The organism is Streptomyces sp. NPDC008313 (assembly GCF_042956125.1).
In the GTDB taxonomy this organism is placed as follows: domain Bacteria; phylum Actinomycetota; class Actinomycetes; order Streptomycetales; family Streptomycetaceae; genus Streptomyces.
The window spans coordinates 55,907-263,135 of sequence record NZ_JBIBFR010000012.1 but is presented as its reverse complement, the minus strand read 5'-3'; the positions used below and the strand labels follow the sequence as shown (position 1 = coordinate 263,135).

At 71.9% G+C, this 207,229-nt stretch carries 172 protein-coding genes and 4 pseudogenes (1 of these 176 only partly in view); 76 read left to right on the top strand and 100 right to left on the bottom strand.

The genetic code is table 11. The features are described 5' to 3' along the window. From ACFY93_RS18645 to ACFY93_RS18595, 11 genes are all read right to left on the bottom strand, one after another. Positions 1-933, bottom strand: a 933-nt coding sequence (locus ACFY93_RS18645) for an IS1380 family transposase (protein WP_391359906.1), incomplete at its 3' end; no start/stop codon positions are given. 567 nt (positions 934-1,500) lie between these two features. Continuing rightward, positions 1,501-2,193, bottom strand: coding sequence for a hypothetical protein (locus tag ACFY93_RS18640; protein ID WP_391359903.1), 693 nt, complete (start codon positions 2,191-2,193; stop codon positions 1,501-1,503). 79 nt (positions 2,194-2,272) lie between these two features. Next, positions 2,273-2,713, bottom strand: coding sequence for a hypothetical protein (locus ACFY93_RS18635; RefSeq protein ID WP_391359901.1), 441 nt, complete (start codon positions 2,711-2,713; stop codon positions 2,273-2,275). Between the two features lie 438 nt (positions 2,714-3,151). Next, positions 3,152-4,894 (bottom strand): relaxase/mobilization nuclease domain-containing protein, encoded by a 1,743-nt coding sequence (locus ACFY93_RS18630; protein ID WP_391359898.1) that lies wholly within the window; start codon positions 4,892-4,894, stop codon positions 3,152-3,154. Then, positions 4,891-5,199, bottom strand: a complete 309-nt coding sequence (locus ACFY93_RS18625) for a mobilization protein (RefSeq protein WP_102912502.1) — start codon at positions 5,197-5,199, stop codon at positions 4,891-4,893. The genes ACFY93_RS18630 and ACFY93_RS18625 overlap by 4 nt, the downstream gene beginning before the upstream one ends. A 638-nt stretch (positions 5,200-5,837) precedes the next feature. Beyond that, the gene (locus tag ACFY93_RS18620) at positions 5,838-6,029 is read right to left on the bottom strand and encodes a hypothetical protein (RefSeq protein ID WP_057608355.1); all 192 of its coding nucleotides are present in this window, start codon (positions 6,027-6,029) and stop codon (positions 5,838-5,840) included. Beyond that, positions 6,026-7,666, bottom strand: coding sequence for a hypothetical protein (locus tag ACFY93_RS18615; protein WP_391359896.1), 1,641 nt, complete (start codon positions 7,664-7,666; stop codon positions 6,026-6,028). Before ACFY93_RS18615 ends, ACFY93_RS18620 begins: the two co-directional genes overlap by 4 nt. Further along, positions 7,663-8,304, bottom strand: a complete 642-nt coding sequence (locus ACFY93_RS18610; protein ID WP_391359894.1) for a WhiB family transcriptional regulator — start codon at positions 8,302-8,304, stop codon at positions 7,663-7,665. The genes ACFY93_RS18615 and ACFY93_RS18610 overlap by 4 nt, the downstream gene beginning before the upstream one ends. Positions 8,305-8,462: 158 nt before the next feature. Next, positions 8,463-9,179, bottom strand: a complete 717-nt coding sequence (locus ACFY93_RS18605; RefSeq protein ID WP_391359891.1) for a hypothetical protein — start codon at positions 9,177-9,179, stop codon at positions 8,463-8,465. A gap of 2 nt (positions 9,180-9,181) precedes the next feature. Continuing rightward, entirely contained in the window at positions 9,182-10,078 is an 897-nt protein-coding gene (locus ACFY93_RS18600) for a helix-turn-helix domain-containing protein (protein WP_391359890.1), read from the bottom strand. Next, entirely contained in the window at positions 10,075-10,221 is a 147-nt protein-coding gene (locus ACFY93_RS18595) for a hypothetical protein (RefSeq protein ID WP_355979942.1), read from the bottom strand. The genes ACFY93_RS18600 and ACFY93_RS18595 overlap by 4 nt, the downstream gene beginning before the upstream one ends. Before the next feature lie 745 nt (positions 10,222-10,966). On the opposite strand from ACFY93_RS18595, the gene ACFY93_RS18590 reads away from it, so the two are divergent. The 4 genes from ACFY93_RS18590 (at position 10,967) to ACFY93_RS18575 (ending at position 14,595) form a co-directional block, all read left to right on the top strand. After that, positions 10,967-11,398: an XRE family transcriptional regulator gene (locus ACFY93_RS18590; RefSeq protein ID WP_245237322.1), complete on the top strand. Its 432-nt coding sequence runs from the start codon at positions 10,967-10,969 to the stop codon at positions 11,396-11,398. Between the two features lie 70 nt (positions 11,399-11,468). Next, positions 11,469-11,945 carry a hypothetical protein gene (locus ACFY93_RS18585; protein WP_391359888.1) on the top strand — a complete coding sequence of 159 codons (477 nt, stop codon included), beginning with the start codon at positions 11,469-11,471 and terminating at the stop codon, positions 11,943-11,945. Beyond that, complete coding sequence (locus ACFY93_RS18580) at positions 11,942-13,150, top strand: MAB_1171c family putative transporter (protein ID WP_391359886.1); 1,209 nt, start codon at positions 11,942-11,944, stop codon at positions 13,148-13,150. Before ACFY93_RS18585 ends, ACFY93_RS18580 begins: the two co-directional genes overlap by 4 nt. Next, positions 13,147-14,595, top strand: a complete 1,449-nt coding sequence (locus tag ACFY93_RS18575; RefSeq protein WP_391359885.1) for an amidase family protein — start codon at positions 13,147-13,149, stop codon at positions 14,593-14,595. The genes ACFY93_RS18580 and ACFY93_RS18575 overlap by 4 nt, the downstream gene beginning before the upstream one ends. Here ACFY93_RS18575 and ACFY93_RS18570 read toward each other — a convergent pair. Genes ACFY93_RS18570 through ACFY93_RS18560 form a run of 3 tightly spaced genes read right to left on the bottom strand, consistent with a single transcriptional unit; the run spans position 14,573 to position 16,431 of the window. Beyond that, positions 14,573-15,088 carry an AAA family ATPase gene (locus tag ACFY93_RS18570; RefSeq protein ID WP_391359882.1) on the bottom strand — a complete coding sequence of 172 codons (516 nt, stop codon included), beginning with the start codon at positions 15,086-15,088 and terminating at the stop codon, positions 14,573-14,575. The genes ACFY93_RS18575 and ACFY93_RS18570 overlap by 23 nt on opposite strands. A 60-nt stretch (positions 15,089-15,148) precedes the next feature. Next, positions 15,149-16,000, bottom strand: coding sequence for a phytanoyl-CoA dioxygenase family protein (locus ACFY93_RS18565; protein ID WP_391359879.1), 852 nt, complete (start codon positions 15,998-16,000; stop codon positions 15,149-15,151). Further along, positions 15,997-16,431 carry a hypothetical protein gene (locus ACFY93_RS18560; RefSeq protein ID WP_391359877.1) on the bottom strand — a complete coding sequence of 145 codons (435 nt, stop codon included), beginning with the start codon at positions 16,429-16,431 and terminating at the stop codon, positions 15,997-15,999. The genes ACFY93_RS18565 and ACFY93_RS18560 overlap by 4 nt, the downstream gene beginning before the upstream one ends. 16 nt (positions 16,432-16,447) lie before the next feature. On the opposite strand from ACFY93_RS18560, the gene ACFY93_RS18555 reads away from it, so the two are divergent. After that, positions 16,448-16,690 carry a transposase gene (locus ACFY93_RS18555; RefSeq protein ID WP_391215372.1) on the top strand — a complete coding sequence of 81 codons (243 nt, stop codon included), beginning with the start codon at positions 16,448-16,450 and terminating at the stop codon, positions 16,688-16,690. A 619-nt stretch (positions 16,691-17,309) separates the two neighbouring features. Next, positions 17,310-17,807, top strand: coding sequence for a toll/interleukin-1 receptor domain-containing protein (locus ACFY93_RS18550; protein ID WP_061334398.1), 498 nt, complete (start codon positions 17,310-17,312; stop codon positions 17,805-17,807). A gap of 103 nt (positions 17,808-17,910) precedes the next feature. Here the strand turns inward: ACFY93_RS18550 and ACFY93_RS18545 are convergent, their stop codons facing one another. The 25 genes from ACFY93_RS18545 to ACFY93_RS18425 all read right to left on the bottom strand — a co-directional run bounded on the left by ACFY93_RS18545 (position 17,911) and on the right by ACFY93_RS18425 (position 44,586). Beyond that, complete coding sequence (locus tag ACFY93_RS18545) at positions 17,911-18,240, bottom strand: hypothetical protein (RefSeq protein ID WP_391359873.1); 330 nt, start codon at positions 18,238-18,240, stop codon at positions 17,911-17,913. Positions 18,241-18,474: 234 nt separating this feature from the next. Beyond that, entirely contained in the window at positions 18,475-18,663 is a 189-nt protein-coding gene (locus ACFY93_RS18540; RefSeq protein ID WP_391215375.1) for a hypothetical protein, read from the bottom strand. Positions 18,664-19,074: 411 nt separating this feature from the next. After that, positions 19,075-19,839: an NUDIX domain-containing protein gene (locus ACFY93_RS18535; protein WP_391359870.1), complete on the bottom strand. Its 765-nt coding sequence runs from the start codon at positions 19,837-19,839 to the stop codon at positions 19,075-19,077. Between the two features lie 267 nt (positions 19,840-20,106). Next, positions 20,107-21,375, bottom strand: coding sequence for a M15 family metallopeptidase (locus ACFY93_RS18530; protein ID WP_391359867.1), 1,269 nt, complete (start codon positions 21,373-21,375; stop codon positions 20,107-20,109). Continuing rightward, on the bottom strand, positions 21,372-22,856 hold the full coding sequence (locus ACFY93_RS18525) for an NUDIX domain-containing protein (RefSeq protein WP_391359865.1): 1,485 nt from the start codon (positions 22,854-22,856) through the stop codon (positions 21,372-21,374). The genes ACFY93_RS18530 and ACFY93_RS18525 overlap by 4 nt, the downstream gene beginning before the upstream one ends. 57 nt (positions 22,857-22,913) lie before the next feature. Beyond that, positions 22,914-24,053 (bottom strand): NUDIX domain-containing protein, encoded by a 1,140-nt coding sequence (locus ACFY93_RS18520; protein WP_391359862.1) that lies wholly within the window; start codon positions 24,051-24,053, stop codon positions 22,914-22,916. 76 nt (positions 24,054-24,129) lie between these two features. Beyond that, positions 24,130-25,392: a methyltransferase, FxLD system gene (gene fxlM, locus ACFY93_RS18515; RefSeq protein WP_391359859.1), complete on the bottom strand. Its 1,263-nt coding sequence runs from the start codon at positions 25,390-25,392 to the stop codon at positions 24,130-24,132. 144 nt (positions 25,393-25,536) lie between these two features. Continuing rightward, positions 25,537-27,477, bottom strand: coding sequence for an ATP-binding cassette domain-containing protein (locus ACFY93_RS18510; RefSeq protein WP_391359856.1), 1,941 nt, complete (start codon positions 27,475-27,477; stop codon positions 25,537-25,539). 233 nt (positions 27,478-27,710) lie between these two features. After that, positions 27,711-28,823: a hypothetical protein gene (locus ACFY93_RS18505; protein WP_391359854.1), complete on the bottom strand. Its 1,113-nt coding sequence runs from the start codon at positions 28,821-28,823 to the stop codon at positions 27,711-27,713. Positions 28,824-28,827: 4 nt separating this feature from the next. Beyond that, entirely contained in the window at positions 28,828-30,873 is a 2,046-nt protein-coding gene (gene fxlM / locus ACFY93_RS18500; RefSeq protein ID WP_391359852.1) for a methyltransferase, FxLD system, read from the bottom strand. A gap of 35 nt (positions 30,874-30,908) precedes the next feature. Further along, complete coding sequence (locus tag ACFY93_RS18495) at positions 30,909-31,979, bottom strand: lanthionine synthetase LanC family protein (RefSeq protein ID WP_391359849.1); 1,071 nt, start codon at positions 31,977-31,979, stop codon at positions 30,909-30,911. Continuing rightward, entirely contained in the window at positions 31,976-34,015 is a 2,040-nt protein-coding gene (locus ACFY93_RS18490) for a lantibiotic dehydratase (protein ID WP_391359847.1), read from the bottom strand. Before ACFY93_RS18490 ends, ACFY93_RS18495 begins: the two co-directional genes overlap by 4 nt. An 87-nt stretch (positions 34,016-34,102) precedes the next feature. Next, positions 34,103-34,291, bottom strand: coding sequence for an FxLD family lanthipeptide (locus ACFY93_RS18485; protein WP_057608338.1), 189 nt, complete (start codon positions 34,289-34,291; stop codon positions 34,103-34,105). Positions 34,292-34,423: 132 nt separating this feature from the next. Then, entirely contained in the window at positions 34,424-34,891 is a 468-nt protein-coding gene (locus tag ACFY93_RS18480; RefSeq protein WP_391359843.1) for a DUF6082 family protein, read from the bottom strand. A gap of 74 nt (positions 34,892-34,965) precedes the next feature. After that, the gene (locus ACFY93_RS18475) at positions 34,966-35,541 is read right to left on the bottom strand and encodes a DUF6624 domain-containing protein (RefSeq protein WP_391359840.1); all 576 of its coding nucleotides are present in this window, start codon (positions 35,539-35,541) and stop codon (positions 34,966-34,968) included. After that, positions 35,538-36,095 carry a hypothetical protein gene (locus tag ACFY93_RS18470; RefSeq protein WP_391359838.1) on the bottom strand — a complete coding sequence of 186 codons (558 nt, stop codon included), beginning with the start codon at positions 36,093-36,095 and terminating at the stop codon, positions 35,538-35,540. The genes ACFY93_RS18475 and ACFY93_RS18470 overlap by 4 nt, the downstream gene beginning before the upstream one ends. Before the next feature lie 89 nt (positions 36,096-36,184). Further along, positions 36,185-36,667, bottom strand: a complete 483-nt coding sequence (locus ACFY93_RS18465; RefSeq protein WP_391359835.1) for a LuxR C-terminal-related transcriptional regulator — start codon at positions 36,665-36,667, stop codon at positions 36,185-36,187. Positions 36,668-36,807: 140 nt separating this feature from the next. Next, complete coding sequence (locus ACFY93_RS18460) at positions 36,808-38,061, bottom strand: acyl-CoA dehydrogenase family protein (protein WP_391359834.1); 1,254 nt, start codon at positions 38,059-38,061, stop codon at positions 36,808-36,810. An 83-nt stretch (positions 38,062-38,144) separates the two neighbouring features. Further along, positions 38,145-38,783 carry a GAF domain-containing protein gene (locus tag ACFY93_RS18455; protein ID WP_371565062.1) on the bottom strand — a complete coding sequence of 213 codons (639 nt, stop codon included), beginning with the start codon at positions 38,781-38,783 and terminating at the stop codon, positions 38,145-38,147. Beyond that, positions 38,783-39,370 carry an ATP/GTP-binding protein gene (locus ACFY93_RS18450; protein ID WP_162625126.1) on the bottom strand — a complete coding sequence of 196 codons (588 nt, stop codon included), beginning with the start codon at positions 39,368-39,370 and terminating at the stop codon, positions 38,783-38,785. The genes ACFY93_RS18455 and ACFY93_RS18450 overlap by 1 nt, the downstream gene beginning before the upstream one ends. A 55-nt stretch (positions 39,371-39,425) precedes the next feature. Continuing rightward, positions 39,426-39,833 carry a DUF742 domain-containing protein gene (locus tag ACFY93_RS18445; RefSeq protein ID WP_057608332.1) on the bottom strand — a complete coding sequence of 136 codons (408 nt, stop codon included), beginning with the start codon at positions 39,831-39,833 and terminating at the stop codon, positions 39,426-39,428. Continuing rightward, positions 39,830-40,345, bottom strand: a complete 516-nt coding sequence (locus tag ACFY93_RS18440) for a roadblock/LC7 domain-containing protein (protein ID WP_057608331.1) — start codon at positions 40,343-40,345, stop codon at positions 39,830-39,832. The genes ACFY93_RS18445 and ACFY93_RS18440 overlap by 4 nt, the downstream gene beginning before the upstream one ends. Positions 40,346-40,417: 72 nt before the next feature. Next, entirely contained in the window at positions 40,418-41,932 is a 1,515-nt protein-coding gene (locus tag ACFY93_RS18435; RefSeq protein WP_391359829.1) for an ATP-binding protein, read from the bottom strand. Between the two features lie 25 nt (positions 41,933-41,957). Further along, positions 41,958-43,859, bottom strand: coding sequence for a glycoside hydrolase family 15 protein (locus ACFY93_RS18430; protein ID WP_391359827.1), 1,902 nt, complete (start codon positions 43,857-43,859; stop codon positions 41,958-41,960). 229 nt (positions 43,860-44,088) lie between these two features. Further along, entirely contained in the window at positions 44,089-44,586 is a 498-nt protein-coding gene (locus tag ACFY93_RS18425; protein WP_391359825.1) for a DUF6415 family natural product biosynthesis protein, read from the bottom strand. A 189-nt stretch (positions 44,587-44,775) separates the two neighbouring features. Between ACFY93_RS18425 and ACFY93_RS18420 the strand changes: the two genes are divergently transcribed. Further along, positions 44,776-46,164: a Tat pathway signal protein gene (locus ACFY93_RS18420; RefSeq protein WP_391359822.1), complete on the top strand. Its 1,389-nt coding sequence runs from the start codon at positions 44,776-44,778 to the stop codon at positions 46,162-46,164. A gap of 72 nt (positions 46,165-46,236) precedes the next feature. Beyond that, a complete protein-coding gene (locus ACFY93_RS18415; RefSeq protein WP_391359821.1) occupies positions 46,237-46,737 on the top strand; it encodes a TrmO family methyltransferase in 501 nt (166 codons plus the stop codon). A 62-nt stretch (positions 46,738-46,799) separates the two neighbouring features. Here the strand turns inward: ACFY93_RS18415 and ACFY93_RS18410 are convergent, their stop codons facing one another. Next, the gene (locus ACFY93_RS18410; protein ID WP_391359818.1) at positions 46,800-47,309 is read right to left on the bottom strand and encodes an ATP-binding protein; all 510 of its coding nucleotides are present in this window, start codon (positions 47,307-47,309) and stop codon (positions 46,800-46,802) included. Positions 47,310-47,440: 131 nt separating this feature from the next. On the opposite strand from ACFY93_RS18410, the gene ACFY93_RS18405 reads away from it, so the two are divergent. Continuing rightward, complete coding sequence (locus ACFY93_RS18405; protein WP_391359816.1) at positions 47,441-48,682, top strand: helix-turn-helix domain-containing protein; 1,242 nt, start codon at positions 47,441-47,443, stop codon at positions 48,680-48,682. Positions 48,683-48,754: 72 nt separating this feature from the next. On the opposite strand, the gene cutA is transcribed toward ACFY93_RS18405, so the two are convergent. Together cutA and ACFY93_RS18395 are read right to left on the bottom strand one after the other, a co-directional pair. Then, a complete protein-coding gene (cutA, locus tag ACFY93_RS18400) occupies positions 48,755-49,075 on the bottom strand; it encodes a divalent cation tolerance protein CutA (RefSeq protein WP_391359813.1) in 321 nt (106 codons plus the stop codon). Positions 49,076-49,164: 89 nt separating this feature from the next. Next, positions 49,165-49,836 carry a nucleotidyltransferase domain-containing protein gene (locus ACFY93_RS18395; protein WP_391359810.1) on the bottom strand — a complete coding sequence of 224 codons (672 nt, stop codon included), beginning with the start codon at positions 49,834-49,836 and terminating at the stop codon, positions 49,165-49,167. Positions 49,837-50,242: 406 nt separating this feature from the next. Here ACFY93_RS18395 and ACFY93_RS18390 point away from each other — a divergent pair, with 406 nt between their 5' ends. Then, positions 50,243-51,301, top strand: coding sequence for a hypothetical protein (locus ACFY93_RS18390; protein WP_391359807.1), 1,059 nt, complete (start codon positions 50,243-50,245; stop codon positions 51,299-51,301). A 53-nt stretch (positions 51,302-51,354) separates the two neighbouring features. On the opposite strand, the gene ACFY93_RS18385 is transcribed toward ACFY93_RS18390, so the two are convergent. From ACFY93_RS18385 to ACFY93_RS18360, 6 genes are all read right to left on the bottom strand, one after another. Further along, positions 51,355-53,673, bottom strand: coding sequence for a UvrD-helicase domain-containing protein (locus ACFY93_RS18385; RefSeq protein ID WP_391359805.1), 2,319 nt, complete (start codon positions 53,671-53,673; stop codon positions 51,355-51,357). Further along, positions 53,670-60,407 (bottom strand): DEAD/DEAH box helicase, encoded by a 6,738-nt coding sequence (locus ACFY93_RS18380; RefSeq protein ID WP_391359802.1) that lies wholly within the window; start codon positions 60,405-60,407, stop codon positions 53,670-53,672. Before ACFY93_RS18380 ends, ACFY93_RS18385 begins: the two co-directional genes overlap by 4 nt. Further along, complete coding sequence (locus tag ACFY93_RS18375; RefSeq protein WP_391359799.1) at positions 60,404-65,854, bottom strand: hypothetical protein; 5,451 nt, start codon at positions 65,852-65,854, stop codon at positions 60,404-60,406. The genes ACFY93_RS18380 and ACFY93_RS18375 overlap by 4 nt, the downstream gene beginning before the upstream one ends. Continuing rightward, a complete protein-coding gene (locus ACFY93_RS18370) occupies positions 65,851-68,913 on the bottom strand; it encodes an SNF2-related protein (RefSeq protein WP_391359796.1) in 3,063 nt (1,020 codons plus the stop codon). The genes ACFY93_RS18375 and ACFY93_RS18370 overlap by 4 nt, the downstream gene beginning before the upstream one ends. Before the next feature lie 127 nt (positions 68,914-69,040). Continuing rightward, complete coding sequence (locus ACFY93_RS18365) at positions 69,041-70,216, bottom strand: protein kinase (protein WP_391359793.1); 1,176 nt, start codon at positions 70,214-70,216, stop codon at positions 69,041-69,043. A 233-nt stretch (positions 70,217-70,449) separates the two neighbouring features. Next, positions 70,450-70,620 (bottom strand): helix-turn-helix domain-containing protein, encoded by a 171-nt coding sequence (locus tag ACFY93_RS18360; protein ID WP_391359933.1) that lies wholly within the window; start codon positions 70,618-70,620, stop codon positions 70,450-70,452. A 667-nt stretch (positions 70,621-71,287) separates the two neighbouring features. Between ACFY93_RS18360 and panD the strand changes: the two genes are divergently transcribed. The 3 genes from panD to ACFY93_RS18345 are packed head-to-tail and all read left to right on the top strand — an operon-like array spanning position 71,288 to position 72,766. Then, entirely contained in the window at positions 71,288-71,707 is a 420-nt protein-coding gene (gene panD, locus ACFY93_RS18355; protein WP_391359791.1) for an aspartate 1-decarboxylase, read from the top strand. A 37-nt stretch (positions 71,708-71,744) separates the two neighbouring features. After that, positions 71,745-72,089, top strand: coding sequence for an N-acetyltransferase (locus tag ACFY93_RS18350; protein WP_391359789.1), 345 nt, complete (start codon positions 71,745-71,747; stop codon positions 72,087-72,089). A gap of 23 nt (positions 72,090-72,112) precedes the next feature. Further along, positions 72,113-72,766 carry an aspartate/glutamate racemase family protein gene (locus tag ACFY93_RS18345; RefSeq protein ID WP_391359931.1) on the top strand — a complete coding sequence of 218 codons (654 nt, stop codon included), beginning with the start codon at positions 72,113-72,115 and terminating at the stop codon, positions 72,764-72,766. A gap of 692 nt (positions 72,767-73,458) precedes the next feature. Here the strand turns inward: ACFY93_RS18345 and gndA are convergent. Beyond that, positions 73,459-74,898, bottom strand: coding sequence for an NADP-dependent phosphogluconate dehydrogenase (gene gndA, locus ACFY93_RS18340; protein WP_391359787.1), 1,440 nt, complete (start codon positions 74,896-74,898; stop codon positions 73,459-73,461). A gap of 300 nt (positions 74,899-75,198) precedes the next feature. Between gndA and ACFY93_RS18335 the strand changes: the two genes are divergently transcribed. Continuing rightward, complete coding sequence (locus ACFY93_RS18335) at positions 75,199-76,404, top strand: transglycosylase family protein (RefSeq protein ID WP_391359785.1); 1,206 nt, start codon at positions 75,199-75,201, stop codon at positions 76,402-76,404. On the opposite strand, the gene ACFY93_RS18330 is transcribed toward ACFY93_RS18335, so the two are convergent. Continuing rightward, entirely contained in the window at positions 76,394-77,674 is a 1,281-nt protein-coding gene (locus ACFY93_RS18330; RefSeq protein ID WP_391359783.1) for a DMT family transporter, read from the bottom strand. The genes ACFY93_RS18335 and ACFY93_RS18330 overlap by 11 nt on opposite strands. A 220-nt stretch (positions 77,675-77,894) precedes the next feature. Between ACFY93_RS18330 and ACFY93_RS18325 the strand changes: the two genes are divergently transcribed. The 3 genes from ACFY93_RS18325 (at position 77,895) to glgC (ending at position 81,253) form a co-directional block, all read left to right on the top strand. After that, positions 77,895-78,692 carry a (2Fe-2S)-binding protein gene (locus ACFY93_RS18325; RefSeq protein ID WP_391359928.1) on the top strand — a complete coding sequence of 266 codons (798 nt, stop codon included), beginning with the start codon at positions 77,895-77,897 and terminating at the stop codon, positions 78,690-78,692. A 78-nt stretch (positions 78,693-78,770) separates the two neighbouring features. Then, positions 78,771-79,949: a glycogen synthase gene (glgA, locus tag ACFY93_RS18320; protein WP_391359781.1), complete on the top strand. Its 1,179-nt coding sequence runs from the start codon at positions 78,771-78,773 to the stop codon at positions 79,947-79,949. 86 nt (positions 79,950-80,035) lie between these two features. Further along, on the top strand, positions 80,036-81,253 hold the full coding sequence (gene glgC, locus ACFY93_RS18315) for a glucose-1-phosphate adenylyltransferase (protein WP_391359779.1): 1,218 nt from the start codon (positions 80,036-80,038) through the stop codon (positions 81,251-81,253). A gap of 82 nt (positions 81,254-81,335) precedes the next feature. Here glgC and ACFY93_RS18310 read toward each other — a convergent pair whose 3' ends face one another. The 5 genes from ACFY93_RS18310 to ACFY93_RS18290 form a co-directional block, all read right to left on the bottom strand. After that, positions 81,336-82,319 carry an ABC transporter permease gene (locus tag ACFY93_RS18310; RefSeq protein WP_391359927.1) on the bottom strand — a complete coding sequence of 328 codons (984 nt, stop codon included), beginning with the start codon at positions 82,317-82,319 and terminating at the stop codon, positions 81,336-81,338. 44 nt (positions 82,320-82,363) lie between these two features. Further along, on the bottom strand, positions 82,364-83,326 hold the full coding sequence (locus ACFY93_RS18305; RefSeq protein WP_391359777.1) for an ABC transporter permease: 963 nt from the start codon (positions 83,324-83,326) through the stop codon (positions 82,364-82,366). Continuing rightward, complete coding sequence (locus ACFY93_RS18300; protein ID WP_391359775.1) at positions 83,323-84,858, bottom strand: ATP-binding cassette domain-containing protein; 1,536 nt, start codon at positions 84,856-84,858, stop codon at positions 83,323-83,325. Before ACFY93_RS18300 ends, ACFY93_RS18305 begins: the two co-directional genes overlap by 4 nt. 1 nt (position 84,859) lies before the next feature. Beyond that, a complete protein-coding gene (locus ACFY93_RS18295) occupies positions 84,860-85,960 on the bottom strand; it encodes a substrate-binding domain-containing protein (protein WP_391359771.1) in 1,101 nt (366 codons plus the stop codon). Between the two features lie 246 nt (positions 85,961-86,206). Continuing rightward, positions 86,207-87,220 carry a substrate-binding domain-containing protein gene (locus ACFY93_RS18290; RefSeq protein ID WP_391359770.1) on the bottom strand — a complete coding sequence of 338 codons (1,014 nt, stop codon included), beginning with the start codon at positions 87,218-87,220 and terminating at the stop codon, positions 86,207-86,209. Positions 87,221-87,387: 167 nt separating this feature from the next. On the opposite strand from ACFY93_RS18290, the gene ACFY93_RS18285 reads away from it, so the two are divergent. From ACFY93_RS18285 to ACFY93_RS18265, 5 genes are all read left to right on the top strand, one after another. Next, positions 87,388-90,003 carry a PA14 domain-containing protein gene (locus ACFY93_RS18285; RefSeq protein ID WP_391359768.1) on the top strand — a complete coding sequence of 872 codons (2,616 nt, stop codon included), beginning with the start codon at positions 87,388-87,390 and terminating at the stop codon, positions 90,001-90,003. 340 nt (positions 90,004-90,343) lie between these two features. Further along, the gene (locus ACFY93_RS18280) at positions 90,344-92,743 is read left to right on the top strand and encodes a beta-L-arabinofuranosidase domain-containing protein (protein ID WP_391359765.1); all 2,400 of its coding nucleotides are present in this window, start codon (positions 90,344-90,346) and stop codon (positions 92,741-92,743) included. Positions 92,744-92,900: 157 nt separating this feature from the next. Then, a complete protein-coding gene (locus tag ACFY93_RS18275) occupies positions 92,901-95,249 on the top strand; it encodes a GH92 family glycosyl hydrolase (RefSeq protein ID WP_391359762.1) in 2,349 nt (782 codons plus the stop codon). Between the two features lie 206 nt (positions 95,250-95,455). Continuing rightward, the gene (locus ACFY93_RS18270; protein WP_391359759.1) at positions 95,456-96,793 is read left to right on the top strand and encodes a wax ester/triacylglycerol synthase family O-acyltransferase; all 1,338 of its coding nucleotides are present in this window, start codon (positions 95,456-95,458) and stop codon (positions 96,791-96,793) included. 146 nt (positions 96,794-96,939) lie between these two features. Continuing rightward, positions 96,940-98,439, top strand: a complete 1,500-nt coding sequence (locus tag ACFY93_RS18265) for an SDR family NAD(P)-dependent oxidoreductase (protein ID WP_391359756.1) — start codon at positions 96,940-96,942, stop codon at positions 98,437-98,439. A 55-nt stretch (positions 98,440-98,494) separates the two neighbouring features. Here the strand turns inward: ACFY93_RS18265 and ACFY93_RS18260 are convergent, their stop codons facing one another. Continuing rightward, the gene (locus tag ACFY93_RS18260; RefSeq protein WP_391359753.1) at positions 98,495-99,085 is read right to left on the bottom strand and encodes a hypothetical protein; all 591 of its coding nucleotides are present in this window, start codon (positions 99,083-99,085) and stop codon (positions 98,495-98,497) included. A gap of 494 nt (positions 99,086-99,579) precedes the next feature. Here ACFY93_RS18260 and ACFY93_RS18255 point away from each other — a divergent pair, with 494 nt between their 5' ends. Continuing rightward, positions 99,580-99,807 (top strand): hypothetical protein, encoded by a 228-nt coding sequence (locus tag ACFY93_RS18255; protein ID WP_391359750.1) that lies wholly within the window; start codon positions 99,580-99,582, stop codon positions 99,805-99,807. A gap of 53 nt (positions 99,808-99,860) precedes the next feature. Beyond that, a complete protein-coding gene (locus tag ACFY93_RS18250; protein WP_391359747.1) occupies positions 99,861-100,343 on the top strand; it encodes a GNAT family N-acetyltransferase in 483 nt (160 codons plus the stop codon). A 300-nt stretch (positions 100,344-100,643) separates the two neighbouring features. Here the strand turns inward: ACFY93_RS18250 and ACFY93_RS18245 are convergent, their stop codons facing one another. Further along, on the bottom strand, positions 100,644-101,690 hold the full coding sequence (locus ACFY93_RS18245) for a substrate-binding domain-containing protein (protein ID WP_391359745.1): 1,047 nt from the start codon (positions 101,688-101,690) through the stop codon (positions 100,644-100,646). A 246-nt stretch (positions 101,691-101,936) separates the two neighbouring features. Between ACFY93_RS18245 and ACFY93_RS18240 the strand changes: the two genes are divergently transcribed. From ACFY93_RS18240 to ACFY93_RS18215, 6 genes and pseudogenes are all read left to right on the top strand, one after another. Beyond that, complete coding sequence (locus tag ACFY93_RS18240) at positions 101,937-103,226, top strand: extracellular solute-binding protein (RefSeq protein WP_391359743.1); 1,290 nt, start codon at positions 101,937-101,939, stop codon at positions 103,224-103,226. A 6-nt stretch (positions 103,227-103,232) separates the two neighbouring features. Next, positions 103,233-104,179: pseudogene (locus ACFY93_RS18235) on the top strand (carbohydrate ABC transporter permease). A 32-nt stretch (positions 104,180-104,211) separates the two neighbouring features. Beyond that, positions 104,212-105,105, top strand: a complete 894-nt coding sequence (locus ACFY93_RS18230) for an ABC transporter permease subunit (protein ID WP_391359925.1) — start codon at positions 104,212-104,214, stop codon at positions 105,103-105,105. Between the two features lie 94 nt (positions 105,106-105,199). Next, the gene (locus tag ACFY93_RS18225; protein ID WP_391359741.1) at positions 105,200-106,453 is read left to right on the top strand and encodes a glycosyl hydrolase; all 1,254 of its coding nucleotides are present in this window, start codon (positions 105,200-105,202) and stop codon (positions 106,451-106,453) included. A gap of 29 nt (positions 106,454-106,482) precedes the next feature. Further along, positions 106,483-108,537 (top strand): endo-beta-N-acetylglucosaminidase, encoded by a 2,055-nt coding sequence (locus tag ACFY93_RS18220; RefSeq protein WP_391359738.1) that lies wholly within the window; start codon positions 106,483-106,485, stop codon positions 108,535-108,537. 39 nt (positions 108,538-108,576) lie between these two features. After that, a complete protein-coding gene (locus tag ACFY93_RS18215; RefSeq protein WP_391359736.1) occupies positions 108,577-111,594 on the top strand; it encodes a glycoside hydrolase family 38 C-terminal domain-containing protein in 3,018 nt (1,005 codons plus the stop codon). A 45-nt stretch (positions 111,595-111,639) separates the two neighbouring features. On the opposite strand, the gene ACFY93_RS18210 is transcribed toward ACFY93_RS18215, so the two are convergent. Further along, entirely contained in the window at positions 111,640-113,064 is a 1,425-nt protein-coding gene (locus ACFY93_RS18210; protein WP_391359733.1) for a lipase maturation factor family protein, read from the bottom strand. A 243-nt stretch (positions 113,065-113,307) separates the two neighbouring features. Between ACFY93_RS18210 and ACFY93_RS18205 the strand changes: the two genes are divergently transcribed. Then, positions 113,308-115,401 (top strand): SpoIIE family protein phosphatase, encoded by a 2,094-nt coding sequence (locus ACFY93_RS18205; protein ID WP_391359730.1) that lies wholly within the window; start codon positions 113,308-113,310, stop codon positions 115,399-115,401. A 62-nt stretch (positions 115,402-115,463) separates the two neighbouring features. Next, positions 115,464-116,324: a DNA-formamidopyrimidine glycosylase family protein gene (locus ACFY93_RS18200; RefSeq protein ID WP_391359727.1), complete on the top strand. Its 861-nt coding sequence runs from the start codon at positions 115,464-115,466 to the stop codon at positions 116,322-116,324. Between the two features lie 52 nt (positions 116,325-116,376). Here the strand turns inward: ACFY93_RS18200 and ACFY93_RS18195 are convergent, their stop codons facing one another. From ACFY93_RS18195 to ACFY93_RS18175, 5 genes are all read right to left on the bottom strand, one after another. After that, a complete protein-coding gene (locus tag ACFY93_RS18195; protein WP_391359724.1) occupies positions 116,377-117,027 on the bottom strand; it encodes a zf-HC2 domain-containing protein in 651 nt (216 codons plus the stop codon). Positions 117,028-117,226: 199 nt separating this feature from the next. Then, positions 117,227-117,742 (bottom strand): hypothetical protein, encoded by a 516-nt coding sequence (locus tag ACFY93_RS18190; RefSeq protein WP_391359720.1) that lies wholly within the window; start codon positions 117,740-117,742, stop codon positions 117,227-117,229. Between the two features lie 133 nt (positions 117,743-117,875). Continuing rightward, entirely contained in the window at positions 117,876-118,427 is a 552-nt protein-coding gene (locus ACFY93_RS18185; protein WP_391359717.1) for a sigma-70 family RNA polymerase sigma factor, read from the bottom strand. A gap of 119 nt (positions 118,428-118,546) precedes the next feature. Next, positions 118,547-119,977, bottom strand: a complete 1,431-nt coding sequence (locus ACFY93_RS18180; protein WP_391359714.1) for an amino acid permease — start codon at positions 119,975-119,977, stop codon at positions 118,547-118,549. A 228-nt stretch (positions 119,978-120,205) separates the two neighbouring features. Next, positions 120,206-120,670, bottom strand: a complete 465-nt coding sequence (locus ACFY93_RS18175; protein WP_391359711.1) for a universal stress protein — start codon at positions 120,668-120,670, stop codon at positions 120,206-120,208. 147 nt (positions 120,671-120,817) lie between these two features. On the opposite strand from ACFY93_RS18175, the gene ACFY93_RS18170 reads away from it, so the two are divergent. After that, on the top strand, positions 120,818-121,675 hold the full coding sequence (locus tag ACFY93_RS18170; RefSeq protein WP_391359709.1) for a polysaccharide deacetylase family protein: 858 nt from the start codon (positions 120,818-120,820) through the stop codon (positions 121,673-121,675). A gap of 38 nt (positions 121,676-121,713) precedes the next feature. Here ACFY93_RS18170 and ACFY93_RS18165 read toward each other — a convergent pair whose 3' ends face one another. Next, positions 121,714-122,379: a class F sortase gene (locus tag ACFY93_RS18165; protein ID WP_391359706.1), complete on the bottom strand. Its 666-nt coding sequence runs from the start codon at positions 122,377-122,379 to the stop codon at positions 121,714-121,716. A 331-nt stretch (positions 122,380-122,710) separates the two neighbouring features. Here ACFY93_RS18165 and ACFY93_RS18160 point away from each other — a divergent pair, with 331 nt between their 5' ends. Beyond that, on the top strand, positions 122,711-123,229 hold the full coding sequence (locus ACFY93_RS18160) for a hypothetical protein (protein WP_391359703.1): 519 nt from the start codon (positions 122,711-122,713) through the stop codon (positions 123,227-123,229). A gap of 168 nt (positions 123,230-123,397) precedes the next feature. On the opposite strand, the gene ACFY93_RS18155 is transcribed toward ACFY93_RS18160, so the two are convergent. Together ACFY93_RS18155 and ACFY93_RS18150 are read right to left on the bottom strand one after the other, a co-directional pair. Continuing rightward, on the bottom strand, positions 123,398-124,162 hold the full coding sequence (locus ACFY93_RS18155; RefSeq protein WP_391359700.1) for a hypothetical protein: 765 nt from the start codon (positions 124,160-124,162) through the stop codon (positions 123,398-123,400). 15 nt (positions 124,163-124,177) lie between these two features. Next, entirely contained in the window at positions 124,178-124,750 is a 573-nt protein-coding gene (locus tag ACFY93_RS18150; protein WP_391359697.1) for a hypothetical protein, read from the bottom strand. A 272-nt stretch (positions 124,751-125,022) separates the two neighbouring features. Here ACFY93_RS18150 and ACFY93_RS18145 point away from each other — a divergent pair, with 272 nt between their 5' ends. The 3 genes from ACFY93_RS18145 (at position 125,023) to ACFY93_RS18135 (ending at position 129,293) form a co-directional block, all read left to right on the top strand. Next, the gene (locus tag ACFY93_RS18145; protein ID WP_391359695.1) at positions 125,023-125,967 is read left to right on the top strand and encodes an SCO0930 family lipoprotein; all 945 of its coding nucleotides are present in this window, start codon (positions 125,023-125,025) and stop codon (positions 125,965-125,967) included. Between the two features lie 381 nt (positions 125,968-126,348). Then, on the top strand, positions 126,349-127,161 hold the full coding sequence (locus ACFY93_RS18140) for an SAM-dependent methyltransferase (protein WP_391359692.1): 813 nt from the start codon (positions 126,349-126,351) through the stop codon (positions 127,159-127,161). Then, positions 127,158-129,293 (top strand): EAL domain-containing protein, encoded by a 2,136-nt coding sequence (locus ACFY93_RS18135; protein ID WP_391359690.1) that lies wholly within the window; start codon positions 127,158-127,160, stop codon positions 129,291-129,293. The genes ACFY93_RS18140 and ACFY93_RS18135 overlap by 4 nt, the downstream gene beginning before the upstream one ends. Before the next feature lie 187 nt (positions 129,294-129,480). On the opposite strand, the gene ACFY93_RS18130 is transcribed toward ACFY93_RS18135, so the two are convergent. After that, positions 129,481-130,317, bottom strand: a complete 837-nt coding sequence (locus ACFY93_RS18130; protein WP_391359687.1) for a LysR family transcriptional regulator — start codon at positions 130,315-130,317, stop codon at positions 129,481-129,483. A 188-nt stretch (positions 130,318-130,505) separates the two neighbouring features. Here ACFY93_RS18130 and ACFY93_RS18125 point away from each other — a divergent pair, with 188 nt between their 5' ends. After that, entirely contained in the window at positions 130,506-131,396 is an 891-nt protein-coding gene (locus ACFY93_RS18125) for an NAD(P)H-binding protein (RefSeq protein ID WP_391359684.1), read from the top strand. A gap of 13 nt (positions 131,397-131,409) precedes the next feature. Here the strand turns inward: ACFY93_RS18125 and ACFY93_RS18120 are convergent, their stop codons facing one another. Beyond that, positions 131,410-132,294, bottom strand: a complete 885-nt coding sequence (locus tag ACFY93_RS18120; protein WP_391359681.1) for a LysR substrate-binding domain-containing protein — start codon at positions 132,292-132,294, stop codon at positions 131,410-131,412. Between the two features lie 119 nt (positions 132,295-132,413). On the opposite strand from ACFY93_RS18120, the gene ACFY93_RS18115 reads away from it, so the two are divergent. From ACFY93_RS18115 to ACFY93_RS18105, 3 genes are read left to right on the top strand one after another with little or no spacing between them, the layout of a single operon-like run. Next, positions 132,414-133,085, top strand: a complete 672-nt coding sequence (locus ACFY93_RS18115) for a succinate dehydrogenase (protein ID WP_391359923.1) — start codon at positions 132,414-132,416, stop codon at positions 133,083-133,085. 1 nt (position 133,086) lies between these two features. Further along, positions 133,087-135,036, top strand: coding sequence for a fumarate reductase/succinate dehydrogenase flavoprotein subunit (locus tag ACFY93_RS18110; RefSeq protein ID WP_391359678.1), 1,950 nt, complete (start codon positions 133,087-133,089; stop codon positions 135,034-135,036). Beyond that, a complete protein-coding gene (locus tag ACFY93_RS18105; protein WP_391359675.1) occupies positions 135,033-135,782 on the top strand; it encodes a succinate dehydrogenase/fumarate reductase iron-sulfur subunit in 750 nt (249 codons plus the stop codon). Before ACFY93_RS18110 ends, ACFY93_RS18105 begins: the two co-directional genes overlap by 4 nt. 103 nt (positions 135,783-135,885) lie before the next feature. Here ACFY93_RS18105 and ACFY93_RS18100 read toward each other — a convergent pair whose 3' ends face one another. Both ACFY93_RS18100 and ACFY93_RS18095 read right to left on the bottom strand, forming a co-directional pair. Beyond that, complete coding sequence (locus ACFY93_RS18100) at positions 135,886-138,225, bottom strand: ATP-binding cassette domain-containing protein (RefSeq protein WP_391359672.1); 2,340 nt, start codon at positions 138,223-138,225, stop codon at positions 135,886-135,888. 202 nt (positions 138,226-138,427) lie between these two features. Continuing rightward, positions 138,428-139,435 (bottom strand): MsnO8 family LLM class oxidoreductase, encoded by a 1,008-nt coding sequence (locus tag ACFY93_RS18095; protein WP_391359669.1) that lies wholly within the window; start codon positions 139,433-139,435, stop codon positions 138,428-138,430. Positions 139,436-139,623: 188 nt separating this feature from the next. Between ACFY93_RS18095 and ACFY93_RS18090 the strand changes: the two genes are divergently transcribed. Continuing rightward, on the top strand, positions 139,624-140,595 hold the full coding sequence (locus tag ACFY93_RS18090) for an aldo/keto reductase (RefSeq protein WP_391359667.1): 972 nt from the start codon (positions 139,624-139,626) through the stop codon (positions 140,593-140,595). A gap of 71 nt (positions 140,596-140,666) precedes the next feature. Here ACFY93_RS18090 and ACFY93_RS18085 read toward each other — a convergent pair whose 3' ends face one another. Next, positions 140,667-141,398, bottom strand: a complete 732-nt coding sequence (locus tag ACFY93_RS18085; protein WP_391359664.1) for a DUF4232 domain-containing protein — start codon at positions 141,396-141,398, stop codon at positions 140,667-140,669. 114 nt (positions 141,399-141,512) lie between these two features. Here ACFY93_RS18085 and ACFY93_RS18080 point away from each other — a divergent pair, with 114 nt between their 5' ends. After that, positions 141,513-142,016, top strand: coding sequence for a hypothetical protein (locus ACFY93_RS18080; protein ID WP_391359661.1), 504 nt, complete (start codon positions 141,513-141,515; stop codon positions 142,014-142,016). A gap of 33 nt (positions 142,017-142,049) precedes the next feature. Here ACFY93_RS18080 and ACFY93_RS18075 read toward each other — a convergent pair whose 3' ends face one another. The 5 genes from ACFY93_RS18075 to egtA form a co-directional block, all read right to left on the bottom strand. After that, positions 142,050-142,265 (bottom strand): dodecin, encoded by a 216-nt coding sequence (locus tag ACFY93_RS18075; RefSeq protein WP_391359658.1) that lies wholly within the window; start codon positions 142,263-142,265, stop codon positions 142,050-142,052. Positions 142,266-142,472: 207 nt separating this feature from the next. Beyond that, positions 142,473-143,435 (bottom strand): L-histidine N(alpha)-methyltransferase, encoded by a 963-nt coding sequence (gene egtD / locus ACFY93_RS18070; RefSeq protein ID WP_391359655.1) that lies wholly within the window; start codon positions 143,433-143,435, stop codon positions 142,473-142,475. Continuing rightward, entirely contained in the window at positions 143,432-144,232 is an 801-nt protein-coding gene (egtC, locus tag ACFY93_RS18065) for an ergothioneine biosynthesis protein EgtC (RefSeq protein WP_391359652.1), read from the bottom strand. The genes egtD and egtC overlap by 4 nt, the downstream gene beginning before the upstream one ends. Further along, the gene (gene egtB / locus ACFY93_RS18060; RefSeq protein ID WP_391359649.1) at positions 144,232-145,608 is read right to left on the bottom strand and encodes an ergothioneine biosynthesis protein EgtB; all 1,377 of its coding nucleotides are present in this window, start codon (positions 145,606-145,608) and stop codon (positions 144,232-144,234) included. Before egtB ends, egtC begins: the two co-directional genes overlap by 1 nt. Continuing rightward, complete coding sequence (gene egtA, locus ACFY93_RS18055; RefSeq protein ID WP_391359648.1) at positions 145,605-146,888, bottom strand: ergothioneine biosynthesis glutamate--cysteine ligase EgtA; 1,284 nt, start codon at positions 146,886-146,888, stop codon at positions 145,605-145,607. The genes egtB and egtA overlap by 4 nt, the downstream gene beginning before the upstream one ends. Positions 146,889-147,156: 268 nt before the next feature. Here egtA and ACFY93_RS18050 point away from each other — a divergent pair, with 268 nt between their 5' ends. Continuing rightward, a complete protein-coding gene (locus tag ACFY93_RS18050; RefSeq protein ID WP_391359646.1) occupies positions 147,157-148,008 on the top strand; it encodes a TIGR02452 family protein in 852 nt (283 codons plus the stop codon). Here the strand turns inward: ACFY93_RS18050 and ACFY93_RS18045 are convergent. Beyond that, on the bottom strand, positions 147,993-148,457 hold the full coding sequence (locus tag ACFY93_RS18045; protein ID WP_391359644.1) for a type II toxin-antitoxin system PemK/MazF family toxin: 465 nt from the start codon (positions 148,455-148,457) through the stop codon (positions 147,993-147,995). The genes ACFY93_RS18050 and ACFY93_RS18045 overlap by 16 nt on opposite strands. 184 nt (positions 148,458-148,641) lie before the next feature. Here ACFY93_RS18045 and ACFY93_RS18040 point away from each other — a divergent pair, with 184 nt between their 5' ends. After that, positions 148,642-149,706, top strand: coding sequence for a substrate-binding domain-containing protein (locus tag ACFY93_RS18040; protein ID WP_391359641.1), 1,065 nt, complete (start codon positions 148,642-148,644; stop codon positions 149,704-149,706). A gap of 95 nt (positions 149,707-149,801) precedes the next feature. On the opposite strand, the gene trxA is transcribed toward ACFY93_RS18040, so the two are convergent. Further along, positions 149,802-150,185, bottom strand: coding sequence for a thioredoxin (trxA, locus tag ACFY93_RS18035; protein ID WP_391359637.1), 384 nt, complete (start codon positions 150,183-150,185; stop codon positions 149,802-149,804). A 121-nt stretch (positions 150,186-150,306) separates the two neighbouring features. On the opposite strand from trxA, the gene ACFY93_RS18030 reads away from it, so the two are divergent. Further along, positions 150,307-151,737 carry an FAD-dependent oxidoreductase gene (locus ACFY93_RS18030; protein ID WP_391359634.1) on the top strand — a complete coding sequence of 477 codons (1,431 nt, stop codon included), beginning with the start codon at positions 150,307-150,309 and terminating at the stop codon, positions 151,735-151,737. A 57-nt stretch (positions 151,738-151,794) separates the two neighbouring features. On the opposite strand, the gene ACFY93_RS18025 is transcribed toward ACFY93_RS18030, so the two are convergent. Beyond that, positions 151,795-152,451 (bottom strand): peptide deformylase, encoded by a 657-nt coding sequence (locus ACFY93_RS18025; protein ID WP_391359631.1) that lies wholly within the window; start codon positions 152,449-152,451, stop codon positions 151,795-151,797. A gap of 221 nt (positions 152,452-152,672) precedes the next feature. Between ACFY93_RS18025 and ACFY93_RS18020 the strand changes: the two genes are divergently transcribed. The 3 genes from ACFY93_RS18020 to ACFY93_RS18010 all read left to right on the top strand — a co-directional run bounded on the left by ACFY93_RS18020 (position 152,673) and on the right by ACFY93_RS18010 (position 155,935). Further along, positions 152,673-153,638 (top strand): pirin family protein, encoded by a 966-nt coding sequence (locus ACFY93_RS18020; protein ID WP_391359628.1) that lies wholly within the window; start codon positions 152,673-152,675, stop codon positions 153,636-153,638. Between the two features lie 159 nt (positions 153,639-153,797). Continuing rightward, on the top strand, positions 153,798-155,186 hold the full coding sequence (locus ACFY93_RS18015) for a rhodanese-like domain-containing protein (protein ID WP_391359625.1): 1,389 nt from the start codon (positions 153,798-153,800) through the stop codon (positions 155,184-155,186). Next, a complete protein-coding gene (locus ACFY93_RS18010; protein WP_391359623.1) occupies positions 155,183-155,935 on the top strand; it encodes a TSUP family transporter in 753 nt (250 codons plus the stop codon). Before ACFY93_RS18015 ends, ACFY93_RS18010 begins: the two co-directional genes overlap by 4 nt. Before the next feature lie 29 nt (positions 155,936-155,964). Here the strand turns inward: ACFY93_RS18010 and ACFY93_RS18005 are convergent, their stop codons facing one another. Then, positions 155,965-156,243, bottom strand: coding sequence for a metal-sensing transcriptional repressor (locus ACFY93_RS18005; RefSeq protein ID WP_391359922.1), 279 nt, complete (start codon positions 156,241-156,243; stop codon positions 155,965-155,967). Between the two features lie 86 nt (positions 156,244-156,329). Here ACFY93_RS18005 and ACFY93_RS18000 point away from each other — a divergent pair, with 86 nt between their 5' ends. Next, entirely contained in the window at positions 156,330-156,902 is a 573-nt protein-coding gene (locus tag ACFY93_RS18000; RefSeq protein WP_391359621.1) for a rhodanese-like domain-containing protein, read from the top strand. 66 nt (positions 156,903-156,968) lie between these two features. Further along, on the top strand, positions 156,969-157,931 hold the full coding sequence (locus tag ACFY93_RS17995; protein ID WP_391359618.1) for a DUF389 domain-containing protein: 963 nt from the start codon (positions 156,969-156,971) through the stop codon (positions 157,929-157,931). Positions 157,932-158,329: 398 nt separating this feature from the next. Here the strand turns inward: ACFY93_RS17995 and lpdA are convergent, their stop codons facing one another. The 5 genes from lpdA to ACFY93_RS17970 all read right to left on the bottom strand — a co-directional run bounded on the left by lpdA (position 158,330) and on the right by ACFY93_RS17970 (position 161,874). Beyond that, positions 158,330-159,730 (bottom strand): dihydrolipoyl dehydrogenase, encoded by a 1,401-nt coding sequence (lpdA, locus tag ACFY93_RS17990; RefSeq protein WP_391359615.1) that lies wholly within the window; start codon positions 159,728-159,730, stop codon positions 158,330-158,332. A 116-nt stretch (positions 159,731-159,846) separates the two neighbouring features. Then, positions 159,847-160,188, bottom strand: a complete 342-nt coding sequence (locus tag ACFY93_RS17985) for a DUF3140 domain-containing protein (RefSeq protein WP_391359612.1) — start codon at positions 160,186-160,188, stop codon at positions 159,847-159,849. Continuing rightward, positions 160,185-160,412: an HVA1 family protein gene (locus ACFY93_RS17980; RefSeq protein ID WP_391359609.1), complete on the bottom strand. Its 228-nt coding sequence runs from the start codon at positions 160,410-160,412 to the stop codon at positions 160,185-160,187. Before ACFY93_RS17980 ends, ACFY93_RS17985 begins: the two co-directional genes overlap by 4 nt. A gap of 86 nt (positions 160,413-160,498) precedes the next feature. Beyond that, positions 160,499-161,077 (bottom strand): ferritin-like domain-containing protein, encoded by a 579-nt coding sequence (locus ACFY93_RS17975; protein ID WP_391359606.1) that lies wholly within the window; start codon positions 161,075-161,077, stop codon positions 160,499-160,501. Between the two features lie 137 nt (positions 161,078-161,214). Then, positions 161,215-161,874, bottom strand: a complete 660-nt coding sequence (locus tag ACFY93_RS17970) for a phosphoribosyltransferase family protein (protein WP_391359603.1) — start codon at positions 161,872-161,874, stop codon at positions 161,215-161,217. 335 nt (positions 161,875-162,209) lie between these two features. Between ACFY93_RS17970 and ACFY93_RS17965 the strand changes: the two genes are divergently transcribed. From ACFY93_RS17965 to ACFY93_RS17935, 7 genes are all read left to right on the top strand, one after another. Next, entirely contained in the window at positions 162,210-162,437 is a 228-nt protein-coding gene (locus ACFY93_RS17965; protein ID WP_391359600.1) for a hypothetical protein, read from the top strand. 168 nt (positions 162,438-162,605) lie between these two features. Then, positions 162,606-165,695 carry an FAD-linked oxidase C-terminal domain-containing protein gene (locus tag ACFY93_RS17960; protein WP_391359597.1) on the top strand — a complete coding sequence of 1,030 codons (3,090 nt, stop codon included), beginning with the start codon at positions 162,606-162,608 and terminating at the stop codon, positions 165,693-165,695. Positions 165,696-165,775: 80 nt separating this feature from the next. Beyond that, on the top strand, positions 165,776-167,596 hold the full coding sequence (locus ACFY93_RS17955; RefSeq protein WP_391359596.1) for a thiamine pyrophosphate-requiring protein: 1,821 nt from the start codon (positions 165,776-165,778) through the stop codon (positions 167,594-167,596). A 40-nt stretch (positions 167,597-167,636) separates the two neighbouring features. Beyond that, positions 167,637-169,433, top strand: a complete 1,797-nt coding sequence (locus tag ACFY93_RS17950; RefSeq protein WP_391359593.1) for a glycoside hydrolase family 15 protein — start codon at positions 167,637-167,639, stop codon at positions 169,431-169,433. A gap of 2 nt (positions 169,434-169,435) precedes the next feature. Continuing rightward, positions 169,436-170,449 (top strand): SDR family oxidoreductase, encoded by a 1,014-nt coding sequence (locus tag ACFY93_RS17945; RefSeq protein WP_391359590.1) that lies wholly within the window; start codon positions 169,436-169,438, stop codon positions 170,447-170,449. A 60-nt stretch (positions 170,450-170,509) separates the two neighbouring features. Further along, positions 170,510-170,896 carry a DUF6479 family protein gene (locus ACFY93_RS17940; protein WP_391359587.1) on the top strand — a complete coding sequence of 129 codons (387 nt, stop codon included), beginning with the start codon at positions 170,510-170,512 and terminating at the stop codon, positions 170,894-170,896. A gap of 297 nt (positions 170,897-171,193) precedes the next feature. Continuing rightward, complete coding sequence (locus ACFY93_RS17935) at positions 171,194-172,015, top strand: SigB/SigF/SigG family RNA polymerase sigma factor (protein WP_391359585.1); 822 nt, start codon at positions 171,194-171,196, stop codon at positions 172,013-172,015. Positions 172,016-172,214: 199 nt separating this feature from the next. Here ACFY93_RS17935 and ACFY93_RS17930 read toward each other — a convergent pair whose 3' ends face one another. Next, the gene (locus ACFY93_RS17930; RefSeq protein ID WP_391359920.1) at positions 172,215-172,511 is read right to left on the bottom strand and encodes an ANTAR domain-containing protein; all 297 of its coding nucleotides are present in this window, start codon (positions 172,509-172,511) and stop codon (positions 172,215-172,217) included. A 259-nt stretch (positions 172,512-172,770) separates the two neighbouring features. Here ACFY93_RS17930 and ACFY93_RS17925 point away from each other — a divergent pair, with 259 nt between their 5' ends. Continuing rightward, the gene (locus ACFY93_RS17925) at positions 172,771-172,983 is read left to right on the top strand and encodes a hypothetical protein (protein ID WP_391359582.1); all 213 of its coding nucleotides are present in this window, start codon (positions 172,771-172,773) and stop codon (positions 172,981-172,983) included. A 34-nt stretch (positions 172,984-173,017) separates the two neighbouring features. Here ACFY93_RS17925 and ACFY93_RS17920 read toward each other — a convergent pair whose 3' ends face one another. From ACFY93_RS17920 to rhaI, 6 genes are all read right to left on the bottom strand, one after another. Next, on the bottom strand, positions 173,018-173,665 hold the full coding sequence (locus ACFY93_RS17920) for an LUD domain-containing protein (RefSeq protein ID WP_391359581.1): 648 nt from the start codon (positions 173,663-173,665) through the stop codon (positions 173,018-173,020). Next, positions 173,662-175,146, bottom strand: a complete 1,485-nt coding sequence (locus tag ACFY93_RS17915; RefSeq protein ID WP_391359576.1) for a LutB/LldF family L-lactate oxidation iron-sulfur protein — start codon at positions 175,144-175,146, stop codon at positions 173,662-173,664. The genes ACFY93_RS17920 and ACFY93_RS17915 overlap by 4 nt, the downstream gene beginning before the upstream one ends. Before the next feature lie 62 nt (positions 175,147-175,208). After that, positions 175,209-175,964 carry a heterodisulfide reductase-related iron-sulfur binding cluster gene (locus ACFY93_RS17910; protein ID WP_391359574.1) on the bottom strand — a complete coding sequence of 252 codons (756 nt, stop codon included), beginning with the start codon at positions 175,962-175,964 and terminating at the stop codon, positions 175,209-175,211. Positions 175,965-176,023: 59 nt separating this feature from the next. Next, on the bottom strand, positions 176,024-177,460 hold the full coding sequence (locus tag ACFY93_RS17905) for an FGGY-family carbohydrate kinase (protein WP_391359918.1): 1,437 nt from the start codon (positions 177,458-177,460) through the stop codon (positions 176,024-176,026). Between the two features lie 5 nt (positions 177,461-177,465). After that, on the bottom strand, positions 177,466-179,505 hold the full coding sequence (locus ACFY93_RS17900; RefSeq protein WP_391359572.1) for a bifunctional aldolase/short-chain dehydrogenase: 2,040 nt from the start codon (positions 179,503-179,505) through the stop codon (positions 177,466-177,468). A 263-nt stretch (positions 179,506-179,768) separates the two neighbouring features. Beyond that, entirely contained in the window at positions 179,769-180,938 is a 1,170-nt protein-coding gene (gene rhaI / locus ACFY93_RS17895; RefSeq protein ID WP_391359570.1) for an L-rhamnose isomerase, read from the bottom strand. Between the two features lie 284 nt (positions 180,939-181,222). Between rhaI and ACFY93_RS17890 the strand changes: the two are divergent. From ACFY93_RS17890 to ACFY93_RS17855, 8 genes and pseudogenes are all read left to right on the top strand, one after another. Next, positions 181,223-181,444, top strand: a pseudogene (locus ACFY93_RS17890) (ATP-binding cassette domain-containing protein); the annotation flags it as partial. Continuing rightward, positions 181,413-182,014 (top strand): annotated as a pseudogene (locus tag ACFY93_RS17885) (substrate-binding domain-containing protein); the annotation flags it as partial. The pseudogenes ACFY93_RS17890 and ACFY93_RS17885, both read left to right, overlap by 32 nt. An 11-nt stretch (positions 182,015-182,025) precedes the next feature. Continuing rightward, positions 182,026-182,346, top strand: a complete 321-nt coding sequence (locus ACFY93_RS17880) for an L-rhamnose mutarotase (protein ID WP_391359567.1) — start codon at positions 182,026-182,028, stop codon at positions 182,344-182,346. A gap of 125 nt (positions 182,347-182,471) precedes the next feature. Beyond that, positions 182,472-183,634: pseudogene (locus tag ACFY93_RS17875) on the top strand (BNR repeat-containing protein). Positions 183,635-183,737: 103 nt separating this feature from the next. After that, entirely contained in the window at positions 183,738-184,763 is a 1,026-nt protein-coding gene (locus ACFY93_RS17870; RefSeq protein WP_391359564.1) for a substrate-binding domain-containing protein, read from the top strand. A gap of 168 nt (positions 184,764-184,931) precedes the next feature. Beyond that, entirely contained in the window at positions 184,932-186,233 is a 1,302-nt protein-coding gene (locus ACFY93_RS17865; protein WP_391359562.1) for an alpha/beta fold hydrolase, read from the top strand. Between the two features lie 62 nt (positions 186,234-186,295). After that, positions 186,296-187,039, top strand: coding sequence for a PIG-L family deacetylase (locus ACFY93_RS17860; protein ID WP_391359560.1), 744 nt, complete (start codon positions 186,296-186,298; stop codon positions 187,037-187,039). A 53-nt stretch (positions 187,040-187,092) separates the two neighbouring features. After that, on the top strand, positions 187,093-187,974 hold the full coding sequence (locus ACFY93_RS17855; RefSeq protein ID WP_391359557.1) for a pentapeptide repeat-containing protein: 882 nt from the start codon (positions 187,093-187,095) through the stop codon (positions 187,972-187,974). Positions 187,975-187,982: 8 nt separating this feature from the next. On the opposite strand, the gene ACFY93_RS17850 is transcribed toward ACFY93_RS17855, so the two are convergent. After that, the gene (locus tag ACFY93_RS17850; protein WP_391359555.1) at positions 187,983-188,474 is read right to left on the bottom strand and encodes a lamin tail domain-containing protein; all 492 of its coding nucleotides are present in this window, start codon (positions 188,472-188,474) and stop codon (positions 187,983-187,985) included. Between the two features lie 233 nt (positions 188,475-188,707). Here ACFY93_RS17850 and ACFY93_RS17845 point away from each other — a divergent pair, with 233 nt between their 5' ends. Continuing rightward, positions 188,708-189,433, top strand: coding sequence for a DUF2470 domain-containing protein (locus ACFY93_RS17845; protein ID WP_391359552.1), 726 nt, complete (start codon positions 188,708-188,710; stop codon positions 189,431-189,433). Here the strand turns inward: ACFY93_RS17845 and ACFY93_RS17840 are convergent. The 4 genes from ACFY93_RS17840 to ACFY93_RS17825 form a co-directional block, all read right to left on the bottom strand. Beyond that, complete coding sequence (locus ACFY93_RS17840) at positions 189,401-190,639, bottom strand: beta-propeller fold lactonase family protein (protein ID WP_391359549.1); 1,239 nt, start codon at positions 190,637-190,639, stop codon at positions 189,401-189,403. The genes ACFY93_RS17845 and ACFY93_RS17840 overlap by 33 nt on opposite strands. Positions 190,640-190,794: 155 nt before the next feature. After that, on the bottom strand, positions 190,795-191,847 hold the full coding sequence (locus ACFY93_RS17835) for a hypothetical protein (protein WP_391359547.1): 1,053 nt from the start codon (positions 191,845-191,847) through the stop codon (positions 190,795-190,797). Between the two features lie 102 nt (positions 191,848-191,949). Continuing rightward, positions 191,950-193,236: an FUSC family protein gene (locus ACFY93_RS17830; protein ID WP_391359545.1), complete on the bottom strand. Its 1,287-nt coding sequence runs from the start codon at positions 193,234-193,236 to the stop codon at positions 191,950-191,952. Between the two features lie 83 nt (positions 193,237-193,319). Beyond that, positions 193,320-193,814, bottom strand: a complete 495-nt coding sequence (locus ACFY93_RS17825) for an FBP domain-containing protein (protein WP_391359542.1) — start codon at positions 193,812-193,814, stop codon at positions 193,320-193,322. Between the two features lie 200 nt (positions 193,815-194,014). Here ACFY93_RS17825 and ACFY93_RS17820 point away from each other — a divergent pair, with 200 nt between their 5' ends. The 5 genes from ACFY93_RS17820 (at position 194,015) to nrfD (ending at position 201,003) form a co-directional block, all read left to right on the top strand. Continuing rightward, positions 194,015-195,304: an ROK family protein gene (locus ACFY93_RS17820; RefSeq protein WP_391359540.1), complete on the top strand. Its 1,290-nt coding sequence runs from the start codon at positions 194,015-194,017 to the stop codon at positions 195,302-195,304. 241 nt (positions 195,305-195,545) lie between these two features. Continuing rightward, on the top strand, positions 195,546-195,803 hold the full coding sequence (locus ACFY93_RS17815; protein WP_391359537.1) for a hypothetical protein: 258 nt from the start codon (positions 195,546-195,548) through the stop codon (positions 195,801-195,803). Positions 195,804-195,818: 15 nt separating this feature from the next. Then, positions 195,819-199,064 carry a formate dehydrogenase gene (gene fdh / locus ACFY93_RS17810; RefSeq protein ID WP_391359535.1) on the top strand — a complete coding sequence of 1,082 codons (3,246 nt, stop codon included), beginning with the start codon at positions 195,819-195,821 and terminating at the stop codon, positions 199,062-199,064. A gap of 65 nt (positions 199,065-199,129) precedes the next feature. Then, a complete protein-coding gene (locus ACFY93_RS17805; RefSeq protein WP_391359916.1) occupies positions 199,130-200,014 on the top strand; it encodes a 4Fe-4S dicluster domain-containing protein in 885 nt (294 codons plus the stop codon). Next, on the top strand, positions 200,011-201,003 hold the full coding sequence (nrfD, locus tag ACFY93_RS17800; RefSeq protein WP_391359532.1) for an NrfD/PsrC family molybdoenzyme membrane anchor subunit: 993 nt from the start codon (positions 200,011-200,013) through the stop codon (positions 201,001-201,003). The genes ACFY93_RS17805 and nrfD overlap by 4 nt, the downstream gene beginning before the upstream one ends. A 102-nt stretch (positions 201,004-201,105) precedes the next feature. Here nrfD and ACFY93_RS17795 read toward each other — a convergent pair whose 3' ends face one another. After that, the gene (locus ACFY93_RS17795) at positions 201,106-202,137 is read right to left on the bottom strand and encodes an NAD-dependent epimerase/dehydratase family protein (protein ID WP_391359530.1); all 1,032 of its coding nucleotides are present in this window, start codon (positions 202,135-202,137) and stop codon (positions 201,106-201,108) included. 274 nt (positions 202,138-202,411) lie between these two features. Between ACFY93_RS17795 and ACFY93_RS17790 the strand changes: the two genes are divergently transcribed. Further along, positions 202,412-203,254 (top strand): alpha/beta fold hydrolase, encoded by an 843-nt coding sequence (locus tag ACFY93_RS17790; protein ID WP_391359527.1) that lies wholly within the window; start codon positions 202,412-202,414, stop codon positions 203,252-203,254. A gap of 63 nt (positions 203,255-203,317) precedes the next feature. On the opposite strand, the gene ACFY93_RS17785 is transcribed toward ACFY93_RS17790, so the two are convergent. Further along, positions 203,318-204,283, bottom strand: a complete 966-nt coding sequence (locus tag ACFY93_RS17785) for an oxidoreductase (RefSeq protein ID WP_391359524.1) — start codon at positions 204,281-204,283, stop codon at positions 203,318-203,320. Positions 204,284-204,471: 188 nt separating this feature from the next. Here ACFY93_RS17785 and ACFY93_RS17780 point away from each other — a divergent pair, with 188 nt between their 5' ends. Together ACFY93_RS17780 and ACFY93_RS17775 are read left to right on the top strand one after the other, a co-directional pair. Continuing rightward, positions 204,472-205,656, top strand: coding sequence for a hypothetical protein (locus tag ACFY93_RS17780; RefSeq protein WP_391359520.1), 1,185 nt, complete (start codon positions 204,472-204,474; stop codon positions 205,654-205,656). Next, positions 205,653-206,876 carry a hypothetical protein gene (locus tag ACFY93_RS17775; protein WP_391359517.1) on the top strand — a complete coding sequence of 408 codons (1,224 nt, stop codon included), beginning with the start codon at positions 205,653-205,655 and terminating at the stop codon, positions 206,874-206,876. The genes ACFY93_RS17780 and ACFY93_RS17775 overlap by 4 nt, the downstream gene beginning before the upstream one ends. Positions 206,877-207,189: 313 nt before the next feature. On the opposite strand, the gene ACFY93_RS17770 is transcribed toward ACFY93_RS17775, so the two are convergent. Further along, positions 207,190-207,229 carry the end of an HAD-IA family hydrolase gene (locus tag ACFY93_RS17770; RefSeq protein ID WP_391359516.1) on the bottom strand. It continues 623 nt past the right edge of the window, so only the last 40 of its 663 coding nucleotides appear in the window; the start codon falls outside the window, past its right edge; it ends in the stop codon at positions 207,190-207,192.

Sequence of the window (207,229 nt, the reverse complement as noted above, 5' to 3'; positions counted from 1 at the left end):
CTTCCTGACGATCAGCCGCATGCCCTGGGGCCAGCCGTCCAGGACGTCGCCGGTGAGCTCGGCGACCCAGGCGCCGTCCCGGATCTCGCCGTCCGCCTCGACGGCCGGCGTCCAGGCGGATGCGGGCACCTTCAGGACATGCTGGTGGATCGCGTCGGTGATCACCATGCCGACGGAGTAGGACAGCCATCGCCCCCGCTGGGCCAGCCAGGCGACGAAGTCGTGGGTGCCGCCCGCGGAATCCGTGCGGACCAGGGTCCGTCGGCCGCGCCGGAATCTGGCCGGCAGCTGGGCCAGGGCGAGTCGGGCGGTGGTGATGTGGTCGGCGGCGGTGTTCGAGCCCGCGTTGCCCGGCCTGAGCAGGGCCGCGACCGGTTCCCCGGTTCCGCAGGGGCCGTGGTCGACGAAGGCCATGAGCGGGTGATGGCCGTAGGTCCGCTTCCAGGTGGGTGCGGCGTCCTCCTTGTCGGAGTGCGCGATCACCAGGACCCCGTCGAGGTCGACGGTCACCGTCCCGCCCGCGTCGGGCGCCACCCGGCCGGCCAACTGCCAGACCCGCTCGCGGGCCTGGGCCCGCGCGGAACGGATCGCCTGCAGGGCCTTCTGGCCGGAGGCGGCGAGGGTGTCGATCAGGCGGGAGACCGTCGGGTCGGAGGCGACCGACCCGAACACGGCCGGCTCGGCCCGCAGCATGCCCACATCCGCGAGGCAGTCCCCGCCCGACGCGACCGCCAGGGCGACATCCAGGAGAACCTTGCCCGGGTCGTGCGCCGCCCGGGCCTTCCGCCACGGCGTCAGCGCCGTGGATATCGCGGTGTCCAGGCCGGCCTTGCGGACGGTCTCGACCAGCATCACGCCCCCGGCCTGCGAGACCACAGCCCGGCCACCGCCCTCGATGCGGACACGCGGGTAGGACCCGATACGCTTCTTCACCTGGAGAGTGCTTCTTTCCGTGCAGCCAACAGGACCCTCGACAAGTCCCATCGTTGCAGGTCAGGAGCACTCTCCGCTTATTTGATCAAGCCTCGGACACCCCATCTCGTGAAAGCGCGAGGTTAATGGTCATCGCTCTCATCGTCGCCGTGACGATCGCGTTGACGGTCCGTTCACGCCGCAAGCGCACGGCTGCCCTCGCGGCGCAGTGGCAGGCATTTCAAGCAGCACTGAAGCTCCGGGCAGGGGCAACTCCTCCAGGTGACGCGGGTCTACCAGCACGGCCGCCGTGGCTCCAAAGCTGTCGTGACCTGGTGCGACACCGGGCGGCAGCAGGACGCCTGGTTCTGGAACTGGCACGTTCCCGCAGGCGCGTACCTGCTCGTGAACGCCTCCAGTGGCTATGGGCCGCACAGTCATAACCCGAACGTGCTCTACATCCAGCCCGGCCAGGTCCGAGCCTGGGTACCAGGGCAAGCCGCTCGCGCCGCTCAACGCGTCAGCCAGTAACGCACTGCTGCCCCCGACCTGCGGTGGTCGGAGGCAGCAGCGTGACGTGCACACAGGTCAGCTCGTTGCCGTGGCCTTGGCGAGAGCCTTGTCGAGGTGGCGGTCGACCAGGGCTGGGGAGCCGGAGACGACCAGCAGCAGGTTGCCGTCGCGGATCGCGGTCTGCTTGACCACGGTGCTCCGTCCCCCGGCGATGAACGTCAGGAGCTGGCTCCACTGCTCGTCACCGCCGGCGTGGGGTGCGGGCAGCTTCTGGGAGGTCACGTCGACCGGGGTGCCGCCCGCGACGACCTGATAGGTCGGGCAGCCGGTCATGGCGTCGAAGATCCGGTCGATGCCGTCGGAGAGCTTCTTCGCGCTGTCGCTGTACAGCTCCTCGGAGATCTCCGAGGAGCTGCCGTCGTAGGTGAAGTCCGCCTTCGCCTTGTGCGGGAAGGCGAGTGTGCCGCCAGTCGCCGCATCGCCGCCCAGCTCGCTCAGGGCGGGGCAGCCGATGACGGTGACGTCGTCGTGCTGGGCCGGACGCTCCGGCTTGGGAAGGTAGCCGCTGCCGAGGTCGCGCGGGTCGAGCAGGCGGGACTCGAGTGCGGCCGAGGAGAGCGCGGCCGGCTTCTGGACGGCGTCGGCCGGCTTTCCCGTACGGGAGGAGGGGGTCTGATGCTTGGCCCCGGTGGTGTCGGCGGCGCAGGCGGGCAGAGCGAGGAGGGCGGCGGTGATGCCGAGTGCGGTGGTGGCGACGCGAACGCGCATGACGGAACTGACCCCTTGGTGCTAGGCGACGGGTGGTCAGTGCGGGCCCGCGGGCCCGGTGGGGTCGTAGGAGTGGTGGTCAGTGCCCGAGGTGGCGCAGGCAGTCCTCGAACGTGGCGTGCGTCGCGTCCGCCGGCCCGGAGTGCCGGTTGTACCAGGCGGTGTCGATGCGGGTCTCCTGCTGCTGGTGTCCGGCCCTGCAGCGCAGCCAGATCTCACCGCGGGTGGAGAGGATGAGCCAATCCCGGTATGCGCCGCACTCGGTGCAGGCGGCCATCTCGCCGTCGAGGACGAGGGGCTGCTTCCACGGCATCATTTTGCCTTCGACCTGGTCGTGGCTCGGCACCCGCAGTTCCGGCGGGAGGAAGTCGTCCACGATGGCTGGCTCGGCGGACTCCGGCTCAGGCGCTGGCACTCCGAGGCCGGACGGCACTTGGCCCTGCAGCTGCACGTACAGCTCGGCGAACTGTCTCTGAGCTTCGCTCGGCTCCTTGGCCCTGCGGCGTATCCGGTGAAACACCTCGGCGTCCTCCTCTACCTCAGCACCTCGTCCTGCGCGTTTCATGATCGTGCCCCACGCCCCCGGCGGTTTCAATTCACAAAGTCCACAGTCACCTCCGGCCAGGTCAGCAGAGGTATTCGGCTTCTGGGCTGCCCAGAGGATGAGTTGGCCACGATGCGTGTCTCCATGCGCCGGGGTGGCCATGCCAGGGTGTGCCCGATCACACGCCATCGTCTCCCTCGACCGCTCAACTTCGCGACGCCTACTGGCTCGACTCACCCCACCTGCGCCATGCCCGTCCGTCCTGCGGGTGCACGGATGCCAGCCCCCACATCGGACCTGGTCGCCACCGAGGTTCGATGTGGCGCACGACCATGCTCTGGATTGCGGGCGAAGCGGTGGCGCTGTCCCTTCTCTCGGTGATGCACTGAGTCCGCGTGCAGGCACCCGGCGGGCTCACAGGGTCTTACGTGATGTGTCCTCTCCGCTGCGCTGCCTGCCGGGCGCGGAGGGCCTGGTGTTCGTCCCGTGCATTGCGGACCGGCGCCCTGCGGTGCTGGTCTCGGGCAGGTGGGAGGCATCGGCGGGCAGATCGGCGGTCCGCCGCATCCGCCACACGAGCACGTCGCTGACGGAGTCCGCGGTGCCGAGTTCGCGGCGGCCGGCAACGTCGGACAGAAGGAGGGCCGCGTCGTGTCCGGCGGCTTCGGCTTCCGCGATGGTCGCCGCCAGGGCGTACCAGCCGGGTTCGGCGAGGATCTGCTCGGCCAGCTCCGGCAGCGCCTCGCGCAGCAGCACGGTCGGCCGCTGGAGCATCGGTCGGCTCAGGCGTCGGCCGCGCTGGTAGAGCACGCCCAGGGGCTGGGCGGCGGCGGCCTGGTAGGCGGTGCGCAGGTGCGCGGCGGCCCGGGTAGCGGCCTCGGCCTGCTGGGCGTGCCCCTTCCTGGCGTGCCAGTGCGCGGCGGCGGTGATGAGGAAGAACAGCATGTCGATAGCCATGGCCGTGGTGGCTCCGTCCTCGCCGCGGCCGAGGACCGGGCCGCTTTGGACGAGGTCGCGGGCGGCCTGCCGCAGGGCTCGATCGTGCCCGCGCACGGCGCGGACGTGAGAGCGCGAGGCCCGTTCGAAAGCCGTTGCAGCGTCGCGCAGTTCGCGGCGGGTGTGGGCGGCGGAGGTCTTCGCGAGGGCATCCAGGACCTCGCCGGCCGCTGCGATGTGGGCGGCGGCGACCGCGTCCTCGCCGTGCTCGACGACGAGCACGGCCTGCCACACGGCCGAGGCTGTCCCGCGGCGTGCAGCGGCCGGACTGCCCGGCTCCGTACGGATCGCATCCTCCCGCTGGGCAGCCGGAACGTCCTGCGCGTCACCGGCCCAGCGCTCGCGGATGCGGGGCAGCGACAGGTCGGGGGCCAGGCGCGCGCCGGGGTAGAACACCGGCTCGCCGTCCTTGTTCAGGTCATCGGGCAGGGCGACCTTGTACCCGAGGAGGTCGCCAGAGGGAGCGGCGCGCTTGCGGATCAGGAGGCCGGCGGTGGCGAGCCGGTCGAAGAACTCCTCGTCGCTCCTCGCGCCGGCCACCGCCCGTCGTACGGTTTCGCGCAGTTCCTCGCGGGCGGTGCGCTCGCGACCCTGCCGCTCGGCTTTGTGGCGTTCGGCGCTGGTGGGCCGTTGGGCTGCGGTGCCGTCGCCGGGGGCGACCTGGTGGAGGCCGAGTTCCTTCTCGATGAGCCGGGCTTCTGCCTGGGCGCGGGCGCCGGAGCGGAAGTCGTCGGGGCGGTGGCCGTCCTCGGTGACGAGGGTGGCGACGATGTGGATGTGGTCGTCGGCGTGGCGTACGGCGGCCCAACGGCAGCCGGGCTGTCCGTCGCCGGGGTCGATGCCGGTGGCGGCGACGATGCGGCGGGCGATGTCGGCCCACTCCTCGTCGGACAGGATCCGGTCGCCGGGGTCGGCGCGTACGGAGGTGTGCCACACGTGCTTGGCCGGGCGGGCGTGCTTGGCGAGGGCCATCACGGGCTGGTCCAGGAGTTGCTGGAGGTCTGTGAGGGTGGCGCTCGGGTCGCGGCCGGGGTCGGGGGACATGCCGTCGAAGGAGGCGACGAGATGGGGGTCGGTGTGATCCTCGTACTTGCCGGTCTCGTAGAGGTAGTAGAGGAGACCTCTGGTGTCCGACCCGGACGGGTTGACGCTGGGGATCACGAGCCGTGGTGCTCGATCAGCCGTGTGGCGGCTTCGTGGGCGGTGTCGGCGGCACGCCGTACGGCGGCGACGGCCGCTTCGAGCTGAGGAACGTCTGCACCGGAGTTGAGCGCCTTGACTGCCTGGTTGAGATTGCTGCCGGCCCAGCCGAGCCGACGTCGGCTGTCGAACAGGGCTGTGATGACTTCGCGTTCGTCGGCGATCTCGGCGCTGGTGCGGTTGAGGTCGCGGGCGGCGGCGAGCGCGGAGCGGGCGAGGAACCCGGCGACGGACAGATTGCACTGGGCGGCGGCGGACTTGATCATGGCGAACTCATCATCATTGAAACGTGTGTTGGGCTGGTGGAGGCGCTTCTTCTCGGGCGACTGGCGCGGACGCTGGCGGGCGCGAGGAGCGTGCTGTCGGCGTACACGCGGCTCAGTCTGCTTCTCCTCCTGCCCTGGCTTCGATCCGCCCCCGGTCGAAGCTTCAAGGACCTGCGCCCCCCGGTGCAGGTCCTCTCCCGCCCCCGAGGGGGCGGGTTCGGCGGAAGCTACGCTTCCGCCCCAACTTGCTCGCCCCGAGACCGAGTTGGAGTCGGGATCAGGTTCCGGGATGGTGCCGTTCTTTCGTGCGTTCGTCATCGGGATTCGGGCCTCGTGGAGCGGGTGCGCTGCTCGATGGTTGCGGCCAGCGCAAGGACATCGGCTGGGCTGGCAAGGACGCGGACCGGCCCGTCGGGGCGGTCCTGGACGAGCCACTGCCCGGTCGACGTGAGGACGATGGCGTGTAGGAGTTGTCGGCGGACCAGGACGTCCGCCCAGGCATCGGCCTCGGCGACGGTGGGCTCGGAAGAACGAGGGGGACGCGGAATCACGGCGTACCTCCTAAGCGGGGCGGTGGTGCCCGGCACGGAGCCGGGCCACCTTTGCGGGCACGGGCTTTGAACTGGTGCTTTGCCGGTTCAGCCGCACTCGGGGCAGCGCCCGACGTGGCTGTTGAGCGCGCGGGCCATTCGCTGTTTCGCCGAGGCAGCTTGCTTCGCACTGGACTTCGCCGCCGGCCTGCCCGCGTGCCGCTCGGAGTGAGCGAGCATGAACCCGATCTCTCGCTCGTACTCCGCGCGGACGGTGTCGAACTGGTGGCAGGTCTTCATCGGGCGGTGCTCCTCGTCATCGTGATGTCCTCGTTCCGCAGCTCCTGGAGGACGAGGCCGAGTCGGTCGTTCCCGACACCCGTCAGGCCCTGGCGGCGGATGATTTCGCGCAGCTGCACCCGGGTGATCGCTCCGTTGCCGTCCCGTTCGAGCAGGGCGGGAACATGGGGGCGTACCTCGTGGACAAGCTGGCGCTCGGACTCGCCCAGCTCGCGTGCCGCGCGCTCCGTCTGCGGAGAGCGGGACTGGGCACGCTTGTCCTTGTTCTTCGTCCGGGACTTCCTGGCCGGCTTCCGGCGGAGTGGGACCTTGTGTCCGCGGTCCTGGGTGGTCTCGGTCCCGGACTCGGTGGCGGTCGGTCCGCGGTCCTGGGTGGTCTCGGTCCCGGACTCGGTGGCGGTCGGTCCGCGGTCCTCGGTGCTCTCGGTCCCCGACTTCGCGAGCCTCGGTCCCCGATGAGAATCTGGCTCCTGAGCTGCTACTTCTCGCGCGTTGTGGTCGGTCCTCGTGGCCGCTGTGTCCCGCGCTGCGGCTTCTGGATCGGCGGGACCGGTCCCCGGGACCGCACCGTCTTCAGGGGGCTTGGTCCCCGCGGTCGTTCTCGTTTCGTCGCCCTTGGTCCCCGCGCCGACCGTGGCTTCAGGGTCAGCCTCCTCGGGGACCGGTCCCCGAGGAGTCCTCGGTCCTCGGTCCGGGACCGGCTCGTCGGAACCGTCGGGACCGGGGACGGGGACCGGCACATTCGATGTCGGCTGTGCGGGGACCGTGGCCGCCGATGCGCTGCTGTGTGCCGGGGACCAGGGAGAAGGGAGCGGGACCGTGGCGAGCGCGAGCGCGTGTCGCCGGGCGGCTAGCTGGTCGAGCAGTTGTGCTCGCTGGAGGGGGTCGGTGCCGACCGAAGCCCTGCCGAGCGCCTTCGACAGGCGTCGGGTCAGCCGCCGACCTCGACGGTTCCGCTGCTGCTCGGGTGTGCGCTCGGCGAGGCGGGCGGCGAGGGTGACCGCACGGGCGGTGGCCCGGTCCCGGGTGATCTGTGCGGCGTCGCGGTCCCGCACGGCGATGCCGAGGCGGGACAGGAGACGCTCGCGTGCCTCCCGGCCCAGGACGGCGATCAGCCCTTTTGAGGCGGCGCCGGGTGTCCGCAGGCGCAGTTCGATGCCCATGGCCAGGTGCCACAGCATCGCCGCCATGACTGGTCCGACGAAGGCGCGGACGGTGCCGCCGATGGGGCCGCTCTCTGCGTAGGCGGGGATCACCTGCACCGTGGTGATCACCCAGACCAGCATGCCCGGCAGGCCGGGGGCGCCTTGGACGGCGAGGTTCTGCCGTGCCATCAGCGCGGTGGCGAACAGGGCGAGTTCGGCGGCGGCGAACATGCCGGCGCGCTCGGCGGCGCCGGCCATGTCGAGGTAGTCGGCGGCGAACCGCCACGAGGTGTCGGCGCTGTAGGCGGTGCAGCCGAGGGCGGCGACGGCGGCGACCTTGACCGCTGGGCCGCCGAGACGTTTCTGCGAGCGAGATCCCCGGCGCCGGATGGTCCAGGCGGTCAGCACGAGCGCGAGGGTGGCGGGCACGACGGCGACGAGGAGGAGAGGGAGGTCCGAAGTAGCACCGAAGGCGAGGACGGGGTGGGTCATGCTGCCTTTCCGAGAGGGGCGTGCGTCGGGGGCGACGCTGCCGGGCGGCCTGCTGGCTGCTGCGTGCCGGGAGCTGCGGGCGCGGGGGTGCCCTTGGCCTTGGAGGTCTTCTTCCGCCTCTTCTTGGGGCGGGGCACGCCGTAGTTACGGTCGCGGTCGAGGACCTTGTTGGCGGCTTGCCGGAGCAGGTCTCGGGCGTGCTTGTGGCTGATCTGCAGGGCGGCGGCGAGCCGGTCGGACTGCCAGCCCCGGACGTAGGCGTGGTCGATGACGACCTGCCGCTCGGCCCCGGTCAGGTGCACGTCGCGTCCCTGGAAGAAGGCGGTCACGCGCCGGTAGTCCAGGCGCCGGTGCAGTCCGTCGTGCAGCGGGCGCCGCTCGGCTTCGGTGAGGCCGCCCCAGACGCCCTCCTTGAGGACGTTCTCCAGTGCGAAGTCCAGGCATTCGCGGCGTACGGGGCACCAGCCGCACAGCTCCTTCGCCTCTGCGATCTCCTCGTGGTCCCGGGGCCCGGGGAAGAACACGGCGTCGGCGTCTTCGACGTCCATGCCGTGGCACGCTGCGCGGGTGTGCCAGCTGGTGTCTGCGATGCCGCGCAGGCCGGTGGCCGGCGCGTCGTGGGTGGTGATGTGGCGCAAGGCGGGTCTCCGATGTGCTGCCGCGGCGGCCGGCTAGGGCGGTGCTCGGCGGGTGCGGCGTCGGGTGCCGGCTGCGGCGCGGGGCGTGCGTCGCAGCCGGTGCGGGACGTGTCGGGTGGCGGTGCAGCGGACGGTGGTGCACGCGCCGAGTGCGCCGGTCAGGCCAGGGCGGGCTGCTGGGCCTGCTCGGTGTGCTGGGCCTGCTGGGCGGTGGCGAGGTCGAGGCGGCCGGGGTGCGGGGTGGCGCGCGGGGCGGTTCCGCGGGCTCCGCCGTCGGGGCCGATCCTTCGGCGGCGGCATGGTTCGCCGGGCTGGGACAGGCACCACTCGCACCGCACGCTCAGGGCATCGGGCAGTCCCTGCGCGACAGCGGCCTCACGGGCTGCGCGGGCGGGTCGGTAGGGCGCGAGGGCTGCTCGGGTGGCGGGCGGTATGCAGGAGCCGATCTCCCGCAGCCGCGCCTCCAGCTTCGGGTCGACTCCGTCGCGACCGCTGGTGATTGCTCGGGCCTGCGCGGGCTGGGCGGTGCCGGCGGCGACGGCGCGGCGGGTGCTGGCCAGCTCTGCGGTCCAGGCGGCCTGGTCGTCCGGGTCGACGGACGGCGTGGGATCGGAGTGCCTCGCCAGGCGGTCGCGCCGGTAGCTCTCCCAGGGGCGGGCCACGTCCGCGGGCAGGATCTGGTACGGCGAGGTGCGGATGTGCTGGCGGGCGGCGACGCGGACGTCCCAGCCGTGCGGGGTGGCCATCGGCACGTCGCCCAACAGCTCGTGCCACTGGGCGAGCTGGTCGCGCGCCTCGCCTTGGTCCGTGCGGATGGTGCGGGGGTCGAGTCGGCCGATGTAGGCCAGCAGGGCTGCGATTTCGCGGCGATCCACGGTCAGCCCTCCGTTCCGGTCGGCTCGTCGAGGGCGGCAAGCAGGGCGGCGGTGTGGGCCTCCGTCCGCGTCATGCCCCCCGGTACGGCCGTGTTCTTGCCGGGCACGGCATAGAGGTTCGGTCGGCTGGGAGCGTGCTCCCGGGCAACCCAGGCGCGCCAGTCGGCAGCCCAGGCTTCTGCCGCCCTCGGAGCATGGCCCGCCCGATGTGCACGCCACTTCGCGTCGGCGGCCCGCAGGCCCTGCTCGCCGAGGCGATCGAGGTGTCCCTGCTGGCGGGCCCAAGTGTGGGTAGCGGAGTCGACCTGCCACTCGGCAGCCGGGAGGACGGCAGCACCACTACTCCTGTACCTCCGGTTCAAATCAGGTTCACTACGGTTCTGTGTGCCGGTAGCCCGTACATCGCTGTGCCGGTGGCCGGTACGTCGCTGTGCCGGTTTCCGCCTCGACCTGCCGGTTTCCGGTACTGCCGGATTCCGGACCCTCGCGGGGGATTCCGGCACCTCACGCGGGCGGATTCCGTACCGCCGCAGAGCCGAGAGCCGAAGCTTCGCGGGGCCCGCGGGCTCGTCTGCTGCTGTGTCGCTGTCTTCCTGCTCCTGCTGCTCTCGCTGGGCCTGGGCGACCACTTCGGCGGCGAGAGGCATGCGGTAGACCGTGCTGCGCTGCGGACCTACGAGGTCATCGAGTTGTTCCAGCTCGCCGGCCAGGAGCAGGCGCTCGACGGCTTCACGCACCGTGGAGACCGAGGCGCGGGTGCGCTTGGCCAGGCTGGACAGCGAGGCCCAGGAGATGCACTGCTCGTCGGCCACCCGGTCGGCGATCGACAGCAGGACCAGGCGCGCGGCCCCTCGGCTGGAGCTGTGCTCCCACACCCACTCGCGGGCTTCGCTGCTCATCGGCCGCTCCAGACGAGCGGGCGGGTCCGGCTGGTCGCCGGGGCCAGGGTGGTGCGGTCCGGCTCGGGGCGCTGAGGCGCCGAGGCGGTGGTGGCTGCCGCGCAGGCCAGGCGGAAGGGCCTTTTACGCAGGGCAGGAGGCATGCGATACTCCCCTTTGCAGTGTTGCCACGCTGACGCGCCCCTCGGAAGGACTCAGCGTGGTGATGGTGGGCACTCTCCGCCCTTGCCGGGGCGGGTATGCCGCTTAGCGTTCGGCGTCCGTGAGTTACCGCTCTCGGGCGCCGTCGCTGTTTGCGGACCTTCGCGGTCCGGTCCGTGCTCGCGGTCTCCTCACGTTCGTCGCCGCAGGCGGGCTGCCCGGGGACGACGAACATACGCACGGACCGGTGTCAAGATCCAGACTTGGTTCTTAAACTCTGTACTGGTTGCAGAGAGTCACCGAATGGTCGTGTGCCGTAGCCGTCCGCACAGGGCCTGGCGGGGCCCGTCCTCGCGTCGAAGCGCACCGTTGCCGCGGTTGCCCCGTGCGCCAAGAGCGTGCCATTGTGCCCGAGTTGGAGCGGGAGTCTGGTATTCCCGGCCGCGGAAAAGCGATGTGGATGAGGAGTTTCCACGGTCGCCTCCGCGCTTTCCGATCGAAGATCAAATACGGCCTGCCAGACGTGACGTATGTGGCTGGGTGAATGTGGCTTGCGCCACGCCGCCCGGCGTACTCCAGTCGGCAGAAACGGACAGGTCGCCCTGAAGCAGGCGGTACGCGTCACACGGAAACGTGCTGGTGAGGAAGAACTTTCCACATGTGTGATCGGTGCGTCAAACTGGTGTTTATGGCGGGGTAGGGTGGCTGACGTTACGACGAACCCGCCCTGGAAAGGATCATGAAAGAGTGGCCGAAGGTCAGGTGAGCCCCAAGGGGCTCATGGATCGCCTAAACCGCCTGTTCGACACTGTGCACCCGCCCGATCGCGGCCCTTACAGCAACGCTGAAGTGGCCGAACTGATGGAGAAGCGAGGGCTGGGCAAGCTGTCGGGGCAGTACCTGTGGCTCTTGCGGACCGGGCAGCGCGATAACCCGACGAAGCGTCATCTCGAAGCGCTCGCAGGGTTCTTCGGCGTGGATCCCGCCTATTGGTTCGACGATGCTGTCGCCGAAAAGACCGTGCAGGAACTTGAGTTGCTCGCGCTGCTTCGCGACGCGAAGATCAAGAACGTTCTTCTTCGTCTATCTGACGTCTCCGCAGACGGAAAGGATGCCGTCCTGGGGATCGTTGAGAGCGTGCGTAAATCCGAGGGGTTGCCGCCCTCAACTGGCGCGTAAACGGCCGCAGTTCAGTAAATGATCAAGGAAAGCAATGTGGTCTGCACGTAGGCTACGCCGGCCTGACCTCTTGGCCGAGCTGAAGCTCCCGCACGTCACCAATATCCGCGACCTCAGCGACGAGGTGTCTCGCCGCACGGGACGGACGGTGGTCCTAGAGCCCCGGGAGCAGGCGCCCTCGGTGTGCGGGGCATGTGCCGTTACAGAGAGTGCCGTCCACGTTTTCTACGACCCGTGGACCAGTGTCCTGCACCAGGACCACATCATCGCCCACGAGTTCAGCCACCTACTGCTCGGCCACCACGAGAACCGACCGGTCTCCGCGCTGGCTCCGGCCTTCATCACCAGCGTGGACCCGGCCACCGTGCAGATGATGTTGGGGCGCACCAAGTACGACGAGGATGAGGAGCGAGACACCGAACTCCTAGCATCGCTGCTCCAGCGCCAGATCATCGACCGGTGGCTGCGCAGCGACGAGTCCTCCGGGGACGAGGTACAGGACCGGGTCACGCACACGCTGCTGCGCCGACGGGAGGCCCGGCCGTGAAGGACCTGCTCCACCCGATCAGCCTCGTCGTCGCGACGCTCGGCTTCCTCTGCCTCCTGCGGGACGTGCCCACCCGGCGCCGCGACCCCGCCTCGGCCGCGCTGGCCGCCGTCTTCCTGCTGTCAGGGCTCTCGTTCCTGTTCTCCATCACGCCGATGTGGAACTACCTCGACCGAGTGCTCGGCACCGTCAACATCTCCGCGCCCCTCGCGCAGGGCTGCGTGGTCGCGCTCCTGGGCTGCCAACAGGTGGTCCTCACCTACTGGGGATCCCCGCCCGAGGTAGCCCGCCGGCGCAGTCGCCGCTGGCTCTGGGCCGGCTTCGCGGTGATCGCCGGGCTGCTGGTGCTGTTCGCCCTGCTGACGCCCAACGCGCCGCACCCGATCGACTTCACGCTCTACTACGCGCACGACGACTGGTACGCCGCGTACCTCACCCTGTACGTCACGGCCTACACCATCGGCGAACTCTTCCTCGCCCGCGCCTGCTGGCGCCTGGCCCGCCGCAGCACTCGCGGGTCCGTCCGCGTCGGCCTGCGCATCGTCGCCCTCGGCGCGACCGTCACCCTCGGATACAGCGCCGTCCGCATCGGCAACGTGATCGCCGGCGCCTTCGACACCTCCCTCGCGGAATGGGAAAGCTTTGCCTGGACCTGCGGCGATGTCGGCGCCATGCTCACGCTGATCGGCTGGCTCGTGCCCACGATCAGCGACCAGGCCCAGAGCGTCCGGTACCGGATCAAGCAGTACCGCAGCTACTACGGCCTGCGCCCCCTATGGCTGGCCTTCTACAGCGAGGCACCTGAGATCGAGCTGCCGATCGACAGGGTCGACCCGGCCCAGCGGCGCCGTTTCCGCCGCATCTCGATCCGGCTCTACCGCCGAGCCGTCGAGATCCGGGACGGTCGGTTCGTGATCCGCCAGTACCTCGATGCCGCCGTCCGCGAGGCCAGCGAAGCCCGTCACCGGGCCCGAGGGCTTCACGGAATGGATCTGTCCGCGGCCGTCACGGCGGACCAGATCCTCGCCGGAATCGCGGCCAGGGCCGCGGGCACCCGCCCGGAGCCCGACCAGCTCACCGAGTTCGCCGACTCCGAACGCCAGACCGCCAGGCCCATGGACGACATCGACGCTCTCCTCGACGTCGCGCGCCACCTGCCCCGCCAGCCCGCACGAGCCCCCCACCTTGAGCGAGTCCCAGCATGACGAACGACCTCACCCACCAGCCCGCTCATGTCCAGCTCCAGGCCCTGGACCGCGGCGAGATCTCCAGCCGCGAACTGCTTGACCTGCACCTCGCCCAGATAGACTCCAGCCAGATCAACGCCGTCGTCACGCGCGACGACAGCGCGGCCCGAGCAGCCGCGCATGCAGCCGACGAACGCCGCGCCCGCAGCGAGAGCACCGGCGTCCTCAACGGCCTTCCCCTCACGATCAAGGACAGCTTCGAGACGGCTGGCCTGCGCACCACCAGCGGCGCCGAAGACCTCGCCGACCACGTTCCCGCACGAGACGCCGACGCGGTCGCACGGCTCCGCCACCAAGGTGCCGTCATCATGGGCAAGACCAACACCCCGGCGTACTGCCAGGACCTGCACACCGACAACGCCCTGTTCGGCCCCACGCTCAACCCGCATGACCTCAAGCACACCACCGGCGGCTCCTCCGGAGGCCCCGCCGCAGCAGTCGCCGCACACCTGACCCCCGCCGACCTCGGCAGCGACCTCGCCGGCTCCCTGCGACTCCCCGCACACTACTGCGGCGTCTACGGCCTGCGCCCCACCCACGGACTCATCCCAGCCCGCGGCCACATCCCCCGACCGCCGGGATGGATCACCAGCAGCGACATGGTCACCCCCGGCCCCCTGGCCCGCCACCCCCGCGACCTCGACCTGCTCCTCGCCGCACTGACGACACCGTCACCCGACGAGAACAACCCCTGGAACGTCACGCTGCCCACGGCGCAGCGCCCGACCGGCCAACTCCGCGTGGCAGTGTGGGCCGACGACGCGAGCTGCCCCGTCGACCGCAACACCGTCGACGCTGTCGCCGCCCTCGAAGGGACACTCGCCTCCGTCGGCGCCAGTGTCCACCGCACTGCGGGGCCGGTCGGCTTCGCGGAATCCCTCCGCCTCTTCGAACAACTCCTCCACGCCACCACGACGGCCGCCACCGACGACGCCGCCGGCGCGGCCGAACTCGCCGCCGCCCGTGACCTGCACACAGACGACGCGAGCCCACGGGCCGCCATCCTCCGCCACCGCACGCAGACACACCGCGCCTGGCTCCGCGCCAACGAGGAGCGCCTCCGGCTCCAGCAGACGTGGCACCGGTTCTTCGCCGACGGCCAGTACGACGTCCTCATTACGCCCGCCGCTCCCACCGCGGCGATCCCGGCCGGGAGCCGTTCTCTCACGGTCGACGGCGTCGAACGGAGCTTCTTCGACCAGACCGGCTGGGCCAACCTCACCAGCCACGTCGGCCTGCCCAGCCTGGTCATGCCTATTGCGCACGGCGCCGACGGCCTCCCGATCGCTGTGCAGCTCGTAGGACCGGCCTATTCGGACCGGACCCTGCTCGTGATGGCCGAGCACCTGGCACCCCTGCTCGGAGGGATGGCCGAGGGCGTCATCGCACCATGGAGCGGATGACCTCTACGTCACCGTTGTAGGTGACTGCGTCTTCATCGGCGGTAGGCGGTTCGAACCGAGCGAAGAAGTCGTCCAAGGCTTCGGGAGTGACGGTCAAGGCATTGGCGTCTCGACGCTGGTTGCGTGCGGCGAGGCGTCGCAGGAGGGCCTCCTTGGACGCTGGCAGGTAGACGAGCAGTGGGCGTCCTCCCACGGCCCGGACGGTCTTCTTCCACTCGTCGCGATCGGAACGACGCCAGAGGCCGTGGTCGAGGACGATGGACCGGCCGGCGCGCAGCAGCTCCGTAAGCTGCGCCCGTACGGTCTCGACCGCGGGTGCCTCGCGCTCGAAATATTCGTGCTTGGGGTAGTCGACGCCGTACCGGCCGTGGAGGCGGTGAACTTCCTCGTCTACGCTGAGACGGACAATGCCCCTCGCGGAGAGGGCCTGTGCAAGGTGCGTCTTGCCGGAGCCGGTGATCCCGATGAGCAGGACGGCGGTCGACTCGCTCACGATGTCGTGCTCCCTCGTGGTGCTCGTACCGGTGGGGTCGTTGGGGGCTTACCCCTGGCTCTAGCGGCAGTGTGCAACAGACGGGCCGGACTGCCACCACGAGCGCATAGGGGCGGATCCGCTGCCCTTGGCGAGGGATCCGTCCGGGTGGCGGTCGGGCAGGCCCAAGAGCTGCTGTTCTATGGAGGTGAGAGCGGTGTCCGCTCGAAGTTCCGTGGCCGGGTCGTCGACGGGGTGGAGCCAGCGATACCCGTACTGGAGCATCAGAGCGATGCGGGGCCGGCCGGAGAGGTTGATGCCTCCGGTGTGCCAGGTCCGGTTCTCGAAGAGAACTGCGTCGGTTCCGGTGATGTCGGGGGTGACGGCGCCGAGTGGGTCGATGGCGCCGGCGGGGACGACGGGCTCGTCGGTAAGGCGGTGGCTGCCGGGGAGGAACATGGTCAGCCCGCAGTCTGGGGTGACGGGGGTGAGGTAGTGGGCGGCTTTGATCGCCATGCGGGGGGTGTGGGGGAAGCCGAGGTCGGCGGTGACGCCGTACATGTCGCGGTGCCAGCCGTGGCGTCCGGGGATGCGGATGGTGCGGGGCGGGCCGCTGGGCAGGGCGATGAGGTGGGCCGACAGCAGGTGGATGTTTGGGCTGAGGAGCTGGACGACGGTGGGCAGGACGGCCGGGTTGGCGAGGAGCGGAAGGAACGCATGGTCGAGGTTGAAGCATCCGCGGAAGCCGTCCTTGCCGTCGCCTCCTCGGTCGCGCCCCTGGGTGATGTCGCTGGCCAGCAGCTTCTCGGCGGCGGTCAGGAGCCGGTCGCGCAGGTCCGGGGTGATCGCGTCGCGGACGACCGCGTAACCGTCGCGTTCGAAGGTGTCGATGGTGCCGGCGTCGGGGGCGACGGGTGGGAGCGGGGTGCTCATGCCGGTATTTCCTTCGGGGTGTTGGTGAGGGTGGTGGCGAGCTGCCACAGGCCGGGGTCGTCGAGGCCGCAGAGCTGGCGGAGGTGGGCCTGGGAGACGGGGCGGCCGGGGTCGCGGTAGCCGAGGACGGTGAGCCGGGGCCCGGGGTGGCGGCGTCCGAGGAGGGTGTGGATGTCGGCCGGGTGCCCGCCGGTGGCCAGGACGATCGGCGCCCGGGTGCCGAAGTGGCGGGCGAACGCGTCCGGGGCGAGGGCGAGGGGGCGGGTGCCGTCCTCGGCGAGGGCCGTGAGGTTGTGGACGTGGACGTACCGCAGGCGCAGGTCCGGGCGTTCGGCGCGCAGCCGCCGGGCGAGGGTGGTCAGGGCCTCGGCGGGCAGGTCGCCGGCGGAGGCGAGGATCAGGTCGGGCTCGCCGGGGCCGGGGTGGGTCAAGTGGGGTCAGATCGCGATGCCGTGCAGCAGTTCCTCGTCGAGGGTGACCACCCGGCTCCCGCTCACGCTCTGGGAAGGACGGGACGCCGAGCAGTTGAGTCATTGGCTCCGAGAGCATCCCGGCACTGAGGTTGTCTGCCGCGACGGCTCGCTCATTTACCGGCAGGGCATCACTGATGGCGCCCCCGAGGCCATACAGGTCAGCGACCGCTTTCACCTCTGGCAGGGCCTGTCCCGGCGCGTCCAGGAGATCGCCTGATCCAGCCCGGTCTTGCGGACCGTCTCCACCAGCAGGATGCCTCCCGCCTGCGAGACCACTGTCCGGCCACCGCCCCCAACGCGGACACGAGGGTAGGAACCGATACGTTTCTTCACCTGGGAATTGCCTCCGACGGTAACAGGAACAAGGACCTCGACAATCCTCATTCTTGCTGGTCAGAGGCGCTTTTCGTTTACCCGACCACCCGTCGGACACCGGGCTTCATGAAAGCGCGAGGTTAGGAGACGCCTGCTCTGTTCTCAATCGCGGCAGCCAGGGCACGCTTACTTGACGCAGTTGGAGGACTCGATACCTGTCCGACGACGTGGTGGAGTTCCGTCACGGATAGGCGTCAGGCGGGAAGGCTGTGCAGTAACTACGACACTGTGTCGGTGGTTCCCTCTACCATGGGGCCATGGCGCAATGCACAGCACCCTCCCGAGGCCACCGCACCTCGAGTGGAGCCGCGAACTGCCCAGCGTGCAGCAACTGGGGAAGGTCGTACTCCCGGTCGTCATACCCGTCGGGCTCCTCGTACAGCAGCGGCGGCGGAGGCCCGTCTTCGTCGTACGGCTCGTCCGGAGGTGGGACCTCGCGTCGCACCAGGTCCGGCAGGACGGTGTCGTACACCCCGACCGAGTGGCAGGCGGTCGAGCCCTACGCCGAGAAGGCTGCGGTACAGGCCCAGACGTACCCGGACAAGCGAGACCTCTTCCTGTGTCACGCCTGGAACGACCGTGAGGGCAGCGCGAAGGAGCTCTACGGCCACCTGAAGACCAGTGGCGCGACGGTGTGGTTCAGCGAGGAAGACATCCCGCTCGGTTCGCTGCAGATGCGCGAGATCGACAAGGGGCTTCGTAACTCCCGCATCGGCATCGTGCTGGTCACGCCATCCCTACTCGAGAGCATCAAGAACGAGGGCATCGCCGAGAAGGAACTCGCCGTCCTGCTCAACACCAATCGCGTCGTGCCCGTGACGCACGGGGTGACCTTCGACGAGCTCTACGACGTCAGCCCCATGCTCGCGTCCCATTCCGGGCTGAGCACAAAGGAATCGTCGCTCGACGCCGTCGCCGCCAAGATCGCTGCTGCTGCCGCCGCGCTTCCCGCTGCCTGACGCTCAGCTCAACCCGCACGAGCAGTCGATGCCGTTGCCGCGAGAGAAGAAAAAGTCGCAGCCGGGGTGGTGCTCACGGTAGGTGCGCTGCACCGGCACCCGGTCAACTACGAACGCGCGTCGTGGTTGTGGTCCGCTGACGATCTCGCGGAGCTGCTGCACCTCGCTCGGCCACAGCCGGTAGCCCGAGCGAGAACGGGCCGGCGGTCTGCTGCTGGACGGCATCGGCACCGTGCTGCGTCCATCGGATGATCGCCCCCAGCAGCGTCGGGCGAGCTTCGGACCTCTGGGCGTCGGTCGTGTCCGCACCAAACAGGCCGGGGGCGATGCGGCGAGCCTGCCCGTTGGCCCCGGCGACCATCAGCGCGACGGACGGGTGCGACCGCACGTCGGCGAGCAGGTCGGTGTCGCGGAGGACATCGTCGTCGGCCATGGTAGCCACCATTCGTTGTTCGTGCCGGAGCAGGGAGCTGAGGAGCACCGCGATGGGTGCGAGGGAGGGGCAACGGCTGGTGCCGTGAATTTCTCCTGTGTGTCTCGTTGCTATGCCGAGAATCAGAGATCTCGTCCCCGTGGGGTCACCCCCCTGGGTCGTCGTCTGCACAACAACCGGACGTCCGGGCCGGGCAGGAGCGGCAGCCCCCACCCGACCCGGTAGCCGGGTGGCTCAGTCGTCCGCGATGGTCAGCTTGACGACTCGGTCGGCGTCCACGATGCGAGCGCCGAACCGGAACGTCCCGCGGACGGCGATGCTGTCGCTGCCGAAGTAGGCGTGCTCGCTCACGGCGAGGACGACCTGCCCCCACGCACCGAGCACGGCGTCCTTGTCCACGATCAGGAACTGACCAGCGGGCATGGCGGGGGTGACTAGCGTCGGGACGCTCAGCACTGTGCGTGCCGAGAATCTCGTCCGCGCAGGTCATCACGCTGGCGGACCACTCGTGCTCCTGCGTCTCGCCTATCTGACCGTGTCGAATGCCTTCGCCGCGCTCGGACAGCTCGATGCCGGTGACGCGGGCTCCGTGAGCCTGGACGAGGTGGACGGCGTGGTGGCCGGCTCCGGACCCGATGTCCAGGACCCGGCGGCCGGCGACGTCACCGAGGACTTCTGCACCCGGTCCGATCCCTTCCCAAGGCGTCCAGCCGAGCCGGTCGGGGATGGGCGGGGTGTAGGAGCGGGCCAGTTGGCGCTGGCCGTAGATCTGCCAGGCCCGGGGGTTGGTGTCCTCGGCGGGCACGGTTGCCTCCTGGGTGGGGGTGTCGGGCATCAGGTGTGCGTGATCAGGTAGGCGGGGCCCTCGCCGCGCCGCGCTCGTTCGATGGCGTCGAGCCGGGCGAAGGCGCGCGGCGCCATCAGCTCCTGCCAGGTGGCGAGGTCGTGGACGGCCCACATGTCGTGCTCTGCGGGATCGAGGCGGATTTGGCCGAGCTGGTCGGCGGTCAGCTGGCCTCCGTCGAAGATGAGCCCCACCTTGTTCAGCGGCAGGCGCGGCCCGGCATGAAGGAAGTGCGTCAGGAGCAGCTTCGGCGTTTTCAGACTGAGTTCGAGGCCCGTCTCCTCGACCGCCTCGCGCCGGGCGGTCTGCAGCGGGTCCTCGCCTGCGGCGTCCAGGTTGCCGCCCGGGAACTGCCAGAGTCTCGAGCCATAGACCGAGCGGAGCTGGACCGGCCGGTCGTGTTCGTCGCGGATGTACAGGCAGCCGTACACCGTGTGGTGGGGGACGGTCTGCGCGTACTGCGTGGGCGTCATCGGCATGGGGCGGCCGGGCCGGGCAGGGCGGTGGTCGAATGCGAGGGCGAGAACGCCGAGCACTTCCTTGGCCGGCGGGTAGATGCTGCGGAGGTTGGCGAGCAGCTCTCCGGGCGGCCCGTCCGGGTCGATGCGCATGGTGTCCTCCGAGCTGAGCAGATCCTCGAAGGAGGGGTATGGGGTGATCCGCTGCACGATGATGTCGAGTTCCCGCCCGGTGTCCCGGTCGTGGAAGACGACTGTGTCGCCGACTGCGACGGCGCGCTTCTGCGATGTGGCCACTCTCACTTCGATCGTCTTCCGGCCTGCTTCCACTTGACGGTAGTACCGCCCGAGCAGGTGCATGTGGTGCTCTTGTGGTTCACCTCCGGTCGCCGGACTCGGGACGGTTGGGATCGCCTGCTGCGTGTCGTCAGGCATACGTGCCTCCGTTCGATGCGTTCTGTCCGTTGCGGTCTTGGGATCGCAACCGGGCCAGGAGGCGGCGGCCACGCTCCCGTGATTTCGGATCGGCGTGGGGGCGAGGAAGTGGACGAGGCTGTCGGCGCGCTAGGGCAGTTCGATCGGTCCGTAACGCGCGTGCGGCTCCTGCCTCATCAGCGCGTCGTACCGGTCGGCAACCGAGAAGTGCCAGAACTCCGTTCCATAGTTGGTAAAACCTGCGTTCTCCATGGCGTTGAGCAGCAGCGTGCGGTGGTAGCGCGCGCGATCGCTGAGGTTCGGGGCGTGAGTGAAGCAGGCCCCGTCGCTCTCCTCGGGGGAGGCATTGACGCGGGTGCCGAGGTCGAGTTCGTGGCCGTCCTGGTCGGCGAGGGTTACGTCCACGGCCGCGCCCGCGGAGTGGGGGGCGATCTCCGGCGGCGACACGTACCGGCTGGCGGCCTGGTGCAGCCGCTCAGCTGTCCAGCCGGGGTGAGCGGCGGCCAGCTCGTTTCGGTACTCGGTGAAGTACCGCTGCTGTAGGGCCAGCGGCCGGTAGCCCTCGATGAACAGCAGGTCGGTGCCAGCGGGCAGGAGCGAGCGGGCGTGCTCCAGCCGGGCTAGGACGCCCTCGCGGACGTGGGCGAACGCGCCCAGCGGATCTTGCCTGCGGGGGTCGACGCGGAAGCTGTGGTCACGCACGTCGACGAGCGGCTCCCCGCACTCGCGCACCGGGATCGCGGCGACCTGCGGATCGGACATCAACACCAGACTGTTCATCGGGTCTCCCTGTGACGGCTTGCACTGTGGCGGCGGAATTGGGGAGGCAGAGGCTAGATCGGTTTCGCGCAGGATTCGCGCGATGGTGTCCTGCAACGTGCTGTCGGCCGGGATCACGGTCTCCAGACCGCCGGGGAGCAGATCCAACTCGCGGTACCAGGAGGCGACATGGTTGTCGGTGACTTGCGCCAGGTACGCGGCATCCGCTTTCGACGCGTGGCGGACGAACGTCGTTTCCAGCGGCACGTCCAGGTAGTAGCAGCAGGAGACGCCGCGGTGCTCCCGTACCAGAGACGTGATCAGGTGGCTGTAGCGATCGGCGTACAGGATCCCTTCGAGTACCACATGAAAGCCGGCGTTCAGTGCGTCGCGTGCGATCCTGCCCAGCAGGGCGATGTTGGCGCCGCGCGCGGTGTCGTGTTCCCTGAGCACGTTCCGGCGGATCACGTCCTGGCCCACGATCGCGATTCCGCGGCCGTAGTGATCTCGCAGCCCCTGGGCCACACTCGACTTGCCTGACGCCGAGTTGCCGCGGATCACCACGAGGCGGGTGTCCTCACGGCCGGCCGCAGTTGCAGTGGACAGGCGACGGTGTGCGCCGCTCGGTGTGCCGGTCATGTGGGCCAGCCCGTCTCGCTGTAGAGCTCCCCGTTCTGGATCTTTCCGATGGCCACCCGGGTGTAGGGGACGAGGTCGTCGGGGAGCGCGGCGGGGTCCCAGAACGTCCACTGGGTGCACTTGTCCGGCTCGCGCAGTTCCGGTTCGCCGCTCCAGGTCCGGGCGCGGAAGAACAGGCCCATGCGGGGCTGGTCCCCGGCCTTGTCGATGTGGTGGACGACGTGGACGAGTTCGACGTCCCGTCGCTCGATGTGCAGGCCGGCTTCCTCTCGGGCCTCCCTGATCAGGCAGGTGATGGCGCTCTCCTGCTCGCAGTGGCCGGCCAGGGCGTGCCAGGTGGACGGCGCGAACGCGGAGTCGGGGTGGCGCAGCCCGAGTAGCACCGTCCCGTCGGGCCGCTCCAGGTAGAGGTGGACGCCGATGACGTTGAGGACCGTGCCGTGCGGCGATGCTGGGCGGCGCTCCTCGTGCGATGAGGGCCCGCTCTGCGGCGCGGTGCCGGCCGGGAGGCTGGCGGCGTGGCGCCGTACGAGGTCGCTGGTGGTGTCTGCGATGCGCAGGCGGTGGAGGTCGTCGGGGGCGAACCAGGCCAGCATCACCCCTTCCGTCAGGCGGAGTTCGCGGGGATCGCCGTTCCAGCGGCCGGCGTAGATGGCGATGGGCACGCTCGCGCCGGCGTCGTCGGAGGCGTACTCGGTGCCGAACGGGGTCAGGTCGGCGATGTCGAGGCCGGCTTCCTCGGCCAGTTCACGCCGCACGGTGTGTTCCAGGGTGGCGTCCTGGGGCTCTCGGCCGCCGCCCAGCAGGGACCACATGCCTGGCTCCCAGATCCGGCCGGGGAAGTAGTCGCGCAGGTGGAGCAGGTACTCGCCGCGGTCGTTGTAGATCAGGGCGGATGCGTTGGCGGTCTGCGGTTCGGTCTCCGGTGTGAGCTTGAGCAGCTTCGCGCGCAGGGAGGGGGAGGTCACCCTGTCCACGGGCCGCCACTCGATGCCGCCGACCTCTTCTTCCTGCAGCACCACCGGCGCCTCGGTCGCGGTGTGCAGGCGGAAGAGAAACCGGAGGTCGAAGTGCTGGTGGCCGGGTTCGCCTTTGCCCGGGTGGGCGTCGATGTCGTGGATGTCGATGTCGAACGGCACGGCCTCGTAGCCGGGCCACGGTGTCACGGCCTGGGGTGGGATCCCGGTCTCCTCGTGCAGCTCCCGCAGCGCCGCTGCTGCCAGGGACTCGTCGACGGGCTCGGTGTGTCCGCCGGGGGCGAGGACCTTCCCGCTCGCCAGGTGCAGCACGTGCAGGACGCGGCCGGGCGGGTCGACGACGATCGCGCCGCAGGTGACGTGTCCGGTGAAGGTGGTCCGGCTGGCGATGTCGGTGGGACGGTCGAGGGCGTCCAGGAGGCCGCCGAGCTGTTCTCGCTCGTGAGGGTGGCGAGCGAGGTAGGTCTCGACGGTGGTGCGGATGTGGTGGTGCGACAGCGGCATGGGGCTACCTCAGAGGTGCGTGGAGCGGGACGAGTCGAGGCGGGGTGGTCGTTCGTGTCAGCTCAGCCGCATCCCCTCCGGCGGGACTTCCTCGATGGCGGCGGCGCGAGCCGTGGGCAGGCGCCACCGCTTCCGGGCTGTCTCCGCGGCGAGCAGGGCTTGCCGCGCTCCGGGCGGGCCCCATCCCAGGAGAGCGGCTGTCTGGGCGGGGGTGGCGAGCAGGCGGGCGAAAGGGCGCCCGGTGGCGGGGTCGGCGGTCGCAGGCCCGATGGCGGTGACCCGGGCGGCCAGGCGGAGCCGGGCGTTGGGCCCCACTCCGCCGTAGACCTCGCCGGTCTCGTCCGGCACCCAGCCCAGTCGTACCGGATCGGCCAGGGTGAGTTGGGCTTCCTCGGCGGCTTCGCGGTGCAGGGTGTCCTCGGGCGTCGTGTCGGTCGTCTCCACGGTGCCGCCGGGCAGCATCGGCAGGGCGCCACGGGAGCCGGGGTCGGCCACGAGGACGACCCGGCCGTCGGGGACGAAGCACCACGCCCAGGCTTGCTGCACGGGGAGCCACTCGGGGACGGGGCCGCGGTTGAGAGGGCTGTCCCACAAAGGCCGGTAGCGGACGTGCACGTCATGGCGGTCCAGCGCCGGGACGTCGAGGATGTGTCGGCCGTCGGCGAGGTGAGCGGTGGCGGTGTTCCCGAGCCGGGCACGGTAGGCGGCGAGCATGATCTGCCCGTCCACAGGGCGCAGCCGCTGTACCGCATCCCGGGTCTCCAGGAAGGCGAACTCGGACAGCTCCTCGCGCGGCAGGCGGATGGCCTCGACTTGGTCGGGGCAGAGGGTTCCCCCATCGAAGACGAACCGGATCTCCCCGGGGAAGGGAGTGCCGGGCTGAATGTCGGGGTGGTGCGGGGAGAGGGAGTGGACGGCAAGTACGCCCACCAGGGGCAGGTTCGCCAGGCCCAGTTCCTCGGTGATCTCGCGGCGGCAAGTGACGTCCGGATGTTCGCCGGGTTCGACGACGCCTCCGGGCAGCAGCCACGAGCCGTCCTCGCGGTAGGTGGGGTGCACCAGCAGGACCCGGCCGACCTCGTCGGTGATGATCGCGGCGGCGCCGAGCCATACTGCGTGCCGGGATGCGGCGTGCTGTCCCGTGAACAGGGCGGCACGCGGTGTGACGTGATCCGAAGGGGAGACGGGAGAGGTCACGTAGCTCTGCCTTCCGAGACGGTGGACGGGCGAGTGCAGCGCGGGCGGGCGAGCGGTGATCAGGAGGCACAGCCGTTCATCGGGCGCTGCAGCTCCCCGGGTTGGTGAGCAGGGCAGCGCTGCTGGGAACGATCGGCCAGTCCACGGTGATGCGGGTGTGCTTCTTGGCGAACACGTGCGGTTCGTGGTCCGTGCCCGCCGGGGTACAGCCGGCTGCCGGGCGGGCGGTGATGAGGGGGCAGCGGGCACCGCGGTGGTTGCGCTGCCAGTGCTCGACCTGCTCGGCCATCTCCTGTGCGGCGACGTGTCCTTGGGCGCCATAGCCGTGGACGACGAACTCGTACAGGCCCTTGCCGTCGTCTCCGTCGCCGATGCGTTCGGTGGCCAGCTGGGCGAGGGAGGCTCCGCGGACGATGGCGGCGCCGGGCCAGTGCTGGGGCGGCGGGTTCAGGACCTGGTTGTCGCCGTTGGGGTCGACCTCCAGGCGGCAGAAGCCGGGCAGGGCGCCGGCGAGGTAGAGGGTGAGGGCGTCGAAGGGTTCCTGACCGCGGACGGTGATGTTGGTGCGTGTCACGGTCGGCTCGCGGGTGACGGCTGAGGCGAGTTGATCAACGGACAGCGGAGTGCCGTCTTCCCAAGACAGGTGGACTCCGGTGCCGGGGACGGTGCGACGGTTCGTCTGCCAGGCGCCGTCGCCCTGCATGGCGACGAAGCCGCAGACGATGAGCGGCTCGTCGCTGTGCAGTGCCCCCTTGTCCCTGGTGAAGCCGATGGCCCAGTGGTAGCCGTGCAGACGCAGCGGTGCGACGAGACGGCCGCCCTCGGCCAGGGCGCCGATCCAGGGCAGGTCCCAGGTGTCGACGGTGACCACGATGGCGTCGAATCCGCCGTCCGGAACCACACCGGCGGGCAGGTGCTCGGCGTCCGCAGTGACCACGCGGACGCGGTCGTACCCGGCCTCGGTGAGGAAGCGGGCGGCCCTCTCGGAGACGGCAGGGTCGATGTCGAGGGTGGTGACGTGCCCGGCCGGGCCGACGAGTTCGGCCATGAGGGCGGCGTTGTAGCCCCCGGAGCCAATCTCCAGGACACGGTGGCCAGGCCGAATGCGAGCGGCTTCGAGCATGTCGGCCTGTAGCCACGGTGCGGAAACGGAGCTGATCACCCGGCCGTCGGGCGCGTGGCGGATGGGGATGATGTCGTTGGCGTACGCCGCTTCCACAGCGACGTCGGGAGCGAAGACGTGCCGGGGCACGTTTCGGAAGGCGCGCTCGACAGCGGCGGTGCGGATGTGGTTGTCGGCGCGGAGTTGCTCGACGAGCTGGTGGCGAAGCTCGCTCACGTCGCTAACTTTCGTAGCCGGTGGAGTCGTCACGGCATTCCTTCCGGGGCTAGTTGGGCGGGTTCGGACGTGGAGCGGAGGGAGCATCGGGAGCGGCCCTGTGTCTCTGCCTGGCAGAACGGTGGCCTCGCACGGGCCGGGTGATCAGGGGGTGTCGCCGCTCATCCGGCGCTGCAGCTCCCACAGGGTCCGGAAGAGACCTGGCTCCTGGGTGAGCTGGGCGTAGGTGCCCTCCTGGACGATCCGCCCTTCGTCCAGGACCACGATCCGGTCGGCGACGGCCACGTTGGTGAGGCGGTGCGTGATCAGCAGGATGGCGCGGTCCTTGGCCAGTTCGCGCAGGCCGGCGAAGATCCGGTGCTCTGCGCGGGCGTCGAGGGCGGCCGTGGGTTCATCCATCACCAGCAGCGCCGCCTGCCGGTGGAACGCGCGAGTGAGGACCAGGCGCTGCCACTGCCCGCCGGAGAGCTGCTGTCCGCCGAACCACTCGCTGGTCAGGAGGGTGTTCAGGCCGGAGCGCAGGCCCGGCAGCATCTCCGCGGCGCCGGACGCCTCGCAGGCGGCTAGCAGGGCCGCGTCGCTGGTGTCGCCCTGCCCGAACGTGATGTTGTCGCGCATCGTCAGCGGCAGGTACGTGAACTTCTGCGGGACCAGCGCGACGTGCTCCCACGACCCCCACGGGTGCAGGTCCGCGGTGGAGGCGTGGTCCCAGGCCACGTCGCCCTCGGTGGGCAGCAGCAGTCCGCACAGCAGGCGCGAGAGGGTTGTCTTGCCGGAGCCGTTCTCCCCGACGAGCGCCACGATCTCCCCGCGTCGCACGTGCAGGGAGACGTTGCTCAGGCTGTCCTTGGGGGCGCCGTCGTAGCGGTAGGTGACGTCGCGGACCTCGAAGCGCTCCGGGGCCGTGGGCACGGGCGCGGTGCCGCGGGAGTCGGTCATGGCCTGGCCGTGAGCGTTGTCGAGGAAGTTCTGCCAGTCCTGTACGTACCAGCCGGTGCGCACCAGGCGGGCCCCGCCGTTGATGATTCCGCGCACTGAGCCGGTGGCGGTCTGGAGAGCGAATACGGCGCCGCCGCCGGCCGCCAGGCTCATCCGCCCGGAGGCCAGGAGCCACAGCAGCGCCGCCCACACTGCGGTCGAGGCGATCCCGCCGGCCACTGCTCCGGCCAGTCCCATCCAGGCACCGGTGTTCGCGGCTTGGCGTTCGGCGGCGTTGACCGAGGCGGCCAGCCGCCGGTACCGGCCGATCAGGAAAGGGCCGGCCAGGCAGGCGCGCATCTCCTCACTGGACTCCTGATAGGCCATGTGCCAGCGCAGCTTGCCCAGCATCCGGCGCCGCCCGGAGGTCTCCAGCCCGGCGAGGTAGATCACGCGGGCGGAGCGGACGTAGGCGGCGGCCTGCGGCAGGCAGGCGAGGAAGAGAAGGGGAAGAAGCAGGGGGTGCAGGACGGTCAGGACGGTGGCGCCTGCCGCGAGCGTGGCGGTGGCCGCGAGGACGTCCTGCGCTTCTTCGACGAGGTCGGGGGTGACCTGGGCGCCGCGGTCGGCGATGTCGTAGGCGTCGTTGTAGCCGGGCTTGTTGTTGGCGGCCAATTCCGCGCCGAGCGCGGCCTCGATCATCGTCAGCTCCGCTGCCCGGCCGAGCACCGGGCGCAGACGGCCGGTCAGCCAGACGACGGTGATGCCCAGCAGGGTGCGCAGGCCGGTGGCGGCGGCGATCACGGCCAGCTGCGGGGCGGCGTCCCACAGCCGCTCAGTGATGTCGCCCGAGGAGATCAGCGCGGTGATCGTGCCCGTGACGGCCAGGAGGCTGAGGGCAGCGAGGAGGCCGGTCCCGATCTGGCACACCAGCAGGCCGATGGTCGCGCCGCGGTCCACGCGCCAGGCCATCTGCACCGAGCGCCGCACGAGCGAGGGAAGGCGCCGCGCCATGGTGCGGGAGGTCAGCAGGGAGCCGGCCTGGAGCCTCGACTCGTCGCGGTAGAGGTATTCCTCCTCTCGAACACCGGCCTCCTGCGGTTCGTCGTCCGCCACGGTCTTCTTGGGCGGTTGCGGCGGCTGGTCCTGCGTAATGGCCGAGGTCATCGTTCCCCCTAGGACGGTCGCTGCGGCAGAGTCGTGAGGTCTAACGACACGGCTGCGATATCGAACACACGTCATTCGGTCGTGCTGGGGAGCCCGCCATGTCCTGCGTCAGGGATCCCCGCGGGCGCGGGATCCCTGGCCTGGCTTGGAGCGGCTGCGGGCAGGAAATGGCCGAAAGTCGACACCGCCAAACAGCGTGGGCAGCACGGCGGGGCATCCCGGGCCGTCCCCTCTTAGCCGGGATCTGGCTCGGCCTGCAGCAGCCTTTCCAGTTCTGTCTCGGCGTGGCCGACCGCGCCCGTCAGAGCCTCATGGTGGTGGGCGGACAGGACGCCGGATCCCAGTCCGGCCGCGGCGATCACCGCGTTGAGCGCGTCTATCGCCCCGTCGTCCAGGGCGGACGCGGCGACGGGGTGGTGCAGTGCGTCTCGTGCGGCGTAGGCGTCGAGGCGGGCGACGCTGACGAGGGAGTCGAGTAGGCGGGCGGCATGTCGTCCGGTGCGGTCCAGTTCCAGGGCTGACAGGCCCGTCCGGGTCTGGAAGGCGGCGGTCGGCGGATCGGGGTGGGCAAGGAGCTGGACGGCCTCATCAAGGGTGCGGTCGAGGTCGGGTTCAGGGACGGGGGTGTCTACGGGCCGGCAGTGGGCGTGCAGGAGGAGGGCGATGGCTCTCTCCCAGGGCTCCGTGGGCTGGGTGCTGTCGATCAGGTCGCGGGCCTGTTGGTTCAGGCCCTGCTCCATCAGGGCCATGATCTTGATCTGGCGGCCGTCGAGGAGCCGGTTGCCGATGCCGCGGTGCTGGGTCATGGCGTCGGCGGCCTCGGTCCACCGGCCGATGCGGGCGAGGGCGCGGGCGCCGTCCACGAGGAGGGTGACGTACAGCTCCTGGCACACCGTGCGGTGATCCTCGTCCGTGCCGGTCAGGGGCGAGAGGTCGACGGTGCGGCCGTCGATCTCGGTCTTCTCCCGCTGCCGCGCGGCGTGGTTGAGGCGGACCAGCAGGTCGTAGGCGGCCTCGCCCTGGCCGTCGCGAGTCAGCAGCCGGGAGAGGTTGACCAGCGGCATCAGCGACATGACGGCGATCGGTCCACTCAGGCGTCCGGCGTCGGCGCAGACCTGGTGCTGGCGCCAGCACAGGTCGGCGGCCAGGTCGGGCAGGCCGACGTCGGAGGCGATGAGCGCGGCGTAGTTGAGGACCCCGCAGGCGCGGGCCACCAGGTCGTGGTGGCTCGCACCTGCGGGCGCGACGGTCAGCCCGGTGAGGTGGTTGATGCGCTCCTCCAAGGGGAGCGCGGGCGCCTTGGTGCGGCGGACCAGGGGGATGCGGCTGGCTATCGCGGGGATCATCGGCTCAGCCCTTGCGCGCCCAGTCGATGACGAGTCGGCTGTAGGGCTTGTCGACGAGGAAGCGGGCGTCGTCCGCCGTCAGCCGGTCACGCGAGTCCGCGACGGCCATCCGGAAGCCCGGCTCGGGGGCGTCGTTGCCGCCGGTCGCGTCCCAGGCGCGGATCTCGCTCACGACGCGCTCGGCGAGGTCGGCGCTGCCCTCGCCGTGGCCGATCACGCCGACTTCCCAGTACCGGCCCTGCTCGTCCTCGCCCTCCCGGATGGTCAGGTATGCCAGCGACCCGCCGTCGAGGGCGGCCATGGAGCCCCACCCGAAGTGCGGGGTGAACCCGGGGCGCTGGCCCGGCAGCCGGGACAGGCCGTTGGGCAGCACGCAGGCCAGGTACAGGTACAGCCACTCCCAGGCTGAGCCCTGCCGGAACTTCACCCCGGTGTAGAGCTTGGTCTGCTGCTGGTCGAGGACGGAGCGCAGCGCGTCGCGGTCGACGTCCTGCTCGCTGAACGTCTCCAGGCGCACGTTGCCCTCGCCTGCCATCGGTACGAGGGTGTACACGTCGTCGCAGACGCCCTTGCGCAGCGGGATGAAGGTGGCCATCTCGCAGGAGACGGTCTTCCACGTGTCGCCGTCGCGTTCGAAGGCGAAGGATCGGGAGATGCTGCCGCGGATGCGCATCGGCAGGACCAGGCGTCCGCCGGGGGCGAGCTGGTCGAGGATCTTCACGGGTACGTCGCCGGCGCCGACGGTGAAGATGATCCGGTCATAGGGGGCGTGCTCGGGCAGCCCGGCCGCACCGTCGGCCATCACCGCGGTGGCGTTGTCGACGCCGGCCTCGGCGAGGTGCTTGCTCGCGCCGGAGACGAGGTCCTGGTCGACGTCGAGGGTCCACACCTGCCCGCCGGGGGAGACGATCTTGCCGAGAAGGGCGGCGTTGTAGCCGGTGGCGGCTCCAGCCTCCAGGACCTTGTGACCGGGCTGGGCGCCGAGCTGTTCGAGCTGGGTGGCGACGATGGACGGCGCGGAGATGCAGGAGATCATCTCCCCGTGCTCGTCGTGCTTGATCGGGACGGCGTCCTCCTTGTACGCGCTCTCCAGGTCGACGCCGGGCAGGAAGGCGTGCCGGTCGGTGGTGCGGAAGGCGTCGATGGCCGCCTTGCTGCGCAGGTGGCCGCTGTCGACGAGCCGCTGGGCGAGGGCTTCGCGCAGCTGGTTGGGGTCGGTTACGGGTGTCACGATGGTCTCCATTCGAGGGAGGCTAGGGTCCGCTGAGGCGGACTTGGGGGTAGACACGTCAGCTCCTTCTCCGGTGGAGAAAGCGACGTGACGGCCGAGCCACGCGGTGGCGGCCTGCGCGTCGGCAGGCACGCCCGCACGGTTGAACGCGAAGATCGCGTGATGGGCGATGACGGCCCGGATTCCGCGTATCAGTCGGCCGTCGGCGGCGAGTCGGCGCAGGCGGCGGCCGGCGTCCTCGAACTCGGCGACGCGCTCGACCCAGCCCGCTTCCGCGTCTGGGCGCAGGGCCGCGTCCGCGTTCATCAGCCGCCGCATCGCGGAGACGGCTCTGTCCAGGGCGGGCCCCTGGGGCGGGGTGACGGGGGGCCGCAGGGCGGCCCACCGGGCCCATACGTCTCCGGCTTCGAAGGGGTCCAGTCCCGCCGCGCGGATCATGGCGGACAGCAGCATCACGCTGCGCTCGCGGGCGCCGGGGGTGCCGGTCTCGGCGAGCGCGGCCGGGCTGTCGGCGCAGAACACGTCGTGCGCGACCTCCATGCCCTCGGGGCCGCCGAAGGCGTGCGTCTCCGGCTCGTAGATCCCGCCCACCCAGCCGGTGATCACGCGGTCGGCGACGAGCTGGTCCAGCAAGTCGGCGACGGGCTGTTCGGTACGCAGGCGCACGCCGGCGTCCTTGCGCAGGAAGTGGAAGCGGCGGTCGCCCAGCGCGGTCGCCAGGGCCTGGGCGGCGTCCGCGTGCGGGTCAGGAAAGGCCACGGAGGCGTGCCACCAGGACGTGTCCGGGGGGACGGGCAGGTTCTCTTCGTCGAGGGTCATGAGGAGGGAACTCCTTGCGAGGCGGCGGGGTGGGGTCAGGTGAGCAGGAGGACGCGGGTCCAACCGGTGGCGTCGGTGGCCTTCAGGGCAAGTTGGGCCCCGGCGCGGCCTTCCATGAATCCGGGTTTGGGCAGGTGCTCCCAGTCGGCGGCCAGCCGTCGGTGCAGGTCTTGGACGATCGGGGTGAAGCGTTCGGGGCTGGTGCTGTCGGCGGCGACCGCGCGGGTGAGAGTCAGCAGCCCGGCCCAGCCGTGGCAGAGCGTCGAGTCGGTGATCCGGGCGACCCGCAGCGGGTCGGTCAGGATCGCCTCGACCCTGTCCTCGGCCGCTTGGCGCCGTACAGGGTCGCCGAGGGCAAGCGCGGCGAGCTGCTGGGCGCGTGCGATGCCGGGCTGGCCGTAGCACCAGGACTGGCGGGCCGGCTCCGCTGCGGGCGGCTGGTCGGCGTCCAGGTGGGCTGTGGTGGACCAGTAGTGGTCGCCGTGCCGGTCGAGCCAGGTCGCGAACGTGCCGACGGCCTCCTCCTGGCCGGGGACGCTGACTCCGGCGCGCAGGGCGAGGGAGAGCACGGCCAGGGGCCCGGCGATGCCGTGGGCCATGCCGTTGTTGCCGTGTCCGCCTGCCATGTCCTTCCCGTCGGGGCCGACCGGCGACCACCACCCGGGCAGGATCCTGCCGTCATTGCGGGCGGGGTGTGCGAGCGCGACGAGGCAAGCGAGCACGTCGGGCAGCCGGGGCGCGATCGGGCGGCGGGACAGCAGCAGTGCGGCGAGCCCGGTCATGCCGCGGATGAGGTCCCATTCGGCGAGGTGGGGCAGCGTGCCGGCCTCCTGCCGGCGGTGGGCGGCGGCGAGCCGGGCGTCCACGACGCGGTCGACGGCCGCGCGGACGTCGTTTGCGGCCCCGTGGGCGCGGTCCAGGACGAACTCCAGGGCGGGTGCGCCGTGGAAGAGGCTGGCGTTGCTGCCGGTGCTGACGCCCCGGACGGTGGCCTGGGCGAGGTGGCGGCGGGCGGTGGACAGGTCACGGCGCTCGATGTCGAGCAGGGCCATCCCTAGGGCGCCCTCGGACAGGTCCTGCGTACGGGGCACGGTCGTCGTGGTCATGAGCGCCTGGCCAGGGGGACGACGATGCTGTGGGCCCGGCCGCCGATCCACCCGTCGGCGTCCGGCGGGGGCGCGTCGTGCAGGGTGGCGATGCCGAGGGGGCTGGCGTCCAGGTGCGCGCGCAGGAGGTCCAGGTCGACGTCGCGGGTGAGGTCGAGGGGCAGCTGCTGGTCGTCTTCGGCGAGCAGGACCCGATCCGGCACGCGGAACCGGGCACGCCAGACATGGAGTTGGTCCGCCCACTGCTGGAGTGGGGCGGTGCGGGCAGGCAGCGTACGGCTGCGGATCTTCCACCGGGCGGTGGTGAGGATGGTGCGACGGTAGGTGAGGGCCGGGGTGAAGGGCAGGGTCCAGGCGGCGCCCCAGTCGAACCAGGTCACTTGCGGGTACGCGGCCCGGCTGATCTCGCCGAGGAAGCGGGCCATCGGCGGGGTGTAGTTGTTCCACAGGAAGTTGATGGCGGTGGGGGCCAGCAGCTCCAGCGGCTTGCCCGTCGCGGACTCCACCAGCTGGGGGCGGCCGTCCGCGACGGTGACCGCCAGGTCGCGTGGGAAGAGCACGTGCGGTTCGGGACGGCGGAATTCGCCGACGCTGACGATCCGGGGCAGGGCCTGTGGTGCGCGGGTGAGCAGGTCGGCCGGCACCCGCCCGGCGTGGAAGGAGAGCTGCGCGAGTTCCGCCTCCGGATCGACGGTGGGCAAGTTCGCGTACGCCGTCTCGGTGCCGGGCAGGAGGTGCCAGAACCGACCGGTCATCGATCCGGCTGAGCGGGAGACGGTCAGAACGTGCAGCCGGAAGTCGCCTCGGTCCAAGGCCGGAAGACAGGAGGCGTGGACCTGTGCGGCCAGTTCGAGGTGGGGTGCCAGGGCCTGGGGCTTGTCGCCGGCCGCTGCTTCCAGCTCCTCGATCATCGCCCCGGTCAGCGCGACGGTGCGGCTGCCTTCGGCGGCTGCGGTGCCGGCCAGCTCCAGCAGCAGGCGGTCGCGCCGGGACATCGGCCGGGGCGGTTCGCTCGCCGTGACGAACCCTGCCGGGAAGCCCACGCCCCGGTCGGGGTCAGTCACCGCTTCCACTGGCACCGCCGTGTTCTCGCCGTAGCGCTCGGAGAACTGCTCGATCCACCGGCGCCAGGTCGGTGTCCCGTTCGGATGGGTGACCAGGCGGGCCAGGACGGTGGCCGCGGTCTCCGATTCGGTCAGCACCTGCTTGGGCAGCCGCACGTCGGCGTCCAGCCGCAGGTCGCACGCTGTCCGCAGACCGGCTGCCTGGGTGTGCGTTGCAGGCGGTAAGACGTCGGTGGGGTCGGCGATGGTGGCGGGAGCGCGCAGGGAGGAGCGCAGCAGCCGCACCCGCAGCAGTTCACCCAGCAGCCGGTCGCGCGCCGTGTCGCTCACGGCGGGGAACTCCGCGGCCAGTTTGTCGGACAACTGGCGGTACGTGATCGGCGATCGCGCGAGGTCGAGTACGAGACGCAGCGCGGGGCTGAGGGCGAGGCGGAACTCGGCATCGCCCTCGGACGGTACGTGGATGTGCTGGTCGCGCTGTCGGATCAGGGTGTTGACGCAGACCTCGGCGTCGGCCATGCGCGCAGCGTCGCTCTCCCAGGCACTGAGTATCTCTTCGAGCCCCACCGGGTCGGGGCGGGTGACCGCCTGGTGCTTCTCACCGAAGCGCACGGACGTGGCCTGGGCGAAGCCGAGCGGGGCGACGCCGGCGAACAGGCCGTAGGGGGTGGAGCGGCGGGCGTAGCGGATCGCGTAGCGGGCGGTGGCCAGCGCCGCCCGGCGCATCCGGCGCACCTTCGGTGTGCGACCGTCGATGATGGCCTGCACCTGGTCCGCCAGGTGAGGGCTCGCCTGCGACACGGTCCGGCGGAAGTCGGTGTCGGACCACACCGTGCTCAGCCACACGCGCCACTCCTCCACGGGCGCTTTGGTCACCGGCCAGGGCGGCATGGCGGGCTCGGTCGTGTGCACCGCGGCGCGCAGCATGGCCTGCCCCGCGCCCTCGTACAGGCTGGACCGGTGCCGTGTCATCAGCGCTCTCCTCATCTTCTGCGTGGCGGGCGGGGCGGGCCGGACGGGGAGAGCCCCGTCCGGCCCGCGTTGCCGGGGTGTCCCGGCTTACGAGGTGGTGCAGGCGCTGGGGCAGGAGCTGCCGCAGGTGTCGCCCGTGCTGCACATCAGGACCGTCTCGGTCGCCGGCGTGCCCTCGATGAAGGTGATGTCGAGTCCGAACGGGTCGGTCTCATCGGTGGTTGCCAGGTCCGACTGCACGGGGGCGGTCGGCCTCTCCGTCTGCACGGCGGTCATGCTTGCCTCCTAGTGGCGATGGGTGGTGCGGGATCCCGGGACCCGGTCGGGGCCCGGAGCTTGGTGCCAGACGGTGGCGGGCGAAGGCGTCGCCTGGTCCAGGACGTCTGGGAGTCGATGGGCCCCGTGCCGTCAGGCTGCTACGGGCTGCGCTTCCTGGTGGGCCTTCGCGGCCTGGTTCAGGACCTTGGTGAAGTGCTCGGCGCGTTCGTCGCCCTCGGCCTCCTGGGCGCGGAGGTCTCCGAAACGGGCCCAGTAGCGCCGGCAGACGTCGCTGTTCATGAGCATCGAGGCGTAGAAGGGCAGTTGTCCGTCGCGGACGAAGCCCAGGCGGTCGCGCAGGCTGAGGGTACGGATCTGCTGGTTGGCATGGAGCAGCTGCATGTACTCCTCGACGTCCACGTCCTCGGGCGCCCAGAGCTTGGCGAGGTCGGCGTTGGTGGACATCTGCGCCAGCCAGTCGAGCTGGTTGCGGGCGACAACCGCCTCGTTGCGCTCGGCCTGGTGCCGCGCGTCCTGCCTGAGCCGGGCGGCTCCGACCACGGCCGTGGTGACGGAGACGGCAGCACCTGCAGCGAGGACGGCGGTGGTGAGCTTCATCTGTCAACGATCCTTTCGCAGAGCGGAGTTGCGGCCGGGAGGCCCACTGGTGGAGAACCTGGGGTTCCGCTGCTTCACGCGGCCCCCGCGAGGACGACGGTCGGGCCTTCATCGGCAGAGCCATGCGCGGTGTACCGGCGGCGCACCGCCTTCAGAGCGACAGCGATCGGCGGCAGACCCACGGTGGCCCTGCGTGCGTCGACTGACTCCGGCTCGCGCAGCGGGCACAGCTCGATGCCGTCGGCGCACAGCAGGAGCTGGGTGCCGTACTCCTGGTCGCGCCCGCTGGTGATGAGGGCGCGATCGTGCAGGTGCGCCCAGTGCTGGACCAGCGCGTCGCCGACCTGGACCGCACGTCCCAGCAGGGTGGTGGCGGCGCGCTGAAAGTCGGGTTCGTCGTCGCTGTGCAGGGCGATGCTCCACGCGGCACGGGCCGCGTCGGGGCCGACGAGGCGGTGGCCGGGCCAGTCGTGGTCGGCCAGGATGCGGCGCAGCACCTTGGTGTTGACGTGGTCGGTGTGCCGGCCCTGTCCGAGTTGGACGGCGTCGAGCTGGTCGCGCACGCGCTTGGCCCGGTGCGTGGCCGATTCCGTGGCGCGGGCGATCAGCTCGCGGGCGAGGTCGGGCCGCTGCGGTTCGTCAGTTGTCACGCGTTGCTCCGATCATCCGGAGCCGGCTGAGGCGCGTGGACCTGGCAGCTGATCAGCGCGCGGAGCCCGGCGCGGTGCTCGGCGGGGAGTTCGAGGCGGGCGACTCGATCGCCGTCGCGTCCGGGGCCAGATCCGCACACGTCCCAGCCGTTGTCGGTGAGCCGACGCAGGAGGGCAGCGAGGGGTTCGGCTTCGAGAGTGTGGCGGGCCAGCGTCTCGGCCCGTACGACTTGGAGGTCGAGTCGGGCGGCGAAGTCGGACGCCCACAAGGTGATCAGGCGGGTGATGTCATCGGACTGGCCGGGCAGGGTGTGGACGCTTTGGAGGAAGAGGCACGGACCCTGACCCCATCCGAGGTCGGGGTCACGCTCGGGGATCATGCAGGCCAGCAGCTTTCCGTCCTCGTACAGTCCGGCGGACATGGTCTGCGCCTCGCGGAAGAGCGCCGGGATGTCGGCGCGGGCGGGTACGGGCAGGCCGTGCATTGTGAGCCAGCGCTGGCGGTCCTGGACGAGGGCCGCAGCTTCCTCGCGCTCGGCCGCCGTGCGCAGCATGCGCATCTCGTAGATAGCGGTCGGCGGCGTCTGCGTGAAGGGGACGGAGGCGGAGCGGTACTCGCTGGCCGCTGAGGTCGTAGGCCGGGTCACCGGCTTGCCCCGCTTCGCGTCGCGTGGGCTGCCTGCTCGGCCGGCAACAGCTGCCAGCCGTGCGCCAGGACCACCAGTTCGGTGGTGTCCTGTGCGCCCGTGTCGGCGAGGAGCTGGTCGAGCGCGGCGCGCTGGTCGGCCGGGGCGAGCTTGGCGGCGACGGCGATGTCGCGCGTATCGCTGTGCTCAGCGACGGCTCGCAACAGCAGCAGCTGCTCAGGGCTGAGCTTCGGAGCTGGCCTGTCCGCCGTGGGAGAGGCCACCTGCTGGGTGGTGAACAGGCGGTGCACGATGACGGGGGGCTTGCAGCGGGGCGGGCAGTGGAGGCTCGCGCGGATGTCGCGGATGTACTGGCGGACGGTGACCGCCGAGAGCCCTGTCTTCGCGGCGATCTCTTGGGATGCACAGCCGTTCGCGAGGTGTTGGGCGACGCGCTGCAGCGTCGGCGTCAGAGGGGTGATCGGTGCGCTGGTCGTCACGGGCGGGGTCACGGTGTCTCTTTCTCGGCTGGAACGGACGGTCACCGGGGTGGGTGCCGCCGGTCCCCGCGGGGGACGGGGACCGGTGGCACCGGCCCGTGCGCGGCGGTCGGGATTCACGGGGTGCCGCGTACGGGGGCTCATGCGGCGGTCGGGTCGGGGCGTGCCCAGGCGGCTTCGGCGGCGAGGCGTTCGGACCACTGGATGTGGTCCTCGTCGAAGGCGGCGTCGGCCAGGCGTATGCGCTGGACCTCGCCGGTGCCGGCGGGCGGGTAGGTGTGCTGGACGTCGCGCCACAAGCGCTGGAGGACGTAGTCGCGGTCGAAGGCGTGGGCGCCGTGCAGTTCCATGGCGTCCTGGGCCGACTGCACGGCCCACTGGTGGCCGAGGTACTTGGCGTTGATCAGGTCGGCGTCGCAGGGCAGGCCCTGGTCGAGAAGGTGCACGGACTGGTAGGCGAGTATCCGGCCGGCGCGCAGACGGGCCTCCATGCCACCGATGCGGTCCCGCAGTACGGGCAGGTCGGACAGGCTGGCCCGATAGCGAGGACGGGCCTTGAGACGAGCAGTAGTGGCGGCCACGACCGCTTCGTGAATGCCGAGGCTCACGGCGGCCAGGTTGGGACGGCCGTACAGAATGCTGCTGCTCTGGGCCACGCTCAGCCCCTGGCCGATCTCTCCGACCACGTTGTCCTCGGGAACACGGACGTGATCGAGGTCGAGTCGGCCGGCGGAGAAGCCGTGCAGACCAAGGCCGGGGCGGTGCTCGGGGACCGAGAGCCCGCGGCGGCTTGATTCGACCATGAACGCGGTCAGCGCCTGGGAGGTGCTCACGCCCGCTTCGGCGGTGCGGGCGACGACGAGGTGGGCACCGGCGAGGTGACTATTGCCGATATGGACCTTGCGGCCGGTGATCACCCACTCGCTGCCGGCGCGTTCGGCTGTGGTTTCGATGCCACCGATGTGTCCGCCGGCCTGTGGTTCGGTCACGGCGATCGATAGCAGCAGGGAACCGTCCGCGACACGGGGCAGCCAGCGGCCCTTCTGCTCGTAGGTGGCGAAGTGCAGCAGGGCGCCGACGGGGATCAGGGTGGCCTGCAGGATGGCTGCGGCAGCCGCCGAGATCCGCGCGATGCGGTGGACCAGGATGGTCTTGGCCACATGTCCGGCACCCAGCCCGCCGAAGGAGGCCGGGATGGTGACGGCGAACCAGCCCCGTGCGGCCATCAGGTCGGCGACCTTGCGCTCCACCCTGCCCGGAGCGGCCTCCATACGCGCGACGCGCGACGCGATGTGCTCGGCCGCGAAGGCGTCCGCCTCGTCCCACAGCACTTCGTGGCGGGCGGTGAGGTAGGGGCGCAGCGCCGGTGGCGGTGTAGTGGGTGTGGCGGACATGGTCTCCCTCTCCCTGGGCGAAGGTCGCAACGTGGAGCGGCCGGGGATCGACTACGGCTCCCGGGTGGGGGTGGTGGAACGGCCTAGCGGACGGGGGCGCGGACCATGTGGTCCATCACCTGGGCACCGGCGTTGATGACGATGTCCCTGAGCCGTCGGGCCTCGCTCAGGGGGCGCTTCTCGGGGTCGATGACGCACACCGTGCCCAGCACGGTGCCGCTGTCATGGACGAGCGGGGCGCCGAAGTAGGAGCGGATCCCGACGGCGTCGACCACGTGGTTGCCGCTGAAGCGCGGACTGGCGTGCACGTCGTGCAGCGGGAGAGCCTTCTTGCGGGCCATGACGTCCGGGCACCAGCCGTGGTCGCGGCTCATGGTGCGGCCGACGATGAAGTACCCGCTGTCCGCCGGCGGCTGGTGCAGCCCGACGAAGGTCTGCTCCTCCAGGAAGAGATTGACGAACCCGTACAGGAACCCGGCCTTGGCGGCCATGTCGCGGGCCAGGTCGTCGAAGTCCTCGCTCGCCACGGTAGGCACGCCCAGGCGGTTGAGCAGCTCGTACCGCTGCGCCAGCTCCGGTGCCTGCTGGGTCTGTGGCCCGGTGACGGCGGTGGCGGGCGGGGTGATCAGCCCGCGGTCGGCGTCCCGCGTGCCGCGTCGCGGCAGGGACAGTGCGGGTGGGGCGGTCGGCGATGCGAGGTAGGGGTTGGGGTGATGTGACATCAGGCGTCCTGGAGGGTGGTAGTGGGCGTGTGGTGAACGCGGCTCGCGGAGGCGTTCTTCACGGCGTGGCCGACGAGGGTCAGCAGGACGCCGGCGACGTGGTTCGGGTCGCGGGCGTCACAGGTGATCACCGGTACGGAGGCAGGGAGTTCGAGGGCAGTGCGGACCTGCTCGGGCTGGTAACGGTGCGCTCCGTCGAACTGGTTGATGGCGACGACGAAGGGCAGGCCGATGTCTTCGAAGAAGCTGATGGGAGTGAAGCTGCTCTCCAGACGGCGGGTGTCGACCAGAACGACCGCCCCGACGGCGCCGCGGGAGAGGTCGTACCAGAGGTCGACGAACCGGTCCTGGCCGGGCGTGCCGAACAGGAACAGTTCCAGGGGTACGGGCGCGTCGGGCAGGCTGAGGCGGCCGAAGTCGAAGGCGACCGTGGTGGTCTGCTTCGCCTCGATGCCCGCCAGGCTGTCCACGTCTGCGCTCGCCTCGGTCAGGTACTCCTCCGTGCTCAGCGGCGCGATCTCGCTGACGGCGCCTACGGCGGTGGTCTTGCCCGCCCCGAAGCCCCCGGCGATCACGACCTTCAGCACGGTCGGCGCGGCGCCGGCGCGCGGGTGCGGCGAAGTACGCAGCACCGCGCCCGGGTCATCCGGCCTGGGGGTAGGCGATGGCATCAGGCCACTTCCTCTTCAAGCCCGCTGAAAGGGCTGCCAGCAGTTGGGTAGACGGACCGGATTCCGCGCCTGTATCGGCATAGGGGTGGGTGAGGGGGACGACCAAGGCGTCGGCGTCCAGGAGGTCCGAGACGAGGATCTTGACGGCGGTGACGGGCCGGCCAAGTCGTCCCGCCAGTTCGACCACCGATCGTCGGCGCTCCCGGCACAGGGCGAGGATCTCCTCGCATTCCTCGGCCTGTGCCGGGCCGGGCCTTCCCCGTCCTGCTTCCAGCACGGTTTCCAGACCGAGCAGGTGCCGCGGCCTGGTCCGCCCGCGCGTCAGGGTGTAGGTCCGCACGAACATCGACTCCTCGGTCGCGCGGCCGTGTGTGCTCACCGGACCTCTCCGCCCGTGCCGACGCGGACCGGGATCAGCATGTAGGGGGCGAACTTCTGGACGAGGCGCCCCATCTCGAATCCGACGGTGCCCGCATCGGCGTCCGTGGTTGCGATGACGGCGAGAATCGTGTCCACCTCACCGCGTTCGTTGCCGGGGTGGTTGTCGAAGGCCGCGCTGCGTCCGGCGCTCTGAACGAAGAAGAGGCAGTCGTCGCGCTCGATGATGACCTGCCGGGCCGGCCTCTTCTTGTGGCTGGGGCCGGTGATGTTCGCCGCGAGGGAGGCAACTCCGCTGAGGGCGGCCGACAGTTCGTCCGCCCAGTCCTTGTCGACGTCGCTGTCCAGCAGCCGCAGTCCGTCGCGCGACAGCAGGACGGCGTGCGTGACGCCCGGGACGTCGGAGGCGAACTGACGCAGCAGCCAGGCCATGTTGTCCCGCTGTCCGCTTGCAGTTGTCTCGGTTACGGGCGCGTCGCCGGTCACGTTGTCCATCGCGGGGTGGGTGCTCATAGGGATCGCTCCAGAAGGGGGAAGGGCGCCCGTAGATGTAACGGGCCACCGGGAACGTCGAGGGACGGGGGCTCAGGGCGCGGGCTGCTCTGTCGAAGCGGCGGAAGAACCGGCTCTCCCGCCGGCCTGGATGCCGTTGCGGAAGGCGGCTGCGAGCCCTGGCGTCGCCCCGGTCACGGGGGCTTGCTCCCGCTCGCGCGATGGACGGAACGAGCCGGCCTGACGTCTACGCGTGGGAAGAGCGGGCGCATCAGCAGAGTGACCTGCCTCTACGGCTCCTGGTGCCCCCACATTGCCGGGGTGTGTGACCTGGCCTGCCGTCGGGACGGCTGGAGCCGCGGCGACCTGCTGCGGCGGAGCGGATGGGCGGGCTTCCTGGTGCCGCGCGGTCGCATCGTCGACAGAGGGAATCGCTACCAGGAGCCGTGCCGGGATGACGACGAGGGCGGTGGTCCCTCCTGTTACGTTCTCCTGCAGGAGAACGGACAGCCCGTGCGACTGGGCGATCTTCGCGGCGACCAGCAATCCGAGTTGGCCGGCCCGGACTTGGCCGCTGACGTCGACTTCGTCGGGGGCTTTGAGCAGGTGATTCATCTGCGCCCGCGTCTGCGGATGCATGGGAATAGCCCGGTCCTCGACTTCGACCGCCAGCCCGTTCGCCACGCGCTGCGCGCGCACCATCACCTTCGTCGCGGGATCGGAGCACTCGCAGGCGTTCTCGATCAGCTCGGCCAGCAGGTGCGTCAGGTCCGGGCCCACATGGCCGGGAAGACCTAGCTCGGCGCCCACGGACCCGGCGGCGACGGACACACGTGGATACTGCACGACCTCGGAGACGGCGCCGCGCAGTGCCGTCGCGACGGGAACGGGCCGGCGCACGCTGCGCAGGGACTGGCCGCCCAGCACCGCAGTGCTCTCGACCTGGCGACGCATCCGTGTCACGAGGTGATCGATCTCGAAGATCTTGGCCAGTAGCTCCGGGTCGTCGGTCAGCATCTCCAGCTCGCTCAGTGCCTGAAGCGCCTTGCCGACCAGTGCGTGCTCGCGCATGGCCAGACGGCGCAGCACTTCCAGGAGGACGACGGACTGGGACTCGTCGTGCACCCGTATCAGCGACGCGATGGCCTGCACCTGGAGGGCACTCAACGCCGTGTTGATCTCGGCGTTCGGACTGGCCGACGTTGGAGCCTGCAGGTCCGGCAGCGGCGGGCGTCCCCCGCGGCACAGCTCATCCGCCGACCACTGCACCGACTTCTCGACGGCCGCCGCTGCCCCCACAGCCGCTGCCAGTGCCGCTGCCCAGTCCTCCTCCGCGGTCGCCTGCACGGCACCTGCCGCCATGCGCGCTCCGCGAGCCGCCGCCGTGGCGACCCCGGCCAGTCCGCAGCCCAGGCCGGCCAGGAGCCACCCGGGGCCTACGGCGGACACCGACCAGAGGGGGAAGGCGGCACCCAGCAGCGCGGCTAGCAGCACCAGGGGCAATGCCACGGCGCGGCGGACACGATGCAGCGTGAACGCGTCGATCGGAGGCCGCCGTCTGCGGTGGCCGGTAGCGGCCGGCCGTGCCGGGAAGGCGCTGTCAGGCATGGGAATCCTCGTCAGGTGGGGGTGACTAAGCGTGTTGCGGCGTCAGGTCTGCGCGGATCTGGCGTGTGCTGCGTGGGGCCGAACGGGGCGTCGGAACCGCGACCGCGCCGCGGTGGTGTGAGGACTGCGTCGACAGGAGCTGAAGGAGCCGGGCGCTCTGGATCAGGCCCATGTGGCTGAACGCCTGCGGAAAGTTGCCGAGCTGGCGCTGTTGGACGGGGTCGTACTCCTCGGCAAGGAGCCCGAGGTCGTTGCGCAGAGCGAGGAGGCGTTCGAACAGGGCGTGGGCCTCGTTGAGGCGGCCGATCAGGGCCAGGGCATCGACGAGCCAGAAGGAGCAGAGGACGAAGGTGCCCTCATCGCCCTTCAGGCCGTCCACCCCGGTACGGTCACCGATGGTCGGGTAACGGCGCACGAACCCGTCCGGCGAGGAGAGTTCACGGCGCACTGCTTCCACGGTGCCGATGACGCGGGGGTCGTCGGGCGGCAGGAAGCCGACGCGGGGGATCAGCAGCGTGGCGGCGTCCAGCTCTTGGGAACCGTAGGACTGGGTGAAGGTGTTACGCACCGGATCGAAGCCCTTGGTGCAGACCTCGTGGTGGATGGTTGCCCGCAGCTCGATCAGCGGGGCTACGTCGATGTGGAGGGCACCGGCCTCGGTCAGGCGGATGGTGCGGTCGACCGCCACCCAGGCCATCACCTTGGAATGGACGAAGTGTCGGCGTGCTCCGCGGATCTCCCAGATGCCCTCGTCGGGCTCCTGCCAGCGCTGTGCCAGGTGCTCGATGAGTCGCTGGTGCAGCACAGCGGTGTCGGCGCACCGGGCGACACCGCTCTCGTGTGCGAGGTACAGGGTCTCGATGACCTCGCCGTACACGTCGAGCTGCAGTTGGTCCGCCGCCCCATTGCCGACCCGTACCGGGGCCGAGCCCTCGTAGCCGGGCAGCCAGGACAGCTCCCGTTCCCGCAGGTCACGCTCTCCGGTGATCCCGTACATGATCTGCAGGTTTTCCGGATCACCGGCCACGGCGCGCAAGAGCCATCGCCGCCATGCCTGCGCCTCCTGCCGGTACCCGGTCCCCAGGAGCGCGGCCAGCGTCGTGGAGGCGTCCCGCAACCAAGTGAAGCGATAGTCCCAGTTCCGGTTTCCGCCGATCTCCTCTGGCAGCGACGTGGTCGGCGCCGCGACGATCCCACCGCTCGGCTCGTACGTCATCGCCTTCAGCGCGATCAAGGATCGAACCACGGCCTCGCGATATGGCCCCTCGTAGGTGCAGTCCCGTGTCCAGTCCTCCCAGAACGTGAGCGTCTCGGTCAGCGCGGCCTCGGGGACGGGAACGTCGGGCGCCGCTGCGTGGGACGGGCACCAGCTGAGGACGAACGCCACGCTCTGCCCGGCGGCGACGGAGAAGGCACTGACCATGACGCCGTCCTTCTCCACCTGCGGGACGCAGGTGTCGAGCCACAGAGCGTCCGCGCCGGCCTCCGCGACCATGCGCCCACCGACTTCGTGAATCCACGGGCTGACGCTGCCGTACCCTGGCCGTGGACGCATGGCCGAGATCATGGAGACCTCACCGGTCAGGCCCTCGACGATCCTGATCACCTGCGGTGCCCCGTCGCGCGGTGGCATGAAGTCCCGGACACGGACCGAACCGGCCTCGGTGCGCCATACCGATTCGAGGACGAGCGAGTCACCGCGGTACCGGCGCTCGGCGACTGCTTCGGAGCTGGAACGGTCGGCAGGAGCGGCCGGAGCGATCCGCCAGGTGCCGTGTTTCTGCGTGCCGAGCAAGCCGGTGAAGACGGCCGGCGAGTCGAACCGGGGCAGGCACAGCCAGTCGATCGAACCGTCATCGCAGACGTGGGCACTGGTCTGCATGTCACCGATCAATCCGTACTGCTCGATGCGCGGAATCCGTTTCATCGTGTGGATCTCCGTGAGCCCCGCAGGTCCGGGGCGGTATCGGGGCCGCCGCAGCGGCCGGGAATGGTGGGAAGAGGAGAGGCCGGTGGTTACCGGAGCGAGGCAGGGGCGTTCCGGGGCGGCGGCAAGTCCTCGTCGGCCCCTGCAGGGCTGGCCGCGCGCTCACCGCGAAGAACCAGCCAGGCCATCGGCCCGAGGACCAGCCCGATAACGACGGCCCCGGTCACCGTCATGTCCGCGGTACCGAAGCGGCGAAGACGAGACAGGCCAGGGCGACGGCGAAGACCGCCCCGCGCAGCACGTTGATCTGCGGTTTCCGCCAACGCCGCCCGCGCTTCGATCGGATCGGCTCGGGACCGCCCCGTTCCACGTGTGCCATCAGCTCCTGGGTGGCTTCGGCAAGCTTGACCAGGTACACCCGGCTCGGCACGTAGCCCTCGGGAATGCTTTCGGAGCAGAGCCGTTGCGCCCGCACCAGGACAGGGCTGCCCAGGTCGGTCCGTGCTCCCAACTGAGCGACGTGACCGCGCAGAAGTCGAACGAGGTCCTCTACATCGGCAGCGTTCTCGGGCAGCGGCGAATCCTCGCCCAGCACGAGCGTTGCCGTCTCCGACGCGGCAACCACGTGATCGCGCTCTGGCGCCAGCACCACGGTGGCGGACTCTCGCCGCCCGCGCCCGCCTCCGATCTGGCTGTCGCCTCGGCGATGGTCCAGCGAAAGGCGCATGACACAACTCCTGTTCGGATTAAGCCAAAGTGACCCCAAGTCACCAAGTGGCACCGACGACTGACGTGCGAAGTGAGTGATCTGGTCGCTACGTTGAGCGAACCGTGAATCACGGCCGAGCGGTATGCCCACACCGCCCGCAGGGCCGTCAAAGGCGTCAAAGATCATTTCGGAACCGAGGGACAGTCCATGGCCCGTGAACGCAACGTCGCCCTCGCCGCACTTCTGCGCGAAGCAGGCTGGTCCCAGCCACAAGCAGCCGCCGCGGTGACCCGCGTGGCCGCGGAGAGCGGAGTGCGCGAACTTGACGCGATTTCCCGCTCGCACATCGCCATGTGGGTCCAGGGCACAAAGCCCAGCGGCAGAGCGCCGCATATCCTGCGCGAGACGCTGTCCCGCAGACTCGGCCGCCGCCTCTCCCTGGCCGACCTCGGGCTGGAAGAAGCGCCGACAGGCACGACCGACACCGGATCCGACTGGAGCGTCGACCCTCTGACCGCACTGGCCGAGCTGGGAAGCGACGATCTCGATATGCACCGACGTAAGCTGCTGGCCACCGCCGCCTACTCCGCGGCTGGCCTTGCCCTGCCCACTACCTCGTGGTGGGCAGCCGCCCCCGCTGCAGCGGCGAACCGCCGACCGGCATCCTCGCGCTCGGTGACCCAGGCGGACATCGACGACGTCCGCGATCTCACGGTTTACTACTCCGCGCGCGACCAGCAGCGAGGCGGCGCTTCTGGCCGCAAGGCCCTCGCCAGCCACCTGCTCGACGGTGCGGTACCGCTGCTTGGCGGCCGATTCCGTACAGATCAGCTCCGCCGCGACACGTACTCCGCCGTGGCGGAGATGACTTACCTCGCCGGTTGGATGGCCTTCGACGCCAGTGAACACCGCACTGCCCAGCGCTACCTCACCATTGCCGCCCGCATCGCGGCGGAAGCTGGAGACGGACCGCTCGGTGGTCATGTCCTGCGTGCCCTGGCCCACCAGGCCGTGGACCTCGGACATCCACGCCGGGCGCTGGACCTGGCGGACGCCTCGATGTCCCGCGACCGCTACGGCCAGGCCAGCCCTCGTGAAAAGGCGCTGCTGGCGATCGTCCACGCACGCGCCCTTGCGTCCGACGGCGACCGGGCTGGCACCCTCGCGGCCATTAGCCGCGCGGAACGGGACCTCGCCCGCGCCGACGCCACCGAGGCACCGGCCCGCGTCGGCTTTTTCCAGGAAGCCTCCCTCGCACACGAGACGGCCTGCGCTCTGCGTGACATGGGCCAGCCTCGGGATGCGGAGATCCACTTCAAGCGCAGCGTGGCCACGCGCCGACGCCAGCAGTTCGCCCGTACCCACAGCGTGACGCTCGGCTACCTCGGCGCTGTCCAAGTCCAGCAGGGACGCCTCGACGAGGCATGCGCAACCTGGAACGAAGCACTCGACGCCATGGCCGGTATCCAGTCCGGGCGAGCCCGTGACGTCATCGTCCGCATGCAGAGCGACATCTCGCCCGTCCGGCAGCGCGGTGGTCGCCACGTCGCCGAACTGGACCGTCGCGCGCGAGGCATGTTGCGCGCCATAGGCTGACCACAGAACGGTTTCGCGGCGCTGACCGGAGGCCGCCGCGCACGCTACGCCCAGGGAGAGGAACGAGCGCTGATGCCGACCTACGAGGTCAAGTCGATCGCAACGGTCGTCGGCGGCCACACCCGCGTACAGGACGACTACCAAAGCGGGGTCGAATCGATCATCCGGCTCGACGACGCGTATCCCCTCGAAACGCTGCAAGGAATCGAGGAGTTCTCCCACCTGACCGTGACCTGGCGCTTCCATCTGGCCCGACCCGAAGACGTCCAGCTCCACGCACGCAGTCCAAGGGGAAACCAGAACTGGCCGGCGACCGGTACGTTCGTCCACCGCAACCACCGGCGCCCCAACCAACTGGCGGTCAGCTACCCGCGGTTGCTCAAGGTCGAAGGCAGGGACCTCCTGGTCACCGATCTCGACGCCGTCGACGGGACGCCCGTGATCGACCTGGCACCGTACTTCGAACAGATGGGGCCTCAGGGCCCGATCCGTCAGCCCGCATGGCCTGGCGAGATGCTTGACCCGAACTACTGGGCGAAGGCAAGTGAACGGCCCTCCGAGAATCCCCTGTAGGGGAAGTGGCTGAGCTGCCCGACTCGTCAACCGCACGGCCGGGAGCCATTTGGAAGTCTGGCTCAACCCGCAGCCCTCGCGTACCGGAACTCACACCACGTCTCCTTGCCGCTGCTCTCCCACGCGTCTGAGATCGCATCGACAAGCCGGATCCCGCGACCGGATTCACCGTCGGGCGCGGCTTCCTTGAGTACGGCTGGGGCCGGATTGTGATCGGTGACCGAGACGCGCACCACGTCGACGGCCACCGTGATCCGGAGCACGACTTCTCCCTCACCGTGAATCACGGCGTTGGTGACCAGCTCCGAGACGGCCAGTACGACGACCCCCGCCACCGGCTCCGAAACACGGCACCGCCGCAGGAACGCCCCGGCTGTCTGCCGCATCTCCCCAACTTTCGCGAGATCAGGGAGAAAGGCCGCCTGACAGCCATGGGATGCCGCCGGTATGCCTGCCCTCGCCGATGTGCTGTGCCGGTCTTCGTGAACCGACCTCGCGCATGACATGCCTGCCACGTCGGCAAAGCTACGGATGCCCCCGCCGGGCGGGGTCTCCTCTTGGAGCCTGGTCATGGGGGCTATCGCACCGCGTGGCGACGCCGTCGACCAGGGGAATCCCGAGGGGGAAATATCTGTCAAGGGGGAAAGTTGGAGGGGGAATTGAGGCCATGATTGGATTCCGCCCACCAACAGAGGTCACACTCATGCCAGATCCGTTCGCCGACCTGCTCCTCCGGCTCCGGCAGGAGGCGGGCAGGACGCAGGAGGAGCAGGCAGACGCGATCAACGCTGTCTCCGGCCGGGACACCATGACCCGCCGAGAGATCAGCCGCTATGAGAACTTCGAGAACGTCCCTACCAATCACACAATCGCCCACATCGCGGCGGCCTGCGGTGTGCCCTTCGAGGAACTACAGCGGGAGGCCAAGGCTGCCCGCGCTCGGAAGAGAAAGGGGCATGCCAATGCAGAGGAGGACCAGGACGCCGTGAAGCGTCGCACGCTGCTGGGTGGCGCCGCTGTCGGCGTGAGCGCGGCTGCCGAGCCCTGGGGGCGCCTCGCCTTCGCCCTCAGCAAGGGGTCCAAGATCGATTCGCCCTCCGCCGTCGCGCTCATCGACCGGGCCGCTGAACTACACGTCCAGGAACTCAATCTCAGCGCCCGGCGGCTACAAAGCACGGTCGAGTCGCATCTTGACGCGATCACCGCGGCTCTGCCTCGTGCCGGCGAGCACGAGCGGGCTCTCACTATCGCCGCCGGAGAAACCGCCGCCCTGGCCGGTTGGGTTGCCTGGGATTTGGGTGAGCACGACAAAGCCGACGCCTACTACAAGGTCACGTCGCAGTGTGCGACGACCGCCGGGCACCCTCCGCTCCGAGCCCTGGCCCTGACCTACAGCAGCTACGGCGCCTCGACGCCGAAGGCGAAATTGGAGTTCCTTTCCCAGGCGGCCAGCGATGTGCGAGGCCACGGCAACGCTACTGCTGCCGCTTGGGTCCTCGGCAGGCACGCCGAGGAGGCTGCGGCGGCCGGCGACGAGATGGGGGCGCTCCGGGCGTTGGAGCGAGCGCGCTTCGCCTACGACTTCGCGGATCACACCAACGAGCAGGCGTGGGTCCGGTTCGTGACCCCGTACCGCATGGACTCGCTGGCCCTCTCTGTATACGGGCAGTTGGGGCGTCCCGAACTCACCGCTACAGCAGACACCGCAGTCGACCGCCTCGGAGACGAACTCCCGGACGGAGGCGTCGTGGTCCTCGGCGATCTCGCTTCGGCCCTGCTGCGTGGAGGTGACGTCGACCAAGGGGTCTACGTGTCACGCCAGTTCGCCGCCGCAGCACAGGCCAAGCCCAACACGATGGGCAAGGAGCGCGCATCGACTATCGCAGCGTCGCTCCCGGACAGCGAGCAGGAACTCAGCCTCCATCTGCGGCAGTTCGCATCCTGAGTCCCTGCGCGGCACGCGTACAAGCTCAGGACGCGAACGCAGTCGTACGGCTGGTCGGTTGCTCCGCAGACCCTATGCCGTCTCCTCGACAACCCAGGACAGGTACGCTTCCGACCCGCCGCTCACGGGCACCGTGATCCACTGGGGGACGTCATACGGGTGCTTCTCGTGCAGCCACGCCTCCAGAGCCGGGAGACGGTCCGTCGTGGTCATGTACGAGATCCGCCACTCCTGCGCCGTCTCAATTTTCCCCTTCCACCAGTAGAAGGCGGTGATCGGTGCATCGATGTGAACGCCCGCTGCCAGCTTGCTCTCGACTGCGCCACGGGCCAGCGCCTTCGCCTGATCCTCGTTGTCGCTGGTCGTCTGCGCGATCACAATCTCGTTGGCCATGCAATTACCTCTCCAGCTCGGGTACCGCGACCCTATCTAGCCGCTGGGGGGCCGACCCCAAGGCCATCCGGGCGGCAGTCCGGACGTTGTCAGCGCTGCTCCCAGTCATAGGGCAGGTCGTCTAGAAGGTCCGCCTGGGGTAGTCGGCGGTGCCGGGCCGGCACTTCGAGGCGGTGGACCCACGGGTGATCCCCGTACGTTGCGAGGATGGCTTCGGCGAGCCAGATGCTCTGTGTCGGCCCGAGCGTCGGAAGTACTGCGGTGAGGTCTGTCTCATCCTTGGGCCGGGGGTTCTTGGCTTTGTAGTAAAGCTGGACTTCAGGGCGCAGGTAGGGGATTCCGGCCGTGCTGATCGCGCCCAGCTCCGCGACGGGGCGGTGCACGGCAGTGTCGCGGCGGGACACCCACAATCCGTCTTGCGCTTCGTCCAGCATGATTTGGAGGCGCCACGGCTTGCCAGGCCCAGGGCGGCACCAGATGTCGTGGACGCCCATGGGCAGGTACTCGTCGGGTAGCCAGGGACGAAGCTTGCCGGGCGGATCAGCCGCCCACCACTCCCATCCGGCGAGCACATGCTGGGCGGCGTGCTGGTCTTCGCGCAACAGCAGGACATCGATGTCGCCGTGCTCTCGGATCGCGTGTCCAACGGCGAGTTCGATGGCGTGGCCGCCCGCGATCCACCAGGTGCAGCCCGCTCGTGAAAAGAGGTCAGCGACTTCAGCTAGCGGGGCAGGCTCCCACGCGGACGGGTCGGTCGTCATCTTGGGAGCGTAACCGCTCAGCGGCAGGTCAGGTCCTCGTTGGACAGGAGCTCCTTGCCGCCGCTGCTGCGGTGCACTCGCGCGATGCGCGCGTCGCCGACAAGAGGAACGTTGGTCCGGCGGGTTGGCCAGAGCCAGTGAGACGGATCAGACCGTCGGCCGCCTGTTGGAGGGGGAGAGTGCCCATACAGGGATCCCGAGACCGGGGAGGTAGCGGGGCGCGACCCGGGCCGGCTCAGCGTGGGCCTTGCGGTCATCGCCTCATCTCCTACGAGTCAGGCACGCGGCACGAGCATGGTGATGTGGGGAGAGACGGCCACGGTCAAGGACCTCCATTTGACCAAGTGAGCCAGTGAGCCAGTGAGATGATCAAGCGGGAGATTGCTCGGTGAGTAGGGGGTTGACCATGATCAAGGGCGCCGCGCTGCGGGGGTATTTATTGGAGGAGGCGCTTGCCTGGCTTCTGCGCTCCTCCGGCTACCGCCTGTTGGTGCACGAGAGCCAGGACCCCGAGGAGCTGGCGACCGAAGGGAACACGCTTCGGGTGCGGGGTCGGGGAGCACTGCATCAGGTGGACGTACTGGGGGAGTTCGCGTTCACACCGGCGTTCTCGATGCCGGTGCGGCTGTTCCTGGAGGCGAAGTTCTACCAGGAGCGTTGCGGACTGGAGATCGTGCGCAACGCCCACGGCGTGCTGCACGACGTGAACGAGAACTTCGTGATGCACGCCGGTAGAAGGCCGCGGCAGCGGTACCAGTACGCGTATGCCCTGTTCTCGACGAGCGGGTTCACGCCGGACGCCCAGAAGTACGCCTTGGCCCACCAGATCTCGCTGGTGGATCTGTCGGGCGCTTCTTTCGCATGGCTGCTTGGGACGATCGGTACCACTGCGTGGACGCTGGAGCAGGCGCAGTTCCACCTCGGGACGTCCGGGACATTCCCGGTGACGTGGATGCGTACGGAGCTGCGCAAGGAGCTGGGGACCTGGACTGCGTCTGCGGGGCTGCTGCCGACGCCGGCGCCAGCGGATGGCAGATTCCGGGACGAGGCTCAGGCGGCGATCGCAGGCTTCGCAGCCGCGCTCCAGCAGAACAGCGGTGCCGAGTTGCTGCTGGGCTTCCCGTCGGCACCATTCATCCTGCCGCTGGCTGTCAGCGATCACCTGGCGTTCACCACGTACGCGGATGCCAAACCGGACCATCCAGTGCGCATTCGGCGACGCGGCAATGGCGGTTCGGCGGAGTGGACGCTGTCGCCGCTGGGTGAGGAAGGTGCGTACGAGCTTGCCTTCAAGCTGCCGAAGCAGGTGGAGGACTGGATCAGTGACGTCGAGGGGAAGGAGCGGCGGCGCACCCTAGAGGTTAAGGAGCAGTTCCTTTCCGCGATCACGATCTACCGGATGAACGGCGGTGGCGTGCGGGCGTATCAGCTGCGCTACGAGGCGAGTTCCCTCTCGCACTTCTGATTCCCAGCGAGGAGGAATGTCGGCCTCCCCGAGGGCGGGGAGGCCGAGGTCTGTCAGACCGGCAGGTAGGGGCTGGGCTTGCCGTGCCAGCTGATGTTCAGCGCGTCTCGGGCCCGCGTAGTCGCCACGAAGAGCAGGGAACGGGCCTTGCGCTGCTCGCGCTCGTAGCGGGGCGGATCCTCGGTGCGGTAGCGGTCGATGACGTGCGTGCGGGGGAGGATGCCGTCACTGGCGCCCACGATGGCGAGGCGCTGGTACTCGAGGCCCTTGAAGCGATGCATCGTGCCGACGTGGACCTCGCCGTCACCCTTGGGACCGTCCTTGGTGAGTTCGGCGCAGGTGATGCCGGCCTTGGTGACCAGGTAGTACATGGTCTGGCTGACCATGTCGCGGTCGGCGACGCAGACGGCGATATGGCCGCTCGGGTCTATGGGTGAGCCGTTCTCGTCCGTGGAAAGCTCCTCGCGCCACGTGGCCAGGGTGGTGGCAAGGCCGGCGAGCTCGTCCTCCCAAGTGTCGTACGGCGTGAAGGCCGGGGCGGGGCCGTGGAGGACGGAACGGTATCCGGCGAGGTTGTCGGTGCCGTCGTCCAGGTCGTCGTAGTTCACCTGCTGCCCGGGCTTCACAGGGTCGACCACGCGGAGGGCCTCGGTGAGGATCTCCTTGGTGGTGCGGTAGCTGAGGGTGAGGCGAGAAGAACGGCCGCGGATGTTGATGCCGAGGCTGCCGAGGGCTACCTGGTGGTCGTAGATGCGCTGGTGGGTGTCGCCGGCGATGAACATGTCGTTGGGCAGGTCCGGGTCGGCCATGGCCCGGAGCATCTTCCAGTGCGCGGGGCTGAGGTCCTGGGCCTCGTCGACGACGATGTGCCGGTAGCGGTAGTTCAGGTAGCGCATGCCGGAGCTGTTGTCGCGGTGGATGAGGTCCTTGCCGCCGACCTCCTCTTTGTACTCGCGCCGGGCCCTGATCTTCGCGGCGCGCTCGATCTCGAAGCGGGCAGCGCGCTCGGACGCCTGGCCCCAGGTCTCCACGCTGAGCTTGTCCAGGCGGGCGGTGAACTGCTCGACGAGCTTCCAGATGTGGTTGCGCTCGGGCCGGGTCAGGGAACGGCCCCGTCCTGCACGGCGGGCCTGGAAGTAGGCGGAGCGGGTGGCGACGGACTGGCCGAGAATGACCTGCTCCCACTCTTCCAGGAGAAACTCGGCCTCCCAGCGGCGGTCGTCGAGTTCGGCGAGGAGTTGGCGCATCTCATTCAGCGCCACGTGGTCGTAGACACGCTGCCGGCCCCGGCCAGGTGCGGTGTTCTCACCCAGGACGCGGGCGGCGAGCTGGTCGATGTGAGCGATCTCGACACGGTCGAGGAGTTCGGGCTCGACGAGGGATGCCAGACGCAGGCGGAGGTCCGTGGTGAGGTTCTTGGTGAACGTGGTCAGCAAGATCGCCCTGTTGCTGCCGGGGGGCAGTTGCTCGGCCAGGTGCTTGACCCGGTGCAGGGCGACGATGGTCTTTCCGGTGCCGGGCCCGCCGGAGACGCGGGCAGGTCCGTTGTAGTGGCGGTGGACGATGCGTTCCTGCGTGGGGTGGAGAAAGACCTTCCAGGCTCGGAAGTCCCCTTCGTCGATGGCCGCCTGAACGGCATCGTCGACGGCGGTGACCTTGGTACGGCTCAGGGCCGCGGCGAAGTCACCGAGATCGGGCTCGTGGCCGAGCTCGACGGGCTGGGTGATCTCCTTGCGGACCTCGTCGATGGGCATACCGGCGGCGAGACCGTAGAGGACGTCTTTAGACAACAGCGGGGCGCCCTCGACGAGCTGGTCCAGCTCGGCGCTGTCGGTGACGGCGAGGGCCAGCTCGATCAACTGGTCAGCGACGCCCAGCTCACGCAGCTGGTCGGCGCTGTACGCGGCGAGCAGGGGAGGGGTCTCCACCGTCGGCTGGGGCTGTGGCTGTGGCTCGGGCTCGGCCCGCGGCGCGGCCCGGTCAGGTTCGGCCGGGGTCAGGGTGATCCCGGCGCGGCGCAGTGCGCTGTCGCCGACGACCGAGAGGTCGACGAACTCGATCTCGCCGGTGACACGGTTGACTGCGACCTGGAGCTCTTCGTAGACGTCCTTGCGGTGGCGGACGGCGATGACCAGCCAGCTCTCGGTGCCGTCCGCGTCTACTCCGGTCGGGGTCAGCAGCGCGCGGTAGGAGTCGTTGACCCGCGCGGACCAGATGCGCGAGTCGCCCTTGAGCTTCTTCAGCTTCAGGCCCGGTTGGTTGGGGTTGTTCCGGAAGACGTGGGAGAAGTCGTAGAACTGGGCCTTGACCGAGCGGTCGAGCTTGTACAGCTCCTGTTCGGCCTTGCGGTACAGGCTGAGCCGGGCGGTCATCGGGTGGTGCCTTCCGTATTGGGGAGCTGTACGAGCAGGGTGTCGAGGTGGTCGAGCCATGCGGCGGCGGTCCGGACCGTCCAGCCGTCCTCGGCGTAGGCGGCGTCGCGTCGCTGGGCCTCGATGTCCTCGGCGCCCTGGTGGGCGGCCACAACGGCGATCTTGAGGTCGGGAGTCTGCCAGGCGAAGTCCGCCTGCCAGCGGCTGCTTCCGAGTTCGAACCCGAAGACGGGGGCCTGCTTTCCGTGCTCGGCGAGCGTCTCGGCGAGGCGGAGAAGGGCAGGTGCCTCGTCGGGGTCGTCGCGCAGGATCTCCAGGATGTCGTCGTCCCAGACGGCGTCCCGGATGATCTTCCGGAGGGCGGCTTCCGCCGGCGAGTCCGTGCTCGGCTCCGAGGCGGCGGGCCGGACTGTGGGCTCGGGCACGAGGGTGGGCGCGGGGGCGAGTGCTGCGGCGAGCGAGTCGAGTTCACCCAGGCCACCGCACACGGCGAGAACCTCTACCTCGAAGTCCGCAGCGCTGCTGACGGCGAGCTGGACACCGTCCCCGCCGACGAGGGACAGGAACTGGGTGATGTTGGTCCAGTACAGCCAGGACCGCCACCGCAGCTTGTGCTCGTCGGTGTCGAGGACAGCGTCGCTGTCGTCGAGGACCGTCAGGGCGGTCCACCGCAGGTTGTCAGGGTCGGCCGCGTCCAGCGCGAACACGATCGGCAGACCGTGCTCGTCCTGGGTCCGGAACACATGAACGGGACCGAGGCTGTCGGCGTCGGGTACCACCGGCTTGCCGTGCCGTCGGCCAGCTCCGAAGGAGGCGAGCTGTTCGCGCAGCGCCGCGACGAGCTCGCTGCGCTTGCCGGTCGCGGCGACGGCGGTCGTGGCGGAAACAGCGGTGAGGCCGGTGACCAGGGCGCGGGCCCGGCGGGCCCAACGGGTGGCGTCAGGGTCCCGCAGATGGGCGATGAGCGTGTCGATCGGGTTGGCGAAGACGGCTTCGCCGAAGTGGGCACGGTTCCCGCCGTATTGCTCGTAGGCGGCCTTGGCCTGCTCCTGGGCGGTGCCCCGGTACGGTGGCCAGACGGGCTTGGTGCGCCCCGGCCGCCGTTCGAACAGATCGATGTCGGCCCAGGTGATCTGGAAGACGATCTTTCCGTCGGCACGGAGCCGGGTGCGCTGGGCCGCGTTCTTGGCGATGAGGTTGTGCTCCCGGCTGGCGTGGAACCGGAAGCCTTCCAGGTAGACGTGCACGCTCTGCACCGGACCGCCGACGCGGGTGAAGGTGAAGTCCGTTCGGGTGCCTTCGAGCTGCCGCTGAGCCGTCAGCCTCCAGTGCATCACGTCCGAGCCGTCGGTAAACCGCAGATGTCCGCTGGCGTGTCCCTCTTCATCCAAGGCCGCGTCGTCGGTGACCTTCACCCAGTCCCGCAGCGCGGTCAGGAAGCGGGCCTCCAGGTCGGATTCGACCTGAGCGTCGAGCCCCACCAGCCCGGTGTGCTCCACATCGCTGATGTCCCAGCCGTCCTCGCCGTCCTCCTTGAACAGCAGCGACTCCAGCATGCTGAGCGCCGCCTGGCGCGAGACGACGTCCTGGAACTGCTCGGGGGTGTAGCGGTGCAGACAGCGGTGGCAGGCGCGCCGTTGCTCCTCGGCGCACGGACATGCCTTGAGCTGTTCGTACGCCCGAGCGAGGGTGTCTCGGAAGGCACGGCGGTCGGTGAGCCGGTCCAGGTAGCCGGTGCCGCCCGGGAGAGAGTCGAAGAGCACCAGGAACCAGCGGCGCTCGCCGCTGTCCATGTCCGGCATGGAGGCCACCGTAGTGTCCAGGTGCTGCGGGTCGCCGCCGAAGTGCAGGTCGACACCGAGTCGCAGGGCGGCCCGGAAGGAGTGCACCCGTGCGTCGACGTCGGCTGTCGCGGCCGGGATGAGGATCCGCAGGGCTTCGGTCTGCAACTGGTGGGCCAGCAGCACCTGCTCCTGTGTGACGCCGTCCTTCTTGCCGCGGCGCAGCGGGCACCACGGGCGGTGGTGCTTGAGCTGCGGGGCGCGGGCTGCTGCCGATTCAAGGGCGTCGGTGTCGTGGTCGAAGACCGGACGGCCGTCCGCGCTCGCGGCCCCGCAGGCGGTGCACACGTGGAAGGGGTTCAGCCGGACCAGGTGACCGGCGAAGTCATCTCGGGCAGGAGCGTCGTAGCGGACCGGGCCGACGTTGATCCGTCGGATCATCGCCGTGCGGCAGAAGTCCACGCCGAACGTCTCGCGGTCGTGCCGCCAGGACTTCCCCCGCTCGATCTTCTCGACGGGGATGTCCACCGCGTCCACAACGGTGTAAGAGCGGCGATCACGGTCGTCCTTGTCGTCCCGGATCCGTGCGTCCTCACGCTTGTCCCGCGACGTCACGGTGGCCGGCTCCACGACCTGGAACAAGCAGGAGCCGTCGTCGGCGATCTGGCTCGTCCTGCACCGGGGGCACGGAGAGCGATCGTCGGTGGCGTCCTCGGTGCGTACGTACCCGCACCCTGGGCACACCCTCCAGGTCCGCCACTCCTGGCGCCCACCCGTCGACAGCTCCAGGCCGGTGATCTCGTGCCGGTAGCCGTTGACGTAGAAGGTGTTGCCCGGAGCCAGCTCCTGGATCGCGAAGCGGCGGGGCCGCTCATAGGAGACGGTCTCGGACGTGTACACCACCTTGCCCGTCTTCGGGTCGATGCCGTCCTCCCCGTACAGGGTCGCCGACAGTGTCGTGGACGAGTCGATGAGGGCGTAGTTCGGCAGCAGACCCAGGTCACACAGCGCGGTTTGTGCCGTGGTGTCGCCCAGGTGGAGCAGCTGCCTGCCCACCCCGCGCCGTTCGGCGTCCAGTTCGGCCTTCTGACGGGCCTGGTCGGGGTCGCTGTCGTGCAGCTCGCCGTGGGCCTCGTCGATCTCCCGCAGCCGCGCCCGAAGCGCGTCCTCGGCGCGCCGCCACTCGCCTTCCGCCCTCTCTACGGCGCTGCGCAGACCGTGCGTCGCATACGCCTCCAGGTCGGCCCCGGCCTGCTCGCTGACGCCGGCCGGGAACAGCCGCAGGAACCCCTTGACCAGCTCCTCGCCCTGGTCGAGGGCCAGCTCCACCAGATCGGTCAGATAGCCGGACGGGCCGAACAGGCGCGGCGCCTTGTGCGGCAGCGCGCGCAGCACGATGCCGTCCGCCCGGACGAGACGGCCGGCCGCGGCGAGGTCCAGCAGATGCGCCAGGTACTGGCGACGAAGGATCTCGACGGCTGACAGGTAGGACCCGGGCGGCACGATCGTGCCCGCGATCAGGTCCTTCGGGCGCTCAAGGAAGTACAGGTCACGGCGCCGCCGGTCGGGGATGGTCAGCAGGAAGGCATTGCCGGTGCGGCGACCGGCCCGGCCGACCTGCTGAGCGTAGGAGGCGGGGCGGCGCGGCAGCGCGGCCAGCACGACGGCGGACAGGTCCCCGATGTCGATGCCCATCTCCAGCGTCGGCGTGCAGGACAGCACATTGGGGTCCTTGAACCCGCCGCCGCGCTTGAACGCTTCCTCGACCTTCTCGCGCTGGTGCCGTGTCAGCATGCCCGTGTGTTCGGCGGTGACCACCTGATAGGTGCCCGCGCCGAGATAGAGCCGCCGGTAGTAGTCGTCCCTGTAGTCGCGGTCGCGGTGGTGTACCCCCAGCCCCTCGGGCCGGTCTCCGGCCACAAGGCGGCCTCGTCGGCACCGGTAGGAAGGACAGGGCTGGTCGTGCCACTGGTCTAGCAGGGACGGGTGGACCGTCTGCTCCCAGAAGCACACCGGGCACCGCACGTACGAGACCCGCACCTGCTCGTCGTCCAGCAGCCGGGCCTCGATGTTGCCGGGCTTGAGCCCGTACACCCGCACCGAGGTGTCGTTCGGGGTGCGCACCGACAGCAGTCCCATCGAGGCGAGTTCGGGCAGCAGCCGGCTCCACAGCTCGGGTGCCAGCTCACGTGGCAGCTCCAGGCACCGCCCGGCCCACCGCTCGTACCAGGAGAGCCGTCCGGTCGCGAAGTCGAACTCGCTGCCGTTCTTGGGCTGCCCGAGCAGGAACACGGGGGCTGCGATCCCCTTCGGGAAGGCCCGCATGCCCGGAGCCCGCTTGCCCCAGATGTAGTACCGGCTGGTCCCCGCCTCGTCGATGTACTTGTTGAGCCACTGATGGGCGACCGCACCCCGGGTGCGGAGCCGTTCCAGGAAAATGCGTACGAACGCCAGATAGCGAGCGTCGTCCTGCGCCACCAGCGGCAGGCCGTCCCGCACGCACTCCTCGTGCAGCTGCTTGACCAGCGAGATCACTGCCGCCGGGTCGTCGATGCGGACCTGCGCGGCAGCGGTGCGGGTCAGCTCCAATGTACGGCCGTTCCGGGACCGGAAGCCGAACTCCATGAGCGCCTCGAAAGCCAGCCGCTGACCGATCAGCCGCCACGTCTTCAGGTCCCCACCGCGACCCTGGCCGGATAGCAACCGATTCACGCCCTTGAAGCCGTGCAGGTCCGGTGGCACCACCGCCGAGAGGGTGTCCTTGTCCGTCGTGGCGTCGACGACGTTCGCGATCAGATCATTCAGCGCGGTCGGCTCGTCGTGCCGCAGGTGGTCGGCGAGGAGAGCACGGAGCGAGAAGGTGTACGAGCGGTTGGCGACGAACCCGGCCCGGTGCGCGGCGTCCTGCACCGAGTCGTTGAACATCAGCGTCTTTTTCTCGTGAAGCTTCTTGTCGAGCTCCCCACCGGTGAAAAGCTGGGTGATGGACGCGGCCGCCATCGCGGCGGCACCCGTACCGAGGTAGCGGATCGCGTTGCGCTCACCGCACGCCGGACACCAGTCCTCCTTGGCCGCGGTGTTCGCAGTCTCCCCGAAGTTCACCAGCACGAACGCCGAGTCACGGGCCGTCAGCCGGGGCTCCTTGGTCTCCCGGTCGTAGTCGTTCAGCGGATCAGGCAGTCGCAGCCGCTTACGGGTGCCGTCCAGCACCATCAGCACCCCGCCGGCACCCTGCGACGCAGCCGAGCCCCCCTTGCCGCTGGCCGCAGTGAGCAGCGCGGCCCCGGAACCCTCCCGGGCCTCCCGGTCCGTCGCGGCGATCAGGTTCCGCACCCGGGCCTTGTCCTGGCCCAGCGAGGCCCGCCGAATCTTGTACGTGTCGAACTGGACATCGTGGTCATCGCTCTCCGGCGAGAACACCGCCCACCCCGACCGCCCGCAGTCACGGCAGTAGATCGCCGGCAGGAACAGGTTCGCGCTCTGCCCCGACGTCGCCGTCGTCACCGGCGCCATACGGCCGCTGTCGGCCGCGCCGGCATCGGCCGTGCCGGCCACATCCCAGCGAAACTCCGCCTTCGGCCACGGCAGCACCCCGCGCAGCAGCCGCGACACCGAACGCGCCCACTGATGCACCTCGACGTGCACGAAGGGCCGGGGCTCGGCGGGCGAGGACTCCGGATCGCGGGCGTACGACAGCAACGCGACGAACCGCGCCAGCGCCTCGGCCGCCTTCTCCGGCTGCCGCGCCACCGCCTCGGACCAGCCGGCGGCGCCTGCACGCCACATCACGTCCAGCACTTCGGCACTGGTCTTCACCCCGCCGCCGAGCGCCTGCATCACCGCGCGAGTGAACAGATGCCGCTTGAGGTTCCCACCGAGGAGGAACGGATCGAGGTCACGGACGTCCGTCACCTTCTCGATCAGATCCAGCAACGCCTCATCGCCGGTCGCCGGATCGGGCAGCGCCAGCAACTCGTCGGGTGTCGGCATCGGCTGCATGGTCACGTCGCCAAGCGGGATGAACTCCTCGACCGTGAGCCGGTTCTCCCCGACGATGGAGTCCGCCGTGAACTCCGTACCGAAGACGTGGGTAGCCACCTCCAGCAGCTGCGCCGTGCCGTCCTCGTCCGTGCCGGAAGCAAGCGTCGCCGACGTCGCGACCGGACAGATCTTCCCCAGCGGACGGCCTTCCTCAGCTGCCCCGACGGAGGCGGCGAGTCGACGCAGCAGCATCCCGACGTCCGTGCCCTGCGCGCCGTCGTACGTGTGGAATTCGTCCACGACGACGTAGCGGATGTCCGAGTCCCGCCACAGGGGAGCGTCATCCGCACGCTGGAGGAGGAGGTCCAGCATCTTGTAGTTCGTTATCAGGATGTCGGGCGGGGACAACTGCATGTCCGAGCGGCGGGTCCGCACCTTCTCGTACTGCGTCGCCGCGCGCTCTCCGATGTAGAGGCCGGCCGACAGCTTCCCGAGCTCGGCGTTCTCCGTGAGCAGATCGTTGATGCGCTGCGCCTGGTCGGTGGCCAGGGCGTTCATGGGGTAAAGGAAGACCGCCTTCACCCCGGTCTTGCCGACGGCCCGCTCCCGACGGCAGTGGTCCAGCACGGGGTACAGGAACGACTCCGTCTTACCGGACCCGGTACCGGTGGTGACCAGCGTCGGTTGCGGGGTGTGGCCGCGCGCTGAGGTTAGCCGCGCGAACGCGACCGCCTGGTGCGCGTACGGCTTGAAGCCCTCCCGCTGCCACTCAAGGTGGGTGCGCCACTCCTGGCCTGCCACGGTGAATGGTGTCCGGATCCGCAGATATGGGCCTCGGAACATCCCCGACGTCTCGTCCCCGAGGAACCGGTGCAGTGCCTCACGCGCACCCTCGTCGGTGAGCGCGTACGTCGTCGACAGATACTGCAGCAGGCTCTCCTTGAGCCCGCGTGCCTGAAGCGTTGGCCTCACGGCTTCGGCACCTCCTGCTTCACTGGATCCCACTCACCACGGGCGACGGCGTCATCGAGCCGCCTCTGGAAGTAGGCGTGTGCGGCCCGCATCTCCGCCTCGCGGTCAGCCTTGTAGAACGGCGCGGTGTATCCCTCCGGCACGGGTGCGTTAGTCGGATCGGACCGGTACGCCTCGAACTGCGCCCAGCTCTCCTTCGTCTGCCGCTGTCCGATCGTGCGAGCGTTCCCTGCGATCTTCCAGCCGTCGACGTCGAACCAGGTCACGGCCTCGTACTTCTGCAGCACTGGGAAGCGGCCCCGGTAGGCAGCGATGAGCGCATCCGCGTCCATGCCGAGCCACACGGCGACCAGCGCGTCGATCTCGACCAACGCGGAACGGCGGGCACGCTCGGCGCGGAGGGGCGTCTCGGGACGCCAATCTGGGGTCACCTCGTGGAGCGGCTGGAGGTCGGGCCAGTCACAGGCCCACGGCTCGTAGGCGGGCCAGGTGGGGTCGTAGAGCTCCGCCCAGAGGTCGGCGTAGGCGCGGGTGAGGCAGTTTAGGCGGAGAGTGCGGAGGAGGAGGGCGGAGGCCAGCGGGTGGTTTGGAGTGGGGGCTGGCAGACGCTGAGCTTGGGTAACGTCCAAGTTCGCGGTACCTGAGATGCGCAGTGAGTAGTCGAGGGGCAAACTCGACCAGAAGCCAGCGATGAGAGCCGTATTGTGGTTGTTGCGCACCCATCCGCTGCGGACGCCGTCAATGTGCGCAACACCGGGAGGAACGATTGCGACGTAAAGTGCCCTCTCGGTATTTGATGCAATCATTTTTCGCCAGGCGAGCCTGTGGAACGTTGTATAGCGGCGCTTCGCGCGCTGCCTGAGTAGGTTGTCGATCTTCGCAGGATCAGCCTGTTCCATCGGGACGCGGCTGGCACTTGCAACGGAGGCACGTGTTTGCGACAGTGTTTTGCCGTTTCCGCGCAGTCGATCCAGAGCCCGGTGGTCGACCCAGCGTTCCTGCTCGGTTAGATAAGCGTTAGTTCTGCCGTGCGCCCTCACATAAGCGGTGTCTGGAACAAAGTCGGACGCGAGGCCGACAAGATTCACGCCATAGGGATCATTGCTGTTCGCGTTATGGCGCTTGAATACCGGCGTGGCGATGCCGAGTTGGGTGCCCTTGAGAATGACATGCCGCCAGCTATCAGGCTTGTACTCCTCGCCCGTGGTGGAGTCGCGGCGGTTGTAGTCGATGAGGTTGTCCTTCTTGGCACCGCTCTCGTCGTATCCGCGTGCGATTTGCGGAGAAAGAGAGCCGAGTCGAACCGGATAAGCTGCGAGGGCTTTAATCGCCGATGCCTCTCCCACAGTGACGGGGGAAAGCAGGCGGACCTGTTCGACGGGTTGATCGACCTCGTCAAGCATTCGCTGCCAGACAGAGAGTTGGTGTCTGTCCACCCTGACGACGCGAGCCCGATGCGGGCGTTCGTCGAACTCGCCGTTGCGGTATCGAATTCCGGGAACCTCGCCCAGACCGTCGTGTTCGGCGGAGTGGCGCAGTGCATCTACGGAGACAAGCCAAGACAGGTGATCGAAGCCGATCTCAGAGGGCCGACCGTAGACGTGCACACCGAAGTGGGCGGTATCACCTACCGGACGCGGGAAGAACCTCTGCCCAGCGTTCACGAAGTCACCGTGAATACAGAGCCGCCGGTACGCCGCCTGTCGCAGCGGACCTTCCTTATCCCCCGTGAAGTGCGTATCCGGATGCACCATCCCCGCAGTTCCATCAGAGGAGGTGTGCGCCCATACCTGGGACATGAAGGCTCGGTACAGGTCCGGCTGCGTACTCGTCAGCAGTGGATACATCTGCGGTGAGCCGAACACGGCGACCTGGGCGGTCGTGCTCGTCAGCTCCCCGAGCACGTATTGGTGAGCTTCCTCGGACGCCAGCACCTTTCGGCGCCGACGGTCCTTCTCGTTCGCCGACGCCTTATCCTCCAGCTCGAACCACGGCTCGTGCTCCGCCAGCACGGCCGACTCGTTCCAACGGGGCCGTACCCACGGCGGGTTCCCCACCTGGAGATCGAAACCGCCGCCTCGAGCGAAGATAAGAGCGAACTCCAGCTCCCAGTGGAGGAAGCCCTGGTCCTTCGCGATATCGAGTACCTCCCGGAGCCACGGGAAGCGGTCCTCCGGGTTGCCGACGTCCATTCCCATGAAGCTGGGCAGCGTTTCTTCGAAGTTCTTGAGCGCGTCGAGGTCCTTGAAGCTGTCGATGAGGGTGCCCTCGGGCACGTCGGCCGTGCCGAGCATGGCCTCCAGGAACTCCAGCCAGTCGTCCAGGTCCTTGAGCGGGACGATTGCCCGACGCTCCAGCGCCTTTGGCTTCGGAGGTGAGGTCTGGGACCCTCCCCGCGGCCTGATCTCCTTGACCTCCACGACCGAGTCATCGGCGCTAAGCTCGAGGTCCTCAAAGCTGGTCTGCTCTGGGCCGAAAGCAAACAGGGCCGTCGCCTCGACGAACCGCGGAGCGGGTGTGGGTGTCGGCACGGCGGCCGGTTCCGGATCGGCAGGGGGCCCGGGCGACTGCGTCACCAGCGGCGCGCCGTCGAGCAGGCGGCTGAGGCTGTCCGCTCCCGTCACTTCCAGCTGTGCCGCGTACTCCCCGGCCGTTCCGTCGAGCAGCCCGGCCTTGTCGACGGGCCAGAACCACAACGCGCACCAGGCATCCATGATCTTCTTCAAGCGCCAGTACGGGGTGTCGGCAGCGTTGAAGAGGTCCTCGAGTACCTGCTCCTTGGGAACGGCCTGGTCGGGACGATGGAGGAAGGCGAACTCGGGGTCCGTGGGGTCGGCGCCCCAGACGTCGATCCGGCGGGCAATCGCCTGCTCGGACAGCTCCATGCGCTTGACGACGAGCGACCAGAGGAACTCGACCCGCCGAGCGGCGTCACTGAGACGGGTGAACTGGGACACCGGCTCCTTCTTCGACTTGCCGACCTTGCCGCGCTTCGGGCGCTGGAGGATGCCTTTCTTCCAGGCGGCGAGCTGATCAACGCCTTCCTTCGCGAGTTCCTTAGCCTCCTTCGAGCCCGCGACCGCAGCCCACCCGGGACTCGGCAGAAGGAACTGGTGGACCGCGTCCTGGGGGAGTGGCTGGGGCTCGCCGTCCTTGAGGAAGGGGAGCGGGGTGGGCGCCAGGGCACCCTTGGCCTTGAGCCATTCCTTGCCGGTGACGTCGTCGGCCGCGTAGACGGCACGGCGGGCGCCGATGAGGCTGTTGCCTCGGCGCAGGTGCAGGCCGAACCAGGGGGCGCGCATGCCCGGGTGCATGGTGTTGAGCCAGAGGGACACCTCGGCCAACTCGACGCCCGTGGCGTTGAGGTCGACGCCGTACGCGTTGTGCAGAGCGATGTACGCCTTGGCCTTCTGCTTCTCGGTGAGGGCGTCCGCGGTCGGGATGGTGACGCCCAGCTCGTCCTGCCTGCGGCGCAGGTACTCCTCAGCGACCTGGTTGATCGCCTCGTTGAGGAATGCGCCGGAGCCGAGGGCGGGCTCGCAGATCTTGTACTTGAGCAGTTCGGACGCGCGGGTCTTGATGGCGTTGCCGTCGGCGTTGCGCTCCTGGTCCAGGCGGTGCTTGAGAGTGAGCTCGACCGTGACCTCGGTCAGCGACTCGGGCGTGTAGTACGAGGCGGAGGTCTCGCGGTCACGGCCGGCGAGGCGGTAAACGAAGGAGCCCTTCTCGTACTTCTTGACGCCGCGCAGGCCCTTGCGGGCGTCGTCCTCGTCGTAGTGGACGAGGCTCTTGTCGGGGTACTGGTCCTGCTTCTTCAAGGGGATGAGCCAGGAGCCCTTCTCCGGGTCGCCGCCCTTGGCGACCTCGCACAGCTCCTCCTCGGCGATGATGCCGGTGTACGACATCAGGCCCTCGTAGACGGCGCCGAGCTGGTTGATGCCGAGGTTGCGGTAGGAGATGAAACCGCCCCGCTCGCCACGCTTGCCCTTCTTCATGGTGAGCAGACGCAGCACCTCATGCAGGGCAGTGTTGCGGAGCCGCAGGTCGAGCCACCGCGGGTCGCTGTCCTCGTCGCTGCGGGGGTCGAGGACGCCCCTGCCGATGAGGCGTACCGAGCGGGGCTCGAAGAGCTCGCTGCGCAGGGGTTCGAAGCGCAGGCCACGGTCCTCGCTGCGGCGGGCGGCCTTGGCCTTGCGAGTCTCCTCGTCGTCGCCGGGCTGGTCGTCGTCGGCCTCGGTGCCGTACGGACGGTGGCCGAAGTTGACCTTGTTGAAGAGGACGTCCAGGGATTCGTAGAGGTGGAAGCCGTTGCGGGCCTCCTCCTCGACGAGTTCCTCGTCGCGTTCGACGAGCTCGCGCAGGCGGGCCATCGAGTAGCCGGCCTCGTAGCTGCCGTCGTCGGCGGGGAGGATGCCGAGTTCGGGGCGTGCCTCGGCGTAGAGGAGGAACAGGATGCGGTAGAGGTAGCGGAGGGATTCGCGGGTGAGTTCCCGGGCGAAGGGGATCTTGGGGCTTTCGATGTCGGCCGGGGTGACGTTGTTCTCCGGCTCGGCCATCCGCGCGAGGACTTCGTTGGCGATGATCTCTACCGAGCGCTGGAGCCCGTGGCGCAGTTCGCCGGAGACGCCGGCGGCGTTGGCGCTGGAGGACTTCAGCAGGGCATCGATGGTCCGGCTCTGGTCGTTCTCGCCGGGCCGGAGCATGTCCAGGCTGAACAGCGCCGCGATGGTGGCGAGTTCGCCCTGCTGGCTGCGGTCGTTGCGTTCGAGGGCTGCGTCGAGGTTGACGGCGAGGAAGCGGCCCTCATTCCAGGACTGGCGATCAGCGAGGACGAGCACGCCTCCGCACAACAGCAGGACAAAGCGCGGGCGAGGCCCGCCGTCCTCGCCGAGCTCGCTCTGGAAGAGCCAGGACGCCAGGGCCGGGCCGGTCTCGTACACCTCGCTTGCACTGACACGCAGCGGGTGCAGGAGCCGACCGGGGCCCGTCGCGTTCAGGGCGGCGTCGTTGTCGGCGGCCCAGCCGCAGTCCAGGGCGATGATCCCGTGGCCGTGGTAGGCCACGGTCAGGGAGTGGTCGCGTCCGGCGCGGTGGACGGTGACCTCGGTGGGAGTGGCCTCGAAGCCGAGGGCTTGCAGGACCGTGTGGTGCCACTCGGCCAGACGCTTGCGCCACTCGGGGTTGTTGTGGGTGTTCGGTCGGACCTCATCTCCTGCGTCGCGCTCGGCGGCCTCGGCGAAGTAGCCGCGTACGTCTTCGGAGAGGTAGGCGCCGCGTAGCGAGCGGAGGAGCTCTCGAGGAGTCTTCCGCGGGTCGTGCTCATCGCCTTCGCGCAGGGCCCAGGTGGCGAACAGGCCCTTCTTCAGGTCGGTTCCGAGCTGTTCGGCGAAGTAGTGCGCGGCGAAATATTCGCCGCGGTTGCTGAAGGAGTCGAAATCGGTGCTCATCGGTCGGTGCCTCCCTCAGCGGCATTGAGCGGTTCCAGGACGGCGAGCAGGCGCAGCATCGGCTCGCCCGTGGTCTGCAGGGAGTTGAGAAGGCTCAGCCGCCTGCTGGCGCTGAGGTTCACTCCGCGCTTTCCCGTCCCATCAGAAGAGAACATGGCTTCCTGTTGCCAGTGCACGACGCGCTTGCGGGACGGGGCCAGGATCGCCTCGATCTCCTCGCCGTACGCCTCTTTCAGGTCCCGGAGGTGCTGTTCGGCCCTGTCGATGGCTGCAGGCACGAGCTCCGTCAGGCCGCTGAGGTCGCGCGGCGCGGCGCGGCCGGGCATCGTCGGACCCACGCCGTAGTCCTCCAGAACCTCCGGGGTCAGAGGCGTCACCTGAAGGTCGTGGGGGTCGCCGTGGACGGCCATCCACTCGACGATGGTCGGCCGACCCAGCGCGTTGGAACAGAGGCCCTGCACCAGGAACGTCGGAGAGTTCACGGAGGCGGCGAGCACGGGGGCCTGGTGGCGGCCGACCTCGACGAGCACCTTGTCGGTCAACCAGTCCAGTACGGGGTGGACGTCGGTGACGTAGGAGACGTTCGGCCACTGTGACTTGGACGACTCCCGGGCCGCCTTCAGACGCCGGTCCGCGAGGTTCTTGGAGAAGGTGATGCGCATTCGTCCCGGCTCAGTGTTCCGGGGCATGATCCGCTGCTCTTCGAGGTACGACTTCGGCAGTGCCTTCAGCCTGTACAGCAGGTCACGCGGAGGTTCGAAGGCGATCGTGCCGTCGTCGTCGCGGCGCATAGAGAGCTGGTCCTCGGGATTCGGACGGCAGATCTGACGCAATGCCTCGTCGAAGTAGTCATTGGTGGACGAGAACAGACGTGGCACGTACGCCCGCCGCACCTCGGGATGCTCCGGGACGGCGCCCACCTGGCCGAGCAGTCCGGAAAGGAACGCCGCACCCCCTTGCTGGGACTGCTTGATCGACTCCTCGACTGTCCGGCCGGCGATCAGGTCCTGAGTGAGGCGGTTCTCTTCCTCCTTGGCCCGGTACAGGCCGGTTACCGCCTCCACCGAGCCCTCGATTTTGTGCGCTTCCTCCTCGCGTTTCAGCAGCTTTTCGCCCACGAGGCGGTCGTCCAGCGTGCGGGGCTCCCCGGTCGTCTCGTCCGTCCGCCAGGGGATGTCGCTGGTGAGGATCAGAGCGCGGAACTCAGGCCGGTGCTGCTGGCCGTAGCGGTCGATACGGCCGTTGCGCTGCTCGATGCGGATCAGGGACCACGGCAGGTCGAAGTGGATCAGCCGGTGGCACTGCTGGTGGAGGTTGACGCCTTCGGAGGCGACGTCGCCGGTGAACAGGATGCGTACGGGGTCGTCGCGCAGCCCGAACTTCTCGACGATGGCCTGCTGCTCCTCGTCGCTGGTGGCATCGCCGTGCATGACCTGGACCGCGCCGCCGAAGGCGAGCCAGGGCTTGTTCTCGTCAGGGTTGGCGCCGCGACGGAAACCGAGTGCGGCCGGGACAGCCTCCGCGAGCCACTTCAGTGTGGGGATGCGCTCGGAGAACACCACCACGCGGGTCTCCGAACCGGGGCCGACACCCATGCTGCGTAGCTCGTCCAGGAGGGCCGCCAGTTTCGCTGAGTCATCGTCCTGGATCCGCTCGGCCACGTCCCGGAGGTCCAACAAGGCGGCGCGCTCCGCCTGCCTTGCCGCCTCCCGGACCGCCGGGTCGACCGGGCGGGCCGGCCTCTGCCCGCCTCGCGCCGACTCTGCGGCCGGCTGCTTGTCCAGCGTCGCCAGTCGCGTCTTGACGGTCTCCAGCAGGGCCTTGTGCGAGGACAGGAAGGACTTCAGCAGCTGGTAGGGCACCAGTTGGTGTCGGCTGACCGACGGCTGGTCGGTATCGGCCGGAATCCAGCGCGTGGCGAGCTCCTGGAAGACGGCGAGTTCCTTCTCACCGGCCGTTACGTGGATCGGCTGGGACGGTCCACGGTCCGCCCAGGCGCCCTTCAACGAGTCACGGACCTCAGCCGTCGTCTTCGTACGCCGGATGTAGAGGTGCTCAAGGTCCTTCACTTCGTACTTCGACGGGTTGGCGATGGCCGCCTCGTCCAGCATTTTGATCAACTCGGCGAACGACTCGGCACGACCGTTGTGGGGCGTGGCTGACGCCAGAACCAGCGCGTCGGTCTTCCGAGCCAGCAGACGGGCGAGCTCGTTGTTCTTGGTGCCCCGGTTGACCAGATTGTGGGACTCGTCAATGACGACGGCGTCCCAGTTGGTGTGCTCGAGGTGGTGCGCGTAGACGTCGCTCTTGAGCGTGTCCACGGAGATGATCGCGCGCTTGAAGTAGGCGAACGGGTTCCGGCCGGCCGGGATGTCCTGCTGGATGCGCTGGATACCGGTGGAGTCCAGACGGACGAGCGGAATGGCGAAGCGGGTCCACAGCTCCCGCTGGAACTGCTCCAGCACATGCTGGGGGGTCACGACCAGGATGCGCTCGCCGCGTCCGCGCCGGATCAGCTCGGCCAGCAGCACTCCGATCTCCAGGGTCTTGCCCAGGCCCACGACGTCGGCGATCAGGATCCGCGGCTGCGGGTTCTTCTCCAAAGACAGCGCCAGTTCGGCGGGCCGCAGTTGGTGCGCCTGCTGGTCCATGAGGAACCCGTCGGCCAGCGCGAGCCCATGCTCGGTCTGCGGCAGGAACGTCTTGCGCATCACCGCTTCAAGGAACAGACGGCCTCGACGGTGGTTGGGTGAGTCGTCCGGGACGAGCCGCGTCTCCCGCGGGTCCAGCACCTGGATCGCGTCGAGTCGGCTGTAGAAGACCGCGTCCGTGCCTCGCACGAAGGACGAGATGCCGGTGACCTCCACCATCCACCCGTCTTCGCCGACGTCCTTGGAGTTCCGGACGAGCCACAGCTCGTCGCGAATCAATACCTGGGACCCCGGGGCGTAGCCGGACGACCCGCTGGTCCGCCGCGAGGCTGGAGCATCCTCCGGCGCCCAGGCGTCCCACACCTCATCGCCCTGGCCGCCCACGGCTTCCGCCTCGACGCTCAACATCCGCTCCGATCCATCACCCGCGGCCACCGACGGCCGCACACACCCCACACGCCTGCAAACGACGGACTACGCCGTTCGAGCGCGCCATTCCGACAAAGACTCTCACCCAGCACTGTCAGCGCAGGAGTCACAGAACGGGATCGGCGGCATACAACGCGCGCAGCTCGTTCGCGATCCGCTTCGACGCCAGGGGGCGTCCCTTGGCCGCGCCGGCCTTTGGAAGGTCGCTCCGGCTTCCGGACCCCGCGGTCGGCTTGGGCAGGAGAACCTCAGGTTCTTCTGGCTCCCGCTCCGGTTCGTCGGCCTCGGCCTGTGAAGCGCGCGGCGGGTCGTCGAGCGGGCTCACGAGTTCGCCGTTCTCGACAAGATCAACCTGATTGTGGATGAGCTTCTCGAATGGCACCGTCGGCGGCTCACCAGGGGGCGATGGAGCCTCGCCCCCCTTGGTGTGGGCGATCAGCGCGAGCCGGGCAGCCGCCGGTGTCACCCCGGAGTCAGAGAGGACCCTCGCGCACGTTTCGGAGACCGCTGGCAGAGTCGGCCGCTCCTCCGGCGTGTGGGCGAGCATCGACTCCAGCAGGGGCACCAGCGGCGCAGGCACACCAGAGAGATCGGGAGCTATCTCGGGATTGGTGACTTGTGCCGCGATTGCTTCCCAGCGCGATCCGTCGTATGGATAGTGGCGGGCCGCCGCGTAAAGCAGGACCGTGCCCAGCGCGTACACATCTGCCGCGGGTGACACCTGCGGATGGCCGCCGGCCTGCTCCGGAGGCATGCACCGGACGGTGCCGATGATCATGCCACTGTGTGACAGCGTCTCCTGAGAGGAGTCCATGAACGCGCCCAGACCGAAGTCGATGATCATCGGGCCGTCATCGCCCAGGATGACGTTCTGCGGTTTCAGGTCTCGATGGAGCAACCCCGCGGCGTGGACTGCCGACAAGCCTTCGGCGAGCAACGCCCCGAGGCTGGCCGCCAGCGGCAGCGGAAGTACACCGTCGCTGTCCACACAGGCCAGCAGCGTGCGACCGGCCACGTACTCCATGGCCAGCCAAGGCCGGTCTGCGTAAGGATCCGCGTCCAGGAAGCGGGCCACCCGGTTCGTGCCGATCACCGTGCGGGCGATCAACGCCTCTTTCTCGAAGCGCGCACGCGTCAGCGGATCGAGCTTGTCGTTGCGAATCACCTTCACCGCGACCGGATCACCTGCGGGCGTGTAGGCGAGATAGACCTCACCCATCCCGCCCGAGCCGAGCTCCCGCGCCACCGTGTACCGGCCGATCCGCGTGGGCACCCCGCTCATCCGCACCGACTCACCTTTCCACCGCGCCTCACCCGATCGGCGCTCTTGCCCGCCACACTCTAATCGGGCAAGAGGTCAGCCTGAGGTGCTTTCGTCCTGATCAGGACACCGAGCAACGCGATGTAAGCCGAAACCGGCCGTGAGGAAGTCGGGGCACCCTGATCTCCAGCAGCCGCTGTGTCGACGACTGCTGGGTGTCTGTGAGTCCGGGGCGGGCAAGATACTGCCCGCTTCTAATGGATCTTCTGCTGCTCCAGCCACTTGAAGACCTCGGCCTTCTTGTACAGGACCTTGGCGTTCCTGCCTCGGCCGAGCTTGTAGCCCTTCAAGCCCAGTTTCGATGCCTCCCTATAGACCCAGCTCGTGGACATATTGAGCATCGCAGCGACCTCATAGGTGTCCATAAGAACGGGCTCGACGCTACGGCGCCTGCGCGACGAGTCGATATCGGTGCGGGTCTGGTCGGGGTGCGACTGCGGTTCCACGGGCAAGATGCTCCTTGAGGCTGGCCTGAGCCTGATCGCTGCAGCGGCTCGCGCTCTGTTCTGGCCGAATTCCAAACGTCCTTGACACCCGCCTTGTGCCACCGCCAAGAGTCACAGGACGAGCCACAGCCATGGTCGTGAGAATCGCCGGTTTGGCTAACCGGCGATCCGCCGCTATGTTGCCCCGCTGCTTCGGCCACTCAGATTCATGGAACTGGGGGCGCCTCCTTCTTTGAGGCGGGAAACGAGGGGCCTGGGCCAGTTGCCCCATGGCGGCGCGTGGTCCGACTTCCGGTCGAGCGCCTTCGCTCCTGCCTACCGTCCAGACCGTCCGCGTGACGGTGATCACGGACGTCCTACGGGGGGTGCTGCGTAGGCTTGGGCCGTCGCCACGGTGGGGTCCGCGAGAGTGGGCGAAGCCCTCCCCCGGTCGCCTGACGAGGCGTCAGAAAAGTCAGCAAGTGGTCAGCATGAGTCCTGAAAAACCTGGGGACAGCTGCCCGAACATGCGACTCGTTGTAGGGTGTCGAAACAGCCCTTGACCTGCAAAAACGCAGGCAGGGAGCCTACTTGTGGGAGTACCCCGATGTTGCGTACTATGTTCAAGTCCAAGATCCACCGTGCCACCGTCACCCAGGCCGACCTGCACTATGTCGGCTCCGTCACCATCGACGCCGATCTGCTCGACGCAGCCGACCTGCTGCCCGGTGAGCTGGTCCACATCGTGGACATCACCAATGGGGCCCGGCTGGAGACGTACGTCATCGAGGGCGAGCGCGGCTCCGGGGTCGTCGGGATCAACGGGGCGGCGGCGCATCTGGTGCACCCCGGTGACCTGGTGATCATCATCAGTTACGCTCAGGTGTCCGACGCCGAGGCGAGGGCGCTGCGGCCGCGCGTCGTGCACGTGGACGCCGGCAACCGGATCGTCGCGCTGGGCGCCGACCCGTCCGAGCCGGTTCCCGGTTCGCACCAGGAGCGCAGCCCCCAGGCCGTCACGGCCTGAGGCGGACAGTACAGGCGGGGCCGGACGAGGGAGTGCCGTGAGCGACATCGACATCCGCGACGACCGGGCGAACGGCCGGCTGGAGGCGTCGGCCGGAGGCCACGTCGTCGGCCGTATCGAGTACTTCGTCCTCGACGCCCCCGCGCGCGCCCTCGTCCCCGTGCACACCGTGGTGGAGCCCGCGCACGAGGGGCAGGGCATCGCGGGCTCGCTCGCCCGTGAGCTGTACGCCGGCGCCGCCCGCGAGGACGCCGCGGTCGTGCCGCTCTGCCCGTACGTCGCGAAGTGGGCGGAGCGTCACCCCGACGAGGCCCCCGCGGCCGGTCCCCAGCTGTTCCGGGCCGCCACCGCGTGGCTGGACGCCCACCCCGGCCGCTTCTGATGGCGCCGCGGGACGCCCGCGGCGTGCTGGCCCTGCTGCACACCTCGCCCGCGCACGTCCCCGTCTTCGACGCGCTGCGCGACGAGGCCCACCCGGAGCTGGAGCTGCGGCACACCGTCGACGAGGACCTGCTGGTCCGGGCCCGCGCGGAAGGGCCCGACGCGGTGGCGGGGGAGGTGCGGGCCCTGCTGGCGGAGGCCGCCCGCGACGGAGCCGGGGCGGTGCTGTGCACCTGCTCGACCATCGGCGCCGTCGCGGAGAGCGTGGGCGCCGAAGTGCCCGTTCTGCGGGTGGACCGGCCGATGGCGGAAGCCGCGGTGGCCGTCGGCCCCCGTGTCGTCGTCCTCGCCACGGTGGAGAGCACCCTGGAGCCGACGGCCTCCCTCGTCCGGGATGAGGCCCGCCGCTCGGGCCGCGCCGTCGCCGTGCGCACGCTGCTCGCGGACGGCGCCTGGCCCCTCTTCGAGGCGGGCGACACGTCCGGCTACGTACGCGCGGTCGCCCGCGCGGCCGACACCGTCACCGCCGCCGACGCGGACGTGATCGTGCTCGCGCAGGCCTCCATGGCGTCCGCCCGGGACCTGACGACGACCCCCGTGCCGGTCCTGTCCAGCCCCCGCCCGGGACTCGCGGCGGGCGCCGGAGCGGTGTACGCGAACGCGGCGGGGCTCCGGTAGGCCAGGTCCACCTGGTCGCCTTCCGTAGCGCTACGGGGTGAGTGGGCGGGCGGCGCTCGGGTACGCGTGGGAGAAGTCCAGAGCCGACGTATCGGCCGGACCGTGCAGGATCGATCAGGACCGGTCCGAGCCGACGTCTCGACTGGCTGGAGGACACCATGACGCATCCGTACCCGGATCCCGTCCCGCCGGGCCCCACCCCGGGACCGGCACCCACCCCGGACCCCTTCCCTGACCCGGGGCCCGCACCGCAACCGGTCCCCGGCCCCGACCCGGGCCCCGATCCGGGCCCCGGTCCCGTGCCCGACCCCGGACCGGCGCCCGCACCGGGCCCGCGCCCCTCGCCGGCACCGTCCCCGTCGCCGATCCCGAAGCCTCCGGGACCCGACCCCGTACCGGAGCCCGAACCCCAGCCGGGCCCGATGAGGTAGGCGAGCCCGGCCCGGTCGGGTGGTCCACGGTCAGGTGAGTCCACCTGGTCAGGCAGGCCCCCGGTCGTCCGCGGACCCGACCGGCCGGCGGGCCCGCCCGGCCGGTCCGCCCCCTGCTCATAGCCGGTGGCCCGGCGCGGAGCACTCCGCGCCGGGCCACCGGCCGTTCGTCCGGGCCGTCACCCGCGCGCCGCGCCCGCCCGCACGGACGGTGGCGCACGGCCCGGTGTCGACGCCGGGCCGTGCCACCGCGCGCGCTCCCTACGCGTCCACCTCCGACCGGTCCCCGCCCCACAGCGTGTGGAACGAACCCTCGCGGTCCGTCCTGCGGTACGTGTGCGCCCCGAAGAAGTCGCGCTGCCCCTGGGTGAGCGCGGCGGGCAGGCGCTCGGCGCGTAGGGCGTCGTAGTACGCGAGGGCCGCGGCGAAGCCCGGGGCCGGGACGCCCTGGCGGGTGGCCGCGACCAGGACCTCGCGCCAGTCGTCCTGAGCCTCGGCGATCTCCCGCGCGAAGGTGTCGTCGGACAGCAGGCTCGGCAGGTCCGGCCGGGCGTCGTAGGCGGCGCGGATCCGGTCCAGGAAGGCCGCGCGGATGATGCAGCCGCCGCGCCAGATGGAGGCGACGGAACCGAGGTCGATGTCCCAGCCGTACTCGTCGCTGCCCGCGCTGATCTCGTGGAAGCCCTGGGTGTACGACACGATCTTCGACGCGTAGAGCGCCTGCTCGACCCGGTCGGCGAAGGCCGCAGCCCCGGCCTCGTCCAGCGCTGCCGCCTTCGGGCCCGCCAGCCCGCGCGAGGCCTCGCGCAGCGCGGCGTGCCCGGACAGCGAGCGGGCGAAGACCGCCTCCGCGATACCGGACACCGGGACGCCCAGGTCGAGGGCGATCTGCACCGTCCAGCGGCCCGTGCCCTTCTGCTCCGCCCGGTCCTGGACCACGTCGACGAACGGCTCGCCCGTCGCCGCGTCCACGTGCGACAGGACCTCGGCGGTGATCTCGATCAGATAGGAGTCGAGCCGCCCGGTGTTCCAGGTGCGGAAGATGTCCGCGATCCGCGCGGGCGAGTAGCCGGCCACGTCGCGCAGCAGCTGGTACGCCTCGCCGATCAGCTGCATGTCCGCGTACTCGATGCCGTTGTGCACCATCTTCACGAAGTGCCCGGCGCCGTCGGGCCCCACATGGGTCACACACGGCGCGCCGTCGGCGGCCTTCGCGGAGATCTTCTCCAGCATCGGGCCGAGGGACGCGTACGACTCGGCCGAGCCGCCGGGCATGATGCTCGGCCCGTTGAGCGCGCCCTCCTCGCCCCCGGAGATGCCGGTGCCGACGAAGTGGATGCCCTGTTCGCGCAGTTCGCGTTCGCGGCGGCGGCTGTCGGCGAAGTGCGCGTTGCCTCCGTCGATGATCATGTCGCCGGGCTCCAGGAGCGGGGCGAACTCCTGGATCACGGCGTCGGTCGGCTCGCCCGCCTTCACCATGATCACCAGGCGGCGGGGCCGTTCCAGCGCCGCCACGAACTCCTTCGCGGTCTCCGCGGGCACGAAGTCGCCCTCGTGCCCGAACTCCTCCACCAGCGCGTGCGTCCTGGACGCGGTGCGGTTGTGCAGCGCCACGGCGTAGCCGTTGCGCGCGAAGTTGCGGGCGAGATTGCGCCCCATGACCGCGAGACCCGTGACGCCGATCTGGGCTGAAGTGCTCATAAGGTTGGCTCCCAAGCTCCTGGTATCGGAAATGCCGGTGCTGCCCGTCAGTATCGCGCCGCCGCGGCCGCGGCCGGCCGATTCGCCGCCCGCGCGCCCGGCGTGCCGACGAGGAGTACGCGCGCGGGCCCCCGCCCGCCTCAGCGGATGCGCCGGAAAGCGCCCGCGCTCCGGCGCACGACCCGACGTGGGGTGATATCAGGTCACTTGAGGTGACCGCACGGCCGAATGCCGTCTTGTCATGGCCTGTTGGCGACGTTTACTTTTGCCGCTCCTGACGCATGTCGAGGAGGCTTCCTCATGGCCGTACGCGGCCGGCACCGCCGGTATCAGCCCAACAGGATCAACCGCGCCTCGCTCACCGTCACCGCCGGCGGAGCGGGGATGGCACTTCCGCTCATCGCACCCGGTGTCGCCCACGCGGCCGACGTGAGCACCTGGAACAAGGTCGCGGCCTGCGAGTCCAGCGGCAACTGGAGCATCAACACCGGCAACGGCTACTACGGCGGGCTGCAGTTCACCCAGTCCACCTGGGCGGCCTACGGCGGCAAGGTCTACGCGCAGCGTGCGGATCTGGCCACCCGGGACCAGCAGATCGCCGTCGCCGAGAAGGTGCTGAAGGGCCAGGGGCCCGGCGCCTGGCCGGTGTGCTCGGCCCGCGCGGGCCTCACCCGCGGCGGCGGCACCCCCGGCGTGCACCCCGACGCGCACCCCGCCCCGTCCTCACCGCGTCCGGCCGCGGCGTCGAAGCCCCGGCACACCGTCCGCGACGTACAACCGCAGACCACGCCCCAGTCCCGGGCCGGCAAGGCCGAGATGTACACCGTCGTCCGCGGGGACACGCTGTCCGGCATCGCGGACTCCCGGCAGGTCCAGGGCGGCTGGCGGGGCCTGTACGCCGCGAACCACGAGGCCGTGGGCGACGATCCGGACCTGATCCTGCCCGGCCAGCGGCTGAGCCTGCGCGGCCGGGCGGCACCGGCCGCGCCGGAGCGGGCGAAGGAGCGGAAGGCCGAGCCCGAGCACGAGAAGGCCGGGCGGAAGCAGGCGAAGCCCGAGAAGACCGGGCAGGACAAGGCGAAGAAGGCCTCCTCCTCGTCCCACGCGATGGTCGCCCCGGTGAGCGCCTCCACGGGGACGCAGTACCACGCGGCCGGTTCGTCCTGGTCTAAGGGGTACCACACGGGCGTCGACTTCCCGGTGGCCACCGGGACCTCGGTGAAGTCGGTCGCGGCCGGCCATGTCGTCAGCGCGGGCTGGGGCGGATCGTTCGGCTACGAGGTGGTCGTCCGGCACGCCGACGGCCGCTACACCCAGTACGGGCATCTGTCGGCGATCTCCGTGAAGTCCGGGCAGAGCGTGGTCGCCGGCCAGCGCATCGGCCGCTCCGGGTCGACGGGCAACAGCACGGGCCCGCATCTGCACTTCGAGGTGCGGACGGGGCCCGGCTTCGGCAGCGACGTCGATCCCGTCGCCTATCTGCGTGCGGGTGGCGTCAGGATCTGACGCGGGTGCGGTGGCGGTTCACGACGGGCATGCGCACGTACGGGCCGCCGGCGTAGAACCTCGGGAAGTGCGGCGGCGGCGCGTCGTCGTCCGGCGCCGCCGCTTCCCCCGCCTCCGTCCGCGCCGTGCTCCCGGCCGGGACGTCCGCACGGCGCGCGCACTCCGGCGACGGGATGCGCACCGCGGCCGGCGAGGCCGCCACCCTGAGAGGGGCCGCGCCCCGGCCGCCGGGCGCCTGCTGGGGGAGTGCCGCGAGCGCGAGCAGCTCCTCGACCGGATCGGGCCCGCTCACGGCACCGGCGCCGGCCGGCACCGCCGTCCCCGGCACGGCGTCCGCCACCGGCTCCGCGCCGCTCCGCGTACCGGCGGAGCACTCCACGTCCGCAGCCGAATCCGCCGGGGGCTCCGCGTCCCCGTCCGCCACGGCACGCGGAGACCGCGCGGAGTGGAGCCGCTCCGTGGTGAGGAGTATGAGTCCGCCCGCGGCGACCACACCGCAGCCCAGGGCGAGCAGCGTGCCCGTCGTCCCGTGCCGGAAGGTCTCGCCGAACATCGTGATGCCGACGGCCGCCGCCACGATCGGGTTCACGACCGTCAGCGTCGCCAGCGGCGCCGCGAGCCCGCCGCCCCGGTAGGACGCCTGCGACAGCAGCATCCCGGCCGTCGCGAAGACCGCGATCACCGCGAGGCTGGGCAGGGCGGCGAGGGAGACGCGGTCCGTCCAGTCCACCGCGACCGTCTTCGTGAACACCGACGACATGCCGAAGGCGACACCCGCGGCGACCGCGAGCAGCACGCTGCGCACGGCCGGATGACGGTGCGCCGCCCGGCCCGCGACCATCAGCGCGACCACGGCGGCGCCGGTGACCGCGGCGAGCATCAGCCTCTGGGCGTCGCCCAGCGACTGCGACGAGGACGTGCCGACCAGCGACAGCAGACCCGCGAGACCCACCGTCGCCATGATCGCCCCGCGCCAGGCGGTCTCCCCCGCCCTGCGGCCGACGAACAGCGCGGCCATCGGAAGCGCGAACACGATCGTGAGCGCGCCCAGCGGCTGCACCAGGCTGAGCGGCCCGCAGGCGAGCGCCACCACGTGCAGCAGCCCGCCCAGGCCGTTCAGTCCGACAGCGGCCCACCAGCCCGGCCGGCGCAGCGGCGCGTACGTCCCGTCCGGGGAGCTCACCGCGACGCGCTCCTGCACGATGGCCCCGCCCGCGTAGGCGACGGCGGACACCAGCGACAGGAGTACGGACAACGCAAGGGCGCTCATGAGTCGCTCCTCGGCGTGTGGCGGGGGCTTCGTGCCCGGCGCGTCGAACGGTCGGCTTCCATGGTTACTACGATGCCTCGCGAAAGCGTCCGCGTCGTCGTACCTGAGCACGCATTGAGTCATACTGCCGATGGAGTACGACGCGCCGTGCGTCCTCCCCAAGAGGGGTGACACCCCGTGCGGGCCCTGAGGGTCGGGCCCCCTAAGGGCCTTGGTACTACTGGTCCTCGTGCACCCGGATCCCCAGGCCCTCCCGCCGGACCTCGCCGCGCTCGACGCACCCGGCGGTCCCGGCGGCTTCTTCGTACTACGCACGGGCGGAGTGCCCAGCGGCCCGCCGTCCACCCTCGCACACGTCTACGCGGCACCCCGTGCCGGTTTCGGCCCGGCCCCCGGCCGGCCCGCGGATCCGCGGGTCCCCGACGGCGACCCCCTGGCCTTCCGCGTCCGCAAGGTCGCCGCGGCCCTGCGGGCCCCCGAGCCGAGGATCGCCGTGTCGGTCACCCACCAGGCACTCGCCGCCCGGCTGTGGTCCGTCGCGCTGGGTGCCGCCGCTCTGTACGGACGGCTGCCCGACCTCGGCCCCGGGTCGCTCCACTGGGACCCGGACGGCAGCGCCCCCGACGACCTGTGGCTGCCCGAGGTGCGCGCGCTGCCCGAGGGGACCGGCCTCGACGTCGTACGGGACGAGCACCTCGCTCCGCTGACGGCGGCGCTGCGCGCGCGGTACCGGATCTCCGCGCGTCTGCTGTGGGGCAACGCGGGCTCGGCGCTGGCGGGCGCCGTACGGCAGCTGGACCGCTGGGCACGCGCCGCCGGACGCCCGGACGTCGCCGGCCGGGCCCGCGCCCTCGCCGCGCCGCTGTTCGCCGGACCCGGCCTGGCCGGCACGCTCGATCCCGTCACCCTGCGCCGCCGCAGCTGCTGCCTCTACTACCGCCTGCCCGGCGGCGGCCTCTGCGGCGACTGCTGCCTCGACCGCCCGCCCCGGGCGGTGCGCGGGGACGGGCGCGGGTGAGCGGCGGACGGCGGTCTTCCCCCGGGCCCGCGTCTGGGTGACCATGAGGGGAGCCAGCCGCTACGACGGGGGGTCCGGGTGCGTGTGGGACTGCTGACGAGGGAGTACCCGCCGGACGTGTACGGCGGCGCGGGTGTCCATGTCGAGTTCCTGGCACGGGAGTTGCGGTCACTGACCGACCTGGACGTGCACTGCTGGGGTGAGGGGGGCGCCGGAGGGGTCGTCCGCCACCGCTCCTGGCCCTCGCTCGACGGCGCCAACGACGCGCTGCGCACCTTCTCCGTGGACCTCACAATGGCCGCCGCGCTCGAAGGCCGCGAACTCGTCCACTCGCACACCTGGTACGCGGGCCTCGCCGGCCACCTCGGCAAGCTCCTCCACGGCATCCCGCACGTGGTGACCGCCCACTCCCTGGAGCCGCTGCGGCCCTGGAAGGCCGAGCAGCTCGGCGGCGGGTACGCCCTGTCGAGCTGGGCGGAACGCATCGCCGTCGAGTCCGCCGACGCCGTGATCGCGGTGTCGGCGGCGATGCGCGAGGACATCCTCGGCTGCTATCCGTCGCTGGACCCGGCCCGCGTCCGCGTCATCCACAACGGCATCGACACACGGCTGTACCGCCCGGACCACGGCACCGACGTCCTCAGGCGCGTCGGCCTCGACCCCGGCCGCCCGTACGTCCTGTTCGTCGGCCGCGTCACCCGCCAGAAGGGCGTGCCCCACCTGCTGCGCGCGGTGCGGGACATCGACCCGGCGGCGCAGGTGGTCCTGTGCGCCGGAGCGCCCGACACCCCGGAGATCGACCGGGAGTTCCGCGACCTCTTCGACGAGCTGAGCACCGTACGCCGGGGCGTGCACTGGATCCCGCAGATGCTGCCCCGCGCCGACGTCGTCCAACTCCTCACCCACGCGGCCGTGTTCGTGTGCCCCTCGGTGTACGAGCCGCTCGGGATCGTCAACCTGGAGGCGATGGCCTGCGGCACGGCGGTGGTGGCCTCGCGGGTCGGCGGCATCCCCGAGGTCGTGGACGACGGCCGCACCGGACTGCTCGTCCCCGTCGAGGACGACTTCGAACAGCGGCTGGCCGCCGCCCTGGACTCGCTGGTCACCGACCCGGAGGCCGCCCGGCGCATGGGCGAGGCCGGACGGGAGCGGGCGGTACGGGAGTTCGGGTGGGACGCGGTGGCGCGGCGCACGGTCGGGCTGTACGAGGAGGTCCTCGAAGCGGGCGATGCGCGGCAGGCGGGGCAGCGGGGCTGAGCGGGTAGCCGGACAGCGAGCGAGTGGAGCGACGGCAGGGCGCGGTGGCCGTGGAGGCGTACGTACGGGCGTAGAGGGGCGGCGGTATGCGCGGTGGACCTTCGGTGCTGGGGATCGTACTGGCGGGCGGCGAGGGCAAACGGCTGATGCCGCTCACCGCGGACCGGGCCAAACCCGCGGTCGTCTTCGGCGGCACGTACCGCCTCGTCGACTTCGTGCTCTCCAACCTCGTCAACGGCGGCATCCTGCGCGTCTGCGTCCTGACGCAGTACAAGTCGCACTCACTGGACCGGCACGTCACCACGACCTGGCGGATGTCGAGCCTGCTCGGCAACTACGTGACCCCGGTCCCGGCGCAGCAGCGGCTGGGCCCGCGCTGGTACCTGGGCAGCGCGGACGCCATCCTGCAGTCGCTGAACCTGGTCCACGACGAACAGCCCGAGTACATCGCGGTGTTCGGCGCCGACCACGTCTACCGCATGGACCCGCGGCAGATGATCCGGCAGCACGTCGACAGCGGGGCCGGGGTGACCGTGGCGGGCATCCGGGTGCCGCGCTCCGAGTCACCGTCGTTCGGGGTGATCACACCGGGCTCCGACGGCCTGACCGTGGAGAACTTCCTGGAGAAGCCGGCCGATCCGCCGGGGCTGCCCGGTGACCCCGGCTGCGTCTTCGCGTCGATGGGCAACTACGTCTTCACCACCAAGGTGCTGGTGGAGGCGCTGCACCGGGACGCCGAGGACGAGAAGTCCGTGCACGACATGGGCGGCTCGGTCCTGCCGATGCTCACCGGCCGCGGCGAGGCGGCGCTCTACGACTTCGGGGCGAACCACGTGCCGGGGGAGACCAGCCGCGACCAGGGCTACTGGCGCGACGTCGGCACCCTCGACGCCTACTACGACGCGCACATGGACCTGATCGCCGAGCGGCCCGCGTTCAACCTGTACAACCGGCGCTGGCCGATCTACACCCACTCCGGACAGCTGTCGCCGGCGCGGTTCAACGCGGGCGGCATCACCAGTGAGTCGATCATCAGCGCGGGCTGCCTGATCCGCGGGCAGGTCACCCGGTCGGTGCTCTCACCCGGCGTCGTGGTCGACCCGGGCGCCGTCGTGCAGGGTTCGGTGCTGCACGACAACGTCCGCGTCGGCCGGGGCGCCGTGGTGCGCGGCGCGGTCCTCGACAAGAACGTCGAGGTGCCGCCGGGCGCGACGATCGGCGTCAATCCGGAGCGGGACGCGGAGCTGTACACGGTCTCCCGGGGCGGGGTGATCGCCCTCGGGAAGGGGCAGCGGGTGCCGTGACCGGCGGCCGGGGTGCCGGGACCGCGGCACACGCGCCCCGGCCCCCGTCGGCCGCCCCCGGCCCCCATGGGCGGCGTCCGCCTCACAGCACCCGTTGCCGGCGTCCCAGCCACGTCTGCGCGATGACCACGACCGCCAGGAAGGCGCCGCTGACGACCTGCTGGTAGGCCGAGTCGAGGGAGCCGATCTGGTTGATGACGTTCTGGATGACCTTCAGCAGCAGCACGCCGACCAGCGAGCCGCTGAGGAATCCGAAGCCGCCGGTGAGCAGGGTTCCGCCGATGACCACGGCGGAGATCGCCTCCAGCTCCATGCCCGAGCCGAGGATCGTCACCCCGGACACCAGCCAGGCCGCGTTGAGCGCCCCGGCGAGCCCGGCGCACAGCCCGGACAGGGTGTAGACGGAGATCTTCGTACGGGCGACCGGGGCGCCCATCAGCGCCGCCGCGTCCTCGTTGCCGCCGACCGCGTACACGTACTGTCCGAAGCGGGTGCGCCGCAGGACGACCGCGCCGACGACGAACAGCGCCACGGTGATGTAGACCGGCACGCCCACGCCCAGCAGCGTGCCCTGGCCGAGCGTCGCGAAGAACGAGTCCTTGTCCACCAGATACGTGGTGGAGCCCTCGTCGGTGACGGCGAGCAGCAGGCCCCGGGCGCCGAGCATCGCGGCGAGGGTGACGATGAACGGGGCGAGCCGGGACCGGGCGATCAGCAGGCCGTTGACCAGCCCGATCGCCCCGCACACGGCAAGCGGGAGGAGCAGCGCGACCACCGTGCCGTACCGCGACCCCCATGCGGCCAGCACCCCGCCGAGGGCGAACAGCGAGCCCACCGACAGGTCGATGCCGCCGGTCACGATCACGAAGGTCATCCCGAGCGCGACGACGGCGAGGAACGCCGAGGACAGCGCCATGTTCTCCAGGTTGTCGCCGGTCAGGAAGGTGTCGAAGCTCAGCGACGCGGCGGCCATGGCGATGACCAGGGTCACCAGGGCGCCGTGCTGCTGGGCGAGGGCGCTGAGCCGTTCGGAGCGGCTCGCGCCCGGCGGGTCCTCGTCGGACATCTGTTTGAGGGGGGGCGGGGCCTGCGCGTCGGTCACGTCGGCGGTCATCGCTTTCCTCGTTCCCGGGCAGCGTAGACGGCGAGGACGATCACCACGGCCTGGGCGATCTGGGTCCACGACGGCGGCAGATCATGCTTGATGAGCGTGGTGGTGAGCAGCTGGATCAGGACGGCGCCGGCGACCGTGCCGCCGATGCGGACCCGGCCGCCGCTCAGCGGCGTACCGCCGACGACGACGGCCGTGATCGCGGACAGTTCCATCAGGTTGCCGAGGGAGGTCGGGTCGCTGGCGGACAGGCGCGCGGTGGCGAGGACGCCCGCGATCGCGGCGAGGACACCGGCGCACACGTACACCAGGATCAGCACCCGCCGCACGGGCAGCCCGGCGAGCCTGGCCGCCGGGCGGCTGTCGCCGAGGGCGAGCAGCTGCCGGCCGAACGTGGTCCGGCGCACGACGAAGGCGACGACCAGCGAGAGAACCGCCGCGATCAGGACCAGGTAGGGGACGCCGAGGACGTCCCCGGAGCCGAGGCTCGCCATGGACGGGTCGTGCACGTCCTTCAGCTGGGGGAGCAGGACGAGTGCCAGCCCGCGCCCGGCGACCATCAGGGCGAGGGTGGCGACGATCGGCTGAACCCCGACGAACGCGATCAGCGCCCCGTTGGCGACGCCGACCACGGCGCCGCCCACCAGCGCCACCAGGACCGCGATCCACAGGCCGTAGCCGAGGTAGAGCGAGAGCAGCGAGGTGGACAGGGCCATCACCGAGCCCACCGACAGGTCGACGCCCTCGGTGCCGATGGCCAGGGCCATGCCGAGGGCCACGATCAGGACGGGGGAGACCTGGACGGCCTGGGTGCGGAAGTTCTCGGCGGACAGGAAGTGCGGGGTGAAGGCGATGTTCGCCAGGAGCAGGACCACGACGCCGATGTAGACGCCGTACTCCTGGAGCAGGCGCAGCAGGCGGTCGCGGTCCGCCGTCACCCGGCCCAGCGTCAGTTCGGTCATGCGGTGCCTCCGGTGGCGGCAGCGGTGGGTGCGGTCGGCGCCGTCGCGATGGCGCGCATCAGCCGGTCCTCGGTGACGGCGTCGCCGGTCAGTTCCTCGACGACCACGCCGTCCTTGAGGACGAGCACCCGGTCGCTGCCCTCGATCAGCTCCTCCGTGTCGGAGGAGATCAGCAGGACGCCGAGCCCGTCGTCGGCGAGCTCGTCGATGAGCTTCTGGACCTCTGCCTTGGCGCCGACGTCGATGCCCCGGGTGGGTTCGTCGAGCAGCAGGACTTTGGGCTGCATGGCCAGCCAGCGGGCCAGCAGTACCTTCTGCTGGTTGCCGCCGGAGAGTTCGCCGACCTTCTGGTGCGGTCCGGCGGCCTTGATGCGCAGCCGTTTCATGAAGGTGTCGACGATCCGGTCGACGCGTGCCTCGTCGACCAGACCGAAGCGGGACAGGCCCGGCAGCGCGGCGAGCGCGATGTTCTCGCGGACCGACAGACCCGGCACGATCCCCTCGGCCTTGCGGTCCTCGGGCAGCAGACTGATGCCCGCCCGGATCGCGGCGGGCGTGGAACCGGTGCGCACCGCCGCGCCGGCCACCACGACCCGCCCGGACTCCACCGGCAGCGCGCCGGCGATGGCCTTCGCGGTCTCGGTGCGGCCCGAGCCGAGCAGTCCGCCCAGGCCCACGACCTCACCGGGCCGCACCGACACGGACACGCCGTGCAGCTGGTGGGGCACCGTCAACCCGGTCGCGGTGAGGACCGGTTCGGCGTCCGTGTCGTGGCGGCCGCTGAACTCGGTCAGGCCCTCGTCCCGTACGTCGCCGATCTCGCGGCCGAGCATCAGCGAGACGAGCCGCAGCCGTTCGAGGTCGGCGATGGGGCCGGTGTGGACCACCTCGCCGTCGCGCAGCACGGTGACCGTGTCGCAGACCTCGTACAGCTCGTCGAGGCGGTGGCTGACGTAGATCACCGCGATGCCGCGTTCCCGCAGCATCCGGATCACACCGAACAGGGTGCGCACCTCGCGGGGTTCCAGGGACGAGGTCGGTTCGTCCATGAGGACGACCCGGGCATCGACGGAGACGGCCCGCGCGAGCGCGACCATCTGCTGGGCGCCGACGCCCAGTTCACGCAGCGGCCGGCTGACGTCGACATGGATGCCGAGCCCGCGCAGCGCCTCGTCGGCCCGCTGGTTCATCCGGCGGAAGTCGATCAGCCCCAGTCTGTTGCGGGGTTCCCGGCCGAGCAGGAGGTTGCGCGCCACGCTCATCAGCGGGACGAGGTTGACCTCCTGGTAGATGGTCGAGATCCCGGCGTGCTGTGCCTGCAGCGGGGTGGCGAAGCGGACGGGGGAGCCGTCGTACGCCAACTCGCCCTGGTCCGGCTGGTACACGCCCGTCAGCACCTTGATGAGTGTCGACTTGCCCGCGCCGTTCTCCCCGATGAGCGCGTGCACCTCACCGGCGCGGGCGGTGAAGTCCACGCCGGTGAGGGCCCTGACGCCCGGGAAGGTCTTGGACAGTCCCGTGACCGACAACATCTCAGAAGGCCTTGCCCAGGTCCGCCTTGGCGTTGGAGTCGGTGTACGCGCTGTCCTGGATGACGATGTCCTGCGCCACCTTGTCGCCCTTGGTGAAGCTGTCCAGGGTCTGGAAGGCGAGCGGTCCGAAGCGCGGGTTGGACTCGATGACGCCGCTGATCCAGCCGTCCACGATGCCCTGTACGGCGTTGCGGGTGCCGTCGATCGTCACGATCTTCACGGCGCCGGCCTTCTTTCCGGCACCCTTGAGGGCGTTGACGGCGCCGAGGCCCATCTCGTCGTTCTCGGCGTAGATCCCGGTGATGCCGGGCTTGGACTGGATCAGGTTCTCGGTGACCGACTGGCCCTTCTCGCGGGAGAACTCGCCGGTCTGCTTGAAGACGATCTTGAGGCCGGGCGCCTTCTCCTTGACGCGGTCCTCGAAGCCCTTGGTGCGCTCGGTGGTCACGTTGTTGCCGGCCGCGCCGAGCAGGATCGCGATGTCGCCCTTGCCGCCCGTGGCCTCGATCATCCGGTCCGCGGCGCGCTTGCCCTGCTCGACGAAGTCGGAGCCGATGAAGCTCACGTAGTCCTTGCAGGCGGTGGCGTTGATCTTGCGGTCGACGGTGACGATCGGGATGTGCTTCGCCGACGCGGAACGCAGGACGGGCTCCCAGCCGTCGGAGTTGAGCGGGGCGATCACCAGGAGGTCTGCGCCCTTGGCGATGAGGTCCTGGACGTCGCTGATCTGCTTGGAGAACTGGGACTGGGCGTTGGCGGTGAGCAGCTTGACGCCGCGCTTGCCGGCCTCGGCCTTGATGGAGGCGGTCTCCGCGATCCGGAAGGGGTTGGCCTCCTTCTCGGACTGCGAGAAACCGACGGTGGCGTTCTTCAGGTCGAGCTTCTCACCGCCGTACGCGCTGATGTCGCAGCTCGGTCCGGAGCCCGCGTCGGGCGAGGCGACGACCTGCCCGGAGTCGCCCGCGGCGGCGGAGCCCTTGTCGTTCTTGTTCCCGTCGTCCTCCGACTTGGCGCACCCGGAGACGAGCGCCAGGCTTGTGACCAGGCCGGTGGCGAGAAGGGTTCTGACGGAGGTGCGGCGAAGAAGTTCGGTCGGCTTCATGGAGTCCCCAAACGCGCGGCCCCGGCGCTGAGAGCGCTCCCGGGGAAAGTTCGGTACTTGCGGTCAACTCGGCGTGCACGTCGCTCAGGGGAGGTTTTTACATCGTTGGAAGGAACCTGTAAACCCTTCCGTCCGAAATCTCGAAGAGTCCCGTGCGCCCCCGCGCCCGCGACCGCGGTGAGTCCCGCGAGTCCTTCCCCCCGGCAAAACGGGAGGTCCCGCGGGCCCTTTCGCCCGGCGTACCCGTCACCGACGGCCCAGGGTGCTCTCCCGCTCCAGGAGCCGGAACTCCGCGGTCAGTTCGCGTCCGCCGGGCTCCGTGCGGCCCGACAGGCTGCGCAGCAGCGAGGCGACCGCCATCCGTGCGATGGCCTGCTTGTCCGGCGAGATCGTGGTGAGCGTGACCGCCCCGAAACGGCCCTCCTCCAGGTCGTCGAACCCGACCACCGCCACGTCCCAGGGCACCCTCAGGCCCCGCTCGTGCAGCACCCGCATCGCACCGATCGCGACCAGGTCGTTGTACGCGAACACCGCGTCCGGACGGACCCCGGAGTCGAGCAGTCCGGCCATCGCCCGCGCCCCCTCCTCGCGGTCCCAGCCGCCGACCGGCACCACGAGGCTGTCCGGCGCCGGCACGCCCGCCTCGGCCAGCTCCTCCCGCCAGCCCGAGAGCCGCAGATGGGCGGGCCGGTTCGCGGAGTCGGTGCGGGCGCCCAGGTAGGCGATCCGGGTGCGGCCCCGGCTCAGCAGATGGCGCACCGCGGCCCGCGCCGCCGCGACGTTGTCGATCGCGATGTGGTCGTAGGGCAGGTCGTACTCGCGCTCACCGAGCAGCACCAGCGGCACGTCGTCCGCACGGGTGCGCAGGTCCTCGGCCTCCAGCTCCAGCGGGCTGAGGATCAGGCCGTCGATCACGTTGGCCCGGAAGCCCTGGCTGACCAGCACCTCCTGCTCGCGGTCGCCGCGCGTGTGGTCGAGGAGCACCGTGAACTCGTGCTCGGCGGCCGCGTCGATCACGGCCCCGGCGAGCTCGGCGAAGTACGGGTTGCCGAGTTCGGGCACCGCGAGCGCGATGATGCCCGTACGGCCTTTGCGCAGGTGGCGGGCGGTGAGGTTGGGCCGGTAGCCCAGCTCGTCGATGGCCTCCTGGACGCGGGCCCGCATCGCCGGGGTGACGTGGGGATAGTTGTTCACGACGTTCGAAACCGTCTTGATCGAGACGCCCGCGCGTTCCGCGACGTCCTTCAGGCTGACCCGCAAGGGATCTCCTCCGCATCGGTGTGCAGCCCCCGGCCGTCACCGACCGAGGTGTTTGTCATGACCCTGGACAGCAGCCGATCGGCGTGCTGTGATGCCGACTGCCGTTCCTTCCAACGTTGTACAGACTCAAGCACCGAGCCGCCACCCTTCCTCAGCAAGGAGGATCCGTGCGCACCACACGACTCAGAAACCAACTGGCGCTCCTGTTCGCCGCCGCGATCGGCATCGCCGGACTCACCTCCCCGCCCGCCGCCACCGCCGCCCCGGCAGCCGCCGCCGGCAGCACCGAGGTGCACGGCCTGAAGGGCGAGTACTACACCCAGTCCGCACCCGGAGCCTTCGACTTCCACGAGCTCAAGGCCACCGGCTTCGACCCGAAGCTCGACTTCGACACCCTGGAGCCGCGCCTGGACTTCGCCACCGGGCAGGCCGACGACGTCAACGCCCGCTGGACCGGGCGGGTCGTGCCGGAGAAGACGGGCGCCCACACCTTCTCGATCACCGGCGACAACGGCTTCCGGCTGTGGGTCGACGGAAAGCTCACGATCGACCACTGGGTCGACGACTGGGACAGGGAGCAGACCTCCCAGCCCATCGACCTGACCGCGGGCAAGGCCTACGACATCAAGGTCGAGTACTTCGAGCACTTCGGCGGCTCCAACCTCCATCTGCGCTGGACCGAGCCCGGAGCGAGCAAGCAGGCGATCCCGCAGTCCGCCTTCCTGCTGCCGGACGGCTACACCTACGACGGCGCCGTCGCGACCACCGTACAAGCAGACGGACGCACCCTCCGGCTCGACTTCGCGCAGGAGCTGTCCGCACCCCCGGCCGGCCTCACCGACCACCTCGAAGCGGTGATCGGCGGCGCCGAATGGCCGCTCGCGGGTGCCGCGCTGGACCCCTCCGACCACAAGACGCTGCTCGTCGGCCTGAAGGAGCCCGTCGTCGGCAACAAGGCCGGTGACGCCCCCGGCACCGCCGACCTCCGCTACGACGGCGAGGGCGGGCTGACCGGAACGAACGGCAACGTTGTCAACGCCTTCTGGAGCAGCGGCGGCAACAAGTCGACGTACGAGCTCAGCACCAAGTGGGCCAAGGACGTCGGCCCCGGCAACGCGCTGCCCGAGTACCCGAGGCCGCAGCTGACCCGTGGCTCCTGGAAGAACCTCAACGGCCAGTGGCAGTTCGCCGCCGCCGGCGAGAGCGAGAAGCCGCCGGTGGGCAAGAAGCTCGACGAGAAGATCCTCGTGCCCTACGCGGTGGAGTCCCAGCTCTCCGGCGTCGAACGGCACGAGGACCGCATGTGGTACCGGCGCACCTTCACCGTCCCGGCCGGCTGGCGGGTCGGCCACGGGCAGCGCCTCCAGCTCAACTTCGGCGCCGTCGACTGGCAGTCCGAGGTGTACGTCAACGGCACGAAGGTCGCCGAGCACAAGGGCGGCTACGACAAGTTCAGCGCCGACGTCACCGACGCCCTCAAGCCCGGCCGCACCCAGGAGCTGATCGTCGGCGTCTACGACCCGACCGACGCGAGCAGCGGGGAGAACCCGCCGCTCGGCAAGCAGCGCCTCGACCCCAGCGGCATCTGGTACACCCCGTCCTCCGGCATCTGGCAGACGGTCTGGATGGAGCCCGTCGCCCGGGACCACGTCGACTCGCTCAAGCTGACGCCCGACGTCGACGACAGCCGGGTCACGATCGAGCCCCGGGGCGTGCGCGACGGCGTGCGGGTCACGGCGACGGCGTACGACGGCAAGCGCAGGGTCGGCACCGTCAGCGGCCGCACCGGAGCGCCGCTCACCCTGGACATCGCGAAGCCCCACCTGTGGTCGCCCGACGACCCGTTCCTGTACAAGCTGAAGGTGACGGTCGGCCACGACCGGGTCGGCAGCTACTTCGGGATGCGGTCCGTCTCCGTCGAGAAGGTGAACGGCACCCCGCGCACCCTCCTCAACGGCAAGCCGATCTTCATGATGGCCACCCTGGACCAGGGCTTCTGGCCGGACGGCCTGCACACCGCGCCGACCGACGAGGCCCTCGCCTACGACCTCGAGCTGCACAAGAGGCTCGGCTTCAACTCCGTCCGCAAGCACATCAAGGTCGAACCCGACCGCTGGTTCTACTGGGCGGACAAGCTGGGTCTCATGGTGTGGCAGGACATGCCCGCGATGACCGCCGGCGTCAACCCGGACGCCGCCTCCCGCGCCGAGTACGAGCGCGAGATGAAGCAGATGATCGACGAGCACGCCAGCAGCCCGTCGGTCGTCATGTGGGTCGTCTTCAACGAGGGCTGGGGCCAGTACGACATCGGCCGCGTCGCCGATCAGGCCAAGGCCTGGGACCCGACCCGGCTCGTCAACAACATGTCGGGCCTCAACCTCGGTGCCGACGGCGGAGCCGGCGACATCATGGACGAACACGGCTACCCGAGCCCGGCGCTGCCACCGCACCCCGACGGCAAGCGTGCCCTGGTCAGCGGCGAGTACGGCGGCCTCGGCCTCGGCGTGCCCGGTCACGCCTGGTCGGTGCAGCAGTCCTACGTGGACGTGGACCCGTCGGCGTACACGGACGACTACCTCACCAAGCTCGCCGAGGTGCACGCGCTCGCCTGCAAGGGCGGCAACGGCGCCGTCTACACCCAGATCTCGGATGTGGAGGGCGAGCTGAACGGCCTGGTGACCTACGACCGCGAGGTCGTCAAGCCGGACGTGAAGCGGCTCAAGGACGCCCATGACGCGCTGATCCACGACGCGTCGCAGGCGACCGTGGCCAACTGCTCCTGACGACGGGGCGTCCCGGGCGGGCACCGCTCGCCCGGGACGCCCGCGGGAGGCGCCCTCCACGGGGCGCCTCCCGCGGCGGCAGCTCAGAGGCAGCCCCCGGGCAGACCCTGCCCGGGGCCGCCTCCGGGCAGGCCGCTCTCTCCTCAGGGCGCCGCCCCCATCGGGACGCGCCCGCACCCCCCGACGACGGGGCGCCCGCGGCAAGCACCTCCCCGCTTGCCCCCGCGCTCCGTCCCGGCCCCCTCGACGGGCCACCGGCGTGGCCCGGTCCCGCCCCACCACGGGCGGGGCCGGACACGCCCCACTCCACGTCCCGAGCCCCTCGCGACAGGAGCACCACATGCCCCTCAGAAGACGCCACTTCCTGCGGACGGGCTCCCTGGCCCTCGGCTCCCTCGCTCTGGGCGCCGGGCTTCCGGCCGCTTCGGCCGCCGCGGCCGGAGCGGGAACCGCCGGCCTCCTCCCGGACGCCTTCACCCGCCTCGCGCCCGGCAGCATCACCCCGCGCGGCTGGCTCGCAGGGCAGCTGAAGCTGCAGCTCGCGGGCCTGTGCGGGCGCTACGCCGAGCGCTCCCACTTCCTCGACCCCGACACCAGCGGCTGGGTCCACCCGGACAAAGGCGGCTGGGAGGAACTGCCGTACTGGCTGCGCGGCTATCTCCCGCTCGCCATCGCCACCCGTGACACCGAGGCGCTCGACCGCTGCCGCCGCTGGATCGACGCCGTCCTCGCCACCCAGCGCGGCGACGGCTTCTTCGGGCCGGAGGCCCTGCGCACCTCCCTGGGCGGCGGCCCCGACTTCTGGCCCTTCCTCCCGCTGCTCCAGGCCCTGCGCACCTACGAGGAGTACGCGCACGACGAGCGGATCGTGCCCTTCCTCACCCGCTTCCTGCGCTTCATGAACGCCCAGGGCAGCGGCGCCTTCGACACCGGCTGGGTCTCCGGGCGCTGGGGCGACGGCATGGACGTGGCCCTGTGGCTGCACCGCCGCACCGGCGACGCCTTCCTGCTCGACCTCGTCGACACGATGCACGCCTACGGCGCCGACTGGACCGGCCCCCTGCCCACCCCGCACAACGTCAACATCGCCCAGGGCTTCCGTGAACCGGCCCAGTACGCCCGGCGCACCGGGGACGCCGCTCTCACCCGGGCGACCTACCGGACGTACGAGCAGGTCCTCGGCGGGTACGGGCAGTTCCCCGGCGGCGGCATCGCCGGGGACGAGAACATCCGGCCCGGCTTCGGCGACCCCCGGCAGGGCTTCGAGACCTGCGGGGTCGTCGAGTTCATGGCCAGCCACGAACTGCTCACCCGGATCACCGGCGACCCGGTCTGGGCGGACCGCTGCGAGGACCTCGCCTTCAACCTGCTGCCCGCCACGCTCGACCCCGAGGGCCGGGCCGTCCACTACGTCACCAGCGCCAACGGCGTCGACCTCGACAACGCCCGCAAGACACAGGGCCAGTTCCAGAACGGCTTCGCGATGCAGTCGTACCAGCCGGGCGTCGACCAGTACCGCTGCTGCCCGCACAACTACGGCATGGGCTGGCCCTACTTCACCGAGGAACTCTGGCTCGCCACCCCCGACCAGGGCCTCGCCGCCGCGATGTACTCCCCGTGCCGGGTCACCGCGCGCGTCGCGGGCGGCACGACCGTGACCGTCACCGAGGACACCGACTACCCCTTCGACGAGACGGTCACCCTGACCGTGTCCACGCCCCGCCCGGTCGCCTTCCCGCTCCACCTGCGCATTCCCGGCTGGTGCACCGGACCCGAACTCCGGGTCGACGGCCGTGCGGTGGCCGCGAAGGACGGGCCCGCCTTCGTCCGCGTCGACCGCACCTGGGCGGACGGCGACAAGGTCACCCTGCGACTGCCGCAGCGCACCACCCTGCGCACCTGGCACGGCAACCACGACGCCGTGAGCGTCGACCACGGCCCCCTCACCTACGCCCTGAAGATCGGCGAGGAGTACGTACGGTACGCGGGCGACGACACGTTCCCCGAGTACGAGGTGCACGCCACCACCCCCTGGAACTACGGCCTCGTACCCGGTGCCTCACCCGTCTTCCGGCGCTGGCGCGGACGGATGGACGGCAACCCGTTCACCCACGAGGGCACCCCGGTCGGCATCAATATGAGAGCGCGCCGCATCCCCGAGTGGATCGCCGACGACGAACACCTGGTCGCGCCGCTCCAGCAGAGCCCGGCGCGCGGCGACGCGCCCGTCGAGAAGGTGACGCTGATCCCCATGGGCGCCGCCCGGCTGCGGATCACCTGTTTCCCGACGGCGGCCCCCGACGGCGGGAGGTGGACACCCGAGCCGCCCTTCCGGCGCATCGAGAACCGGAACAGCCGCAAGGTGCTGGCCGTCGACAACATGTCCACGGCCAACGGCGCCCGGGTCGTGCAGTTCGACAACACCGGTACGGGCGACCACGCCTGGCAGACCGTCGACAAGGGGGACGGCTGGTTCCTCGTCCGCAACGGCCACAGCGGCAAGGTGCTCGGCGTGGACGGCATGTCCACCGCCGACAGCGCGCACGTCGTCCAGTACGAGGACAACGGCACCGACGACCACCTGTGGACGTCCGTCGACCAGGGCGACGGCTGGTTCCTGCTGCGCAACCGGCACAGCGGCAAGGTGCTGGGCGTCGACGGGATGTCGGCCGCCGACACCGCCCAGGTGGTGCAGTTCGACGACAACGGGACGGCGGACCACCTCTGGCGGTTCGTCTGACCCCGGCCCACCGGCACATCGGCCCACCGGCGCTCCACCCCAGGGCCGGGCACGCCGTCCGGCGCACCCGGTCTTGACGAGTACACGCACGCCACGAAGAATGAGCGCACTCGCGCTATGACAACGTTGTCCGAGCATGGAGGAGGCAGTCCCGCCCATGAGATGGACCCAACGGCTACGCGGTGCGGGGACGGTGGCCGCGGCAGCGGCGCTCCTCGGCGGCGTCCTCGCCGCACCGGCGGCCCACGCGGCCGGACCGCGCGACGGCCGGCTCACCGACCTCGTCAACCCGTTCATCGGCACCGAGAACGAGGGCAACACCTACCCCGGCGCCGCCGTACCCTTCGGCATGGTGCAGTTCTCGCCCGACACCGGCCACAACACCGGGTACGACTACTCCCAGAACCACATCCGCGGCTTCTCCCTCGTCCACCTCTCGGGCGTCGGCTGCGGCCTCGGCGGCGATCTGCCCGTCCTGCCCACCACCGGTGACGTCACCACCACGGACTACGCCCGCTACGAGGCCGAGTTCAGCCACGACGACGAGAAGGCGAGCCCCGGCTACTACAAGGTCGGCCTGAAGACCGGCATCGACGCCGAACTGACCGCCACCGCGCGCACCGGTGTCCAGCGCTACACCTTCCCCGCCACCGACAAGGCCAACGTCCTGCTCAACGCGGGCCAGTCGCTGCACAGCACGGCCTCCACCAAGGTCGAGATCCTCGACAACAGGACCGTACGGACGGCCATCACCGGCAGCGGCTTCTGCCAGTCCACCAAGCCCTACACCGTCTACACGGTCACCCGCTTCGACCGGCCCTTCACCACCTCGGGCACCTGGCACGGCGACACCGTCACCGAGGGCTCCAAGGAGTCCGAGGGCTCCGGCCGCAACGGCGCCTTCGTCCGCTTCGACACCACCGAGGACCGCACCGTCGAGGCGACGACCGCCCTCTCGTACGTCGACGCCCGGGGCGCCGCGCTCAACCTCCGGTCGGAGGGCGGCCGTTCCTTCGACAAGGCCCGGGACAAGGCCCGGCGCGCCTGGGAGGACCGGCTCGACGACGTCCGGGTACGGGGCGGCGACGAGACCCTGCGCCGCACCTTCTACTCGTCCCTGTACCGGTCGTTCCTCGCGCCGAACATCGGCAGCGACGCCGACGGCCGCTACACCGGCTGGGACCAGAAGATCCACCGCACGGCCTCCGACGGGGGGTTCACCTACTACCAGAACTGGTCGCTCTGGGACACCTACCGCACCCAGTCGCAGCTGCTCTCCCTGCTCGCCCCGCGCGAGGCCCGCGACATGGCGATCTCCGTCATCAGGATCGACGAGGAGAGCGGCTGGCTGCCCAAGTGGGGCTACGGCACCGTCGAGACCGACATCATGACCGGCGACCCGGTCACCCCCTTCCTCACCAACGCCTACCAGCAGGGGCTGCTCAAGGGGTACGAGGAGCGCGCCTACCGGGCGCTGCGGAAGAACGCCGACGGCGTGCCGCCCGCCGACTCGCCCGCCGTGGGCCGGGAGGCGAACAAGGAGTACATCGCCGACGGCTTCGCCCCGTACGTCAAGGGCCGCCCGCACGCCAAGCCCGGCGACTCCGACTACGACCACGGCGCCTCCGCCACCCTGGAGTACGCCCTGTCCGACGCCATGCTCGCCGAGATGGCCCGCGACCTCGGCCACGGAGCCGACGCCGCGCGCTACGCCGAGCGGGCGCAGAACTACCGGAGGATCTTCGACCCCGCGACCGGCTTCTTCCGCGCCCGCGACGCCTCCGGCGCCTTCACCGGACCGGACGACCCGGCGCGGAGCGAGGGCTTCCACGAGGGCACGTCCTGGCAGTACCAGTGGCTCGTCCCGCAGGACCTTCCGGGCATGGTCGGCCTGATCGGCGGCAAGCAGGCCGCCAACGACCGGCTCGACTCCTTCTTCGCCTACGACCAGCTGGTGAAGGACCCGGCGAAGACCGCCCGCGAGGTGTGGGTCAACGGCCCGTACGACTACTACAACGCCGACAAGTACAACCCGCAGAACGAGCCCGACCTCATCGCCCCGTACACGTACCTGTCGACCGGGCAGCCCTGGAAGACCACGGACGTGGTGCACGCCGCGCTGACCCTCTTCACGGACACGCCGACCGGAATGACCGGCAACGACGACCTGGGCACGATGTCCGCCTGGAACGTCCTGTCGTCCATCGGCATCTTCCCGGTGCAGCCCGGCTACGCCACCTGGGGCCTGTCCACGCCCGTCTTCGACCGCGTCGACCTCACCCTGGACCGGCGCTACTACCCGCGCGGAGCCCTGACCGTCACCGCGCCGGGCACCTCGGAGAGCAACCGCTACATCCGGTCGGCGCGGACGGACTCCCACGCCTACGGCCGTACGTATCTGACGACCGACGCGCTGCGCGCCACCCGCTCGCTCGCGTTCACCGTCGGCTCCGATCCGTCCGACTGGGGTACATCCGCGGACGCTGCACCGCCGGCGCTGAACTGACGCCGACGGGCCGCGGCCGCCCCGGCGCCGCCCGGTAATCCCTTGTCATCCCCCGGGTCCCGCCCCCTCCCGGCACCTCTCCTGCCGTCCGGAGGGGGCGGGACTTGATCTGCTGTTAACTGAGCGTAGCCTGATCGCACTTGACCGTAATCATCCCTCGGGGATTGACTGCTGGTTCACCCTTCGCCGACGTCGAGAGCACTCCATTGACCTCTGACCTGCTCGCCCCACTCGACCTGGCCTTCTGGAACATCGAGTCGGCCGAGCACCCGATGCACCTGGCCGCCCTCGGCGTCTTCACGGCCCGCTCGCCCACCGCCGCCGCGCACGCCGCCGACCTGCTCGCCGCCCGCGCCGCGGGGGTGCCGGGCCTGCGGATGCGCATCCGCGACCTGTGGCAGCCGGCCACCCTGCGGCGCACCCTCGCCATCGGCGGCGCCACCCGGGAACCCGCCCCGGACTTCGACCCGCTCGACCACGTCCGGCTGCACGCCCCCGTCGCCGACTTCCACGCGGCCACCGGCCCGCTCATGCAGCGCCCCCTGGAGCGCGGACGCCCGCCCTGGGAGGCCCACGTCCTGCCGGGCGAGGACGGCGTCTCCTTCGCCGTGCTCTTCAAGTTCCACCACGCGCTCGCCGACGGACTGCGGGCGCTGACCCTGGCCGCCGCGATCATGGACCCCCTGGACCTGCCGGCACCCCGCCCGCGGCCCGCGCCGCCCCGCGGGACCCCGGTCCCCGACGTCCGCGACCTGCCCGGCCTCCTGCGCGGCAGACTCCAGGACGTCGCCCGCGCCCTCGACATCACCACCTCCGTGGCCCGCGCCGGCTGGACGGCACGCCCCACCCCCGCCCTGACCTCACGGCCCACCGGCACCCGCCGCACGGCGGGCGTGCTCATCGACCTCGACGAGGTCCACCTCGTCCGCAAGAGCGCCGGCGGCACCGTCAACGACGTCCTGATCGCGCTCGTCGCGGGCGCGCTGCGCCGCTGGCTCGACGAGCGCGGCGACGGCGTCGACGGCGACGCGCCCCGTGCCCTGATCCCCGTCTCCAGGCGCCGCCCGCGCACCGCCCACCCGCAGGGCAACCGGCTCTCCGGCTACCTCGTGCGGCTCCCCGTCGACGACCCGGACCCGCTCGGGCGGCTGCGCGCCGTCCGCACGGCCATGGACCGCAACAAGGAGGCGGGCCCCCACCGCGGGGCGGGCGCCGTCGCCCTCCTCGCCGACCACGTGCTGCCGCTCGGCCACCGGCTCAGCGGACCCGTGGTCGGCCAGGCCGCCCGGCTCCTCTTCGACATCCTGGTCACCAGCGTGCCGCTGCCCAGCCCCGGCCTGACCCTCGGCGGCTGCCCGCTCGCCGAGGTCTATCCGCTCGCCCCGCTCGCCCGCGGGCAGGCCCTCGCCGTCGCCGTCTCCACGTACCGCGGCCGGGTCCACTACGGGCTCGTCGCCGACGCCGAGGCGGTGCCGGACCTCGACGTGCTGGCCCACGCGCTGAGCGCGGAGGTGGCGGCCCTGACCGAGGCCTGCGGCCCCTGACCGCGCCGCGAGCACCACGCCCGCCGTCCCCTCCGGCAGCCGGTGATCATCGCGGGTTTGGTGCCGGGACCGTCGCTCCGTAAAATTCCGCCTTCGAAAGCGAGCGCGGTCCGAGCGCGGCGCGCAACCCGAGGAACGGCAACGCGATGACGGTGACAGACGACAGCCAGGCGGCCCCCGCCGTGGGCACGGCACAGGTGGTGGCCCAGGCCTCGTACGGCCCCGGAATCGACCCGGAGCGGCTGGCCGTGTGCCTGTCCGTCCTCGACGAGCTGGACAAGCTGGACGTCGACCACCCCGACGCCGTCGCCGTCCGCCGCGCCACCGCCGGCGTCTACCGCACGGTCAAGCAGCGCCGCCGCCAGGAGCGCCGGGCCGCCAAGACCGCCCACGACAAGGCGGTCACCGAAGCCACCGCCACCGGGTCCGCCCAGCGCATCGACGACGAGACCGAGGGCATCCTGCCGTCGTCCGTGACGGAGGCCGGCGAGATCGCGGGGATACTCCAGCGGCCGCGGTCCTGCTACACCTGCAAGAAGCGGTACGTCGAGGTCGACTACTTCTACCACCAGCTCTGCCAGGACTGCGCCGCCGAGAACCGCTCCCGCCGTGAGGCCCGCGCCGACCTGACGGGCAAGCGCGCCCTGCTCACGGGCGGCCGCGCCAAGATCGGCATGTACATCGCCCTGCGGCTGCTGCGCGACGGCGCGCACACCACGATCACCACGCGCTTCCCGAACGACGCGATCCGCCGCTTCAAGGCCATGCCCGACAGCGACGAGTGGATCGGCCGCCTGAAGATCGTCGGCATCGACCTGCGCGACCCGGCCCAGGTCGTCGCCCTCGCCGACTCGGTCGCCGCACAGGGCCCGCTCGACATCCTGATCAACAACGCGGCGCAGACCGTACGCCGCTCCCCGGAGGCCTACAGCGAGCTGCTCGCCGCCGAGTCGGGCCCCCTGCCCGCCGGTGAGCTGCCGCCCGCCGAGGTCATCGGCACCTTCGGCTCGGGCGCCGTCGCCGCGCTGCCCGTCCCCGGGGGCGGCGCGCTGACCGCGCGGGACGTCACCGAGCTGGCGCTCGTCTCCGGGTCCGCCTCCCTGGAGCGGATCGCCGCCGGCACGGCCATCGACGCGGGCGGGCTCGTGCCCGACCTGCACGACACCAACAGCTGGATCCAGGCGGTCGAGGAGGTCACGCCGGTCGAGCTCCTCGAGGTCCAGCTCTGCAACTCCACCGCGCCGTTCATCCTCATCAGCCGGCTGCGCGCCGCGATGGCGGCGGCGTCGGCGAAGCGCACGTACATCGTGAACGTCTCCGCGATGGAGGGCGTCTTCAACCGCGGCTACAAGGGCGCGGGCCACCCGCACACCAACATGGCCAAGGCCGCGCTCAACATGCTCACCCGCACCAGCGCGCAGGAGATGTTCGAGAAGGACGGCATCCTGATGACGGCCGTCGACACCGGCTGGATCACGGACGAGCGCCCGCACCCCGACAAGATGCGTCTCGCGGACGCCGGTTTCCACGCGCCGCTCGACCTGATCGACGGTGCGGCCCGGGTCTACGACCCGATCGTCCGGGGCGAGCAGGGCGAGGACCTCTACGGCGTCTTCCTGAAGGACTACGCGCCGGGCAAGTGGTGAGGCGGGCGCCGGACCGCGGGGGACCGGGCGGGGGGGGACCCGCGGGATCCGGCGGTCAGTCGACCGCGCCGAGGCGCGCGTGCCGGGCGGCGACGAGTTCCAGCAGGGTGCGCCAGTCCTCCATGACCCCGGCGTTCAGTCCGGCGAGACCGGCCGCCTCGTGCGCCTGACGCAGCGTCAGCGCGTCGTCGGCCAGGGGGCCGAGGCCGTCGAGGCCGCCGCGGGGCGCGGCGTGCAGGCGTACGAGCCGGGCGACGCGCTCGCCGAGCAGCGGCCGTATCGCGTCGGCCGCCGCGTCCGCGGCCGTGCAGGCGGTCGTGTCCGCGGCCGTGCGGGCTGCAGGAGGTGCCGTCCGCGCGGCGGGTCCCGGGCGGCGGGCATGCCCGGCGGCCGGTGCGAGCAGCGGACCGATGCCATGGACCAGGCCCGCCACCTGCAGTTCCTTGTCGCCGGGCCGGTCACGGCGCAGCAGCGCGGCGGTCCGCAGCGCGTGCTCGTGCGGATCGTCCGCGGCACCCTCCCGCGCCCCGGCCGTCCCGGTGCGGCCCGCCGCCGGGCCGGAGCGGGGGAGACCGTCCGGGGTGCCCCGGACGCCCCGGCAGGCGTGCAGCAGATCCATCAGCTCATCGATACCGCGCAGCTCCATGCGTCAGTCCTCCCGGCGGGCGAAGCCGTTGCCTGACGTCAGCAGAGCACGGCTCGCTGTCGATTCGGCCAACGGGACCTGAACTGCGTCCCGTGTCCGGGCTGTCGCCCCGTCCGCGGCGGGCGCTCACGGCCCCGTACGGCTCGCAATGAGCCGAACGGGTGACACCAAGGTGTGCACATCGGGTCAAACAGGTGCAGATTAGGGCCTGCTGAGCGTTGAACGGCTCAAGACAGTTACCCCTCGTTTTCGGCCCTATCGAGCAGGCGCCCGCTCATTTGGTTACTCTGTAGTGGACGGACAGCCACTTCTGGGTTCCACCCACACCCACGGTCCGTCCCGGGACAAGCCGGTCACCACGGCCTGCTCTCCATCGAGTTACCGGCGCCACCGCGTCCCTAACTGCATTCGACTCAAGCCCGAGTGGACGTCAGACGGCGGCGACAGAGCGGCCCCTGTGTCCCGAGGGTGACCCGACACATAAGGAGTGCGCGGTGACACCGGAGAAGACGAATCTCGAAGAGCGCCCCGAGGACGTGGAGATCGTGGCGGCAGGCCCTGTGGCCGATCGCGGCGGCCCCGTCACGAGCGTGAAGACCCGTACGAAGGGCCCCCAGGAGAAGCTGGGCAGCCTCGACGTGTGGGCCAGGTCCGCCCCGATCCGTCTCGCCGGCTACGAGGACGACCTCGCCGAGCCGCACATCCTGCCCAGCGTCGACTGACGGGCGGGCCCGTCCCGCTCCCTGACCGGCGTGGGCGTGCGAAACTCACGCCCATGCTGATCAGAGACGCGACGGCCGACGACTGGCCGAAGATCTGGCCCTTCTGGCACCGGATCGTCGCCGCCGGGGACACCTACGCCTGGGATCCGGAAACCTCCGAAGAAGCCGCCCGCGCGCTGTGGACGGGTCCGGGCAAGCGGGTGTACGTGGCCGAGGGCGAGGACCGGAACATCGTCGGCTCCGCGTACGTCACGCCGAACTACGCGGGCCCCGCCGCCCGCGTCGCCAACGCGGGATTCATGGTCGACCCGGACCGCTCCGGCCAGGGCATCGGCCGTGCCCTCGCCGAACACGTCCTGGTCGCCGCGAAGGCCGACGGGTACCGGGCCATGGTGTTCAACGCCGTGGTGGAGACCAACCCGGCGGTGAGACTGTGGACTTCACTGGGCTTCACCGTCCTGGGCACCGTACCGGAGGCCTACGACCACCCCCGGCACGGAAGAGTCGGACTGCACATCATGTACAGGGTGCTCTAGCAGCCTGTCGGGGCGGGACCCCGGCCGAGCGGTTCCATGCACCACCATGCCCGCGGCCGCGGCCGCTCCCAGTCTCCGTGGAACCGGGATGCGTGAACGGACGACGACGGGGCAGAGGGGCGATGCGGTCTCCGGGACGTCGGCGTCCCGGAGACCGCACTCGTCCACCTCTCGGGCCTGGACTCCTCTCGCCGTCATGTGACTTCGGACATCCTGGTCCGTGTGTCCACACGTGATCCGGGGACCGTACGGGCCGCGGGCCACCCGGGGGACCGGTTCTGAGCCGGGAACCGATCTCCCTCAGACGTCGCGCGCCGGTCCCGTGCTGTCCCGTTCGATCAGTCCGGGCACCGGGACCCGCACCGTGCGGGTCGTGCCGCCGTCCAGCAGGGACGTCAGTTCCTGCGCGGCGGTCCTGCCGAACTCCACGGTGTCCCGGGACAGTGCCGACAGCCACGGCTTGACCATGCGGCACAGCGCGGAGTCCTCCCAGGCCACCACGGAGACGTCGTCCGGTACACGGAAGCCGAGTTCGGTCGCGGCGGCGACCCCGGCGAGTGCCATCACGTCGTTGTCGAAGACCAGCGCGGTCGGCGGCGCGGCACCGGCCAGCACCCGGCGCGTGACGGCGGCACCCTCCGCGTCCGAGTAGTCCGTGGTCACCGAGCGCACCTCCGTCAGTCCCCGGCGCCCGGCCTCGGCGCGCAGCGTACGGATCCGGCGCTCGGTGTGCGCGAGCCCGGGCAGTCCCGCGATGTGCACGATCCGGCGATGGCCGAGGGCGTGCAGCCGGTCCACCACCGAGGCCATCGCACCCGCGTCGTCCGCCCACACCGTCGACAGCCCCGGGTGCCGGGCGTCCGGCATCCCGCCGATGACCACCGCCGGCAGTCCGAGGCCGTCCAGCAGGTCGGGGCGCGGGTCGTCGGTGCGCGGATCGACGGCCAGCACACCGTCCACGCGGTGCTCGGCCCACCAGCGCCGGTACACCGCGCACTCGGCGTGCACGTCCTCGACGACCTGGAAGAGCAGCCCGAGATGACGCTCGGCCAGCACCTCCTGGACGCCGGAGATCAACTGGAGGAAGAACGAGTCCACGCCGAGCGTGCCGGCGGGACGCGCCACCACCAGGCCGACCGTCGCCGCGCCCTCGCCGGACAGCGCGCGCGCCGCCGTGCTGGGCCGCCAGCCCAGCTGATCGGCCACCCGGCGCACCCGGTCACGGGTGACCTCGGAGACCCCCGGCCGGCCGTTGAGCGCGAAGGAGACCGCGCTCTCGGAGACGCCGGAGCGCCGCGCGATGTCCTTCATCGTCGGTCTGCGCGCGGGAGACCGCTTGGCGGGCAATCCGTCCCCCTTTTCCTCGTACGAAACGGTGCCGCGAAAGGACCACCGCACTAAAGCGCTTGAGCGGGAACAACCTAATGCGCTTTAGCCGATCACGGCAAGACGGTCAGCACACCTCTTTGACCAGCGGCTTTGCGGAGCTAATGACTTTAGCTCCGCCTCATCCATTGACGTGGCCCGGAAACCGGCTGCAAGGTCTGCGACGGCACACATTCGCCGACGCCACCGCAAAGGAGCCGTGTCATCGTGCGCCTTCCTCGCAGAGCTCTCGCCGCCGCCGTGATCGCCGTCGTCCTGCCGCTGAGCGGGTGCGGCTCCGGTGATCCGGGAGGCGGCTCGACGGACGCCTCCGGCAGGATCGAGGGCGACATCACCTTCCAGACCTGGAACCTCCGGGCCAACTTCAAGCCGTACTTCGAGGGCCTGATCGCCGGCTTCGAGAAGAAGTACCCGGACGCGCACGTGAAGTGGGTCGACCAGCCCGCCGAGGGCTACGCCGACAAGATCAGCGCGGACGCGGCCGGCGGCACCCTGCCCGACGTCGTGAACGTCTCCCCGGACCTGGTCGCCCCGCTCGCCAAGGCCGGCCTCGCGCTGGACCTCGACAAGGCGGCCGCCGACTACCGCCGGGAGTACCTCGACGGAGCCTGGGCGAGCCATCGCATACCGGGCATGACCGGCACGTACGCCTTCCCCTGGTACCTGAACACCGGCCCCCTCTTCTACAACAAGAGCCTCTTCGAGAAGGCCGGGCTCGACGCCTCGAAGCCTCCGCGGACGTACGACGAACTCTTCGCCGACGCGACGCGGCTGGCCGAGAAGAGCCACGGCAAGGTCGCCACGCTCGCCAACGTCCCCACGATCGAGGACTTCGGCCGTTACGGCGTCCAGCTCATGAACAAGGAGGGCACCGGGTTCCGCTTCAACGACTCCAAGGGGGTCGAACTGCTCACCAGGTACAAGGAGCTGTACGACGCGAAGGCGCTCGATCCGCAGGCGCTGACCGCCACCCCCGAGTCGTCCGGCAAGAAGTTCCTCACCGGGGCCGTCGCGATGAACCCGGGCAGCGCACTGGACCTCGGCAACTTCAAGAAGCAGGCGCCGGACCTCTACAGGAACATCGGCATCACGGACCAGATCACCAGCACCGGCAAGGTCAACATGTACGTGATGGGCGTGATGGTCAACGCGCGCACCAGGCACACCCCGGCCGCCGTCGCCTTCGCCCACTACGTCACCGACGCACGACACCAGATGGAGTTCGCCAAGAAGGTCGCCATCTTCCCGAGCACCGCCGGTTCCCTGGACGACCCGTACTTCACCAAGGAGGACGGAACGGACGAGACGCGGGTACGGGTCGCCGCCGCCAAGTCGCTGAAGAACGCGGTGAACTACACCCCCGTCCTGTTCAGCGAGCAGATGAAGACCGAGCTGCGCAACTCCGTCGCCAGGGCGCTGCAGGGCAAGGAGAGCCCCGAGGAAGCCCTTGACAACGCTGTCAAGGCGTGCGACCGGCTGCTCGAGCAGCAGGGCTGAACCGGCATGGCGAGTCCCACGGTGCCGCGGACGCGCCGCCGTCCGCCCGCGCCGGTGACGCGAGGCGCCCCGTCCGCCGCGAGGGTGCGGCGCCAGCTGCCCACCAGTCCCTGGCTGTTCGCCGCGCCGGGGCTGCTGATCACCGGCGCCTTCATCCTCTACCCGTTCGTCTCCACCCTGGTCAACTCCCTCACCGACCGCCGGACCCTGGTCCCCGGCCGGTTCGTCGGACTGGCCAACTTCCGGGAACTGCTGCACGACGACATGTTCTGGATCGGCCTGCGCAACAGCTCGCTGTACGTCCTCGGGGTCGTCCCCGCGCTCGTCCTGCTGCCGCTGCTGCTCGCTCTGCTGGTCCGGAAGAACATTCCCGGCATCGCCTTCTTCCGGTCGGCCTTCTACACCCCGGTGGTCGCCTCCATCGTCGTGGTCGGCCTGATCTGGGTGTGGCTCTGGACGAACGCGGCCTGGTCAACTCGCTGCTGGAGGCCGTCGGAGTCGGCCGGGCCGGCTTCCTGAGCGACCAGTGGCTGCTCCTGCTGAGCGCCATGGCCGTCACGGTCTGGAAGGGACTCGGCTACTACATGATCATCTACCTGGCCGCGCTGGCCGACGTCCCGCGCGAGCTGCACGAGGCCGCCGCGGTGGACGGCGCGGGCGCGCTGCGCCGCTTCCTCACGGTCACCGTGCCCGCCGTCCGCTCCACCATGGTCCTGGTCGGCGCGCTCTCCTCGGTCGCCGCCTTCAAGGTGTTCTCCGAGGTGTACCTGATGGCCGGCCCCGACGGCGGCCCGGCGGGCGAGGACACCACCCTCGTGATGCTCGTCCAGCGCACCGGCACCGGGCTGACCGGCCGCGTCGGCTACGCCTCCGCCCTCTCGGTGGTCGTCTTCGCCGTCACCGTCGCGCTGATGCTGCTCGTCCTGCGCGCCGACCGGAAGGAGGACACGTGAGCACCGCCGGGAAAAGCGGCGAGCCCGGCACGGTGACACCCGGCACGGCGCCGCCCCGGGCGCGCGGGCGCCGCCGCCGGGTCACCGACGAGAACGGCCGCCGCGTACCCGCCTGGGAACTGGCTTTGCGCTACCTGCTGCTGCTCGCCGTCCTCGCCCTCACCGTCGGCCCCTTCCTGTGGCAGCTCTCCACCTCGCTGAAGGGCCCGACCGAGAACATCTTCAGCTCCCCGCCCCGGTTCCTCCCGGGCGAGCCCACCCTCCACAACTACGAGCGGGTCGCCGACACCATCCCCGTGTGGGACTACGCCCTCAACTCGCTCAAGGTCGCCGGCGCGAACGTCGTCACCAACTGCGTGGGCTCGGCCCTCGCGGGCTACGCCCTCGCCCGGCTGCGCTACCGCGGACGCGGGGCCGCCACGCTCGTGTTCATCCTGGCGATGCTCGTGCCCGTGGAGGGCATCATCATCGCCCAGTTCACGACGATGCGGGAACTCGGCCTTAACAACACCCTCATCGGAGTGGTCCTGCCCGGCAGCGTCGGCGCGATGAACGTCCTGCTGATGCGCAACGCCTTCCGCAACCTGCCCGAGGAGGTCGAGGAGGCCGCGTTCGTCGACGGGGCCGACGTCTGGCAGCGCTTCCTGCGGATCGCGCTGCCGTCCGTCAGGGGCACCCTCGCCGTCGTCGCGATCTTCGCCTTCATGGGCGCCTGGGACGACTTCCTGTGGCCCCTCATCGTGCTGAGCGACCCCTCCAAGTTCACCCTGACCATCGGCCTCAACTACCTCCACGGCACGTTCGCCAACGACGAACGGCTCGTCGCCGCCGGCACGGTCATCGCCGTGGCCCCGCTGATCGCCCTCTTCGCCTGCCTCCAGCGGTACTTCTTCCGCGGCGTCGGCGAGGGCGCCGTCAAGGGCTGAGCGACCCGGCCGCCCGCGACCCACCGGCCCGCCCTCCCGCACCGCGCACGCCCGCCCTCCCGCACCCCGCACTCCCGATCCGCGAGGACCCCGTATGCCCTCTGCCGTGCGCTTCGGCGTCAACTACACCCCGAGCGAGGGGTGGTTCCACCACTGGCTCGACTTCGACCTCGACTCCGTCCGCGCCGACCTCGACTCCGTCGCCGCCCTCGGTCTCGACCACATCCGGGTCTTCCCGCTGTGGCCCTACTTCCAGCCCAACCGGACCCTGATCCGCCCGCGCGCCGTCGAGCAGCTCGTCGCCCTCGCCGACGCCGCCGCCGAACGGGGACTGGACGTCAACGTGGACGGCCTCCAGGGGCATCTGTCGAGCTTCGACCACCTCCCCGCCTGGACGCGGACCTGGCACCGGCGGAACATCTTCACCGACCCGGACGTCGTGGACGCGGAGGCCGCGTACCTGCGGACCCTCGCCGCCGCCCTCGCCGACCGGCCGAACTTCATCGGCATGACCATCGGCAACGAGGTCAACCAGTTCGCCTCCGGGCCGCACCCCGACCCCGACCGCGTCACCTCCGACGAGGCGGCCCGGTGGCTGACCCGGCTGCTCGCGGCCTGTGAGGCGGGCGCTCCCGGCCGGCTGCACCTGCACGCCTCCTACGACGCGGCCTGGTACCAGGACGACCAGCCGTTCACCCCCGGGCACTCCGCCGGGCTCGGCGCGCTGACCGCCGTGCACTCCTGGGTGTTCAACGGAACCGCCCAGCGCCACGGCCGTACGGGGACGGCGACCGAGCACCACGCCGCCTACCTGGTCGAACTGTCCAAGGCGTGGGCCGACGACCCGCGCCGCCCCGTCTGGCTCCAGGAGGTCGGCGCCCCCGCCCCGCTGATCCCCGCCGAGCACGCGGCCGGCTTCACCGAGGCCACCGTCCGCGGCGCCCTCGACTGCCCCAACCTGTGGGGCGTCACCTGGTGGTGTTCCCACGACGTCAGCCGCGACCTCGCCGACTTCCCCGAACTCGAGTACGGGCTCGGGCTGATGACCAACGACCGGACGGCCAAACCCGCCGGCCGCGCCCTCGCCCGGCTCGTCGAGGAGCAGCGCGCCCGTCCGCACGTCCCCGCGCCCCGCACCACCGCGCTCGTCGTCGACACCCACGCCGGCACCCGGCGTTCCGTGTGCGCCCCCGGCGGCCCGGTCTTCGAGGCGTTCGCCCGGCTCACCGCGGACGGGGCCCGCCCCACCACCGTCCTCGCGCACCGCGCCGACGACGGGGAACACCTCGCCGCGCGCGGCATCACCGAGGTCGTCACACCCGACCGCGTCGTCAGTACAGCGCCGTAGCCCGTCCCCCCAGCGATACGGAGCCCACCGTGAAACCCAGCAGACGCACCCTCCTGCTCTCCGCGGCCACGGCCGCCGCGGGACTCGTCCCCGGACTGTCCGATACGGCCGCGGCCGCCGCCCGCGACCTCCAGCCGTACGCCTCCTACTGGTACCCGGACTCCCTGCCGGCGGGCACGCCCGGACCGGGCATCACCTGGCGCAGCCTCGCGGACTGGAGCACCGACACCGACGCCGACCTGCCCTTCAACGCGGCCCGTGTGCCGCTCGCCGACCGGTTCACGCCGACGCCGGTGAACCCGATCGCCCGCGCCGGCCAGGCCCGTGTCCAGTCCCTCGTCTCCTTCGGACCCACCGCGGGCAACCGCTCGCAGGGCGCCCCCACCGCCGACTACTACGCCCTCACCCACTGGGCGTACATCGACGAACTCGTCTTCTGGGGCGGCTCCTCCGGCGAAGGCCTGATCCTCGCGCCGAACGCACCGGTCGTCGACGCCGCGCACCGCCACGGCGTGCCCGTCCTCGGCAACGTGTTCCTGCCCCCGGCCGCCTACGGCGGGCAGCTCCAGTGGACCCGCGACCTCGTCCGCAGGGACGCCGCGGGCCACTACCCGCTCGCCGGGCGGCTCGTCGAGGTGGCGGCGGCGTACGGCTTCGACGGCTGGTTCGTCAACGCCGAGACCGGCGGCGGCGACCCCGCGCTCGCCACCGGCATGCTCGGCTTCCTCGACGAGCTCAGGTCGCTGGGCGCGGCGCGGGGACAGCGCGTGACCTGGTACGACGCGATGACGGTGGACGGCACGGTGAGCTGGCAGGGCGCGCTCGACGACCGCAACAGCGCGTTCTTCGAGACCGCCGACTCGATGTTCGTCGACTTCCGCTGGTCCGCGGGCGCCCTCGCCTTCTCGGCGGCCACCGCCCGGCGGCTGGGCGGCGACCCGTACGAGCTGTGGGCGGGCGTCGACGTCGAGGCCGCCGGCACCGCCGCCCGGGTGGACTGGGACGCGGTCGTGCCCACCGGCCGGGACCACGTCGTCTCGGTGGGCTTCTACCGGCCCGAGTGGACCCGCAACCACCTGCCCGCCGGCCACACGCCCGGCGACTTCCACGCCGCCGACGACCTGTTCTGGACGGGAGCGACCCTCGATCCCGCCACCGCCGACCCGGGCGCCCGCTGGCGCGCCCCGGCGGTGTCCGTCGCCGACCGCTCGACGGTCGCCTCAGTACCCTTCGCGACCGTCTTCAACACCGGGCACGGCCTCAAGTGGTACGAGGACGGCGAGGTCACCTCGGACACCGCCTGGAACCACCTCGGCCTCCAGGACCGGCTGCCGTCCCGCCGATGGGTCGTCCGCACGACCGGCCGGCGCCCCTCGGTCGCCTTCGACTTCGCGGACGCCTGGCGCGGCGGCAGCAGCCTCCTCGTCGACGGCGATCTCGACGGACCCGTCACCCTCGACCTGTACGCGACCCGGCTGCCGCTCGGCCCGGCCACGGTCGCCGAGCTGACCCACCGGGCCGAGGCGGGCGACGTCACGGTCGAACTCGCCGTCGCCACCGCCGAGCCCGGAGCCCCGGGCGAGGCACCCCCGTACACCTACCTCCCGCTCACCCCGGGCGGCCGGGGCCGCGGTCACGGCCGGGACAGGGACCCCGTCGGCGACGCGGCCGGCTGGCTCACCTCGCGCGTCCGTGTCGCGCGGCTGTCCGGCACCGTCCACGCCCTCGGCGTCCGGATCACCCCCGCCGCCGGCACCGAGCGGGTCCGGCTGCGGCTCGGCCGGCTCGCGGTCCGCGACCGGACGGTCACCCCGGCCGCCCCCTCCGGCCTGCGGATCACCGACGCCGACGGCGGCGGCTTCCGCTTCCGGTGGCACGGCGCCCCCGGCCACGTCCGCCACTACGCGCTGCACCGCGTCCTTCCCGACGGCACGCGCCGCTTCCTCGGCGGCACCTGCCAGACCGCTTTCTACGCCGGCGGCCTCGCGCCCGAGCAGGGCGAGCGAGCCGCACGGTTCGACGTCCGCGCGGTAGGGGAGTTGTTCACCGTCTCCTCCCCGTCCACGACGACGCACACCTGGTAGCCGGCCCCCCGACGCCCCCTCACCCCACGGAGCACTCCCATGCATGACGACCGCACCCTGGTCGAAGCCCGCCTCAAGCGCGTCCTCGACGAACGCGTCCGCCCCGCCGTCTACCCCGAGTCCGTGCCGCTGGACGTCGCCGTGTGGCACGCGCCCGGCGAGCCCGTCCCGGTCGAGGAGGGGCTCGCGGCGACGCCGGAGCCGATCGAGGCCGGCGCGCGCTGGGGCGCCCCGTGGGGCACCAGCTGGTTCCGGGTCACCGGGACCGTGCCCGAGGCCTGGGCCGGCCGGACCGTGGAGGCCGTCCTCGACCTCGGCTTCGACGAGAACATGCCCGGCTTCCAGTGCGAGGGGCTCGTGTACCGGGCCGACGGCACGCCCGTGAAGGGCCTCAACCCGCGCAACCAGTGGGTACGCGTCGGGGCACCGGCCCGCGGAGGCGAAGAGGTCCGCCTCCACATCGAGGCCGCGTCCAATCCGGTCATCCTCGACTACCACCCCTTCGTGCCGACGCCGCTGGGCGACAAGGAGACCGCCGGCGGCGCACCGCAGTACACCCTGGGGCGGATGGATCTCGCTGTCTTCGACGAGACGGTGTGGCAGCTGGTGCTCGACCTGGAGGTCCTCGGCGAGCTGATGGCCGAACTCCCGGTGGAGTCACCCAGGCGCTGGGACCTGCTGCGCGCGATCGAGCGGGCCCTGGACGCCGTCGACCTCCAGGACGTCGGCGGCACGGCCGAGGCGGCCCGCGCCTGCCTCGCCGGCGTACTCGCCGCGCCCGCCGTGCCCTCCGCGCACCGTGTCAGCGCCGTCGGGCACGCGCACATCGACTCGGCATGGCTGTGGCCGCTGCGCGAGACGGTGCGCAAGGTCGCCCGGACGACCGCCAACATGACCGCGCTCATCGAGGACGAGCCCGACTTCGTCTTCGCCATGTCGCAGGCCCAGCAGTGGGCGTGGGTGAAGGAGCACCGGCCCGAGGTGTGGGCACGGGTGAGGAAGGCGGTGGCGGACGGACGGTTCGTGCCCGCCGGCGGGATGTGGGTCGAGTCGGACACCAACATGCCGGGCTCGGAGGCGATGGCCCGCCAGTTCGTGCACGGGAAGCGCTTCTTCATCGACGAGTTCGGCGTCGACAACGAGGAGGCATGGCTGCCGGACACCTTCGGCTTCGCGGCCGGGCTGCCGCAGATCATCAAGGCCGCCGGCTCCAAGTGGCTGCTCACCCAGAAGATCTCCTGGTCCCGGACGAACAGCTTCCCGCACCACACCTTCCGGTGGGAGGGCATCGACGGCACCCGGATCTTCACCCACTTCCCGCCTGTCGACACCTACAACTGCGCGATGAAGGGCAGCGAGATCGCTCACGCGGCACGGAACTTCAAGGAGAAGGGCGCCGCCCGCCACTCGCTCGCGCCCACCGGCTGGGGCGACGGAGGCGGCGGCACCACCCGGGAGATGGTCGGCCGGGCGGCCCGGCTGCGGAACCTCGAAGGGTCCGCGACCGTGACCTGGCGGACACCCCGCGCCTTCTTCCGGAAGGCCGAGGACGAGTACCCGGACCCGCCGGTCTGGGTCGGCGAGCTGTACCTCGAACTGCACCGCGCCACCCTGACCAGCCAGGCGAAGACCAAACAGGGCAACCGGCGCAGCGAACACCTGCTGCGCGAGGCGGAACTGTGGGCGGCGACCGCGGCGGTCCGCACCGGATTCCCCTACCCGTACGAGGAGCTGGACCGGCTCTGGAAGACGGTGCTGCTGCACCAGTTCCACGACATCCTGCCCGGCTCGTCGATCGCCTGGGTGCACCGGGAGGCACGCGTGACCTACGAGCGGGTAGCCCGGGAGCTGAACGCGATCGTGGACGCGGCCCAGCGTGCCCTCGCCGGGGACGGCACGCGGGAGCTGGTGTTCAACTCCGCCCCGCACGGCCGTGACGGAGTGCCCGCCGGCGGCGCCCGTACCCCCGCCGCCGTCGCGCCCGTGGCCCTGGAGCCCCGCGCGGCCGGCGGCCATGTCCTCGACAACGGTCTGCTGCGGGTCGAGGTCGACGCGCGGGGGCTCGTCGTCTCCGTGTACGACCTCGGCGCCGGGCGGGAGACCGTCGCCCCCGGCCGGGCCGCGAACCTGCTGCAGCTCCACCCGGACTTCCCGAACATGTGGGACGCCTGGGACGTCGACGAGTTCTACCGCAACACCGTCACCGACCTGGCCGACGCCGACGAGGTCGCGCCCGGCGCGGACGGCACCTCCGTGCGGGTCGTACGGAGCTTCGGCGCCTCACGGGTCACCCAGGTGCTGTCGCTCGCGGCGGGGGAGCGGCGGCTCGGCATCGACACCGAGGTCGACTGGCACGAGACTGAGAAGTTCCTCAAGCTGGCGTTCCCCCTGGACGTGCACGCCGAACGGTACGCCTCGGAGACGCAGTTCGGGCACTTCTACCGTCCGACCCACACCAACACGTCCTGGGACGCCGCCAGGTTCGAGGCGTGCAATCACCGGTTCGTGCACATCGCCGAGCCCGGCTGGGGTGTCGCCCTGGTGAACGACTCGACGTACGGCCACGATGTGACGCGGACCGTGCGGGAGAGCGACTCGGGCACGACCACGACCGTGCGGGTCTCGCTGCTGCGGGCCCCGCGTTTCCCGGACCCCGAGACCGACCAGGGCGTCCACCGCTTCCGGCACGCGCTGGTGCCGGGCGCGGAGATCGGCGACGCGGTGCGCGAGGGCTGGCGGATCAACCTGCCCGAGCGGCGGCTGACGGGCGGGCGGGACGTCGAGCCCCTCGTCACCGTCGAGGAGGACGCCGTCGTGGTGACGGCGGTGAAACTGGCCGACGACGGCAGCGGTGACGTCGTCGTCCGCTTCCACGAGTCGCTCGGCGGGCGCGCCAGGGCCACGCTCACGCCGTCCTTCGCCGTGGCCTCCGTGACCCCGGCCGACCTCCTCGAACGTCCCCTGGACAAAGCCACGCCCCCCTCCCGCGACGGCGACCGCCTCACCCTGCCCCTGCGCCCGTTCGAACTCGTCACCCTCCGCCTGAAGCGGAGCTGAAGCGCCTCGGAGCGGCCCCAGCGGGACCCCTGCCCGCCGGGGCCGTCAGGGCTCCCGGCCCGCCGTCGTGCTCAGCCGCGTCGGCCCCAGGAACTCCCTCACGTACGTCCGGTCCCAGCACGCGCCCGTCTCCCGCAGCTCCCGCCAGGTCGTGAACCGGTAGCGGTACAGCCGGGCCCGGACGTAGCGGGGCGGGGCGTCCGGCGGGAAGGGGGAGCGGCGCAGCAGCCGCAGCGTGTCCCGGTCGCCCTCCAGCAGCCGCTCCACCAGGCCGCCGAACCACGACCCGGCGTAGGCGGGGGAGAGCGCCGCGAACCACATCAGCCAGTCGAGCCGCAGATGGTACGGGGCGAACTGGCGCGGCCAGTGCCGTGGATCGCCGGGCTTGCCCCGGAACTCGTACTCCCGCCAGTCGGAGTCCTCGCGGGGCGGGTCGTCCGCCGTTCCCTCGACGACCACCTCCTGCCGGACGCGGGTGACGCTGCCGAACGCGCCGTAGGTGTTGACCAGGTGGAGCGGGTCGAACGAGCGGTTCATGACCTGGCGGCGGGAGACGAGGTTGCGGGCGGGACGGTAGCTGAGGGCGAGGAGCCCGGCGGCGACGACGAGGACGACCACCTCGTACCAGACCGGCGCTCCCCGTGGATGCCCGGAACCGGTGGGGAACCGGACGGCGGACAGGGCCACCACGACGGTGATCCAGTTCAGCCAGGAGAAGTTCCCGGACAGCACCAGCCACAGCTGGGTGACGACCATCAGCGCGGCGGCGGCCGTCGCGACCGGCTGGGGGGTGAACAGCAGCACGGGGACGGCCAGCTGGGTGACGTGGTTGGCGGCGACCTCCACCCGGTGGACGGGCTTCGGCAGCCGGTGGAAGAACCAGCTCAGCGGGCCCGGCATGGGCTGGGTCTCGTGGTGGTAGTCGAGGCAGGTCAGCTTCCGCCAGCAGGCGTCGCCGCGCATCTTGATCAGCCCGGCGCCGAACTCGACCCGGAAGAGCACCCAGCGCAGCAGGAACAGCACGACGACCGGCGGCGCGACCTCGTCGTTCCCCAGGAAGACGGCCAGGAAGCCGACCTCCAGGAGCAGCGACTCCCAGCCGAAGGAGTACCAGGTCTGGCCCACGTTCACGACCGACAGGTACATCGCCCAGGGCGCCAGCCACAGCAGCATCCCGCCCCACAGCGGCAGATACCCGTCGACGCCCGCCGCCAGCGCCGCCGCGACCGCGCACCCGGCCCAGGACCAGGCCGCGAAGAAGCGGTCCGAGTAGCGCCACTGGAACACGCTCGGCGCCTGCCGCCACGGCACCCGGGCGACGAACCGGGGCACGGGCAGCATGCCGCGCTCCCCGATCAGCGCGCGGAACTGCAGGGCCGCGCCGAGGAAGGCGACGAGGTAGACGACCGCCAGGGCCCGCTGGAAGACCAGCCGGCTCAGCCAGTAGTCGGGTGCGGTGAACCAGTCCACGGCCCGGTGCTCCTCTCCCCTCCAGTGTGACGCGGGGTGACCGACGCGCGCCCGTATCATCCGAACGGCCGACGGCCGCGACCCGCGCGACGAAGGACGCATTGCCCGTGGCCACGACCGGCAAACAGCGCCCGCGACGCCGGGCGACGCCCTCCGGCGGGCCGGGGACCGGAGCGGATCCCGCCCGGAGAACGAGGCGCGCGCGGAATCGCCAAATCGGCCGGATCCTGACAAGGTGGGCACATGGCTGAACGGGGAGCGAGCGCCCTGTCACTGCCGGACGACTGGCCCGCCCACCCGAATCCGATCCTGGCGCTCAACCTCATGGGCGGCTTCGCGTGGGACCTGGACAGCGGTCAGATGCACTTGGACGCCCGGGCCCACGAGGTCTTCGACCTGCGCCCCGAGGAATTCGACGGTCAGGCCGAGAGCCTGTCCCAGCGGGTGCCGCCGTTCGAGGCCGCCCGGCTCGACACCATGGTCGCGCAGGCCCTGAAGGACGGCAGCGAGAACTACGGAGCGTACTTCCGCATCCGCTGCCGGGACGGGTCGCTGCGCTGGACGCACACCCAGGGCTACATCGGGCGTGACCAGAACGGCCGCCCGCGCAAGATCGTCGGCATCGTCCGCGACGCCACGCAGGAACTCGCCGACAGCGTCGCCCGCCGGGAACAGGCTGCCCAGGACGAGGTGCGGCGCCAGCAGACGAACGTCGTGCAGGTGACCACGGCGGCCCTCGCGCACGCCCGCACCGTGCAGGACGTCATCGACGTCGTCGAGGCGTCCCAGGGCATCACCCACCTCGGAGCCGCGAGCGTCGTCATGGGCCTGGTGGAGGCCGGACGCATCCGGCTCGTCGCCGAGGGCCCCGAGGGCAGCCGGGTGCCGGGCACCCACGTCACCCGGATCGACGAGCCCTACCCGATGAGCGAGACGGTCCGCACCCTCGCCCCCCTCTTCATCGAGTCCCCGGAGGAGTTCGCGGCCTCGTACCCCAAGCTGTGGCCGGGCCTCACCGCTCTGAACATCACGTCCGCCGCCTATCTGCCGCTCATCGCGCAGGCCCGCCCCATCGGCGCGATGGGCCTGCTCTACGACGACCGGCGCGGCTTCTCCGACGAGGACCGCAACGTCCTGCTCGCCCTCGGCAGCAGCATCGCCCAGAGCCTGCAGCGGGCGATGTTCTACGAGCAGGAGAAGGACCTCGCCCAGGGGCTCCAGCAGGCCATGCTGCCCCGTTCCATCCCCAGCGTCTCCGGCGCCGACATCGCCGTCCGCTACCGCGCCGCCTCCTTCGGCCGCGACATCGGCGGTGACTGGTACGACCTGATCCCCCTCCCCGGGGGCCGGGTCGGTGCCGTCATCGGGGACGTCCAGGGCCACGACACGCACGCCGCCGCCGTCATGGGCCAGCTGCGCATCGTGCTGCGCGCCTACGCCGCCGAGGGACACACCCCCGCCACCGTGATGGCCCGCGCCTCGGTGTTCCTGCACGAACTCGACACCGACCGCTTCGCGACCTGCCTGTACGCGGAGGTCGACCTGTCCACCGGGGTCGTCCAGCTCGTCAGGGCCGGCCACATCGACCCCCTCGTCCGGCACACCGACCGCACGTGCCGCCGGCTCACCGTCGAGGGCGGTCTGCCGCTGGGCCTGTCCGCCGAGTTCGGCCGGCTGGAGTACCGGGTCGAGGCGTTCGAACTCGACCCCGGCCAGACCCTGCTGCTGTGCACCGACGGGCTCGTCGAACAGCCCGGCGCCGACCTCGACGACGGCATGCGCGCCCTGATGGAGCTGGTCCGCACCGGCCCCGACGACGTACGCGACCTCGCGGACCGGCTGATCGACGAGGCCGAGGAGCGGGGCGGCGAGGACGACGTGGCGCTCCTGCTGCTCAGCCGCCGCTCCCACGTCGCCCAGCGCGTCGGGGGCCGCGTCCAGCAGCACGTGGCCCCCGGCGATCCCGAGGCGCTCACCGAGGCCCGGCACATGATCCGCGCCGCCGTCCGGGCCTGGGGCGCCGGGGACAGGGCCGACGAGATCGAACTGGCCGCCGACGAGCTGATCACCAACGCGCTGATGCACACCGAGGGCGCGGCGGTCGTCACCCTGCGGGCCCTGACCGGACCCGATCGCCGGGTCCGCGCGGAGGTCGAGGACTCCTCCAGCGCCCTGCCGCGCCGCCGGGAGGCCGGCGAGTCCGGGGTCTCCGGGCGGGGGCTCATGCTCGTCGACCAGCTCGCCGACGTGTGGGGCGTGGAGGCGCGCGGCGGCGGCAAGTGTGTGTGGTGCGAGTTCGTCACGCCGACGGCCGGCACAGCGGCCTCCCGGGGCTGACCGGGCCGGGGGCCGCGGCGCAGCCGCGTGGCGGTGCCGTCGGCGGGTGGCACTCTGGACGTATGCCGGAACTGCCCGAGGTTGAAGCGCTCAAGGGCTTCCTCACCGGCCGCCTCGTCGGCCACCGGGTCGTGCGGGCGCTGCCCGTCGCCATCAGCGTCCTGAAGACGTACGACCCGCCGCTGACCGCCTTCGAGGGCCGCGAGGTCACCTCGGTGCGGCGGCACGGCAAGTTCCTCGACATCGAGGCGGACGGACTGCATCTCGTGACGCACCTGGCCCGGGCGGGCTGGCTGCGGTGGCAGGACCGGCTGCCCGACGGCCCGCCCCGCCCCGGCAAGGGGCCCCTCGCGCTGCGGGTCGCCCTGGAGACGGGTGAGGGCTTCGACCTCACCGAGGCCGGCACGCAGAAGCGGCTCGCGGTCCATGTCGTAAGGGACCCGGCCGACATCCCCGCGGTGGCCCGGCTCGGACCCGACCCGCTCGCCGGCGACTTCGACGAAGCACGCTTCGCGGGGCTGCTGGAGGGCGAGCGGCGCCGCCTCAAGGGCGCACTGCGCGACCAGGGCCTGATCGCGGGCATCGGCAACGCCTACAGCGACGAGATCCTGCACGCCGCCCGCATGTCGCCGTACAAACTCGCCTCCTCGCTGACCCCGGAGGAGACCCGCCACCTGTACGAGGCGCTGCGCTCCACGCTCACGGCGGCGGTCGAGCGTTCCCGCGGGCTCGCCGCCGGCAGCCTCAAGGCCGAGAAGAAGAGCGGTCTGCGGGTGCACGGCAGGACGGGTGAGCCCTGCCCCGTCTGCGGCGACACCGTCCGGGAGGTCTCCTTCAGCGACTCCGCGCTCCAGTACTGCCCGACCTGCCAGACCGGCGGGAAACCGCTGGCGGACCGCCGGATGTCGCGGCTGCTCAAGTAGGCGCCGCCCCGGCCGGCGGCCCCCGGGACGGCGCGGCCGGGGGCGGAGGGTCTCAGGGCGACGTGAGCGTCACCAGGCGCTCGCCGCCCGCCGTGCGCACCTCGAACCGGCTGATGTCGTCCGGACGCAGGGCCGCGCCGCCCCGCACACGGGTCGCGTCGTCGTCGTGCCCGGCGACCATCCAGCTCGTCACCGTCTGCTCGGAGCCGTCCCTGCCGACCGCGACGAGCCGGCAGGCGTGCGGGCCCTTGGCATCCTTGACCCGGACGTCGATCTCGCTGCCCCAGTCCCGGTCCTCCGCCGTCACCTGTGCCCACACCCCGGTCGACGCGTCCGTCGCGGCCACCCGCGTCGTCCCGGCGTCCTCCCCGCCGACCAGGGCGATCGCCGGGCCGCCCACCGCGAGCACCACGGCCGCCGCCACCGCGTACAGCCACCGCCTGCGCCCGGCCCGGTGCCGCGTCGCCACCTCGCCGAGCAGCCGGTCGAGCAGCCGGGGTCCGGGTGCGGCGAACGGATGCACGAGGCGTGGTGTCGCCCGGCGGTAGAGCATCAGCTGCCGGGCGGCGGGGCGGAACTCGCTGACGTGCGCCGTGCACCGAGGACACTCCATGAGGTGGTCCTCGAAGCGGAAGGCTTCCGCCTCGTCCAGCACGCCGAGCGCGTAGGCACCGACGTCACGGTGCCGTTCCAGGGACCTCATACCAAATCCTCGAGCCGGGGGAGCGGGGCGGGGGTGGTGTTGCCTGCCCACCGGTACGGACCGGACCGCCGAATCATTCAAGCCCGTACGGAAACGGGCGAGACATTCGGAGCGGCCGGCCTCGCGGATTGGTCGGATCCGGGATTCGGCCCACGGGAGCCGGACGGGAACGCGGGAGTCGCGGAAGCCGGAGGCCGCCTCAGAAGAGGTGAATGGCCAGATGCCCCAGCGGGAGCCCCAGCCGCCAGGCCGGCGTCCACACCTTCGGACCGTCGTCCTCGCCCGGCACGGGACCCCCGCCGGGCACCGCGTCCAGGTCGGGGGCGAGCAGCTCGGTCTCCTCCAGCCACCGCCAGGCCGCCGCCGCCAGCTCCAGGTCCGGGGCGGGACCGCCCGTCTCGTCCGCCTCGGCGTCCAGCGCCGCCATGCGCTCGGCCACCCAGTCCTGCCACGGCTGGTCGTACGCCGTCAGCGAGAGCCAGGTCTCCAGCTGCGAGACGACCCGGATGCCCGGGAGCTCGCCGTCGCTGTCGGAGAGGAAGATGGTCAGCGCCAGGGCGTCGCGGCCCGCGCGGAACTCGAAGGACGTGGGCGGCATCAGGTCCCCGGTCCGCAGCAGCTCGTCCGCGATGTACTCGGCGTACAACCAGGCCATGGGAACGGTGAGTTCACCGCCGCCTGTGCCGTCCGTGCTCTCCTGCCCTCTGTGCAGCATCCCCTCTGCCTCCTCCGGTGCGTGCGCGTCGCCCGACCCCGGGCTCCAGTCCGGAACACGGATGAGGACAGCCGATTACTCAACCCTGGTCCTCGGCAAGGCGCTTTACGGAGGCTTGACCCGGCCTCCGGTTTCACCGCAGGTCGGCCGCGTATCCCGGAAGTACCCGGCGCAGGGCGCGCAGCGCGTAGTACGCGCGGGACTTCACGGTACCGGGCGGGATCCCCAGCGCCGCCGCGGCCTCCGCCACACTCGCCCCGCGGAAGTACACCTGCACCAGGACGTCACGGTGCTCCGGAGTGAGAGTCTTCACAGCCTCCCGCACATCGAGGGTCGCCGCCGACCGTTCGGCGTGGTCGGCGCAGACCCGCGCGCTCTCCGGCACCTCGTCCCCGACCTCGGCGGGCCGCGCCTGCCGGGCCCGCCGCGCGTCGATCGCCAGGCGCCGCCCGACGGTGAGCAGCCAGGGCCGTACGGAGTCGAAGTCGCCGGCGCGCAGCGCCTCGGGGTGCTGCCAGGCGCGTACGAGCGTCTCCTGCACCAGGTCCTCGGCGCGCTGCCGGTCGCCGTCACTGAGCCGCAGCAGCAGGGCGAAGAGCGGTCGCCCGTGCTCGCGCTGCAGTGCTGCCAGTTCGTGCTCGGCGGTGGTCGCCCGGTGCGTGATGGTGGTGGCTCCGGCCGTCATGGCCGTATGTCAGCGCAGGGCGCCGCCCGCCGACAGCCACCGGACACGGCTGTGCGACGGGCGGTCGAAGCGGTCGGTGAACGGTACGACGAACGGTCCGCCGCCGGCGGGCGGACCGCTCAGCGGGAGTCCTCGCGCCCGGTGCCCGCGAGTTCCGAGCGGTGGTAGGAGTACCCGAAATAGATCACGCACCCGATGACGAACCAGACGGCGAACCGCACCCAGGTCTGCCACTGCAGGAACGTGATCAGCCAGATGGAGAAGACCACGCCCAGGGCGGGGACCACCGGCATCCACGGGGTGCGGAAGGTCCGCGGCAGGTCGGGCTGCTTGTAGCGGAGCACGATCACCGCGACGCAGACCACGACGAACGCCAGCAGGATGCCGATGTTGGTGAGTTCGGCCGCCTCGCCGATCGGCAGGAACCCGGCGATGGCGGCCGAGGCGAATCCCACGATCCACGTCACCCGGGTCGGCACGTGCCGGGTGGGGTGCGTCTTCGCGAACCACTTCGGCAGCAGCCCGTCCCGGGACATCGAGAACCAGACCCGGGTGACACCCAGCATGAACGTGAACATCACGGTGAGGATGCCGATGATGGCGCCGACCGCGATCACGTCGGCGAGACCGCTCAGCCCGACCGACTTGAACGCCGTCGAGAAGCCGCTCTCCTTGTCGATCTCCTTGTAGTCCTGCATGCCCGTGAGGACCAGACAGGCCGCCACGTACAGCACCATCGAGATGGCGAGCGAGTAGATGATGGCCTTCGGCATGTGCTTCTGGGCCTCCTTCGACTCCTCGGCCGCCGTCGACATGGCGTCGTAGCCGAAGACCGCGAAGAAGACGGTCGCCGCGCCCGTGAAGGCCCCGCCGACCCCGTACGGGAAGAAGGGGCTGTAGTTGCCGGTGTCGATGTGGAAGACGCCGACGCCGATCACCAGGAGCACGACGAGGATCTTCAGCCCGACCACGACCGTCTCGAAGCGGGCCGCGCTGCGCATGCCGAGGTTCAGCAGATACGCGATGAGCAGGCACAGCACCGCCGCGAACAGGTCGACCCGGTGGCCGTCGCCGGTGCCGGGCGCGCCCAGCATCCAGTGCGGCAGGTCGGCGCCCGTCTCGCCGACCAGGAAGCTGAAGTAGCCGGAGATGCCGATGGCGACCACCGCCACGATCGCCGTGTACTCCAGGAGCAGGTCCCAGCCGATGAACCAGCCCGCGAACTCGCCGAGCACCGCGTACCCGTACGTATAGGCGGAGCCTGCCTTCGGGATGAGGCCCGCGAACTCCGCGTACGACAGCGCGGCCGCCGCGCTCGCGAGTCCGGCGATGAGGAACGACACGAGGACCGCGGGGCCGGCGGTGCCGTTGGCGACCGTGCCGGCGAGGGTGAAGATGCCCGCGCCGATGATGCCGCCGACACCGATCGCGGTCAGCTGCCACAGGCCGAGTGACCGGTCGAGCCTGCCGCCCTCGCCGGCCTCCGTCTCTTCGATGTGTTCAATGGGTTTGCGGCGGAGAATGCCCTCACCCATCCGGAGCCCGGCCATGAGCCTCACCTCTTCGCGGACGGCAATCGGCTGACGGCGGATCATGATGGTCCACTCGCGCCGTCAACGGAAGACGCCACGCACTGGCCGCCCGGCCGCCCGGCCGCCCGGCCGCCCGGCCGCCCGGCCGCCCGGCCGCCCGGCCGCCCGGCCGCCCGGCCGTCCTCCGCTTCCGCGCGGGCCGCGGGCGCGGCCCCGCGTCCGCTCACCGCCGCGCCGGACGGGGTGCTACGGCACCACGGTGACCGGCCAGCGTCCGGCCTTCACGAGCCGGATCGCCACCGAGCCGACGATGCGGTGCCCGGCCTGCTCCGAGGCGCCGACCACCACGGCGTCCGCCTTCAGCTCGTCCGCCGCCGTGACCAGGCCGTTGTACGGGTCGCCGCGGAAGGTGTGGAACTCCCAGCGCACGTCGAATATGTCCTTCACCCGCTCGGTGGCGTCGCGGATGTACTGGATCAGGTCCTCGGCGATCTCGTCGGTCGTCTCGGCGACCGGCACGCCGAGGGCCGCTCCGGCCGCCATCACGGGCTGGATGTAGACGACCGCGAGCAGCGCCCGCTGCCGTCTGGCGAGGCCGCCCGCGTACGCCGCGGCCCGGAGCGAGGAGTCGGAGCCGTCCACTCCCACCAGGATGACCTTCGGTCCGTCCGTACCCCGCTCGAACCGATGCGCGCGCTGCTCTTCCGTCACGGGGGTGAGGCTATCGGAAACCGCAGGTCCCGCCGCCCCGCGCGGACAGAGTGGCCGGTACACGGAAAATCATCTCATCGAGTGTTTTAGCGCTGCTTCTCGGCGTCGGAGCGGTGCGGCGCACCCCGTCCGGGCCACTCATGAATCATGAAAAAGGATCAGCTGCTCACGCGGCGCCGGGTGTTGACCGCCGGCGTCGCCGCCCTGGGGGCGGCCTCGGCCGCGAGCGCGGCACACCTCCTCGCCGCCGGCCCGGACCCCGGCCCGGCGCACGCGTCCGCGGCGGCGGGGCCCCAGACGCACCACCCGCAGGGACCGTCCGCCTACCGCGCCTACCGCCTTCGGCCCCTCGCCGGGAACGGCCCGCCGCACCTGTCGCCGCCGCGGACCGCCGTCCGCCGGAAGCCGATCCTGCGGGTCCCGGGACATGGCCGCAGCATGGTCCTGAGCTTCGACGACGGCCCCGACCCGAGCTGGACGCCGGACATCCTGCGCACCCTGCGCCGGTACGACGTCCGCGCGATGTTCTTCGTCTGCGGCGAGATGGCGTCCTACAACAAGGACCTGCTGCGCGAGATGGCCGACGACGGGCACGTCGTCGGCAACCACACCTGGGGCCACCCCCTGCTCACCAGGATGAGCAGGCGCGCCATCCGCTCCGAGATGGAACGCACCTGCGAGGTCATCGAGGACGCCTGCGGCCGCCCCCCGCTCTGGTTCCGCGCGCCCTACGGGGCCTGGAACCGGGCGGCCTTCCAGCTGGGCGCCGAGCTGGGCATGGAGCCGATGGCGTGGACGCTCGACACACGCGACTGGACGCGGCCGGGAACCCGCGCCATCGTCCACGCGGTCGAGGAGGGGGCCGGCCGCGGCGTCGTGGTGCTGTCGCACGACGCCGGGGGGAACCGCTCGCAGAGCGCGCGGGCCCTGCGCCGCTATCTTCCGTGGCTGCTCGACTCCGGATACCACCTCACCGTGCCGCGGCGGGAGCGGGAGTGGACGTAGGACCGTGACGGGCCTTCGCCCGCCTGTCACCGGACCGCTCAGCGGACCTCGGTCAGGCGGGCGAAGACGACGACGTTCCCGGCGTAGCCGTTCTGCTTGGAGAAACCGCCCCCGCAGGTGATGACCCGCAGTTCGGGAGTCTCCGCGTTCCCGTAGACCCGCTCCCCGGGGAAGTCGTCCTTCTCGAAGACCTCGACGCCGTAGATCCCGAACACGGCGACCTTTCCGTCCGCCCGCTGCACCTCGATCCGGTTCCCCTTGTTCAGGGCGCCGAGACCGTAGAAGACGGCGGGCCCCCGCTTGTTGTCGACATGGCCGACGATCACGGACGTGCCCTTCTCGCCGGGCGAGACGGCACCGGTGAACCAGCCCGCGAGATTCGGGTCCTCGGCCGGCGGGGCGTCCACCCAGCCGTCCACGTCGAGACCCACCGGCGTCACCGGCGCGTCCACCTGGATCGCCGGAATGCGCACCCGGTCCACCGCGGAGTACGGCAGCGCGGCCGGCCCCTTCGTGAACGTGGCTGCCGGGGGCCGGCTGTTCTCCGCCGCCGCCGCCGAAGCGGGCTGAGGCGGGCCCACGTCGAACTCGCCGGAACCGTTGCGGATGAGAGCGAGACCGGTGAGCAGGACGAGCGCCACCGCGCCCCACGGCGCGCGCCTCCTCCGCCGGCCCTCCTCTTCGGCAACCTCGGACACAGCCATTCGCCATCCCCTCTCGACACGGCCGTCACCGCGTCCGTCGCGCATACGAGAACGCTAAGCGCGGCACACCCGGCGGGCGACGGGGAAAGGGCGAACGGGTGGCGGGCGAGGAGATCGTGCGCCATCCGAGTCGCCCCGGGGAGGAAATCTGCCACGGTCGGTGACCTGCGGCGATGTCGCTCCGTCAGGAACGCGCCCGGCGTGTTGGCTCACCAGGACGGACCATCGCCGAAATGCGGCCCCGTACGCGGCATCTGAGGGTCTGTCTGGGAGGCGCTTTCTCGCCCATCCACCGGGGACGGTGCCCGGGGCGTCTTCCGCGGAGGATCATATGCGTACTACTCGTGCTCTGGCGGTTTCTGCCGCCACGTTCGCCGCCGTGGCGCTCGCAGCCCCGGCGGCCGGGGCGGCGAACGCCCCCGACCATGTGGCCGGGGGGTGGAACAACCCCAGCAACATCATGGTGATGCCCAGCGTCATCGCCCCCGGCGGGCGGCTGACGGTCACGGTCGACGGCTGCCCGCGCGGCGGCACCATGACGTCGAACGCCTTCCCCCGGACCAGGCTCTCCCCGGAACGGCAGGGCGGCGAGACGTCGAGGGGCGTGGCCACCGTCCGCGACTCGGCCACCCCCGGCTCGTACGACGTCACGGTCAACTGCGACGGCAGGGGCTCGCTGACGCGCCCCAACGCGTTCACCGTGATCGGCGGTGTCCGCGGTGGCCTCGGCGGCAGCAGCTCGACCGGGGCGACACCGGCCGACATGGCGATCGGCGGCGGACTGGTCAGCGCGGCCCTCGCCGGCGGCGCGCTGTTCTGGGTCCGCCGCAGGCCCGGGAAGCGCGTCTGAGCCGCCGCTCGCACCGACGGCCGCCGCTGCCCGGACGGCCCGTCGCCCCGGACCCTCCTGGGTCCCGGGGCGACGGGCCGTCCGCGTATCGCGCCCGCCCCCGGCCCCCGGTTCACGGCCGCCCCCCGGCCCCCTGCCGCTCCCTCCGTTCCTCGGCGTCTCGGCCCTTCAGCCCCTCAGTCCCGGGAAGAGGGCGAAGTAGGGCTCCGTCGAGGACGCGAGCCCCCGGCTGTAGGGGGCGTCGAAGTCCCAGATCAGGAAGAGCAGGAAGGCGATCAGCGCGGAGAACAGGCCCGCCAGGATCAGTTCCCGTGTCGTACGGCGGATCTGCAGCGCGAAGACCATGCCGATGGTGACCAAGGCACCCGTGATGAGCCCGAACCACACCACGCCCGGCATCGTCGCCCCCGTGGAGTCGGCGCGGGAGGCGCGTGCCGCGTCGGCCGCGGCCACCTGGTCGACGAGCGGCTGGTACGCCTGCGCCTCGAAGTCCGTCCTCGGCACATAGTCGGTGACGTCCTCGCGGACCCGGTCGAGCAGCCGGCCGCCACGGGCCGTCACCTCGCCGTGGTCCGCCATCGACCGCCACTCGGTGGTGACGACGTGACCGACATACGCGTTGACGTCGGCGCGGATGCGGTCGCGGACGTCGGCGGGGTAGACGCGGGCCCGCGCCGAGATCTCGTGCAGGGCCTGGGCCTCCGCCTGCACATGGTCCTGGGCGGCGCTGCGCGCCTCCCAGGCGCCCGCGATGGCGAGACCCAGGACGATGGCGTACACCACGCCGATCATCATCGTCATGTACTCGATCACGTCCGGGGTCTCGGACGGATCCTCGTCCTCGCGCGCCGTGCGGTGACGCACGAGGGCCACGATGAGGACGACGACGCACGCGGACGCCATGGCGAGGGCGAGAACAAGCCATTCCGGCAAGGAAGTCTCCAGGGGTCAGCGGGGACGGAGCGCCGCTACGGCGAGTACCGCGGGCGCGGTGATGAGCAGGGTGAGCGTCACCAGGGACGGCCCGCCCTCGGGCGGACGTCCCGGCGCGGCCGTGCGCCGCGGCGGATAGCTCACCGGTGACGGCGAAGGGGGCGGCGACGGCTTCGGGCGCGCGCTCGGGGAGTGCGACGGCGCGGGCGGCGGTGGCGGCACCGCCCGGGCGGGCGGCGGCACCGGGACCGGCCGCGCCCGGGGCGGTGGCGGCGGCTTCGGTGCGCGCGGGGTGGGCTCGGGGGCGGGCTTCGGCGGTGGCGTGGGCTCGGGCGGTGGCGTGGGCTTCGGCGGGGGCGGCGGCGGTGGTGGCGGCTTCGGAGTGGGCGGTGGCGGCGGGGTCGTGGGCGGAAAGCACGGGCCGTCGCCCGCCACCGCCACGGCGTCCGTGCCGTCCGGGCCGGTCGAGGCGTAGGCGCAGGCGTCGGCGGACGCCGGAGTGCCCGGTGCCCCGAGGAGCCAGCACAGCGTCAGCACCGCGAGCAGCCGTACGGGCAGGCCGGCCCGGGTCCGTGTGGGTCGATGCACGACGGAGATCATGAGCGCCCGCAGCGCCCGGCACGCCCCGGTCCGGGCGGATTGACCCGAACGGGGGAGATCCGGCTCGGTGGGGTTTGGGAGCTGGTGCGCCGGCTCTCCCGGTATGCGCACAGGTGAGCTGTTCACCCGGAGCGGGGCGCGGGCTCCGGAAAGAAATCCGGGCCCGATTGAACACTTCCCCCACCGCCGCCCGTACCCAGGGTCGGACGCGGTGGACAGCAGTCGGCTGCAACAGCCAAGCAAATCAACGGGAGTTGACCATGAAGACCTCCTGGCGTAACGCCTCACTCGTAGCGTCAGCTGCGGCCGTGCTGGCACTCACGACGGCGTGCGGTCAGGACAACGGCGGGCAGTCGGCGGGAGCGGGCACCCAGAACGTGGGAGCCCAGGCCGCCGCCGACGGGTACTCCGGCGGCGGAGCCGGTTACGGCGCCGACTCCAAGGACGAGCAGGGCAAGCAGGAGGCGGCGTCGGCCGAGTCCGCCGGCAGCCTCACCGTCGCCGAGGACACGAAGCTCGGGAAGATCGTCACCGACAGCGCGGGTTTCACCCTCTACCGGTTCGACAAGGACACGGCCGAGCCGCCCAAGTCGGCCTGCGACGGCGACTGCGCGAAGGCCTGGCCCGCCGTCCCGGCCGGCGGTGCCTCGGCCGCCGCCGGCGTCGACAAGGCGCTGCTCGGCGAGGTCACCCGCGCCGACGGCACCAAGCAGCTCACCCTCGACGGCTGGCCGATGTACCGGTACGCCAAGGACACCAAGGCCGGTGACACCAAGGGCGAGGGCGTGGGCGGCACCTGGTACGCGTCCGCCCCCGACGGCAAGAAGGCCTCGGCCTCGGAGCTGCCCGGACTCTCCACCCGCAAGGACCCCGAACTGGGTGAGATCGTCGTCGACAAGAACGGCATGACGGTCTACCGGTTCATGAAGGACTCGGCCTGGCCGATCAAGTCGGCCTGCACCGGCGCCTGCGCCGAGAAGTGGCCGGCGGTGGCGCCCGTCGAGAAGAACGACACCAAGGGCGTGGCCAAAAAGGGCCTGATGGGCTTCACCCGGCCCGACGGCGTCAAGCAGATGACCGTCAACTGCTGGCCGATCTACACCTTCTCCGGCGACAAGGCGGCCGGGGACACCAACGGCCAGGGCGTCGGCGGCACCTGGTACGCCGTCTCGTCCGACGGCAAGCCGGTCGGCGCGCCGAAGTAGAGGGAACGCGCGCACGTCCGGGCGCGCATGTCCCCGGTCCGCCCCCTCCGCACCACGACGGAGGGGGCGGACCGCTGCGCGCTGCCGTACCCGGCTCCGGTACGGTGCGGAGCGTGGGACTCCGGGTAAAAAATTCCCGGCGACTCTCCGGATGCCTCCGCGACGTTCCGTAACGCCCGGCCGCGCTCTTTGGAACGCTTCGGATCGATTTCAGCGGTACGTGCACGGCGTGTTCAAGAGGCTTGTGGCGCGCGGCAATTCGGCATGTGCCGGAGGCAGTGACCGGGAACGGACGGTCAATTTCCGTTTTGACTCGCCCTGTTGGCGGACGATCAGTAGCCTCAGCTCGAACACCGGATCGCCTACGCCTTGGAGAGATAGATGGAGCGTCCCGCCTGGGCACCCCGGAGCATCGACATCTCGGTGCCGAGTGTGTCCCGCATCTACGACTACTACCTGGGCGGTTCGCACAACTTCGAGGTCGACCGGGAGGCGGCCCGCAAGGCGATGGAGTTCATGCCGGGACTCCCCAAGATCATGCAGGCCAACCGGGCGTTCATGCGCCGCGCCGTCCGCTTCGCGCTGGACGAGGGTGTCACCCAGTTCCTGGACATCGGCTCCGGCATCCCGACCTACGGCAGCGTCCACGAGGTCGCGCAGTCGGCGAGCCCCGGCGCGCGCGTCATGTACGTCGACCACGACCCGGTGGCCGTCGCCCACAGCGAGGCCGTCCTGAGCGGCAACGAGCACGCGGACGTCCTCGCGGCCGATCTGCGCAAGCCCCGGGAGATCCTGGCCAGTTCGCAGGTGCGGCAGCTGATCGACCTGGACCGGCCGGTCGCCCTCCTCCTCGTCGCCGTACTCCACTTCGTGGAGGACACGGACGACCCGTACAGTGCGGTGGCCGAACTGCGCGACGCGCTCGCGCCCGGCAGCCTGCTCGTCCTCACCCACGCCTCCTTCGAGGGGATCCCGCTCCCGCAGGGACGGGCCGAGGGGGCGGTCGACGTGTACAAGGACATCCGCAACCCGCTGATCATGCGGTCGCGCGACGACATCGCGCGGTTCTTCGAGGGGTACGACATGGTGGAGCCCGGACTGGTGCCGATGCCCGAGTGGCGGCCCGACACGGCACCCGAGGACGAGGATCCCTTCGCCTTCTCCGGTTTCGCCGGCGTGGGACGCTCCGCGTGAGCGGCGAGCCGGACGGACCGGAGGACAGACTGCGCAGGTTCGCGACCATCTGGAGCCGGGCGGTCTTCCCGGTGACGTCGACGGCGCTGAACCGGCCGGAGCTCGAACGGCAGCTCCTGCCGCTCGCCCGGCGGCTGAGCGAGGCACTGCGGGCGCGGAACTTCGACAGCGCGGAGGGCCAGGCGATCGGCGCCGCGCTCGTCGCCGCGCACTGCACCGACCCGCAGGCCCTCAGCCGCAGCCTCGAATGCGTCGACGCCTACCTGGTGCTCTACTGCGCCGGCGACGGACCCCGGGAGGCGCTGCGCACCCGCTCCGCCAGGCTGCAGCACGCCATGGCCGCGGGCTTCGCCCAGGAGCTGCGGGAGCGGACCCTCGCCGAGCAGGAGGCCATCTCCGCCGCCGCGCTGAACGCGCGCAGCGCCGTCGCCCAGGCCCTGCACGCGAGCGAGGCACGCTTCCGGGCGGTCTTCGAGGGCGCCGCCATAGGGATCGGCATCGCCGACCTGGACGGCAACATCCTCCAGGTCAACGGCGCTCTGCTGCGCATGTTCGGCGGCTCGGAGCCGCTGGTGCGCGGCCGCAACGTCGCCGACTGGACCCACCCCGACGACGCCCCCCAGGTCTGGCGGCTGTACGAGGAGCTGGTCAACGGCGAACGCGAGCACTACCACGTCGAGAAGGCCTTCTACCGGCCCGACGGCACCGCCCTGTGGACCAACCTGACGGTGTCCCTGCTCCGGGACGCCGACGGCCTGCCCCAGTACCAGCTCGCGCTGATGGAGGACACCACCGAGCGGCGGCTGCTCAACCTGCGGCTGCGCTACGAGGCCACGCACGACGCGCTCACCGGACTGCCGAACCGCACCCTGTTCTTCGAGCGGCTCGAGAAGGCGCTGGCCGCGGGATCCGGGCAGCGGTTCGGGCTGTGCTACCTCGACCTCGACGGCTTCAAGACCATCAACGACAGCCTCGGGCACGCCGCGGGCGACCGGCTGCTCGTCGAGGTCGCCGACCGGCTGCAGTCCTGCGCGACCGCGCCCGGCGAGATGGTCGCCCGGCTGGGCGGCGACGAGTTCGTGGCGCTGACGACCGGACCCGACACCGAGCACGAGGTCGACGAGCTCGCCGGCCGCATCATGAACGCGCTCGTCACCCCCATCAGCATCGACGGCCGGGACCTGACCGTGCGCGGCAGCATCGGCGTCGTCGAAGGCGCCGCGGGCGAGCGCGGCGCCGCCGAGGTGCTGCGCAGCGCCGACATCACCATGTACCGGGCCAAGTCCGCGGGCGGCAACCGGTTCGAGCTCGCCGACCCGGAGGCCGACGCGCGCGCCATCACCCGGCACGGGCTCACCACGGCCCTGCCGGCCGCGCTCGACCGCGGCGAGTTCTTCATCGAGTACCAGCCGCTGGTGCACCTCGGCGACGGCAGCGTGCGCGGTGCCGAGGCGCTGGTGCGCTGGCTGCACCCGCAGCACGGCGTCCTCGGCCCCGACCGGTTCATCCCGCTGGCCGAGCACACCGGCCTCATCGTGCCCCTCGGCCGCTGGGTGCTCGAACAGTCCGTCCGGCAGGCCCGCGCCTGGCAGGAACGGCACGGCGACGCGGGACACCTGCGCATCAACGTCAACCTCTCGCCGTGCCAGCTCACCCATCCCGGGCTGGTCTCCGACACGGTCGACATCCTGGAACGCGAGGGCCTCGAACCCGACGCGCTCTGCCTGGAGGTCACCGAGTCCGCGCTGATCGGCGCCGACGACGACCGCCTCAAACCGCTGCGCCGCCTGGCGGAGATGGGCGTCGACATCGCCCTCGACGACTTCGGCACGGGCTACTCGAACCTCGCCAACCTGCGCCGCCTCCCCGTCAGCGTCCTCAAGCTGGACCGCTCGTTCACCCAGGGCATGCAGCACTTCCCCGCCGACCCGGTCGATCTGAAGATCGTGGAGGGCATCGTCTCCCTCGCCCACAGCCTGGACCTCGCGGTCACGGTCGAGGGCGTGGAGACGGGCGCCCAGGCCGAACAGCTCCGCATCCTCGGCTGCGACACGGCCCAGGGCTGGTACTACGCCCGCCCGGGCCCCCCGGACCGCCTCCACGAACTGGCACTCGTCGACGCGGCGGGCTAGGGGGTGTCTGACACATGCCCGTGGCGTCGCGGCGCCCGGCACGTACGCTCGCGGCGTTGCCGAAACGCCCACGTGGCTCCGCCACGAGGACGCCCCGGCGCCTTGCGACCGCACGCACCGGACACCGCTCCTTCTCCCACGCTCATGTATCAGACACCCCCTGGCGGGACCCCGCTGCCGAGACCGGCTACGCCCCGCCGCGGGCCTCCTCGGCGACCGCCGTCGCCGCGCGGACGAGGGCCGCGGTCGCCGTCGAGCGGGACTGCCGGGGCCAGGCCAGGGCGAGGACGACCGGTGGCGCGTCGGACACCGGGCGGTAGGCGACGCCCGGGCGCGGATAGCGCGAGGTGACCGAGACGGGCAGCAGGGTGACGGCCTCCCCGAGGGAGACGGCTGTGAGCACCTGCGCCAGGTCGCCGTGGCCGCGCCGGGCCTCGTCGATGTGCCGCTCCACGTTCCCGGCGTCCAGCCCCAGGTCGGCCAGCTCCAGCCGGTCGCGGGCGGCGAGCGGGTGATCCGAGGCGAGGACGGCGACGCGCGGCTCGACGGCCAGCGTCTCGGTGTCGAGGCCGCTGCCGTCGAACGGGGCGTGGACCAGGGCGGCGTCGGCCTCGCCGGTGCGCAGCAGCCCCGGCTGCTCCTGCCAGCCGCACAGCCGGACGGCGACGGGCACGGAACCGGGCTCGGACGCGTAGCGCGTGAGGATCGGCTCCAGCAGACCAGCGTCCCCGTCGGCCTTCACCGCCAGGACGAGCTTCGGCTCCTTCGCCGCGCGCCTGGCCCGCCGCCCGGCGGCCTCCAGCGCGTCCAGCGCGGCGCGGGCCTCGGCCAGCAGCACCTCTCCGGCCGGGGTCCGGGTCACGCTGTGGGTGGTCCGCTCGAACAGTGTGACCCCCAGCTCGGCCTCCAGCCGGCGGATCGCGCGGGACAGGGGCGGCGGTGAGATCCCCAGCCGCTCTGCGGCGCGCGCGAAGTTGAGTTCCTCGGCGACGGCGACGAAGTAGCGCAGGGGACGTGACTCCATGCCCGGCCTCCGTTCGGTGCTTGATTCCCTCGGTATTGCTCTCAGGGTAACAACCGGGATCGGATCGGTCCTTCAGTTCCGCCGGGCCGCGGAACAGGATGAGAGGGCGCCGGGAAGCGCGGGGACGAGCTTCCCGCCCCGGCGCCGTCCTCCCTCTGCTCTCCCTGCCCGAACCGGAGTTGTGCCTCGTGATCGTCATCACCACCCCCGCCGGCGGAATCGGCCGACAGGTCCTAGACAACGTCCTCGACGCGCTGGACGACGACACCGCGGTCCGCGTGATCGCCCGTGATCCCGGCCGCCTGACCGGCCGGGCCCGCGAGCGGGCCGAGGTGTTCCAGGGCTCGCACGCCGACCCCAGGGTCCTCGGTGACGCCTGCGCGGGCGCCGAGCAGGTGTTCTGGCTGGTGCCGCCCGCGCCCGGCGCCGACAGCGTGGAGGGCCACTTCCGCGACTTCACGCTGCCGCTCGGCGAGGTGATCGCGCGGCAGGAAGTCCAGCGGGTCGTCGCCGTCTCCACCCTGGGGCGCGGTGTCGCCAAGGACGCCGGTCCGGTCTCCGCCTCGCTCGACATGGACGACCGGATCGCGGCCACCGGCGTGCACTACCGGGCGCTGTGCCCGCCCTTCCTGATGGAGAACCTCCTCGGGCAGGCGGCGGCCCTGCGCTCCACGGGCGAGTTCCGCATGGCGTACCCCACGGACCGGGTCCTGCGGACCTGCGCCACCGCCGACATCGCCGCCACGGCCGCCCGTCTGCTGCTCGACGGCTCCTGGACCGGCCGGGCCGACGTCCCGCTGGTCGGCCCCGACGACCTGACCCCCGGCGGCATGGCGGAGGTCATGTCCGAGGTACTGGGCCGTCCGGTACGGGCACGGGAGACGACCCCGGAGGAGTACCGGGCGTCCGCCCTGCGGTTCGGGGCGAGCGAGGCCGGGGCCCGGGGTCTGGCCGACATGGCCTCGGCGATGGACAGCCAGGGCTTCTACGGCTCGGCCGCGCCCCGTATCCCCAAGACCGCGCCCACAGGCTTCCGCCGGTGGTGCGAGGAGACGCTCAGGCCGGCCGTGCTCGCCTGACCAGCGGGAGGGGTCACCGCTCCAGCAGCATCCGCTGCAGCTCCCGGGCCGCGCGGGGCGGTGCCACGTCGCTGCGGTGGGCGAGGGCGATCGTGCGGTGCAGGCCCGGGGAGGCCAGCGGCGTCACGCGCAGGCCGCGTCCCGACCGTGTCGCGATCATGCGCGGGACGACCGCCACGCCGAGCCCCGCCCGTACGAAACCGAGGACCGCGTCCATCTCGCCGCCCTCGACGGCGAAGTCCGGCTCGAAACCCTCGGCACGGCACGCGGCGACCGTGAGTTCCCGCAGGTCGTAGCCGTGCCGGAACATCACGAGGCGTTCCGACTCCAGGTCGGCGATCCGCACCGCCCGGCGGCCCCGCCCCGGGGCGGGCGCCTCGGGGGCGGAGACCACGACCAGGTCCTCGCGCAGCAGCTCCAGCGTCGTCAGCGACGGTGACGGGGAGGGCAGTGGGAGCACGACCAGGGCCAGGTCGAGCGCGCCGCGCGCCAGCTCCCGTACGAGGTCGTGCGAGCCGCCCTCCTCGATCATCAGCCGGACGCCCGGGTAGCGGTCGTGGAAGGCGCGCAGCACGTCCGGGAGCAGTCCGGTGCACACGCTCGGGGTGGCGCCGAGGCGGACCCGGCCGCCGCGCAGCTGCACCAGCTCCTGCACCTCCTGCCGTGCGGTGTCCGCGTCGGCCAGGATGCGCCGGGCCAGCGGCAGCAGCGCCTCGCCCGCGTCGGTGAGCGTGATGTTGCCGCGCGCCCGCTGGAAGAGGGTCGCTCCCAGGTCGCGCTCCAGCGCCTTGATCTGCTGGGACAGCGAGGGCTGGGCGACGTGCACGAGCTCCGCGGCCCGGGTGAAGTGCCGGGTCTCGGCGACGGTCACGAAGTACTGGAGCTGCTGGAACTGCACCCCACCACGATAGCCGAGGGCTATGGAAACGAGGTGGACCATGTCTTGGACCGATCGGCCCTTGTGGCCCTAGCGTCGACGGCATGGCTCTGGCAACGCGGACGGACCGACGGCCGTCCATGGCGCGCACCGCGTGGGACTCGACCGTCGGCAAGAAGACAGTGATGGCGGTCAGTGGTCTCGTCATGCTGCTCTACCTGGTCGCCCACATGATCGGGAACCTGAAGATCTACTTCGGGGCCGAGGAGTTCAACCACTACGCCCACTGGCTGCGCACCGTCGGCGAACCGTTCATGCACTACGAGTGGACGCTCTGGCTGATCCGCGTCGTGCTGGTCGTCGCCGTCGTCGCCCACGCCGTCTCCGCGTACCAGCTCAGCCGCCGCGGCATCACGGCGCGGCCCAGCAAGTACGTGCACAAGAAGCCGCGCTCCAGTTACGCGACGCGCACCATGCGGTGGGGCGGGATCATCCTTGGCCTGTTCATCGTGTGGCACATCCTCGACCTGACCACCGGCACCGTGCACTCCGGCGGCTTCGAGACCGGCAAGCCCTACCAGAACGTCCTCGACACCTTCTCCACCTGGTACGGCGACGTCGTCTACATCACCGCGATGCTCGCCCTCGGCCTGCACATCCGGCACGGCTTCTGGAGCGCCGCCCAGACCTTCGGCGCCGGCAGCCGCAGCCGCGACCGCGCCCTGAAGACGACCGCGAACATCCTCGCGCTGCTGCTCACGGCCGGCTTCGTCGCCGTACCCGTGGGCGTCATGACCGGAGTGGTGAGCTGAAATGACGACCTACGCCGACTACACGACCGGTGAGCCGGTCGCCGACACCAAGGCCCCCGCCGGACCCGTCAACGAGCGCTGGGACACCCGCCGCTTCCAGGCGAAGCTGGTCAACCCCGCCAACCGCCGCAAGCACACCGTGATCGTCGTGGGCACCGGCCTCGCCGGCGGTTCTGCCGGCGCCACGCTCGCCGAACAGGGCTACCGCGTCGTGCAGTTCTGCTACCAGGACTCACCCCGCCGGGCCCACTCGATCGCCGCGCAGGGCGGCATCAACGCGGCGAAGAACTACCGCAACGACGGCGACTCGGTCCACCGCCTCTTCTACGACACCGTCAAGGGCGGCGACTTCCGCTCCCGCGAGTCCAACGTCCACCGCCTCGCGCAGATCTCCGTCGAGATCATCGACCAGTGCGTCGCGCAGGGCGTCCCCTTCGCCCGCGAGTACGGCGGCCTCCTCGACACCCGCTCCTTCGGCGGCGTCCAGGTCTCCCGCACCTTCTACGCCCGCGGCCAGACGGGCCAGCAACTGCTCCTCGGCGCCTACCAGGCCCTGTCCCGGCAGATCGCCGCCGACAACGTCGAGATGCACCCGCGGACCGAGATGCTCGACCTGATCGTCGTCGACGGACGGGCCCGCGGCATCGTCGCCCGCGACCTGATCACCGGGAGCGTCTCCACGTACTTCGCGGACGCCGTCGTCCTCGCGAGCGGCGGCTACGGCAACGTCTTCTACCTGTCGACGAACGCCATGAACTCCAACGCGACCGCCATCTGGCGGGCCCACCGGCGCGGCGCCCACTTCGCCAACCCCTGCTTCACCCAGATCCACCCCACCTGCATCCCGCGCACCGGTGACCACCAGTCGAAGCTGACGCTGATGAGCGAATCGCTGCGCAACGACGGCCGGATCTGGGTGCCGAAGGCCAAGGGCGACGACAGGCCCGCGAACGAGATCCCCGAGGACGAGCGCGACTACTACCTGGAGCGCGTCTACCCGTCCTTCGGCAACCTCGTCCCGCGCGACATCGCCTCCCGCGCCGCGAAGAACGTCTGCGACGAGGGCAGGGGAGTGGGCCCCGGCGGCCAGGGCGTCTACCTGGACTTCGCCGACGCCATCGAGCGGATGGGCCGCGAGGCGGTCGAGGCCCGGTACGGCAACCTCTTCGACATGTACGCGCGGATCACCGCCGAGGACCCGTACACCGTGCCCATGCGGATCTACCCCGCCGTGCACTACACGATGGGCGGACTGTGGGTCGACTACGACCTGCAGACCACCGTCCCCGGCCTGTTCGCCGTCGGCGAGGCCAACTTCTCCGACCACGGCGCCAACCGGCTCGGCGCGTCCGCGCTGATGCAGGGCCTCGCCGACGGCTACTTCGTCGTCCCGGCCAGCGTCAACGACTACCTCGCCCGCACCCCGGCGGGGGACCGGATCGACGACGACCACCCGGTGGTCCAGGAGGTACTGGCCGGGACCGAGGACCGGCTGAACCTGCTGCTGTCCGTCGACGGCGACCGCACCCCCGACTCCTTCCACCGCGAACTCGGCGAACTCATGTGGGAGTTCTGCGGAATGGCCCGCACCGAGACCGGACTGCGCAAGGCCCTGGAACGCATCCCGCAGATCCGCGAGGAGTTCTGGCGGCGCATCAAGGTCCCCGGCACCGGCGAGGAGTTCAACCAGTCCCTGGAGAAGGCCAACCGCATCGTCGACTACCTGGAGCTCGCCGAGCTGATGTGCCTCGACGCGCTGCACCGCTCCGAGTCCTGCGGCGGCCACTTCCGCGAGGAGTCGCAGACCGCCGACGGCGAGGCGGAACGCCGGGACGAGGAGTTCTCCTACGCGGCCGCCTGGGAGTTCACCGGCACCGGCGCGGCGCCCGTGCTGCACAAGGAAGACCTCGTCTTCGAGTACGTCCATCCCACTCAGCGGAGCTACGCATGAAGCTCAACCTGCGCGTCTGGCGGCAGAAGAACGCCGACGCCGACGGAGCGATGTCCACCTACGAGGTGGACGGCATCTCGGCCGACATGTCCTTCCTGGAGATGCTCGACACGCTCAACGAGGAGCTCATCCTCAAGGGCGAGGACCCCGTCGCCTTCGACCACGACTGCCGCGAGGGCATCTGCGGCGCCTGCTCGCTCGTCATCAACGGCGACGCGCACGGCCCCGAGCGCACCACGTCCTGTCAGCTGCACATGCGGTCCTTCCGGGACGGCGACACCATCGACGTCGAGCCGTGGCGCGCCGCCGCGTTCCCGGTGGTCAAGGACCTCGTCGTCGACCGGTCGGCCTTCGACCGGATCATCCAGGCCGGCGGCTACGTCACCGCGCCGACCGGGTCCGCGCCCGAGGCCCACGCGACCCCGGTGCCCAAGCCGGACGCCGACTTCGCCTTCGAGCACGCCGAGTGCATCGGCTGCGGCGCCTGCGTGGCCGCCTGCCCGAACGGCGCGGCGATGCTGTTCACCTCGGCGAAGATCAACCACCTCAACGTGCTGCCGCAGGGCGCCCCCGAACGCGAGACCCGCGTCCTGGACATGGTGGCCCAGATGGACGAGGAGGGTTTCGGCGGCTGCACCCTGGCCGGTGAATGCGCCACCGCCTGCCCGAAGGGCATCCCGCTGATGTCCATCACCGGCATGAACAAGGAGTGGCTCCGCGCGACCCGCAGGGCGGGCAGGCGGTAGCCGTACGACGTTCGCCGTCATGTGCGGACGGGCGGGGCCGGGAGTGGTGCTCATCCCCGGCCCCGTCTCGCATGCTCCCGCCCGGCCGCCGGTGCTCCGAGGACTACGCGCCCCGGCCGAGCGCCCGCGCCAGATAGCGGGCCGTCGTGCTCCCCGGGGCCCGGGACGCCTCGGCGGGCGGGCCCGCCGTGACGATCCGGCCGCCCGCGTCGCCGCCGCCGGGGCCCAGGTCGATCACCCAGTCCGCGCCCGCCACCACGGCCATGTCGTGCTCGACGACCACGACGGTGTGGCCCGCGTCGACCAGGCCGTGCAGCTGCCGCAGCAGTACCTCGACGTCGGCCGGGTGCAGCCCTGTCGTGGGCTCGTCCAGCAGGTAGAGGGTGTGGGCGCGCCGGGGCCGCTGCAGCTCCCCGGCGAGCTTGATGCGCTGGGCCTCCCCGCCGGACAGCTCGGTGGCCGGCTGGCCGAGCCGCAGATAGCCGAGGCCCACGTCGAGCAGCGTGGCCAGGCTCCGGCGGACGGCCGGCACGTCCGCGAAGAACTCCGCCGCGGCCTCCACCGTCAGATCGAGCACCTGCGCGATGCTCCGGCCCCGGTAGGTGACCTCGAGCGTCCCCGGGTTGTAGCGCGCTCCGCGGCAGTCCGGGCACGGGGCGTACGTGCTCGGCAGGAACAGCAGCTCGACGCTGACGAACCCCTCGCCCTGACAGGTCTCGCAGCGCCCTCCCGCCACGTTGAAGGAGAAACGGCCGACGCCGTAGCCGCGCGCGCGGGCCTCGGGGGTGGCCGCGAACTCCTTGCGCACGACGTCGAACAGCCCGGTGTACGTGGCCAGGTTGGAGCGGGGGGTGCGGCCGATGGGCCGCTGGTCGACGGCGACGAGACGCCCGGCGCCCGGCAGGTCCCCGGTCACCTCGCCGACGAGGGTGGACTTGCCTGACCCGGAGACACCGGTGACCGCCGTGAACACGCCGAGCGGGAACTCGGCCGTCACCCCGCGCAGGTTGTGCCGGGTCACGGGCCCCACAGTCAGCCACCCGCGCGGGGAGCGGACCTCACGGGCGGGAGCGGGGGACCGGTCGAACAGGAAGCGGGCCGTCGCCGACTCCTTCACCCGCGCCAGCTCCCGCACCGGCCCGCTGTGCAGCACCCTCCCACCGTGCTCACCGGCGAGCGGGCCGACGTCGACGATCCAGTCGGCGGCGCGCACGACGTCCAGGTGGTGCTCGACGACGAACACCGAGTTCCCCGCGGACCGCAGCCGGCCGAGCACGGTGAGCAGGGCCTCCGTGTCCGCGGGGTGCAGCCCGGCCGACGGTTCGTCGAGGACGTACACGACGCCGAAGAGGCCGGAGCGCAACTGGGTGGCGAGACGCAGCCGTTGCAGCTCGCCCGCCGAGAGGGTCGGCGTGGCCCGGTCCAGGCTCAGGTAGCCGAGCCCGAGTTCCACGACGGGGGCGATGCGGGCCCTCAGGTCCTCGGTGAGCACGCGGGCCGTCTCGTTCCCGGGGACGAGACACCCGGCGAGATCCGCCAGCGGCAGAGCGGCCAGTTCGGCGATCGTGCGGCCCGCGAACGTCACGGCCAGCGCCTCCGCCCGCAGTCTGCTGCCCCCGCACACCGGACAGGGCGCCGACTCCAGGAACCGCTCGGCCCTCGCCCGCAGCGCCGGGCTCTTGGAATCCGCGAACGTCTTCATGACGTAGCGCCGTGCGCTCATGTACGTGCCCTTGTACGGGCGCTGGATCCGGTCGGCGTCGCGGACGGGGTGGACGGTGACCACCGGCTGTTCGTCCGTGAACAGGATCCACTCCCGTTCCTCGGCGGGCAGTTCACGCCATGGCCGGTCCACGTCGTGGCCGAGCGCGTCCAGCACGTCGCGCAGGTTCTTGCCCTGCCAGGCGCCCGGCCAGGCGGCGATGGCGCCCTCGCGGATCGACAGCGACGGATCGGGGACCAGCGACTCCTCCGTCGTACGGTGCACCCGACCGAGGCCGTGGCACTCGGGACAGGCGCCCGCCGCCGTGTTGGGGGAGAAGGCGTCCGAGTCGAGCCGCCCGGCACCCGCCGGGTAGTCGCCCGCGCGTGAGAACAGCATCCGCAGTGAGTTGGAGAGGTTGGTGACCGTGCCCACGGACGACCGTGAGGTCGGCGTCGAGCGCCGCTGCTGGAGCGACACCGCGGGCGGCAGCCCGGTGATGTCGCCGACCTTCGGCGCCCCCACCTGGTGGATGAGCCGCCGCGCGTACGGCGCCACCGACTCGAAGTAGCGGCGCTGGGCCTCCGCGTAGATCGTCCCGAAGGCGAGCGACGACTTCCCCGAGCCGGACACGCCCGTGAAGACGGCCAGCACGTCCCGGGGGACGTCGACGTCCACACCCCGCAGATTGTGCTCCCGCGCACCGCGCACCCGGACGTACGGATCGTGAAGCGAGGACATCCGGGAACTCCTGTGAAGGGCGACGAACCCCACGATCCTAAGGGCTGTCCCGTAATCCCCGGTGGATCAGCGCGCGGCGTCGGATGCTGTGCATCGCAAGGCCGGGGGGCCGTCCTCATACCAGGCGTATTCGGGCGATCCGACAACGCGGCGAGGTGCCGTAGCTGTCGTCGCGCGCCCGCCGGGGATTACGGGAGAGCCCTCAGGGCGCGGTCAGTCCCGCGACCCGGGCGAGGCGCCGGTAGGAGTCCACGAGCGCGTCCCGGTCGTACGTACTGGTGGTGACCAGCACCTCCCGCGCACCCGTCTCCTTGATCACCGTCTCGAGATCGTGGGCGACCTGCTCCTCGGTGCCCGCGATGTGCCCGGCGAGGCCGGCCTCGTACAGGCCGCGCTCCTTCGCGGTCATCGTCAGGCTCTCCACCCGCCCGGCTGGCGGCAGCGGCGGGAACGAGCCGTGGGTGCGCGCGTACGCCATCGACCAGGCCTCGGGGACCAGCAGCCGCCGGGCCTCCTCGGGGGTGGCGGCCACCGCGACCGTGCCCGAGACGACGACGTACGGCTCCCGCAGCCGGGCCGAGGGGCGAAACGCCGCCCGGTAGCGCTCGATTGCGCGCAGCATCTTCTCGCGGTCGCGGAAGTCGCCGATGACCATCGGCAGGCCCGCGCGGGCCGCGATCGCCGCCCCCTCGCCCATGGCCAGCACGAAGGGCGGCACGCTCAGGCCCTCCGCGGGGCGGGCGTGCACCCCCGTCGGCGAGGTCCCGTCGAACCAGCCGAGCAGTTCGTCGAGCTGCGCGCCGAAGTCCTCGGCGTCCTCCCTGTCGCGGCCGAGCGCCTTGCGCACCCCGCCGGTGAAGCCGACGGAGCGGCCCAGGCCCATGTCGATACGGCCGGGGAACAGCGACTCCAGGACGCCGAACTGCTCGGCGACGACCAGCGGCCGGTGGTTGGGCAGCATCACGCCGCCGGTGCCCACCCGGATCGTGCGCGTCGCGGCGGCGACGGCGGCGGCCAGCACCGTGGGCGCCGAACCGGCGACCCCCGGCACACCGTGGTGCTCGGACACCCAGACGCGGTGGTAGCCGAGGCCCTCCAGAACCTGGGCCAGCCGCACGGTGTCGCGCAGCGCCCCGGGAGCGTCGTGCCCCTCCCGGGTGCGCGAACGGTCGAGTACGGAGAACCGGGCCGATGCCGTCACAGAGCTCACACGGTGTTCAACGCCCGCGGGGCGCCATGATTCCCGGGCCCCTGCGTGAGTGACCCCTTCGGGGCCCTCACGGGACTCCTGTCCCGGACGGACGCCCGGCGACCGTGTACGGCGGCGCTTCGACGGGCCCCGCGCGGGCAGGGATCACGTCGTCATCCAACATCCGCGTCTGCGCAGCAGGAGTGAACATGCGGTACGTGAAACTCGGCTCGACCGGTCTGGACGTGTCCCGGATCTGTCTGGGCTGCATGAGCTTCGGGGACCCCGGCCGGGGCACCCACGAGTGGACCCTGGACGAGGAGGCGTCCAGGCCGCTGATCCGGCGGGCCCTGGACGCGGGCATCAACTTCTTCGACACGGCGAACGTCTACTCCGACGGCAGCAGCGAGGAGATCGTGGGCCGGGCGCTCGGGGAGCTCGCCCGCCGCGACGAGGTCGTCATCGCGACCAAGGTGAACGGCGGGATGCACGACGGCCCCAACGCGCACGGGCTGTCGCGCAAGGCGATCATGACGGAGATCGACAACAGCCTGCGCCGCCTCGGCACCGACTACGTCGACCTGTACCAGATCCACCGCTACGACTCCGCGACCCCCGTCGAGGAGACCATGGAGGCCCTGCACGACGTGGTCAAGGCCGGCAAGGCCCGCTACATCGGGGCGAGTTCCATGTACGCCTGGCAGTTCTCCAAGGCCCAGTACACGGCCCGGCTGAACGGCTGGACCCGGTTCGTCTCGATGCAGAACCACTACAACCTCCTCTACCGGGAGGAGGAGCGGGAGATGCTGCCGCTCTGCGCGGACCAGGGTGTCGGCGTGCTGCCGTGGAGTCCGCTCGCCCGGGGCCGGCTGACCCGCGATCCCGAGGCCACCACCGAGCGCAGCCGCACCGACGCGTTCGGCCGTCGGCTCTACCAGGACGACGGCGGGCGCGACATCGTCGACGCCGTCTCCAGGATCGCCGCCGACCGGGGCGTGCCGCGTGCCCGGGTAGCCCTCGCCTGGCTGCTGGCCCGCGACACCGTGACCGCCCCCGTCATCGGCGCCACCCGGGCGGAGCACGTCGACGACGCGGTCGCGGCCGTGTCCCTCGAACTGACCGGCAAGGAGACCGAGGAGCTGGAGGCTCCCTACACCCCGCGTGCGATCAGCGGCCACTGACCGCGGCCGCCGCGCGGCGCGCACCCGCCGGCCCTGGCGGGGTCGGGCGGTGCTGCCGGCCCCTGACGGGGTCAGGCGGTGCTGCCCGCGCGGACGACGGTCAGCCGGACCGACGAGGCGTTGCCGGAGACCGGGACCTCGCCGTGGGTCCACGTCACCTTCAGCGCGTCCCGTTCGTCGGGCGGTGTCACCAGCAGCGCGGCGGGCGTCGCGGTCCTGGCGCCGCTGACCTCCGGGTTGGAGAAGGTCAGCCCGGCCGACGCGGTTGCGCCGGGCTTCAGCGTGACCGTACGCGCCTGGTCGGAGGAGCGCTTGGGGTCGGCGCCCAGCTGCTTGCCGTGCCCGTCGACGAACGCCGCTCCCGGATAGCCGTGCAGGGTGCACGTGTGCCCGGACGTGTTGGTCAGGACCAGCGCGAAGTTCTCCTGGCCCGCGCCCGGGTGGTTCGGCCCGACCGAGGCGCGCAGCTCGGAGGTGTGGCAGCGGGTCCCGGATCCGGCACCGGCCGCCGAGGCGGAGGAGGCCGAGGAGGACGCCGCCTCCTCGGCGGAGCCCGCCGCCGGTCCGGCACGGCCGTCGCCGGACGCGGTGTCCGTGCCCGTGTCGCCGGGGGACGGCGTGGCCGCGCGCGAGCCGGTGTCCGGGGCGGCGGCCTGCCCGCCGTCCGTGCCGCAGGCCGTGAGCAGCGTCAGGGCCGCGAAGGCGCCCGCGAGCAGCGCGGCCCCGCGCACCGGGCGGGCCGTGCCTCGCCCGCCGGGGGCGTCGCCGTGGTCGTCGTGGTCGTCGTGCCGGACGGTCAGCATGTCACCACTCCTCGATAGTCACCGCACGCCCTTGGGTTCCCCCGAATAGGTGCCCGATGCATCGGATGTACACGGGCACGCGGATGTACACGGCCCCGATCTAGGGTGAACCGCGTGACGGAGAACGAGAAGAGCACCGCCGGACGGCCGCTGGCCGTCTTCGACCTGGACGGGACGCTCGCGGACACGGCCCACCGGCAGCGGTTCCTGCAGCGCGCCCCGCGGGACTGGGACGCGTTCTTCGCGGCGGCGCCGCAGGACCCGCCGCTCGCCGAAGGGGTGGGGCTGGCGCTCGCGCACGCGCGGGAGTGCGAGATCGTCTATCTGACCGGCCGGCCCGAGCGCTGCCACCGCGACACCGAGGAGTGGCTCGCCGCGCGGGGGCTGCCCGGGGGCCGGGTGTGGATGCGCCGCGACAACGACCGCAGGCCCGCCCGCCGCACCAAGCTGGAGACCCTCCGGGAGCTGGCGCGGCGGCGCGAGATCCGCGTCCTCGTGGACGACGACGCCCTCGTCTGCGAGGACGCGGAGCGCGCCGGGTTCCGGGTCGTGCGGGCCCGGTGGGCCGCCACGTCCGCCGCGCTGCGGGACGCCCAGGAGCGCGAGGGCCGCACCTGACGCGCGCCCTCCGCGTCAGCCGCCCTCTCGGCGTCAGTCGCCCTCCTCCAGGCGGAAGCCGACCTTGAGGCCGACCTGGTAGTGCTCGACCTGCCCGTTCTCGATCTGCCCCCTGACCTGCGTGATCTCGAACCAGTCCAGGTTGCGCAGGGTCTGCGAGGCGCGCGTGATGCCATTGCGGATGGCCTGGTCGACGCCTTCGTGGGAGGTGCCGACGATCTCGGTGACGCGGTACGTGTGGTCGGACATTCGGGTGCTCCTCTCCGCCGTGGCCGGTGTGCCACGCGTCACTCCAAGGTGCCCCACGGCGCGGAGGTCCGCGAACGCTCGGCGCGGAGCCCGCGCGGCCGGACGCCCGCCCCGGCTGCCCTGGTACGCGGACGGCACCGGCCCCGTGCGGAGCCGGTGCCGTCACCGGACGCGTGCGCCGGGGGCCGGCCTGCGGCGCGCCGGGCGTCAGCCGGCGGTGCTGAGGGACAGCGCGAAGCGTCCCTTCTCGTCCGTCCACCAGTGGGTCAGGTCCAGCCCCGCCGCGGCCAGTTCACCGCGCACGCCCTCCTCGCGGAACTTCGCCGACACCTCGGTCCGCAGCTCCTCGCCCTCCGCGAAGTCGACGGCGAGACCGAGGGCGGGGATCTTCACGGTCTGGGCGGCGAGCGACCGCAGCCGCATCTCGATCCACTCGTGCTCCGGGTTCCAGAGCGCGACGTGCGCGAAGGCGCCCGGGTCGAAGTCGGCGCCGAGTTCGCGGTTGACGACACTGAGCACGTTCTTGTCGAACGCCGCCGTCACCCCGGCCGCGTCGTCGTACGCCGCGACCAGTTCCCCCTCGTCCTTGACCAGGTCCGTGCCGAGGAGCAGCGCGTCGCCGGGCGACAGCAGGGCGCGTACCGACGTCAGGAACGCGGCGCGCTCGGCGGGCAGCAGATTGCCGATCGTGCCGCCGAGGAACGCCACCAGACGGGGTCCGGGGGTGTCCGGCATCGCGAGGCCGCCGGTGAAGTCGGCGATGAGGGCGTGCACGTCGAGCCCCGGACGCTCGGCGGCCAGCGCCTCGCCCGCCTGGGTGAGGGCGCTCTCGCTGACGTCGACCGGGACGTAGGTGCGCAGGCCGGTGAGCGCGTCGAGCAGGTGCCGGGTCTTCTCGGACGAGCCCGACCCCAGCTCGACCAGGGTCCGCGCGCCGGTCGCCCGGGCGATCTCACCGGCCCGGGCGAGCAGGATCTCGCGCTCGGCACGCGTCGGGTAGTACTCGGGCAGTTCGGTGATCTTCTCGAACAGCTCGCTGCCGTGCGCGTCGTAGAACCACTTGGGCGGCAGTGTCTTCGGATCGGAGCCGAGGCCGTGCAGGACGTCGGCGCGCAGCGCGGCGTCCGTGGCGTCCTCGGGCAGGGTGCGGGTGAGAAGGAACGGGCTCACGTACGGGGCTCCTTCGGAGGTGCGGACGGTGCGGAAGCCAGGTGTTCGCGCGGGTCCTTGAGGGGGGTGAGCAGGACGTCGGTGCGGGTCGCGGTGAGCAGCGTGCGGTCCGGCACCTCCTGCCAGCGGGGATCGTCGTCGTAGGGTTCGGAGGCGACGACCGTGCGGCGCCCCGGTCCGGTGAGATACCAGAGGGTGTCTCCCCAGGCGGTCGCGGTGATCGTCCCGCCGTCGGTCAGCAGCAGGTTGAGCCGGGAGTCGGGGGCCGCCTCGGCGACCTCCAGGACGGTGTCGGTGAGTGCCTGGCCGTCCTCGTCACCGGTGCGCAGCCGGTTCAGCACCAGCGCCCAGACGAGCGCCGAGTCGCAGCGTGCCTCCATCGAGAGGAGCTCGACGGGGGGCAGGGTCTGCGCGAGGGGCGCCAGGGAGCGGGGCCAGCCGGTGACCGCGCCGTTGTGGCTGAACAGCCACCGGCCGGCGGCGAACGGGGCCGCCGCCGCCTCCCCGTCGGCCCCGGCCACGGTCGCGTCCCGTACGGCGGCGAGCAGGGCGCCCGAGCGCACCACGCGCGCCAGGTCGGCGAAGGACTGGTCCCCCCAGACCGGCCCGGTGCGGCGGTAGCGCGCCGGGACGGGATCGTCCCCGGCGTACCAACCGACGCCGAATCCGTCGGCGTTGACCGTTCCGTACCGCTGCCTCCTGGGCGCCCACGACTGGCGGTAGAGGCCGTACGGCGGTTCCACGAGGAGGCGGCCCAGCGGTTCCGCGTCCCCGACGAACGCCAGGTGACGGCACATCAGCCCTCCTGGCCGGCGTCGCGGGCGGTGCGGAACCCGGAGAAGATCTGCCGGCGGATCGGATAGTCCCAGTTGCGGAACGTCCCCCGGCAGGCCACCGGGTCCACGGCGAACGAGCCGCCGCGCAGCACCTTGTGGTCGGGCCCGAAGAACACCTCCGAGTACTCCCTGTACGGGAACGGCTCGAACCCCGGGTAGGGGAGGAAGTCGCTCGCCGTCCACTCCCACACGTCACCGATCAGCTGCCGCACGCCGAGCGGCGACTCGCCCGCCGGATAACTGCCGGCCGGCGCCGGGCGCAGATGGCGCTGGCCGAGGTTGGCGTGCTCGGACGTCGGGTCGGCGTCGCCCCACGGATAGCGCCGGGAGCGGCCGGAGACCGGATCGTGCCGGGCGGCCTTCTCCCACTCGGCCTCGGTGGGCAGCCGGCGGCCCGCCCAGCGCGCGTACGCGTCCGCCTCGTACCAGCAGACGTGCAGGACGGGTTCGCCGGGCGGTACGGGCTCGGTGACGCCGAAGCGCCGCCGCAGCCACCGGCCGGACCGGGGGCCGCCGTCGCGGTGCCAGAACAGGGGCGCCCGGATGGAGTGGCCGCGGATGTGGGCCCAGCCCTCGGGATTCCACCAGCGGGGTTCGTCGTAGCCGCCGTCCTCGATGAACGCCTGGTACGCGGCGTTCGTCACGGGCGTGGTGTCGATGAGGAAGGGCGGCACGATACGCGGGTGCGCGGGGCGCTCGTTGTCCAGCGACCACGGCTCGGCCGAGGTGCCCATGGTGAACGGCCCGCCCGGAACCAGGACCTCGGCGGGCCCGGCCGGCGGCGGCGCGGGCGCCGGATCCGGCGCGGTGAGGACGGCGGGGCCCTCGCGCAGCTGATGGGTGATCAGCATCGTCTCGTCGTGCTGCTGCTCGTGCTGCGCGATCATGCCGAAGGCGAAGCCCGCCTCCGTCAGCGGCGTCCCGTCGAAGCGGGCGCTCTCCAGGACGTCGAGGACCCGGCCGCGCACCTCGGCCGCGTAGCGCCGTGCCTCGTCCGGGGGCAGCAGCGGCAGGGAGGGCCGCTCGGAGCGCGGGTGCTCGAAGGCGTCGTACAGCCCGTCGATCTCGGGCCGCATCGCCTCGCGCCCGGCGACCGCCCGCAGCAGCCACAGCTCCTCCTGGTTGCCGATGTGCGCGAGGTCCCACACGAGGGGGGACATCAGCGGAGAGTGCTGTGCGGTGAGGTCAGGCTCCTCCACACAGGAGGTGAGCAGCGCCGTCCGTTCACGGGCCGTGCTCAGCGCGTGCAGCGCGCGCTCCCGGAGCGTCTCCTCGCCGGCCGTCGCTGCGCCGGCTCCCTGCGCCGTGTGGGGTCGGGGTGACTCGGGGGCGGTCATGTGCGGATGTCCTTCCCGTGGAACTCGCTGAGCGGATCGTCGGCGGGGCAGCGGCCCCGGGCCACGTAGCGGTCGGTGAACGCCGCCACCGCGGCCCGCACCTCGTCGTCGGCGCCGAGCCGGGGCAGCGCCCGGGCGGCGGCCGCGAAACACATGACGGCCGCCTCGCGTAGCTCCGGGTCCCCGAGGCCCGACCGGGCGGCCGCGGTCCACAGCGGATTGTGCGGAGCGGGCCGCGGTCCGGCCCGTTCCGCGAGGGGCTTGACGGTCCTGTAGGCCGTCTCGGCGGCCTCCGGGTCGTCGAACAGCGCCGCCGTCACGGCGAGCGGCACGATCCACCCGTCGTCGCCCGGCTGGGCGTCGATCATGCGCAGTTCCAGATGACCGCGCGGCCGTACCGGCGGGAACAGGGTCGTCAGGTGGTAGTCGAGGTCACCGCGGTCCGGCGGGTCGTCGGACCGGGTCCACGCGCGGAAACTCAGGCCCTCGGGGACGCCCCAGGGGCCGTCCGCGGCGCGGACGCACATCACCGGCGCGTCCAGCGCGTGGCGGGCCCAGGCGGCGCGCGGGTCGCCGTCGAGCGGCGGGGCGCCGGAGCGGCCGGGGTCCATGGCCGTCCACAGGCGCTGCCGGGTGGAGCGCCAGCCGCTGTACGCGCCACGGGCCATCGGCGAGTTCGCGAACGCCGCGACCAGCACCGCGCCCAGGTGGTGCGCGAGCCACCAGCGCCGTCCGTGCCCGAGCGGGCCCGGTTCCTCGTACCCGGCGTCCAGGCACACCTGGACGGAGGCGGAGGAGCACATCATGGCGCGGCCCTCGGGGCCCGCCCGGTCCAGGCACCGCTCCATGGCGTCGTAACGGGGCCGGCGCAGGTAGCGGCGCGGGGGATGCCAGGGTTCGTGGCCGAGGCCGCGCAGGCCCAGGCCTTCGTCGCGCAGGAGTGCGCGGACGGCGTCGAGGTCGGCGGACACGGACCGCACGCACTCCATCAGGGAGGCTGCGGGGACGGAGCTGAGCTCCAGCTGCCCGCCCGGTTCGACGGTGAGCGCCGACCGCAGGGGCAGGGTCCGCAACGCGGTGTACGCCGCGTCGAGTCGTTCGGGTGTGACGGGGAGCCGCGGACTCCGCAGCTCGTGGACGAGCCATTCCACTTCCACACCGAGGGTGCGGGGTGGTCCGGTCTTGAAGCAGATGCCCCGGACCAGGGCCTCCACCTCCGCCTCGGTGACGACGGAGCGCCGCTCCGTACAGTCACCGACCGGATCAGCTGGATCGGACATGTCGGGATCCTCCTGAGATGCCACCATGTCGCCGCCCCGGCGTCGGTCGTGCCGGGTCGGCATCGCTCGTCCCAGCCAAGACCACGCACACCCGTTCGCACAAGAGCGCCATTCGCCGCGTCGGGGGCCGGGAAAGACCGTTCGCGCAGCACTCCACGGGCGCGGAAACTCTGTTGCGCCGTGGAACCAGCATCGCTCAGGATGCCGTGGTGAGCACGACGGGGGAGATCGCGCGCGGGGCGCGCACGGCGCGCACGGGGGTGGCGCCGTGAGCGCCCGCCTGCGCGCGGTCGCCCAGCGGACGGAGGAGATCGTCGCGGCGGGCCGCTACCGCTCGCCCGGCGGACGCGAGGTGGCGATCGCCGCGGCGGTCGAGGCCGCGCGGGACGGGACGCGCATGTACGGGCCGGGGCCCGTCGAGGTGCCGCCCGTCGCTCCCGCGGACACGCTGATCGAGGTCACCGGCGAGAGCAGCCTGGAGGCCGCCCGCCGCCTCCCCGGCCCGGCGGCCGTCCTGAACTTCGCCTCGGCGCGCAATCCCGGCGGCGGCTACCTGAACGGCGCGCAGGCCCAGGAGGAGTCCCTGTGCCGGGCCTCCGCGCTCCACACGTGCCTGCTGCGGGCCCGTGCGTTCTACGAGCACCACCGGGCGCACCGCGACCCGTTCTACACGGACCGCGTCATCCACTCACCCGCCGTGCCCGTCTTCCGCGACGACGGCGGCCGGCTGCTCGACACGCCGTACACCGCCGGGTTCCTCACCGCCGCCGCGCCCAACGCCGGCGTGGTGCTGCGCCGCGAGCCGGGGCGCGCGGGCGGCCTGCCCGCGGCCCTCTCGGCACGGGCCGAGCGGGTCCTGGAGACGGCTGCGGCGCACGGCTACCGGCGGCTGGTGCTGGGCGCCTGGGGATGCGGCGTCTTCCGGAACGACCCGGCGCAGGTGGCGGGCGCCTTCCACGCGCTGCTGGCGCGGGAGGGCGGCCGGTTCGCCGGGTACTTCGAGCACGTCGTCCTCGGCGTCCTCGACCGGACCCCCGGGGCGGTGGTCCGCGCCGCGTTCGAGCGCACGTTCACCGATGCCGCCCCGGTGGGCCCCACGGCCGGTCACCGCCAGCCGTAGCGCTCCTTCAGCCGGTGCGCCACCAGGTTGAACCGCATCCGGTCCAGCGCGCACGCCTCCCGGCGCATACCGCTCTCGTGCAGGCGCAGGACGCGGTCCACGTCCACCCACGAGTCGCGGCCCGACCGGTCCCAGGGCCCGCTGCCGATCGGCACCCACTCCCGGTCCCCGTCGTGCCGCTTGCTCGACAGCTGCACGGCCAGCAGCGTGCCGGCGGCCTCGCGGGCGACGACGAGCACGGGCCGGTCCTTGCCGCGCCCGTCGTTCTCCTCGAAGGGGACCCACGTCCAGACGATCTCGCCGGGGTCCGGATCGCCGTCGTGCGCGGGGGAGTACTCCGTCCGTACCCGGCCCACCTCGCGGGGCTCGGCCTCGGCGGTGGCCGCGGGGCCGTGGCGGCCGGGTACGTCGTCTTCGGCCGGTCCGGGGTCATGGGTGAAGGCAGTCACGCGCGTCACGTTAAGCCCTGCCCGCCCCGCCCGTCCGGGCGGGGCGGGCAGGCCGCCGCCCGGGACACCCCGGACGGCACCGGCCGGCTCCACGGCGCGCCCAACAGGGCTTCGGCGTACGGCCGCTGACGCCCTGTACGGGGCCACCCGCCGCAGCGGTGCTTCTGGAAGGATGCGGTACGTCATGGTGCAGATACCGAAACAGCCCGCCCCGCCCCCGCCCGCACCGCGCCCCGCGCCGACGAGCGCCGACGTGGCCCGTCTGGCCGGCGTCTCCCGCGCGACCGTCTCGTACGTCCTGAACAACACCGGCGCCGTCCGCATCAGCGAACCCACCCGCCGCCGCGTCCACGAGGCCGCGGAGGAACTCGGCTACGTGCCGCACGCGGCGGCCCGCACGCTGCGCTCCGGGCACAGCCGCATGGTTCTGATGCCCGCGCCGCCCATGCAGGTGGGTCCGCTCTACAGCCGGTTCCTGACCGAACTCCACGGTGCCCTGGGCTCTCTCGACTACACCGTCGTGCAGTACGGCGGCGCCGGTCTGCACGGTGACGAGGCGGCGCGCGCCTGGGCCGAGCTGCGGCCCGTCGCCGTGCTGGTCCCGGGCAGCGGCCTTGGACGGCAGGGGGTGGACATCCTCAAACGCTCCGGCGCGCGCGCCGTCGTGACACTCGGCCCCCAGCGCGTCGACGGCGCCCACGCGCTGATCATGGACCACGCCCGGGTCGGCCACAGCGCGGGCGCGCATCTCGTGGCCCGCGGCCGCCGCCGCATCGGCGTGGTCATGCCGGAGGAACCCGGCCTGGAGGTCTTCTCCCGCCCCCGCCTCGACGGCGTACGCGCCGCGGTGAGCGGCGCGGACCGGCCGGAAGGCGGTGCGGGGGGCCCGGCCGCCGCAGCGGTCGAACTGCCGCTCGCCTACGAGGAGGAGGCCGCCGCCCGCCTCGCCCGGCGCTGGCGCTCCCTCGGCCTGGACGCGGTGTTCGCGTACAACGACGAGTACGCGATGCTGCTGACGCGCGCCCTGAAGGACGAGGGCATCGGCATCCCGGACGAGACGGCCGTCGTCGGCGCCGACGACCTGATGCTCGGCCGGCTGCTGCGGCCCCGGCTCAGCACGGTGCACATCGAACTGCCCTCGGGGCGCGACCTCGCGGAACTCGTCGACCGCGCGGTCCGCGACCCGGGCGGTCCACCCGAGGAGCACGACGTGCTCGACGCGAGAGTCGTGCACCGCGAATCCAGCTGAGGGCGGCCGGGCCGGCCGCCGACCGCACGGGGCCTGCCCTGCCCCGGTGACGGCCCCTCCCGCCCCGGGAGGGGCCCGGCTCCCCGCCCTGCGCCCTACTCGCCCTGATCGGCCTGCTGTGCCTGCTGCGCGGCCACGGACTTGCGGACCTCGTCCATGTCCAGCTTCCGGGCCTGGCCGATGACGTCCTCCAGCGCGGACTCGGGCAGCGCACCCGGCTGCGCGAACACGGCCACCTGATCACGGACGATCATCAGGGTCGGGATCGACTGGATACCGAAGGCCGCGGCCAGCTCCGGCTGCGCCTCGGTGTCCACCTTGCCGAAGACCAGGTCGGGATTGGCCTCGGCCGCCTTCTCGTACACGGGGGCGAACTGACGGCACGGCCCGCACCAGGACGCCCAGAAATCGATCAGGACGAACTCGTTGTCCGTGACCGTCCGGTCGAAGTTCTCCTTGGTGAGCTCCATGGTGCTCATGGCTGAATCCCTCTTCCTGGTGTATGGGGCGAAGCCGCCGTGCACAACGCCGTCGGCGGACGGCGTATTCCGCGCCCATACCCGTGTGGCCACGGCGCACACCACCGACCAGACTGGCCCCATGACGGAAACGGAATCCATCGCGTACGACGTCGTGGTGCTCGGGGCCGGACCCGTGGGGGAGAACGTCGCCGACCGCGCCCGCGCGGCGGGCCTCTCCACCGCGGTGGTGGAGAGCGAACTGGTCGGCGGCGAGTGCTCCTACTGGGCCTGCATGCCCAGCAAGGCACTCCTGCGGCCGGCCATCGCCCGCGCCGACGCCCGCCGCGTACCCGGCCTCAGGCAGTCCGTGCAGGGCCCCCTCGACGCGGCCGCCGTGCTGGCCCACCGGAACTACTACACGAGCCACTGGAAGGACGGAGGCCAGGTCGACTGGCTGGAGAGCACCGGAGCCCACCTCTACCGGGGGCACGGGCGGCTCGCCGGGGCGCGCCGAGTCACGGTCGACGGGCCAGAGGGCGAGCGGCACGAGCTCACCGCCCGGCAGGCCGTCGTCGTGGCCACCGGCAGCCGCGCCCTGCTGCCCGGTCTGCCGGGCCTCGACGAGGTCAGGCCCTGGACGAGCCGCGAGGCCACCAGCGCCCAGTCCGTCCCCGGGCGGCTGGTCGTCGTGGGCGGCGGCGTCGTGGGCGTCGAGATGGCCACCGCCTGGCAGGCGCTCGGCTCGCGGGTCACCCTCCTCGTACGGGGGGAGGCTCTGCTGCCACGGATGGAGCCCTTCGCCGGGGAGCTGGTCGCCGAGGCGCTCACCGAGGCGGGCGCGGACGTACGGACCGGCACCTCGGTCACCGGGGTGACCCGCGAGGGCCCGACGGTCATGGTCACCACCGGCACCGGCGACCGCGTCGAGGCCGACGAGATCCTCTTCGCCACCGGCCGCGCCCCCCGCACCGACGACCTCGGTCTGGAGACGGTCGGCCTGGAACCCGGCTCCTGGCTGTCCGTCGACGACAGCCTGCGGGTGTCGGGAAGCACCTGGCTGTACGCGGTCGGCGACGTCAATCATCGCGCCCTGCTCACCCATCAGGGCAAGTACCAGGCACGCATCGCGGGAGCCGCCATCGCCGCCCGCGCGCAGGGCGTGCCCCTGCTGGAGAGCGACCGGTGGGGGGCGCACGCGGCGACCGCGGACCACGCGGCCGTCCCGCAGGTCGTCTTCACCGACCCCGAGGCCGCCGCCGTGGGCCTCTCCCTCGCCGAGGCCCGGGAGGCGGGCCGCCGCGTCCGCGCCGTCGACGTGGACCTGTCCACCGTCGCGGGCGCCGGGCTCTACGCCGACGGCTACCGCGGACGCGCCCGCATGGTCGTCGACCTCGACACCGAGACGCTCGCCGGCGTCACCTTCGTCGGCCCCGGGGTCGGCGAGCTGATCCACTCGGCCACGATCGCCGTCGCCGGGGAGGTCCCGATCAGCCGGCTCTGGCACGCGGTGCCCTCCTACCCGACGGTCGGCGAGGTGTGGCTGCGGCTCCTGGAGGCCTACCGGGGGTAGGAGCGGGCGCCCGGGGCGTACGTCCCACGCGGGGCGTACGCCTTCGGGGCGTGCGTCCTACTCGGGCAGTGCGAAGCCGAGGGCCCGCGCCGCCCGTACCGGCGTCGGCTCGTTCCAGCGCTCCGCCATCGCCTGACTGGACGCGAGCGAGCGCGGTTCCGCGTGATCGACGTAGAGCATGCCGTCGAGGTGGTCGGTCTCGTGCTGGACGATGCGCGCGGGCCATCCGGTGAGGACCTCGTCCACCGGACGGCCGTGCTCGTCGAACGCGGTGAGCCGCACCTCGGCGTGGCGCGCGACCACCGCCTGCCAGCCCGGCACGCTCAGGCAGCCCTCGTAGAACGCGGCACGCGCCCGGCCGACCGGCTCGTACGCCGGATTGACCAGTACCCGGAACGGCAGGGGCACCCGTCCGCGGGCACGGCGCACCTCCTCGGGGACCGGCGCCGGGTCCTCGACGACCGCGAGCCGCAGGTCCACACCGACCTGCGGGGCGGCCAGCCCGACGCCGGGAGCCGCGTGCATGGTCGCCCGCAGGGCGGCGACGAAGCGTGCCAGCAGGCCCGGGTCCAGCTGGCCGTCGAAGGGCTCGGCGACGCGGCGCAGCACCGGGTCGCCGGCGGCCACGATCGGCAGGGGGCCCTCGTGTGCGAGGAGTTCCTCGACCTGGTCGCTGACGGACCGCGAGGGGGTGGGGTCGCTCAGTGATGCCATCGCGCCAGCATGCCAAGACGGACGGCCGCGCGCACGCAACCTCCGCGAAGGGCCGCGTCCTTCCCCGTCCTTCCCGGCCGTGCGCCTCCGCCGCCCCCGGCCATCCGGCCCGGGCCCCCCGGTCCGCGACCCCCGATCCGCGGACCCCGGCCCGGACCGTCCGGGCGGGCCACGGTCCGACGGCCTGACGCGGCGGGCGCGACCCGGCTAGGTTGAGCGGCATGAGCAATCTTGATCGCGAGGCGGTTCCCGCGCTCTGCGGCGGCCGCGGTTTCGTGGTGGCCGAGCCGGTACGTGAACTGCTCAGCCCCCGCCGGGTCAAGCTCGGCGAGTCCACCGAGGTCCGCCGTCTGCTGCCCAACCTGGGCCGGCGCATGGTCGGCGCCTGGTGCTTCGTCGATCACTACGGTCCCGACGACATCGCCGACGAGCCCGGGATGCAGGTTCCGCCGCATCCGCACATGGGCCTGCAGACGGTCAGCTGGCTGCACGAGGGGGAGGTGCTGCACCGCGACTCCACGGGCAGCCTGCGGACCATCCTCCCGCGCCAGCTGGGCCTGATGACCTCCGGCCGGGCCATCAGCCACTCCGAGGAGAGTCCCAGGCCGCACGCCCGCCTGCTGCACGGCGCGCAGTTGTGGGTGGCCCTGCCGGACCGGCACCGCCACACCGACCCGCGCTTCGAGCACCACGCCGAGCTGCCCGTCGTCACGGCCCCGGGCCTCACCGCCACGCTCATCCTGGGCACCCTCGACGGCGCGACCTCGCCCGGTACGACGTACACGCCGCTGGTCGGCGCCGACCTGGCGCTGGCGGGCGGCGCCGACGTGCGCCTGCCGCTGGAGCCCGGCTTCGAGTACGCCGTCCTGTCGATGTCCGGCGAGGTCCAGGTGGACGGCGTCCCGGTGCTGCCCGGCTCCATGCTGTACCTGGGCTGCGGGCGCACCGAACTCCCGCTGCGCGCCGCGTCGGACGCGGGGCTGATGCTCCTCGGCGGCGAGCCCTTCGAGGAGGAGCTCGTCATGTGGTGGAACTTCATCGGCCGCTCGCACGCGGACATCGAGACCGCCCGGCGGGACTGGATGGAGGGCGACCGCTTCGGCGAGGTGAAGGGCTACGACGGTGACCGGCTGTCCGCCCCCGCCCTGCCGCCGGTGGCCCTGAAGCCGCGGGGCCGTGTGCGCTGACCCGAGGTGAGGTACCCGTGGGACGGGCGTGGCCGGGCGGCCCGTACGTCCCACGGCGGGCCCGGGCCGTCTCCGCCCTGAGAAATACCCCGGGGGGTATCACTGTTACAGTGGAGGGACAGATACCCCCCGGGGTAAAGCTTATGGGAGGAGCCGACCGTGTTCTTCGTGGACGTCCTGGAGACCGAAGGCCTGGGCAACCGCAGTTACCTCGCGGGCGGGGCCACGACGGCGGTGGTCGTCGACCCGCCGCGCGACGTGGAGCGGATCGTGGTGGCGGCGGCCGGCCGCGGGGTGCGGATCGGGTACGTCGTGGAGACCCATGTGCACAACGACTACGTCACCGGCGGACCGGAGCTGGCCCGGCTGACCGGCGCGCGGTACCTGGTGCCGGCCGGGGCGGCGGTCTCCTTTGCCCGGGTCCCGGTCGCCGACGGCGACAGCGTCGCCGTCGACACCGGCCTGAGCCTGCGGGCGATGGCCACACCCGGACACACCCCGCACCACATGTCCTACCTGCTGGCCGAGGACGGTCGGGAGGTGGCCGCGTTCACCGGTGGGTCGCTGCTCATCGGCACGGTCGGGCGCCCCGATCTTGTCGAGCCGCGGCTGACCGAACAGCTGGCCCGCGCCCAGCACGCCTCCGCGCACCGGCTGGCCGCCGAGCTCCACGACGACGTGCGGGTGCTTCCCACCCACGGCTTCGGGAGTTTCTGCTCCTCCTCGCAGGCCGGGGGCGAAGCCAGCACCATCGGCGAGGAGCGGGCCGGCAACGACGCGCTGACCCAGGACGCCGACACCTTCGTGGCGCACCTGCTGGCCGGGCTGGAGGACGTGCCCGCCTACTACGCGCACATGGGCCCGCTCAACGCCGGCGGTCCGGCGCCCGTGAACCTGACCCCGCCCGAGCCCGCCGACGGCGAGGAGATCGCCCGGCGTCTGGCCGCCGGGGAGTGGGTCGTCGACGTCCGCAGCCGCACCGCCTTCTCGCGGGGGCACGTGGCCGGGACGTTCAACTTCGAGGCCGAGGGCAAGCTCGCCACCTATCTGGCCTGGCTGATCCCGTGGGGCAGGCCCGTCACCCTGCTCGCCGCGACCGCCGAGCAGCTCGCCGCGGCCCAGCGGGAGCTGGTGCGGGTCGGCATCGACCGTCCGGCCGCGGCCGCCACGGGCGGGCCGGCCTCCTGGCTGCGGGCGGGTGAGGACCCGCGTACCTTCCCCCGCGCGGACTTCGCCGCGCTGCGGCGGGCCCGCGAACGCGGTGAGGAGCCGGTGGTGCTGGACGTGCGCCGCGACTCCGAGCGCGCCGCCGGACACCTGCGCGGATCGGTGCACATACCAATCCACGAACTGCACGGGCGCACCGGAGAAGTCCCGGCCGGGCGGGTGTGGGTGCACTGCGCGGGCGGGATGCGGGCCGCGATCGCCGCCTCGATGCTCGACGCGGAAGGCCGTGACGTGGTCGCGGTCGACGACGGCTTCGACGCAGCCCGGGACGCCGGCCTGCCCGTCGTACGTGGGGACGGCGAAGGCGGCCCGACGGCGTGAGTGTGCTGATCCTGGCCCTGACCGCCGGGGCCGTGGTCGGTCTGGCGCTCGGCGCGCTCGGGGGAGGCGGCAGCGTCCTGGCCGTTCCGGCCCTGATGTATCTGCTCGGCTTCACCCCGGCCGCCGCCACCACCGCGAGTCTGTTCATCGTCACCGCCACCTCGGCGACCGCCCTGTACGCCCACGCTCGCGCCGGACACGTCCGCTGGAGGGCCGGAGCGGCGTTCGCCGCCGCGGGCGTCGTCCCCGCCGCACTCGCGGGGCAGGGCGCCGCCCGCCTTCCGCAACCGGTCCTGACCGCGGCCTTCGCCGCGGTCGCCGCACTGGCCGCCGTGAAGATGCTGCGCCCCGGGCCGGAGCCGGCCCCGGAGGGGGCGCGGACCGTGCGGCCCCTGAAGGCGGGGGGCGCCGGGGCCGGGCTGGGCGCGGTGACGGGACTGCTCGGCGTGGGCGGCGGATTCCTCGCCGTTCCCGCGCTGGTCACCGTCCTCGCGTTCGAAATGCAGGCCGCCGTCGGGACCAGCCTGCTGGTCATCACGGTCAACTCGCTGACGTCCCTGTTCACCCGCTCCGGCGGGACGACGGGACTGGACTGGGCGGTCGTCGCACCGTTCACGGGTGCCGCGATCCTGGGCGCCCGGGACGGCAGGCGGCTGGCGGAGAAGGTGTCGGGGCGCGGCCTTCAGCGGCTGTTCGCCGTCATGCTCCTCGCGGTCGCCGCGTTCATGCTCGCCGACGCGCTGACGTGACCGGTGGGTCGGACCGGGAAACCGGTGGGTCAGGCCAGGGAGAGGAACAGCTTCTCCAGCCGGGCCCGCATCTGTCCCCGGTCCGCGGCCTCGTACCTGCCGTCGGTCATGCAGTGCTGCAGACCGGTCGCGATGATCGCGAACCCGGCCCGGTCCAGAGCGCGGGAGACCGCCGCCAGCTGCGTGATCACGTCCTCGCAGTCCCGGCCCTCCTCGATCATCCGGATGATGCCGGCGATCTGGCCCTGGGCCCGCTTGAGCCGGTTGAGCACCGACTTCAGCTCGTCGGCCGCCATGTCCAGCTCCACGTGTCCTCCCTCGTCCATACCCGCAGGGGTATTCTATCCCGTTCGGGGCCCTTGGCCCCGGCCCGTACAGAAAAGGAACACCGCGCATGACCACCCTCCTCTCCGTCCTCCCCGCCCAGGCGGCGGCCCGGCTCGGCGACTACACCGTCGTCGACGTCCGCACCCCCGGCGAGTACGCCTCCGGCCACCTTCCCGGCGCCCACAACGTCCCCCTGGACCGCCTGCGCGCCGCGCTGCCCGCGCTGAGGGCCGCCGCGGCCAGGGGAGACCTGCTGATGGTCTGCGCCTCCGGCAACCGCTCCGCCACCGCGTGCGGCGAACTCGCCGCCTCCGGCGTCCCCGCGGCCACCCTCACCGGCGGCACCACCGCCTGGGCCCGGCAGGGACACGCGCTCGACAGCCCGGAGGGCGCCGGGCGCGTCTGGGGCATGGAGCGCCAGGTCCGCCTCGCCGCCGGCTCCCTCGTCCTGCTCGGTCTCGCCGTGGGCACCCGCCACCGTCGCGCCCGGCTGCTCTCCGGGGCGATCGGAGGCGGCCTGGTCTTCTCCGCCCTCAGCGGCACGTGCGGCATGGCCGCCGTCCTCGCCAGGCTGCCCCACAACCGGCCCCGGCACGCCGACCTCGACGCCACCCTCGACACCCTGCGGCACGGGGTGTGAGGCGACACGGGGCTCGGAGGGGCCCCGTGTGCCCGGCCGCCGGGGCGGCCGGGCACAATGCCGTGCGTGCTGCATGTTCGAGTGATCACTCCCGCCGACCGGACCGACGAGGTGCTGCGGACCGCGGCCGCCTCGCACGCGGTCGCCAACATCCTCAGACTCCCGGGCGCCGCCTACGAGCCGGCGGGTGACCTGGTCGAGTTCGAGGTCGCCCGCGAGGGGGCGAACGCCGTCCTCGCGGGGCTGAGGGACCTCGGGCTGAAACACACCGGCGCCGTCACGGTCCAGGAACTCGACCTGTCGATCTCCGACGCGGCCGAGAAGGCCGAACACGCGGCGCCCGGTGACCCCGACGACGCCGTCGTCTGGGAGGGCCTCGCCGCCCGTACAGCCGCCGACGCGAAGCTGACCTGGGCCTTCCTGGCGTTCCTGACGCTGGCCACCCAGATCGCGGCCATCGGCGCGCTGCTCGACCAGCCCATTCTCATCGTCGGCGCGATGGTCCTCGGACCGGAGTTCGGACCGGTCGCGGCCATGTGCCTGGGACTGCTGCGGCGCCAGTGGCCCCTGGTCGGCTCGGCCGCCCGCAGCCTCGTGATCGGCTTCGCCGTCGCCGTGGCGATCACCCTGGTGTGCGCCTGGGCCGCCCGCGCGCTGGGCTGGATCACGCCGGACATGCTCGACGACAGGCCGCTGACCGACTTCATCATCCACCCCGACCGCTGGTCGTTCGTCGTCGCCCTGCTGGCGGGCACGGCCGGGATCCTGTCGCTGACCGCGGGGAAGTCCTCGGCACTGGTCGGTGTCTTCATCTCGGTCACCACCGTGCCGGCCGCCGGAAACCTCGCCGTGGCCGTCGCCCTGGGGCACTGGGGCGAGGTGGGTGCCTCCCTGACCCAGCTCGGGGTGAACCTGGCGGGCATGCTCATCGCCGGCATACTCACGCTGTTCACGCAGCGCACCCTCTGGGCCCGCTTCGGGCACTCCGCCCCGACGGCCGCCGGCCCGGGGAGCCGCCGGAGCCTCTGAGGCGGTACATGCGAGGGACCGGGGGCGGCCGCCGTCGTGGCCGCCCCCGGTCCTGTGCTCGGCCGCGCCAGGCGTCACCGGGTCCGCGTCGCCCGTGTCCCGGGCGGCGCCGACAGGGGTGTCTCCCTCCGGACCCGGCCGTCAGGTTGTCCGGTGACGGTCCATCAGATCCCGGGAGCCACCACGTGAACGAGACGCCCGACTTCGACGAGCTGCGCGAGCGTGCCATGTTCGGCGGAGTGGGCCGCAAGAACTGACCCGCGTGGCCCCCGCGACGCCGCGGCGGCCACGGACGAACGGGTCCGCGAGCAGGCGGGACGAGGGGGCAGACCGCCCCTCGCGGCCGGGCCGGGCCCGGGGCGCCCGGCCGGCCGCGGTCCCCGCGCGGTCCGGCGGAGCTACATGTTGATCATGTGCCCGGCCAGGCCGTGGACGGCCTCCTTGACCGCCTCGCCGAGCGTGGGGTGGGCGTGGACGTTGCGGGCGACCTCGTGCACCGTCAGGTCCCACTGCTGGGCGAGCGTCAACTCCGGCAGCAGCTCGGTCACTTCGGGCCCGATGAGATGGGCGCCCAGCAGCTCGCCGTGCTCGCCGTCGCTGATGACCTTGACGAAGCCGACCGCGTGTCCCAGACCGTGGGCCTTGCCGTTGGCGGTGAACGGGAACTTCATCACCTGGACGTCGAAGCCCCGCTCGCGCGCCTGGGCCTCCGTCCAGCCGAAGCTGGCGACCTGCGGCTGGCAGTACGTGGCCCGCGGGATCATCGTGTAGTCCAGCTCCATCGTCTCCGCGTCGGCGATGGTCTCGGCGGCCACCATGGCCATGGCCTCCGCCGCGTGGGCCAGCATCAGTTTCGCCGTGACGTCCCCGATCGCGAAGATGTGGGGCACGCTGGTCCGGCAGCGTCCGTCGACGTCGACGGCGCCGCGCTCGGTGAGGCGGACCCCGGTGGTCTCCAGGCCGTAACCCCGCACGTTCGGGGCGAAGCCGATCGCCTGGAGCACCTTGTCCGTCTCCAGCGTCCGGCGCTCACCGCCCTGTTCGACGGTGACCCGGACGCGCTCGCCCGAGTCGTCGATGTCCGTCACGGCGGTGCCCGTGAACACCTGGATCCCGAGCTTGCGGTAGTGCTTCGCCAGCTCCTTGGAGATCTCCTCGTCCTCCAACGGGACCATGCGGTCGAGGAATTCGACGATCGTCACCTCGACGCCGTAGCTGCTCAGCACGTAGGCGAACTCGACGCCGATCGCGCCCGCGCCCGCGATGACGATGCTGCCGGGCAGTGTCCCGGAGAGGATCTGGCTCTCATAGGTGACCACACGCTCGGACAGCGACGTACCGGGCAGCAGCCGCGGACTCGCCCCGGCCGCGATGACGCAGTGGCCGAACGTCACCGTCTCGGTGGTGCCGTCGGCGGAGGTGACCACGAGGGTGTGGTCGTCGGTGAAGGCGCCCCGCCCCTCGAACTTGGTGATGGCGTTCTTCTTCATCAGATAGTGGACGCCCTTCACCCGGCCGTCCGCGACCTTGCGGCTGCGCTGGTGGGCGGCCCCGTAGTCGGCGGTCACCCCGCCGCCGACGGAGATCCCGTAGTCCGCGGCCTCGTCCCTGACGAAGCGCACCATCTCGGCGTTGCGCAGCAGGGCCTTGGAGGGAATGCAACCGACGTTGAGGCAGACGCCTCCCCAGTAGCGCTCCTCGACGATCGCGGTGGAGAGGCCGAGTTGCGCGCTGCGGACGGCGGCGGTGTAGCCGCCGGGCCCGGCTCCCAGGACAAGAACATCAAAGTGTTGGCTCACAAGGGATCAATCCTTGTCCCGGGTGCGTCGTCACGCAACCGGACCGCTCCGGCCGCCCGGCGTGACGTTCGCCTCACCGTCGTGGGCCGGTGTCGGCGGCCGGCTCCGTGCCCGGGTCATCTGGTGGGGTCGTGGCCCCAGTTCATCAGCGAGTACCGCCAGCGGGTGCCGGTGATGTCGCCCTGCGGACGCTGCTCGATGTGCCGGTGCACGTAGCCGACGACCTTGCGCATGTGGGCCAGGTCGTCCTCGCCCAGCTCGGCCCGCTTCGTCCGCAGCAGGCCGACGATGCGGCGGCCGGACGCGTGGCCGACGCTCTCGCCGGAGCCGTCGGACTGGCCCACCTCCCGCGACTCGGGCGTCTCCAGCCACTTCTCCAGCTCGCCCGCGGTCATGTTCACGGCTTCGCCGAACAGCCGCTCGGTCTCCTCGCGGTCCGCGTCCGCGTCGCCGCTCACGAACCCTTGCCCTTCTTCCGCAGCGCCTCGGTCCTGTGCACCGCGTGGCGGCCGGACGCGTCGCTCTCGACCTCGTACTGCGGCTCGTCCGGGGAGGCGGCGACGGTACGGCCGGCCGCCTCGGACCGCTCGGTGATCTTCTTCTTCACCGTGCCGCGCACGGTCTGTCCGTGGCTCTTCCAGGTGACGTCGTCGCCCTTGCGGAGCTTCTTGTCCTCGGCCATGAGGAGTCCTCCTTCCGAAGACCGGAATGACGACTTCCATCATGCGTCAAGGCGCCGCACCGGTCATTCCGGGCGGTGCTGGCCGGTCAGGGCTGGTTCTGTGCCTGGTTCGCGGCGGCGTGCGCGGCGGCCCGCTCGGACTTCGCGCCCGCGGTGCTGAGCCTGCCCCCGCTGGACTCGAGGTGGGCCCGGACGAACCACTGGAACAGTTCGAGACCGCGCAGCTGCTCGATCAGCATGTCCTGGGTGACGGGGTCGGACTCCTCGGTCGCCGCCATCGCCGCACGGTGGTCCTCGATCACCGAGGTGTACACGAGGTCGAGTGCGCCGAGGTGCTCGATGGCCTCGGCGCGGCGGATGGAGTAGTCGCTCCAGTCGCGCTCGGCCACCAGGGCCCCGGGGGTGCCCTTCGGCTCGCCGCCCAAGGTGGAGATCCGCTCGGCGAGGTCGTCGATCATGGAGCGCACCTGTTCGACCTGGGGGTCGAGCATCTCGTGCACGGCGATGAAGTGCGGCCCGACCACGTTCCAGTGGATGTGCTTGAGCGTCAGGGCCACGTCGTTGAGCGCGTGCAGACGTGCCTGCAGCAGGGCGATGATCTCGCTGCCCGCTTCTCGGCTCAGCCCCGGCACGGTGTACGAGAGAGCCGGCTGCTGTGATGACACGGGGTCCTCCTTCAGAGGGGCGCTGGTGCTGTGCAGGCAAACACCCCGGTGCCCGAGCACGTCCGCAGCCGTCCGGCGTGGCGCCGTTTTTCACCGGTCCGGCAGGTGGAGCGGCGGCCCCGGGCACCGCGCCGCCGTCAGCCCCGCGACGGGCGGCCGAAGGCGCGCAGGGTGTCGATCACCTCGCGGTCCAAGACCTGGGCGAAGTCCTCGTACCACTCGCCGACCGACTGGAAGGACCGCGGCCGGTGCGGGCAGACGACGTCGTCGGCGTCCCGGCGCAGCGACTCGGCGGACTCGGGCGCGCCGACCGGCACGGCGAGTACCAGCCGGGCGGGGTCGCGGCGGCGCAGGAACCGCAGGGCGGCACGCGCGGTGACACCGGTGGCCAGACCGTCGTCGACGAGGAGGACGGTCCGCCCGCCGACGTCCGGGGCGGGGCGGCCGCCGCGGTACAGCTCCTCCCGGCGGCGCAGCTCCGTCCGCTCGCGCTCCACGTCCGCGGCGAGTGCCTCCTCGGTCAGCCCCAGCAGCTCCAGGGACCGCCGGTCGTACACGGGCGGCTCGTCGCCCACGATCGCCCCGACCCCGGTCTCCGGGCTGCCCGGTGCCCCGATCTTGCGGGCCACCACCACGTCCAGCGAGGTCCCCAGGGCTCGCGCGACCTCCGCCGCGACGGGGACGCCGCCGCGCGGCAGGGCCAGGACGACGGGATCGCGCAGAGCGCCGTCGGCGGCCCGCTCGACGAGCCGCGCGGCCAGCTCCCGGCCCGCGTGCCGGTGATCGTGGAACAGCATCGGTGGCTCTCCTCGGTGTCGACGGACGGGCCCGAGGGCGTACGGGCCCCGGTCCACTCCACTCCTGTCTGCCGCGTGCGGGCACCGCGGACGGCACGCCGGGCGGGCGGTTCGTCCGAGTGGGTGTGTGCGGTCGCCCGCGCGTGCCCGGGCGGCTGAGATGAGAGACGGACGACGGCAGGCGTGCCGGGCGCGAATCGGGTACTCGTCGCCGGGGGCCGGCACGCCCGCCCGGCAGGGGGCCGCGGCCACCGGGGCCGGGGCACGCGGGAGCGGCACCCCGGGACGCGTCCCCGGCCTCCGGCACGAGAGACCCGACACGAGAGAAGGACACCATGACCAGCGAAACCGGCGACGTCACCGGCACGAAGGACAAGCACTACAACCTGATCTGGTACGTCGAGGCCTGCCTCAGCAACGCGCTGCGGATGGAGACGTACATCAAGGACGCGGAGCGCGAGAACGACACCGAGCTCGCGGACCTGTTCCGCAAGGCCCAGGCCGACAGCCGCAAGGGCGCCGAGCTGGGCAAGGAACTGCTGCGCTCCCGGCTGAGCGTCTAGGGCCCGCCCACCCGCCCGGCCGGCCACGCCCAGGACGTGGGCGGGGCCGGCCTCCGCGCGGGATGCGAGCGAAAAGAAGCCCCCAAGAACCTTTGCACACTGCAATGGCGGGTACCCGGTGGCCCGGTGAACCGAGCGTCTTGGTCACAGATTCCGGAGGACATGAGGATGACGGAGGCCGCATCGAAGCCCGCGGTGCCCGGCGGGCAGCTGGACGTGGCGGAACTGGAGGCCGCGCTGCGCGACGCGGTCGACGCCGAGGTCCGCTTCGACGCGGGCAGCAGGGGCGCGTACGCCACGGACGGTTCCAACTACCGCCAGGTACCGATCGGTGTGGTCGTGCCGCGCACCGTGGAGGCGGGCGCCCGTGCGGTGGAGGTCTGCGCCCGCTTCGGCGCTCCGGTGCTCTCGCGCGGCGGAGGCACCAGCCTCGCCGGCCAGTCGACGAACACGGCGATCGTCGTCGACTGGACCAAGTACTGCCACGCGCTGCTGTCGGTGGATCCCGAGGCGCGGACCTGTGTCGTGGAGCCGGGCATCGTGCTCGACGCCCTCAACCGGCAGCTGGCCGGGCACGGACTGCAGTTCGGGCCCAAGCCGTCCACGCACAGCCACTGCGCCCTGGGCGGCATGATCGGCAACAACTCGTGCGGCTCCTCCGCCCAGGCGTACGGGAAGACCGTCGACAACGTGCGCCGCCTCGAAGTCCTCACCTACGACGGCACCCGCATGTGGGTCGGGCCGACCTCGAAGGAGGAGCGGGCCCGGATCGCCGTGGAGGGCGGCCGCCGCGCGGAGATCTACGACGGCCTGGACCGCATCGTCAGCGAGTACCTGGGCGACGTGCGCAAGGGGTACCCGAAGATCCCGCGCCGTGTCTCCGGGTACAACCTCGACTCCCTGCTCCCGGAGAACGGCTTCGACGTGGCCAGGGCACTGGTCGGCAGCGAGGGCACGCTCGTCGCCGTCCTGCGCGCCGAACTCGAACTGGTGCCCGTACCGCCGTACCAGTCGCTGCTGGTCCTCGGCTACGACGACATCTGCCGGGCCGCCGACGACGTGTCCGCCCTGCTGGAGCACAGCTCGCCGAGCCAGCTGGAGGCCCTCGACGGGCGGATGGCCCAGCTGATGCGCGAGGAGCAGGCCCACCTGGAGTCCCTCGACACCCTGCCGGACGGCGACGCCTGGCTGCTCGTGCAGTTCAGCGGCGACAGCCAGGACGATGTCGACGGGCAGGCGAAGGACCTGCTGCGGGCCCTCGGCCGCGCCGAGGACGACCCCCGGGTCGCCTTCTCCGACGACCCGGAGCGCGAGCAGCGGATGCTCAAGGCCCGTGAGGCCGGGCTCGGGGTCACCGCGCGCCCGCCGGACGACCGCGAGACCTGGGAGGGCTGGGAGGACTCCGCCGTCCCGCCCGAACGCCTGGGCGACTACCTCCGCGACCTGAAGAAGCTGTTCGAGGAGTTCGACTACGACCACCCCTCGCTGTACGGGCACTTCGGCCAGGGCTGCGTGCACACCCGGATCCCGTTCGCGCTCAAGACCGCCGAGGGCGTCGCCGACTTCCGCCGCTTCCTCGAGCGCGCCGCCGACCTGGTCGCCTCCTACGGCGGTTCCCTCTCCGGCGAGCACGGCGACGGGCAGTCCCGGGGCGAGCTGCTGACCCGGATGTTCGGCGAGCGGCTCGTCACCGCCTTCGGCGAACTGAAGGCCCTCTTCGACCCGGACAACCGGATGAACCCCGGCAAGGTCGTCGACCCGAACCCCGTCGACGGGCAGCTCCGCCTGGGCGCGGACTGGCGGCCGGCCGTCGTCGACTCCCACTTCGGCTATCCCGAGGACGAGCACTCCTTCACCCGCGCCGTCATGCGCTGCGTGGGGATCGGCAACTGCCGCAGCGAGCAGGGCGGCGTGATGTGCCCCTCGTACCGGGCCACGAAGGAGGAGGAGCACTCCACCCGCGGCCGCTCCCGGCTGCTGTTCGAGATGCTCGACGGCCACGCGGACTCCGCGGTCAAGGACGGCTGGCGCTCCACGGAGGTACGGGACGCGCTGGACCTGTGCCTGGCCTGCAAGGGCTGCAAGTCCGACTGCCCCACTGGCGTCGACATGGCCACGTACAAGGCCGAGTTCCTCGCCCACCACTACGCGGGCCGGCTGCGTCCGCCCGCCCACTACTCCATGGGCTGGCTGCCCGTGTGGGCCCGGCTCTCGCGCCTCGCCCCGTCGCTGGTCAACACCGTGCTGCGGGCGCCGGGCCTGTCCCGCGTGGGCAAGCTGCTGGCCGGGGTGGACCGGGCCCGGCCCGCCCCGGTGTTCGCGCCCGAGTCCTTCGTGCAGTGGTGGCGGGCGCGCGGCGGCGACGCGCCGGACCCCGCCGACCCGCGGACCGTGGTCCTGTGGCCCGACACCTTCAGCACCTACTTCCACCCGTCCATCGCGATCTCGGCCGTACGGGTCCTGGAGGACGCCGGCTTCCGGGTCGCCGTCCCCACCGACGCCGTCTGCTGCGGGCTGACCTGGATCTCCACCGGACAGCTGACGACCGCGAAGAAGGTCCTGCGGCGCACCCTCGACGTCCTGAGGCCGTACATCGAGGCCGGCACACCCGTCATCGGCCTCGAACCGTCCTGCACGGCGGTGTTCCGCGCCGACGCGCCCGAACTGATGCCGCACGACCAGGACGTGCGGCGGCTGGCCGGCCGGTTCCGGACCTTCGCCGAGCAGCTCGTCCACCACGCGCCCGACGGCTGGAAGCCGCCCGCGCTCGGCCGGCAGGCCACCGTGCAGACCCACTGCCACCAGCACGCGATCATGAAGAACGACCCCGACCGTGAACTGATGCGCCGCGCGCACATCGACGCCGACGTCCTCGACGAGGGCTGCTGCGGCCTCGCCGGCAACTTCGGCTTCGAGAGCGGCCACCACGAGGTCTCCATGAAGGTCGCCGAACAGGGCGTCCTGCCGGCCGTCCGCGCGGCCGCCCCCGGCAGCCTGCTCCTCGCGGACGGCTTCAGCTGCCGCACCCAGATCGAGGACGGCGGCACCGGACGCCGGGCCCTGCACCTCGCCGAGGCGCTCGCCCTCGGTCTCGAGGGGCCGCTGCCGGCCGACCGGCCCGAACGCCTCGCCCGGCGGCCGCGCGAGCCCTCACCCACCCGCCGCTGGGCGGCCACCGCGGGCGCCGCCGCCGTCACGGCCGCGGCCGCCGCGGCCGCCGGACGCGCCGTCGCCTCCACGCTGCGGCGCCGCGCCTGAACCGGCGCGTCCGGATACGGGACCCGCCGCCCGGCGTCCGGCCACGACCGCCCACCGCCCGACCAGAAAGGTCACTCTCCATGTCGATGAAGGTCTCCGACTACGTCCTGCAGCGCCTGCGCGAATGGGAGGTGGAGCACGTCTTCGCCTACCCGGGCGACGGCATCAACGGCCTGCTGGCCGCGTGGGGGCGCGCCGACAACAAGCCCCAGTTCGTCCAGGCGCGGCACGAGGAGATGGCCGCCTTCGAAGCGGTCGGCTACGCCAAGTTCTCCGGCCGGGTCGGCGTCTGCGCGGCGACCTCCGGGCCCGGCGCCATCCACCTCCTGAACGGCCTCTACGACGCCAAGCTCGACCACGTGCCCGTCGTCGCCATCGTCGGGCAGACCAACCGCAGCGCCATGGGCGGCTCGTACCAGCAGGAGGTCGACCTCGTCAGCCTCTACAAGGACGTCGCCTCCGACTTCTGCGAGATGGTCACCGTCCCCGAGCAGCTGCCGAACGTCATCGACCGCGCGATGCGCACCGCGATGGCCCGCCGCTCGGTGACCGCCGTCATCATCCCCGCCGACGTGCAGGAACTCGACTACTCGCCGCCCGGACACGCTTTCAAGATGGTGCCCTCCAGCCTCGGCATGGCGCAGTACGCCCCGGTGCCGGCCGACAGCGACATCGAGCGCGCCGCCGAACTGCTGAACGCGGGCGAGAAGGTCGCCGTCCTCATCGGGCAGGGCGCCCGCGGAGCCCGCAAGGAGGTCATGGAGGTCGCCGAACGGCTCGGCGCCGGTGTCGCCAAGGCACTCCTCGGCAAGGACGCCCTCGACGACGACCTGCCGTACGTCACCGGCTCCATCGGGCTGCTCGGCACCCGGCCCAGTTACGAGCTGATGCAGGACTGCGACACCCTGCTGGTGATCGGCTCCAGCTTCCCGTACACCCAGTTCATGCCCGAGTTCGGCCAGGCCCGCGCCGTGCAGATCGACATCGACCCGCACATGGTCGGACTGCGCTACCCCTTCGAGATCAACCTCGTCGGAGACGCCCGCGAGACGCTGACCCGGCTGCTGCCGCACCTGAGGCAGACGAAGAACAAGAGCTGGCGCAAGACCGTCGAGAAGAACACCGCCCGCTGGTGGGAGGTCATGGAGCGGCGCGCCGCCGTGGACGCCGAACCGGTCAACCCCGAGTACGTCGCCCACGCGCTGAACGACCTGCTCCCCGAGAACGTCATCCTGGCCGCGGACTCCGGCTCCGCCGCCAACTGGTACGCCCGCCATCTGCGGCTGCGCGGCGGCATGCGCGGCTCGCTCTCCGGCACCCTCGCCACCATGGGACCCGGCGTCCCGTACGTGATCGGCGCCAAGTTCGCCCACGGGGACCGGCCCGCGATCGCCCTGGTCGGGGACGGAGCCATGCAGATGAACGGCATGGCCGAGCTGATCACCGTCGCCAAGTACTGGCGGCAGTGGGAGGACCCGCGCCTGATCGTCGCCGTCCTCAACAACGAGGACCTCAACCAGGTGACCTGGGAGATGCGCGCCATGTCCGGCGCCCCGCAGTTCCTGCCGTCCCAGTCCATCCCCGACGTCGCCTACGCCGACTTCGCCCGCATGGTCGGCCTGGACGGCGTCCGGGTGGAGAAGCCCGAGGACGTACGCGGGGCGTGGGAGGCCGCGCTGGCCGCGACCAGGCCCTTCGTGATCGACTTCCGCACCGACCCCGCCGTGCCGCCGATCCCGCCGCACGCCTCGCTCGACCAGATCGAGGCCGCCGCCGTCTCCATCGTCAAGGGCGACAGCGACCGCGTCGGCATGGTCCGCCAGGGCCTGAAGGCCAAGGTCCAGGAGATGCTGCCGGGCGGCCGGCACCGCGAGGACCGGCCCGGCGCCGAGGGCGAGTGATGGCGCGAGCGGCCCGGCCGGGCGGAGGCGGGGGAGCGGCATGAGCACCCTCTTCCCGCCGCACGCCCTGCACGACTACGCCCTGCTGGCCGACGGCGAACGCGGTGCCCTGATCGGGCCTGACGGCGCCGTCGCCTGGCTGTGCGCGCCCACCTGGCACGACGACGCCGTCTTCGCCTCCCTGATCGGCGGCAAGGGCGTCTACGCGATCACGCCCGAGGAGAGGTACGTCTTCGGCGGATACTACGAGGAGGGCACCCTCATCTGGCGCAGCCGCTGGGTGACCGGGGACGGTGTCGTCGAGTGCCGCGAGGCCCTCGCCTTCCCAGGCGACCCGGACCGCCTCGTCCTGCTGCGGCAGCTGCACGCGGTCGACGGGCCCGCCCGCCTGCGCGTCGTCCTCGACCCCCGCGCCGACTACGGCCGGGCGGGCCTCGAACAGGTCCACGAGAGGGACGGCGTCTGGCACATGAGGTCGGGCGGCCACCGGCTGCGCTGGCAGGGCATGCCCTCCGCGACCGTGGGCGAACAGGGCCTGACCGCCGACCTCGTGCTGCGCGAGGGCGAACGCCGCGACCTGGTCCTGGAGTGCTCCGGCGGCGAACCGCCCCGGCGGCTCCCGGAGGCCGGCGAGGCGTGGCGGGAGACCGAGGCGGCCTGGCACCGGAGCGTGCCCCGGCTCGACGGCACCATCGCCACCACCGACGCCCGCCGCTCCTACGCCGTGCTGCGCGGGCTGACCACCAGGAACGGCGGCATGGTGGCCGCCGCCACCACCAGCCTCCCCGAGCGCGCCGAGGAGGGCCGCAACTACGACTACCGCTACGTGTGGATCCGCGACCAGAGCTACGCGGGACAGGCGGCCGCCGCCGTCGGCGCCCCCGAACTCCTCGACGACGCGGTCCGCTTCGTCACCGAGCGGCTGCTCGCGGACGGCCCCGGCCTCGCCCCCGCCTACACCGTGCACGGCGGCGCCGTGCCCGAGCAGGGCGAGCTGGACCTGCCCGGCTACCCCGGCGGCTTCGACCGCGTCGGCAACCACGTCCGGGAACAGTTCCAGCTCGACTGCTTCGGCGAGGCGCTGCTGTTGTTCGCCGCGGCCGAACGGCTGCACCGGCTCGACACCGCCTCCTGGAAGGCCGTGGAGACCGCCGTGCGGGCCGTCGCCGACCGCTGGCGCGAACCGGACGCCGGGATCTGGGAGCTGGACGACCACCGGTGGACGCACAGCCGGCTCACCTGCGTCGCCGGTCTGCGGGCCGTCGCGGCGGCCGCGCCCCGCCACCCCCTGTCCGGCACCTGCGTCCGGCTGGCCGACACGATCCTGGCCGCCACCACCGAGACCGGCCTGCACCCGCGAGGCCACTGGCAGCGGGCTCCCCACGACCCGAAGGTCGACGCGGCCCTGCTGCTGCCCTCGGTACGCGGCGCCCTGCCCGCCGACGACCCCCGCACCCGCGCCACCCTGGCCGCCTGCCGGCGGGAACTGACCCAGGACCACTTCGCGTACCGCTTCCGGCACGACGACCGGCCCCTCGAAGAGGCCGAGGGCGCGTTCCTGCTGTGCGGGTTCGTGATGGCGCTCGCCGAACACCGGCAGGGGCGGGCCGACCCCGCGCACGAACAGGGGCAGGCCGTCTCCGCGCACCGCTGGTTCGAACGCAACCGCGGGGCGTGCGGCGCGTCCGGCCTCTACGCCGAGGAGTTCGACATCGCCCAGCGCCAGCTGCGCGGAAACCTGCCCCAGGCGTTCGTGCACGCCCTGCTCCTGGAGACCGCCGCCCGTCTGGCCGAGCCCCCGCAGAACCGGGGCCCGGACCGGGAAGAGAGGACATGATCATGCCCGAGACCGTCGTCATCACCGGAGCCAGCGCGGGCATCGGCCGCGCCACCGCCCGCCTCTACGCCCGGCGGGGCGCCAACGTCGTCCTGGTCGCCCGGGGGCGCGCGGGACTGCGGGCCGCCGCCGACGAGGTCGAGGACGTCGGCGGACGCCCGCTCGTCCACATCGCCGACACCTCGGACGCCCGTCAGGTCGAGGCCGCGGCCGATGCCGCCGAGGAGGCCTTCGGCACCATCGACGTGTGGATCAACTGCGCGTTCACCAGCGTCTTCGCGCCGTTCGACGAGATCACGGCCGAGGAGTACCAGCGGGTCACCGACGTGACGTACCACGGGTTCGTCAACGGCACACGGGCCGCGCTGAAACGGATGCTGCCGCGCGACCGGGGAACGATCGTCCAGGTCGGCTCCGCCCTCGGCGAGCGCTCCGTCCCGCTGCAGTCGGCGTACTGCGGCTCCAAGCACGCCATCAACGGCTTCACCTCGTCCGTGCGCACCGAGCTGATGCACCGCGGCAGCAACGTCCACATCACCGTCGCCCAGATGCCCGCGGTCAACACACCGCAGTTCTCCTGGGTGCACACCCGGCTGCCCGGCCATCCGAGCCCCGTCCCGCCGATCTACCAGCCCGAGGTGGCCGCCCGCGGCGTCGTGCACGCCGCCGATCACCCCAGGCGCAAGCAGTACTTCGTCGGCGCGACCACTCTGGCGACCGTCTGGGCCAACCGCTTCGTGCCCGCCCTCCTCGACCGCTACCTCGCCCGCACCGGCTTCGACGCGCAGCAGATCGAGGGCAAGCCCCCGACCGGGGACAGCAACCTCTTCGAGCCGGTCGACGCTCCCCCGGGCAGCGACCACGGCGCCCACGGCATGTTCGACGACTCCTCGCACGGCCACTCCCTGGAGGCCGCCCTGGCCCGCCACCCCGCCTGGACGTTCGTCGGCGCGGGCGTCGTCGCGGCCACCGCAGTCTCCGCCGCCCTCCACCGGCGCGGCCGCGGACCGGCGTAGCCGGGCGGACCCACCCGAACGACGGAGAATCCGGCCGTCCGCCCTGGGTACCCGGTGTCCATGACGCACTCGGTGAGCACGCACACGCACCACTACGAGGCCGTCACGTCGAGCGTGGGGTTCGGCGTGATCGGCGCCTTCGTCGGCGGCCTCGTCATCGTCGCCGCCCTCATCTGGGCGGTCCGGCTCGGCGTCCGGACGAGGCGGCGGGAGCCGGGTCCGCCCCGGCACGACCAGCAGCCCAGGATGCCGCGGTCCGGACCGGTGCACGAGACCCGGGAGCGGCGGGAGCCGGACGAGGTGCCGCGGGCCGCCGACGAGAGCGAGCGGCTGACCCCGCACGACCTGCACGCCTCCGGCAGCAGGCGGAGCGAGGACCAGGAACGCCCGCGCTGGGACTCCGGCTCCAGCGGCTCGTTCGGCGGAGGCGGCCCCGGCAGCACCTGAGAAACGCCCGCATTATAGGCCCGGCTCACCATTCCGCATTCCGGGGATACGGCGAGTGAATTCACTCCCGCGCATTCGAAGGACCTCTCCCGCAAAGCCAGCGGAGGCCTTCGGGTGAATTCCACGGAATTGTTTCGGTGCGCCGGGCAGCGGGAAAAGATTGCACAGTGCTTCGGACAGGAGGCACGTCCGTGGGAGCCCGGTCGGCTCGAATCACGGGTGTGTCCCGGACGATTCGACAAGACGCTCCCATGGTGACTGTCCCAACTGCACCCTTCGAGGGAGTGGGCGAGCACTATGCGAGTCCCCGCCAGAACGAAGCAACACCCCCACGACGACGCACCCGACACCGCTGAGGCGTTCGAGAGGCTCGCCGGCCTGCCGGACGGGCCCGAGCGGCAGGCACTGCGTGACGACATCGTGCGGTCCTGGCTGCCCATGGCGGAACGGATAGCGGGCCGGTACCGCGGCAGGGGCGAGTCGATCGAGGACCTCTGCCAGGTCGCCGCACTCGGGCTGGTCAAGTCCGTCGACCGCTACGACCCCGAGCGCGGCAACGCCTTCGAGAGCTACGCCATCCCCACCATCACCGGCGAGATCAAGCGGCACTTCCGCGACCACATGTGGACCCTGCACGTGCCGCGCCGCATCCAGGACCTGCGCAACCGGGTCCGCTCCGCCATGAAGGACCTCTCCCAGACCCCGGGCCGGCTGCCGACGGTCGCCGAGATCGCCGCGTACACGCAGCTCAGCGACGAGGACGTACGGGCCGGGCTCGAAGCCCTCGACAGCTTCACCGCGCTCTCGCTCGACGCCGAACTGCCGGGCAGCGAGGACGGGTACGCGCTGGGGGACTCCCTCGGCCAGGACGACGGGGGATTCGACCTCGTCGTCGACCGCGAGGCCGTCAAACCCGCGCTCCGTGACCTCCCCGAACGCGACCGGACCATCCTCTACCTGCGCTTCTTCGGCGGGATGACCCAGAGTGGCATCGCCGGCCGGCTCGGCATCTCCCAGATGCACGTCTCCCGGCTGCTCAGCGGCTGCTGCGCCGCGCTGCGGGAGCGGGTGCAGGCCGAGGAGGCCGAAGCGGACGAGAAGCCGCGGGACGCCGCCTGACCCCGGCCGCCCGGGTCGAGTCCTCTCGGTCCGGGCGGCGAGGCGGCGAGCTCACTGCCGAACCCTCCCGGGAAAAGGCTCGCCGGATTCCCGCCACTGTCCGGACTATCCGGGCGGCCCCGATCGAAACCGACCCGCGGGCGCGAATACCAGGGGGCCGCAACGAGGGGGCCGCACCCGCCGCCGGGCCCTTCGGCATTCACCGCAACGGCCGGTACTCCATCGTGCGCGCCGGCGCCGGACCGCAACGGTCGAGAGCCTCCTCCAGGGCGGTTCGTACCGAGGACGGCAATTCCCCGGTCCTGGCCCAGAGAAGGACCATCTCCGCGATGTCGCGGAGTTTCACGTTCGTGTGCTGGGAGACCTCGCGCAGTACGGTCCAGCCCTCGTCCGGCGTCACCCGGCCCAGGGCGACCACCAGGCCGATCGCCTGGTCCACGACGGCGTGCGAGGTCACGGCGTCCTTGAGCTGGTCGATCTCCTCCTGGAGTTCCATGATCCGGTCCGCCTCGCTGACGGGCCCCGGCGCGGCCGGGAGCGACGTCTCGTCGTGCGGCGAGCGGGCGCTGGTCATGGCGTCACCTCCGGGGTCGGGCGCCGGCCCGCGCCCGAGGCGGCGGACCGGCCCACGTCTCCATTCGCTTCCATCGTCGGCACTCACCGGCGGCTCTGCCAGTGCGGACGCCACGGACGCGGACACCGGGCCTGCCCGTGTAGCCGGGGATCATCGCGGGACCGCGGGGTACCCGCCGGGCATGCCTGACACCCCGCGGCGCCCCTCGAGGCGCGAGAAGCCGGCCCGCACCGCCACCGAGGAGGTCCTGGAAGAGGTGAAGGAGCAGGAGTACGAGGACGACACCGGCACCGGCACCTCCGGCGGCGACCGGGGCGGTTCGGGCGACCCCATCAGCCCCAGCCCCGGAGCCAACCGGAGGACGGCCGAGGGCCGCCCCCAGGACAGGGCCTAGGATCCCGCGGGACGCCGCGGACGCGGAGCGGCCCTCAGACCCCTTCCACCAGCACGACCTCCAGGGTGCGCGGTCCGTGCACCCCTTCCACACGGTCGAGTTCGATGTCGCTGGTCGCCGACGGGCCGGAGATCCAGGTGAGCGGTCGCGCCGGGTCGAGCCGCTCCAGGGCCTGCGGCACCGACGACACGACCTGGCCGGGCACCCGTACGACGCAGATGTGGTGGTCGGGGACGAGCGTGATCCGGCGCCTGCCCTGGTCGGGGGAGCCGTCCAGCACGAGGGTGCCGGTCTCGGCGACGGCGACCGCGCATCCGGTCACCACACTGTCGATCCGGTCCAGGTCGTACGGCGTGTCGGCCGCGTCGTCCGGTACCCGCTCCGCCGCGGCGTCCGCCAGCCAGCCGTCCGGCAGACAGGGCGGGACCAGGACGGTCCGCGCGCCGCGCCCGGCCAGGAGCCGGGCCAGCAGCGCGGGCAGGCCCGCCGCGTCCGTCCGGTGCACGAGCGCCCGGTAGTCCGCGAGGTTCTCCGCCAGCAGAGCGACCGCCCGCTCGGCGTCGAGGCCGCCGTGCTCGCGCAGATAGCCGCGCTCGACGGCCTGGTCGTAGGGCGTGTCGTCGCGCGGCACGCCGGCCAGCGCGCGCCGCACCCGGCCCAGGATCAGGTCCCTGCTGCTCATGTGGCGTCCTTCCCGCCCCGGGTGCGCTGCCACCAGTCGCGGAAGGGCTCCGCGGGCACCGTCGGCAGATCGCGGCTGTCGCTCCACGCCCGGCCGGGCCCCGGGAGCGTACGGGGGTGGAAGCGGCGGGTCCGCGACGCCAGCCGCTGGCCGGCGCGCAGCGCGCCCGGGTTGTCGAACGCCCAGCGTGCCGCGCGCATCGCCGCCCGCTCGGCGGCGTGTCCCTTGGCCGGCTTGAGGACGACCTTGGCGCCGTCGCGTGTCGCCACGCCGCCCTGGACGACCCGCTCCCGCAGATGCACCAGCACCTCGGGGATGTCGATGGCGACGGGACAGACCTCGTAGCAGGCACCGCACAGCGAGGACGCGTACGGGAGCGAGGCGTCGATCTCGCTCGCGGTGCCCCGGAGCTGGGGGCTGAGGATCGCGCCGATCGGGCCGGGGTACACCGAGCCGTACGCGTGCCCGCCGGCCCGCTCGTACACGGGGCAGACGTTGAGGCACGCCGAGCAGCGGATGCAGCGCAGGGCCTGGCGGCCCACCTCGTCGGCGAGGGTGTCGGTGCGGCCGTTGTCCAGGAGGACCAGATGGAAGTCACGCGGGCCGTCGGCGCTTTCCGGGCCGGACGGGCCCGTCCAGGTGGAGGTGTACGGGTTCATGCGCTCGGCGGTCGAGGAGCGGGGCAGCGTCTGCAGGAAGACCTCCAGGTCCCGCCAGGTCGGCACGGTCTTCTCGATGCCGACGACCGAGATGAGGGTCTGCGGCAGGGTCAGGCACATCCGCCCGTTGCCCTCGGACTCGACGACGACGAGGGTGCCGGTCTCGGCCACCATGAAGTTGGCGCCCGAGATCCCGACCTTGGCGCGCAGGAACTTCTCGCGCAGGTGCAGCCGGGCCGCCTCGGCGAGTTCGGCGGGCGAGTCGGTGAGCCCCTCGGGCGCCGGGCGGCCCCACTCGCTCATCTCCCGCGCGAAGATGTCCCGGATCTCGCCCCGGTTGCGATGGATCGCCGGGACGAGGATGTGTGACGGGCGGTCCCTGCCCAACTGAACGATCAGCTCGGCGAGATCGGTCTCGTAGGCGTGGATGCCCTCGGCCTCCAGGGCCTCGTTGAGCCCGGTCTCCTGGGTGGCCATCGACTTGACCTTGACGACCTCGGACTCCCCGGTCGCCTTCACGAGATCCGCGACGATCCGGTTGGCCTCGTCGGCGTCGGCGGCCCAGTGGACCGTGCCGCCGGCCGCGGTGACCGATTCCTCCAGCTGGACCAGATACCGGTCGAGGTGGCGCAGCGTGTGGTCCTTGATCCGCTTGCCCGCCTCGCGCAGCGCCGCCCAGTCGGAGAGTTCCGCGACGGCCTTCTCGCGCTTGGCGCGGATGGTGTGCGTGGCGTGGCGGAGGTTGCCGCGCAGGGTGTCGTCGCGGATCGCGGCGCGCGCGGCCTTCGGAAACGCCGGCATCCCGACGAAGGTCCCGCTCACGTGCCCCGCTCCTCGCGTGCGGTCCGGCCGGCCCCCCGGCGGCCCGGACGGTGTGCTCCCGCTCATGCGCTCGGCTCCTCCTCCGTGCTCGCCAGGATCTCCGCGATGTGCACCGGCCGCACGGCCGTACGCAGCCGGCCCATCGTGCCGCCGATGTGCATCAGACAGGAGTTGTCGGCGGCGCACAGCACGTCGGCTCCCGTCGACTCGGCGTTGCGTACCTTGTCGGCGCCCATCGCCGCGGACACGTCGGCGTTCTTCACGGCGAAGGTGCCGCCGAACCCGCAGCACTCCTCGGCGCCGGGCAGCTCCAGCAGTTCGAGCCCCTTCACCGCCTCCAGCAGCCGGCGCGGACGGTCCCCGAGCCTCAGGGAGCGCAGACCGTGACAGGTGGGGTGGTAGGTGACGGTGTGGGGGTAGCAGGCGCCGACGTCCGTCACCCCGAGCACGTCGACCAGGAACTCGGTCAGCTCGTACGTCCGGGGCACCACCGGTGCGAGGGCCCGGGCGAGCGTGTCCCCGCGGCCCTCGGCACGGGCCCGTTCACCCATCCGCGGATACAGCTCCCGCACCATCGCGCCGCACGACCCCGAGGGCGTCACGATCGCCTCGTAGCCGCCGAAGACGGCGGCGAACCGCCGGGCCAGTGGCTCCGCCTCGTGGCGGTAGCCGGTGTTGTAGTGCGCCTGCCCGCAGCACGTCTGGCCGGCCGGGAAGTCGACGTCCACACCGAGCCGGGTCAGCAGTCTCACCACGGCGCGGCCGGTGTCCGGGTAGAGCGTGTCGTTGACACAGGTCAGGAACAGGGCGACACGCATCGCGGCTCCTTCGGGTCGGTCGTCGGACGGGAGCAGGGTACGGGCCGGGGCGGGTCGCGTCACCGCGCGGTGAGCCGGGCTTCGGCCTCCCGCCACGGGGCCGTACCGCCGCTCGGTTCGTACCGCCGCAACGGCTGCGTACGGGCCACCAGTTCACGCATCGAGGCACGGTCGCCGACCAGGCCGTGGGTCCGCGCCTGGACGAGGACGTTGCCCAGCGCGGCGGCCTCGGCGGGGCCCGCCACGACCGGCAGGCCGCAGGCGTCGGCGGTCAGCCGGCACAGCAGCTCGTTGCGGGCGCCGCCGCCGACGACGTGGACGACGTCGACCGGCCGGCCGGTGAGCGCCTGCGCCTCGGCGATTGCCCCGCGGTGGGCCAGGGCGAGCGAGTCGAGGACGCAGCGGGTCGTCTCGGCGGGGGAGTCCGGCACCGGCTGGCCCGAGGCCCGGCAGGCGTCCGCGATCCGCCGGGGAATGTTCCCGGGGGCGAGGAACGCGGCGTCCCCGGCGTCCACGACCGAGCGCAGTGCGGGCACCTTCGCCGCCTCGCCGAGCAGCGTGGGCAGGTCGGGGGCGCCCCAGGCCCGCAGAGACTCCTGGAGGAGCCACAGGCCCATGATGTTGCGCAGATAGCGGACGGTGCCGTCCAGCCCCAGCTCGTTGGTGAAGTTCGCGGCCCGGCTCGCCTCGGTGAGCACCGGGGCGTCCAGTTCGAGCCCGGCCAGCGACCAGGTGCCCGTACAGATGTAGGCGAAGCGCTCGCCGGCGGCGGGCACCGCGGCGACGGCCGAGGCCGTGTCGTGGGAGCCGACCGTGGTCACCGGGACCGGACCGGTCAGCCCGGTCTCCTCCAGCACCTCGGGCCGCAGCACCCCGGCGGGGTCGCCCGGCCGGCGCAGCGGGGCGAACAGGCCCAGGTCGATGCCGAGCCGCTCGGCGGTCCCGTACGCCCAGTCACCGGTGCGCGGGTCGATCAGCTGGGTGGTCGAGGCGTTGGTCAGCTCCGTTCCCGGCTCACCCGTGAGCCAGTACGTCAGCAGGTCCGGCACCAGCAACAGCCGCCGCGCGGCCGCCAGTTGCGCCGTCCCCCGCGCGGCGACCAGCTGGTACAGCGTGTTGAACGGCGCGTACTGCAGGCCCGTCGCGGTGTACAGCTCGGCGGGGGGCACGGTCTCCCACACCCGTCGCGCGACACCCTCGGTACGGGCGTCCCGGTAGTGCACGGGGCTGCCGAGCAGTGCCCCGTCCGCGTCCAGCAGCCCATAGTCGACGGCCCAGCCGTCGATCCCCACGGAGTCGACGGGACCGGCGCGCCGCAGCCCTTCGAGCACTCCCGCGTACAGCGACAGGACGTCCCAGCGCAGCCCCTCGGGAAGCCGCACGGGCCGGTCCGCGAAGCGGTGCGCCTCGGTGAGTTCCAGGGTGCCGGGCCCCACGCGGCCGGTCATCACCCGTCCACTGGACGCGCCGAGGTCGACCGCGGCGTACGTGCGCACAGCGCTCACCGCAGGAACGCGGCGGCGACGCCGGCGTCGACCGGGACGTGCAGTCCGGTGGTGTGGGTCAGGTCGCCGCCGGTCAGCGCGAAGACGGCGTTCGCGACGTGCTCGGGCAGCACCTCGCGCTTGAGGAGGGTCCGCTGGGCGTAGAACTCGCCGAGCTTGTCCTCCGCCACGCCGTACACGGCGGCGCGCCGCGCGCCCCAGCCGGCCGCGAAGATCCCGGAGCCGCGCACGACGCCGTCCGGGTTGACGCCGTTGACGCGGATGCCGTGCTCGCCCAGTTCGGCGGCGAGCAGCCGCACCTGGTGGGCCTGGTCGGCCTTGGTCGCCGAGTACGCGATGTTGTTCGGACCGGCGAACACCGCGTTCTTCGAGGCGATGTAGACGATGTCGCCGCCCTGCCCCTGCGCGATCATCGTCCGGGCCGCCTCCCGCGAGACGAGGAACGAACCGCGGGCCATGATGTCGTGCTGGAGGTCCCAGTCCTTCGCGGACGTCTCCAGCAGGGGCTTGGAGATCGAGACGCCCGCGTTGTTGACGACCAGGTCCACCCCGCCGAAGGCGAGCACGGCCGCCTTGAAGGCGTCGGCGATCTGCTCCTCGTCCCTCACGTCCACGGTGACGGCGACGGCCTTGTCCGCGCCGCCCAGCTCCTCGGCGACGGCCGCCGCGTTCCCGACGTTCAGATCGGCGACGACGACGCACGCGCCCTCGGCGACCAGCCGGTGCGCGATCGCCTTGCCGATGCCGCTGCCCGCGCCGGTCACCAGCGCCACCCGGGTCGCCAGGGGCTTCGGCCTCGGCATCCGCCGGAGCTTGGCCTCCTCCAGCGCCCAGTACTCGATGCGGAACTTCTCCGACTCCTCGATCGGCGCGTACGCCGAGACGGCCTCAGCGCCGCGCATCACGTTGATCGCGTTGACGTAGAACTCGCCCGCCACCCGCGCGGTCTGCTTGTCCTTGCCGAAGGAGAACATGCCCACCCCGGGGACCAGCACGATCGCCGGGTCGGCGCCGCGCATCGCGGGGGAGCCCGGCCCGGCGTGCCGCCGGTAGTAGGCCGCGTACTCCTCGCGGTACTCCGCGTGCAGCTCCTTCAGCCGCGCGACCGCCTCCTCGACCGGCACGGTCGGCGCCACGTCGAGGACCAGCGGCCTGACCTTGGTGCGCAGGAAGTGGTCGGGGCAGGAGGTGCCCAGCGCGGCGAGGCGCGGGTGCCCGGCGCGGGCGAGGAAGTCGAGGACGACGCCGGAGTCCGTGAAGTGGCCGACCTGCGGCCGGTCCTGGGCGGCGATCGCCCGGACGTACGGGGCGAGCGCGGCGGCCCGCTCCCGGCGCTCGTCCTCGGCGAGGGCCTCGAACCCGGCGAGGACCGGCCCGAAGGGCTCCGCCTTCCCGCGCCCGGCGAGGAACGCCTCGGCGGTACGGATGATGTGCAGCGAGTTGCGTTCGCACTCCTCGGAGGTGTCGCCCCACGCGGTGATGCCGTGCCCGCCCAGGACGCAGCCGACGGCCCGCGGGTTGGCCTCCTTGACGGCCGCGATGTCGAGTCCGAGCTGGAACCCGGGCCGCCGCCACGGCACCCACACCACGCTGTCGCCGAAGCACTCGGCGGTGAGCTTCTCCCCGTCGGCCGCGCAGGCCAGCGCGATACCGGAGTCGGGGTGCAGGTGGTCGACGTGGGCGGCGTCCACCAGGCCGTGCATGGCGGTGTCGATGGAGGGCGCGGCGCCGCCCCTGCCGTGCAGGCAGTAGTCGAACGCGGCGACCATCTCGTCCTCGCGCTCCTCGCCCGGATACACCCCGGCGAGCGCCCGCAGCCGGTCCAGCCGCAGCACGGCCAGCCCCGCCCCGGTGAGCGTCCCGAGGTCCCCGCCGGACCCCTTGACCCACATCAGCTCGACCTCACCTCCGGTCACCGGGTCGGTGCCGGTCCCCTTCGCGGAGGTGTTGCCCCCCGCGTAGTTGGTGTTCCGGGGATCGGAACCGAGCCGCCGGGAACGCGCCAGCAGAGCGTCGGCCTCAGGATGCGATGCCATGATCAGACCAGTCCTTAAGAAGTACGTACACGAAGACGCGCCCGGCGGACGGGCGGGCCATGCCGACGTGCGGCTGCGCCGCGTCGGCGCGAACAACCTGAACAAGCCCGCGGGGCCGAAAGACACGCGCGGGGAACACCCCAGCGGGAAACGTCCGCGCAGGCATTCCCCCCGCGGGGAACGTCCGCGCGCGGAGCGCCCCGCAGGCGCGCCCCGGCCGGGCCCCCGCCCCGGGGAGCATCCGCGAAAGCCCGGTGCGACGGCTACGCTCCCCAGCCCGCCTGCGCTCCCCCCACCCGCTCCGCCGCGATCCGCTCCTGCCACCCCGACCGCCGGTACGCCGCGATCGGGTCCGCGTCCAGCCCCAGCTCCGTCCGCACCTCGCCGAGCAGCGGCCGCACGTCGGTGTTGTAGGCGTCCATCAGCACCGCGTTGGCCTCCAGCACGTCACCGGAGCGCTGGGCGGCGTCCAGGGCCTCGCCGTCGACGAGCAGCGCCTTCGCCGTGGCCTCCTGGACGTTCATCACGGAGCGGATGATCGCGGGGATCTTGGCCTCGATGTTGTGGCACTGGTCGAGCATGAAGGCGGTGCCGGGGGCGAGGCCGCCGCCCCGGATCACCTCGTACATGATCCGGAACAGCTGGAAGGGGTCGGCGGCGCCCACCATCAGGTCGTCGTCGGCGTAGAAGCGGGAGTTGAAGTCGAAACCGCCGAGCTTTCGCTCCCGCAGCAGGGTGGAGACGATGAACTCGATGTTCGTGCCGGGTGCGTGGTGGCCGGTGTCGACGACGACCCGGGCCTTCTCGCCGAGCTTGAGGCAGTGCGCGTAGGCGGTGCCCCAGTCCGGGACGTCGGTGGCGTAGAAGGCCGGCTCGAAGAACTTGTACTCCAGCAGCATCCGCTGCCCGTCGCCGAGCCGGTCGTACACCTGGACGAGACCCTCCGCGAGACGGTCCTGGCGCCCGCGCAGGTCGTCCTGGCCGGGGTAGTTCGTGCCGTCGGCGAACCACAGCTTGAGGTCCCTCGACCCGGTCGCATCCATGATGTCGACGCACTCGAGGAGATGGCCGACGGCCTTGCGGCGCACCGTCGCGTCGGGGTGGCAGATGCTGCCGAGCCGGTAGTCGTCGTCCTGGAAGGTGTTGGAGTTGACCGCGCCCAGCCTCAGGCCGCGCTCCCCGGCGTACCGGGCCAGGGCCGCGTAGTCGTCGACCCTGTCCCAGGGGATGTGCAGGGCGACCGTCGGCGCGACGCCGGTGAACTCGTGCACCTTCGCCGCGTCGTCCAGCTTCTCCCGCGGGGAGCGCGGCACTCCGGGCTGCGCGAACACCTTGAAACGGGTCCCCGAGTTCCCGTACGCCCATGACGGTGTCTCGATGGCCTGGGTCTTGAGCGCGGCCTTCACGGCGGTGACGTCGGATCGGCTCGTCATGGTCAGTGCTCCCGGGTGCCAGGCGGACGCTGCGGCCGGCGGGGTGAGGCGGCGAGCCGTAGCATGAATGAATCGTTTCATCGCGGCGAAGGTAGGTCCGCCCACCGGTGCTGTCAAGGTCTGGTGCCATGGTGGCGGGGGTTGGAACGCAGTGCGAGAGGTCAGCGAAAACTTTCGGGCCCCGACCCATTGACTCCGCCCAGGTGGCGCGTCTAGCTTCCGTGAAACCTCATTGAAACCTTTCACGGCGTCGAGCGGTAGTCCCTGGACGCTGAGGAGCCCCCATGCAACCTCCAACTGGGGGAGGAACCCCAGGCCCCCCGCCGGCCGGCACCGGACCCGTCCCCGTGCTGGCCCTGCGGGACGTCTCCAAGTCCTTCGGCGCCGTCCGGGCGCTGCGTGACGTCTCGCTGCGGCTCTTCGCCGGTGAGGCCCACGCACTCACCGGGGAGAACGGCGCGGGCAAGTCGACCCTCAGCTTCGGAGGAGATCGGCCGCAGCCAGGTCCAGCACCTCGCCGAGCAGCTCGGCCACAAGGGCGAGATCGCGATCCTGTCGGCCACGCAGAACGCGACGAACCAGAACACCTGGATCGGCTACATGAAGGACGAGCTGAAGAAGCCGGCCTACAAGAACATGAAGCTCGTCAAGGTCGCCTACGGTGACGACGACGACCAGAAGTCCATCCAGGAGACCCAGGGCCTGCTCAAGGCGTACCCAAAGCTGAAGGGCATCATCTCGCCCACCACGGTCGGTATCGCGGCCGCCGCCCGTTACATCAGCTCCTCCTCGTACAAGGGCAAGGTCGTCGTCAACGGTCTGGGCACGCCCAACCAGATGCGCAAGTACGTCAAGGACGGCACCGTCGAGCAGTTCTCGCTGTGGGACCCGAAGAAGCTGGGCACCTCGCCGCGTACGCGGCCGCCGCCCTCTCCTCCGGCCGGATCACCGGCGCCGAGGGCGAGAAGTTCGATGCCGGGAAGCTCGGCGAGTACACGATCGGCAAGGACGGAGAGGTCATCCTCGGTCCGCCCACCGTCTTCGACAAGAAGAACATCGACGACTTCGACTTCTAGGAGTACCCGCCATGCAGCGCGTCTGCTTCCTGCTCAAGGTCCGCCCCGACCGGCTGGCGGAGTACCGCGAACGGCACCGGACGGTCTGGCCCGAGATGCGCGACGCGCTCTCCGCCACCGGATGGCACAACTACTCGCTCTTCCTGCGCGAGGACGGCCTGCTGGTGGGCTATCTGGAGACCGAGGACTTCGCCGCGGCCCAGCAGGCCATGGCGCGGACCGACGTCAACGCCCGCTGGCAGGCCGGGATGGCGGGCTTCTTCGAGGTCCTCGACGGGGAGCGCCCCGACGAGGCCATGAAACCCCTCACCGAGGTGTTCCACCTGGCCTGAGCGCGCCGTCGGCACCGAGGCGTTCCTCCCGGCCCCTGTGCCCCGGTCCTCAGCAACCGGCCTCAGCACCCCGTCCTCGGTGTCAAATCCCGCCCGCCCCAGGTTTCCCGTCGAGGAGCACCCCCATGAGACGTCCTCCGGCCGCCGCGGCCGGCGCACCGCGGTCCGCCGCGTCCACGGCCGGGCCGGCGGGCGCGGCCGTCCCCGGCCCTGCGGTCACGAAGACCGCCGACACCTCGCTCGACCCCCGGGCCCTGTACTTCGTCTCCTACGACGGCCTGGTCAACAACAACTCCTTCCAGAAGAACGGCCTGCTCACCCACAACGGCCACCAGTACGCGGCCTGGTACACCGCCGACCGCACCGCGGTGGTCGCCCGCCGCGCCCTGGGCGAGGCCACCTGGCGGACCGTCCGGCTCGCCCACACCCTCAAGGCGGACGACTCCCACAACGTCATCTGCATGGGCGTCTCGCGCGTCGACGGGCGCCTGCACGTCGTCATGGACGCGCACAGCGACGGCTTCTTCCACACGAGGTCGGCGGCCGGCCTGCTCGACGACCCACCGTCCGCGCCCTGGACCGCCTCCGCGTTCGGCGCGGTCCGCACGGACCTCGGCGGGCTCGCCCTCACCCCGCGGTTCACCTACCCGCAGTTCGTCGCCACCCCCGAGGGGCGGCTCCAGCTCAGCTACCGGGCCGGCGTCTCGGGCGACGGACGCAACGCGCTCGCCGAGTACGACGGCGCGCGGTGGACCGCGCTCGGGGAGTGGTCCGGTGCCACCGGCACCTACACCACCCGGCACGGCTCCAGCACCACCCGCAACATGTACCTCCACGGCATCGACTACGGACCGGACGGCACCCTGCACGCCTTCTTCACCTGGCGCGAGGGGAACGCCGCCGTGACGCGCGACGGCGGCGGCGCGCCTTCCACGTCCGCCGGAACGCCTCCGGCACCTGGACGAAGACCGAGATCCCGGAGCCGCTGCACTCCAGCGGCCGAACCCGCCTGGTGTTCGACCGGTACGACAACGCCTACGCCGTGATGCCCTTCGGGCGGATCGCCGGCGCGTCGCGGGCGTCCGGGCACACCGACTGGGCCGTGCTGTTCGACGGCGGCGGACTGCGGGCCTTCGGCGAGGTCGTCGTGGACGACACCCGGATCGCCCAGGACGGCGTGCTCTCGTTCATGTACCAGCGGACCTCCCACGGCACGACACCGTCCGCCCTCCGCGTCGCCGACTTCGCCCTGCCCGGACGAGGCGGCGGGACGACATGGACGACGTGACCGCCCCGCGCCCGCCGTACCCGCCGGAAGCGGCGTGGTGGGCGCCCGCGCGGCATACGCTGGCACTCTCAACCGGGACGGGCAGAACGGCAGGACGGAGCACGTGAGGCACATGGTCGGCATCAAGGACGTGGCGCGGCACGCCGGGGTGTCGGTGGGAACGGTCTCGAACGTGATCAACCGCCCCGACATGGTCTCCGAGGAGACCCGCCACCGGGTGCAGTCGGTCATAGACCGGCTGGGCTACGTCCGCAGCGAGTCCGCGCGCCAGCTGCGCGCCGGACGCAGCCGCATCATGGGCCTGCTGGTCCTGGACATGGGCAACCCGTTCTTCGTCGACGTGACGCGCGGCGCCGAGCGCGCCGCCCGCCAGGCGGGACTCGGCGTCATGGTCTGCAACAGCGCGCAGAGCCCGGACGAGGAGGCCGACTACCTCTCGCTCTTCGCCGAACAGCGCGTCCGGGGCGTGCTGTTGACGCCCGCCGACGCGACCGGCCGCAACATCGAGGCGTTCCGCCGCCACGGTATCCCGTTCGTCCTGGTCGACCGGGTCGCCGAGGGCACCAAGGAGTGCTCCGTCTCCGTCGACGATGTCGCCGGCGGCGCCCTGGCCGTACGGCACCTCGTGGACGCGGGGCACCGCTCCATCGCGTACGTGACGGTGCCGCCCGAGCTGACCCAGGTCCGGGACCGCCGCGAGGGCGCCCTGCACGCGCTCGCCGAGGCGGGGCTGCCGCCGACCGCGCTGCGGGAGCTGCCGACCGAGCGCCTCGACGTGGCCGCGGGCCGCGACGCCGGCGCCCGGCTGCTCGGTCTCGCCGACCGCCCCACGGCCGTCTTCTGCGCCAACGACCTGCTCGCGCTCGGCGTGCTGCAGGCCATGTACGCGGCGGGTGTCGCGGTACCGGACGACCTCGCGATCGTCGGATACGACGACATCGAGTTCGCCGCGGCGGCCGCCGTCCCGCTCACCTCCGTGCGCCAGCCCGCCGTCACCATGGGCGCCCTCGCCGCCGAGCTGCTGCTGGAGGAGACGGAGGCGGAGACGTCCCCGACGCCGCACGAGCACCGGCGGGTCGTGCTCCAGCCCGAACTGGTGGTGCGCCGCTCCAGCCTGGCGGCACGCTGAGCCGGGGACGCGGCGCGGATGCGGCGGCCCGCTGACCGGCCGTCCAGCAGGGCCGGCCGTCCGCCGGGCGGACGTTGCGCACCGGTGAGCGGATCCCCCGGGCCCTCCGGGGCGCGGTCCATGTGCTCAACTGGGACGCAGTCTGATCCGTACGTCCCTGGAGCCGTGTTGACCGTCAGCTATCGCCAGCCCGGTGTCGTCCTCACCGACCACCGCTTCACCGTGCCCCTCGACCACGACGACCCGGCGGGGGAGACCATCGAGCTGTTCGCCCGCGAGGCCGTCGCGAGCGAGCGGGCGCACCAGGACCTGCCGTGGCTGCTCTACCTCCAGGGCGGCCCCGGCTTCGGCGCCAACCGCTTCGTCGGCAGGCAGGCCTGGCTCGGCCGCGCCCTGAAGGAGTTCCGGGTGCTGCTCCTCGACCAGCGCGGCACCGGCGCCTCCACACCCGCCAACCGGCAGACGCTCCCGCTGCGCGGCGGCCCCCGCGAACAGGCCGACTACCTCACCCGCTTCCGCGCCGACTCCATCGTCCGCGACTGCGAGGCCATCCGCCCCCGGCTGACCGGCGGCGCCCCCTGGACCGTGCTCGGCCAGAGCTTCGGCGGGTTCTGCACGGTCACCTATCTGTCCCTGGCGCCCGAGGGACTGCGCGCGGCGCTCCTCACCGGCGGGCTTCCCTCCCTCGACGCGCACGCCGACGACGTCTACCGGGCCGCGTACCCGCGCATCGAGCGGAAGACCGCCGCGCACTACGCGCGCTACCCCCAGGACGTCGAGCGGGCCCGCCGCATCGCCGAGCACCTGCTGCGGCACGAGACGGTGCTCGCCGACGGCCACCGGCTGACCGCCGAGGCCTTCCAGTCCCTCGGCATCCTCCTCGGCGGCGCGGAGGGCAGCCACCGGCTGCACTACCTGCTGGAGGACGCCTTCGTCCGCACCCCCGAGGGCCCGGCCCTCTCCGACGCCTTCACACAAGAAGTCCAGGGCCTCCTGTCGTACGCCGCGCACCCCTTGTACGCGCTCGTCCACGAGGCCGCCTACGCCCAGGACGACCGCCCCACCGCCTGGTCCGCCGAGCGGGTGCGCGCCGAGTTCCCGCGCTTCGACGCGGCCAAGACGCTCACGGAGGACGGGCCCCTGCTCTTCACCGGTGAGTCCGTGCATCCGTGGACGTTCGACACCGACCCGGCCCTGCGCCCGCTGCGCGCGACGGCCGAGGAGCTCGCCTCGCGCACGGACTGGAAGCCGCTGTACGACCCGGCGCGGCTCGCCGCGAACGAGGTGCCGGTGGCCGCCGCCGTGTACCACGACGACATGTACGTGGACGCCGGGCACTCGCTGCGCACGGCCCGCGCGATCCGCGGCCTGCGGACCTGGGTGACCGACGAGTTCGAGCACGACGGCGTACGGGCGGGCGGCCCGCGCGTCCTGGACCGGCTGCTGGCCCTGGCGCGCGACGAGGTCTGACACCGCCACCGGCCCCGGTGTCCTGCCCCCTGATCCGGACGGAAGGCCCTAATCTCGCAGTCATGACCGAGCCGACGCCCCGGCAGCTCCTGCCGATGCCCGAGGACTGGCGGCGCGCCCTCGCCGTCGTCGCCCATCCCGACGACCTGGAGTACGGCTGCTCCGCCGCGATCGCCGGGTGGACCGACGGCGGCCGGGAGGTCGCCTATGTGCTGGCCAGTCAGGGGGAGGCGGGCATCGACACCCTGCCGCCCGACCGGTGCGGCCCGCTGCGCGAGCGGGAGCAGCGGGCCGGTGCCCGCGTCGTCGGGGTGTCGCAGGTGGACTTCCTCGGCCACCGCGACGGCGTCATCGAGTACGGGACGGCGCTGCGCCGGGACATCGCCGCCGCGATCCGCCGGCACCGGCCCGAGCTGGTGATCACCCTCAACCACCGGGACACGTGGGGCGGCTCCCACTGGAACACCCCGGACCACGTGGCCGTGGGCCGCGCCACCCTCGACGCGGCCTCGGACGCGGGCAACCGGTGGATCTTCCCGGAGCTGACCGAGCGGGGCCTGGAGCCGTGGGACGGCGTCCGGTGGGTCGCCGTCGCCGGGTCCCCGGCCCCCACGCACGCGGTGGACGCGACGCCCGGCCTGGAGCGCGCGGTGCGGTCGCTGCTGGAGCACCGCACGTACATCGAGGCGCTGACCGACGAGGACCCCGAGACGTACTGCCGTTCCTTCCTGACGGGCAACGCCGCGTCGGCGGAGGAGCGGTTCGGCGGGACACCGGCCGTGGCGTTCGAACTCTTCGGGCGGTAGCCCGCCGGACGCCTCGCGAGGAGCGTGCCGCGCGGCTCGGTAGGCTGTCCGGCATGCGAGAACACAGGGGGGCGGCCCACGACCGGCGTACCGACCGGCCGCTCGACGCTGAGGCGGGCCTGCGGGCCGACCTGCGGGCCGACTGCGGCGAGTGCTTCGGGCTGTGCTGTGTCGCGCTGCCCTTCTCCCGCTCGGCGGACTTCCCGACCGACAAGCGGGCCGGCACGGCCTGCGCGAACCTGCGGACCGACTTCCGGTGCGGCATCCACGACCGGCTGCGCCAGGAGGGCTTCACGGGCTGCACCGTGTACGACTGCTTCGGTGCCGGGCAGAAGGTCTCCCAGGTCACCTTCGGCGGCGAGGACTGGCGGTCGGGGCCGCCCGAGCGCGCCCGGCTGATGTTCGACGTCTTCCCGGTCGTCCGGCAGCTGCACGAACTGCTGCGCTACCTGGACGAGGCGCTGACGCTCCCGGCCGCCCGTCCGGTCCATGCCGACGTCCGGCGCGCTCTCGACGGGACGGAGCGCCTGACGCGGCTCACGCCGCAGGAGCTGGCGGAGCTGGACGTGGGCGCGCACCGGCAGTCGGCCAACGTCCTGCTGCTGCGGACCAGCGACCTCGTACGGGCCGGTGCCGGGCGCGGGAAGAAGAAGGACCGGCGGGGCGCCGACCTCGTGGGCGCGCGGCTCAGGGGGGCGGACCTGCGGGGCGCCAGTCTGCGCGGCGCCTGTCTCATCGCCGCCGACCTGACCGGTGCCGACCTGCGGGGAGCGGACCTGATCGGCGCCGACCTGCGGGACGCCGAGCTCACCGACGCCGACCTGACCGGCGCCTTCTTCCTGACCCAGCCTCAGCTGAACGCGGCCCGGGGAGGCGCCGGCACGAGACTGCCCGGGACGGTCACCCGCCCCGGGCACTGGACGCCGAAGGACTGAGTCCCGGCTCAGCCGTGGAAGGTGATGTACCCGTCGCGGTTCCCGTCGTTGCCGGACTTCGTGTAGGAGTGCACGTCGGCCCGGCTGCCGGAGGACTTGTACAGGTAGATCGTGTCCCTGTCGTTGTTCCAGAGGAAGTTGCAGTTGTCGCGGTAGACGACGTTGTTCGCGTCGGAGTCGGTGCCGTGGCCGCCCCGGAGCTTGATGTAGTCGCCGGGCTGCAGGTAGTGGGTGCGGGTGAAGGTGAAGCGGTTGCCGGTGGCGTCCTTCACGACGTAACCCTTGAGGTTCACGGTCGTCGTGGACGAGTAGTTCTTGACGGTCAGGTACTCCGACCTGGTGTTGCCGCTGGTGCAGCTGTTGGAGTCCCGGCCGGGCGCGTCGTACTGCACGCCCCGGATCTTCAGGGCCGACGAGTACTCGGCGGCCTGGGCCGGAGCGGCGGCGCAGACGCCGAGCGTGCCGGCGGCTATCGCGGCGAGCGCGAAACGAGAACGCATGAGGATTCCCCCCTCGGTGGTGCGAGTGAAACGGCAGGAGCCTACACAACGTGTGAACGTCGGATGGTGCCGATGTGGTGATTCCGTGAAGTCGGCCGAACTCCGGGGCCCGTCCGTCGCGCGCGGGGGTCTGCCGGGCCGGGCGCGGTGCTCCTCTCGGGCGGGGCCTGGTTGGCGTGGGCCCCGATCTTCGGTAAGTTAGGCAAGGCTTACCTAATGATGAGGAGTCAGGGATGGCAGACCGTCACACCTGGGCGGCCGGGCCCGCCGAGGCCGAACGGGCCCGCTCGGTGCTCGCCGCGGCATGGTCCTGCACGGTGACGGCGGACGGCGGCCGCGAGGAGCTCGTCGCCGCCCACCACGTCACCGCGGACGGCAGGGTCCTCCTGCACGTCCCCGGGGACAGCGCCCTGCTCGCGGCGGCGGTCTGCGCGCCGCGCGGAGAACCGTCCGCCGTGCTGGAGTTCGCCGATGTCGCGCCCGTCCCCCTGCGCGACCGCATCCGTGCCCGGCTGTGGCTGGCGGGCTGGTTCGCCGCCGAGGACGGCCGTCTCCTCTTCCGGCCCACCCGGATCGTGCTGCGCCGGGCCTCCGGGGCCGGGACCGTGGACCTCGACGAGTTCCGCCGGGCCGAGCCCGACCCCCTCGCGACGGCCGAGGCCGCTCTGCTGACCCACCTCGCCGACGCGCACCCGGACGCGGTGGAGCGGCTCACCCGCCTCGTCGCCCCGGGGAGCCTGCACGGCTGCGTACGGGTGCGCCCGCTCGCCGTCGACCGGCACGGACTCACCCTGCGCGTCGAACGCAGGCGCGGCGACGGCGACGTACGCCTGACCTTCCACACGCCCGCCGACGACGTCACGCAGCTCACCGAGCGCATGCACGTGTTGCTCGCCCAGGCCGCGCGTGCCCACTGCCCCCGCGCGCTACAGCGGCAGCGCACAGACGGCGACCGGTGAGGCGAACGGCTCGCCGGACAGCCGCAGTCCGCCGCTGCCCGCGTCGACGTGGAAGACGCTGACCGTGCCGGACCTCTGGTTCGCCGCGAACAGCAGCCGCTCGTCGGGGGAGAAGGCGATCTGACGGGGGAAGTCGCCGCCGGCCGGCACGGTGTCCAGGAGCCTCAGTCGCGCGCCGCCCGCCTCGACGGCGTACCGCGTCAGGCTGTTGTGCCCCCGGTTGGCCAGAAAGGCGTACGCCCCGTCGGAGGTCACCAGGAACTGTGCCGGATAGCTGGTGCCCGGCCCGGTGCCCGTGGACTGCGGCTCGCCCGGCGTGAGCCGGCCGGCCGCCGGGTCGTAGGCGCAGACCACGACCGTGTTGTCGACCTCGTTCGCCAGATAGGCGAAGCGCCCGCCGGGGTGGAAGGTGAGATGCCGTGGCCCCGCGCCAGGGCGCGTGTGCGCCTGGGAGACCTCGCTCAGCGTGCCCCCGGCCGTGTCGAGCCGGTAGGTGTACACGGTGTCGGTGCCCAGGTCGACGGCGAGGAGGTGGCCGCCGTCGGGGGCGGTGACGAACTGGTGCGCGTGCGGCCCGTCCTGGCCGGGGCCGGGAGCCGGACGGGAGTGGACGACCAGGTCGGTGCGCTCGCCGAGCGCGCCCGAGCCGTCGACGGGGTGCACGGCCACGCTCCCGGACCGGTAGTCGGCGCTCAGGAGCCAGCGCCCGGTCGGGTGCACGGAGAGGTGGCAGGGACCCGCGCCGCCCGTGCTCCGTGTGCCCAGCACCTCGCGCGTCGGCATCCGTACGGCCGCCACCGCGCCCTCCTGCCGTTCCTCCACGGCGTACACCGTGCGTCCGTCGGGATGCGCCGCGAGGTACGACGGGTCGGCGATCCCGGTGATCGTGCCCGTGCCCTCGCCGTCCCCGGTGATCCGGCCCGACGAGGGGTCGTACCGGACGACGCGGATGCCTTCGCCGCCGCCCTCTGCGGAGGTGTAGGTGCCCAGGAGCAGCGGCCGGGAGCCGGCGGGGCGGCCCGGCCCGTGCCGGGAGGGCTCGGGGGCGGGGGTGTCCGCGGCGGACGCCTCGGGCCCGTCCGGCACGGGCCGCGCGGGCGCGGGCACGGCCGCCACGGAGGCGGTGCCCGCCAGCGCGCCGAGGACGCGGCGTCTGCTCCATCCGGCCGACGTGCTCCGCTCCCGTCCTGTCCCACTGCCGCTCATGCGCCTGCACCCCGGTGTCGGTCGGCTCGGTGGTCGCCCCGGCCGGTACGGCGGCCGGGGCTTCGGTCGTGCCCACCTTGGACCCGGCCGGCCGCGAAGTGCAAGAACGGCCGAGCGAGTTGCGTGGCGTGCAACGCGGGCGGGGGAGCGGGCCCCTACCAGTCGCCGTCCTCGACCGGATGGCCCGGCGCGTCCCCCAGTGGCTTCACCTGGTGGGGCGACGGCTGCTGCCACGGCTCGTGGTCGTCGCCGAGCCAGTCGCCGACCGGCTGCACGGAGCCCAGCGTGTCCGTCGGAGCGAGGTCCGTCGCGTCCTGGTCGTAGTAGTCGAACCAGGGCAGCCCCGCACGGGTGTAGGCCGCGCGGTCCACCGGGGAGGGCGGAGGGGCCTCACCGGTGATGCGCCGCCACTCGGGAGGCGTCACCAGGTGCACGAAGACGCGCCCGGACGGTTCCTCGGCCCAGTCCGTGAGCCGCCGCTCGTCCCGGTACACCTCCTGGTGCATCGAGCCGCCGACACCGAGCCCCATGGCGGGAGCGGCCCGTCCCCGGCGCCTGATGCCGCCCGGCGCGCCGGGCGCCGCGCCCGGTGCGGGCGCGGACATGGGCATCGCACCGCCGTAGGCGGCCGCCCGGGGCATGCGGCTGCGCTCCAGCTCCCTCAGCCGCTCCGCCTCGCGCCACGCGGCCAGCTCCGTCGCGTTGAGCGGGAAGGACTGGAGCTGGACGCCGCCCCACACCTCCTCGCCGGTGACCTGGCCCTCGACGGTCGCGCCGAGGCCCATCGGCACCGCCACGAACTGACGGACCGTCCCCTTGCCGGAGTTGATGCCGTCCAGCCACGGCTGCCGGGGCAGTACCACGTAGTTCTGCGGGTCGCGCCGCAGCCGCGAACTCCACGGCTCGCCCGAGACGGCGCACACCTTGCCCACGCCCACCTGCAGGGCCGCCGGCTCCGTGGTCCCCGCGAAACTCAGCCACATGGCCTCCCGCAGATACACCGGCAGCATCACGCCGCCGCGCGCCCGCCACTCGGCCGGCACCGTGTCCGGGTGGTCCTCGACCCGGCGCACCGGGAACTCGCCGAGACCGGGCGGCAGCGGGTGCGTCCCCTTCTCGGGCAGGCGCAGCGTCCGGATGAACCGGACCCGCGCGCCTCCCGGCAGCAGCAGTGAGTTGCCGTCGATCCGTACGGTGCCGTCGGTCATGCGTCAGCCCCCAGTCGTGTTCCCGTTCCTCATGGTGTCCGGTGTGCCGGGCCTCACCCGGGTCGCGTGCCCGCAACTGCCGGCCCGGCTCCTCGCACCGTGTCACATAGAACGACGCGAGGGGGCGGCGCGGTTCCGCTCGCGCTCCCTCTTCCGCCGGCGTGCGCGGCGCAGCGGGCGCGGGACGCGCAGCGACGTCCGCAGCCGGGTCAGGCGGGGCATCCGGTCGCGCTGGGCGCGGGTGCCCCGGTCCAGCTCCTCCATGAGCCGCCGCGAGCGGTGCTCGGTGTCGAGTTCGTCCAGGATGCGGGTGACCTCCGTCAGCACCGCCCCGTGCAGCTGCCAGTCGCGGGGGTCCTGCTGGATCTTCTCCAGCACCAGGTCCGCGAACCTGTCGCGGGTGGCCGTCGCCGTGGCGAGCTCCTCGGTGAGCCGCTCCTCGGCCGACTCGGCGTTACTGCTGACGTCACTGGTGACCAGTACCGCGAAACTGACGATGGCGTCCGCGATCTCCGACAGGAGCTGTTCCAGGGTCGCGCCGATCTGCGGCTCGAACAGCGGCTGTGGGTCGCGTTCCTTGGCGAGGTCGGTGAGGCTGCGGGCGATCACCCGCAGGACCACCGTGCAGATCTCCAGGGTGTCGAGGCCGGTGCGCAGCACGATCCGGTGCAGCAGGCCCTCCCGCACGCGGGGGTTGAGGCGCAGGCTGTCCTCCGCCTGCCGCAGGGACGCGTCCACGTCGCTGATGTCGTGGTCGAGGCGGCGGGCCTCGTGCAGCCGGGCCGTGGCGTGCTCCACCGGGGTCAGGCCGGCCACCTCGTCGCCCATGCGGAGCATCAGCTGGCGGAGCCGGCGCGCCAGGCCCTCGACCGCCTCGCCCGCCTCGCCCACCCAGACCGGGGGAGCGAACAGCAGATTGCAGCCGAGGCCGACGACGGCGCCGATCAGCGTCTCGACCACCCGGGCCCAGGCCGTGTCCCCGACCCGGGTCACGCCGAGGACCAGCATGGCGCTGATCGCCACCTCGGGGACGAACTCGTCCACCCGCACCAGACGGCCGATGCCCAGCGAGGCGAGGATGATCAGGGCAAGACTCCACCAGGTCAGACCGACCAGGGCGCTGAACCCGATCGCGATGACCACGCCGGTCACCACCGAGTTGACCCGGCGGATGCCGGTCGTGATCGTCGCGTAGAGGGTGACCTGGACGACGAGCAGCGCGGTCAGGGGCGCGGTCAGCGGCGCCTGCTCGGGACTGATGTGCAGGGCGACGACGTACGCGATCGTGGCGGCCGCCGTCGACCGCACGGACTGGACCACGGCGGGTTCCCGGTGCCGTTTGACGAACTGCGTCAGGGATTCCGCCCACTCACCACGTGCCTCTTGCATCCTTCGGCTGTTCCCCGATCATCAGGACATCGAACGTGGTCAGGGACATCCGGAGGATCGGTACGCGGCCGTGAACGCGCCGGTCAGGCGTACAGCTTGTCGAGGAAGGCGGACAGGTTGCCCGTGCTGCGGGCGATCTGCTGCTCCAGGGTCAGGCTCTCCTCGAAACGGCCGCCCGACTCGGGGACCTTCTTGCCGCGCACGTACAGGGAGCAGGCGAGATCGGCGCACATGTAGATGCCGACCGAGTTGCCCTCCCGCCCCGCCGCGCCCGCCTTGCGCGCCGTCATCAGCGAGACGCCGTTGCCCGGATGTGTCGTCAGGCACACCGAGCACATGCTGCGGTGCAGGAAGCCGCGCTGGGACGACGGGAACCGCAGGGTGACACCGGTGAGCGAGCCCGCCCGCTCGGTGACGAGGTAGCTGCGGTCGGGCGCCCCGGGATCACGCCAGCCCAGGAAGTCCAGGTCGTCCCAGGGGCGCTCCGCCAGGTCACGCGGGACCGACAGCCGCTTGGCCTCGCCCTTGGAACAGTTGACGAACGAGCCCCGGATGTCCTGCTCGGTCAGTTCCCTCATCGCTGCCGCTCTCCCTCTCCACGCGCCCCGAACCTAGGAGCACTAGCCGGATACCTACGGTACATAGGTGCGAGCGGCGAGATCCACCCATTTCCGCGGACGGTATGTTGCAGACAGGGCCGACCGGACGGACGCACGGACCGGACGGCCCGGGTGACGTGAGCAGGCGGACCGGACCGGGCGGGCCGGGGAGGAGCCACATGACGGGGCGGGGCGGGCGTACGGTGCGTGACCTGCGGCGGGGCAATCGGGCCGCCGTACTGCAACGGCTGTACTTCGACGGACCCATGAGCCGCTTCGAGCTGGGCCCGGCCACCGGGCTGAGCTCCGGCTCCGTCAGCAACGTCGTCGCCGAACTGGTCGCCGACGGCCTGGTGGAGGAGGCCGGCAGCGTCGACTCCGACGGCGGCCGCCCGCGCACCCTGCTGCGGGTCGCGCCCGGCAGCGGCCGGCTGATCGGCGTCGACGTCGGCGAGACCCGGGTCCGCGTCGAGCTCTTCGACCTCGGCTTCACCGAACTGGCCCGCGCCGAGCGACCGCTGGAGAGCCAGGGCTACGACGTCGGTGTCGTCGTCGGTCACATCCGCGACGGCGTCGCCGAGGTCCTGGCCGGCGCGGACACCGCGCCCGAGCGGCTGCTCGGCGTCGGCATCGGGGTCCCCGGCATCGTCACCCGCACCCCCGGGCAGGGCGCGGTGGTGCACGGACAGACGATCGGCTGGCAGGACGTCCCCCTCGAATCCCTGCTCCGCGACGCCTGCCGGCTCCCGGACACCGTCCCCTACTTCGCCGACAACGGCGCCCGGACCCTCGGCCAGGCCGAGATGTGGTTCGGCGCAGGACGCGGCGCCACCGACGCGGTCGTGGTCCTCCTCGGCTCCGGCATCGGCGCCTGCCTGGTGACGGAGGAGATGACGGGCGGCCGTTCCCTCGAATGGGGGCATCTGACCGTGCGGGTGGGCGGCCGCCGCTGCCGCTGCGGCGCCCTCGGCTGCCTGGAGGCGTACGCGGGAGCCGAGGCGCTGCTCGACCGCTGGCGGGAGCGGGGCGGACACCCGCCGCAGGACACCGACGAGGAGACCGCCCTGGCCGCGATGCTCCTCGCCGCCCACCCCGACGACGACTCCGCGCCCGACCCGGTCGCGCGCGCCGTCCTGGAGGAGACGGCCGAATACCTCGGCGCGGGACTCTCCGACCTGATCAACCTCTTCCGCCCCGAACGCATCCTGATCGGCGGCTGGGCGGGCCTCAGGCTCGGCTCACGGCTGCTGCCCGCGGTGCGCGAGCACGCCGTCTCGTACGCCCTGCGCCACCCGGCCGCGCGCGTCTCGGTCGACATCGGCAAGCTCGGCCCCGACGCGGTCACCGTCGGCGCGGCGATCCTGCCGCTCGCCGACTTCTTCGCCCGGGGCGGCAGGCGCCCCGAGCCCGCGCCCGACGACCGCTCGCCGGCCTGGCGCACGGCCCTGCGGGAGCGGTCCTCGCACTGACCCGAGGCGGTCCCGCAGGGCCGTGCGCCAGGAGCGGTTCTCTTCCCGGGCCCTGACCTGGTCCTCTTCCCGGGCGTTGACCGGCCCTCGCGCTCGCCCGTCGGTGGGACGGCCGCGCCGCCGTCCGCAAGCGCGGTGCCGTGCCGGGTGGTTTCGTGGAGGAGGCGCGAGGTACCCGCGCCTCGCCCGCGGGCAGCGCGCCCCGCGGACCGCGCCAGCCTGCCGACGAACGGAGAGCGCCGTGACCGACCACCGCACGGGGAGCCCCGGAGAGAACGGTGCCCCGGTCCCCCGGGATCTGCCCGACCAGCAGGCCCAGGGGGGCGAGGACCCGCTGGACGTCGCACCCCCGCCGTCGGACCGGGACACGGACGGCGACGAGGACGAGTCCGCCGCCGACGTCCCCGACACGGACGAGGCGGGCACCGGCAGACAGGGCGCGCCCCGCTCCGGAACGGTCCACCCGGAACACCCCGGCCCGGACGAGTCCACCGCCTGACCCCAGGGAGATGCCATGGGCGTGACCGACTGGGCCCGGCGCTGGCCCGTCTACCGGCAGCTGACCGGCGAGGATCCCCTCGGCCGGGGCAGTGCCGTGAAGTCGCCGCGGACCGGAGCGCTGCGGCCGCGCACGGACACCGCCGACCGGGTGGTGCAGTCCATCTGCCCGTACTGCGCGGTCGGCTGCGGCCAGCAGGTGTACGTCAAGGACGAGAAGGTCGTCCAGATCGAGGGCGACCCCGCCTCGCCCGTCAGCCGCGGCCGCCTCTGCCCCAAGGGTTCGGCGACCCTCCAGCTCACCACCGGACCGGCCCGCCGCCACCAGGTCCTCTACCGGCGCCCCCACGGCACCGAGTGGGAGCCCCTCGACCTGGACACGGCCATGGACATGGTCGCCGACCGGGTCGTGGAGACCCGGCGCGCCACCTGGGAGTGGGAGCAGGACGGGATCCGCACCGCGCGCACGATGGGCATCGCCAGCCTCGGCGGCGCGACGCTGGACAACGAGGAGAACTACCTCATCAAGAAGCTGCTGACCGGTCTCGGCGTGGTCCAGGTGGAGAACCAGGCCCGGGTCTGCCACAGCGCCACCGTCGCCGGCCTCGGCACCAGCTTCGGACGCGGCGGCGCCACCACCTTCATGCAGGACCTCCAGCACGCCGACTGCATCGTGATCCAGGGCTCCAACTACGCCGAGGCGCACCCGGTCGGCTTCCAGTGGGTGATGGAGGCCAAGGCCCGCGGCGCCCGCGTCATCCACGTCGACCCGCGCTACACCCGCACCAGCGCGCTGGCCGACCTGCACGTCCCGATCCGCGCCGGCAGCGACATCGCCTTCCTCGGCGGCATCATCAACCACGTCCTCACCGAGGAGAAGGACTTCCGCGAGTACGTCCTCGCCTACACCAACGCCGCCACCCTCGTCGGCGAGGACTTCCGCGACACCGAGGACCTGGACGGCGTCTTCTCCGGACTGGACGAGGACAAGCGCAGCTACGACCCGCACAGCTGGCAGTACGAGGGCACGGAGATCCAGCAGCCCACCGGCGAGCCCGACGAGCAGTACGAGGAACGCGTCGGCTCCTACGGCGGATCCGAGACCCACGGCTCCGGCGGCGCCCGCACCGGCCCCTGGCCTCCCCGGGACGAGACGCTGCGCCACCCGCGCTGCGTCTACCAGGTGCTCAAGCGGCACTACGCCCGCTACACCCCCGAGATGGTCGAGAAGATCTGCGGTGTCCCCGAGAAGACCTTCCTCGAGGTGTGCGAGGCGCTGACCGCCAATTCGGGACCCGACCGCACCAGCGCCTTCTGCTACGCCGTCGGCTGGACCCAGCACACGGTCGGCTCCCAGTACATCCGCGCCGCCAGTGTCCTCCAGCTCCTCCTCGGCAACATCGGCCGCCCCGGCGGCGGCATCCAGGCGCTGCGCGGCCACGCCTCCATCCAGGGCTCCAGCGACATCCCGACGCTGTACAACCTGCTCCCCGGATACCTGCCGATGCCGCACGCCCACGCGCACGAGACGCTCGACGACTTCGTCGCGGCCAGCCGCACCGACAAGGGCTTCTGGGCCGAGATGCGCTCCTACTTCGTCAGCCTGCTCAAGGCGTACTACGGCGACGCGGCCACCCCCGGCAACGACTTCTGCTTCGACCACCTGCCGCGCCTCACCGGCGACCACTCGACCTACCAGACGGTCGCCGCCCAGCTCGACGGCACCTGCAAGGGCTACTTCCTGATGGGCGAGAACCCGGCCGTGGGCTCCGCCAACACCCGGCTGCAGCGCCTGGGCATGGCCAACCTGGAGTGGCTGGTCGTCCGCGACTTCTCCCTGATCGAGTCGGCGACCTGGTGGAAGGACGGGCCCGAGATCGAGACCGGCGAGCTGCGCACCGAGGACATCGGCACCGAGGTGTTCTTCTTCCCCGCCGCCTCGCACACCGAGAAGTCGGGCTCCTTCACCAACACCAACCGCTGGGTGCAGTGGCATCACGCGGCCGTCGAGCCCGAGGGCGACGCGCGCAGCGACCTGTGGTTCATGTACCACCTAGGCCGCCGCATCCGCGAGAAGCTGGCCGGCTCCACCGACCCCATGGACCGCCCCGTCCTCGACCTCGCCTGGGACTACCCGGTCACCGGACCGTTGGAGGAGCCCGTCGCGGACGCGGTGCTCGCCGAGATCAGCGGCCACGGACCGGACGGCGCCCCGCTGAGCGCGTACACCGAGCTGAAGGACGACGGCTCCACCCGCTGTGGCTGCTGGATCTACTGCGGGGTCTACGCCGACGGCGTCAACCAGGCTGCCCGCAAGAAGCCGCACACCGAACAGGACTGGGTGGCCGCCGAATGGGCCTGGGCCTGGCCCGCCAACCGCCGCATCCTCTACAACCGGGCCTCGGCCGCCCCCGACGGCACGCCGTGGAGCGAGCGCAAGAGCTACGTGTGGTGGGACGCGGAGGCCGGGAGGTGGACGGGGCACGACGTACCCGACTTCGTCCCCGATCTCGCCCCGGACCACGTACCCGACGAGGACGCCCAGGGCGTCGACGCGCTGCGCGGCGACGACCCGTTCATCATGCAGGCCGACGGCAAGGGCTGGCTGTACACGCCCGCCGGCCTGGAGGACGGGCCGCTGCCCACCCACTACGAGCCGCAGGACTCGCCCTTCCCCAACGCCCTCTACCCCTCGACCGCGCGTTCGCCCGTGCGGCAGACGATGTCCCGCGAGGGCAACCGCTACCACCCCAGCGGCGACGAGCCCGGCGCCGACGTGTACCCGTACGTCGTCACCACCCACCGGCTGACCGAGCACTTCACGGCGGGCGGCATGAGCCGCTGGTCGGAGTATCTGTCTGAGCTGCAGCCGGAGTTCTTCTGCGAGGTGTCGCCCCGGCTCGCCGCCGAGCGCGGACTGGAGCACGGCGGCTGGGCGACCGTCGTCACCGCCCGCAACGCTGTCGAGGCGCGTGTCCTGGTCACCGAGCGGATCAGGCCGCTGACCGTGCACGGCCGCACCGTCCACCAGATCGGCATGCCCTTCCACTGGGGCCCCAACGGCGTGGTCACCGGCGACGCGGCCAACGAGCTGACGGCCGTCGCGCTCGACCCCAACGCCCACATCCAGGAGGACAAGGCGCTGACCGCCGACATCCGGCCCGGCCGCCGCCCGCGCGGCCCCGACCTGCCCCGGCTGGTCGCCGACTACCGCCGGCGCGCGGGCATCACCGAGAACACCGGTACGGAGGTCAGGAAGTGACGACCAGTCAGGAGCGGTCCACGCGGCAGGAGCCGGGGCAGGACGAGCCGGGGCGGCAGGAGCGGGTGGGCTTCTTCACCGACACCTCCGTCTGCATCGGCTGCAAGGCGTGCGAGGTGGCCTGCAAGGAGTGGAACGCCATTCCCGAGGACGGCCTCACGCTGACCGGCATGTCCTACGACAACACCGAGGCGCTCGGCGCGTCGACATGGCGCCACGTCGCCTTCATCGAACAGCCCGCCCGCCCCGAACCGGAGGGACGCACCCGGCTGCCCCTGCTGGACGGCGCGCCCGCCCGGCAGCTCGGCGAACTCCCCCTGGCGGACGGGCAGGCCGCCGCCCAGCCCGCCGGGACCGGGGAGGGCTTCCGCTGGCTGATGTCCTCCGACGTGTGCAAGCACTGCACCCACGCCGCCTGCCTCGACGTCTGCCCGACCGGCTCCCTCTTCCGCACGGAGTTCGGCACTGTCGTCGTGCAGGAGGACATCTGTAACGGCTGCGGCTACTGCGTGCCCGCCTGCCCGTACGGGGTCATCGAGCAACGCCCTGTCGACGGCCGGGCGTTCAAGTGCACCATGTGCTACGACCGGCTCGGCGCCGGACAGGAACCGGCCTGCGCCAAGGCGTGCCCGACGGAATCCATCCAGTTCGGCCCGCTCGACGAACTCCGCGAGCGCGCCGCCCTCCGCGTCGACCAGCTCCACGAGGCCGGCGTCGCCGACGCACGGCTCTACGGGCACGATCCCGAGGACGGAGTCGGCGGCGACGGCGCGTTCTTCCTGCTCCTGGACGAGCCGGAGGTGTACGGACTGCCCCCGGACCCGGTCGTCACCACCCGCGACCTGCCCACGATGTGGAAGCACGCGGGCCTCGCGGCGCTCTCGCTGACCGGCGGCATCGCCCTCTCCTTCGTCGCGGGCCGGCTCACCGGACGGGAGGCGCGCCGATGACCGGCACCGAGAGCACCGCACCACGGCAGTCCCGGCGTTGGAACCGGGGGCGCCGCCGCGGAGAGCAGCCGATGGTCCCGAAGGCCGACTTCGCGTCGTACTACGGGCGCCCCGTCATCAAGGCACCGTCCTGGGAGGCCCGGGACATCGCCGGGTACTTCTTCCTCGGCGGACTGGCCGGGGCCGGTTCGCTGATGGCCGCCGGAGCCCACGCGACGGGTTGCGGTACCACGTCGACGGCGATGAAGGTCTCCTCCCTCGCCGCCGTCTCCCTCTCCGCCGCCGCGCTCATCCACGACCTGGGACGGCCCGCCCGGTTCGTCAACATGCTCAGGGTCTTCAAGCCCACCTCGCCGATGAGCGTCGGCTCCTGGCTGCTGTCCGCGTACGGCCCGGCGGCGGGCGTGGCCGCCGCGAGCGCCGTGACCGGGCGGCTGCCCCGCGTCGGCGCCGGGGCGACCGGCGCGGCGGCCCTCCTCGGCCCGGCCGTCGCCTCCTACACCGGGGTCCTCGCGGCGGACACGGCGGTGCCCGCCTGGCACGGCGCCCACCGTGAACTGCCCTACCTCTTCGTCGCCTCCGCGACGGCCGCCGCCGCCGGCATGGCGCTGGTCGTCGCCCCGCCCCGCGAGACGGCCCCGGCCCGGTGCGCCGCGCTGCTGGCGGCGGTGGCCGAACAGGCGGTCACCAAGGCGGCGGAGCGGAGCCTCGGGATGGTCGCCGAGACCTACCACGAGGGCAGGGCGGGCACCCTCATGAACGCGGCGAAGGCGCTCACCGTGGGCGGTGCCCTCGCGGCGGCGCTGTTCGGCGGCCGGAATCGCGCCGTGGCCGCCGCGAGCGGGCTGGCCCTCCTCGCGGGCTCCGCCTGCACCCGCTTCGGCGTCTTCACGGCCGGGATCGCCTCCGCCGAGGACCCGAAGTACACGGTCGTGCCCCAGCGGGAGGGGGTCGAGGCCGCCGCGGCGCACGGCGGGGGAGCGGGGTAGCCGCGCGCGAGCGGCCGTGACGGCGGGCCCCGTTCCCGCACGCACGCCGGGCCCTCTCTTCCGCGCCGTCCGCGCGCGGGAGAGGGGGCCCGGGGCGGCGCGTCAGCCGACCTTGCGCCCGCGCAGCGGATCCGTGGGCGCCCCGGCGCCGCCGCGCAGGCCCTCCAGGAACTCCTCGACGACCTCGACCGCCGTGCGCTCCGGACGCCAGCCCAGCTCGGCGCGGGCCCGGGTGCAGTCCATCAGCGGCAGCCTGAGGACCGCGTCGAACAGATGCGGTGAGGCGGGCAGCAGACGCAGCCCCCACGCCGCCGCGACCGCCGACCGCGCGGCCGTACGCGGCAGCCGCACCGGCCGCGCGTCCAGCAGCTCGCCCAGCACCTCGGCGTCCAGCGGCGGTTCGGCCGCCAGGTTGAACGCGCCGCGCACGTCCTGGGTGACGGCGAGCCGGTACGCCTGCGCGGCGTCGTCCGAGTGCAGCGCCTGCACCCTGAGCCCCGGGACGTCCGGCAGGAACGGCAGCTGGTCCGGGCGGAGCAGCGGCCCCGGCAGGAAGCGGCCGCCGAAGATCCGCCGCTGCTCGCTCGCCGACTCCCTCTTGAACAGGAAGGCGGGCCGCATCCGCACGACCCGCATCCACGGGTGCTCGTGCTCGAAGGCGTCGAGAGCGCGCTCCAGATACGCCTTCTCCCGGGTGTACGCGGCGTCCGGCCACCCGTGGGTCGGCCAGGACTCGTCCACGGCGCGGTGCTTGGAGCCGGGCGAGTACGCGCCGACCGACGACGCGTGCACGAGTGCCGGCACCCGGGCCGCGGCCGCCGCCTCGAAGACCCGGATGGAGCCGAGCACATTGGTGCGCCAGGTCACCGCCGGATCGTGGGTGGGCTGGAACGCCCAGGCCAGGTGGATCACGGCGGAGGCGCCCTCGAACCGCTTGGCCAGGTCGGTGCCCCCGGAGGACAGGTCCACCGCCGACCAGGTCGTCTTCGGGGGCGACCAGTCGGGGACGCGCCGCGCCATGCCCAGGACGGATTCGACCCGCGGATCCTCCGCGAGCAGGCGCACCACGCTGGTGCCGACGTTGCCGGTCGCGCCCGTCACGACGATCCTGCCACCGGATTCCATGCTCACCATCGGCTCCTCTCCCGCAGGGGTCCGACCGCCCGCCGCAGGCCGCCCACGGCGGAGGGCGGCGGCGGGGCGGCCGCCGGGCTCCCCGAGTACCCGGACAGCCCGGGACACATGCGGACGGTCCCCCTCGCCGCGGCCCGCCGTCCGGCAGGGGATCGGGCACGCTCCGGGCCATGACCTCCGGGGTAATCGACCCGCGCCGTCCGCCCCGGAATGATTCACGACTACCGAGCACCTCGCTCGCTTCGCCCCACGACCGGATTCCGGGAGGTATCCCATGCCGTACTTCGAGAGCCCCGTCGACGGTACCCGGCTGCACTACGTGGACTACGGGCCCGCCGACGGACCTGTGATCGTCTTCGTCAACAGCTCCTACTTCGGGACGGAGATGTGGGAGTACCAGATGCTGCCGCTCGCCGACGAGGGATACCGGTGCGTGGGCTTCGACCGGCGCGGTCACGGACGGTCCGAGGACGTATGGGGCGGCTTCGATCTCGACAGCCTGGCCGACGACGTGCACGGGCTGACCGAGCACCTCGGGCTCGACGCCGTCACCCTCGTCGGGCACTCCATAGGCACCGCCGAGATCGTGCGGTGCCTGAGCCGGCACGGCGCCGACCGGGTGGCGCGGGTCGCGCTCGTCGCCGGGATGGCCCCCGGCATCGTCCGCTCGGCGGGGCACCCCGAGGGCATCGCACCCGAGGACGTGCGGGCGGTGGCCGAGGGCTTCGCCCGGGACCGGGCCGCGTTCTTCGAGGACGGCGCGGACGCGTTCTTCGCGCTCGGGCGGCCCGGCGTCGACCTCTCTCCCGCCTACGTGCGGTACGCGGTGCGGTGTGCCGAGGGCGCGACCGCCCGCGCCGGGGCGGCCCTGTACGAGCTGATCGGCTCCCTCGACGTCGCCGCCGAGCTGACGAAGATCGACCTGCCGGTGCTCGTCGTGCACGGCACGCACGACACGTCCGCGCCCCTGGAGGTCACCGGGCGCCGGGCGGCCGGGCTGCTGCCGGACGCCACCCTCAAGGTGTACGAGAACGCCGGGCACGGCCTCTACGCCACCCACGCCCGGCAGCTCAACGCCGACCTCCGGGAGTTCATGGCCGGGGCGGCCGGGGCGTAGGCCCCCGCGGTCCGGCCGGCCGGGCGCCTCCCGTCCCGGCCGGTCAGGTCCCGTCCCGGCCGGTCAGGTCCGCGACGCGAACGGGTCCACCCCGGTGAGGCCGGCCGACAGTTCCCACAGCCGCCGGGCCTCTTCGGGATCGACCGCGTAGTCGCGTACGCCGCCCCGCGCGCCCTCCGTCGCGGGCTCGGCGATGTCGCAGTCCTCGCAGTACACCCCGCCCATGCCCGCCAGTCGCGGCGAGGTCGCCGCCCACACCTGGGTGGCCGCTCCCTCCTCGGGCGTCTTGAACCCGGCCGGGTTCAGCGGGGTGCCGTCCTCGTCGATCCAGCCGCGCTCCACCATCTCCTCGGTGGCCAGGTGCCGTTGGAGCGGGGTGAGGATGCCGCCCGGATGGAGCGCGAAGGCCCGGACGCCCGCGTCGCGGCCCAGCCGGTCGAGTTCCACCGCGAACAGCACGTTCGCCGTCTTCGCCTGCCCGTACGCCTGCCACTTGTCGTAGCCGTGCTCGAAGTGCACGTCGTCCCAGCGGATCCCGGAGATGTGGTGGCCGGCGGAGGAGACGGAGACGACCCGTGCGCCCCCCGGTGCGATCGCGGGCCAGAGGCGGCCCACGAGGGCGAAGTGACCGAGGTGGTTGGTCGCGAACTGGGCCTCCCAGCCGGGGCCGACCCGGGTCTCGGGGCAGGCCATGATGCCGGCGCTGTCGATGACGATGTCGACGGTGCGGCCCGAGGCGAGGAACCGCTCGGCGAAGGCGCGCACGCTGTCCAGGTCGCCGAGGTCCAGCTCGTCCACCTCGGCTCCGTCGACGTCCGCCACCGCCTTCCGGGCGGCGTCCGGGCGCCGGGCGGGGACGATCACGTGGGCGCCCGCGCCGGCGAGGGCCCTGGTGGTCTCCAGACCGAGTCCCGAGTAGCCGCCCGTCACGATCGCGAGCTTGCCCGAGAGGTCGATGTCCCGCAGGACGTCCCGTGCGGTGCTCCGGGCGCCGAACCCGGAGCCGATCCTGTGCTGTGCAGTGGTCATGGGTCGCACGCTACGAATTGGAGCGCACACCAAGTCAAGTGGACGCGCTCCACCCGGCCGTTCGCTTCCGCAAGCCGGACGATACGATCAAGCGCCCACGGAGACCGGGAGCATGACAATGCGCGGCCGGAAACGGGACGGGCGCGGGACACGGCGGGCGGGACGCGACGGGGACAGGGAGACACGGGGTGGCCGTGGAGAACGGGGCCGGAGCCGACGACGGCGACGAGGGGGCCAGGCCCACGAGACCTTCCGCGGACGAGGCCGAGCCGGCCGGGACCGACGGTCCCGAACAGGAGGGCTCCCGGTCACGGCGTGCGCGGCTGCGCGCACTCGCCTCGCACCGCCGGGGCCGCGCCCTGCTCGCCACGACGGCCGCCGCCGTCCTGATCGCCGCGGGCCTGACGACGACCTGGGCGACCGGCACCTGGCCGTTCCCCGGGAACGACCGCTACTGCTGGGGCGCCTGGCAGGAGAACAGCGGGCCCGACTTCCTCGCCGACGAGGCCGAGGAGTACGGGGAGCGTACGTCGGCCCAGTCCGCGCCGGCCCCCGGGCACCCCCGTGGCACCTGCACGGTCGCCGTTGGCGGCGACGGCGACGACACCGGCACCACGGTGAAGGTGACGTACGGCCCCGCCCCCGGGGACACCGCCAAGCGACTGGAGTGGATCGTCGACCACGTCGGCGGCGACGCCGTACCGGTCCCGGACGGTCTGCCCGGCATGGTCGCCGCCCGCAGCGGACTGCTGGTCCTGCCCGAGCGCTGCGACACCGCCGACGGCCGCCCCACCGCCGTCACCCTGGACGCGGAGACGGGCGGCGCCGGACTGGGCGGCGACCGCTCGGTGGCCGCGCTGCTCGTCGCCGCGGCCAACCACGGCATGGAGGCGGCCGGCTGCGCGGGTGAGCGGCCCCTGGAGGTCACCTCGCCCGTACTGACCCTGCCGGCGAGGGACGACACCTATCCGGACCGCGGATGCCGCATGCCCGGACTGGAGTTCGACGACAGCGTGTCCCGGCTGGTGGAGTCCCACGTCGGCACGGTGAGCGACGATCTGCAGTCCTGCGCCGTGCGGACGGGCAGCGACGACAGCCGGTTCTACGACATGCTGATGGTCGCCCGGCCCCGGCTCGCGGCGCTCCTGGACGGGACGACGGGCACGAAGCCCGCCGCGCGCGGCTGGCGCGGCACCGGGGTCTTCGGGGACGGCTACAAGGTCGTACGCGCCCAGTGCGGCAAGCGCCCCGCCACCTTCCTGATGCTGGGCACCACCGGCGAGGAGAGCAAGCGGTTCGCCGTGTTCACGGACGCGGTCACCCGGCGCCTGGGCTGCGCCCCGGTGGCACCGCACGGCGGTGAGCGGGTGTGAAGGGCGAACGGGAGGCGGGTCACGACGCGGACGGCGGCGAGGGCCGCGACGGTACTCCGGAGAAGGGCGGGAACGGGGACATGGGCGGGGCAGCGCGGGAGACGCCGGGCGGCCGGGACGCGGCGTACGTGCCGATCGGCGCGAAGCCGCCGAGGACCACGCCGCCGTGGTGGCACGGGAGGCGGCTGCTGCGGGGCCGGTGGCGCCCGGCGGTGGCCGCGGCCGTGGCCGGCGTCCTGCTCGGTGTGACCGGCACCGCCTGGCAGACCGGGAGCGGCCCCTTCGCGGCCGACGACCGCTGCTGGGGCGTCCTCGGCGCGGACGACCTCGCTCCGGTCTTCGAGCACCGCGAGGGTGACGTCGGTGTCCACGAACTGCCGCTGACACGGGACTCCCGGGGCATCGACGGCCCGGCCGGCACCTGCCGGGTGAGCACGCCCGGCTGGGCGGTCACCGCGCGGGTCCACCGTTTGGACGACACCTACGACGGCGGTGGCCGGTGGAGCCAGGAGTTCCTCTCCTCACGGCTCTCCCCGCTCGGCGGCGGGCTGCTCGGGATGGCCTCCGACACCCGGGCCTGGCTGGCCGTGCCGGACGGCTGCTTCGGCAGGCCCCATGATTTCGAGGGCCCGGTGGTGGCCGACATCTCCATGGGTTCGGCCGATCCGCGCATGGACGTGGACACGAAGGCGCGGGCGGTGCTGGCCCGCTCCGTGGTCCGGATCGTCAACGGGATGCTCGCCGACGAGGGCTGCGCCGGAACGATCGCCGACCCGTCCGGGCGGCTGCCCCGCCCCTCCCGTCCCCTCGACGAGAAGCCCGGCGCGCTGTGCGGCATCGAAGGGCTCCGCTACAGGAGCGAGGCGGAGGCGTTCCGGCACAGCCCGACGGTGACCGCGGGCGCGGGCCCCGTACGCACCTGCGAGCGGGGTGTGCTCAGCGACTTCGAGCTGCGCATGATGACGGTCACCGACCCGCGGATCGCCGAGATCTTCGCCGGACTGGCACTGCACGGCGGTGAACGGGTGCACGGTGCGCACGGATACGGCAGCCTCCGCGCGGACCTGGGCGTCTTCAAGGCGGAGTGCCAGACAGGAGGCGTGGTGTTCCTCGTCCGGTTCGACGGCAGGTACGCCGACGACGTACGCGGTCTGTTCGGCAGGTACGTGCGGGCGGAGAGCGAGCGGCTGGCCTGCGGGGACCAGAAGCTGTCGTTCTGACCGAAGGGGACGCGGCGGGAAGCCGGGCCCGGAGCGGCCCGGGACGGGGAAGGCCCCGACCGGGACGGGGGAATCACGGTCGGGACCTGTCTGTGGTGGGTGCGCACGGCGGTCGCCTCTCGGCGAGACGCTCCACAGGGCTTCAGCCGGACGATCGTCCCCGCGGGCAGGAGGTGAGGCCCGGGGACACTGTCCCGTCCGCACCCCTAGTTCGTTCAACGGAAAACTACCAGTGGGTGTTCCGGGGGACGGCCCCTCGCGGGGTGATGTGCGTCACGGCCGGGCGGGTGCGGCGGCACACCCGGCGGGAAGGTCACTTTCCGGCCAGCGGGCTGTCGTCCAGCGCCCCCAGC

Excerpts from the sequence above, each read along its gene's own strand:
- ACFY93_RS18640 (WP_391359903.1), bottom strand. The coding sequence starts at position 2,193 with ATGCGCGTTCGCGTCGCCACCACCGCACTCGGCATCACCGCCGCCCTC.
- ACFY93_RS18625 (WP_102912502.1), bottom strand. The coding sequence starts at position 5,199 with ATGATCAAGTCCGCCGCCGCCCAGTGCAATCTGTCCGTCGCCGGGTTC.
- ACFY93_RS18620 (WP_057608355.1), bottom strand. The coding sequence starts at position 6,029 with ATGAAGACCTGCCACCAGTTCGACACCGTCCGCGCGGAGTACGAGCGA.
- ACFY93_RS18615 (WP_391359896.1), bottom strand. The coding sequence starts at position 7,666 with ATGACCCACCCCGTCCTCGCCTTCGGTGCTACTTCGGACCTCCCTCTC.
- ACFY93_RS18600 (WP_391359890.1), bottom strand. The coding sequence starts at position 10,078 with ATGAGCAGCGAAGCCCGCGAGTGGGTGTGGGAGCACAGCTCCAGCCGA.
- ACFY93_RS18595 (WP_355979942.1), bottom strand. The coding sequence starts at position 10,221 with ATGCCTCCTGCCCTGCGTAAAAGGCCCTTCCGCCTGGCCTGCGCGGCA.
- ACFY93_RS18575 (WP_391359885.1), top strand. The coding sequence starts at position 13,147 with ATGACGAACGACCTCACCCACCAGCCCGCTCATGTCCAGCTCCAGGCC.
- ACFY93_RS18565 (WP_391359879.1), bottom strand. The coding sequence starts at position 16,000 with ATGAGCACCCCGCTCCCACCCGTCGCCCCCGACGCCGGCACCATCGAC.
- ACFY93_RS18555 (WP_391215372.1), top strand. The coding sequence starts at position 16,448 with ATGCCGTGCAGCAGTTCCTCGTCGAGGGTGACCACCCGGCTCCCGCTC.
- ACFY93_RS18545 (WP_391359873.1), bottom strand. The coding sequence starts at position 18,240 with ATGGCCGACGACGATGTCCTCCGCGACACCGACCTGCTCGCCGACGTG.
- ACFY93_RS18540 (WP_391215375.1), bottom strand. The coding sequence starts at position 18,663 with ATGCCCGCTGGTCAGTTCCTGATCGTGGACAAGGACGCCGTGCTCGGT.
- ACFY93_RS18530 (WP_391359867.1), bottom strand. The coding sequence starts at position 21,375 with ATGACCGGCACACCGAGCGGCGCACACCGTCGCCTGTCCACTGCAACT.
- ACFY93_RS18525 (WP_391359865.1), bottom strand. The coding sequence starts at position 22,856 with ATGCCGCTGTCGCACCACCACATCCGCACCACCGTCGAGACCTACCTC.
- ACFY93_RS18510 (WP_391359856.1), bottom strand. The coding sequence starts at position 27,477 with ATGACCTCGGCCATTACGCAGGACCAGCCGCCGCAACCGCCCAAGAAG.
- ACFY93_RS18505 (WP_391359854.1), bottom strand. The coding sequence starts at position 28,823 with ATGATCCCCGCGATAGCCAGCCGCATCCCCCTGGTCCGCCGCACCAAG.
- fxlM (WP_391359852.1), bottom strand. The coding sequence starts at position 30,873 with ATGACCCTCGACGAAGAGAACCTGCCCGTCCCCCCGGACACGTCCTGG.
- ACFY93_RS18495 (WP_391359849.1), bottom strand. The coding sequence starts at position 31,979 with ATGACCACGACGACCGTGCCCCGTACGCAGGACCTGTCCGAGGGCGCC.
- ACFY93_RS18490 (WP_391359847.1), bottom strand. The coding sequence starts at position 34,015 with ATGACACGGCACCGGTCCAGCCTGTACGAGGGCGCGGGGCAGGCCATG.
- ACFY93_RS18485 (WP_057608338.1), bottom strand. The coding sequence starts at position 34,291 with ATGACCGCCGTGCAGACGGAGAGGCCGACCGCCCCCGTGCAGTCGGAC.
- ACFY93_RS18480 (WP_391359843.1), bottom strand. The coding sequence starts at position 34,891 with ATGAAGCTCACCACCGCCGTCCTCGCTGCAGGTGCTGCCGTCTCCGTC.
- ACFY93_RS18470 (WP_391359838.1), bottom strand. The coding sequence starts at position 36,095 with ATGCTGCGCACGGCGGCCGAGCGCGAGGAAGCTGCGGCCCTCGTCCAG.
- ACFY93_RS18460 (WP_391359834.1), bottom strand. The coding sequence starts at position 38,061 with ATGTCCGCCACACCCACTACACCGCCACCGGCGCTGCGCCCCTACCTC.
- ACFY93_RS18455 (WP_371565062.1), bottom strand. The coding sequence starts at position 38,783 with ATGTCACATCACCCCAACCCCTACCTCGCATCGCCGACCGCCCCACCC.
- ACFY93_RS18440 (WP_057608331.1), bottom strand. The coding sequence starts at position 40,345 with ATGAGCACCCACCCCGCGATGGACAACGTGACCGGCGACGCGCCCGTA.
- ACFY93_RS18435 (WP_391359829.1), bottom strand. The coding sequence starts at position 41,932 with ATGCCTGACAGCGCCTTCCCGGCACGGCCGGCCGCTACCGGCCACCGC.
- ACFY93_RS18430 (WP_391359827.1), bottom strand. The coding sequence starts at position 43,859 with ATGAAACGGATTCCGCGCATCGAGCAGTACGGATTGATCGGTGACATG.
- ACFY93_RS18425 (WP_391359825.1), bottom strand. The coding sequence starts at position 44,586 with ATGCGCCTTTCGCTGGACCATCGCCGAGGCGACAGCCAGATCGGAGGC.
- ACFY93_RS18420 (WP_391359822.1), top strand. The coding sequence starts at position 44,776 with ATGGCCCGTGAACGCAACGTCGCCCTCGCCGCACTTCTGCGCGAAGCA.
- ACFY93_RS18415 (WP_391359821.1), top strand. The coding sequence starts at position 46,237 with ATGCCGACCTACGAGGTCAAGTCGATCGCAACGGTCGTCGGCGGCCAC.
- ACFY93_RS18410 (WP_391359818.1), bottom strand. The coding sequence starts at position 47,309 with ATGACCAGGCTCCAAGAGGAGACCCCGCCCGGCGGGGGCATCCGTAGC.
- ACFY93_RS18405 (WP_391359816.1), top strand. The coding sequence starts at position 47,441 with ATGCCAGATCCGTTCGCCGACCTGCTCCTCCGGCTCCGGCAGGAGGCG.
- cutA (WP_391359813.1), bottom strand. The coding sequence starts at position 49,075 with ATGGCCAACGAGATTGTGATCGCGCAGACGACCAGCGACAACGAGGAT.
- ACFY93_RS18395 (WP_391359810.1), bottom strand. The coding sequence starts at position 49,836 with ATGACGACCGACCCGTCCGCGTGGGAGCCTGCCCCGCTAGCTGAAGTC.
- ACFY93_RS18390 (WP_391359807.1), top strand. The coding sequence starts at position 50,243 with ATGATCAAGGGCGCCGCGCTGCGGGGGTATTTATTGGAGGAGGCGCTT.
- ACFY93_RS18385 (WP_391359805.1), bottom strand. The coding sequence starts at position 53,673 with ATGACCGCCCGGCTCAGCCTGTACCGCAAGGCCGAACAGGAGCTGTAC.
- ACFY93_RS18375 (WP_391359799.1), bottom strand. The coding sequence starts at position 65,854 with ATGAGCACCGATTTCGACTCCTTCAGCAACCGCGGCGAATATTTCGCC.
- ACFY93_RS18370 (WP_391359796.1), bottom strand. The coding sequence starts at position 68,913 with ATGTTGAGCGTCGAGGCGGAAGCCGTGGGCGGCCAGGGCGATGAGGTG.
- ACFY93_RS18365 (WP_391359793.1), bottom strand. The coding sequence starts at position 70,216 with ATGAGCGGGGTGCCCACGCGGATCGGCCGGTACACGGTGGCGCGGGAG.
- ACFY93_RS18360 (WP_391359933.1), bottom strand. The coding sequence starts at position 70,620 with ATGGACACCTATGAGGTCGCTGCGATGCTCAATATGTCCACGAGCTGG.
- panD (WP_391359791.1), top strand. The coding sequence starts at position 71,288 with ATGTTGCGTACTATGTTCAAGTCCAAGATCCACCGTGCCACCGTCACC.
- gndA (WP_391359787.1), bottom strand. The coding sequence starts at position 74,898 with ATGAGCACTTCAGCCCAGATCGGCGTCACGGGTCTCGCGGTCATGGGG.
- ACFY93_RS18335 (WP_391359785.1), top strand. The coding sequence starts at position 75,199 with ATGGCCGTACGCGGCCGGCACCGCCGGTATCAGCCCAACAGGATCAAC.
- ACFY93_RS18330 (WP_391359783.1), bottom strand. The coding sequence starts at position 77,674 with ATGAGCGCCCTTGCGTTGTCCGTACTCCTGTCGCTGGTGTCCGCCGTC.
- glgC (WP_391359779.1), top strand. The coding sequence starts at position 80,036 with ATGCGCGGTGGACCTTCGGTGCTGGGGATCGTACTGGCGGGCGGCGAG.
- ACFY93_RS18310 (WP_391359927.1), bottom strand. The coding sequence starts at position 82,319 with ATGTCCGACGAGGACCCGCCGGGCGCGAGCCGCTCCGAACGGCTCAGC.
- ACFY93_RS18305 (WP_391359777.1), bottom strand. The coding sequence starts at position 83,326 with ATGACCGAACTGACGCTGGGCCGGGTGACGGCGGACCGCGACCGCCTG.
- ACFY93_RS18300 (WP_391359775.1), bottom strand. The coding sequence starts at position 84,858 with ATGTTGTCGGTCACGGGACTGTCCAAGACCTTCCCGGGCGTCAGGGCC.
- ACFY93_RS18295 (WP_391359771.1), bottom strand. The coding sequence starts at position 85,960 with ATGAAGCCGACCGAACTTCTTCGCCGCACCTCCGTCAGAACCCTTCTC.
- ACFY93_RS18280 (WP_391359765.1), top strand. The coding sequence starts at position 90,344 with ATGCCCCTCAGAAGACGCCACTTCCTGCGGACGGGCTCCCTGGCCCTC.
- ACFY93_RS18275 (WP_391359762.1), top strand. The coding sequence starts at position 92,901 with ATGAGATGGACCCAACGGCTACGCGGTGCGGGGACGGTGGCCGCGGCA.
- ACFY93_RS18265 (WP_391359756.1), top strand. The coding sequence starts at position 96,940 with ATGACGGTGACAGACGACAGCCAGGCGGCCCCCGCCGTGGGCACGGCA.
- ACFY93_RS18260 (WP_391359753.1), bottom strand. The coding sequence starts at position 99,085 with ATGGAGCTGCGCGGTATCGATGAGCTGATGGATCTGCTGCACGCCTGC.
- ACFY93_RS18250 (WP_391359747.1), top strand. The coding sequence starts at position 99,861 with ATGCTGATCAGAGACGCGACGGCCGACGACTGGCCGAAGATCTGGCCC.
- ACFY93_RS18225 (WP_391359741.1), top strand. The coding sequence starts at position 105,200 with ATGCCCTCTGCCGTGCGCTTCGGCGTCAACTACACCCCGAGCGAGGGG.
- ACFY93_RS18215 (WP_391359736.1), top strand. The coding sequence starts at position 108,577 with ATGCATGACGACCGCACCCTGGTCGAAGCCCGCCTCAAGCGCGTCCTC.
- ACFY93_RS18205 (WP_391359730.1), top strand. The coding sequence starts at position 113,308 with ATGGCTGAACGGGGAGCGAGCGCCCTGTCACTGCCGGACGACTGGCCC.
- ACFY93_RS18200 (WP_391359727.1), top strand. The coding sequence starts at position 115,464 with ATGCCGGAACTGCCCGAGGTTGAAGCGCTCAAGGGCTTCCTCACCGGC.
- ACFY93_RS18195 (WP_391359724.1), bottom strand. The coding sequence starts at position 117,027 with ATGAGGTCCCTGGAACGGCACCGTGACGTCGGTGCCTACGCGCTCGGC.
- ACFY93_RS18190 (WP_391359720.1), bottom strand. The coding sequence starts at position 117,742 with ATGCTGCACAGAGGGCAGGAGAGCACGGACGGCACAGGCGGCGGTGAA.
- ACFY93_RS18185 (WP_391359717.1), bottom strand. The coding sequence starts at position 118,427 with ATGACGGCCGGAGCCACCACCATCACGCACCGGGCGACCACCGCCGAG.
- ACFY93_RS18180 (WP_391359714.1), bottom strand. The coding sequence starts at position 119,977 with ATGGCCGGGCTCCGGATGGGTGAGGGCATTCTCCGCCGCAAACCCATT.
- ACFY93_RS18170 (WP_391359709.1), top strand. The coding sequence starts at position 120,818 with ATGAAAAAGGATCAGCTGCTCACGCGGCGCCGGGTGTTGACCGCCGGC.
- ACFY93_RS18165 (WP_391359706.1), bottom strand. The coding sequence starts at position 122,379 with ATGGCTGTGTCCGAGGTTGCCGAAGAGGAGGGCCGGCGGAGGAGGCGC.
- ACFY93_RS18160 (WP_391359703.1), top strand. The coding sequence starts at position 122,711 with ATGCGTACTACTCGTGCTCTGGCGGTTTCTGCCGCCACGTTCGCCGCC.
- ACFY93_RS18145 (WP_391359695.1), top strand. The coding sequence starts at position 125,023 with ATGAAGACCTCCTGGCGTAACGCCTCACTCGTAGCGTCAGCTGCGGCC.
- ACFY93_RS18140 (WP_391359692.1), top strand. The coding sequence starts at position 126,349 with ATGGAGCGTCCCGCCTGGGCACCCCGGAGCATCGACATCTCGGTGCCG.
- ACFY93_RS18130 (WP_391359687.1), bottom strand. The coding sequence starts at position 130,317 with ATGGAGTCACGTCCCCTGCGCTACTTCGTCGCCGTCGCCGAGGAACTC.
- ACFY93_RS18115 (WP_391359923.1), top strand. The coding sequence starts at position 132,414 with ATGGCGCGCACCGCGTGGGACTCGACCGTCGGCAAGAAGACAGTGATG.
- ACFY93_RS18110 (WP_391359678.1), top strand. The coding sequence starts at position 133,087 with ATGACGACCTACGCCGACTACACGACCGGTGAGCCGGTCGCCGACACC.
- ACFY93_RS18105 (WP_391359675.1), top strand. The coding sequence starts at position 135,033 with ATGAAGCTCAACCTGCGCGTCTGGCGGCAGAAGAACGCCGACGCCGAC.
- ACFY93_RS18100 (WP_391359672.1), bottom strand. The coding sequence starts at position 138,225 with ATGTCCTCGCTTCACGATCCGTACGTCCGGGTGCGCGGTGCGCGGGAG.
- ACFY93_RS18090 (WP_391359667.1), top strand. The coding sequence starts at position 139,624 with ATGCGGTACGTGAAACTCGGCTCGACCGGTCTGGACGTGTCCCGGATC.
- ACFY93_RS18085 (WP_391359664.1), bottom strand. The coding sequence starts at position 141,398 with ATGCTGACCGTCCGGCACGACGACCACGACGACCACGGCGACGCCCCC.
- ACFY93_RS18075 (WP_391359658.1), bottom strand. The coding sequence starts at position 142,265 with ATGTCCGACCACACGTACCGCGTCACCGAGATCGTCGGCACCTCCCAC.
- egtC (WP_391359652.1), bottom strand. The coding sequence starts at position 144,232 with ATGTGCCGTCACCTGGCGTTCGTCGGGGACGCGGAACCGCTGGGCCGC.
- egtB (WP_391359649.1), bottom strand. The coding sequence starts at position 145,608 with ATGACCGCCCCCGAGTCACCCCGACCCCACACGGCGCAGGGAGCCGGC.
- egtA (WP_391359648.1), bottom strand. The coding sequence starts at position 146,888 with ATGTCCGATCCAGCTGATCCGGTCGGTGACTGTACGGAGCGGCGCTCC.
- ACFY93_RS18040 (WP_391359641.1), top strand. The coding sequence starts at position 148,642 with ATGGTGCAGATACCGAAACAGCCCGCCCCGCCCCCGCCCGCACCGCGC.
- trxA (WP_391359637.1), bottom strand. The coding sequence starts at position 150,185 with ATGAGCACCATGGAGCTCACCAAGGAGAACTTCGACCGGACGGTCACG.
- ACFY93_RS18030 (WP_391359634.1), top strand. The coding sequence starts at position 150,307 with ATGACGGAAACGGAATCCATCGCGTACGACGTCGTGGTGCTCGGGGCC.
- ACFY93_RS18025 (WP_391359631.1), bottom strand. The coding sequence starts at position 152,451 with ATGGCATCACTGAGCGACCCCACCCCCTCGCGGTCCGTCAGCGACCAG.
- ACFY93_RS18020 (WP_391359628.1), top strand. The coding sequence starts at position 152,673 with ATGAGCAATCTTGATCGCGAGGCGGTTCCCGCGCTCTGCGGCGGCCGC.
- ACFY93_RS18000 (WP_391359621.1), top strand. The coding sequence starts at position 156,330 with ATGACCACCCTCCTCTCCGTCCTCCCCGCCCAGGCGGCGGCCCGGCTC.
- ACFY93_RS17980 (WP_391359609.1), bottom strand. The coding sequence starts at position 160,412 with ATGGCCGAGGACAAGAAGCTCCGCAAGGGCGACGACGTCACCTGGAAG.
- ACFY93_RS17970 (WP_391359603.1), bottom strand. The coding sequence starts at position 161,874 with ATGCTGTTCCACGATCACCGGCACGCGGGCCGGGAGCTGGCCGCGCGG.
- ACFY93_RS17965 (WP_391359600.1), top strand. The coding sequence starts at position 162,210 with ATGACCAGCGAAACCGGCGACGTCACCGGCACGAAGGACAAGCACTAC.
- ACFY93_RS17960 (WP_391359597.1), top strand. The coding sequence starts at position 162,606 with ATGACGGAGGCCGCATCGAAGCCCGCGGTGCCCGGCGGGCAGCTGGAC.
- ACFY93_RS17955 (WP_391359596.1), top strand. The coding sequence starts at position 165,776 with ATGTCGATGAAGGTCTCCGACTACGTCCTGCAGCGCCTGCGCGAATGG.
- ACFY93_RS17950 (WP_391359593.1), top strand. The coding sequence starts at position 167,637 with ATGAGCACCCTCTTCCCGCCGCACGCCCTGCACGACTACGCCCTGCTG.
- ACFY93_RS17945 (WP_391359590.1), top strand. The coding sequence starts at position 169,436 with ATGCCCGAGACCGTCGTCATCACCGGAGCCAGCGCGGGCATCGGCCGC.
- ACFY93_RS17940 (WP_391359587.1), top strand. The coding sequence starts at position 170,510 with ATGACGCACTCGGTGAGCACGCACACGCACCACTACGAGGCCGTCACG.
- ACFY93_RS17935 (WP_391359585.1), top strand. The coding sequence starts at position 171,194 with ATGCGAGTCCCCGCCAGAACGAAGCAACACCCCCACGACGACGCACCC.
- ACFY93_RS17930 (WP_391359920.1), bottom strand. The coding sequence starts at position 172,511 with ATGGAACTCCAGGAGGAGATCGACCAGCTCAAGGACGCCGTGACCTCG.
- ACFY93_RS17925 (WP_391359582.1), top strand. The coding sequence starts at position 172,771 with ATGCCTGACACCCCGCGGCGCCCCTCGAGGCGCGAGAAGCCGGCCCGC.
- ACFY93_RS17920 (WP_391359581.1), bottom strand. The coding sequence starts at position 173,665 with ATGAGCAGCAGGGACCTGATCCTGGGCCGGGTGCGGCGCGCGCTGGCC.
- ACFY93_RS17910 (WP_391359574.1), bottom strand. The coding sequence starts at position 175,964 with ATGCGTGTCGCCCTGTTCCTGACCTGTGTCAACGACACGCTCTACCCG.
- ACFY93_RS17900 (WP_391359572.1), bottom strand. The coding sequence starts at position 179,505 with ATGGCATCGCATCCTGAGGCCGACGCTCTGCTGGCGCGTTCCCGGCGG.
- rhaI (WP_391359570.1), bottom strand. The coding sequence starts at position 180,938 with ATGACGAGCCGATCCGACGTCACCGCCGTGAAGGCCGCGCTCAAGACC.
- ACFY93_RS17880 (WP_391359567.1), top strand. The coding sequence starts at position 182,026 with ATGCAGCGCGTCTGCTTCCTGCTCAAGGTCCGCCCCGACCGGCTGGCG.
- ACFY93_RS17860 (WP_391359560.1), top strand. The coding sequence starts at position 186,296 with ATGACCGAGCCGACGCCCCGGCAGCTCCTGCCGATGCCCGAGGACTGG.
- ACFY93_RS17855 (WP_391359557.1), top strand. The coding sequence starts at position 187,093 with ATGCGAGAACACAGGGGGGCGGCCCACGACCGGCGTACCGACCGGCCG.
- ACFY93_RS17850 (WP_391359555.1), bottom strand. The coding sequence starts at position 188,474 with ATGCGTTCTCGTTTCGCGCTCGCCGCGATAGCCGCCGGCACGCTCGGC.
- ACFY93_RS17845 (WP_391359552.1), top strand. The coding sequence starts at position 188,708 with ATGGCAGACCGTCACACCTGGGCGGCCGGGCCCGCCGAGGCCGAACGG.
- ACFY93_RS17840 (WP_391359549.1), bottom strand. The coding sequence starts at position 190,639 with ATGAGCGGCAGTGGGACAGGACGGGAGCGGAGCACGTCGGCCGGATGG.
- ACFY93_RS17835 (WP_391359547.1), bottom strand. The coding sequence starts at position 191,847 with ATGACCGACGGCACCGTACGGATCGACGGCAACTCACTGCTGCTGCCG.
- ACFY93_RS17830 (WP_391359545.1), bottom strand. The coding sequence starts at position 193,236 with ATGCAAGAGGCACGTGGTGAGTGGGCGGAATCCCTGACGCAGTTCGTC.
- ACFY93_RS17825 (WP_391359542.1), bottom strand. The coding sequence starts at position 193,814 with ATGAGGGAACTGACCGAGCAGGACATCCGGGGCTCGTTCGTCAACTGT.
- ACFY93_RS17820 (WP_391359540.1), top strand. The coding sequence starts at position 194,015 with ATGACGGGGCGGGGCGGGCGTACGGTGCGTGACCTGCGGCGGGGCAAT.
- fdh (WP_391359535.1), top strand. The coding sequence starts at position 195,819 with ATGGGCGTGACCGACTGGGCCCGGCGCTGGCCCGTCTACCGGCAGCTG.
- nrfD (WP_391359532.1), top strand. The coding sequence starts at position 200,011 with ATGACCGGCACCGAGAGCACCGCACCACGGCAGTCCCGGCGTTGGAAC.
- ACFY93_RS17795 (WP_391359530.1), bottom strand. The coding sequence starts at position 202,137 with ATGGTGAGCATGGAATCCGGTGGCAGGATCGTCGTGACGGGCGCGACC.
- ACFY93_RS17790 (WP_391359527.1), top strand. The coding sequence starts at position 202,412 with ATGCCGTACTTCGAGAGCCCCGTCGACGGTACCCGGCTGCACTACGTG.
- ACFY93_RS17785 (WP_391359524.1), bottom strand. The coding sequence starts at position 204,283 with ATGACCACTGCACAGCACAGGATCGGCTCCGGGTTCGGCGCCCGGAGC.